The organism is Labrenzia sp. ATLA3 (assembly GCF_057180185.1).
Map to the genome: position 1 here is coordinate 510298 of NZ_JBXUKV010000003.1, position 225327 is coordinate 735624.

214 protein-coding genes and 1 pseudogene (2 of these 215 cut by a window edge) are annotated in these 225327 nt (G+C 60.1%); 110 read left to right on the forward strand and 105 right to left on the reverse strand.

Annotated elements, in window-relative coordinates:
- The 7 genes from AC2A6O_RS10315 to AC2A6O_RS10345 form a co-directional block, all read right to left on the reverse strand.
- Positions 1 to 1375 carry the 5' portion of an acetate--CoA ligase gene (locus AC2A6O_RS10315; protein ID WP_498926772.1) on the reverse strand. Its footprint begins 116 nt before the window's first position, so 1375 of the gene's 1491 nt are visible here — the first part of the coding sequence; it begins with the start codon at positions 1373 to 1375; its stop codon lies off the left edge, out of view.
- A gap of 36 nt (positions 1376 to 1411) precedes the next feature.
- The gene (locus AC2A6O_RS10320; protein ID WP_148583385.1) at positions 1412 to 2293 is read right to left on the reverse strand and encodes a 3-hydroxybutyryl-CoA dehydrogenase; all 882 of its coding nucleotides are present in this window, start codon (positions 2291 to 2293) and stop codon (positions 1412 to 1414) included.
- Between the two features lie 138 nt (positions 2294 to 2431).
- On the reverse strand, positions 2432 to 3364 hold the full coding sequence (locus AC2A6O_RS10325) for an electron transfer flavoprotein subunit alpha/FixB family protein (protein WP_148583384.1): 933 nt from the start codon (positions 3362 to 3364) through the stop codon (positions 2432 to 2434).
- 23 nt (positions 3365 to 3387) lie between these two features.
- Entirely contained in the window at positions 3388 to 4137 is a 750-nt protein-coding gene (locus tag AC2A6O_RS10330) for an electron transfer flavoprotein subunit beta/FixA family protein (RefSeq protein WP_148583383.1), read from the reverse strand.
- Between the two features lie 324 nt (positions 4138 to 4461).
- Positions 4462 to 5160, reverse strand: coding sequence for a hypothetical protein (locus AC2A6O_RS10335; RefSeq protein ID WP_148583382.1), 699 nt, complete (start codon positions 5158 to 5160; stop codon positions 4462 to 4464).
- A complete protein-coding gene (locus AC2A6O_RS10340; RefSeq protein WP_498926775.1) occupies positions 5160 to 5699 on the reverse strand; it encodes an RNA polymerase sigma factor in 540 nt (179 codons plus the stop codon). Before AC2A6O_RS10340 ends, AC2A6O_RS10335 begins: the two co-directional genes overlap by 1 nt.
- A 392-nt stretch (positions 5700 to 6091) precedes the next feature.
- Entirely contained in the window at positions 6092 to 6820 is a 729-nt protein-coding gene (locus AC2A6O_RS10345; protein WP_498926777.1) for a hypothetical protein, read from the reverse strand.
- Between AC2A6O_RS10345 and AC2A6O_RS10350 the strand changes: the two genes are divergently transcribed.
- On the forward strand, positions 6807 to 7061 hold the full coding sequence (locus tag AC2A6O_RS10350; protein ID WP_498926779.1) for an RT0821/Lpp0805 family surface protein: 255 nt from the start codon (positions 6807 to 6809) through the stop codon (positions 7059 to 7061). The two genes, AC2A6O_RS10345 and AC2A6O_RS10350, sit on opposite strands and share 14 nt — an antisense overlap.
- Before the next feature lie 67 nt (positions 7062 to 7128).
- Here the strand turns inward: AC2A6O_RS10350 and AC2A6O_RS10355 are convergent, their stop codons facing one another.
- The 5 genes from AC2A6O_RS10355 to AC2A6O_RS10375 all read right to left on the reverse strand — a co-directional run bounded on the left by AC2A6O_RS10355 (position 7129) and on the right by AC2A6O_RS10375 (position 10933).
- Complete coding sequence (locus AC2A6O_RS10355; protein ID WP_148583378.1) at positions 7129 to 7821, reverse strand: rhomboid family intramembrane serine protease; 693 nt, start codon at positions 7819 to 7821, stop codon at positions 7129 to 7131.
- 32 nt (positions 7822 to 7853) lie between these two features.
- Entirely contained in the window at positions 7854 to 8429 is a 576-nt protein-coding gene (locus AC2A6O_RS10360; RefSeq protein ID WP_498926781.1) for a cob(I)yrinic acid a,c-diamide adenosyltransferase, read from the reverse strand.
- A gap of 96 nt (positions 8430 to 8525) precedes the next feature.
- A complete protein-coding gene (locus tag AC2A6O_RS10365; protein ID WP_148583376.1) occupies positions 8526 to 8723 on the reverse strand; it encodes a twin transmembrane helix small protein in 198 nt (65 codons plus the stop codon).
- Between the two features lie 52 nt (positions 8724 to 8775).
- A complete protein-coding gene (locus AC2A6O_RS10370) occupies positions 8776 to 9648 on the reverse strand; it encodes an SDR family NAD(P)-dependent oxidoreductase (RefSeq protein ID WP_498926784.1) in 873 nt (290 codons plus the stop codon).
- A 46-nt stretch (positions 9649 to 9694) separates the two neighbouring features.
- Positions 9695 to 10933 carry a ubiquinone biosynthesis hydroxylase gene (locus AC2A6O_RS10375; RefSeq protein WP_498926786.1) on the reverse strand — a complete coding sequence of 413 codons (1239 nt, stop codon included), beginning with the start codon at positions 10931 to 10933 and terminating at the stop codon, positions 9695 to 9697.
- 135 nt (positions 10934 to 11068) lie between these two features.
- On the opposite strand from AC2A6O_RS10375, the gene tesB reads away from it, so the two are divergent.
- Complete coding sequence (tesB, locus tag AC2A6O_RS10380; RefSeq protein WP_498926788.1) at positions 11069 to 11935, forward strand: acyl-CoA thioesterase II; 867 nt, start codon at positions 11069 to 11071, stop codon at positions 11933 to 11935.
- 200 nt (positions 11936 to 12135) lie between these two features.
- Here the strand turns inward: tesB and AC2A6O_RS10385 are convergent, their stop codons facing one another.
- From AC2A6O_RS10385 to AC2A6O_RS10395, 3 genes are all read right to left on the reverse strand, one after another.
- Positions 12136 to 13353: a CobW family GTP-binding protein gene (locus AC2A6O_RS10385; RefSeq protein ID WP_498926790.1), complete on the reverse strand. Its 1218-nt coding sequence runs from the start codon at positions 13351 to 13353 to the stop codon at positions 12136 to 12138.
- A gap of 144 nt (positions 13354 to 13497) precedes the next feature.
- Entirely contained in the window at positions 13498 to 13857 is a 360-nt protein-coding gene (locus tag AC2A6O_RS10390; protein WP_498926792.1) for a hypothetical protein, read from the reverse strand.
- Between the two features lie 181 nt (positions 13858 to 14038).
- The gene (locus tag AC2A6O_RS10395; protein ID WP_498926794.1) at positions 14039 to 15445 is read right to left on the reverse strand and encodes a D-alanyl-D-alanine carboxypeptidase family protein; all 1407 of its coding nucleotides are present in this window, start codon (positions 15443 to 15445) and stop codon (positions 14039 to 14041) included.
- Between the two features lie 375 nt (positions 15446 to 15820).
- On the opposite strand from AC2A6O_RS10395, the gene AC2A6O_RS10400 reads away from it, so the two are divergent.
- The 11 genes from AC2A6O_RS10400 to AC2A6O_RS10450 all read left to right on the forward strand — a co-directional run bounded on the left by AC2A6O_RS10400 (position 15821) and on the right by AC2A6O_RS10450 (position 23160).
- Positions 15821 to 16675: an urease accessory protein UreD gene (locus AC2A6O_RS10400; RefSeq protein WP_498926796.1), complete on the forward strand. Its 855-nt coding sequence runs from the start codon at positions 15821 to 15823 to the stop codon at positions 16673 to 16675.
- Positions 16676 to 16693: 18 nt separating this feature from the next.
- Positions 16694 to 16996 (forward strand): urease subunit gamma, encoded by a 303-nt coding sequence (locus AC2A6O_RS10405; RefSeq protein ID WP_148583369.1) that lies wholly within the window; start codon positions 16694 to 16696, stop codon positions 16994 to 16996.
- 23 nt (positions 16997 to 17019) lie between these two features.
- A complete protein-coding gene (locus tag AC2A6O_RS10410) occupies positions 17020 to 17325 on the forward strand; it encodes an urease subunit beta (protein WP_148583368.1) in 306 nt (101 codons plus the stop codon).
- Between the two features lie 98 nt (positions 17326 to 17423).
- Positions 17424 to 17744: a lysozyme inhibitor LprI family protein gene (locus AC2A6O_RS10415; RefSeq protein WP_209001011.1), complete on the forward strand. Its 321-nt coding sequence runs from the start codon at positions 17424 to 17426 to the stop codon at positions 17742 to 17744.
- Positions 17744 to 18175, forward strand: a complete 432-nt coding sequence (locus tag AC2A6O_RS10420) for a lysozyme inhibitor LprI family protein (RefSeq protein ID WP_498926799.1) — start codon at positions 17744 to 17746, stop codon at positions 18173 to 18175. The genes AC2A6O_RS10415 and AC2A6O_RS10420 overlap by 1 nt, the downstream gene beginning before the upstream one ends.
- A gap of 36 nt (positions 18176 to 18211) precedes the next feature.
- Positions 18212 to 19924, forward strand: coding sequence for an urease subunit alpha (ureC, locus tag AC2A6O_RS10425; protein WP_148583365.1), 1713 nt, complete (start codon positions 18212 to 18214; stop codon positions 19922 to 19924).
- 33 nt (positions 19925 to 19957) lie between these two features.
- Positions 19958 to 20563, forward strand: coding sequence for a glutathione S-transferase family protein (locus AC2A6O_RS10430; protein WP_498926801.1), 606 nt, complete (start codon positions 19958 to 19960; stop codon positions 20561 to 20563).
- Positions 20560 to 21096, forward strand: coding sequence for an urease accessory protein UreE (locus AC2A6O_RS10435; protein ID WP_498926803.1), 537 nt, complete (start codon positions 20560 to 20562; stop codon positions 21094 to 21096). The genes AC2A6O_RS10430 and AC2A6O_RS10435 overlap by 4 nt, the downstream gene beginning before the upstream one ends.
- On the forward strand, positions 21089 to 21820 hold the full coding sequence (locus tag AC2A6O_RS10440) for an urease accessory protein UreF (protein ID WP_498926805.1): 732 nt from the start codon (positions 21089 to 21091) through the stop codon (positions 21818 to 21820). Before AC2A6O_RS10435 ends, AC2A6O_RS10440 begins: the two co-directional genes overlap by 8 nt.
- Positions 21817 to 22434 carry an urease accessory protein UreG gene (ureG, locus tag AC2A6O_RS10445; protein ID WP_498926807.1) on the forward strand — a complete coding sequence of 206 codons (618 nt, stop codon included), beginning with the start codon at positions 21817 to 21819 and terminating at the stop codon, positions 22432 to 22434. The genes AC2A6O_RS10440 and ureG overlap by 4 nt, the downstream gene beginning before the upstream one ends.
- A gap of 21 nt (positions 22435 to 22455) precedes the next feature.
- Complete coding sequence (locus tag AC2A6O_RS10450) at positions 22456 to 23160, forward strand: hypothetical protein (RefSeq protein ID WP_498926810.1); 705 nt, start codon at positions 22456 to 22458, stop codon at positions 23158 to 23160.
- A gap of 67 nt (positions 23161 to 23227) precedes the next feature.
- Here AC2A6O_RS10450 and AC2A6O_RS10455 read toward each other — a convergent pair whose 3' ends face one another.
- The gene (locus tag AC2A6O_RS10455; RefSeq protein WP_498926812.1) at positions 23228 to 25231 is read right to left on the reverse strand and encodes a vWA domain-containing protein; all 2004 of its coding nucleotides are present in this window, start codon (positions 25229 to 25231) and stop codon (positions 23228 to 23230) included.
- Positions 25232 to 25388: 157 nt separating this feature from the next.
- Between AC2A6O_RS10455 and AC2A6O_RS10460 the strand changes: the two genes are divergently transcribed.
- Positions 25389 to 25787 carry a DUF1761 domain-containing protein gene (locus tag AC2A6O_RS10460; protein ID WP_498926813.1) on the forward strand — a complete coding sequence of 133 codons (399 nt, stop codon included), beginning with the start codon at positions 25389 to 25391 and terminating at the stop codon, positions 25785 to 25787.
- Between the two features lie 207 nt (positions 25788 to 25994).
- Positions 25995 to 27932, forward strand: coding sequence for an acetate--CoA ligase (gene acs, locus AC2A6O_RS10465; protein WP_498926814.1), 1938 nt, complete (start codon positions 25995 to 25997; stop codon positions 27930 to 27932).
- 86 nt (positions 27933 to 28018) lie between these two features.
- Here acs and AC2A6O_RS10470 read toward each other — a convergent pair whose 3' ends face one another.
- The 5 genes from AC2A6O_RS10470 to trmD all read right to left on the reverse strand — a co-directional run bounded on the left by AC2A6O_RS10470 (position 28019) and on the right by trmD (position 33895).
- Positions 28019 to 29443: a pilus assembly protein TadG-related protein gene (locus AC2A6O_RS10470; RefSeq protein ID WP_498926815.1), complete on the reverse strand. Its 1425-nt coding sequence runs from the start codon at positions 29441 to 29443 to the stop codon at positions 28019 to 28021.
- 385 nt (positions 29444 to 29828) lie between these two features.
- The gene (locus tag AC2A6O_RS10475; RefSeq protein ID WP_006936861.1) at positions 29829 to 30386 is read right to left on the reverse strand and encodes an HNH endonuclease; all 558 of its coding nucleotides are present in this window, start codon (positions 30384 to 30386) and stop codon (positions 29829 to 29831) included.
- A 384-nt stretch (positions 30387 to 30770) separates the two neighbouring features.
- A complete protein-coding gene (gene leuC, locus AC2A6O_RS10480; protein ID WP_148583356.1) occupies positions 30771 to 32183 on the reverse strand; it encodes a 3-isopropylmalate dehydratase large subunit in 1413 nt (470 codons plus the stop codon).
- A gap of 305 nt (positions 32184 to 32488) precedes the next feature.
- Positions 32489 to 32959 carry a 50S ribosomal protein L19 gene (gene rplS / locus AC2A6O_RS10485; RefSeq protein ID WP_148583355.1) on the reverse strand — a complete coding sequence of 157 codons (471 nt, stop codon included), beginning with the start codon at positions 32957 to 32959 and terminating at the stop codon, positions 32489 to 32491.
- A 225-nt stretch (positions 32960 to 33184) separates the two neighbouring features.
- Positions 33185 to 33895, reverse strand: a complete 711-nt coding sequence (gene trmD / locus AC2A6O_RS10490) for a tRNA (guanosine(37)-N1)-methyltransferase TrmD (RefSeq protein WP_498926818.1) — start codon at positions 33893 to 33895, stop codon at positions 33185 to 33187.
- Between the two features lie 179 nt (positions 33896 to 34074).
- Here trmD and AC2A6O_RS10495 point away from each other — a divergent pair, with 179 nt between their 5' ends.
- A complete protein-coding gene (locus tag AC2A6O_RS10495; RefSeq protein ID WP_148583353.1) occupies positions 34075 to 34608 on the forward strand; it encodes a VanZ family protein in 534 nt (177 codons plus the stop codon).
- 11 nt (positions 34609 to 34619) lie between these two features.
- Here the strand turns inward: AC2A6O_RS10495 and rimM are convergent.
- The 9 genes and pseudogenes from rimM to AC2A6O_RS10540 form a co-directional block, all read right to left on the reverse strand.
- Positions 34620 to 35111, reverse strand: a pseudogene (gene rimM, locus AC2A6O_RS10500) (ribosome maturation factor RimM); the annotation flags it as partial.
- 50 nt (positions 35112 to 35161) lie between these two features.
- Positions 35162 to 35560 (reverse strand): 30S ribosomal protein S16, encoded by a 399-nt coding sequence (rpsP, locus tag AC2A6O_RS10505; RefSeq protein ID WP_148583351.1) that lies wholly within the window; start codon positions 35558 to 35560, stop codon positions 35162 to 35164.
- 19 nt (positions 35561 to 35579) lie between these two features.
- Positions 35580 to 35903 (reverse strand): chorismate mutase, encoded by a 324-nt coding sequence (locus tag AC2A6O_RS10510; protein ID WP_148583350.1) that lies wholly within the window; start codon positions 35901 to 35903, stop codon positions 35580 to 35582.
- Positions 35900 to 37441 carry a signal recognition particle protein gene (gene ffh, locus AC2A6O_RS10515; protein ID WP_498926821.1) on the reverse strand — a complete coding sequence of 514 codons (1542 nt, stop codon included), beginning with the start codon at positions 37439 to 37441 and terminating at the stop codon, positions 35900 to 35902. Before ffh ends, AC2A6O_RS10510 begins: the two co-directional genes overlap by 4 nt.
- Before the next feature lie 348 nt (positions 37442 to 37789).
- Positions 37790 to 38404 carry an exopolysaccharide biosynthesis protein gene (locus AC2A6O_RS10520; RefSeq protein ID WP_148583348.1) on the reverse strand — a complete coding sequence of 205 codons (615 nt, stop codon included), beginning with the start codon at positions 38402 to 38404 and terminating at the stop codon, positions 37790 to 37792.
- Between the two features lie 132 nt (positions 38405 to 38536).
- A complete protein-coding gene (locus tag AC2A6O_RS10525) occupies positions 38537 to 39409 on the reverse strand; it encodes an isocitrate lyase/PEP mutase family protein (protein ID WP_498926824.1) in 873 nt (290 codons plus the stop codon).
- A 9-nt stretch (positions 39410 to 39418) separates the two neighbouring features.
- Entirely contained in the window at positions 39419 to 40693 is a 1275-nt protein-coding gene (locus AC2A6O_RS10530) for a TRAP transporter large permease (protein WP_148583346.1), read from the reverse strand.
- Positions 40690 to 41184 (reverse strand): TRAP transporter small permease, encoded by a 495-nt coding sequence (locus tag AC2A6O_RS10535; RefSeq protein WP_148583345.1) that lies wholly within the window; start codon positions 41182 to 41184, stop codon positions 40690 to 40692. The genes AC2A6O_RS10530 and AC2A6O_RS10535 overlap by 4 nt, the downstream gene beginning before the upstream one ends.
- Positions 41185 to 41297: 113 nt before the next feature.
- Complete coding sequence (locus AC2A6O_RS10540; RefSeq protein WP_148583344.1) at positions 41298 to 42290, reverse strand: TRAP transporter substrate-binding protein; 993 nt, start codon at positions 42288 to 42290, stop codon at positions 41298 to 41300.
- 252 nt (positions 42291 to 42542) lie between these two features.
- Between AC2A6O_RS10540 and AC2A6O_RS10545 the strand changes: the two genes are divergently transcribed.
- Entirely contained in the window at positions 42543 to 43982 is a 1440-nt protein-coding gene (locus AC2A6O_RS10545; protein ID WP_209000998.1) for a TrkH family potassium uptake protein, read from the forward strand.
- Between the two features lie 139 nt (positions 43983 to 44121).
- Here AC2A6O_RS10545 and AC2A6O_RS10550 read toward each other — a convergent pair whose 3' ends face one another.
- Positions 44122 to 44352 (reverse strand): EF-hand domain-containing protein, encoded by a 231-nt coding sequence (locus AC2A6O_RS10550; RefSeq protein WP_148583343.1) that lies wholly within the window; start codon positions 44350 to 44352, stop codon positions 44122 to 44124.
- Between the two features lie 392 nt (positions 44353 to 44744).
- Positions 44745 to 45416 (reverse strand): YggS family pyridoxal phosphate-dependent enzyme, encoded by a 672-nt coding sequence (locus AC2A6O_RS10555; protein WP_148583342.1) that lies wholly within the window; start codon positions 45414 to 45416, stop codon positions 44745 to 44747.
- 304 nt (positions 45417 to 45720) lie between these two features.
- On the opposite strand from AC2A6O_RS10555, the gene leuS reads away from it, so the two are divergent.
- Genes leuS through holA form a run of 3 tightly spaced genes read left to right on the forward strand, consistent with a single transcriptional unit; the run spans position 45721 to position 49969 of the window.
- On the forward strand, positions 45721 to 48342 hold the full coding sequence (gene leuS / locus AC2A6O_RS10560) for a leucine--tRNA ligase (protein WP_498926828.1): 2622 nt from the start codon (positions 45721 to 45723) through the stop codon (positions 48340 to 48342).
- Complete coding sequence (locus tag AC2A6O_RS10565; RefSeq protein WP_498926830.1) at positions 48329 to 48904, forward strand: LPS assembly lipoprotein LptE; 576 nt, start codon at positions 48329 to 48331, stop codon at positions 48902 to 48904. Before leuS ends, AC2A6O_RS10565 begins: the two co-directional genes overlap by 14 nt.
- 24 nt (positions 48905 to 48928) lie before the next feature.
- Positions 48929 to 49969: a DNA polymerase III subunit delta gene (gene holA / locus AC2A6O_RS10570; protein ID WP_498926832.1), complete on the forward strand. Its 1041-nt coding sequence runs from the start codon at positions 48929 to 48931 to the stop codon at positions 49967 to 49969.
- A 404-nt stretch (positions 49970 to 50373) separates the two neighbouring features.
- Here holA and AC2A6O_RS10575 read toward each other — a convergent pair whose 3' ends face one another.
- From AC2A6O_RS10575 to hemE, 10 genes are all read right to left on the reverse strand, one after another.
- A complete protein-coding gene (locus AC2A6O_RS10575; RefSeq protein WP_148583339.1) occupies positions 50374 to 51276 on the reverse strand; it encodes a ParB/RepB/Spo0J family partition protein in 903 nt (300 codons plus the stop codon).
- A gap of 107 nt (positions 51277 to 51383) precedes the next feature.
- A complete protein-coding gene (locus tag AC2A6O_RS10580; protein WP_148583338.1) occupies positions 51384 to 52208 on the reverse strand; it encodes a ParA family protein in 825 nt (274 codons plus the stop codon).
- A 19-nt stretch (positions 52209 to 52227) separates the two neighbouring features.
- Complete coding sequence (gene rsmG, locus AC2A6O_RS10585) at positions 52228 to 52869, reverse strand: 16S rRNA (guanine(527)-N(7))-methyltransferase RsmG (RefSeq protein WP_498927093.1); 642 nt, start codon at positions 52867 to 52869, stop codon at positions 52228 to 52230.
- A gap of 14 nt (positions 52870 to 52883) precedes the next feature.
- On the reverse strand, positions 52884 to 54770 hold the full coding sequence (gene mnmG / locus AC2A6O_RS10590; protein WP_498926835.1) for a tRNA uridine-5-carboxymethylaminomethyl(34) synthesis enzyme MnmG: 1887 nt from the start codon (positions 54768 to 54770) through the stop codon (positions 52884 to 52886).
- A gap of 298 nt (positions 54771 to 55068) precedes the next feature.
- On the reverse strand, positions 55069 to 56418 hold the full coding sequence (mnmE, locus tag AC2A6O_RS10595; protein ID WP_498926837.1) for a tRNA uridine-5-carboxymethylaminomethyl(34) synthesis GTPase MnmE: 1350 nt from the start codon (positions 56416 to 56418) through the stop codon (positions 55069 to 55071).
- 848 nt (positions 56419 to 57266) lie between these two features.
- Positions 57267 to 57836, reverse strand: a complete 570-nt coding sequence (locus AC2A6O_RS10600) for a GNAT family N-acetyltransferase (protein ID WP_498926839.1) — start codon at positions 57834 to 57836, stop codon at positions 57267 to 57269.
- 70 nt (positions 57837 to 57906) lie between these two features.
- Positions 57907 to 58482 (reverse strand): GNAT family N-acetyltransferase, encoded by a 576-nt coding sequence (locus AC2A6O_RS10605; RefSeq protein ID WP_498926841.1) that lies wholly within the window; start codon positions 58480 to 58482, stop codon positions 57907 to 57909.
- A gap of 132 nt (positions 58483 to 58614) precedes the next feature.
- On the reverse strand, positions 58615 to 59880 hold the full coding sequence (gene rho, locus AC2A6O_RS10610; protein ID WP_148583333.1) for a transcription termination factor Rho: 1266 nt from the start codon (positions 59878 to 59880) through the stop codon (positions 58615 to 58617).
- 300 nt (positions 59881 to 60180) lie between these two features.
- Complete coding sequence (gene hemJ / locus AC2A6O_RS10615; RefSeq protein WP_148583332.1) at positions 60181 to 60609, reverse strand: protoporphyrinogen oxidase HemJ; 429 nt, start codon at positions 60607 to 60609, stop codon at positions 60181 to 60183.
- A gap of 4 nt (positions 60610 to 60613) precedes the next feature.
- Positions 60614 to 61642: a uroporphyrinogen decarboxylase gene (gene hemE / locus AC2A6O_RS10620; RefSeq protein ID WP_498926843.1), complete on the reverse strand. Its 1029-nt coding sequence runs from the start codon at positions 61640 to 61642 to the stop codon at positions 60614 to 60616.
- A 424-nt stretch (positions 61643 to 62066) separates the two neighbouring features.
- On the opposite strand from hemE, the gene AC2A6O_RS10625 reads away from it, so the two are divergent.
- The 5 genes from AC2A6O_RS10625 to dnaQ all read left to right on the forward strand — a co-directional run bounded on the left by AC2A6O_RS10625 (position 62067) and on the right by dnaQ (position 65964).
- Entirely contained in the window at positions 62067 to 62927 is an 861-nt protein-coding gene (locus AC2A6O_RS10625; protein WP_498926845.1) for a pyruvate, water dikinase regulatory protein, read from the forward strand.
- An 11-nt stretch (positions 62928 to 62938) separates the two neighbouring features.
- Complete coding sequence (locus tag AC2A6O_RS10630) at positions 62939 to 63538, forward strand: Maf-like protein (RefSeq protein ID WP_148583330.1); 600 nt, start codon at positions 62939 to 62941, stop codon at positions 63536 to 63538.
- A complete protein-coding gene (locus AC2A6O_RS10635; protein ID WP_498926847.1) occupies positions 63535 to 64383 on the forward strand; it encodes a shikimate dehydrogenase in 849 nt (282 codons plus the stop codon). The genes AC2A6O_RS10630 and AC2A6O_RS10635 overlap by 4 nt, the downstream gene beginning before the upstream one ends.
- The gene (coaE, locus tag AC2A6O_RS10640) at positions 64380 to 64967 is read left to right on the forward strand and encodes a dephospho-CoA kinase (protein WP_498926849.1); all 588 of its coding nucleotides are present in this window, start codon (positions 64380 to 64382) and stop codon (positions 64965 to 64967) included. Before AC2A6O_RS10635 ends, coaE begins: the two co-directional genes overlap by 4 nt.
- A gap of 283 nt (positions 64968 to 65250) precedes the next feature.
- Positions 65251 to 65964, forward strand: a complete 714-nt coding sequence (dnaQ, locus tag AC2A6O_RS10645) for a DNA polymerase III subunit epsilon (protein ID WP_498926851.1) — start codon at positions 65251 to 65253, stop codon at positions 65962 to 65964.
- 45 nt (positions 65965 to 66009) lie between these two features.
- Here the strand turns inward: dnaQ and AC2A6O_RS10650 are convergent, their stop codons facing one another.
- Entirely contained in the window at positions 66010 to 66900 is an 891-nt protein-coding gene (locus AC2A6O_RS10650; RefSeq protein ID WP_498926853.1) for an aminoglycoside phosphotransferase family protein, read from the reverse strand.
- Positions 66901 to 66921: 21 nt separating this feature from the next.
- On the reverse strand, positions 66922 to 67908 hold the full coding sequence (locus tag AC2A6O_RS10655) for a 2-hydroxyacid dehydrogenase (RefSeq protein ID WP_148583326.1): 987 nt from the start codon (positions 67906 to 67908) through the stop codon (positions 66922 to 66924).
- A gap of 288 nt (positions 67909 to 68196) precedes the next feature.
- Between AC2A6O_RS10655 and AC2A6O_RS10660 the strand changes: the two genes are divergently transcribed.
- A complete protein-coding gene (locus tag AC2A6O_RS10660; protein WP_148583325.1) occupies positions 68197 to 68694 on the forward strand; it encodes an SH3 domain-containing protein in 498 nt (165 codons plus the stop codon).
- A gap of 124 nt (positions 68695 to 68818) precedes the next feature.
- Here AC2A6O_RS10660 and fabI read toward each other — a convergent pair whose 3' ends face one another.
- The 3 genes from fabI to fabA form a co-directional block, all read right to left on the reverse strand.
- On the reverse strand, positions 68819 to 69631 hold the full coding sequence (gene fabI / locus AC2A6O_RS10665; RefSeq protein WP_498926856.1) for an enoyl-ACP reductase FabI: 813 nt from the start codon (positions 69629 to 69631) through the stop codon (positions 68819 to 68821).
- Positions 69632 to 69641: 10 nt separating this feature from the next.
- On the reverse strand, positions 69642 to 70865 hold the full coding sequence (fabB, locus tag AC2A6O_RS10670) for a beta-ketoacyl-ACP synthase I (RefSeq protein ID WP_498926858.1): 1224 nt from the start codon (positions 70863 to 70865) through the stop codon (positions 69642 to 69644).
- Positions 70866 to 71004: 139 nt separating this feature from the next.
- Positions 71005 to 71511: a 3-hydroxyacyl-[acyl-carrier-protein] dehydratase FabA gene (gene fabA / locus AC2A6O_RS10675; RefSeq protein ID WP_148583322.1), complete on the reverse strand. Its 507-nt coding sequence runs from the start codon at positions 71509 to 71511 to the stop codon at positions 71005 to 71007.
- 454 nt (positions 71512 to 71965) lie between these two features.
- Between fabA and irrA the strand changes: the two genes are divergently transcribed.
- Positions 71966 to 72400 carry an iron response transcriptional regulator IrrA gene (gene irrA / locus AC2A6O_RS10680; protein ID WP_148583321.1) on the forward strand — a complete coding sequence of 145 codons (435 nt, stop codon included), beginning with the start codon at positions 71966 to 71968 and terminating at the stop codon, positions 72398 to 72400.
- A gap of 43 nt (positions 72401 to 72443) precedes the next feature.
- Here irrA and AC2A6O_RS10685 read toward each other — a convergent pair whose 3' ends face one another.
- A complete protein-coding gene (locus AC2A6O_RS10685) occupies positions 72444 to 72971 on the reverse strand; it encodes a GNAT family N-acetyltransferase (protein WP_498926860.1) in 528 nt (175 codons plus the stop codon).
- The gene (gene nth / locus AC2A6O_RS10690) at positions 72968 to 73783 is read right to left on the reverse strand and encodes an endonuclease III (RefSeq protein ID WP_148583319.1); all 816 of its coding nucleotides are present in this window, start codon (positions 73781 to 73783) and stop codon (positions 72968 to 72970) included. The genes AC2A6O_RS10685 and nth overlap by 4 nt, the downstream gene beginning before the upstream one ends.
- A 22-nt stretch (positions 73784 to 73805) precedes the next feature.
- On the opposite strand from nth, the gene AC2A6O_RS10695 reads away from it, so the two are divergent.
- Positions 73806 to 74327: a DUF2244 domain-containing protein gene (locus AC2A6O_RS10695; protein ID WP_148583318.1), complete on the forward strand. Its 522-nt coding sequence runs from the start codon at positions 73806 to 73808 to the stop codon at positions 74325 to 74327.
- Here the strand turns inward: AC2A6O_RS10695 and AC2A6O_RS10700 are convergent.
- Positions 74324 to 75511 carry an MFS transporter gene (locus tag AC2A6O_RS10700; RefSeq protein WP_148583317.1) on the reverse strand — a complete coding sequence of 396 codons (1188 nt, stop codon included), beginning with the start codon at positions 75509 to 75511 and terminating at the stop codon, positions 74324 to 74326. The genes AC2A6O_RS10695 and AC2A6O_RS10700 overlap by 4 nt on opposite strands.
- Positions 75512 to 75720: 209 nt before the next feature.
- Positions 75721 to 78447 (reverse strand): DNA mismatch repair protein MutS, encoded by a 2727-nt coding sequence (gene mutS / locus AC2A6O_RS10705; RefSeq protein WP_498926863.1) that lies wholly within the window; start codon positions 78445 to 78447, stop codon positions 75721 to 75723.
- Between the two features lie 137 nt (positions 78448 to 78584).
- On the opposite strand from mutS, the gene AC2A6O_RS10710 reads away from it, so the two are divergent.
- The 5 genes from AC2A6O_RS10710 (at position 78585) to AC2A6O_RS10730 (ending at position 83761) form a co-directional block, all read left to right on the forward strand.
- On the forward strand, positions 78585 to 80867 hold the full coding sequence (locus AC2A6O_RS10710; protein ID WP_148583315.1) for an NADP-dependent malic enzyme: 2283 nt from the start codon (positions 78585 to 78587) through the stop codon (positions 80865 to 80867).
- Positions 80868 to 81040: 173 nt separating this feature from the next.
- Entirely contained in the window at positions 81041 to 81328 is a 288-nt protein-coding gene (locus AC2A6O_RS10715; RefSeq protein WP_498926866.1) for a GIY-YIG nuclease family protein, read from the forward strand.
- A gap of 129 nt (positions 81329 to 81457) precedes the next feature.
- Positions 81458 to 82114 carry a phosphoribosylanthranilate isomerase gene (locus AC2A6O_RS10720; protein WP_498926868.1) on the forward strand — a complete coding sequence of 219 codons (657 nt, stop codon included), beginning with the start codon at positions 81458 to 81460 and terminating at the stop codon, positions 82112 to 82114.
- 32 nt (positions 82115 to 82146) lie between these two features.
- Complete coding sequence (gene trpB, locus AC2A6O_RS10725) at positions 82147 to 83352, forward strand: tryptophan synthase subunit beta (RefSeq protein ID WP_498927095.1); 1206 nt, start codon at positions 82147 to 82149, stop codon at positions 83350 to 83352.
- A gap of 238 nt (positions 83353 to 83590) precedes the next feature.
- The gene (locus AC2A6O_RS10730) at positions 83591 to 83761 is read left to right on the forward strand and encodes a YjiS-like domain-containing protein (protein WP_148583312.1); all 171 of its coding nucleotides are present in this window, start codon (positions 83591 to 83593) and stop codon (positions 83759 to 83761) included.
- Positions 83762 to 83773: 12 nt separating this feature from the next.
- Here the strand turns inward: AC2A6O_RS10730 and AC2A6O_RS10735 are convergent, their stop codons facing one another.
- On the reverse strand, positions 83774 to 84025 hold the full coding sequence (locus AC2A6O_RS10735; protein ID WP_498926870.1) for a hypothetical protein: 252 nt from the start codon (positions 84023 to 84025) through the stop codon (positions 83774 to 83776).
- A gap of 220 nt (positions 84026 to 84245) precedes the next feature.
- Here AC2A6O_RS10735 and AC2A6O_RS10740 point away from each other — a divergent pair, with 220 nt between their 5' ends.
- The 6 genes from AC2A6O_RS10740 to AC2A6O_RS10765 all read left to right on the forward strand — a co-directional run bounded on the left by AC2A6O_RS10740 (position 84246) and on the right by AC2A6O_RS10765 (position 89583).
- Complete coding sequence (locus AC2A6O_RS10740; RefSeq protein WP_148583310.1) at positions 84246 to 84428, forward strand: hypothetical protein; 183 nt, start codon at positions 84246 to 84248, stop codon at positions 84426 to 84428.
- Between the two features lie 148 nt (positions 84429 to 84576).
- The gene (trpA, locus tag AC2A6O_RS10745; RefSeq protein WP_498926872.1) at positions 84577 to 85410 is read left to right on the forward strand and encodes a tryptophan synthase subunit alpha; all 834 of its coding nucleotides are present in this window, start codon (positions 84577 to 84579) and stop codon (positions 85408 to 85410) included.
- Positions 85411 to 85503: 93 nt separating this feature from the next.
- On the forward strand, positions 85504 to 86460 hold the full coding sequence (gene accD, locus AC2A6O_RS10750; RefSeq protein ID WP_498926874.1) for an acetyl-CoA carboxylase, carboxyltransferase subunit beta: 957 nt from the start codon (positions 85504 to 85506) through the stop codon (positions 86458 to 86460).
- 135 nt (positions 86461 to 86595) lie between these two features.
- The gene (locus tag AC2A6O_RS10755) at positions 86596 to 87912 is read left to right on the forward strand and encodes a bifunctional folylpolyglutamate synthase/dihydrofolate synthase (protein ID WP_148583307.1); all 1317 of its coding nucleotides are present in this window, start codon (positions 86596 to 86598) and stop codon (positions 87910 to 87912) included.
- Positions 87913 to 87945: 33 nt separating this feature from the next.
- Complete coding sequence (locus AC2A6O_RS10760; protein ID WP_498926876.1) at positions 87946 to 89208, forward strand: hypothetical protein; 1263 nt, start codon at positions 87946 to 87948, stop codon at positions 89206 to 89208.
- Between the two features lie 12 nt (positions 89209 to 89220).
- Positions 89221 to 89583: an endonuclease domain-containing protein gene (locus AC2A6O_RS10765; protein ID WP_498926879.1), complete on the forward strand. Its 363-nt coding sequence runs from the start codon at positions 89221 to 89223 to the stop codon at positions 89581 to 89583.
- Positions 89584 to 89807: 224 nt separating this feature from the next.
- Here the strand turns inward: AC2A6O_RS10765 and AC2A6O_RS10770 are convergent, their stop codons facing one another.
- Together AC2A6O_RS10770 and AC2A6O_RS10775 are read right to left on the reverse strand one after the other, a co-directional pair.
- On the reverse strand, positions 89808 to 90725 hold the full coding sequence (locus AC2A6O_RS10770; protein ID WP_498926881.1) for a methylated-DNA--[protein]-cysteine S-methyltransferase: 918 nt from the start codon (positions 90723 to 90725) through the stop codon (positions 89808 to 89810).
- A gap of 159 nt (positions 90726 to 90884) precedes the next feature.
- The gene (locus tag AC2A6O_RS10775) at positions 90885 to 91346 is read right to left on the reverse strand and encodes an Lrp/AsnC family transcriptional regulator (RefSeq protein ID WP_498926883.1); all 462 of its coding nucleotides are present in this window, start codon (positions 91344 to 91346) and stop codon (positions 90885 to 90887) included.
- Positions 91347 to 91476: 130 nt separating this feature from the next.
- Here AC2A6O_RS10775 and rocF point away from each other — a divergent pair, with 130 nt between their 5' ends.
- From rocF to AC2A6O_RS10790, 3 genes are all read left to right on the forward strand, one after another.
- Positions 91477 to 92418 (forward strand): arginase, encoded by a 942-nt coding sequence (rocF, locus tag AC2A6O_RS10780; protein ID WP_498926885.1) that lies wholly within the window; start codon positions 91477 to 91479, stop codon positions 92416 to 92418.
- Positions 92419 to 92429: 11 nt separating this feature from the next.
- Positions 92430 to 93515 carry an ornithine cyclodeaminase gene (gene ocd / locus AC2A6O_RS10785; protein WP_498926887.1) on the forward strand — a complete coding sequence of 362 codons (1086 nt, stop codon included), beginning with the start codon at positions 92430 to 92432 and terminating at the stop codon, positions 93513 to 93515.
- A gap of 271 nt (positions 93516 to 93786) precedes the next feature.
- Complete coding sequence (locus tag AC2A6O_RS10790; protein ID WP_498926889.1) at positions 93787 to 94338, forward strand: hypothetical protein; 552 nt, start codon at positions 93787 to 93789, stop codon at positions 94336 to 94338.
- On the opposite strand, the gene pyrF is transcribed toward AC2A6O_RS10790, so the two are convergent.
- Both pyrF and AC2A6O_RS10800 read right to left on the reverse strand, forming a co-directional pair.
- Positions 94282 to 95073 carry an orotidine-5'-phosphate decarboxylase gene (pyrF, locus tag AC2A6O_RS10795; protein ID WP_498926891.1) on the reverse strand — a complete coding sequence of 264 codons (792 nt, stop codon included), beginning with the start codon at positions 95071 to 95073 and terminating at the stop codon, positions 94282 to 94284. The genes AC2A6O_RS10790 and pyrF overlap by 57 nt on opposite strands.
- 64 nt (positions 95074 to 95137) lie before the next feature.
- Complete coding sequence (locus AC2A6O_RS10800) at positions 95138 to 95986, reverse strand: SDR family NAD(P)-dependent oxidoreductase (protein ID WP_498926893.1); 849 nt, start codon at positions 95984 to 95986, stop codon at positions 95138 to 95140.
- Between the two features lie 176 nt (positions 95987 to 96162).
- Here AC2A6O_RS10800 and hisB point away from each other — a divergent pair, with 176 nt between their 5' ends.
- The 8 genes from hisB to coaA are packed head-to-tail and all read left to right on the forward strand — an operon-like array spanning position 96163 to position 101138.
- Positions 96163 to 96756 (forward strand): imidazoleglycerol-phosphate dehydratase HisB, encoded by a 594-nt coding sequence (hisB, locus tag AC2A6O_RS10805; protein WP_498926895.1) that lies wholly within the window; start codon positions 96163 to 96165, stop codon positions 96754 to 96756.
- Positions 96757 to 96771: 15 nt separating this feature from the next.
- Positions 96772 to 97275 carry a DUF2628 domain-containing protein gene (locus AC2A6O_RS10810; RefSeq protein WP_498926897.1) on the forward strand — a complete coding sequence of 168 codons (504 nt, stop codon included), beginning with the start codon at positions 96772 to 96774 and terminating at the stop codon, positions 97273 to 97275.
- Positions 97272 to 97925, forward strand: a complete 654-nt coding sequence (hisH, locus tag AC2A6O_RS10815; protein ID WP_498926899.1) for an imidazole glycerol phosphate synthase subunit HisH — start codon at positions 97272 to 97274, stop codon at positions 97923 to 97925. Before AC2A6O_RS10810 ends, hisH begins: the two co-directional genes overlap by 4 nt.
- Before the next feature lie 25 nt (positions 97926 to 97950).
- Positions 97951 to 98238 carry a DUF1330 domain-containing protein gene (locus AC2A6O_RS10820; RefSeq protein WP_148583294.1) on the forward strand — a complete coding sequence of 96 codons (288 nt, stop codon included), beginning with the start codon at positions 97951 to 97953 and terminating at the stop codon, positions 98236 to 98238.
- Between the two features lie 6 nt (positions 98239 to 98244).
- Positions 98245 to 98988, forward strand: coding sequence for a 1-(5-phosphoribosyl)-5-[(5-phosphoribosylamino)methylideneamino]imidazole-4-carboxamide isomerase (hisA, locus tag AC2A6O_RS10825; RefSeq protein ID WP_498926901.1), 744 nt, complete (start codon positions 98245 to 98247; stop codon positions 98986 to 98988).
- A complete protein-coding gene (gene hisF, locus AC2A6O_RS10830; protein WP_148583293.1) occupies positions 98985 to 99764 on the forward strand; it encodes an imidazole glycerol phosphate synthase subunit HisF in 780 nt (259 codons plus the stop codon). Before hisA ends, hisF begins: the two co-directional genes overlap by 4 nt.
- A gap of 24 nt (positions 99765 to 99788) precedes the next feature.
- The gene (locus tag AC2A6O_RS10835) at positions 99789 to 100112 is read left to right on the forward strand and encodes a phosphoribosyl-ATP diphosphatase (RefSeq protein WP_148583292.1); all 324 of its coding nucleotides are present in this window, start codon (positions 99789 to 99791) and stop codon (positions 100110 to 100112) included.
- A 60-nt stretch (positions 100113 to 100172) separates the two neighbouring features.
- Positions 100173 to 101138, forward strand: coding sequence for a type I pantothenate kinase (gene coaA / locus AC2A6O_RS10840; protein ID WP_148583291.1), 966 nt, complete (start codon positions 100173 to 100175; stop codon positions 101136 to 101138).
- A 51-nt stretch (positions 101139 to 101189) separates the two neighbouring features.
- Here coaA and AC2A6O_RS10845 read toward each other — a convergent pair whose 3' ends face one another.
- Both AC2A6O_RS10845 and AC2A6O_RS10850 read right to left on the reverse strand, forming a co-directional pair.
- Complete coding sequence (locus AC2A6O_RS10845) at positions 101190 to 102014, reverse strand: alpha/beta fold hydrolase (protein ID WP_498926904.1); 825 nt, start codon at positions 102012 to 102014, stop codon at positions 101190 to 101192.
- Between the two features lie 180 nt (positions 102015 to 102194).
- Positions 102195 to 102593 carry a RidA family protein gene (locus AC2A6O_RS10850; protein ID WP_498926906.1) on the reverse strand — a complete coding sequence of 133 codons (399 nt, stop codon included), beginning with the start codon at positions 102591 to 102593 and terminating at the stop codon, positions 102195 to 102197.
- A gap of 168 nt (positions 102594 to 102761) precedes the next feature.
- Here AC2A6O_RS10850 and AC2A6O_RS10855 point away from each other — a divergent pair, with 168 nt between their 5' ends.
- Positions 102762 to 103340: a TetR/AcrR family transcriptional regulator gene (locus tag AC2A6O_RS10855; protein WP_205513905.1), complete on the forward strand. Its 579-nt coding sequence runs from the start codon at positions 102762 to 102764 to the stop codon at positions 103338 to 103340.
- A gap of 77 nt (positions 103341 to 103417) precedes the next feature.
- On the opposite strand, the gene AC2A6O_RS10860 is transcribed toward AC2A6O_RS10855, so the two are convergent.
- The 4 genes from AC2A6O_RS10860 to AC2A6O_RS10875 form a co-directional block, all read right to left on the reverse strand.
- Positions 103418 to 105106: a methyl-accepting chemotaxis protein gene (locus tag AC2A6O_RS10860; protein WP_498926908.1), complete on the reverse strand. Its 1689-nt coding sequence runs from the start codon at positions 105104 to 105106 to the stop codon at positions 103418 to 103420.
- A gap of 175 nt (positions 105107 to 105281) precedes the next feature.
- On the reverse strand, positions 105282 to 107174 hold the full coding sequence (locus AC2A6O_RS10865) for a VHL beta domain-containing protein (protein WP_498926910.1): 1893 nt from the start codon (positions 107172 to 107174) through the stop codon (positions 105282 to 105284).
- A gap of 100 nt (positions 107175 to 107274) precedes the next feature.
- Positions 107275 to 107832, reverse strand: a complete 558-nt coding sequence (locus AC2A6O_RS10870; protein WP_148583285.1) for an ActR/PrrA/RegA family redox response regulator transcription factor — start codon at positions 107830 to 107832, stop codon at positions 107275 to 107277.
- A 6-nt stretch (positions 107833 to 107838) separates the two neighbouring features.
- Complete coding sequence (locus AC2A6O_RS10875) at positions 107839 to 109254, reverse strand: ActS/PrrB/RegB family redox-sensitive histidine kinase (protein WP_498926913.1); 1416 nt, start codon at positions 109252 to 109254, stop codon at positions 107839 to 107841.
- 199 nt (positions 109255 to 109453) lie between these two features.
- Between AC2A6O_RS10875 and secB the strand changes: the two genes are divergently transcribed.
- Positions 109454 to 109954, forward strand: coding sequence for a protein-export chaperone SecB (secB, locus tag AC2A6O_RS10880; protein ID WP_148583283.1), 501 nt, complete (start codon positions 109454 to 109456; stop codon positions 109952 to 109954).
- 153 nt (positions 109955 to 110107) lie between these two features.
- Here secB and AC2A6O_RS10885 read toward each other — a convergent pair whose 3' ends face one another.
- Both AC2A6O_RS10885 and hrcA read right to left on the reverse strand, forming a co-directional pair.
- Positions 110108 to 110911 (reverse strand): HesA/MoeB/ThiF family protein, encoded by an 804-nt coding sequence (locus AC2A6O_RS10885; protein WP_498926915.1) that lies wholly within the window; start codon positions 110909 to 110911, stop codon positions 110108 to 110110.
- Between the two features lie 96 nt (positions 110912 to 111007).
- On the reverse strand, positions 111008 to 112057 hold the full coding sequence (hrcA, locus tag AC2A6O_RS10890; RefSeq protein ID WP_148583281.1) for a heat-inducible transcriptional repressor HrcA: 1050 nt from the start codon (positions 112055 to 112057) through the stop codon (positions 111008 to 111010).
- 195 nt (positions 112058 to 112252) lie between these two features.
- Here hrcA and rph point away from each other — a divergent pair, with 195 nt between their 5' ends.
- The 8 genes from rph (at position 112253) to AC2A6O_RS10930 (ending at position 119648) form a co-directional block, all read left to right on the forward strand.
- Positions 112253 to 112966 carry a ribonuclease PH gene (gene rph, locus AC2A6O_RS10895; RefSeq protein WP_023002406.1) on the forward strand — a complete coding sequence of 238 codons (714 nt, stop codon included), beginning with the start codon at positions 112253 to 112255 and terminating at the stop codon, positions 112964 to 112966.
- Between the two features lie 12 nt (positions 112967 to 112978).
- Entirely contained in the window at positions 112979 to 113617 is a 639-nt protein-coding gene (gene rdgB, locus AC2A6O_RS10900) for an RdgB/HAM1 family non-canonical purine NTP pyrophosphatase (RefSeq protein WP_148583280.1), read from the forward strand.
- A 3-nt stretch (positions 113618 to 113620) separates the two neighbouring features.
- Positions 113621 to 114784 (forward strand): radical SAM family heme chaperone HemW, encoded by a 1164-nt coding sequence (gene hemW, locus AC2A6O_RS10905; protein WP_498926918.1) that lies wholly within the window; start codon positions 113621 to 113623, stop codon positions 114782 to 114784.
- A 279-nt stretch (positions 114785 to 115063) separates the two neighbouring features.
- Positions 115064 to 116713, forward strand: coding sequence for a polyhydroxyalkanoate depolymerase (gene phaZ, locus AC2A6O_RS10910; RefSeq protein WP_498926920.1), 1650 nt, complete (start codon positions 115064 to 115066; stop codon positions 116711 to 116713).
- A gap of 162 nt (positions 116714 to 116875) precedes the next feature.
- The gene (locus AC2A6O_RS10915; protein ID WP_148583277.1) at positions 116876 to 117568 is read left to right on the forward strand and encodes a glycosyltransferase; all 693 of its coding nucleotides are present in this window, start codon (positions 116876 to 116878) and stop codon (positions 117566 to 117568) included.
- Positions 117569 to 117732: 164 nt separating this feature from the next.
- Complete coding sequence (locus tag AC2A6O_RS10920) at positions 117733 to 118155, forward strand: DUF2852 domain-containing protein (RefSeq protein WP_162855001.1); 423 nt, start codon at positions 117733 to 117735, stop codon at positions 118153 to 118155.
- Positions 118156 to 118359: 204 nt separating this feature from the next.
- The gene (locus AC2A6O_RS10925) at positions 118360 to 119097 is read left to right on the forward strand and encodes a M48 family metallopeptidase (protein WP_498927097.1); all 738 of its coding nucleotides are present in this window, start codon (positions 118360 to 118362) and stop codon (positions 119095 to 119097) included.
- Positions 119098 to 119210: 113 nt separating this feature from the next.
- Positions 119211 to 119648 carry a hypothetical protein gene (locus tag AC2A6O_RS10930; protein WP_498926922.1) on the forward strand — a complete coding sequence of 146 codons (438 nt, stop codon included), beginning with the start codon at positions 119211 to 119213 and terminating at the stop codon, positions 119646 to 119648.
- A gap of 261 nt (positions 119649 to 119909) precedes the next feature.
- On the opposite strand, the gene AC2A6O_RS10935 is transcribed toward AC2A6O_RS10930, so the two are convergent.
- The 10 genes from AC2A6O_RS10935 to AC2A6O_RS10980 all read right to left on the reverse strand — a co-directional run bounded on the left by AC2A6O_RS10935 (position 119910) and on the right by AC2A6O_RS10980 (position 135232).
- Complete coding sequence (locus AC2A6O_RS10935) at positions 119910 to 122165, reverse strand: transglycosylase domain-containing protein (protein ID WP_498926924.1); 2256 nt, start codon at positions 122163 to 122165, stop codon at positions 119910 to 119912.
- A gap of 268 nt (positions 122166 to 122433) precedes the next feature.
- A complete protein-coding gene (olsB, locus tag AC2A6O_RS10940; protein ID WP_498927099.1) occupies positions 122434 to 123372 on the reverse strand; it encodes a l-ornithine N(alpha)-acyltransferase in 939 nt (312 codons plus the stop codon).
- Positions 123373 to 123662: 290 nt separating this feature from the next.
- Positions 123663 to 126077: an ATP-binding protein gene (locus AC2A6O_RS10945; RefSeq protein ID WP_498926926.1), complete on the reverse strand. Its 2415-nt coding sequence runs from the start codon at positions 126075 to 126077 to the stop codon at positions 123663 to 123665.
- A gap of 308 nt (positions 126078 to 126385) precedes the next feature.
- On the reverse strand, positions 126386 to 127465 hold the full coding sequence (gene trpS / locus AC2A6O_RS10950; protein ID WP_148583272.1) for a tryptophan--tRNA ligase: 1080 nt from the start codon (positions 127463 to 127465) through the stop codon (positions 126386 to 126388).
- 120 nt (positions 127466 to 127585) lie between these two features.
- The gene (murJ, locus tag AC2A6O_RS10955; protein WP_498926929.1) at positions 127586 to 129148 is read right to left on the reverse strand and encodes a murein biosynthesis integral membrane protein MurJ; all 1563 of its coding nucleotides are present in this window, start codon (positions 129146 to 129148) and stop codon (positions 127586 to 127588) included.
- Between the two features lie 32 nt (positions 129149 to 129180).
- Positions 129181 to 132015: a [protein-PII] uridylyltransferase gene (locus AC2A6O_RS10960; RefSeq protein WP_498926931.1), complete on the reverse strand. Its 2835-nt coding sequence runs from the start codon at positions 132013 to 132015 to the stop codon at positions 129181 to 129183.
- 307 nt (positions 132016 to 132322) lie between these two features.
- Positions 132323 to 132694 (reverse strand): helix-turn-helix domain-containing protein, encoded by a 372-nt coding sequence (locus AC2A6O_RS10965; RefSeq protein WP_498926933.1) that lies wholly within the window; start codon positions 132692 to 132694, stop codon positions 132323 to 132325.
- A gap of 4 nt (positions 132695 to 132698) precedes the next feature.
- Entirely contained in the window at positions 132699 to 133268 is a 570-nt protein-coding gene (locus tag AC2A6O_RS10970) for a Smr/MutS family protein (RefSeq protein WP_498926934.1), read from the reverse strand.
- A gap of 3 nt (positions 133269 to 133271) precedes the next feature.
- A complete protein-coding gene (gene mltA / locus AC2A6O_RS10975) occupies positions 133272 to 134390 on the reverse strand; it encodes a murein transglycosylase A (protein WP_498926936.1) in 1119 nt (372 codons plus the stop codon).
- Positions 134391 to 134503: 113 nt separating this feature from the next.
- On the reverse strand, positions 134504 to 135232 hold the full coding sequence (locus tag AC2A6O_RS10980; protein ID WP_498926938.1) for a Tim44/TimA family putative adaptor protein: 729 nt from the start codon (positions 135230 to 135232) through the stop codon (positions 134504 to 134506).
- A 237-nt stretch (positions 135233 to 135469) separates the two neighbouring features.
- On the opposite strand from AC2A6O_RS10980, the gene AC2A6O_RS10985 reads away from it, so the two are divergent.
- From AC2A6O_RS10985 to polA, 3 genes are all read left to right on the forward strand, one after another.
- Entirely contained in the window at positions 135470 to 135982 is a 513-nt protein-coding gene (locus tag AC2A6O_RS10985) for an FxsA family protein (protein WP_148583265.1), read from the forward strand.
- A 120-nt stretch (positions 135983 to 136102) separates the two neighbouring features.
- The gene (locus AC2A6O_RS10990; RefSeq protein ID WP_498926940.1) at positions 136103 to 137134 is read left to right on the forward strand and encodes an acyltransferase family protein; all 1032 of its coding nucleotides are present in this window, start codon (positions 136103 to 136105) and stop codon (positions 137132 to 137134) included.
- Between the two features lie 55 nt (positions 137135 to 137189).
- Positions 137190 to 140180 (forward strand): DNA polymerase I, encoded by a 2991-nt coding sequence (gene polA / locus AC2A6O_RS10995; protein ID WP_498926942.1) that lies wholly within the window; start codon positions 137190 to 137192, stop codon positions 140178 to 140180.
- A gap of 134 nt (positions 140181 to 140314) precedes the next feature.
- On the opposite strand, the gene AC2A6O_RS11000 is transcribed toward polA, so the two are convergent.
- Complete coding sequence (locus AC2A6O_RS11000) at positions 140315 to 141454, reverse strand: PepSY-associated TM helix domain-containing protein (protein WP_498926944.1); 1140 nt, start codon at positions 141452 to 141454, stop codon at positions 140315 to 140317.
- 646 nt (positions 141455 to 142100) lie between these two features.
- Between AC2A6O_RS11000 and AC2A6O_RS11005 the strand changes: the two genes are divergently transcribed.
- A complete protein-coding gene (locus AC2A6O_RS11005; RefSeq protein WP_498926946.1) occupies positions 142101 to 144302 on the forward strand; it encodes a methyl-accepting chemotaxis protein in 2202 nt (733 codons plus the stop codon).
- A 291-nt stretch (positions 144303 to 144593) separates the two neighbouring features.
- Here AC2A6O_RS11005 and AC2A6O_RS11010 read toward each other — a convergent pair whose 3' ends face one another.
- Complete coding sequence (locus AC2A6O_RS11010) at positions 144594 to 145502, reverse strand: LysR family transcriptional regulator (protein WP_148583260.1); 909 nt, start codon at positions 145500 to 145502, stop codon at positions 144594 to 144596.
- 161 nt (positions 145503 to 145663) lie between these two features.
- Between AC2A6O_RS11010 and AC2A6O_RS11015 the strand changes: the two genes are divergently transcribed.
- The 14 genes from AC2A6O_RS11015 (at position 145664) to speB (ending at position 164158) form a co-directional block, all read left to right on the forward strand.
- Entirely contained in the window at positions 145664 to 146704 is a 1041-nt protein-coding gene (locus tag AC2A6O_RS11015; RefSeq protein WP_498926949.1) for a hypothetical protein, read from the forward strand.
- Positions 146664 to 147860 (forward strand): YbfB/YjiJ family MFS transporter, encoded by a 1197-nt coding sequence (locus AC2A6O_RS11020; RefSeq protein ID WP_498926951.1) that lies wholly within the window; start codon positions 146664 to 146666, stop codon positions 147858 to 147860. Before AC2A6O_RS11015 ends, AC2A6O_RS11020 begins: the two co-directional genes overlap by 41 nt.
- A 111-nt stretch (positions 147861 to 147971) precedes the next feature.
- On the forward strand, positions 147972 to 148202 hold the full coding sequence (locus tag AC2A6O_RS11025; RefSeq protein WP_148583257.1) for a hypothetical protein: 231 nt from the start codon (positions 147972 to 147974) through the stop codon (positions 148200 to 148202).
- A gap of 88 nt (positions 148203 to 148290) precedes the next feature.
- Positions 148291 to 149817 carry a YifB family Mg chelatase-like AAA ATPase gene (locus tag AC2A6O_RS11030; protein WP_498926953.1) on the forward strand — a complete coding sequence of 509 codons (1527 nt, stop codon included), beginning with the start codon at positions 148291 to 148293 and terminating at the stop codon, positions 149815 to 149817.
- Between the two features lie 39 nt (positions 149818 to 149856).
- Positions 149857 to 150981 carry an NAD(P)/FAD-dependent oxidoreductase gene (locus AC2A6O_RS11035; protein ID WP_498926955.1) on the forward strand — a complete coding sequence of 375 codons (1125 nt, stop codon included), beginning with the start codon at positions 149857 to 149859 and terminating at the stop codon, positions 150979 to 150981.
- Between the two features lie 98 nt (positions 150982 to 151079).
- The gene (locus tag AC2A6O_RS11040) at positions 151080 to 152003 is read left to right on the forward strand and encodes an ABC transporter substrate-binding protein (RefSeq protein ID WP_498926957.1); all 924 of its coding nucleotides are present in this window, start codon (positions 151080 to 151082) and stop codon (positions 152001 to 152003) included.
- A 289-nt stretch (positions 152004 to 152292) separates the two neighbouring features.
- Entirely contained in the window at positions 152293 to 154752 is a 2460-nt protein-coding gene (locus AC2A6O_RS11045) for a c-type cytochrome (protein WP_498926960.1), read from the forward strand.
- Entirely contained in the window at positions 154749 to 156833 is a 2085-nt protein-coding gene (locus tag AC2A6O_RS11050) for a peroxidase family protein (protein WP_498926962.1), read from the forward strand. The genes AC2A6O_RS11045 and AC2A6O_RS11050 overlap by 4 nt, the downstream gene beginning before the upstream one ends.
- 115 nt (positions 156834 to 156948) lie before the next feature.
- A complete protein-coding gene (locus AC2A6O_RS11055; protein ID WP_498926964.1) occupies positions 156949 to 158709 on the forward strand; it encodes a sigma-54-dependent Fis family transcriptional regulator in 1761 nt (586 codons plus the stop codon).
- A 135-nt stretch (positions 158710 to 158844) separates the two neighbouring features.
- Positions 158845 to 160644, forward strand: coding sequence for an NAD(P)/FAD-dependent oxidoreductase (locus AC2A6O_RS11060; RefSeq protein ID WP_498926965.1), 1800 nt, complete (start codon positions 158845 to 158847; stop codon positions 160642 to 160644).
- A 289-nt stretch (positions 160645 to 160933) separates the two neighbouring features.
- Positions 160934 to 161995 (forward strand): histidinol-phosphate transaminase, encoded by a 1062-nt coding sequence (gene hisC, locus AC2A6O_RS11065; RefSeq protein ID WP_498926967.1) that lies wholly within the window; start codon positions 160934 to 160936, stop codon positions 161993 to 161995.
- Between the two features lie 95 nt (positions 161996 to 162090).
- On the forward strand, positions 162091 to 162408 hold the full coding sequence (locus tag AC2A6O_RS11070) for a heavy metal-binding domain-containing protein (protein WP_148583249.1): 318 nt from the start codon (positions 162091 to 162093) through the stop codon (positions 162406 to 162408).
- Positions 162409 to 162415: 7 nt separating this feature from the next.
- Complete coding sequence (locus tag AC2A6O_RS11075) at positions 162416 to 163006, forward strand: GNAT family N-acetyltransferase (RefSeq protein ID WP_498926969.1); 591 nt, start codon at positions 162416 to 162418, stop codon at positions 163004 to 163006.
- Positions 163007 to 163198: 192 nt separating this feature from the next.
- Positions 163199 to 164158, forward strand: coding sequence for an agmatinase (speB, locus tag AC2A6O_RS11080; protein WP_498926971.1), 960 nt, complete (start codon positions 163199 to 163201; stop codon positions 164156 to 164158).
- A 64-nt stretch (positions 164159 to 164222) separates the two neighbouring features.
- On the opposite strand, the gene cysK is transcribed toward speB, so the two are convergent.
- The 3 genes from cysK to dut form a co-directional block, all read right to left on the reverse strand.
- Entirely contained in the window at positions 164223 to 165182 is a 960-nt protein-coding gene (gene cysK / locus AC2A6O_RS11085) for a cysteine synthase A (RefSeq protein ID WP_148583246.1), read from the reverse strand.
- A 144-nt stretch (positions 165183 to 165326) separates the two neighbouring features.
- Positions 165327 to 165983, reverse strand: a complete 657-nt coding sequence (locus AC2A6O_RS11090; RefSeq protein ID WP_498926973.1) for an HAD family hydrolase — start codon at positions 165981 to 165983, stop codon at positions 165327 to 165329.
- Entirely contained in the window at positions 165983 to 166432 is a 450-nt protein-coding gene (gene dut, locus AC2A6O_RS11095) for a dUTP diphosphatase (protein ID WP_498926975.1), read from the reverse strand. Before dut ends, AC2A6O_RS11090 begins: the two co-directional genes overlap by 1 nt.
- A gap of 175 nt (positions 166433 to 166607) precedes the next feature.
- Between dut and AC2A6O_RS11100 the strand changes: the two genes are divergently transcribed.
- From AC2A6O_RS11100 to AC2A6O_RS11110, 3 genes are all read left to right on the forward strand, one after another.
- Positions 166608 to 167027, forward strand: a complete 420-nt coding sequence (locus tag AC2A6O_RS11100; RefSeq protein WP_498926977.1) for a hypothetical protein — start codon at positions 166608 to 166610, stop codon at positions 167025 to 167027.
- A 22-nt stretch (positions 167028 to 167049) separates the two neighbouring features.
- Positions 167050 to 167631 (forward strand): OmpA family protein, encoded by a 582-nt coding sequence (locus tag AC2A6O_RS11105; protein ID WP_148583243.1) that lies wholly within the window; start codon positions 167050 to 167052, stop codon positions 167629 to 167631.
- 190 nt (positions 167632 to 167821) lie between these two features.
- Entirely contained in the window at positions 167822 to 168610 is a 789-nt protein-coding gene (locus tag AC2A6O_RS11110; RefSeq protein ID WP_498926979.1) for a DODA-type extradiol aromatic ring-opening family dioxygenase, read from the forward strand.
- 61 nt (positions 168611 to 168671) lie between these two features.
- On the opposite strand, the gene coaBC is transcribed toward AC2A6O_RS11110, so the two are convergent.
- A complete protein-coding gene (coaBC, locus tag AC2A6O_RS11115; protein WP_498926981.1) occupies positions 168672 to 169898 on the reverse strand; it encodes a bifunctional phosphopantothenoylcysteine decarboxylase/phosphopantothenate--cysteine ligase CoaBC in 1227 nt (408 codons plus the stop codon).
- Positions 169899 to 170207: 309 nt separating this feature from the next.
- A complete protein-coding gene (locus AC2A6O_RS11120) occupies positions 170208 to 171380 on the reverse strand; it encodes a penicillin-binding protein activator (RefSeq protein ID WP_209000990.1) in 1173 nt (390 codons plus the stop codon).
- A gap of 240 nt (positions 171381 to 171620) precedes the next feature.
- On the opposite strand from AC2A6O_RS11120, the gene rsmI reads away from it, so the two are divergent.
- The 4 genes from rsmI to AC2A6O_RS11140 all read left to right on the forward strand — a co-directional run bounded on the left by rsmI (position 171621) and on the right by AC2A6O_RS11140 (position 174565).
- Positions 171621 to 172535 (forward strand): 16S rRNA (cytidine(1402)-2'-O)-methyltransferase, encoded by a 915-nt coding sequence (gene rsmI / locus AC2A6O_RS11125; protein ID WP_498926983.1) that lies wholly within the window; start codon positions 171621 to 171623, stop codon positions 172533 to 172535.
- Positions 172535 to 172939 (forward strand): YraN family protein, encoded by a 405-nt coding sequence (locus tag AC2A6O_RS11130; protein ID WP_498926985.1) that lies wholly within the window; start codon positions 172535 to 172537, stop codon positions 172937 to 172939. The genes rsmI and AC2A6O_RS11130 overlap by 1 nt, the downstream gene beginning before the upstream one ends.
- A gap of 253 nt (positions 172940 to 173192) precedes the next feature.
- On the forward strand, positions 173193 to 174137 hold the full coding sequence (gene gshB / locus AC2A6O_RS11135; protein ID WP_023002334.1) for a glutathione synthase: 945 nt from the start codon (positions 173193 to 173195) through the stop codon (positions 174135 to 174137).
- Positions 174138 to 174235: 98 nt separating this feature from the next.
- Positions 174236 to 174565 (forward strand): antibiotic biosynthesis monooxygenase, encoded by a 330-nt coding sequence (locus tag AC2A6O_RS11140; RefSeq protein WP_498926987.1) that lies wholly within the window; start codon positions 174236 to 174238, stop codon positions 174563 to 174565.
- 536 nt (positions 174566 to 175101) lie between these two features.
- On the opposite strand, the gene hppD is transcribed toward AC2A6O_RS11140, so the two are convergent.
- Positions 175102 to 176214 carry a 4-hydroxyphenylpyruvate dioxygenase gene (gene hppD / locus AC2A6O_RS11145; protein WP_498926989.1) on the reverse strand — a complete coding sequence of 371 codons (1113 nt, stop codon included), beginning with the start codon at positions 176212 to 176214 and terminating at the stop codon, positions 175102 to 175104.
- A gap of 127 nt (positions 176215 to 176341) precedes the next feature.
- On the opposite strand from hppD, the gene AC2A6O_RS11150 reads away from it, so the two are divergent.
- Positions 176342 to 176809: an Lrp/AsnC family transcriptional regulator gene (locus tag AC2A6O_RS11150; protein WP_148583235.1), complete on the forward strand. Its 468-nt coding sequence runs from the start codon at positions 176342 to 176344 to the stop codon at positions 176807 to 176809.
- Between the two features lie 4 nt (positions 176810 to 176813).
- Here AC2A6O_RS11150 and AC2A6O_RS11155 read toward each other — a convergent pair whose 3' ends face one another.
- Positions 176814 to 177353 carry a hypothetical protein gene (locus AC2A6O_RS11155; RefSeq protein ID WP_498926992.1) on the reverse strand — a complete coding sequence of 180 codons (540 nt, stop codon included), beginning with the start codon at positions 177351 to 177353 and terminating at the stop codon, positions 176814 to 176816.
- A 151-nt stretch (positions 177354 to 177504) separates the two neighbouring features.
- On the opposite strand from AC2A6O_RS11155, the gene AC2A6O_RS11160 reads away from it, so the two are divergent.
- The gene (locus AC2A6O_RS11160) at positions 177505 to 178248 is read left to right on the forward strand and encodes a tellurite resistance TerB family protein (RefSeq protein ID WP_148583233.1); all 744 of its coding nucleotides are present in this window, start codon (positions 177505 to 177507) and stop codon (positions 178246 to 178248) included.
- Between the two features lie 159 nt (positions 178249 to 178407).
- Here the strand turns inward: AC2A6O_RS11160 and AC2A6O_RS11165 are convergent, their stop codons facing one another.
- Genes AC2A6O_RS11165 through AC2A6O_RS11175 form a run of 3 tightly spaced genes read right to left on the reverse strand, consistent with a single transcriptional unit; the run spans position 178408 to position 181052 of the window.
- Positions 178408 to 179475, reverse strand: coding sequence for a TRAP transporter substrate-binding protein (locus AC2A6O_RS11165; protein WP_498926994.1), 1068 nt, complete (start codon positions 179473 to 179475; stop codon positions 178408 to 178410).
- A 28-nt stretch (positions 179476 to 179503) separates the two neighbouring features.
- Positions 179504 to 179827: a 2Fe-2S iron-sulfur cluster-binding protein gene (locus AC2A6O_RS11170; RefSeq protein WP_148583232.1), complete on the reverse strand. Its 324-nt coding sequence runs from the start codon at positions 179825 to 179827 to the stop codon at positions 179504 to 179506.
- Between the two features lie 49 nt (positions 179828 to 179876).
- Complete coding sequence (locus AC2A6O_RS11175) at positions 179877 to 181052, reverse strand: cytochrome P450 (protein WP_498926997.1); 1176 nt, start codon at positions 181050 to 181052, stop codon at positions 179877 to 179879.
- Positions 181053 to 181189: 137 nt separating this feature from the next.
- Between AC2A6O_RS11175 and AC2A6O_RS11180 the strand changes: the two genes are divergently transcribed.
- Entirely contained in the window at positions 181190 to 182137 is a 948-nt protein-coding gene (locus AC2A6O_RS11180; RefSeq protein WP_498926999.1) for a LysR family transcriptional regulator, read from the forward strand.
- Between the two features lie 21 nt (positions 182138 to 182158).
- On the opposite strand, the gene AC2A6O_RS11185 is transcribed toward AC2A6O_RS11180, so the two are convergent.
- The gene (locus tag AC2A6O_RS11185; RefSeq protein WP_498927001.1) at positions 182159 to 183262 is read right to left on the reverse strand and encodes a citrate synthase/methylcitrate synthase; all 1104 of its coding nucleotides are present in this window, start codon (positions 183260 to 183262) and stop codon (positions 182159 to 182161) included.
- 76 nt (positions 183263 to 183338) lie between these two features.
- Here AC2A6O_RS11185 and AC2A6O_RS11190 point away from each other — a divergent pair, with 76 nt between their 5' ends.
- A complete protein-coding gene (locus AC2A6O_RS11190; protein WP_498927003.1) occupies positions 183339 to 184508 on the forward strand; it encodes a citrate synthase in 1170 nt (389 codons plus the stop codon).
- Between the two features lie 200 nt (positions 184509 to 184708).
- Positions 184709 to 185803 carry a ribosome small subunit-dependent GTPase A gene (rsgA, locus tag AC2A6O_RS11195; RefSeq protein ID WP_498927005.1) on the forward strand — a complete coding sequence of 365 codons (1095 nt, stop codon included), beginning with the start codon at positions 184709 to 184711 and terminating at the stop codon, positions 185801 to 185803.
- 103 nt (positions 185804 to 185906) lie between these two features.
- Here rsgA and AC2A6O_RS11200 read toward each other — a convergent pair whose 3' ends face one another.
- From AC2A6O_RS11200 to AC2A6O_RS11210, 3 genes are read right to left on the reverse strand one after another with little or no spacing between them, the layout of a single operon-like run.
- Positions 185907 to 186371 carry a GNAT family N-acetyltransferase gene (locus AC2A6O_RS11200; protein WP_498927007.1) on the reverse strand — a complete coding sequence of 155 codons (465 nt, stop codon included), beginning with the start codon at positions 186369 to 186371 and terminating at the stop codon, positions 185907 to 185909.
- A 6-nt stretch (positions 186372 to 186377) separates the two neighbouring features.
- Positions 186378 to 187223 (reverse strand): isocitrate lyase/PEP mutase family protein, encoded by an 846-nt coding sequence (locus tag AC2A6O_RS11205; protein WP_498927009.1) that lies wholly within the window; start codon positions 187221 to 187223, stop codon positions 186378 to 186380.
- A gap of 48 nt (positions 187224 to 187271) precedes the next feature.
- A complete protein-coding gene (locus tag AC2A6O_RS11210) occupies positions 187272 to 187451 on the reverse strand; it encodes a hypothetical protein (RefSeq protein WP_498927011.1) in 180 nt (59 codons plus the stop codon).
- On the opposite strand from AC2A6O_RS11210, the gene AC2A6O_RS11215 reads away from it, so the two are divergent.
- Entirely contained in the window at positions 187450 to 188097 is a 648-nt protein-coding gene (locus AC2A6O_RS11215) for a pyridoxamine 5'-phosphate oxidase family protein (RefSeq protein ID WP_498927013.1), read from the forward strand. The two genes, AC2A6O_RS11210 and AC2A6O_RS11215, sit on opposite strands and share 2 nt — an antisense overlap.
- Here the strand turns inward: AC2A6O_RS11215 and AC2A6O_RS11220 are convergent.
- On the reverse strand, positions 188091 to 188564 hold the full coding sequence (locus tag AC2A6O_RS11220) for a DUF1203 domain-containing protein (RefSeq protein ID WP_498927015.1): 474 nt from the start codon (positions 188562 to 188564) through the stop codon (positions 188091 to 188093). The genes AC2A6O_RS11215 and AC2A6O_RS11220 overlap by 7 nt on opposite strands.
- A gap of 99 nt (positions 188565 to 188663) precedes the next feature.
- Complete coding sequence (locus AC2A6O_RS11225; protein WP_148583224.1) at positions 188664 to 189086, reverse strand: GNAT family N-acetyltransferase; 423 nt, start codon at positions 189084 to 189086, stop codon at positions 188664 to 188666.
- Between the two features lie 152 nt (positions 189087 to 189238).
- On the opposite strand from AC2A6O_RS11225, the gene AC2A6O_RS11230 reads away from it, so the two are divergent.
- From AC2A6O_RS11230 to AC2A6O_RS11275, 10 genes are all read left to right on the forward strand, one after another.
- The gene (locus AC2A6O_RS11230; protein WP_498927017.1) at positions 189239 to 190063 is read left to right on the forward strand and encodes a carbon-nitrogen hydrolase family protein; all 825 of its coding nucleotides are present in this window, start codon (positions 189239 to 189241) and stop codon (positions 190061 to 190063) included.
- A 130-nt stretch (positions 190064 to 190193) separates the two neighbouring features.
- Positions 190194 to 190901, forward strand: coding sequence for a molybdate ABC transporter permease subunit (gene modB / locus AC2A6O_RS11235; RefSeq protein WP_148583223.1), 708 nt, complete (start codon positions 190194 to 190196; stop codon positions 190899 to 190901).
- Positions 190894 to 192015 (forward strand): molybdenum ABC transporter ATP-binding protein, encoded by a 1122-nt coding sequence (gene modC / locus AC2A6O_RS11240; RefSeq protein ID WP_498927019.1) that lies wholly within the window; start codon positions 190894 to 190896, stop codon positions 192013 to 192015. The genes modB and modC overlap by 8 nt, the downstream gene beginning before the upstream one ends.
- 43 nt (positions 192016 to 192058) lie before the next feature.
- Entirely contained in the window at positions 192059 to 193855 is a 1797-nt protein-coding gene (locus AC2A6O_RS11245) for a sensor histidine kinase (RefSeq protein WP_498927021.1), read from the forward strand.
- A gap of 16 nt (positions 193856 to 193871) precedes the next feature.
- Positions 193872 to 195206 (forward strand): sigma-54-dependent transcriptional regulator, encoded by a 1335-nt coding sequence (locus AC2A6O_RS11250; protein ID WP_148583221.1) that lies wholly within the window; start codon positions 193872 to 193874, stop codon positions 195204 to 195206.
- 158 nt (positions 195207 to 195364) lie between these two features.
- Complete coding sequence (locus AC2A6O_RS11255; protein WP_498927023.1) at positions 195365 to 195796, forward strand: carboxymuconolactone decarboxylase family protein; 432 nt, start codon at positions 195365 to 195367, stop codon at positions 195794 to 195796.
- A 1-nt stretch (position 195797) separates the two neighbouring features.
- The gene (sigJ, locus tag AC2A6O_RS11260) at positions 195798 to 196712 is read left to right on the forward strand and encodes an RNA polymerase sigma factor SigJ (RefSeq protein ID WP_498927025.1); all 915 of its coding nucleotides are present in this window, start codon (positions 195798 to 195800) and stop codon (positions 196710 to 196712) included.
- 273 nt (positions 196713 to 196985) lie between these two features.
- Positions 196986 to 197993: a DctP family TRAP transporter solute-binding subunit gene (locus tag AC2A6O_RS11265; RefSeq protein WP_148583218.1), complete on the forward strand. Its 1008-nt coding sequence runs from the start codon at positions 196986 to 196988 to the stop codon at positions 197991 to 197993.
- A gap of 123 nt (positions 197994 to 198116) precedes the next feature.
- The gene (locus tag AC2A6O_RS11270; protein ID WP_148583217.1) at positions 198117 to 198737 is read left to right on the forward strand and encodes a TRAP transporter small permease; all 621 of its coding nucleotides are present in this window, start codon (positions 198117 to 198119) and stop codon (positions 198735 to 198737) included.
- 10 nt (positions 198738 to 198747) lie between these two features.
- On the forward strand, positions 198748 to 200352 hold the full coding sequence (locus AC2A6O_RS11275) for a TRAP transporter large permease (RefSeq protein WP_148583216.1): 1605 nt from the start codon (positions 198748 to 198750) through the stop codon (positions 200350 to 200352).
- Between the two features lie 242 nt (positions 200353 to 200594).
- Here the strand turns inward: AC2A6O_RS11275 and AC2A6O_RS11280 are convergent, their stop codons facing one another.
- From AC2A6O_RS11280 to AC2A6O_RS11320, 9 genes are all read right to left on the reverse strand, one after another.
- Positions 200595 to 200876, reverse strand: a complete 282-nt coding sequence (locus tag AC2A6O_RS11280) for an SCP2 sterol-binding domain-containing protein (protein ID WP_148583215.1) — start codon at positions 200874 to 200876, stop codon at positions 200595 to 200597.
- 264 nt (positions 200877 to 201140) lie between these two features.
- The gene (locus tag AC2A6O_RS11285) at positions 201141 to 202940 is read right to left on the reverse strand and encodes an IlvD/Edd family dehydratase (protein ID WP_498927029.1); all 1800 of its coding nucleotides are present in this window, start codon (positions 202938 to 202940) and stop codon (positions 201141 to 201143) included.
- 115 nt (positions 202941 to 203055) lie between these two features.
- The gene (locus tag AC2A6O_RS11290; RefSeq protein ID WP_498927031.1) at positions 203056 to 204459 is read right to left on the reverse strand and encodes an HAD family hydrolase; all 1404 of its coding nucleotides are present in this window, start codon (positions 204457 to 204459) and stop codon (positions 203056 to 203058) included.
- 773 nt (positions 204460 to 205232) lie between these two features.
- Positions 205233 to 206954 carry an ABC transporter ATP-binding protein gene (locus tag AC2A6O_RS11295; RefSeq protein WP_498927033.1) on the reverse strand — a complete coding sequence of 574 codons (1722 nt, stop codon included), beginning with the start codon at positions 206952 to 206954 and terminating at the stop codon, positions 205233 to 205235.
- Positions 206955 to 206961: 7 nt separating this feature from the next.
- Entirely contained in the window at positions 206962 to 207939 is a 978-nt protein-coding gene (locus AC2A6O_RS11300; protein ID WP_498927035.1) for an ABC transporter permease, read from the reverse strand.
- A 14-nt stretch (positions 207940 to 207953) separates the two neighbouring features.
- Positions 207954 to 208928, reverse strand: coding sequence for an ABC transporter permease (locus AC2A6O_RS11305; RefSeq protein ID WP_148583211.1), 975 nt, complete (start codon positions 208926 to 208928; stop codon positions 207954 to 207956).
- Positions 208929 to 209005: 77 nt separating this feature from the next.
- The gene (locus AC2A6O_RS11310; protein ID WP_148583210.1) at positions 209006 to 210589 is read right to left on the reverse strand and encodes an ABC transporter substrate-binding protein; all 1584 of its coding nucleotides are present in this window, start codon (positions 210587 to 210589) and stop codon (positions 209006 to 209008) included.
- Positions 210590 to 210704: 115 nt separating this feature from the next.
- On the reverse strand, positions 210705 to 211874 hold the full coding sequence (gene argE / locus AC2A6O_RS11315; protein WP_498927037.1) for an acetylornithine deacetylase: 1170 nt from the start codon (positions 211872 to 211874) through the stop codon (positions 210705 to 210707).
- A 38-nt stretch (positions 211875 to 211912) separates the two neighbouring features.
- Positions 211913 to 213583 (reverse strand): adenylate/guanylate cyclase domain-containing protein, encoded by a 1671-nt coding sequence (locus tag AC2A6O_RS11320; protein ID WP_498927039.1) that lies wholly within the window; start codon positions 213581 to 213583, stop codon positions 211913 to 211915.
- Between the two features lie 396 nt (positions 213584 to 213979).
- Here AC2A6O_RS11320 and AC2A6O_RS11325 point away from each other — a divergent pair, with 396 nt between their 5' ends.
- Positions 213980 to 214339, forward strand: a complete 360-nt coding sequence (locus AC2A6O_RS11325) for an ArsC family reductase (RefSeq protein WP_148583208.1) — start codon at positions 213980 to 213982, stop codon at positions 214337 to 214339.
- A 127-nt stretch (positions 214340 to 214466) separates the two neighbouring features.
- Here the strand turns inward: AC2A6O_RS11325 and AC2A6O_RS11330 are convergent, their stop codons facing one another.
- A complete protein-coding gene (locus AC2A6O_RS11330; RefSeq protein ID WP_148583207.1) occupies positions 214467 to 214883 on the reverse strand; it encodes a YcbK family protein in 417 nt (138 codons plus the stop codon).
- A gap of 189 nt (positions 214884 to 215072) precedes the next feature.
- On the opposite strand from AC2A6O_RS11330, the gene AC2A6O_RS11335 reads away from it, so the two are divergent.
- The 3 genes from AC2A6O_RS11335 (at position 215073) to purU (ending at position 218131) form a co-directional block, all read left to right on the forward strand.
- Complete coding sequence (locus tag AC2A6O_RS11335; protein WP_498927042.1) at positions 215073 to 216389, forward strand: aspartate aminotransferase family protein; 1317 nt, start codon at positions 215073 to 215075, stop codon at positions 216387 to 216389.
- Positions 216390 to 216391: 2 nt separating this feature from the next.
- On the forward strand, positions 216392 to 217201 hold the full coding sequence (locus AC2A6O_RS11340) for a beta-keto acid cleavage family enzyme (protein WP_498927044.1): 810 nt from the start codon (positions 216392 to 216394) through the stop codon (positions 217199 to 217201).
- Positions 217202 to 217273: 72 nt separating this feature from the next.
- Positions 217274 to 218131 (forward strand): formyltetrahydrofolate deformylase, encoded by an 858-nt coding sequence (purU, locus tag AC2A6O_RS11345; RefSeq protein WP_148583204.1) that lies wholly within the window; start codon positions 217274 to 217276, stop codon positions 218129 to 218131.
- A gap of 97 nt (positions 218132 to 218228) precedes the next feature.
- On the opposite strand, the gene AC2A6O_RS11350 is transcribed toward purU, so the two are convergent.
- Together AC2A6O_RS11350 and AC2A6O_RS11355 are read right to left on the reverse strand one after the other, a co-directional pair.
- Positions 218229 to 219155, reverse strand: a complete 927-nt coding sequence (locus tag AC2A6O_RS11350) for a LysR family transcriptional regulator (protein ID WP_498927046.1) — start codon at positions 219153 to 219155, stop codon at positions 218229 to 218231.
- 443 nt (positions 219156 to 219598) lie between these two features.
- A complete protein-coding gene (locus AC2A6O_RS11355; protein WP_498927048.1) occupies positions 219599 to 220156 on the reverse strand; it encodes a TetR/AcrR family transcriptional regulator in 558 nt (185 codons plus the stop codon).
- Positions 220157 to 220293: 137 nt separating this feature from the next.
- Between AC2A6O_RS11355 and AC2A6O_RS11360 the strand changes: the two genes are divergently transcribed.
- Positions 220294 to 221007 carry a DUF1295 domain-containing protein gene (locus tag AC2A6O_RS11360; RefSeq protein ID WP_498927050.1) on the forward strand — a complete coding sequence of 238 codons (714 nt, stop codon included), beginning with the start codon at positions 220294 to 220296 and terminating at the stop codon, positions 221005 to 221007.
- Between the two features lie 30 nt (positions 221008 to 221037).
- Here the strand turns inward: AC2A6O_RS11360 and AC2A6O_RS11365 are convergent, their stop codons facing one another.
- The gene (locus AC2A6O_RS11365; protein WP_498927051.1) at positions 221038 to 221634 is read right to left on the reverse strand and encodes a LysE family translocator; all 597 of its coding nucleotides are present in this window, start codon (positions 221632 to 221634) and stop codon (positions 221038 to 221040) included.
- A gap of 106 nt (positions 221635 to 221740) precedes the next feature.
- Between AC2A6O_RS11365 and AC2A6O_RS11370 the strand changes: the two genes are divergently transcribed.
- From AC2A6O_RS11370 to AC2A6O_RS11385, 4 genes are all read left to right on the forward strand, one after another.
- Complete coding sequence (locus AC2A6O_RS11370) at positions 221741 to 223150, forward strand: aminotransferase-like domain-containing protein (protein WP_498927053.1); 1410 nt, start codon at positions 221741 to 221743, stop codon at positions 223148 to 223150.
- A 127-nt stretch (positions 223151 to 223277) separates the two neighbouring features.
- Entirely contained in the window at positions 223278 to 224057 is a 780-nt protein-coding gene (locus tag AC2A6O_RS11375; protein WP_498927055.1) for an energy-coupling factor ABC transporter ATP-binding protein, read from the forward strand.
- Positions 224054 to 224662, forward strand: a complete 609-nt coding sequence (locus AC2A6O_RS11380) for a CbiQ family ECF transporter T component (RefSeq protein ID WP_498927057.1) — start codon at positions 224054 to 224056, stop codon at positions 224660 to 224662. Before AC2A6O_RS11375 ends, AC2A6O_RS11380 begins: the two co-directional genes overlap by 4 nt.
- 145 nt (positions 224663 to 224807) lie before the next feature.
- Positions 224808 to 225327: the 5' portion of a biotin transporter BioY gene (locus tag AC2A6O_RS11385; protein WP_148583198.1), read on the forward strand. The gene runs 35 nt beyond the window's last position; only the first 520 of its 555 coding nucleotides appear in the window; its start codon is at positions 224808 to 224810; the stop codon falls past the right edge of the window.

The following is a 225327-nucleotide window of genomic DNA, read 5'->3' on the forward strand; positions in this document are numbered from 1 at the left end:
ATGCGGCCAGGCGGTCGATATCCAGTTGACCGGGCAGGGCTGGCACCACAAAGGCGGTTATCAGGCTGACGCCCTCGCGCGCAGGCACAGCCGTCACGGCCACTTCCTGCACCTGCGGATCGGCGGCAAGCACCCGCTCCACTTCTTCCGGTGCGACCCTGTAGCCGAAGGCGTTCATCAGATCATCGGCGCGGCCTTCATACCAGAAATAGCCGTCTTCATCCCTCCGCGCCCGGTCGCCGGTCAGGAACCAGTCGCCTCTGAACGCGGCCGCTGTTTCGGCGGCACGGTTCCAATACCCCAGCATCAGGCCTGGTTCGTCCCTGTGAACCGCCAGTAGCCCCGTCTCGGCCCCGAACATCGGCTCCGGGGTGTCTTCCACCTCGCTGAGGATGGCAACCTTCCGGCCCGCCTGAGGCTTTCCCGGCGAGCCGGGTTTGACCGGAACGCTTGGACTGCTGGAGAGATAGGTCGAGATCTCGCTCATGCCGAGCGCTTCATAGAGTTCCCGCCCGGTGCGCTCCCTCCACGCGTGGTAGAGGCTTGCCGGAAGGGCTTCCCCGGCTGTCAGTCCGTGGCGCAGTTCGGGAAAGGAAGCCGGGGCAACCGCGCCATACTTCAGGATGCGCCGATAGAGGCTGGGCACAGCAGCAAAAAGCGTTGCGCGTGTCTCGGCGATCAGGTCCGGCCAGAGATCAGGCTCCCGAGGCCCGTCATAAACCACGCTGGTGGCACCGTTCGCCCAGGGGTCCATCAATCCGGCGCCGAGCGTATAGGTCCAGTTGAACGCGCCGGCGTGCAGCAGCCGATCGGACGCGCCGATGCCATACCAGCCGGCATACATGGGCCTGCGCGCACTCGCAGCGCGCTGCGCATGCAGCACGCCCTTCGGCGTGCCGCTTGTGCCGGAGGTATAGACAAGAAACGCCGGGTCGTCTGCCCGGGTTTCCGCGAAATCTCCAGGCTTTGCCTGTTTCAGTCCGGCTAACGCCTCGGGCCCCAGAAACGTGGCACTGCCTGCCGCTGGCAACACGGTATGCCCGTCGTGCAGCACCATCCGGGCACCACTGTCGGCAAGGATCGCCTCTGCTTCAGACGCGGTCAGCTGGGAAGACGTCGGGATCGGCACGAAACCACCCGCAATCGCCCCGAAGAAGGCCAGAGGAAAATCGCTGGAATGGCCGATCCTGAGGAGAATGCGGTCGCCGGGCACAAGATTCGTCGCACGCAGACCCGTGGCCACCGAAAGAACGGTGCGCGTCAGCGTGCGATAACTCCATGTTTCCAGAAGAGTGCCACCCGGCCCAACCAGTTCCAGCGCCGTCTTGCCCGGATCCGGGGCGGCGCTGGTCAGGCAATAGCGGGCTAGGTTCATCTGGCTCTGGTGCTTCTGCGGTGTCCGGGCAACCGTTTACCGGGTCGGGACCGGATGTTCGCCGCGGTAGTCATAGAAGCCGCGCTGAGCCTTGCGGCCAAGCCACCCTGCTTCAACATATTTCACAAGCAGCGGGCACGGACGGTACTTGGTGTCGGCCAGGCCTTCGTAAAGCACCTGCATGATCGACAGGCAGGTGTCGAGGCCGATGAAATCCGCAAGCTGCAGCGGGCCCATCGGATGGTTGGCGCCAAGACGCATGGCCTTGTCGATTGAATCAACCGAACCGACGCCTTCATAAAGCGTATAGATCGCTTCGTTGATCATCGGCAGCAGAATACGGTTGACCATGAAGGCCGGGAAATCCTCAGCCACGGCAATCTGCTTGCCAAGACGCACGCAGAAGGCTTTCGACGCTTCGAAGGTCTCGTCTTCCGTGGCAATGCCGCGCACCAGTTCGACCAGCTCCATGATCGGAACCGGGTTCATGAAATGAATGCCGATGAAACGCTCCGGACGGTCGGTCGAAGCGGCAAGGCGCGTGATCGAGATCGACGAGGTGTTGGTCGCCAGGATCGCTTCCGGCTTCAGGATCGGGCAGAGCTGCGAAAAGATCTTGCGTTTGACCTGCTCGTTCTCGACGGCGGATTCGATCACCAGATCGACATCGCGCAAAAGATCGAGATCTTCAGCCGGTTTGATACGCTCCAGCGCTGCATCGCGCTCTTCCTCGGTGATCAACGACTTGGATACCTGGCGTGCCAGATTGCCATTGATCGAAGCCAGGCCGGATTCGATGCGCTCCATGGAGAGATCGCTCAATCCCACGTCGAAGCCCGCTAGTGCACAAACATGGGCTATTCCGCTGCCCATCTGACCAGCGCCGATTACGCCGACTTTCTTGATTTCGACTGCCATCCTGAAAATCCGATCTTTATAAAACATCCCGTTTGGACGGGTTGCGGCTATTTTTGGCAAGTCTTGCGCCGAACAGCAAGAACCCCGGAGCGAAAACTGTCATTCACTCCGGGGTCCGTGATCAATTTGCCGCAGGTATTACTCGACGGCAGCCTTCAATTCCGGCAGGACATCGAACAGATCGGCGACGAGGCCATAATCCGCGACCTGGAAGATCGGGGCTTCCTCATCCTTGTTGATCGCGACGATCACTTTGGAATCCTTCATGCCGGCGAGGTGCTGGATAGCGCCAGAGATGCCGCAGGCAATGTAAAGATCCGGTGCAACCACCTTGCCGGTCTGGCCAACCTGCCAGTCGTTCGGGGCATAACCCGCGTCGACGGCGGCGCGCGATGCACCAACCGCTGCACCAAGCGCATCTGCCACCGGCATGATGACTTCCTGGAACTTCTCGGAAGACCCGAGTGCACGGCCACCGGAAATGATGATCTTCGCAGATGTCAGTTCCGGACGGTCGGACTTGGACAGTTCCTCGCCCACGAATTCCGACAGACCCGACCCATCGGCGCCTGCAACGGTCTCGACAGGGGCGGAACCACCTGCTTCCGCTGCCGCGAACGTGGACGTCCGCACGGTGATCACCTTCTTGGGATCGCCGGACTTAACGGTCTGGATCGCATTGCCCGCGTAGATCGGACGCTCGAAGGTTTCGGCGTCGATGACGGCGGTCACGTCGGAGATCTGCATCACATCCAAAAGCGCCGCAACGCGCGGCAGGGTGTTCTTGCCGTTGGCGGTCGACGGAGCAACGATGGCGTCGTAGTCGCCTGCAAGGCCGACGATCAGATCCGCTGTCGGTTCGGCCAGCTGGTGCTCCAGCGCGTCGCTTTCGGCCACCAGGACCTTGGCAACGCCGGAAAGCTTGGATGCAGCGTCGGCAACGCTCTGAACGCCTTTGCCGGCGACCAGGACGTGGACGTCTGCTCCCAGAGCGACAGCGGCCGTCAGGGCCTTCGCCGTGGCATCGTTCAGTTCACCACCGGCATGTTCGGCCACAAGAAGTGTTGTCATGTTTTATCCTCCTGCGACGGGTCTTAAAGGACGCCGGCTTCGTTCTTGAGTTTGTCGACCAGCTCGGAAACCGAACCGACCTTGATACCAGCCTGGCGCGATGCCGGCTCGGCGGTGCTGACAACAGTCAGACGCGGCGCGGTGTCGACGCCGAAATCAGCCGGGGTCTTCTCGTCGATCGGCTTCTTCTTCGCCTTCATGATGTTCGGCAGAGAGGCATAGCGCGGTTCGTTGAGGCGCAGGTCCGTCGTCACGATGGCCGGCAGCTTCAGCTTGACGGTCTGCAGGCCGCCGTCGACTTCACGGGTGACATCGACAGTGCCGTCGCCCAGATCGACCTTGGAGGCAAAGGTGCCCTGGCTCCAGCCGAGGAGGGCTGCCAGCATCTGGCCGGTCTGGTTGCAGTCATCGTCAATCGCCTGCTTGCCAAGGATCACGAGACCGGGCTCTTCGGCTTCGACAATGGCTTTCAGGATCTTCGCGACCGCCAGCGGTTCGGTGGTGTCGTCGGTCTTCACCAGAATGCCGCGGTCGGCGCCCATGGCAAGGCCGGTGCGCAGCGTTTCGGTGGCCTGCTGCGGCCCGACGGAAACGACGATCACTTCGCTCGCCTTGCCTGCTTCCTTCAACCGCAGAGCTTCTTCGACGGAGATTTCATCAAAGGGGTTCATGGACATCTTGACGTTGGCAAGATCGACGCCAGAACCATCCGCCTTCACACGGACCTTCACGTTGTAATCGATGACCCGTTTTACGGGTACGAGGATCTTCATTTGGTCTCAACCTCTTGCTGGGCCGGCTTTCACCGCACCGCATTTTCCGGCTCCCTGCCATCTTAACCTCAGGTAACAAACGGCAGAATTGAGCCAATCGTGGCGCATGGCGGGGGACGGTACTGACCGACACGGCGGCTGTCAATTGCCGTAAATAGTCTAAAGCGGCAAATTGCCGGGCCTGGAAAAACATGCGTCGCAATGTGGATAGTTCGGCAACGCAGCAAAGCGGGGAAAATCAGGGCCTCAGGCGTAAAACAAAACCGCGCGTCCCGTTGCCGGAAACGCGCGATGAGCTGTCGAATTTCTTTGACCGGCCTCCACTCAGATGCCGGGGGTCTCCGGCGAGAAATTGTCCGAGACCGGTTCGGCGAAAACCGTCACCCAGGTACCGCTCTCGTCCCGACAGGCCGTTCCGCGAATGGAAAGATCGAGCTTGCTGAAGGTCGTCTGCCGAAGGTACTGGCGACACCAGTGCCCGCTTTTGCTGCGGTAGGTCTTGATCGGCGTCAGAACCTCCGTCCAGTTGCCTTCCTGACCCACCAACACGGGCTCGCCGCTGACCTTTGTCTCCAGCGCTTCCTGAACGGTCTGCGCCAGAAGGACCCGCTCGGTCTCCATGTGTGCGGCAAGAGAAGACACGGCATTGTCCATTCGCGTCTGCATCCAGTAGGTGGTGAAGGCGAATGTGCCGGCCACCATCACCAGCGCCGCCGCAATCTGGACCAGAACGCCTGTCCAGGAACCGTGCACGGGGTGACGCACAAGCCCTTGGCGTTTGTCGAATTCCCTGTCGATGAGTGCCTCGAACCGGGCCATTGATTCGTCCGGCACCGGCGCGGAAACGGCATTCTGCAGCAGCGTGTTGTCTTTCGACATCTGCTCCAGAAGCTCTTGTCCGCCGTCAGTCTCCTCGATCCGGCGAAGCAGCGCCGCACGCTCATCTTCCGGACCTTCCGCATCCAGGATCTTGCCGATATCCTTGGCGAGCAGGACCTGTTCGCGCTTTTCATCAAAAGTCATCACATACCCCCTGGCATGCTGCGCAGCCTGACCCCTTGCGGGGCATCGTTCGTCTCCAGCAACTCACGCAGCTTCAGCCGTGCGCGAGCAAGCCGGCTGGTTACCGTTCCGATCGGAACACCGAGTTCATCCGCTACATCCTTGTAGCTTCTGCCCTCTACGGCGATCTTCAGAAGAACCTCACGGTTGTCTTCCTCCAGTTCGCCGATGAAATCCTGCACCTTCTGAAGTTCAAGGCTGCTTGCGGCGGCTTTCGCGCCATCGTAGCTTTCCTCGAAATCCAGCATGGCAAGATCAAACAATCTGGCCCGGTTTGCGGTGTCGCGAACCGTATTGAAGTAAAGGTTCTGCAAAATCCGGTACATCCAGCTATCTAGCCGGGTTGCCGGATCGAACTGTTCAAGCGAGCGGATCGCGCGTTCACATGTCATCTGCACCAGATCGTCTGCCTGATCCGGATTCCGGCACAGCCTTAAAGCAAAACTCCTCAGCTTCGGGAGCAGACGGATCATCTCCGTCTTTAAGGTATCTTCAGGCAAGGAGTTCTCCGCAAACCGCTCTCAAGGAGACAACACCTGAGCAGATCTTTTGATCCCGGCTTTTTTTAGACTATCTTCGGGAAGAACGAAGATTGCCCGGGTGTTATGCATGCGAAGGTCGTAAACCGCTCTCAACGACCGCAATAGGCCTCAGACTACAAGTTGAAACAGTTGCCGATGAAACGTGCCCGTCAGTCTACATTGCAAGACCGCCTCTCTGCGATGTTTCGCATGCTGCCGGGTGCTGCAGCTGCGGCGATGGTGTTCTCTTCTGTCTACTTCAATCCCTTGATCGACATGAAGGACAGCATTGCCGCGGCCGCAGATACGCGTGGTGAGCGCAGCAGCCGCAGCGAACGGTCAAGCCAGACTGAGCGTAGCGAAAGCCGGGATCAGCCAGAAAGAAGCGGCGGCGACAGTTCCGGCGGCGGAAGCGAGTCGAGCAGCGGTGGCGACAGTTCCGGTGGTGGCGGCGAGTCGAGCAGCGGCGGCGGCAGTTCCAGTGGTGGAGGCGAGTCGAGCAGCGGCGGCGGCAGTTCCGGCGGCGGTGGCGGGTCAAGCAGCGGCGGTGGCAGTTCCGGTGGCGGTAGTTCCGGCGGCGGCGGAAGCACAAGCTCCGGAGGAAGCAGCTCAGGCAGCAGCAGCTCCGGTGGCAGCAGTTCAAGCAGCAGCAATTCGGGCAATAACAATTCGGGCGGAAGAAGCAACGGCTCCTCTTCCTCCGGCGGATCTTCGTTCAACCCTGCGGAGGCGAGCGACCCTACCTCATTGAGCCGCTCTTCCCGCCGCATTGCCACACAAAAGCCCAGTTCTGGCGGTTTTCTAGGTAGCATCTTTGGCGGAAGCCAGTTTCGTGGTGACAGTGAGCCTTCAGGTGGGTCCCTCAGCAGGCGGGAGGAACGGGAGGCAATCTCGAACGGCTGGCAATAGATCCAAGAGGCGGGGTCGAACTTGATTTGTTTTGGAGGCAGCGTCCCGAGAGGGACGATTTTTCTGTTTTTGGTCGCAAATATCCTGGCCGGCTGTTCTGTGGTGTCGCCACAAGGCGCAAATGATCCTCTCCAGGTATCGACACGAACATCAACAGGCAAACCAGCACCCAAATTGATGGCATCCGACAAATACCGCGCGGAAAGGACCCTTCAGGCCGCACTGGAGAAGTCGGTTTCCGGCAATGTTCGAAGCTGGAAAAATCCGTCAAGCGGCGCAAGTGGCACGGTCACCCCCCTCAAGACCTGGAAAAACACTTCCGGGGACTTCTGCCGGTCGTACCGGGAACGGATCAAACTGGCTGACGGCAAGACCATCAGCCGCCGGGGCGTCGCCTGCCGCACTGGCAAGGCGGTCTGGAAGTCAGCGTAGCCGTCAAGTTTCAGCCAGTACAACTGTCTTGTTTCAGCCGCGCTCCGGATGCCTTGAGCAGACGACCCTAGACAACAGGCCTGTCGAACAGGGGAACACCTTTGCGCCGGAAAAACACGATCAGCAACGCTCCGGCCGCCATGCCGCCGATGTGGGCGATCCAGGCAACTTCGCTGCCGGATGCTATCGCCGCGTTGACGATCTGATAGACGATCCATCCACCAAGCAACCAGATCGCGGACAGGCGCAAGGGTATTCGGCCGAGTGCCAGAACCCAGACCTTCACGCGGGGGTGCAGCATCAGATAGGCGGCGACCACGCCTGAAACGGCGCCGGACGCCCCAATCAGCGGCACGTCCGAATTCACATCGAGAAAGGCATAGGCAAGCCCGCCGGCGATGGCGCTCAAGAGATAGAACCCGAGATATCTCAGGTGTCCTACCGCATCCTCGATATTGTCGCCGAACACCCACAGGAACAGCATGTTCCCGATAAGATGCATGAAGCTGCCGTGCAGAAACGCATAGGTGACCACCGACATCCAGTCCGGCAGCACCTGCAACTCCGGCGACAGGTCCCGGATATCGAACAGAACAACCGGTATCAAGCCGAAGGAATAGGAAGAGGCCGCCACGGCCTGCTGCGAGCCTGCTCCCTGATAAAACAGGAAGATCAGGATATTGGCCGCAATCAGGCTGAGGTTCACATAGGGGCGGGGAACATGCACCAGCCGGTTTTGATCGTGCAGGGGAAGGAACATTCAGCGCCACACCTCCGGCAAGGGGAACCAACCTAGCGGTTCTTCCCGGGCACCCACAGAACGTCCTGCTCACCCTTGTTGTTCAGGTGACGCGAAGCGACGAAGAAATAGTCCGACAGGCGGTTCATGTAGCGCACGGCGGCCGGATTGACCTGTTCGCGCGCCGCCAGATCCACCATCAATCGTTCCGCCCGCCGCGAGACGGTGCGCGCGAGATGCAGATGAGCGGCTGCCGGACTGCCCCCGGGCAGCACGAAGGAACGCAACGGTTTGAGCTCGGCATTGAGAACGTCAATCGCCTCTTCAATTGCCGTAACCTGGGCATCGGTCATCCGAAGCGGTTCATATCCGAGATCCTCGCCCGTTTCCGGCGTCGCAAGATCGGCCCCGAGGTCGAACAGATCGTTCTGAATCCTGCCAAGCACCTGATCGACGTCCGGAGCTGCCTGCCCGGTGTGAAGGCGGATCAGACCCACCACGGAATTCGTCTCGTCAACGGTGCCGTAAGCCTCGATCCTGAGATCGCTTTTCAGGCGCCGCTCACCTGACCCGAGCGCCGTCGTGCCATCGTCGCCCGTCTTCGTGTAGATCTTGTTCAGAACAACCATTGTGCCCTTGTTCCTCCAGAATGATCCGGTCGTTTTGGCTTGGGGTGTGGACCCGTGAATGAAGATGAAATGGTTTGAGGCGGATGGGACTACGCCCTAGTGGCCGCTTCCGAAAAAGTAGAGCCCGCCCATCACCAGCACAATCACCAGGAACTGAAGGCCGACACGCCAGCGCATCAGCATCTGCGAACGGTTGGCCGGTCCCCGGCGGAACATGTTCCAGATGCCAAGCAGCAGCACCAGGGCAACTGCGGCCATACCGACCGGGATGAGAATATTAATCAGATCTGCCATTTCGTGTTCCTTGTTTCACCGCTGTCCGGCGCAGTCACCGGTCGGCAGGCAGCTATTCCTCGCCGTCTGCGGCCCTGATGCAGATCCAGTCAAGCAGACTGACCGGCAGCACCCGTCTGGCCACCGCCATGAAGGTGGTCGGAATTGTGACATGATAGCGCGCCTTGGGCCGTTTTGCTTCCACCGCATGCACCAGCCGCTTGACCACGGCTTCCGGCTGCAGCTTGAACGGACCGGGTTCACCTGCCTCCATCCGGATACGACGCTTTTCATAGGTCTTACGATGATGTGACGCCTGCAGACCATCCTCGCCGATCCAGCGATCAAAATTCGCCAGTGCGTTTTGCGTGAACCTTGTGTCGATGGGTCCCGGCTCGATCAGGCTGACATGGACACCCGTCCCCTTCAGCTCCTGCCGAAGCGTGTCTGAATAGCCTTCCAGCGCGAATTTGGACGCCGTGTAGGCGCCGCGGTACTTGAGTGCCACGAGGCCCAGCACGGACGAGCATTGAACGATCCGTCCAAACCTGTTGGCGCGCATGGCAGGCACCAATCGGCGCGTGAGATCGTGCCAGCCAATGAAATTTGCCTCGAAAAGCGACCTCATCGCCTCCGTCGGCACATCTTCCAATGCTCCGGGAACCGCGTAGGCACCATTGTTGAACACCGCGCTCAAGGCGCCGTCCGTCCGTTGCAGAACCTCGTTGGCGGTCGCCTCGATGCTGCCGGCATCTTCATAGTCCAGGCGGAAGGTTTCGAAACCGAGGTCGCTCAGACGGTCGATGTCGTCCTGCCGCCGGGCCGTCGCAAAGACCCGCCAGTTGCGGCCGCGCAAGATATGGGCCGCGCAAAGGCCAATGCCGGAGGAACACCCCGTAATCAATATCGACCGGTAGGTGGGAATACTCTCCGGATTGGCAATCATCAAACGGAAATCCTGCGGAGTGGAAAACGATCCGAGCTCACACCTATCAGATAGGTTCACCGGAAAGCAATTTCGGCACCGGCCCGGCAAAGCCGGCGGCTTCCTTGATGAACTGCGTTTTCAGGCTCGGCATCCTGTCGACAAGGCCAAGTCCGAAATCACGCATGGCGCGCAACACATCATTGTCATTGGAAAACAGGCGATTGAGCACGTCGGTGACAACGCCCATCTGGAACGTGTCGAATCGGCGCCAGCGCTGATAGCGTTCCAGAACATCGAACGCACCGAGGTCCTGCCCAAGACGCCGCGCATTGACCAGCACCTCGGCCAACGCAGCAACATCCTTGAAGCCAAGATTGAGGCCCTGGCCCGCAATCGGATGAATGCCGTGCGCGGCATCTCCGATCAGGGCGAAGCGCGGCTTGACGAAATCACGCGCCAGCTTCAACCCCAGCGGATAGGCACGGCGCGGACCGGCCAGTTCCAGCGTACCGAGGTGATGACCGAAGCGGCGCTCCAACTCCAGTTCGAAGGTGAAATCGTCCGACCGGACCAGCCGGTCGGCGTCCACTGTCTTTTCCGTCCAGACCAGCGACGACCGGTTGCCCGGCAGGGGCAGGATGGCGAACGGCCCTGCGGGCAGGAAATGTTCTTCCGCCCGGCCGTTGTGCGGCCGTTCATGCTTGACCGTGGTGACGATACCCGACTGGCCATAGTCCCAGTTGACCGTGCGAATTCCGGCTAGGTCGCGCAGGCGGGAGCGTACACCGTCAGCCGCAACAAGGAGGCGGGTTTTCAAAAGTGCGCCGTCTTCCAGTGTCAGTTCGACGTGGTCGGGATGACTGCGGAAGGACTCCGCGGTGCCCGGCGCAAAAAAGGAAACACCAAGCGCCTTTGCGGCCTTGTAGAGCGCCGGCATCATCACGCCGTTCGGCATCATGTGAGCGAAGGGCTCGCCCTCCGTCGCCTCACCGCCAAAGGTCAGAAACACCGGCCGAACCGCGTCGCGGAGCTTGCTGTCGGTGACGATCATTTCGTTGATCGGCTGAGCCTCGTCTGCAATCTTCTGCCAGATGCCGAGCTGTGACAGCATACGCGAGGCCGCCGCCGCAATGGCCGAAGCGCGCGGATCCTTGTGCAGATCCGCCATCGGCTTCGGATCGACGACGGCACATGTCAGGCTGGCGTCGCCCTGCTTCAACGCCACGGCCAACGACAGGCCGACATAACCGCCACCTGCGATCACGACATCGAACATGTCCGGGACGCTTTTTTTCCTCGCCATCGTCTTCTTCTCCTTGCCTTCGGTTTCCCCAAAGGCATCTTGACTTTAACGTCAACTGCCGGTCCAAGAGTGCGGAGCGGGCCTGCTTCAGCCCGCAGCAAATCACCTGCCGTCTATCTAACAGGGATCGCGCCGATGAACACGGCTATTGATACACTTCTTGAGATACTTGACCTGGAACCACTGGAACGCAACCTGTTCCGTGGTCGCAGCCCGCAGGTCGGATGGCAGCGCGTTTTCGGTGGACAGGTGATCGGACAGGCACTGGTTGCGGCGTCGCGCACAGTGGTGGAAGACCGGCACGTTCACTCACTTCACGGCTACTTCCTGAGGCCCGGCGACCCGGCGGTGCCGATAATCTATGAAGTCGACCGCATTCGCGACGGCGGCAGCTTCACCACGCGGCGCGTTGTCGCGATCCAGCATGGCGAAGCGATCTTTTCCATGTCAGCGTCCTTCCAGGTCCGGGAAGAGGGGTTGGAGCACCAGATCGACATGCCGGATGTCACGGCACCGGAAGACCTGCCGAGCGAGCTGGAACTGAAGGAAAAATTCCTGTCGATGGCTCCGGAAAACATCCGCCGCTATTGGGAGCGCGAACGGCCGATCGAGATGCGCCCGGTCGATATGACGCACTACTTCAGCAAGAAGCCGCTGCCACCCCAGCAATATGTCTGGGTGCGGGCGAGCGGCGCGCTGCCAGACGACGAGCGCATGCATCAGTGCGTGCTCGCCTATGCCTCCGACATGACCCTCCTGGATACCTCGCTGTTTCCGCATGGCACGTCCGTCTTCAGCCCGAAGATCCAGGCGGCCAGCCTCGACCATGCCATGTGGTTCCACCGTCCGTTCCGAGCGGATGAATGGCTGCTCTACGCCACCGACAGCACCTCATCCTCCGGCTCGCGCGGCATGAACCGCGGATCTCTGTTCACCAGAGACGGCACCCTGATCGCCTCGACCGCCCAGGAAGGCCTGATCCGCCTGCGCAAGAAGGATTGAGTTTCCGGGGCGATGATGCAGTCGCCGCTCGCTGCCGCTCAAAACCCTGAAGCCTCATCCTGAGGAGGGCCATCAGGCCCGTCTCGAAGGATGGGCCACTTGCTCCTGTGGGTGCCGCCCATCCTTCGAGACGCCGCTTCGCGGCTCCTCAGGATGAGGGATCCCTTTGGAAGTGGGTCGGCGTACCGCGGGTCTACGACCTATCTGACCGGACTGGTGAAACCTGACACAGCCAACGGATTGTCGGTCAGGGCCTGATGATCCGGCGTGTCGGGCAGGAAAGCGCCCGAGAAAGCCTCGAACATGCGCCGCACGAAACCCTCCGGCAGATCCTTGGTGATGAACACCATGCGGGTTCGCCGGTCCTGATCGGGCCAGGCTTCAAGCGTCGCGGGTGGATGGAAGACGTGCTGGACGCCGTGGATCACCACGGGCCGGTCCGGATCTTCGGCCAATTGCACGATGCCCTTGACCCGAAGCAGCTTCGGGCCGTGCGCCGAACGCAGCAGATCAAGAAACATTTCCAGCGCGGACGCCGGAACCGGACGGTCGGTCGACAGGGTGAAGGCCCGGATGGCATCGCTGTGCCGGTTCACATCATGGGCATGATCATGATGGTGACCGTGGTGATCCCCGTGCGAATGGCCATGCGCGTGATCATGGCCGTGATGGTGATCATGCGGCTGGTCTTCGTAGGCTTCCGCGTTCAGCCAGGCAGCCACGTCCGGGATCTTGCTCTTGGGATCGTAGAGGCCAGCGTTGAAAAGATTCTCCACCGTTGCATCATCTGCCTGCGCCTCCAGCCGGCGGGCGCCCGGATTGAGTTGCTGCAAGCGCTGCTTGAGCGCTTCGAAGGAGGCTTGTGCCTCATCGCCTTGAAGCAGATCGGTCTTGGTGAACACCAGGCGGTCGGCGACGGCTGCCTGCTTGCGGGCTTCTTCGTGATTGTCGAGCGTCGACAGGCCGTTGACCGCATCCACCAGCGTGATCACGCTGTCGAGCCGGTAGCGCATCACCAGATAGGGATGCAGCATCACCGTGTGCAGGATCGGCGCAGGGTCCGCCAGACCCGTCGTCTCGATGATCACCCGGTTGAGCCTGTCCATGCGGCCATTGTCCAGCCGGCGCAGGAGATTTTCCAGCGTGGTGACCAGATCTCCGCGAATGGTGCAGCACAGGCAACCGGAGGCAAGCTCCACGATGCCGTCGCCGGCCTGATCGACAAACAGATGATCCAGCCCGATTTCGCCGAATTCGTTGATGATGACCGCCGTGTCCGCCATCGACGGATCTTTCAGGATCCGGTTGAGGAGCGTCGTCTTGCCCGATCCCAGAAAGCCCGTCAGGACGGACAGGGGAATGGGGGGCTTAGGACCCTTGGGCTTTTGTCCTTCGGAAACCGGTGTCGGCGAGGCCATGGTTTGTCTCCAGATGCAATCGCCGTTCCTGGATCGGACCCGGCGGCCTTTCCGCAGACACATAGGCAGAAAGGCGGGTCAGCGCAAATGCTGGTCCCGCCACGTCGGTGTGTTTACTTGAAATTTTGTCCGGTCGCTGCCGAATCAGCCCGCGTTGAGGACGATGTCTTCTTCTTCGGAAACCGCTTCGGCGTCCTTCTTGTCCATCGTGATAATTTTCCTGTCCGCATCATCCTCGGACAAGGTCAATGGGGTCAGATCCTGCACGATGTCCGCTTCCGCTGCTTCCAGCTCAGCTTCATCGTCGGCATCGCCTTCAAACTCGAAGTCGTCGGCTTCGTCTTCCAAGTCGGCATCCACAACATGCCGGACAGCCTCGGCCGCCTTTCGCAAGGTCGCGATCACGTCGTCGACCGAAACCCCTTCCTCCAGTTGATTGGCGGAAAGCTCCGCAAGGCTGGCAAGAGCCCGGATAGTAGCGGTGGATCTCGGTTCAATCATCATGCGATCTCTCGACCTGTTGTACCGGCATATTCTATGCCGCAGAGACATTTTGACTTCCGGCAGCGAGCACGCCTTTGCCAGAAAAATGCTTACTTCAGTGTTAAGGAGTAGCGTAAATAAAAGGTTAACCGTGTTGACCGAAACGCTATACCACCGGCACAGTCAGAGATCTGACATCGATTTACTTGCGGGGACTTGGCGAGGGAACCGGAACGGTGAAGTCCAGGCCCTTGCGGAAGATCGAACCGGGAGAGGACTTGGACACGGCAGCGGCGGCTCCCGGGCGTGGCGCACCATCCCCGTTCTGCGGAATTGCCCCTGCGACCTTGGCATCCGCCGTCAGCTGCATCTTGGTGCGGATTTCGTGTTCCGCCCGCCGCACGGGATTGGCAACCGGCAGCGGCACGTCTTCCAGCACTATCGCGCCGGTCGCATCGGCTGGAACAATGCCAGGACTAACCGATGGCAACCCTTTCGGGTTGCCGAGACCAACAGTCAGCGGACGGTAGGCGATTCGGCGCGGACCGAGGGTTCGATCCAGAATCTTCGCCCAATCCGGCTTGCCGTTGGCCAGTTTGAAGCCGCTGTCGTCAAGCTTGTCTTCGTCGGTTTTGTTGGCCTTGGCGAAAAACAGGAAACCGCCCTGCTTTTCCTTTTCCATGTCGAACCGGGCCATATAGCCCTTCGGTCCCGGGCTCTTGTTGCGCCGGCAATATCCATCAGCGGGCGGATTTCCGGAGGAGCCCGTGAGGCTGGAGACCCTACGTCCGCCGCGCTTGCGGAACCCTTCGTCAAAGAGCTGCCGGGCAAACGCCGTGCGCTCCAGTCCCGAACCGGCACCCAGGATGATCGCGATCAGCGTCTTGTTGCCCCGCGTCGCGGAGGCGGCAACATTGTACCCGGAATTGCAGATATAGCCGGTCTTCATGCCGTTGGCCCCGGGCACGCGCAACAGAAACTCGCGGTTGGCGGAGCGCAAGGTCTTCTTGCCGAAGCGAATTCCCGGATGTTTGTAATAGTTGCGGGCTTCAGGAAAATCCCGGCGCAGCGCCATAGCCAGAATGGCAAGGTCTCGTGCCGTGGTCACCTGCCGGTTGTCGGGCAAGCCGTGCGGATTGTAAAAACGAGTGTTGGTCATGCCGAGGCGTTGAGCTTCCGCGTTCATCATGGCGATGAAACCGGCTTCCGATCCCCCGATGGCCTCGCCCAGCGCAACCGCGACATCGTTTGCCGACTTGATCAGGATGATTTTCAAAGCCGTGTCGACGGTGAAGCGCGTCCCGACCTTGAACCCCATCTTGCTCGGCGGTTCGGATGCCGAGTTCTTGGATTGCACCACGACACTGTCGAGCGAGGCTCGGCCTTCGCGGATGGCCTTGAATGTGACATAGGCGGTCATGAGCTTGGTAAGCGAGGCCGGATACCACTTGCGCGTGGCATTCTCCTCCTCGATCACGGCGCCGGAACTTGCGTCGATCAGGACATAGGCACCTATATCCGCCCGTGCCTGGCTGATGGCCAGACTCATGACAAGGGCGGTTACGGTCAGACAAATGGAAGTCAGGCGGCCAAACGGGCTTAAAAACACGATTTCCCTCGCTTATCATCCGTCGGATGACACGTCGCAATTGGGCAGTGGCAGCATAATTAGCTGCTATTCCCTTAAAAAACCGGAACATGGCGGCGAGAGCAAGCCCTTCCTGAAATCCGTTCCGCGCCAATCTTTGTTGCGTTTGCCTGTTTTTTAGGCAGCTTTTGGGCACGGACGTTGATAAGCTTCGGGAAACAGGGCCTTTTTTGCGCTGGCATCGCCTTGCGTTTCCAAATGACGGCCTTGGCCCGGCTCTTGCTAAGATTGACGAGGGCATATTGCCTATTGCGGCCCGGCCTCCGTCTGGACCAATTTGAACAGATGTGAAAAATAACAATGACTGAATGAGCCCGCAGGGGGGGCGGTCAAGCGATGTATGATGCTGGTCTGGCATCAGAAACGGACGGAAAGGCCATCGTCCTTCAGCGCGTGAAGGGCATCGGCAAGGTCCGCTTTTCAGCGCCGGATGGCAAAACCCGTCTGACCGACCTTTACCAGAGCGGGTCGGCAAAGGTTCGCCTGCCCAAAGTCTATGACACCCCTGCCACAGCCGTTCTCATCAACACCGCCGGCGGCCTCACCGGAGGCGACAAGCTCGACTATGAAGTTGGCGCCGATGCCGGTGTACACGTAATCGTGACAAGCCAAACCGCCGAACGCGCCTACCGCAGCCCGGGTGGCACCGCTGAAGTGAGCGGGCAGTTCACTGTCGGAGCGGGCGCGACCCTGGAATGGCTACCGCAGGAAACCATCCTGTTCGATGCCTCACGCCTCCGCCGCACGCTACGTGCGGATCTGGAAGGCGATGCGAGGTTGATGATGGTTGAATCTTTCGTTCTCGGCCGCAAGGCGATGGGCGAACAGGTCAAATCCACGTTCTATCGGGACAGCTGGCGCATCCGCCGCGACGGGAAGCTGATTTTCGCCGACGATATCCGCCTGGATGGCGACCCGGCTGAAGCGCTGGCTGGTCCCGCCACGGCCGCCGGCGCCATTGCCGTCGCAACCTTTGTCGACTGCTCTGCCGATGCCGAAGACAGGCTGCCGCGGGCAAGAGACCTGATCGACGCCCTGCCGGACGAAAGCGCCCAGGCGGCCGCCAGCGCCTGGAACGGGTTGCTGATCACCCGGTTTGTGTCCAATGATGGCCGCAGCTTGCGCACGGCCCTGATGTCGTTTCTCACCGGATACCGAATGACCGCGCTGCCGCGCGTCTGGTACTGCTGATTTGGAGGACTTTCTTTCATGATTCTGACGCCCCGCGAAAAGGACAAGTTGCTCATTTCCATGGCCGCGATGGTCGCCCGTCGCCGCCTGGAGCGCGGCGTGAAGCTGAACCACCCTGAAGCCGTCGCCCTGATCACCGATTTCGTTGTGGAAGGTGCCCGTGACGGGCGCACCGTTGCCGACCTGATGTCGGCAGGCGCCAAGGTGCTGACCCGCGACCAGGTGATGGAAGGTGTTTCCGAGATGATCCACGATGTTCAGGTCGAGGCAACCTTTCCCGACGGCACCAAACTCGTGACCGTGCACGAGCCTATCCGCTGACCGCCACATCCAAGGAGACGACCATGATCCCCGGAGAACTGTTTCCCGCCGACGGCGAAATCGAACTGAACACAGGCCTCGAGACACTGACGCTGGAAGTCGCCAACACCGGCGACCGTCCGATCCAGGTCGGCAGTCACTATCATTTTTTCGAAACCAACGAAGGCCTGTCCTTCGACCGCGACAAGGCGCGCGGCATGCGCCTGGATATCCCTGCCGGCACAGCCGTGCGCTTCGAACCCGGCCAGGCCAGACTCGTGACGCTGGTGCCTTACGGGGGCAACCGCACGGTCTACGGCTTCAACCAGAAAGTCATGGGCGAGTTGTGATCAGATCTGCACCATCTCTGTCGTTCTGGCTTGTCGGGCTGGGCCTTTTGCTGGCCGGTCCGGCCTCGGCCCAGGAACCAATCAACTGCGAGAATGCCATGACGCAAGCGGAAATGACCCAATGCGCCAACCTCGACTGGCTGAAGGCGGATGCGGAACTGAACATGGTCTACCGTTCGGCGATAGAAAAGATGACCGAGATGGACGCCTATCTGCCGGAGGGACTGCAAGGTGCTGTCGAGACGCTGCGCGAAGCCCAGCGCACCTGGATTCCCTATCGCGACAAGGCTTGTGACGCCTACGGTTTTCTGGCCCGTGGCGGAACCATGGAGCCGATGCTGGTCTACGGCTGCCGGGCCGATCTGACCCGCGACCGTATCGATGAACTGAGACAGCTTGACCAGGGTTTGGGGAATTGATGTCTGTGCGCGGTCTGATCCTTCCTGCCCTGGCGCTGTTTCTGGCGACCGCCAGCACGGCGAGCGCAGAGGAAGAGAAGGTCAACGAGAACATCGACTGCGGCTATCCGCTCACCAATGCCGAACGCAGCTTTTGTGCGGAAAAGGCTCTGAAGGAAGCGGATGCGCGCATGCATGAAGCCTTCGACCGCCTGCGGACCAGACTGGTGGAGATCGATGCCGAATTGCCGGATCACCTGAAGGGTGCACCGGCCAGCCTCGACGAAGCCCAGACCGCCTGGAAGAGCTACGCCGACAAGGATTGCACCGCCTACAGCTTCCCCTTCAAGGGTGGCACGCGCGGCGACGAACTTTACCGGAACTGCCTGATCGTCCTTACCATGAAACGCACAGAAGATCTGGATGCGACGGTTGAGGACTACGCGAATTAAACACACCGATTTCTGATCGCCGATTGGAGACTAGATATGGCCTACAAGATGCCCCGCGCCGCTTATGCGGACATGTTCGGACCGACAACCGGCGACAGGCTGCGCCTTGCGGACACCGATCTCATTGTCGAGGTGGAGAAGGATTTCACCACCTATGGCGATGAAGTGAAATTCGGTGGCGGCAAGGTCATCCGTGATGGCATGGGCCAGTCTCAGGCACCGCGCTCCGCAGGGGCGGTCGACACGGTCATCACCAACGTGCTGATCATCGATCACTGGGGCATCGTCAAGGCCGATGTGGGCCTGAGGGATGGCCGGATCGTCGGCATCGGCAAGGCCGGCAACCCGGACGTGCAGAACGGTGTCGACATCATTGTCGGTCCTGGCACCGAGGCGATTGCCGGGGAGGGCAAGATCCTCACCGCGGGTTCCATCGACGCCCATATTCACTTCATCTGCCCACAGCAGGTCGACGAAGCCCTGTGCTCCGGCGTGACCACCATGATCGGCGGCGGCACCGGCCCGGCCACCGGCACCAACGCGACCACCTGCACACCCGGCCCCTGGCACATCACGCGGATGCTCCAGGCCGCCGAAAGCTTTCCGATGAACCTTCTTTTCGCCGGCAAGGGCAATGCATCTCTGCCCGCAGCTTTGGAAGAGCAGGTGATGGCAGGCGCGGGCGCGCTGAAGCTCCATGAAGACTGGGGCACCACGCCGGCGACCATCGACAACTGTCTGTCGGTTGCCGATGAATACGACGTTCAGGTGATGATCCACACTGACACGTTGAACGAATCCGGCTTTGTCGAGAACACCACTGCCGCCTTCAAGAACCGCACCATTCACGCCTTCCACACGGAAGGGGCAGGTGGCGGCCATGCGCCGGACATCATCAAGGTGGTTGGCGAAGCCAACGTCATCCCGTCCTCCACCAATCCGACCCGGCCCTACACGATCAACACGCTGGAAGAGCATCTCGACATGCTCATGGTCTGCCACCACCTGCACAAGGACATTCCGGAGGACGTTGCTTTTGCCGAAAGCCGCATCCGCAAGGAAACCATTGCGGCGGAAGACATTCTTCACGACATGGGCGCGTTCTCGATCATTTCCTCCGACAGCCAGGCCATGGGCCGCGTCGGCGAAATCATCATCCGCACCATGCAGACCGCGCACAAGATGAAGGTGCAACGCGGCCGCCTTGCCGATGAAACCGGCGAAAACGACAACTTCCGGGTCAAGCGCTACATCGCCAAGACCACCATCAACCCGGCCATCGCCCACGGTCTGGACGAGTACATCGGCTCGGTTGAAGTCGGCAAACTGGCAGATCTGGTGTTGTGGGACCCGCAATTCTTCGGCATCAAACCGGCGCTGGTGCTCAAGCTCGGCTCTATCGCGACCGCTCCGATGGGCGATCCGAACGCCTCCATTCCCACACCGCAGCCGGTGCATTACCGGCCGATGTTCGCCTCTTATGGCAAGATGCTGACGCACAGCCGCGTCACCTTCGTGTCCCAGGCGGCTTATGACACCGGCGTCAAGCACAAGGCCGGCCTCGACAGTCTGGTGCTTCCGGTCAAGAACACCCGCGGCGGGATCTCGAAACAGTCGATGATCCACAACAACATGATGCCCCAGATCGAGGTGCATCCAGAGACCTACGAGGTTCGCGCCGACGGCGAACTGCTGACCTGCGAACCCGCCGAAGTGCTGCCGATGGCCCAGCGCTACTTCCTGTTCTAAGCACCGGACAGACGCGTACGGAAGAGGAAAGACATGTACAAGATCGTCGGATATCCGCGCTCACGGGCCATGCGGGTGATCTGGTTGCTGGAAGAATTGGGGGAGCCATATGAGCTCGATCCGGCCTTTCCGCAAACGGACACCGTCAAGGCGCTGAACCCGACCGGCAAGGTGCCTGTGCTGATTGTCGGAGACGAGGTGCTGACCGAGTCCATCGCCATTTGCGCCTATCTGGCCGACAAACATGGCCAGTTCACCTTTCCGGCCGGAACCATCGAACGCGCCCGGCAGGACAGTTTCACCCAGTTCGGAGTTGATGTTCTTGAAGGCGCGCTCTGGACGGCGGCCAAGAACAGTTTCATCCTCCCGGAGGAAATCCGGGTACCGGCAATCAAGGACGTTTGCCGAATGGAATTCGCACAGGGGCTCAAAACACTGGAGCAGCGGCTCGGGGACGGACCCTACGCGATGGGCGACACCTTTACGATTGCCGATATTCTTCTGGGAAGCTGCCTTGGCTGGGCCAGCAATGCCAAGTTCGAATTGCCGGACGAGGGGCCTGTCTGCGCCTATTTCAAGCGGCTGAAGGAACGCCCGGCCTTCCTCGCGACAATGGCAAAAGTTGCGGAGGCAGCATGATCCGCGTCGCGAAGATCCACAACGCAGGTTCATGGAACGGCCAGGCCCTCGACAAGGTCACGCTTGACCGGGAAGACCGCTACCGGCGCAGGGCTGTCCTCACCGGGGCGGACGGCTTGACCTTTCTGCTGGACGAACCTGTGGCTATCCATCTGCGCCACGGCGACGGTCTGGAGCTGGAAGACGGCCGGATCGTTGAGGTTCTTGCCGAGCCGGAAGAGCTGGTCGAAATTCATGCCGACGACGCGGCCCATCTGGTAAAGATCGCCTGGCATCTGGGCAACCGGCATCTGCCGACGCAGCTCATGGGCGAGACCCTGCGGATCCGGCGGGACCATGTCATTGAAGACATGGTGGAAAAGCTCGGTGGCCGGCTGACCGAGCTGTCTGCCCCCTTCGATCCGGAAGGTGGTGCCTACGGCCACGGCCGCACCCACGGACATGATCATGGTCACGGGCATTCGCACGACCATCAGCACGGGCACAGCCACGATCATAGTCACGACCATGGGTCCGGGCATTCCCATGACTGAGCCCTCAACGCCCCGATTACCCCTGTCGCCCCAGGCGCTTTACCGGCTGCAGGCCTTTCTGTCGCCGGCCTTTCCCATCGGCGCCTTCACCTACAGCCACGGGCTGGAACAGGTGATCGAGCAGGGCGGGGTGGCAAACGCACAGGACCTTGATGTCTGGCTGCGCGAAATCCTCCGCTTTGGCGCTGGAAGAAGCGACGCCATCCTTATGAAGGAAACCCACCGGGCGGCCCTCGCGGGAGACAGAAACACTGTTGCTGAGCTGCGGGACCTGGGTCTGGCCTTGCAGCCCTCCAGGGAACGGCACCTGGAATCAAGCGCCCAGGGCAGCGCCTTTTTCAGGGCCATTTGCAACAGCTGGATGCCGTCAGTGGAGACCCGGGCCGCTCAGCTGTTTCACGACTTCTCAGCAGAAGAAATCACGTCCTGGCCCTATCCCGTGGTGCTGGGTCTTGCCGCTGCGGCGCACGGATTACCGGTGGATGCCGCGCTCCATTGTTTTCTGCATGCTTTCGCCGCCAACCTGATTTCCGTCGCCGTGCGGGTTGTTCCCCTTGGCCAGAGTGACGGCCAGAAAGTGCTGGCGGGCCTGGAACCGGTGATCTTCGAAATCGCGAAAGACGCCGAGACGGCAGGTCTTGAGGATCTCGGCACCTCCACCTTTCTTGCAGATATTGCCTCCATGGCACATGAAACCCAATATTCGAGGTTGTTTCGTTCATGACTTCCCAAAACGGTCCCTTGCGCGTCGGCATTGGCGGTCCCGTCGGTTCCGGCAAGACCACGTTGACCGACAAGCTGTGCAAGGCCATGCGCGACCGCTACTCGCTCGCCGTCATCACCAACGACATCTACACGAGCGAGGACGCAGAGGCCCTGATGCGCTCGCAAGCGCTGACCAGCGACCGCATTCGCGGTGTCGAGACCGGCGGTTGCCCGCACACCGCAATCCGTGAAGACGCCTCCATCAATCTGGCAGCGGTGGCCGACCTGACCAAAAGCATCGCGGATCTCGACCTGATCCTGATCGAATCCGGCGGTGACAATCTCGCCGCAACCTTCTCTCCGGAGCTCGCCGATCTGACGATCTATGTGATTGACGTTGCCGCCGGCGAGGAAATTCCGCGCAAGGGCGGGCCGGGCATCACGCGCTCCGATCTTCTGATCATCAACAAGACCGACCTGGCGCCCTATGTCGGCGTCAACCTGGAAGTCATGGACCGCGACGCGAAAAAAATGCGCAAGGACCGGCCATTCGTCTTCGCCAATACAAAGGCGGGTGAGGGCATCGAATCCGTGGTAGACTTCATCGTCCATAAGGGTGGGCTTGACGGGTAAATCTTCGATGTTGATGGCCGCATGATCGCTGGCAGACAGGAAGCCTGCGCGCAAAACAATGCGCTCTGGTGCGATGCGGTGCTGAAATCCGCAGGTGCGAAGACCGAATTTCATGCAGGGTTCTGGTGCGCGCGGGACAAGACCCTGCCGCTTTATCCAAGCCTCGTCACCCTGTCGCCGAAGCCGGGGGCCGATTTTTTTACCGCGCTATCCGACGTGCCGGCAGGAGCCGGGGTGAAGGACAGTTTCGACGCTCTGGATCTCGCACCCTACGGCTTTCAGAAGCTTTTTTCCGGCACGTGGCTGTTCCGTCCGCCGGCAAGTTCCAGACGCGCCCCGGTCAGTTCCCACTGGCACAAGGTGGCAACTTCGGACAGCTTCAGGAAATGGCTGGCTGGCTGGAACAGCAACGAAAGCCTGCATGCCGTTTTCCCTCTCAGGCTTCTGGAACGAAAAACCATCGATTTCGCCGCCATCGTGAAGGACGGCACGGTCAAGGCGGGTGCGGTTTTCAACAAAGGGCCAAAACTGGACGGCAAGGACGTGCTGGGAATTTCCAACATCTTCTGCCGCAAGACCTGGCTCTACAGCGCCCTGCACGATCTTCTGGAGCCTTTCCCGAACCAGCAGCTGTGCACCTACGAAAAAGACGCAAACGTGCTTCCGGTCTATCGGCAGCTCGGTTTCGAACCTTGCGGGCAGCTTTCCGTCTGGCTGAAACAGTAACTCCAAACAGGACGAAGCCCGCCACTTTTACGCAGCGGGCTTCGAACTTCGTTGAGGACTGGCGGCGCTATTTCACCGTCACGGTCTGCCGCGCAACAATCTCCGCATCACCCGCCGACAGGACGAAGCGCAGCTCGTAGGTGCCCGGTTCTTCCGGTGTCCGCACCTCCACAACACCGTTGGAGATGTTGTCGGCGATCTCCCAGGCCCCCGGCGCCGTGCTCCACGCATCCTGGGACGGCTCGGCAAAACCGATGAAGTTGCTGCCGTTGGCCGGACCACTCGCCTTTACGCTGACATAGGTGGCAGCCGAAACTTCGGGCGGACCTTCCAGCGTTACCTCGGGGTCGATGACCTGCAGCGGCTGGCTGGCGAGGATCTTGGACCCGTCGGGGGTCGAGAGAATATAGCGCAGCTCGTAGGTATCCCGGGCCAGTGGCGCGATGATCGACACGCTGTCGCCCTCCGGCCGTTCGTAGGTGACATAGGACGAAACGTCCGAACCGACCGGCGCGATGCCGATCCAGTCGTCCGGCGCCTTCGGGCCACTCCAGGTCACATTCAGTCTGCCGCTGGCTTCCACTGTGCTGTCGGCTTGCAAGGTGGCGCCACTTTCGCCCACGGTGAGCGGTTGCCGTGTCAGGACGGTCTGATCGATACCGGTGACATAGATAACGTCATAGCTGCCGGCTTCGCTCGGGGCCTGAAGGGTGACGGGAGAGCCATCGACAGTGCCTTTCCAGCGGCCCTGATAATCATCGATCGTGCCGTCCTTCGGAACGATCCCGATCCAGTCTTCCGGCCCGTTGGGGCCTTCAAAGGCAATCTCGACCGGCTTTCCGGCAGCCACTTCGGCGGCAAAGGTCAGGGTTGCCTGGACTTCTGTCACCTTGACCGGGGCCTTGGCCAGAACCCGCTCGCCAGCTTCAGTCCAGACATAGACGATTTCATAATCGCCCGGCTGGGTCGGCAGTGCCAGTTTGGCTGGATTGCCGTCCTTGATATAGACCCACAAGTCCCGTTCCAGCCGATTTCCGTCCGGAGTGACCACGCGCAGGAAGTCACCGTCGAGACCGGGGCCGTCGAAAGCAACATCCAGCAGCGAGGTCGCAGGCGCCTCAGTGGATGCAGGCGTGACACTTGCCTCGGGAAGATTGCCATCCAGAAGAACGGTCTGCTGACCACCCTTGTCGGACACTTCAAGTGTTGCACCGCCGGCCTTTTCGTCGAGTTCGGCACCGACCACGTAGGATCCCGGCTCCAGTTCGACCTCGACGCTGCCGCCGGTCATGCCGGAAGCCACCACGGTCTCGTCATCGACGCGCGATACCGTCCACCGCACGGGGCCGTCAATGGGCTGGCCGCTTTCCTTGTCGGCCGCCGTCAACACGGTTACCGGCAGCGGCGCTTTTTCCTCCACTGCGGCAACACTTTCCTTGAGCGCTTCGGTCAAACCATCCGCATCCCTGGCGTTCCAGTAGGTACCGCCGGTCAGATGCGCAATACAGGCGATCTTGGCCTGATCCGACTTGGAGGCGATGTCGAAGCCGATGACATGGGCCTTGAAATCGACACCGGACTTGGCAAGCGCCTCGGCGAGGGCGCAGGGGTCACCGCCGCAAGTTTCGATGCCGTCGGAAATCAGGATGAGCCGTCCCGGACGGTCGGTCTGTGCGAGAAGGTCTGCCGCCTGGCGCAGAGTTTCAGTGATCGGTGTCTTGCCGCGCGGCGTGAGCGCCTTGACGCTCTCCACCAGTTTGGCGCGGTCCAGCTCGCTCACCGGCACCACCGTTTCGACATCGCTGCAGTCGGCCTTGCGGCGGTGGCCGTAGGCCATCACACCGGCCCTTGTGCCATCGGGAAGTTCGCTGACAAAACCTTCGAACGCGGACCGGGCAATTTCCGCCTTGGCGATGCCGTCGATCTGGCCCCACATGGAATTGGAAGAATCCAGGACGAACAAAAGATCCGGGGGTGTATCCGTCTGTGCCCTGGCAGGCGACATGACCATTGCGCCGCCAATGAGAGCGGCCCCCAGTAATCGAAACACAGGTTGCTTAGAAAACAGCATGAAACCATGGGCTCCTATAAAGTTTTTAGAAAAAGCCTTATCCGGAAAGGAGATAGGCGAGACGGGCCGAATTTAGAAACTCTTGCCATCTCGAAGTGTGATAAAAGTCGCAACTAGACAGAATTGCCAAGAAAAAAGTGACGCTGGGAGACCTGCAATGATGTTCGACGGTATCAACCTGATTGCGGTTGCCGTGGCCGCCATTGTGTCATTCCTGTTCGGGTCGCTCTGGTACGGCATCCTGGGTAAGGCCTGGATGAAGGCCGCCAACCTGACAAAGGAAAAGACCCGGCCGCGTCCCGTTGTCCTGGCAACGGCCTTTTTCTGCCAGATCATCATGGCTTTCGTCTTTGCCGGTGTCATCTACCACAGCGGCGGAGCCGACATCAGAAACGGGGTCATCTCCGCACTCATGATCTGGGTCGGCATCGTCATGACCACGCAAATTGTCAATCACCGTTTCCAGGGTCTGCCCTGGAATCTGACGCTGATCGATGGCGGACATTGGCTCGGGGTTCTGCTTGTTCAGGGCATCGTGATTGGGTGGCTGACTTGACCGCCATCGCCCTCAATATACGGGTAAATCCGTACGAATTTGAAGGTCTTAGGCCTTGCCATAGACCAAAGACTCGCCGACTAAAGTACCAAGTCTAGGTTCTGGACGCTCGATGGGGCCATGAGCATAATGGCCCCAGCAAAACAAGGCCGCGGAAAGGAGTTTTCACTTACCGCCGGTCCAATTGTGCTTACTGGGAGGTTTCACATGACTGAGTCCGTCTTTCCCGTTCCCGCGGAAGTTTCCGCGCGGGCGCATGTCGACAATGCCAAATATCTGGAAATGTATCAGCGGTCCGTGGAAGACCCGGAGGGCTTCTGGGGTGAGCATGGCAAGCGGGTCGACTGGATCAAGCCCTTCACCAGGGTGAAGAACACCTCCTACGACTATCACAACGTTTCGATCAAATGGTTCGAGGACGGAACGCTCAACGTTTCAGCCAACTGTGTTGACCGCCATCTCGAAAAACGCGGCGATCAGCCAGCGATTATCTGGGAAGGTGACGATCCGAACGAGCAAAAGGTCATCACCTACAAGGAATTGCACCACGAGGTGAACAAGTTCGCCAACGTGCTGCACGGCCAGGGCGTCAAGAAAGGCGACCGCGTTACGATTTATATGCCGATGATCCCGGAAGCTGCCTACGCGATGCTGGCTTGTGCGCGCATTGGCGCGGTGCATTCCATTGTCTTCGGTGGCTTCTCGCCGGACAGTCTGGCCCAGCGGATCGAGGATTGCGCCTCGGACTGCGTGATTACTGCAGACGAGGGACTGCGCGGCGGCCGTAAGGTGCCGCTGAAGGCCAACGTCGACAAGGCCGCCGAAAAAGCACCGGTGAAAAGCGTGATCGTGGTCAAGCGCACCGGCGGTGACGTGTCCATGCAGGCCGGTCGCGACGTCTGGTATCATGACGAAGCAGACCGGGTGTCCGATCACTGCGCTCCGGTGGAAATGAATGCGGAAGATCCGCTGTTCATCCTTTACACCTCCGGGTCGACCGGCAAGCCGAAGGGCGTGATGCACACCTCCGGCGGCTATCTGGTCTATGCCTCCATGACCCACGAATATGTCTTCGACTATCACGAAGGCGATGTCTATTGGTGCACGGCGGATGTGGGCTGGGTCACCGGCCACAGCTACATCGTTTACGGTCCGCTTGCCAATGGCGCCACCACGCTGATGTTCGAAGGTGTGCCGACCTATCCAGGACCAGGCCGCTTCTGGGAAGTGTGTGACAAGCACAACGTCAACATCTTCTACACAGCCCCGACCGCTATCCGTGCCCTGATGGGCGCCGGCGACGAGCATGTCACCAAGACCTCGCGCAAATCGCTGCGTCTTCTGGGGTCCGTCGGCGAGCCGATCAACCCGGAAGCCTGGAGCTGGTACTACAACGTGGTTGGCGAGAAGCGCTGCCCGATTGTCGACACCTGGTGGCAGACGGAAACCGGTGGCATCCTGATCACTCCGCTTCCGGGTGCAACCGACCTGAAACCGGGCTCGGCTACCCGGCCGTTCTTTGGCGTGCAGCCGGCAATTGTCGACGCGGATGGCAATTTCCTGGAAGGTGCGACGGAAGGCAATCTGGTCATCAAGGATAGCTGGCCCGGCCAGATGCGTACCGTCTATGGCGACCATGAACGCTTCGTCCAGACCTATTTTGCCACTTACAAGGGCCTGTATTTCACGGGTGACGGCTGCCGCCGTGACGAAGATGGCTACTACTGGATCACCGGCCGCGTCGATGACGTCATCAACGTTTCCGGACACCGTATGGGTACGGCGGAAGTCGAGAGTGCGCTGGTTGCGCACCCGAAGGTTTCCGAAGCCGCTGTGGTTGGCTATCCGCACGACATCAAGGGGCAGGGCATCTATGCCTATGTCACGCTGATGGAGGGTGAGGAACCGACCGACGAATTGAAGAAGGAGCTGGTCAAGCACGTGCGCTCGGAAATCGGGCCCATCGCTTCGCCTGATCTGATCCAGTTTGCGCCCGGCCTGCCCAAGACCCGCTCGGGCAAGATCATGCGCCGCATCCTGCGCAAGATTGCCGAAGACAGCTTCGACAGCCTCGGCGATACGTCGACCCTGGCCGATCCGACCGTTGTCGACGACCTGATCGACAATCGCCAGAACCGCGACTGACCGGCACGGTCTGCAACAACAACGCAAAAGGCTCGCCAACCGGCGAGCCTTTTTCAGTTTGCCATTCAGGTCCCGGATAGATCCTGCTATCTGGAAACGTAGATCTGCTGGATCTTCTTGGCGATATTGGCAAAGGCGTTGATCAGTTCGTCGGAACTCGTTGCCTTGTAGTAATTGCCCGGGCTGGCGCAGGACTGCATATTTTTGGAACCGGCCGACGTGTCTTTGGACCCGAAATAGACGCCGAAAATCGAAATTCCCTCGTCCTTCATATTCTGGCAAAGCGCACGCTGAGCTTTTGAGGAATTATTGTTGTAGCTCTCGCCTTCGCTGCGTTCCAGCCACCGATTGATGGGAACCATCTCGCATGTCCACTGCCAGCCGTACCGTCTCGAATAGACCCAGTCACATTCTTCCTGTTCCTTCACAAACTCGTAGTAACGGTTGTTATCGCCATCGGTCATGATGATCGCAAACTTGAGCACATCATCGTTGTCGTAAGGTTCCGGCTTGCTCACCAGAGGCCACACGTCCGAATAGTTCGGAGAGATACTGTTCCAGCCCCAGACCACGCCGGTCTGGCCAGCCGTACCGCCATTATCATCCAGAGCCGCAATCGCATCGAGCAACGTATCGCGCTCCGACGTCAGCGGGATCATCTTCGACGTGCTGGAACATTTATTGCTGCCACCGCCATAAAAAACGTCCTGCGGCGGCGGATTGGTCTTGACGTAATAATTGTAAGGCTTGTCCGTGTAGCGAACTTTGTAGATATCCTCGCCGTCGTCGTAATCCTGACGTTCGGTCACACATACGCTGCCGTCCCCATATCCCCAGACACCCCCTTTCACCTTCTCGGCGTAACTGCCCAGATTGACCCCCTGGCTGTAGGGGATGAGGGAAATGCGGACCTTACTGTCCGTTTCTTTCGTCTCCTCCGGGATGAGGATGTTCACCAGACCCTCGGACGCATCGCGCAGCGTTTGCATGTCGTTGCGCATGGAACCGGTGACGTCGACGACGAGGGCCAGTTCAACGTCGAACCGCGAATAGGTAACCTGGGAGCTCGTTCCAAAACTGAACGTTTCCGGCCCGAGGGCCTTCTTGCCGTATCCGCCCATGTCGATGAAATAGTTGTCGAGCGTCGCGAAGGACGACACCTTGATGGTGCCATTTTCAGGATCAACGACAAAGTCGAGATTCTTGACTGCCTCGTCCAGGAATTCGACACCTGCGAGGTTAGCCTTGAAGGAGTCTGCAAGGGCGTCCGTGATCTGCTTGTCGCTCATGACGCTGGTCGACAGATCCGCCGCCACGGAAAGCGCCGCCGCATCAATGGCGAAAGACAGCTTCTCGCGCGCGTTCACCGTTCTGGACACGTCGATGCTGATCCCGGCGATCACCACGATCAGGATGACCATGATACCGAAAACTGGCAAAATCGATGCTTTGCGATCGCCGGCAAGCTCTGTGAGCAGGGGCCGACCAATGAGACGCCTGAAATACTGCATTGCTGCCTCGTAATTTTCTGAGACAGTTAATGTAGAAAAGTACCTAATTCCTTAAACTGCATGTAGAAAGCAGGGGGTATCTTCCGTTTGGTAAACCAATTGGAAAGAAAAACGCCCCGCTCCGTGGCGCGTGGATGGTTCGCAGGCCGAATTCGAGACAGGTCCAGCCAGCGCATGTTCCGGACAATAGATACCAAGGCGAAGATCTTGCGCAGTCTCTCTTCGAAACCACCTGAAACCCGTTTCCGTGGCTTGAACAGATGAACGCGTTCTTCTGCCTTGAGACAGACGTCTGGCCGCGAAAGCTCGGCTGAATATCTCAGGTTGGATCGTCACACGGCCTCAGATCTTCGATCCACGTAAACACTCGTTTTGAGGTCCGCGCCTATGGTTCCAGCTCGGTGTCCCAGTACAGGAAGTCCAGCCAGCTGTCGTGAAGGTAGTTGGGCGGGAAACCGCGGCCATTGTTGTGCAGGTCCTGAATGGTCGGCTGGAACGGCATGTGCATCGGCCACATGTTCAGCTGTTGGCAGGACTTGTTGGATTTGCGCAGATTGCAGGGGGAGCACGCGGTGATGACATTGTCCCAGGTGGTCAGACCGCCTTTGGAACGAGGGACAAGGTGGTCGAAGGTCAGCTCATCCTTGGAGCCGCAATACTGACACTGGAATTTGTCGCGGAGAAAAACGTTAAATCGGGTAAAGGCGGGGTATCGGCTGGGTTTCACGAAGGTCTTGAGCGAGACCACACTGGGTAATCGGAACTCGAAGCTCGGACTTCGAACTGCCGCATCGTATTCCGCGACGATGTTGACCCGGTCCAGAAACACAGCCTTGATCGTATCCTGCCAACTCCACAAAGACAGGGGGTAGTAGCTCAACGGCCGGTAATCCGCATTGAGCACCAACGCCGGATGGGCGCCCGACGAAACCGCTATCGTCACCTTCCGCTCCTCATTCCCAGAGCACACCGCAACCAGACAGGGATGCGTTGCTCTAACAACTTACGTTAGATCAACTTCCAGCAATCAGGTGCCAACTGACAGCGCGTTGACCTGTCGGAATGTCCGTGATCCGGGCAAATGGACAGCGGAACATGTCCTTTTGTGACGAGAGTATTGTAGTGCCGAGGTGACAGTCTTGTGAAGCCCGGGAAAATCATTTCTGAATGCCGTAGCCGTGAGATGAGACCCGGCAAACGATTTTTCTTAACTCCATGAATTATTTACGCAAAAGAAAAATCCCCTGCGTCATTGTGACTGTTTTATCCGCAGAAGAAAAAAGGGCGCCTTGCGGCGCCCTTTCTCACGAACCGAAATGCGGTCGAATCAATTCGATGTCCACTCGCGAATATCGACGAAATGCCCGGCAATTGCCGCCGCAGCCGCCATGGCCGGTGAAACCAGATGGGTCCGGCCCTTGTGGCCCTGACGGCCTTCAAAGTTGCGGTTGGACGTTGATGCGCAGCGCTCGCCCGGCTTCAGCTTGTCGGCGTTCATGGCAAGGCACATGGAGCAGCCCGGCTCGCGCCATTCAAATCCGGCTTCCTTGAAGATGACGTCCAGACCTTCTTCCTCGGCCTGTTCCTTCACCAGGCCAGAGCCCGGAACGACCATGGCGCTGACGCTTGATGCCACCTTGTGATTGCCGATGACGGCAGCCGCAGCACGCAGGTCTTCGATGCGGCCGTTGGTGCACGAACCGATGAAGGCACGGTCGATCTTGATGTCCGTGATCTTCGTTCCCGGCTCAAGCCCCATGTATTCAAGGGCGCGTTTCTTGGAATCGCGGCGGTTTTCATCTTCGATTTCAGCCGGATCCGGCACGACGCCTTCCACCGAAATGACGTCTTCCGGAGATGACCCCCAGGAAACGATCGGCGGCAGGTTGGCAGCGTCCAGCTCGATCACCTTGTCGAAATAGGCATCTGCATCCGAATGCAGGGTCTTCCAGTAGTCAAGAGCCATATCCCAGGCTTCGCCCTTCGGCGCCTTCGGGCGGCCTTCGATGTACTTGAAGGTGGTTTCGTCCGGTGCGATCAGGCCTGCACGCGCGCCAGCCTCGATAGACATGTTGCAGACTGTCATCCGGCCTTCCATCGACAGGGCGCGAATGGCTTCGCCGGCATATTCGATCACATAACCGGTTCCGCCGGCGGTGCCGATCTTGCCGATGATGGCCAGAACGATGTCCTTCGCGGTGACGCCGGCCGGGATCTTGCCCTCAACCTTCACCAGCATGTTCTTGGCTTTCTTCTGGATCAGCGTCTGGGTGGCCAGAACGTGTTCCACTTCGGACGTGCCGATGCCATGAGCCAGGGAGCCGAAAGCGCCGTGGGTGGAGGTGTGGCTGTCACCACAGACAATGGTCATGCCGGGCAGGGTGAAACCTTGCTCAGGACCAACGATGTGCACGACACCCTGGCGCAGGTCGAGTTCGGAGTAATATTCGATCCCGAATTCGGCAGCGTTCTTGGCCAGCGTGTTGACCTGCAGCGCCGATTCCGGATCGTCGATGCCATGGCGGCGGTCGGTGGTCGGAACGTTGTGGTCGACAACGGCAAGCGTCTTTAGCGGCTGACGCACCTTGCGTCCGGCCATGCGCAGGCCTTCGAAAGCCTGCGGGCTGGTGACTTCGTGCACCAGATGGCGGTCGATGTAGAGCAGGCCGGTTCCGTCCGGCTGCATGTCGACCACGTGGTCGTCCCAGATCTTGTCGTAAAGCGTCCGTGCCTTGGCCATGGGTCTCTCCTCGGTCCATCCGAGCAAACGGTCAAACAGTCAAAAGTTTGCGAAGTGCCCGGTGATGCCCGTCGCGGCGCGTCCAGCCGCAAGGGTCTATCCTCGTTTATCGTAGCTAGTGAATGACGCAGCGCCGCCTGAAGGTCAAGAGCTCCGAGTTGAGCTGAATTCAACTCAGATTGACCGCCACCTGTGGAACGGACCGCAAAGCCCTCGATTTGCCCCAGGAAGCGTCCGGCGTTCGTGCCAATACAAAAAAAGGCGGCCCGAAGGACCGCCTTTTCGAAACATCTTGCCGGGCCGGCTTATTCGGCTGCGTTCTCTGCAGCTTCCTTGGCAGCAGCCTTGGCTTCTGCAGCGGCAGCCTTGGCGGCAACCACTTCCGCACGCACTTCTTCGTTGAGGCGCTTGGAGCGAGCGTTGGTGTTTTCCACGATACGGGCAGACTTGCCGCGACGGTCGCGCAGGTAGTAGAGCTTCGCACGACGGACCTTACCGCGGCGAACCACTTCAACGCCTTCCAGCATCGGGGAGTAGATCGGGAAGACACGCTCGACGCCTTCACCGTAAGAAATCTTGCGAACCGTGAAGCTCTCGTTGATGCCGCCGCCGGAACGGGCGATGCAGACACCTTCGTAAGCCTGGGTACGGGTACGCGTACCTTCGGTGACCCTCACGTTGACGCGAACGGTATCACCCGGAGAAAATTCCGGCAGCTTGCGCTGCTCTTCGATTTTCGCCATTTCCTCAGCATTGAGCTGCTCGATGATGTTCATGGCATATTTCCCTTTTGAATTACAAAGCGGTCAGAGCGTTATCCGGTTTTGGCCGGAAACGGGTTCACCGACTTTGGGCCATGTTGCTTGTCAGCCAGGATGTTCTGTTCCGCTGGAACCTTTCGGCCCCGGTTCAGAGCGCAGGTCTTTCCAAGGAAAAGACACAACTTCACCCAGCTTCGGCGCGCGTATACAGGAAATTTGCCCGACTGTCATGCGGATTCTTCAATCCACGTCGTCTTCATCCGCCATATAGGCGTCCCAGAGATCCGGCCGCCGCTCGCGCGTGAGGCGCTCGGCTTCAGCCATGCGCCACTCGTGGATCCTCCGGTGATTGCCCGAAGTCAGAACTTCGGGAATGGTGAGGCCTTCGAATTCGGCGGGCCGAGTATACTGCGGGTGTTCCAGCAGACCGCCTTCGAAGCTTTCGGTTTCCGCGCTGTCCATGTTGCCCATGACACCCGGGATCAGCCGGATAATGGCGTCCAGCATGGTCAATGCACCGATTTCGCCGCCCGAAAGAATGTAGTCACCAACGGAAACTTCCTCCAGTCCACGCGCGTCGATCACCCGCTGGTCGACCCCCTCGAACCGGCCGCAGACAATGACGGCGCCGGACCCTTCGGCAAGTTCACGCGCACGGTCCTGGGTGAAGGGCGCGCCCCGCGGGCTCATCAGGAGCCGCGGACGCGGATCGTCAGCAGGGGCGGCCGCATCGATGGCTTTGGCCAGAATATCGGCCCTGAGCACCATACCCGCGCCACCGCCAGCCGGAGTATCATCAACGGAGCGATGTTTATCCGTCGCAAAGTCGCGGATCTGACTGGTTTCGAGCTGCCACAGTCCCTTGTCCAGCGCACGCCCCGACAGGCTGTGGCCCAAAGGCCCTGGAAACATGTCCGGATAGAGCGTCAAAATGGTTGCTTTGAACGTCATTACGCCTGTCAGTTCCGCTGATTGGCCAATAAGCGCACCCCACACCACTCGTTGGTTAAGGGCCTGTTTACCGGTTTTCTGAAAACCTGTCGAATTCATCAGGCTAGGTGCCGGAAAGAAAGCTCTGATTAAGGCTCGCTCTATATCGTGGCAAGAGCATTTCAATCAGGTTCACCATCGTGGCAAAGTTTCCAGTCCTGCGTTTCAAGCTTCCCCGTTTCATTCAGGTTCATGTCGACCGTCACTATCTCGACATTTCCCTCAGCCGTGTCCTGCCCCTGTTCGCGCTGATGACCTTCGGCGTGTTTGCCGGTCTCGTGTTCAACACCGGCGTCGGCCACCCCTACGACAAAGTCATCCATATCGGCTTCTTCGCGCTACTGACCCTGTCCATCCATGCACTGTTCTGCTGCCGGCTGCGCATTTCCGCCGTGGTTGCCTTCGGCATGGGTCTGGCGGGCGAAGTGGTGCAGGGGTTCCTTCCCCACCACGAAATGTCGCTGCAGGATGCCTTTGCCAATGGGATCGGGGTTGCGCTGATCGTCGCGCTGATTGCCCTGAAGCGGTCCGAGGTTCGGCAGGCTGTCCGGCAGGAGGTTCCGTCAGAGGATCGCGAGGAACTCAATCTGGGAAAGATGGGCCTGCAGCCCGTGCCAACGCGTTACCTGTCCGGCGCATCCGTCGAGGGTTCGGGCGTTCCTTCGGAAAAATAGTCATCCGGCAGCGAAACGCTGACCCGGCCATTTTCCAGATCGATCTCCGGTACGAAGTCTTTCGTGAACGGGACATAGAAGCTCCGGCCACGCTTTGGCCGGACTTCCAGCAGATCGCCGGCCCCGAAATCCTGAACCGCAATGATCTTCCCGAGTGTCTCGCCAGTCTGGTCGATCACATCTAGGCCGGTCAGGTCGGAATAGTAGAATTCGTCTTCTTCAGGCTCGGGCAGCTGGTCGCGGTCGATGAATAGATCGATACCGTTCAGCTCTTCCGCCTGGTTACGGTCCGTGATCCCCTTGAACTTGGTGATCGCAACCGTCTTCTGCACCCGCGCGCGTTCCACTTCGAAGGAGCGTTTGCCGTCCCGGGTGGTCAGAATGCCGTAGTCGGCAAAGGAAAGCGGGTCGTCGCCATAGGGCTTGACCCGCACTTCCCCGCGAATGCCGTGCGCCGCACCGATCTTGGCCATCAGAACCTTCTGATCGTCCTCGGACGTCATCTCAAAAGGCTCCCTGGTTTATGGAATCCGGTGCGGCCTGGCGCATCTGCTTATTCTGCAGCAGCTTCTTCTGCCGGAGCGGCAGCAGCTTCAGCGGCAGCAGCGGCTGCGTCTTCTTCAGCCTGACGCTTTGCTTCCAGGCGTTCCTTCGCCTTCGTGCCCAGCTCGGCTTTCTTCGGGTTGTTGCGCGGCTCGCGCTTCAGCAGGCCGGCAGCATCCAGGAAACGGAGCACGCGGTCGGTCGGCTTCGCGCCGTTGCCCAGCCAATACTGAATGCGCTCGACGTTCAGGATCACGCGGTTTTCGGAATCCTTCGGCAGCATCGGGTCGTAGGAACCGACCTTTTCAATGAAACGGCCATCGCGCGGGGAGCGGATGTCAGCAATAACGATGCGGTAGTACGGGCGCTTTTTGGAACCGCCACGTGCCAGGCGAATTTTCGTAGCCATTTTTATGTCTCCAGTTTGTTCAGTTGCCGGCTTCAGCGGCAATGGCTTCGTGGTGCCGGATCACTTCCCTGACGATGAAGTTCAGGAATTTCTCGGCAAAGTCAGGATCGAGATTGGCGTCGCCGGCAAGTTGGCGCAGCCGCTCGATCTGAATTTTCTCCCGCGCCGGATCAGCCGGCGGCAGGTCGTTGGTCGCTTTCAGAACGCCCACTTTCTGGGTGCACTTGAACCGTTCGGCGAGCATGTGAACAAGGGCGGCATCGATGTTGTCGATGGATGCGCGAAGAGCCTTCAGTTCGCTCAAGGCAAGGCTTTCACCCAGCTTGGTCTCTGCTTCGCTCATCGTTTCTTGCCCTTGCCCATACCCGGAAACCCGGGAAGTTTCGGTCCGCCGAGGCCCGGAAGGCCCGGCATACCCATGCCTGGCGGCAGACCGCCGCCCAGCCCGCCAGGCAGGCCTTTCGGCAGATCCATACCGCCCGGCAGCTGGCCGGACTTGGCCATTTCTTCAAGCTGCTTGGGATCGACATCCGGCATTCCGCCGCCGCCGAGGCCGCCCATCAGCTTGCCCAGCATGCCTTTGCCCTTGCCCATCTTCTTCATCATGTCCGCCATCTGGCGATGCATTTTCAGAAGCTTGTTGACGTCGGCCACATCCATGCCGGAACCGGCAGCAATACGCTTCTTGCGGCTGGCCTTGAGCAATTCGGGTTTTTGACGTTCGGCAGGTGTCATGGATTCAATGATGGCGACCTGGCGCTTGAACATCTTGTCGTCGATGTTCGATGCCTCGATCTGCTTCTTCATCTTGCCGACACCCGGCAACATGCCCATCATGCCGGACATGCCACCCAGTTTTTCCATCTGGCGCAATTGCTCGGCGAGATCTTCCAGGTCGAAATGACCCTTCTGCATCTTCTTGGCCATTTTCGCGGCCTGTTCCGCGTCGATGGCTTCAGAGGCTTTTTCGACCAGCGAGACAATGTCGCCCATGCCCAGGATGCGGTCGGCAATCCGGCGCGGATGGAAGTCTTCCAGAGCGTCCGACTTTTCGCCGGTACCGATCAGCTTGACCGGCTTGCCGGTGACCGCCTGCATGGAGAGCGCCGCACCGCCACGGCCGTCACCGTCCATACGGGTCAGGGCGATACCGGTGATGCCGACGCGCTCATCGAAGCTTTGCGCCAGGTTGACGGCGTCCTGACCGGTCAAACTATCGGCGACCAGCAGGATTTCGTGCGGCTGGGCAGCGGCCTTGACGTCCGCCATTTCGACCATCAGCAGCTCGTCGATGTGAATACGGCCGGCGGTGTCGAGCATGACCACGTCATAACCGCCAAGCTTGGCGGCGGACATGGCCCGCTTGGAGATTTCGACCGGACCTTGACCGGCGACGATCGGAAGTGTGTCGATGTCGTTCTGCTCGCCCAGAACCTTCAGCTGTTCCTGTGCGGCCGGACGGCGGGTGTCCAGCGATGCCATCAACACCTTGCGCTTGTCGCGCTGTGTCAGGCGGCGGGCAATCTTGGCAGTGGTGGTCGTTTTACCGGAGCCCTGCAGACCGACCATCATGATTGCCACCGGTGCCGGCGCGTTCAGGTCGATCGGGTGGGCTTCCTCACCGAGCATCTCGACCAATTGGTCATGAACGATCTTCACGACCATCTGGCCCGGGGTCACGGACTTGACCACCTCGGCCCCGACGGCGCGGTTGCGCACCTTGTCGGTGAAGGACCGTACGATCGGCAGCGCGACGTCGGCCTCGATCAGCGCGCGGCGGATTTCGCGCAGCGCCTCGTTGACGTCGTTTTCCGACAGCGCACCGCGGCCGGTGAGCTTGTCGAAAATACCGCTTAATCGATCGGACAGGCTTTCAAACATCAGTAGTCCTTGAATAATCTCGGTTTCGGGAAGTCTCCCGAACCATATGGGCAACCGCCGGTCATTTCCAACCGGATCAACCCGCGCAAAGCAGTTTGACACCCGAGGGCGCAACGCGCTGTCGGGTGTTAACCTCCGGGATCTCTTTACACCTTTACGGGTCCCGGTCGGCGGATCGAAATTTCAATCACTCATATGGAGTTCGCGGGTCTATGCCCGAAACGCGGGCAAGAGTCAAGGAACCGGCGGAAATTCCCGTTTCCTGCGGCACTTGTTTTCTGTCCGCCGCGATATGATGGCTTTGGCCCCTCCCGCTTCGGCGCTTCATGCACGCGAACGGCTCTCCAATCAGCTCATGAGCGCTTGGGTGCTGATCGCGATCGAAGTCAGGATGGCAGCGGTCAGCAGCACCGCGGCCAGACCCAGCAGAAGACCGAAGATGACCACAAGGCCGTCGCGTTCCACGATGCCGACACCGGCAATGAACAGTGCGACCGCCGGAAACCAGCCGCTGAGCGGCACAGGCAGAAACAATGTGAAAGCAATCACGAACAACGCAAGCCCAAGCAAGCGCTCATGTTTGCGCGCGAACAGACCTTCGTACCGGTGGGCCAACACGCGCTCCAGCCGCATTGTGACGGGACGCAGGCGCACCATCGTCCGCCGCAGCTTGTTGTGATTGAGGGAAAGACGCGCCAGCGGTCCGGGCAACTTCACATGAGGAAACCCAAGCACCATCTGGAATGTTGTGACGAGCACCGGCAGGCCGGTGACGAGCGAGGAACCGGGCGGCAGAGGCAGAAGCGTCAGCAGGGAAAACAGCACGATTGCCCAGCCGAACGACGTCTCGCCCAGCGCTAGCAGCAAATTGCCGAGCGTCAGTGTGCCGTCCCGGTGCTGGTCGCGTGATGTCCGCAGGATCGGGAGCGACAGCGAAGGTCTTCGGCGTCTTTCGCCCTGCATTCAAGTTTTCCGTTACAGCTTCTCGGTCGCGCCGGGTCTATCATCCCGTTTGAAATAAATCCAACGCCGAGTGGCGCGATGCCAAGTTTCGCTGTTGGTCACAAAGACGCGGCTCCGGAAAGGCTGGCGTCCTCAGTCCCGCTTCGACGTCTCGTATTTGGCCGAAACCTCGTAATAGTCGTTAAAGCCGATACGCTCACGCAGTTCCTTGAAGTCCATGAGATCCGGGGTGCGGTCCCGATCGCTCTTCAGGTCCTGCAGCGTTGCCACCATTGCCTTCATGGCGCTGGCCATCAGGGTCAGCGGATAGGCGGCAATGGCGTAACCGATGTCCTGAAGATCCTTGTGCGAAAGATCCGGCGTCTCGCCACCTTCCACGATATTGGCCATCTTCGGTCCCGGCAGTTCCCGGCAAATCTCCTGCATTTCGGCAACCGTCTTGGGCGCTTCGACGAACAGGATATCGGCGCCAAGCTCCTTGAACCTGGCAGCCCGGGCGATTGCCTCGGCAAGACCATGCTCGTGGCGGGCATCGGTACGGGCGAGGATAAGAATGTCGGCGCCCGCTTCCTTTGCATCCTGGGCCGCCCGGATCCGGTCAAAAGCTTCTTCACGGGAAACAACCGCCTTGCCCGGTGTATGGCCGCAGCGCTTCGGAGCGACCTGATCCTCGATCATCACGGCCGCAGCGCCCGCCTTGGCCATGCCGGTTACCGTGCGGCGCACGTTCATCGCATTGCCATAGCCGGTATCACCGTCCGCCAGCAGCGGAATACGAATGGCATCGCTGATGTTGCGCGCCTGATCAAGCACCTCGCCATAGGACATCAGCCCCAGATCCGGCTGGCCGATCCGCGATGCGGAAGCGGCAAAGCCGGACATGAAGGTGAGATCGAACCCGGCCTGTTCGATCAGCTTGGCCGACAGGGCATCGTAACAGCAGGGCATGACGTTGAGTTTCGGCTGCTCCAGCAGCGCGCGGAGCAAATCTGCCGGTGACGGCATGACAAAACCTCAGAACTTGAACGGAAGATAGAGCGCGAGATCAGGCCAGACATACAGGATGGCGACCGAAATCAACATGAGCACAAGGAACGGCAAAACGCCGCGCGAAACTTCGGACAGCTTCGACCGCGCCACCGACTGGATGACATAGAGATTGAGCCCGACCGGCGGTGTGATCAGCGCACATTCCACCATTACGACCATATAGACGCCGAACCAGACCGGATCGAAGCCCAGCGCCATGGCCGCCGGCAACAGCACCGGCGTCATGATCAGCACCATGGACAGCGACTCGAACACCAGCCCCATGATCAGAAGCACGACTGACACCACAATGATGAAGGCAAGCGGGGTGTCGATGGTCTGTCCGATGAAGACCGAGATGTCCTGCGGAATCCGGTAGAGCGTGATCGCCTTTCCGAACACCTTGGCCCCGGCGATGATCAGCACGATGGCGACCGTCGTCACCATGGCATCGAAGGCGGCTTCCTTCAGCCCCTGCCAGGTGAGCGTGCGCAAGAGCGGACCGGTGATCAGAAGCGCCACGGCAAAACCGATGGCGGCGGCTTCTGTCGGTGTCGCAGCGCCGCTGTAAATCGCGCCTATTACCACCATCGCCAGCAGGATCGAGGGAAAAGCCCGCACCGTTGCCCGCACCCGCTCATCCCAGCTTGACGCCGGTTCCGGTGTATAGCCGCCGAACCAACGGGCGTAGACCATCGAAAAACCGATGAAAAACGCCACGAGCAGCAAGCCCGGACCAACGCCCGCCAGGAACAGCGCGATCACCGACTGTTCGGTAACGAAGCCATAGACGATCATCGGGATCGACGGCGGAATCAGAATGCCAAGCGTGCCGCCGGCGGCCAGCAGTCCGTAGACGAATTTCCGTTCATAGCCGCGCTGGATCATTTCCGGAATCGCAACCGTGCCGATGGTGGCTGCCGTGGCGACCGACGATCCGGAAATGGCGGCGAAGATGGCGCAGGACAGAATGGTCGCGACAGCCAGCCCGCCCGGCCAATGGCCGACCCAGGCATGAACGGCGGCAAACAGATCCCGTCCAACCCCGCCCTTGAGCAGGATATTTGACATCAGCAGAAAAAGCGGCACTGCCAGCAGAATGAAGCCGTCGAGTGTCGACAGGATCGCCTGTGGCGCCATCAGCGGCGAGAAGCCGCCGAGAATAAGCAATGCAAGGCCAAGGCCGCCCAGCGCGAAGGCGACCGGCACCCGGATCAGCAACAAGGTGAACAAGGCTACGAGAATGAGAACTGTGGTCATTCCATAACCACCGCTTCATGATCGCCCGACTTGGGCTTCTGGCCCAGCTCGAGTACAGCCTGTAGGAACAGAAGCGCGAAACCGACGGGAATGGACAGTTCGGAAATCCACATGGGAAGATCCAGCATGGTGCCCGACGTACGGCCGCGTTCGAAGGAATCGTAGAAAATCGCGCCGCCCTTCCAGGCGACCAGAATGCTGAACACCGCCACAAAACCCATTGCAAGAACATGACAAACGCGGCGCCAGGCCGGGCTCAACTGGTCCGTCACAGCGTCAACCGCGATGTGCCGGCCGGTCTTAAGCAACCAGGGCATGGCAAGCATGGTTCCCCACATCAGGCACAACTGGGACAGTTCCGACGCCCAGATGGTGGGAGCAATGAAAAGATACCGCGCCAGCACTTCATAGGTGAGCATGCAGCCCACGGCGATGAACAGGAACGCGGCCATCCAGGCGAAGGCCTGGAGAACAAAATAGAAGGCTTTCATGAAACCAACTGTCGATCGAGCAATCGGCAAGGCCGGAGCAGGACGCCGGAGATCCGGTATCCGTTACGAGAAGCGGCCGGTCGTTTCCGGCCGCTTCTGTCGTTCATCATCCGTCAGAATTTCTGAGCGGCATCAAGAACCTGCTTGCCCAGCGGGCCTGCTTTTTCGACGAAGTTGTCATAGACCGGCTGGCTGACGCTCTTCCAGGTGGCCATTTCTTCCTCGGTCGGTGTGTAGACCGTCATGCCGTTCTGCTTCGAAACCTCGTAACCGTCGGCCTCGATCTGGGACATGCGGTCACGCACATCGGCTTCCGCCTTCAGGGCAGCGTCTTCGATGATCTTCTTGTGCTCATCCGGCAGGCTGTTCCAGAAATCCGTGTTCACCACGACGATAAACTCGATATCCGCATTGTTGGTGACGGTGATCGTATCCATCACTTCCCAGAGCTTGCGAGACTTCACGCCGGAAATGCCGGTCATGCCGACGTCCACCGTACCGCGCTGGTAGGCCAGATACTGTTCCGAGCCGGAAATCAGCGTCGGCGCACCACCGGCCACGGAGACGAAATCGCCAAGGGTCTTGCCGAAGACACGGACTTTCTTGCCCTTCAGATCGTCCGGCGTTTTCAGCGGACCACCGTTCGACAGCATGATGGAACCGCCGTAAGCCTGCCACCACAACACGGTCGACCCGGTTTCCGCGATCGCTTCGTCCAGCGGTCCGCGGACGGGAGACCCTTTGGCAACAGCCTTGCGGACCTTTTCTTCGGTGTCAAACAGGAACGGCTGATAGAAGATGTCGACGGCGGGAATGTCGCCGACATACCGGGTCAGGGACGCAACACCCATTTCAATGGAGCCGCTGCCGACCGCCGCCGGAACCTCGTTGTCCTTGTAGAGCTGAGCGGAATCATAGATCTCCACCGCGATGTCGCCGTTGGAGTTTTTCTCTACTTCTTCCTTGAAAAGCTGGAGATTCTGGCCGAGATGGCTCGTCAAAGGCAATTGCAGCGAAATGCGCAGGGTTGTATCCGCGGCTTGCGCCGAACCGGCTGCCAGGCCAAGCGCCATCGCTGCGCCAAGCGCCCAATAAAGTGGTTTCATGTTTTCCTCCCAAATTTATGAAATCACTCTGGCAAAGCCTCCCCGTTCGGTCAATATGAACCAGAGTGCTGGTGCATATTAAACGATGATGCGGAGCGTGTGCGCCCGGTCGTCTTTCCAGTTGTCCCTTGCGTTATAAGGGGCGCATCAACGTGGCCGGCCTTGCATTTTGCGGTGCACAGGCCGATAACGAAAGTCTTTTGACACACACGCCGGCTGCGCTGACAGCCGACCGTTGCGGACGTCCAGTGTATGAATTACCGCGCCATTGCGTTGCCAATCGGACGATTGCTCATCCTGATTTCAGTTTTGATGATCGTCCCCGGGATCGCGGATGTGTTCGCCAGAAACTCGGACTGGCAGGTCTTTCTGGTGTCGGCCCTCGTTCTGGGAACGGCCGGCTTGCTTATGACCATGGCCTTTCAGGGAGAGCGGCCACCGGGCCAGTTCCGCGAGGCCATCCTGTTCGTCAATGCCGCCTGGTTCGCCTTTTCCTTTGCCGGGGCCATCCCGTTCTATTTCAGTGGCCTCGGCATCAGCTTTACCGATGCCTTTTTCGAAACTGCCTCGGGCCTGACCACGACGGGTTCGACGATCCTGACCGGTCTCGACACCCTGCCCCCCGGCATCTTGTTGTGGCGGGCGCTGCTGCAATGGGTTGGCGGTATTGGCGTGGTTGCCATCGGCATCTGGCTTCTGCCGGGCCTGCGCGTTGGCGGTAGCCAGCTCTTTGCCCTGGAATCTTCAGAAAACACCAGCAAGCCCTATGGCCATGTCGGTCCGTTCGTCTACCGGCTGCTGGCTCTTTATGCAGGCCTTTCGCTAAGCTGCGCCACACTTTATCTGCTGTGCGGAATGACCTTCTTCGACGCGGTGATCCACTCCATGACCACCGTCTCGACCGGCGGTTTTTCAACGTCCGACCAATCCTTCGGGCAATTCGACGGTCTTGCGGTCTACTGGGTCGCCTCGGTGTTCATGCTGGCCTCCGCCGTGCCGTTTCTCTATCTGATCCGCAGCATCGAACGTCGGCATTGGGTGAAGGACGTCCAGATCATGTTGCTGTTGGCCATTGTGGCTGCAGCTTCGATCAGCGTTTTCCTGTTCGAGCGCTTCATTGCCCACGACACCCCGTTCCAGATGCTCACCTTTGCAGTTTTCAACGTGGTCTCGGTGATCACCACCACCGGATATGCGGCCAACGATTATCTGCAGTTCGGCCCGCCGGTCATCGCAATTTTCTTCGTGCTGACGTTCTTCGGCGGCTGCAGCGGATCGACGTCCGGCGGATTCAAGATGTTCCGGATCGCGATTCTCGGCAGCTACATCCGGGGTCTCTTCCGGCGGATGATCCGCCCTCACCGTGTGGTCGAGCCAAGATACCAGGGCCGGACTGTTTCAAATCCCGTCCTGGAAGGTGTTCTGGTGTTCGCCGTTCTTTATGCCGGGGCCTTCGCCGCTTTTTCGCTGGTCTACATGATGCTTGGTCTCGATCTCGAGACAGCGCTCAGCGCCTCCATCACGGCCCTTGCGAATGTCGGTCCTGGTGTTGGTGAAACCATCGGCCCGTCGGGCACGTTCCAGTCCCTCCCCGATCTCGCCAAGTGGTTCCTGGCGGTTCAGATGATCCTCGGACGGCTTGAAATCCTCGCAGGCATCTTGTTGCTGACGCCCGATTTCTGGCTGGATTAAACCCGATCCGACCGGAAGGTCTTCAAGTCTCTTTGAATATAGAAAACCACCGCCGGCGTGACCTTACCGGCGATGGTCTTGTTCGGGCGATCTGGCTGCAGATGCGGCCGACGGGGGGTTTTGATCGCCCGAAGCCTGATTACGGCTGGACGTTTACGAACTCGTCCGGATCCAGGAAGCTGTCCTGGTTGCTGTCAGCCGCGTTGAATGCGTCTTCAGAAAGGGTCGGGACGGCTGCCGCGATTTCCTCGTAGCTGACGTAACCGTCCTGATTGAGGTCCACCGCCTCGAATGACATGCCCTGGGCAAGCGCTGCGGTAGACGCGGTGAATGTACCGATCAGAAGAGCAGCTGTTAGACGTTTGGACATGATATGACCTCCAATGGTTTGGGTCGTGTCAGGTGCCCCGTGCGCCGGTTGGCTGTGGGATCCACCTGTTGTTCCGTCCGTTCGCCAGGCCCCTGCGACCCGCCGAACCGGAACGAGACAGACACTGCGGGCCGATCGCGACCCGCAAAGGGCAGCTCTTTGAAACCTTCGCGGCAATGTTGTGGTTGAGTATTACGATCAGCCACAGGCAGGCCTAACTCCCGTCATTTTTGACAATTTCGGGCAGTTGTTAGGCTCATTTCAAAAATGATCTTGGATTATCTATTTGATTTTATTTGTAAATTCGAAACAAATTCATTGAGTTAACAAGCCGGACCCGCTTCGCGCCTACCGTGCGAATCCGCTTGCGAGACTGGCCGGTCGGAAGCTGATCAGGGGTAGTCGCGCGAGCCGAAGATGGCCGAACCGACACGCACATGCGTGGCCCCGAAGCCGACCGCCACCGGATAGTCGGAAGACATGCCCATGGACAATTTCTCAAGACCATTGCGGGCGGCGATCTTTTCCAGAAGCGCAAAATGTTCGCCCGGCGCTTCATCCACCGGCGGAATGCACATCAGTCCGACGATGTTCAGCCCGACGTCCTCCCGGCACTCTTTCACGAAGGCATCGACATCCTTCGGCGCAATGCCTGCCTTTTGCGGCTCTTCGCCCGTATTCACCTGAACGAAACACGGCAGATCCCTGCCCTGCTTTTCCATCTCGGCTTTCAGCGCCCTGGCGATTTTCGGCCGGTCCACCGTGTGCACGACATCAAAGGTCGCGACCGCTTCCTTGGCCTTGTTGGATTGCAGCGGGCCGATCAGATGCAGTTCGATGCCCTCGAAGTCCTCGCGCAGCCCCGGCCATTTGTGCATGGCTTCCTGCACCCGGTTCTCGCCGAACACCCGTTGACCCGCGCTGAGCACCGGACGGATCTCATCCGCGTCAAAGGTCTTGGAAACCGCGATAAGCGTCACCGACCCTTCGGCCCTCCCGAACTCGGCTTCGGCATTTCGGATGTCTGCCTTAACATTTGCCAGTCGGTCTGCTGCGGAGGTCATCGGTTGGTCCTTCAATTTGCCGGGCGCTCTGCCCGTCCGGGCATCCCCTCTCTTATGCCCGCTCGCCGTTCAATCTCAAGAGCTCTTTCGGTAGGCCCTGACGCCGGAGGTGCATTTGAGCGCAAAACAGGCCGGAAGCTGCCATCCGACAGCTTTACGAATGCCGCGTTGCGAAATAAACAGGCATCTGCAAGATCATTCTCTTCTCACATGTTGACCCCGGACACGATTTCTGGTGACAGTCCGGCAGTCAATCTTTCAGGAAATCCGCCGCATCCGGCGGCAAGAACAAACGGCACAATAGATGGCAACGGAACGGTACAACGCGCGCGAAGTTGAAGCGCGCTGGCAAAAGGTCTGGAACGACAAGGACGTTTTCGTCACCCACAATGACGATCCCCGCGACAAATACTATGTCCTTGAAATGTTTCCCTATCCGTCCGGCCGCATCCACATGGGCCACGTGCGCAACTACGCCATGGGCGATGTGGTTGCCCGCTACAAACGCGCCAAGGGCTTCAACGTCCTGCATCCGATGGGCTGGGATGCCTTCGGCATGCCGGCGGAAAACGCGGCCATGCAGAACAAGGTCCATCCCAAGGACTGGACCTATGAGAACATTGCCACCATGCGCGACCAGCTCAAGATCATGGGCCTGTCGCTGGATTGGAGCCGGGAATTCGCGACCTGCGATGTCGCCTATTACACCCAGCAGCAGCGCCTGTTCCTGAAGTTCCTGGAAGCCGGTCTCGTCTACCGCAAGAACGCCAAGGTCAACTGGGACCCGGTCGACATGACGGTTCTGGCCAACGAGCAGGTGATCGACGGCCGCGGCTGGCGCTCCGGCGCGCTGGTGGAACAGCGGGAACTGACCCAGTGGTTCTTCAAGATTTCCGACTATTCGGAAGACCTCCTGGAAGCGATCGACACGCTCGACCGCTGGCCGGACAAGGTGCGCCTGATGCAGAAAAACTGGATCGGCCGTTCCGAAGGTCTGCGTGTGCGCTTCGAGTTTACTGAAGCTGCGCCCACCGGCGACAAGACGCTGGAAATCTTCACCACCCGTCCGGACACGCTGTTCGGGGCCTCCTTCATGGGCTTGTCGCCGGATCACCCGATCTCAACCAAGCTGGCGGAAAGCAATCCGGAACTGAAAGCCTTCATCGAGGAATGCCGCCGGGTCGGTACATCCGAAGAAGCCATTGAAAAGGCGGAGAAAAAGGGCATCGACACCGGACTGCGCGTCAAACATCCGCTGGATGCCTCCATCGAGCTGCCGGTCTATGTCGCCAACTTCATCCTGATGGATTACGGCACCGGCGCGATCTTTGCCTGCCCGGCGCATGACCAGCGCGACCTGGACTTCGCCCGCAAATACGGCCTGCCCGTCACGCCCGTCGTGCTGCCGAAGGACGCCGATCCGGCAACCTTCGATGTGGCGGATGAAGCCTTTACCGACGACGGTACCATCTTCAACTCCGATTTCCTGAACGGTCTCTCCATTCAGGACGCAAAGGAAGCGGTGGCAAAGAAACTGGAAGCCATCACTGTCGACGGAGCATCGCAGGCCGAACGCCAGGTGAACTACCGCCTGCGCGACTGGGGCATTTCGCGCCAGCGGTACTGGGGCTGCCCGATCCCGGTGATTCATTGCGATGATTGCGGTGTCGTTCCGGAAAAGGACGAAAACCTGCCGGTTCAGTTGCCGGACGACATCAATTTCGACAAGCCAGGCAACCCGCTTGACCGTCACCCGACCTGGCGCAACACTTCATGCCCGAAATGCGGCAAGCCTGCCCGGCGCGAAACCGACACCATGGACACCTTCGTGGACAGCTCCTGGTATTTCGCCCGCTTCACGGCTCCGGACTGCGACCAGCCGACAGACCCGAAGGCAGCCAACGGCTGGCTGCCTGTCGATCAGTATATCGGCGGCATCGAGCATGCGATCCTGCACCTGCTCTATTCCCGCTTCTTCACCCGGGCGATGCAGAAAGTGGGCGCGCTGGATCTGAAGGAGCCGTTCAAGGGCCTGTTCACGCAGGGCATGGTGACGCACGAGACCTATCGTATCGGCGAAGGCGCCAACGGCCGCTGGATCGCACCGTCCGAGATCCGCATCGAGGATGTTGACGGCAAGCGCCGCGCGATGCTCGTCGAGACCGGTGAGGACGTTGCCATCGGCTCTATCGAGAAGATGTCGAAGTCGAAGAAGAACACTGTCGACCCGACAGACATCATCGACACCTATGGCGCCGATACCGCCCGCTGGTTCATGCTGTCCGACAGCCCCCCCGAGCGCGACGTGATCTGGACCGAGGACGGCGTGCAGGGTGCCTGGCGCTTTGTTCAGCGCGTCTGGCGCCTGATCGGCGACATCGCCGAGAAGACCGAGCCCCGTAGCGGCAAGGCTCCAGGCGTCGACGGCAAGGCGCTCGATCTGCGCCGCGCCAGCCACAAGACCCTGGCTGCCGTTTCCGCCGATCTGGAAGGCCTTGGCTTCAACCGTGCCGTGGCCCGTCTCTATGAACTGGTCAACACCATCAGCAAGGTCTTCAACGACGGTACAACGGATGCCGGCACCGAATATGCAGTGCGCGAGGCGGCCGATTATCTGGTGCAGATGATGGCTCCGATGATGCCGCATCTGGCAGAAGAATGCTGGTCCGAACTCGGCCACGACAATCTGATTTCGGAGGCAAACTGGCCGAAGGCGGACGAAGCACTGCTGTCCGACGACACCGTCACCTATCCGATCCAGATCAACGGAAAGAAACGCGGTGAACTGACGATTGCAAAAGAGGCTTCCAAAGACGAGGTCGAAGCGGCTACCTTGGCCCTCGACGCCGTCAAGAAAGCTCTTGAAGGCAAGGCGCCCAAGAAGATCATCGTGGTACCGCAAAGGATCGTGAATGTCGTTGTTTAACAACCTCTTCCTGAACAGCGGCGCGTTGCGGCGCGCTGCCCTTTGCGCCGCGTTTGCCGCCGCCGTGACCCTGGGCGGTTGCCAGGTTCGCCCGCTCTATGGCAGCAGCACGGGCGACTTCGGCTCTGCCCCCTCCGCCGTGGCGAGCGAACTTGCAGCCATTGAACTGGAATCCATCTCCAGCCAGTTTGCCAACAACGATGCATCGCGCGTCCTCTACAACGAGCTGACCTACCGGTTCGAGCGCGGCGCAGGCTCAGGCGCCAAGAAGTATCGTCTCAAGGTGCTGATGGACGTCGGTAGTGCGGAAGTGGGCGTGGAGCAGTTTTCCGACGTACCGTCCGCCTATACCACCACGATGAACTCCACCTTCGTTCTGAGTGATCTGGCAACCAACGAAACCCTGATGACCGGCCGGGCATTCAAGTCCGCTTCCTACGACTTCTCCAACCAGCGATTTGCCAACACCCGTGCCTACCGCAATGCGCAGGAACGTGTTGCCAAGGCTGTTGCCGACGATATCGCCGCCCGGATTGCCGGCTATTTCGCCAGCCAGTCGTAACCCAGGCCCTGGAGGCAAACGGCCGTGACCGTCCTGAAAGCTGCGGAGATCGACCGTTTCGTTGCCAATCCTCCGGAGGCTGGCGGCGTTGTTCTGATCTTTGGCCCCGATACCGGACTTGTCTCGGAACGCGCCACCCGCCTCGTCAACAAGGCCTCTGAAGGCGAAAGCGATCCGTTTAATCTGATCAAGCTTGATGCCTCCGATCTTGGTTCGGATCCGAATCGGCTCATTGACGAAGTTCTGACCGTTCCGCTGTTTGGCGGCCGCAGGATCGTGTGGGTGAAGGATGCCTCCTCGCGCAATCTCAATTCGGCGGTAGAGCCGGTTCTCAAGCACGACGACTGGCAAACCCTGGTGGTTCTGGAAGGCGGCGACATCAAGAAGGGTGCCGGCCTCAGAAAGCTGATCGAACCGCACAAACGCGCCGTAGCCCTGCCCTGTTACGCTGATAACGACCGGGGCATTGATCAGCTGATCGATGAGGAAACCCGCGAAGCCGGTCTGTCGGTGACCCGCGAAGCCCGCGCGGCCCTGCACAGCCTTCTGGGCGGCGACCGCATGGCGAGCCGCGGCGAACTGAAAAAGCTCTGCCTGTATGCCCTCAACAAGGGCCGGATCGATAGCGAAGACGTCGAGGCCATCATCGGCGACGCATCGGCCTTTGAAATGTCCGAACTGATCGACGCGGCAGCGTCAGGTGACCTTGCGATGCTGGATCACGGTCTGGAACGGCTTGCGGAAGCCGGCTCCAAGGCCTCTGTCATCGCCAACCAGACCCTGAAGCACTTTCAGCTTTTGCATCGGATGCGAATCGATATCGAGCAAGGCAAAAACGCCCAGGCCGTCGTCGACGGGCAACGCCCGCCAATCTTCTTCTCCCGCAAACCGAGGTTTACCCAGCAGCTGAGGATCTGGTCGCTGAGTGACGTGGAACGCGCAATGGATATCCTGAGCGAGGCAACACGCATTTCGCGCCTCAACGATGCCCTCGGCGTCCCTGTCCTCTCCGAAGCCCTCCTCAAGCTCGGCAGAGCGGCCAGAGCACGACAACAGCGGCGGTAGAAGACGCCCATCTGCTCCTCTTCCTGAGCCTCCCTGTATTCTTTATGGTGTCACACACGCGTCCTCATCCTGAGGTAGCGCCTCAGCGCCGTCTCGAGGTTTGGGCGGTTCGTTCCCCAGCGTGCCTCACCAGCGGCGCTAGGACGCTCCTTACCAACCCCCGCTAATCTTATTCCGAAGCCCAACATCGTCCCGGATATCTTCCCCCTCATCCTGAGGAAGCGCGCAAGCGCTGTCTCGAAGGATGGGCGGCAAACTCCAGAACCGGTGGCTCGTCCTTCGGAACGCCGCTACTGCGGCTCCTCAGGATGAGGGGTGTAGGGGTGGCAGCTTGGCACAATCAAAAAAAAGCCGGAGCAAGATATGCTCAGGCTTCTTAATTAGTCAATAAAATCAATAACTTATTATGTTTCGACACCTAGCTTCTTGCAAAGCTCGTCAAGCTGTTCGAGCGAGGTGTATTTGATCTTGAGATCGCCGGTTTCCTTGCCTGGTTTGTGACCAACGGTCACCTTCAGGCCCAGTGTGTCGGTCAGCCGCTTTTCCAATGCCTTGGTGTCAGCGTCCTTCTGCGGCTTGTCGCCCGGCGTTTTCTTGCCTGTGATCTTGGCGAGGGCATCCGGATCCTGCGACAGCTTTTCCGCGTCGCGAACCGTCAGGCCCTTTTCCACAATCAACTCCGCCAGAGCCGCGGGATCGTCAACAGTGATCAGGGCGCGAGCATGGCCGGCTGTCAGCAGGCCTTCGGCCAGATAGTCCTTCACCGAATTCGGCAACTTCAACAGACGCATCGTGTTGGCGACGTGGCTGCGGCTCTTGCCGATCACCTTGGCGAGTTCGCCCTGGCTGTAGCTGAACTCGGCCGTGAGCTGCTCGTAGCCCATCGCTTCTTCGATGGGATTGAGATCGGCGCGCTGGACGTTTTCAATGATGGCAAGCTCAAGCGCTTCCTGATCAGTCACGTCGCGGATGATGATCGGCGCTTCATGCAGCCCTGCCCGCTGTGCCGCCCGCCAGCGGCGTTCGCCGGCAATGATCTCGAAGCGGTTGGGCTTCCCTGCTGCCGGACGCACCAGGATCGGCTGAACAATGCCTTTTGCCTTCAGGGATTCCGAAAGATCGCCCAGGTCCTTCTCGGTGAAGGTCTTGCGCGGGTTGCGCGGGTTCGGTTCAAGATGCTCAATCGGAACCCTGCGGGAATCGCGAATGATCTTTTCAGGCGGTGCGGCCGACTCGGGAGCTGAATCTCCGATCAGCGCCGCCAGACCACGGCCCAAACGTTTGTTCTTGACGTCTTTTTCCGCCATACCGCACCTTTTTCTTTTTATATTTCAATAGGATAGCACATGGTGACTGTGCCTCTTCCGCCACCATGCCTCAAAACTTGCCAGATCGGAGCCGAATCGATCCTGCCTTATGCCGCAACGCGTCGCAATTCGCGCTCACGCTGAATGATCTCGGACGCCAGCCGCAGATAGGCCTGGCTGCCCGCACACTTCAGATCGTAAAGCAGCGCTGGCTTGCCGTAGGACGGAGCTTCCGAAATACGGACGTTGCGTGGAATGATCGTTTCGTAAACCGCATCGCCCATGGTTTCGCGAACATCGGCGACCACCTGGCTGGAGAGGTTGTTACGGCTGTCATACATGGTCAGGACAATGCCATGAATGCTGAGTTCAGGGTTCAGCGCATTCTTGACCTGCTCAACTGTGCTAAGCAGCTGGCTGAGACCTTCAAGCGCGAAGAACTCGCACTGGAGTGGTACCAGAATGGAATGCGATGCGGACAGGGCGTTGATCGTCAGCAGGTTCAGCGACGGCGGACAGTCAACCAGGACATAGGTAAAACCGATTTCCTGGAACAGACGCGACTGGGTCAGGTTCTCGATGGCGCTGCGCAGGCGAAACGCACGATCGCTTGTGGAAGCAATTTCCAGTTCGAGGCCCAGAAGGTCCATGGTTGATGGTGCCACCCAAAGACGCTGCACGGCGGTTTCGCGGACAGCCTCGGCCAGGGAGCAGTCGCCGCTCAGAACTTCATAGGTCGACAGGCCCCGGTCACGATGTTCGATGCCCAAACCTGTCGAGGCGTTGCCCTGCGGATCAAGATCGATCACCAGAACTTTTTCGCCAATCGCAGCAAGCGCCGTGCCGAGGTTAATAGCGGTCGTGGTTTTGCCCACCCCGCCCTTCTGGTTCGCGAGCGCGAGAACGCGCGGCATTTCGGGAAGCATGCTCATTGCTACGACACCTTCCTGGCTACTCCGGCCGGGCTGAAATATTTGAGAAAAGAAGCATCCGGCTCATTGGATCAACAAGACTGTCTTTTTCTATCATGTCGAACTGCCAACGGGCAGTAGCTTCGTTAACTTCTCGCTGAAAATCCTGACCTTTGTGGAAAACAGCCTTTGCTCCTGCCGCCGTAAACGGTTCGGAGAGCTGAAAAAGCAGGTCTAGCGAAGCCAATGCACGGGCCGACACTGCGTCCACTGGGCCGTGCTTCCAATCTTTCGCAACCGATTCGATCCGGCCCGGATGCACCGTTCCCTTAGATCCTGTCTCCCTCAGAGCCGTTCTGAGGAACGCGACCTTGCGCTGATTGCTCTCGATCATGTGGACGTGAGCGTCTGGTTCATCGGCCAGAAGGATGGCCGTGACAATACCCGGGAAACCACCGCCGCTGCCGATATCCACCCATGTGCGCGCCTCGGGAAAACTCCACTGCGTTTGCAGGCTATCTGCCACGTGACGCGTCCAGATATCGGGGATTGTCGACGGCGCGATCAGGTTTTGTGCGGGTTGCCACTTCAAGACGAGATCGACAAAGATCTGGAGCCGGTTCAACGTTTCACGTGAAACATCCCCATACTTATGCACAACCTGTCCAGATGTATTCAACATCACTGGGCGGCCCATCAGGCTGCCCCCTTCTGGCTCTGACGTTTCAGACGCGACAGGATCAGGGTAAGTGCGGCTGGTGTCATGCCATCCATTCGTGACGCCTGACCAAGGGTTGCCGGGCGAATATCGATCAGCTTCTGGCGCACCTCATTGGACAGTCCGGTGATCGCTTCGTAGTCGAAACCATCAGGGATCGACAAGGCTTCATCGCGTTTCAACGCTTCGATATCCGCCATCTGACGGTCGAGGTAAACAGCATAAAGCGCGTCGGTCGCAACCTGCTCAGCAATCGCCGGATCGATATCATTTAGCTCCGGCCAGACATGCGTCAGGCCTTCAAAGGTGACATTCGGATAGGAGAGCAGATCAAACGCCGACCGGCGAATGCCATCCTGGTTCACCGGTAATCCTTTCTTCTGCGCTTCGGACGGTGTCACCGTCAGATTCGTCAGAAGATCCCGGGCCGCGGCTATCTGGGCCATCTTGCTTTCGAAGGCACCGCGCCGGGTTTCCGACACGCAGCCAATCGCGATACCCAACGGAGTAAGACGCTGGTCCGCATTGTCTGCCCGCAGCGACAACCGGTATTCCGCACGGGAGGTGAACATCCGATACGGCTCGGTGATACCTCTGGTGATCAGATCATCGATCATGACACCGATATAGCCTTCAGACCGGTCCACCACGAACGGTTCCTTGCCGGCAGCCTTCAGCGCGGCATTGAGGCCAGCGACGAGACCCTGCGCCCCCGCTTCCTCATATCCGGTCGTCCCGTTGATCTGGCCAGCCAGGTAAAGACCGGAACAGCGCTTGGCTTCCAGTGTGGGACGCAGCTCGCGCGGGTCGACATGGTCATATTCAATCGCGTAGCCCGGCCGCAATACCACCACGTCTTCCAGACCCGGAATGGTCTTCAGAAACGCGATCTGTGCGTCTTTGGGCAGAGATGTAGAGATACCGTTCGGATAGACCGTGTGATCATCCAGCCCTTCCGGCTCCAGAAAAATCTGGTGTCCGTCCCTGTCGCCAAAGCGAACGATCTTGTCTTCGATGGACGGGCAATAGCGCGGGCCCCGTCCCTTGATCTCACCCGAGTACATTGCGGAACGGGAGAGGTTCTCGCGAATGATCCGATGGGTCTCAGGCGTTGTGCGTGTAATGTGGCACGGAATCTGAGGCGTCTCTATCTTGTCCGTCAACGTGGAAAACGGGATCGGATCCTCATCGCCGGGCTGCTCTTCGAGCTTGTCCCAGTGGATTGTCCGCCCGTCCAGCCGTGCAGGTGTACCCGTCTTGAGACGACCAAGATCGAAGCCGATCTGCTCAAGCGATTCAGACAGTCCAAGCGCCGGAGCCTCACCGGACCGGCCAGCCGGGATCTTCCTGTCGCCTATATGAATAAGGCCGCGGAGAAACGTTCCGCTCGTCAGCACAATGGCGCGGCAGTTGATCACTCGGCCATCGGCCAATTCGATCCCGGAAACAGAACGTGTCTCGCCGTCTCGGTCAAACCGGATCTTGTGGGCTTCCCCCTCAACAACACTCAGACCTTCGACCGCAGCAATCTCGCGCTGCATCGCTTCCCGGTAGAGCTTGCGATCCGCCTGGGCGCGAGGCCCGCGGACAGCAGGACCCTTGCGCCGGTTGAGCATGCGAAACTGGATCCCGCCCTTGTCGGCGACCCGTCCCATCAATCCGTCGAGCGCATCGATTTCTCGTACGAGATGCCCCTTCCCCAAACCACCAATGGCCGGGTTACAGGACATTACGCCAATAGTGTCGAAGCGATGGGTGACCAGCGCAGTCGTGGCACCGGCGCGCGCAGATGCCGCCGCGGCTTCGCAGCCCGCGTGCCCACCGCCAATCACCACCACGTCGAATGTCAGGTCAAGTTCGTTCATAGTCTCTACTGCTCACGCGACCCGGCAGCTGGGTGTCGGGTTCGGGTCTGTCCGGTTCGGTTTTCGGGATCATTGTCCGGCCTTGGCCAGACTATCACAGGCCGCACAAACCGGCACTTGTTCGCCGAGACTTATACGTGTGACGCTGCTGGAGGTCAAAGCGGAATTTCCGCGAACAGATACATCGTCTGGTACGGCAGATCATTTCGCCTCCACCACCGCGAAAATGATTCACGTGAAACATGTTCCGGCAGTGAACCGATCCACAGTTCGCCTGGAATGATTCACGTGAAACAGGTCATTTGCCGATACAGAAGTCCCGGAAGATCACATCGAGCAGATCCTCAACATCGATCCGGCCGGTGATCCGCCCCAGCGCATCGGCAGCCGAACGGAGGTCTTCTGCACGAAGCTCTGCCGGTAGATGGTCCAGTTCAACGGCCGCTCGCAACCCCGACAGGCAGTCATTGAGATAATGACGGTGCCGCTCCCGTGTTGCCAGTGGAGCTTCACCAAGGGAAATTGTTTCCTCAGCAAAACGTGTGAGGCAGGAAAACAGCGGGTTCATCCCCTCGGCACTTGTGCTGGAACAAGCAATTTCCTGGATCGTTCCGGAAGAGTCTTGTTCCGGAAGAGTCTCAAGATCGGCCTTCGTACGAACCGTCCAGACAGGTACGCTGCTTCGCAGATCGTGCGGAAGACCGGCAGTCGCATCGTCATGCTCCACCCCGCCCGGCTCTACGGCCCACAGGATCAGGTCTGCTCCCCGGCCCCGTTCTTCTGCCCTGCGAATACCCTCTTTCTCAACCACACCCTCTGTCTGCCGAAGACCCGCAGTGTCGACCAGCGTCACGGGATAACCTGCCAGATCCAGGTGAACCTCGATGACATCCCGGGTCGTGCCGGCTTCTTCGGTAACAATGGCAACTTCCCGTCCGGCAATGGCGTTCAGCAAGCTAGACTTGCCGGCGTTCGGTGCGCCCATCAGAACCACCTGAAGGCCTGAGCGCAGGCGCTCACCGCTGCGAGACTTTTCCAGATGTTCTGCGATCTCGGTTTGCAGCTGCCTTGCTTCGGACCAGACCTCTTCGGCAACGCTGCCCGGAACATCTTCCTCATCGGCAAAATCAAAGTCCGCCTCGATCATCGCCCGCATATGGATAAGGCGTTTCCGCCAGTCGTCATAAAGCTTACCGAGAGCACCGCCCATCTGTCGGACGGCCTGCTTGCGCTGGCTCTCGGTCTCTGCGGCAATGAGATCTGCCAGACCCTCAACCTCCGTCAGATCCATCCGGCCCCGGTCGAACGCGCGCCGGGTGAACTCCCCTGCTTCAGCTGGGCGGCACTGGGGAAATGCAGAAAGCACGGACAGAAGACCTGAGACAACGGCACGTCCACCATGACATTGGAACTCCGCAACATCCTCTCCGGTAAAGCTTGCCGGTCCCTCGAAATAGAGCACCAGAGCCTCATCTAGGACATCACCCGTCTCCGGATGGCGCAGCTTGGCAAGCATGGTCTTGCGTGGTTCCGGAACCCTGCCCGCCAGCGCCTCAACGATCTCCCTGGTGTCTGGCCCGGACACACGGATCACCGCAACGCCCGAAGGGATTGCTCCACTGGAGAGCGCAAAGATCGTGTCAGCCATGGTGTCTTCCGGTTCGACGTCGGTACGTGGACCGCCTCTTTATCAAGTCTCGTCACGGCGGAAAAGAACAAGCAACGCCATTCCGCCACCGAATCGAAGCGAGTGGTTCCGCAGGCCTATCTGTTTCACGTGAATCAATTGGCTGCGAGAAACTGTTCTGCGTGGAAAAGCTCCGCGTCTGGCGAGGTCTCGCAAAGACCCCAAAGATCCCATGTCTCTTCACTCAGTGCATCACCATCGTCAAGGCTGTCGCTCCTTGATCCGGGTATTCGCAACACTTGTCGGTGAGGCATGAGGAAATGGTTCTTTGATGAACCGTGATCTCATACACGTTCACCCGAAGGTTCAGAACTCTCGCGCATGCCCGGACCAATTCCAAGAGAGACAGACCTCGTGGAACCAAGATTGGAAATGCTGGAATTTGAATTCGGAACCGATTCAAGTTGATTGATTCACGTGAAACACTGACGGCTAACTTCAGAAGGTCCATAAGTCCCCCGCGCCGGTTTCACTCCCGGCAATGACATCCAGGACATCTCTGTCATCCCTGGATATCGAAGGACGTCCTGGGAGTGACCATACTTGGTTGGTCGCAGGATGGTTTCACCTGCTTCAAAAACACCATCCGCCAGTCAAGGCACAGTTGGGATAAACGTTGGGTTCATGGGTGAGAGCCAACCAGAGTTGAAGAAGAGCGCTCTCGTCCTGCCCTGCTCAAAAGTCCTCTGGTTGGATCGGAGCCGATTCAACGTGATGGATTCACGTGAAACAAATTCCGACACAGGCATGACCCTGTTTCTGTTTCACGTGAATCTTTGCTCGGGTTTATCACCGGCTCGGACAAACCCTTACCCTGTCCGCCTCTGCCAATCGTCCTTCGTCATCCTGTAGAGCACGTGACGCTTGAACGCGTGTCCCTCTGGAAGCTTTGGGTGCTGGAAGTCACCCCTCTCATCGTGCGTCATGCCAATTCGTGTCATGACCTTCTGCGAGGGAATATTGCCAGGAACAGTGAAGGCAACGATCTCTTCGTAGCCAATGGTTTCAAAACCGAATCGAAGCCAGGCGCGAGCAGCTTCGCTGGCAAACCCCCGGCCCCATGCTGACCGCTTCAGTCTCCAACCGATATCGACACAGGCCCCAATAGGCAGCGCTTCTTCATCGTGAACATCCAGTCCGGCGAATCCGATGAACTCGCCTGACGCCTTCAGTTCAATCGGCGCGTAGAAAACACCGTGCTTTTCAAAACAGTCCTGAAACATCCCGATCAACTTCATAGTCCGATCACGGGTCAGCACGTCGGGAAAGTACCGCATCACCTCCGGATCCGCACAAAGGTGCACACAGGGGTCAATATGTGCTTCCGCCCAACAGCGCAGTACCAACCGTTCGGTTTCAATCTTGAAAGCGCTTGTCATTGTCTGAACTGGAGGTAATGCAGGTCTGTTTCACGTGAATCTAATTTTCAGAGCAGATTTGAACGCCCGCTCACTTCACCCCGGACATCCAGTCGGACCTCGTCAGGCGATAAAGAACATGCTTAGCAATCGGATGATCCGCCGGCAGACTGGGATGAAGAAAGTCCCCTTCCAGATCGCGGGTCATGCCGATGCGCTTCATCACTTTCTGTGAAGGCAGATTGTCCGGAATCGTAAAGGCAACGATCTCTTCAAGCCCGATGGTTTCAAATCCGAATCGAAGCCACTCCCGGGCAGCCTCGCTTGCATAGCCCTTGCCCCAGGCAGACCGTTTCAAGCGCCAGCCGATCTCAACGCATGGATCGAATGGCAGAGGTGCAGCATAGGTCGGAACGTTCAAACCGACGAAACCCAGAAATTCTCCCGTGGCCTTCACTTCGACGGGCGCCATGCTGAACCCGTCATTTGCAGTTTTTTCTCTGCATCTGGAAACCAGCAAATCAGACTTTTCCCGCGTCAGCACTTCGGGAAAAAACCGCATCACCTCCGGGTCTGCGCAGAGCTCGGCAAAAGGCTCCAGATCCTCGTTCTTCCAAGGGCGCAGCAGGAGGCGCTCTGTCTCCAGCAAAAAAGAAGCATCAGTCATCAGATCGGGTCCGATTCAGAATGTGACAGGATTCACGTGAAACACGGTGGTGGGGTGGTCGAATCTTAACAAAAAGTAAAGGCGCGAACTCTTGCGAGCCGCGCCTTTGAATAGAACCCGATAAGGGTCGGATCAAGTGTTCATGCTGTCGAAGAAATCGTCGTTCGACTTTGTCTGCTTGAGCTTGTCGAGCAGGAACTCGATCGCATCGACAGTTCCCATCGGATTGAGGATCCGGCGCAGCACAAACGTCTTCTTGAGACGTTCGGCCGGAACCAGAAGCTCTTCCTTACGTGTACCGGACCGCTGGATATCGATGGCCGGGTAAACACGCTTGTCGGAAATCTTGCGGTCGAGGATGATTTCGGAGTTACCCGTCCCCTTGAACTCTTCGAAGATGACTTCGTCCATGCGGCTGCCGGTATCGATCAGCGCGGTTGCTATGATGGTCAGCGACCCGCCCTCTTCGATGTTACGGGCGGCACCGAAGAAGCGCTTCGGCCGCTGCAGGGCGTTGGCATCGACACCACCGGTAAGCACCTTGCCCGACGACGGCACAACGGTGTTGTACGCACGCCCGAGACGGGTGATGGAGTCGAGCAGGATGACAACGTCGCGGCCATGCTCGGTCAGGCGCTTGGCCTTCTCGATCACCATTTCGGCAACCTGGACGTGGCGCGCAGCCGGCTCGTCGAACGTGGAGGAAACCACTTCGCCGTCGACCGTCCGCTGCATGTCGGTCACTTCTTCCGGACGTTCATCGATCAGGAGAACGATCAGATAACATTCCGGATGATTGGTGGTGATGGATTTTGCGATGTTTTGCAGGAAAACCGTTTTACCGGTGCGCGGCGGCGCGGTGATCAGCGCACGCTGGCCTTTGCCGAGAGGCGCCACCAGGTCGATAACCCGGGAGGAAAGATCCTTGATGGTCGGATCTTCGATCTCCATCCGGAACCGTTCATCCGGATAAAGCGGCGTCAGGTTGTCAAAGTGAACCTTGTGCCGGGCCTTGTCCGGATCCTCGAAATTGATTGTGTTGACCTTGAGAAGAGCAAAATACCGTTCACCCTCTTTCGGGCTGCGGATCTGGCCTTCAACGGTGTCCCCTGTCCGCAGCGAAAAGCGGCGGATCTGCGAGGGCGAGACGTAGATATCGTCCGGGCCCGGCAGATAGTTCGCATCTGGAGAACGAAGAAAGCCGAAGCCGTCCTGCAGGACTTCAACGACACCTTCGCCGATAATCTCCACATCCTGAGCAGCTAGGTTCTTCAGGATGGCAAACATCAGCTCCTGCTTGCGCATGGTGCTGGCGTTCTCGACTTCAAGCTCCTCGGCAGTTTGGAGCAGCTCTGTCGGTGTTCTTAGTTTTAGGTCTTTGAGTTTCATTTCCCGCATCGAGTAGGGGTCTTTTTTTTCGTTGTGATGGATTCAGGTTTGGAAGGGTCGTTCTGCGCCGGATGGATGGGTCGGCCAGAAGATATCTGAAAGACTTTTAGATGTGTCCAGATTGTACGGCGATCGCGGAGCGACTGAAAACGAACACAGCGCCGTATGAAGATGCGCGAAAGATACGTTGATTTGGAATAAAGCGCAAGCCCGGATTTCTGCCAGTTTCTTAGCGCCGCATTTGGAATTGGAAAGATGAAAATGACAGCCGCAGTTCTGCGGCCGTCTTCGCTGTTTGTTTTCTGGCGCTTAAAACGGTTTGACGATGACGAATATGACGATTCCGATCATCAGCACGGTCGGAACTTCGTTCAGTATCCTGTAGTAACGCTGCGACCTTTTGTTCTCGTCCCTGGCGAATTTCTTCACACAGCTGGCGAGATGACCGTGAACGCCGGACATGATCAGAACCAATGTGAACTTTGCGTGGAACCAACCATCGTGCCAGGCCTGAAGTTCCCAGGCGAGCCACAGCCCGAAAACCCATGAGGCGATCATCGCCGGGTTGATGATTGCCTTGAGCAACCGTCGTTCCATGATCTTGAAAGTCTCGGACTGTTCCGAACCGACTTCCGTTGCGGCATGATAAACGAACAGCCGCGGCAGGTAGAGCATTCCCGCCATCCAGGCGATGATCGAAATGACGTGGAGCGCCTTGATCCAGAGAAAGAGATCCATGCGCTTATCCCTTCCTGACCAGCTCGACCATGCGGGCAACATTGTCCGGATCTGCATCCGGGGTCACACCATGGCCGAGGTTGAAGATCAATGGCCCCTTGTCGAACGTCTTGAGGATATGCGCAACGCCCTCTTCCAGCGCCTTGCCGCCGGCAACCAGCCGCATCGGGTCGAGATTGCCCTGGATCGGAACCTTCTTCTGAATGTCGAGCGCCACCTGATCGGGAGCCGTCCAGTCGAAACCGACCGCATCCACACCCGTTCCGTCCACAAAGGCCTGCATCCGTGCGGATGATGCTTTTGGAAAACCGATGATCTTCGCATCCGGCCGCACGGCCCGGACACCTTCGACAATCCGGCGGGTCGGTTCGATCGACCAGCGCTTGAACCCGGCTTCATCCAGAACCCCGGCCCAGGTATCGAAAATCTGGACCGCGTCCGCACCTGCCTCGAGCTGACGGATGAGATAGCGGATTGAAGCGGTGACGAGGTGATCGATGAACCGCTGCATCAGATCGGGATCGCGATAGGCCCCCACTCGGGCGGCAATCTGATCCTGCGTGGTGTGACCGGCAACAGAATAGCAGGCAACGGTCCAGGGAGCGCCGCAGAAGCCCAACAGGGTTGTTTCCTGTGGCAGTTCCGCTCGCAGTCGGGAAACCGTCTCTATGACCGGTTTAAGATGATCCTCGGCTCGTTCCTGTTCCAGGCGATCTACGAGATCGGAAGACAGAGGTTCCAGAACCGGACCACGTCCTTCTTCAAAACGAACCGGATATCCGATGGCGTCAGGCACGACGAAAATGTCGGAGAACAGAATGCTTGCATCAAAACCATACCGGCGGATCGGCTGGAGAGTGACTTCCGTTGCAAGGTCGGGCGTATAACAGAACTCCAGGAAGTTCGCTGCTTTTGAACGCACTTCGCGATATTCGGGAAGATAGCGTCCGGCCTGACGCATCATCCAGACGGGGGGTGGCCAGAGCTTCTCTCCGGAGAGTACCCGCATCACGGACCTGTCTTGGGATTTCATGAGGTGGCCTTTCCCACATTTCAAACCAATAAAGATTCTTATTTTGAATCTGTTTTTTCTATTTGAGCGTGGATTACCGGGATCATTTTCTATCCACAATCCATCAGCCCGATTTTCTCGGCGGGAAAAAATCCGCAACTTGTTAAGCAGATTTCCTCCCCAGGAGTCGATAACAGGATTACGAATTGAATTACAATCACTTGTCGGCTTGTTTACGTTTCGTTAAGAATTTGGGCGTCAGTGGACAATCTGTCGATATGTCACAGCGCCATTGTGAATCCACATCCATGCACAACCGTTTCGGCATCAGTTTCCGCTCGTTTAAGCTTTGTTAATAAATTCGGCTGAGCGGGCATAAAGTTCGTGCTAGGCACGGGGTAGCAGACATCTTACCCAAATCATCAACAGCCCTGGGGATGACAACGTGAATAAGTCGAGACACTACTTCCACCTTCATCTCGTGTCCGACTCCACCGGCGAAACGCTGATGACCGTGGCCCGCGCGGCAACGGTTCAGTACGAGAATGTGCAGGAAATCGAGCACGTTTATCCGCTGGTACGCTCGCAAAAACAGCTCGACCGGGTCATTTCCGAAATCGAGAAAGCGCCCGGCATCGTACTCTATACTCTGGTCGATGTTGAAATCGCCGACCGGCTGGAACTGAAGTGCCGCGAACTGGGTGTGCCGTTCATCAATATTCTGGACCCGGTTTTCGCGGTTTTCCAATCCTATCTCAATGTCACGCAAACCCGGCGGGTTGGCGGGCAGCACGAACTGGATGCGGAATATTTCCGCCGGATGGAAGCGCTCAACTACACCATGATGCATGATGACGGTCAGATCTGGGACGATCTGGAATCCGCCGATATCGTCCTGATCGGAATTTCGCGAACATCGAAGACGCCGACCTGCATCTATCTCGCCAACCGGGGCATCAAGGCCGCCAATGTACCTCTGGTGCCAGGCATCCCGCTGCCGGAGCATGTGAAGAAACTCAAAAAGCCGATGATCATCGGATTGATTGCCTCCGCCGAACGCATCCAGCAGATCCGGCGCAATCGGGTGCTATCATTGAATTCGGATGGCTATAACGACACGTATGTCGACCGGAAGGAAATCTCTCAGGAGATCAACATGACCCGCAGGCTTTGTACCGAAAACGAGTGGCCGCTGATCGATGTCACACGCCGTTCGATAGAGGAAACGGCTGCGGAAATCCTGACCCTTTTCAAGGAACATAAATCAGGGCAGGAAGGCGCACCGGAAACCGGCCGCGCCGGATAACCAAAAAGGGGATGGAAATGGCACTTGTCTTGGCTAGCGGAAGCAGGATCCGCGCTGACCTTCTGAAAAATGCAGGGCTCGTCTTCGAAATTGACCCGGCCGACGTCGATGAGCGCGCGGTAGAGGCCCCGCTCCTGGAAACCGGGTTTCCTCCGGAAGATCTGGCAAGCGTTCTTGCGGAAGCCAAGGCGAACGATGTCAGCGGCCGCCGTTCGGGCGATCTTGTCATCGGTGCCGACCAGATCCTGGCGTTCGAGGGAGAACGACGCACCAAACCAGACGATATGGAAGCTGCCCGCCGGCAATTGCTCGCTTTTTCCGGCAAGACACACGAATTGCATTCCGCTGTCGTGCTGTCGCAAAACGGCGAAGCAATCTGGCGCCATGTTTCCACGGCCCGCCTGACGATGCGCGACCTCAGCCCCGCCTTCATTGGCCATTATCTGGCGGCCGCCGGTCAGGAAGTGCTCTCAAGCGTTGGCGCCTATCAGCTGGAAAATCTCGGCGTGCAGCTTTTTGAGAAGATTGACGGCGACTATTTCACCATTCTCGGCCTGCCGCTTCTGCCCCTTCTGGAGGAACTGCGCCACCAGAAGGTGATCGAAACATGAGCGAACGTTTGAAAAAAGCAGCCATTACCGGTCATCCCGTCACGCATTCACGCTCTCCGCTGGTCCATGGCTACTGGTTGAAGAAACACGGCATCGAAGGGGAATACGGCCGTGTCGATGTTCCGCCCGAAACCGCCGCGGACTTCTACCGGAATTTTGCCGCAACCGGTCTCGCCGGCGCCAATGTCACTGTTCCCAACAAGGAGGTTGCGGCGGCTGCCTGTGGCTGGCTGGACGATGCGGCGACCTCCATGGGTGCCGCCAACACGATCTGGCTGGATGGGAACGGCCGCCTGTGCGGCGCCAACACGGATGGACTCGGCTTTCTCGGCAATCTCGATCAGCTTGCCCCCGGCTGGGACGTTTCACGTGAATCGGCCGTGGTCCTGGGCGCAGGCGGCGCTGCGCGCGCCGTGGTGTGGGCATTGCTCTCCCGTAAATTCACAACAGTGCATATCGTCAACCGGACATTCGAAAAGGCGAAAGCTATTGCCGATATGTTTGGCTCCGGAACGATTGCTCATGGATGGGATAAACTGGGGACAGTGCTTGAACAAGGCGAGCTTCTGGTCAACACCACCTCGCTCGGCATGACCGGCAAGGCGCCCCTGGAAATCGATCTGTCACCGCTTCCGAAAAACGCGCTTGTCACCGACGCGGTCTACGCACCACTGGAAACCGACCTTTTGCGCAGGGCAAAGCAACGGGGCAACCAGACTGTGGATGGTCTCGGCATGTTGCTGCACCAGGCTGTTCCGGCTTTCGAACGCTGGTTCGGCGTGCGCCCGGAAGTCGATGACACGCTTCGAAATCTGATTCTTGAAGACCTCGGAGTATCCGCGTGATCCGTATCGGCCTCACCGGTTCCATCGGCATGGGCAAATCAACGACGGCGAAAATGTTTGCCACCGAAGGTGTTCCCGTTCACGACGCTGACGCGACGGTCCACGCGCTCTATTCGGGCCGGGCCGCCCCGCTGATAGAGGCTGCCTTTCCCGGAACGGTGACGGACGGCAAGGTCGACCGTACGCGGCTTTCTCCACATGTGCTGGGCAAGCCCGACGCCATGAAAAAACTTGAAGCCATTATTCACCCCCTGGTGCGCGAGGAAGAGCAGCTCTTTTTACGACGCGCGAGGGCGGACCATCGGCGCATCGTCATGCTGGATATTCCCCTGTTGTTCGAAACCGGCGGCGAAACCCGTGTCGATGCCGTTGTTGTCGTAACGGCAGATGCTAACATTCAGCGGGACCGCGTCCTGGCCCGGCCCGGCATGAGTGAAGACCGGTTCGAGGCAATCCTCGCCAAGCAGATGCCGGATGCTGAAAAACGCCGCCGCGCCCATTTCCTGGTCGACACGGGCAAGGGTATGGACCCGGCAAAACGCCAGGTCCGTGCGATCCTGAAGGCATTGGCCGCGGCAGGGTGACGTCTGTTTCAGCGGACTTACTCCAAAATTGCCCCTCATCCTGAGGAGGGCCTGTAGGGCCCGTTTCGAAGGATGGGCGGCATACTCTTGAGCGAGCGGCCCGCCCTTCGAGACACCGCTAACGCAGCTTCTCAGGTTGAGCTGTTGGACGGAACAGGCGCTTGGGTATCGGCGTCGAACGCCCGGAACGACAAAACCTCAGAACACCGGGGAAAACCACGCGCAACCCTTGCCACTCACCCGGCAAGCTGCACAGTGAATCCGTAGGACCAAAGGCGGAAAAATGCGCGAGATCTCGTTCGATACGGAAACAACAGGCCTGAACCCGCGCGGGGGGGACCGGCTGGTGGAAATCGGCGGTGTGGAGCTGATCAACCACATCGCAACGGGCAATTCCTATCACGTCTATATCAACCCGCAGCGGGACATGCCGGAAGAAGCCTTCCGGGTTCATGGTCTGTCGGCTGAGTTCTTGTCCGATAAACCCCTTTTCGAGCATGTTGCCGACGAGTTTCTGGAATTCGTTGGCGATGCCACGCTGGTTATCCACAACGCGGCCTTTGACATGGGCTTCATCAACATGGAGCTGGAGCGGGCCGGACGGCGCACGATTTCGAACAGCCAGGTGCTCGACACGCTGGATCTTGCCCGGCGCAAGCACCCGTCGGGACCAAATTCGCTGGATGCGCTGTGCTCGCGCTATGGCATCGACAATTCCAAACGTATCAAGCACGGCGCGCTACTCGATGCGGAAATCCTCGCCGAAGTCTATCTGGAACTGATCGGCGGCCGTCAGACGGCTCTTGGCCTGATAACGGAAGAAGAAGAAGCCTCTTCCGGAAGCGCCACCTTCGAACCCGGTGAACTGGGCACCTTTCACGCCCGTCAACGCCCGACCCCTTTGCAGCGCCTGCTACAGGACAGCGAACTGGAAGCCCACAAGGCCTTCATCGAAGGCATGGGCGACAGCGCGATCTGGTCGAAATACAACGGTTGAGGCTCTGGCGTCCGTAGCCGCCGTTCAGCGCAGCGGAGCGAGTGCCTAGTGCTCTGACAGCAACCAGCGCACCGTATCGAAGTGACGGTCGGAATAGCTGCTGCCGAAGGCCCAGGCCATGGTCTGGCCGATGGTCCAGAGCCTTGCCCGTTCGCGATCAAGCTCCAGCTCTTCCGACAATCGATCGAGACGGCGACGCGCCGCGGTTTTTGAGTGGCCGAATTCAAAGCTTCTGACAATCGGGCTCAGCGCGAAGGCGGGATCGCCGACAAGCGGCTTGGGATCTATGGCAAGCCAGGTGTCGCTTCCAGCAGACAGAATGTTGTGCCCATGCAAATCCTGGTGAAGCAGAACGGTTGCCGTCTCTGTCAGGCACAGGTCCCGCAAGGCCGTGATGGCAGCATCGACAAGGGACCTCTCACAAGGTTTTCCCGCAGCTTTCCAGTCGTGATCGAGAGCATTGCGCCAGCGTGTGGCTTCATCGCTCAGGCGGGTAAACGGCTCATCGGCAGGGATCGTCAGGAGGCGCAGAAGATGGGCTACAACTCCCAGAGTGTCGGCTTCCGTAGCGTCGGCCAGAAACCGTCCCGGCCGGCAACGTTCCAGAAGCAGTGCATCAAGGTCCGGTGCGTGTTTCAACAGCCGGACAGCCCCTTTGCCGCTCCACCGTCGGAGCGCCTCTGCCTCATGGCGGCATTCGGGATCGGGATATTGCAGTTTGAGGACAACGTCCTCGTCGCCGCGCTTTGCCGGAACAACCAGAGACACATTGCCGCCAGAAAATGGATGTCCGATGTCTGTCAGTTCGAATTGTTCGTGCGCAGCCTCCAGGAGTGCCGGCAGCTTGTCGAGCCAGCTTCTGCCGGCTTCGCTCGCCTTCAGCCACTCGAGGCTGGCCGGCACCGGTATGGCGGCACCGACGAAACGATCAGCCAAGCCCCGAACTCCGTACAGGTATCAAAGCATCGACGGCAGCACACGGTCCGGCGGACGGTGACCGTCCATGAAGGTCTTGATGTTGATGATGACCTTCTCGCCCATCTCGACGCGGCCTTCGATCGTCGCCGACCCCATATGCGGCAGCAACAGAACGTTTTCCAGTTTGGCCAGCTTCGGATTGACCGCTGGTTCGTGTTCGAACACATCCAGACCGGCACCGGCCAGATCACCACTTTCCAGCATCCGGATAAGAGCGTTTTCATCGATCACTTCACCGCGGGCGGTGTTGACCACATAAGCGTCCTTTTTCAGAAGCTTCAGGCGGCGGGCAGACAGAAGGTGGAACGTTCCCGGCGTATGGGGGCAGTGAATGGAAACCACATCCATACGCGCCAGCATCTGGTCAAGGCTTTCCCAATAGGTTGCCTCAAGCTCTTCCTCGACGCTTTCGGCAACGCGGCGGCGGTTATGATAGTGGATCGACATGCCGAAGGCCTTGGCCCGGCGCGCGACGGCCTGGCCGATGCGGCCCATGCCGACCACACCCAGCCGTTTGCCCCAGATCCGGTGTCCGAGCATCCATGTCGGCGACCAGCCGACCCAGTCGCCGGCTTCCAGCGCCTTGATGCCTGTGGCAAGTCGACGCGGCACCGCCAGAATCAGCGCCATGGTCATGTCGGCGGTGTCTTCGGTCAGTACGCCGGGGGTGTTGGTGACGTTGATTCCCCGGTTGTTGGCGCTGACGACGTCGATGTTGTCGACGCCATTGCCGAAGTTGGCGATCAGCTTCAGGTTCTCACCTGCCTGCGAAAGCACAGAGGAGTCGATCCGGTCCGTAACAGTTGGCACCAGAACATCGGCGGTTCTCACCGCTTCCACCAGTTCTGCCTGGCTGAAAGGCCTGTCATTATCATTGAGACGCGTCTCGAAAAGCTCGCGCATCCGCGTTTCGACTACGTCCGGAAGCTTCCGGGTCACCACAACGACAGGCTTCTTTTTCGCCATACCAATTGCCTTTCGCGCTTCGTTGAGAACTTGTTAACCTCAACGGTACCACTTTGACGCTGCGCGTTGCGCGAGCGGATGAGACCACCCCTTTTCCTTACCAGATGGTCCAGCAGAAACAAGGGATGGCTTTCAATCGGCGCGGATCAGCAACCGGCCAAAACGACCAAGCTGGTTTTCGCGCGAATTTTTCTGTAGAGATTTGCCTCAAATCAAACATCAATGACAATTGGACAACCGGACAATATGGCTCGCTCGTTCCAGGCTACCCGGATTCTACTTAGCGTAATGACATTGCTGTGCGGTCTGCTCGCAACTTCGGTTGCGCCGCAGGCCCAGGGCACGACCACCGGCGCAAGCGGACTCCCCGTTCCAAGATTTGTCAGTCTGAAATCCGACCGGGTCAATGTGCGCATAGGGCCTTCACGCGAACATGATATCGCGTGGACCTTCGTGCAATCCGGTCTGCCGGTGGAAATCATCGGTGAATTCGAGAACTGGCGCCGCATTCGGGACTGGGAAGGCAAGCAGGGCTGGGTGTTCCGCTCGCTGCTGTCCAGCCGCCGCACCGCCCTCGTCACCCCGTGGGAAAAAAGCGACCGCACACCCCTGCGCTCCCGCTCCCGTTCCGACGCTGACATCGTGGCCGAACTGGATCCCTTCGTGCTGACCACGATTTCCGAATGTGCCGGCGGCTGGTGCCGGGTCAACGGCGAGAACTACGACGGTTGGCTCGATCAGACCCGCCTCTTCGGCGTTTACCCGGATGAGCTGATCGGGGACTGACGTCCTTCTCACTCGATTGCCTGGGTTTCCACCCCCCATCCTGGGGAAAACGGACCGGAATTTCTGAAACAAAAAAAGGCGGCCAATCGGCCGCCTTTTCCTTGTTCGGATCGTTGGAAAGGCCTCAGTCGGCCTTGACTTCCTGAACCTTGAGCTCTTCCAGACGGGGCATTGACATGATGTTGTAGCCGCTGTCGACAAAGTGCACTTCGCCGGTCACGCCGCCGGACAAGTCCGACAGGAGATAGAGACCGGTGCCGCCGATTTCTTCCAGAGAGACAGTCCGGCAGAGCGGAGAATTGCGTTTCTGGAAGTTGAACATCAGGCGGGCGTCGGAAACGCCGGATCCTGCCAGTGTCCGGACCGGACCGGCGGAGATCGCGTTCACACGGATGTTCTGCTCACCGTAATCCACAGCCAGATAACGCACGGAAGATTCCAGTGCAGCCTTGGCAACGCCCATCACGTTGTAGTTCGGCATCACCTTGGTGGAACCGCCATAGGTCAGCGTCACCATGGAGCCGCCGTTGGTCATCAGCGCAGCGGCCCGCTTGGCAATCTCGGTGAAGGAGAAGCAGGAGATCACCATGGTGCGGGAGAAATTCTCCCGCGTGGTGTCGGCATATTTGCCGCGCAGTTCGCTCTTGTCGGAAAAGGCGACGGCATGCACCAGAAAGTCGATGCTGCCCCACTCTTCCTTGAGCGCGTCAAACACGCTGTCGACCGACGCAATGTCTTCCACATCGCATGGCAACAGAATCTTGGAACCGACTGAATCCGCCAACGGCTTGGTGCGACGGCCAAAGGCCTCGCCCTGATAGGTGAAGGCAAGTTCGGCACCGTGATCGGCAAGCGTCTTGGCAATGCCCCAGGCAATGGAGTGGTCGTTCGCAACGCCCATGATCAGGCCGCGTTTGCCCTTCATCAGATCAGACATTCGAAACTCCTCAGCCGTGATAGCGCGACAGCGCAAGCGACGCATTGGTGCCGCCGAAGCCGAAGCTGTTGGACAGAACCGTGTCGAGGCCGGCGTTGTCCACCCGCTCGGTCACGATCTCTTCCGGCTTCAGGGCCGGGTCCAGCTCGTTGATGTTGGCAGACGCGGTCATGAAGTCGTTCTGCAGCATCAGCAGGCAGTAGATGGCTTCCTGAACGCCGGTTGCGCCCAGGCTGTGGCCGGTAAGCGATTTGGTCGAGGATGCCGGCGGCTGGTTTTCGCCGAAGACACGGCGGATCGCTTCGATTTCGCCGATATCGCCAACGGGGGTCGAGGTGCCATGGGTGTTGATGTAGTCGACCTTGCGGTCGCCCAGGGTCGCCGTGGCAAGGCGCATGCAGCGCTCGCCGCCTTCGCCGGAAGGTGCAACCATGTCGTAGCCGTCGGAATTGGCGGCGTAGCCGGTGACTTCGGCATAGATCTTCGCGCCACGTGCCTTGGCATGTTCCAGTTCTTCCAGAACCACCACACCGCCGCCGCCAGCAATCACGAAGCCGTCGCGGGTCACGTCATAGGCCCGCGATGCGGTCTCAGGCGTGTCGTTGTATTTGGAAGACATGGCGCCCATGGCGTCGAACAGACAGGACAGCGTCCAGTCGAGTTCTTCGCCGCCACCGGCAAACATCACGTCCTGCTTGCCGAACTGGATCTGTTCGGTGGCTGCCCCGATGCAATGCGCGGAGGTGGAGCAGGCGGACGTGATCGAATAGTTGATGCCCTTGATCTTGAACGGCGTCGCCAGGCACGCAGAGTTGGTGGAACTCATGCCGCGGGTCACCATGAACGGGCCCATACGCTTGGGCGAACCTTTTTCCAGGACGATCTGATGTGCCTGGAACAGGTTCTTGGTGGACGGACCACCGGAGCCCATGATCAGGCCGGTGCGCGGATTGGAGACATCGGTTTCTTCCAGACCGCTGTCGGCAATGGCCTGCTGCATGGAAATATAGTTGTAGGCGGCACCGTCGCCCATGAAGCGCAGCTGGCGCTTGTCGATGAGCGAAGCGATATCGACATTCGGCATGCCGTGTACCTGGCTTCTGAAGCCGTGTTCCGCATAATCCGGAGCAAAGCTGATGCCGGACTTGCCTTCTCGAAGGCTGGACAGCACTTCTTCGGTGTTTGCTCCGATGGACGACACGATACCCATGCCGGTGACGACAACGCGTCTCATTGCGGTCTCCTATTGTCTTGACTGCACCGCAGCTCTCACGGGGTGTGTCGAGAGCCTGCACGCACATACATAATATGCAAACCGGCGCTCCCAATGAAAAAGAAGCGCCGGTGCCATGAATTGATCCTGCGAACGGGTGTCAGGTCTTTGCCAGGCCGACGCGCAAATCGGTCGCCTTGTAGATCTGTTCACCGTCTGCTTTCAGCCAGCCGTCGGCGATGCCGAGAACCAGGCGGCCCTTCATGATCCGCTTGAAGTCGACACCGTATTCGACCAGCTTCACGTCCGGGGTGACCATACCCTTGAATTTCACTTCGCCGGTCGACAGGGCCATGCCCTTGCCTTCAAGACCCAGCCAGCCGAGGAAGAAACCTGTAAGCTGCCACAGGGCGTCGAGGCCAAGGCAGCCCGGCATGACCGGATTTCCCTGGAAGTGACACGGGAAGAACCACAGGTCCGGCTTGATGTCGAATTCGGCCCGCGCGAACCCCTTGTCGAATTCGCCACCGGTTTCAGAAAGTTCCGTGATCCGGTCGAACATCAGCATCGGGGGAAGAGGCAGTTGGGCATTGCCCTGGCCAAACAGCTCGCCGCGGCCGCAGGCGAGAAGTGCTTCATAATCGTAGCTGGAGCGGCGATCGGTCATTCGGAATCCGTGTTTTGTCTCTAGCCCGGGTAAACCCGAGGCAGGTTCAGTTTGTTTTCGGTTCGTTTGAGGCGCCTTCCTAACACAGGGGAACAATCACCGAAAGATGTCACTTGCTCGAAGTGGTCCGGTTTTTAGGGGCGTTTCGCCAAGTATTGTGCGTATTTGTCCTATTGTGTGCATCCGGCACCGGGTCGCTTGTCCGCTGCCATATGGGCTGCGCCTCCGGTAACCTTCGGAAAGCGCGCTGGTTGCGCCTGCAAAGTCCGTGTGGCTGTCTCGTCCGTTGCCTCTCTGGTTGGCCCACGATTGCCCATGACGTTTAAAACTTGCATCTTGGGTACAAGAAATGGCAGATAATAGGCCAATGTTAGTGAAAACGGCCCGGGCGACGTTCGCGCACCTGCCAAGAGCGCCGTTTCAAGAAGCGACCCTGGACCTGGATCGGATCGGAATGACAACACTTGTGGTGCATGAAACCGGCGACAAGAAGAATGTGACCGATATGCTGCGGTCCGCGGGGCTCCGGCCGACGCGCCAGCGTGTCTCGCTCGCGGAACTTCTGTATTCCCGGGGCGATCGCCACATCTCTGCCGAACTGCTTCATGAAGAAGCGGTCGATGCAGATGTGCCCGTATCTCTCGCGACGGTTTACAACACGCTGCACCAGTTCACGGAAGCCGGTTTGCTGCGTGAAGTGGCGATCGACGGTAACAAGACCTACTTCGACACAAACGTATCCGACCACCATCACTTCTTCATCGAAGGCGAAAACCGGGTGATCGACATTCCAGGCGAAGGCGTGGGCATCGGCACTCTGCCGAAAGCCCCCGAAGGCATGGAAATCGTCCGCGTCGACGTTGTCGTGCGGGTGCGCGACAAACGCTGATCGCCAGCGGCGGCGGCTGGCCTCAGGCCAGGCCGCTCTCCTTCTAGTGCACTTTCCATTCGTAGTAGTCGGAGGTCGTACCGATCTCCTCAAGATGCCTCTGCCCATCCGGCTCGAAGCCCAGCTTCTTGAGCAGGCTGGCTGAGCGGACGTTCTCCGGATGGGTGATCGCGCACAGAGTGTGCAGCTTCAGTTCCCTGGTCACGAAATCCAGAACGCTCTGTCCGGCCTCGTGGCCGAACCCCTTGCCGCGGTATTCTTCCAGGAAGGCAAATCCAAGGTCGGGGTACTTCAGTTCCTTGCGCACCACCAGTCCGCACACGCCGACAGGGATGAGGGACGGCTTCAGATCCACGATCCAAAGCCCGACACCGTGGGCGGCAAAGCGCGCCAGCGTCTTGTTCTTAATGTAATTGGCCGCGTCTTCCTCGGTCCGGATGCCGTGGTCTGCAATAAAACGGATATAGTCCGGGTCGTTCATGAGCTGGTGGTAAAAAGCGGCATCATTGCTGGATGGCAAGCGGAAGCGAAGCCTCTCGCTTACCGGAAATGGTCCAAGCGGAAAATTCACGCAATTATTTCCTTTTCAATCAGGGCTTTGGTGCGCAGGGCAATATCCGGCACCGCATCGAAATGTTCTTTTTCAGGACTCCGGCACAGATCGTAAATAACGCAGCGCCGGCACTCGGGTTTTCGCGCCTTGCAGATGTACCGGCCGTGTAGGATCAGCCAGTGATGCGCGTGGAGTGCAAATTCCACAGGCACGACCTTCTCCATGGCCTTTTCCACGTCGAGAGGTGTCTTGCCGGGGGCAATGCCTATCCGGTTGCCGAGGCGGAACAGATGTGTGTCGACCGCGATGGTCGGGTGACCGAAGAAAATATTAAGTACAACATTCGCGGTCTTCCGGCCGACGCCGGGCAGTGCTTCCAGGGCGTCACGATCTTCAGGCACCTCGCCGCCATGGTCGCGGATCAGCTTTTCGGAAAGCAGAATGACGTTCTTGGCCTTGTTCTTGTAAAGGCCGATCGTCTTGATTTCCTCCCGCACCAGGTCTTCGCCAAGAGCCAGCATTTTCTCCGGCGTGTCGGCGATCTGGAACAGATGCTTCGTTGCTCTGTTCACGCCAACATCGGTTGCCTGGGCCGACAGCACGACCGCAACCAGAAGTGTGAAAGCGTTGACATAGTCCAGCTCGCCCTTCGGTTCCGGATTGTCGGCGTGGAACCGCTGGAAGATCGCAAAGGTTTCCGCCTTGGTATAGCGGGAGCGTTTCAGCACCTTGCCGGGATTGTCCACGGAAGGTGCCTTTTTCCGGGTCTGTCTGGAGGCTGCGGTACGCCCTTTTGCCGCTGCCTTGGAAGGGCTCTTTGCTTGCGTCATCTTCTCTCTATAATCATCCCTCATGAGCGAGAACAATCCGAAACCCGAACGGGAAGACGAATTGTCGGAACAGGACCGGCCGTTCTTCTCTGCCGTTCTAACGCCCTACCGGTCTTTGGGGCCAAACGGGTTCATGATCCTCATGTGCATTTTCGGCGCGGTCAGTTTTTTCGCCGGCATTTTGTTTCTACGTATCGGCGCCTGGCCTGTTTTCGGTTTCTTCGGCCTGGACGTCGCCCTGCTCTGGTTTGCCTTCCAGATGAACTACCACTCCGCGCGAACGTTCGAGGAAGTGGTCGTCTCCCGGCATGAGATCGCGATTCGTAAGGTTGGCCCGGGCAAGAAATACCAGGAGTATCGGTTCAATCCATTCTGGGTCCGCCTCACTGTGGACCGGATCGAGGATGAAGGGGTCGTCAAGGTGACCCTTCAAAGCCGGGGCGAAAAGGTCGACCTCGGCAATTTCCTGAATCCCGATGACAGAACGAGTTTTGCCGGTGCAATGGCAAACGCCCTGTCTGTTGCCAAGGCAGGCGGTGTTTAGGCTCCTTCCTCAATTGGTTTGGGCTGAACTTTAAGCGTTGAAACCAGAACCACCAGGGCCGTGGTTGCCGAAAGCGCCGCTGTATAAAGCACGGTTTGAAAACTTGCCGCGCTGGCAATGAAGCCCATCGAAACGCTGCCGATCATGCCACCCAGGAACAGGCTGTTCATGTAAACCGCCGTTGCCCGGCCCGGCCGGTCCGGAGCAAAGCTCTGCACGAAGCTGATCGCGACACCGGCAAAAAGGCCGTAGTAGGTTCCTTCCAGAACGGCAATGGCCAGCACCTGCCACAGCGCGGTCACCTGAGCGAACAGCACCATGCTGACCGCAGCAAGACAGGCAGATAGCATCAGCACTTGGCGAATGCCGATCCGTTCGGCAAGGCGAACCGAGCCGAAGATGACAAAAACCTCCAACAGACATTTGACCGAGAGCGCCAGGCCCGGCGTTGCACCGGGCAAGTGCGTTTCCTGCACGAAGAACAGAGGCATTGCCGAAACGAACAGCGAATTGGTGATGACAAAGCCGAGACACGTCATCCCCGCGATCTGAAGCCCCCAGTTGATCGGAGCCTTGCCGGTTGATTTCGAACGCTCCCGCGACGACCTGAAATCGGCGGGAATGACGATGTACCAGAGCAGCAGGTAGACGATGCCGACTGTGAAAGCGCACAGGAAAGCAGTGGCAAAGCCGAAGGCAGCGACGATTGAAAAAGAAACCGCCGGCCCGATCATCCAGGCCAGGGAAACCATCATGCGCAACCAGGAATTGACCCTGGCGACGTCCATGCCCTGCTGTTCGGCATAGAGACGGCCAAAGGTAAAGACGATTCCCGAGCCCATGTTGGAAAGGCTCATCAGGGGCGCGATCAGGATGATCAGCATCAGCAGACTGCTGACCTGGGTCAGCAGTGCGGCAAGCGTGATATAGGCAATCACTGAGACGATCAGAAGGCTTTTGACCGGAAAGCGGTTATCAAGCCGCTCGCCTGCCCATCGATTGACGGTAAGCGTCAGCGGCATCACCAGGCCGGAATAAAGCCCCACCTGCCAGGGGGCGGCACCAAGCCCTTCGACAATGAAAAAACTCATCAGCGGCACCAGCGCCGAAACGCCGAGGCTGTTGGTGAATTGAAGCAGCAGAATCAGCAATGCCTGTCGAGGCAGTTGCAGGAGGGACAGCATGGCAATCGCCGTAGAAGTGAAACGGGCAGGGGTTACAACCTAACTGGGTCGCTTGGGTCAGTCACCGCTTTTTTTAAGAAGACTAGCATGTCGGACATATGACGGGGCCGTCAGGAGAGTCCGGACAGGTGCCGCAAGAAACCGCTCACTCAGGTTATTTTGCGGAAGAGCCCCGTTTCAAAACCCGGACCGAACAGCCGATCCGGGGTCTAGTCGTCAGGGTTCAATCGCAAGGTTTTCAGCCGGTAGAGCGTTTCCAGCGCTTCGCGTGGGGTCATGTCATCCGGATTGATCGCCTCTAGCGCGACCGCGATGGGATCAGGTTCCGAAAAGCCTGCAGGCGCGCTGGGCGCCGGGGTTGTCAGGCTGGCAAAAAGCGGCAGCTCATCGATCAGGCTTTCGGCCGGTGAGCGCCGGTCCTGCTCTTCCAGTTGGCTGAGCACCTGTTTGGAGCGCTCGACAACCGATCCCGGCAGACCGGCCAGCTTGGCCACCTGAATGCCGTAGGACCGGTCGGCGGCACCGGGAACGATCTCATGCAGGAAGATGACGTCGCCCTTCCATTCCTTCACAGAGACGGTGGCATTGGAAAGCCGGGCCAGCTTGCCCGAAAGGGCGGTCAGCTCGTGATAATGGGTCGCGAACAGGGCGCGGGACCTGTTGACCTCGTGAAGATGTTCGATGGTCGCCCAGGCAATCGACAGGCCGTCGAACGTCGCCGTTCCACGGCCGATCTCGTCGAGGATCACAAGAGAACGGTCGCCTGCCTGATTGAGGATCGCGGCGGTTTCGACCATTTCCACCATGAAGGTGGACCGGCCGCGTGCAAGATCGTCTGCCGCGCCAACGCGGGAGAACAATCTGTCGACCACGCCGATATGGGCTGCTGCCGCCGGAACATAGCCACCCATCTGGGCCAGCACGGCAATCAGTGCATTCTGGCGCAGGAAAGTCGATTTACCGGCCATGTTCGGACCGGTAATCAGCCAGATGTGGCCGATATCCTCGTCCGCCTCTGGACCGAGATTGGCATCATTGGCAACAAAGCTGTCGCCGCCAGACTTCTTCAGCGCCTTTTCCACCACTGGATGACGCCCGCCCTTGATGTCGAAGGCGTGGCTGTCGTCGACCACTGGCCGGACATAGTTTTCTTCCTGGGCGAGTTTGGCGAGCGCGGCCGAAACATCCAGAATGCTCAGCCCGTGGGCGGCGGCCTTGATCGCTTCACCCGCGTCGATGATCGCCTTCGCCAGCCGCTCGAAGATTTCCAGCTCGATGGCAAGTGAGCGCTCGCCGGCACTGGCAATCTTGGATTCCAGATCCGCCAGCTCCGTCGTGGTAAAGCGCATGGCGCCGGCCATGGTCTGGCGGTGGATGAACCGGCCGGGATCGGCGGTCAGCTTCTCGGTCTGTGCGGACGGCGCCTCGATGAACCAGCCGAGCACGTTGTTGTGCTTGATCTTCAAGGAGCGCAGGCCAAGTTCTTCGGAATAATCAGCCTGGAGCTTTGCGATCACCTTTCGGCTTTCGTCGCGCAGGGAACGCAATTCATCCAGGTCGGCGTTGTAGCCTGTGGCGATAAAGCCGCCATCGCGTTTCAGAAGCGGCGGTTCGTCCTTCAGCGCGCGGGTCAGCTCATTGCCGAGCTCGTGCGGTGCCTGCTCCAGACTGGCACGGGCAGCTGCAATTTCTGCCGGGATTGTTCCCGCTGTCGCGCTCGTCTGGTCCAGGACGGCCCGTGCCGCCTCAAGACCCTGGGCAACCGACAGGATATCGCGTGGCCCGCCCCGGTTGAGCGCGATCCGCGACAGGGCCCGGGCCATGTCCGGGGCACCTTTCAGCGTCTGGCGCAGGCCTTCGCGCATGATTTCGTTTTCAAGGAAGAAGGCAACACCGTCGAGCCTGTGCTGGATGGCATCGACATTGACCAGCGGACCGGCCAGACGGCTGGCGAGCAGGCGCGAGCCGCCACCTGTCACCGTCCGGTCTATCGTTGCCAGCAGGGAGCCCTGCTTTTCGCCCGAAAGTGTGCGGGACAGCTCGAGATTGGCCCGGGTTGCCGGATCGATCAGCATGCGCCCGGCCCCGGCCTCGCGCACGGGCGGATCCAGCGGGGGGCGTTCGCCGAGCTGGGTCTTTTCCACATAGGCAAGAATGCCGGCAGCGGCTGAAAGCTCTGCCCGGCTGAAGGTGCCGAAGCCGTCGAGGGTCTTCACACCGAAGTAATGCGCAAGCCGGTCTGTGGCGGTGGAACTGTCGAAAAAGGCGCGCGGCACCGGCGACAGCGCGCCGCCTGCCTGTTCGGCTGTCAGGCGCAACTCGCTTTCCTGCAACAGATTGTCCGACAGGATCAGTTCGCGCGGGGAAACCTGGGCAAGGTCCGCCGCAAGGCGCTGGTGATCGGTTTCCGACACCTGAAAGGACCCGGTGGACATGTCGATCCAGGCAAGACCATAGACCGCACTGCCGTCCAGCGAGTCGCCCTTCAGCCTCGTCAGCGCCATCAGGTAGTTGTTGGAACCGGCATCCAGGAGGCGTTCTTCCGTCAGCGTTCCCGGGGTAACGAGACGCACAACATCGCGCCGGACAACGGATTTGGAGCCGCGTTTCTTGGCTTCGGCCGGATCTTCCGTCTGTTCGCACACGGAGACCCGGTGTCCCTTGGCGATCAGCTTGTTGAGATAGTCGTCGGCTGCATGCACCGGCACGCCGCACATGGGAATGTCTGCACCCTGATGCTTGCCGCGCTTGGTCAATGTGATGCCGAGCGCAGCGGAGGCAACTTCTGCATCCCCAAAAAACAACTCGTAGAAATCGCCCATCCGGTAGAACAGCAGGCTGTCGGGATTGGCGGCCTTGATCTCCAGGAATTGGGCCATCATTGGCGTGACCTTGCTGTCCGCCGGGGTGATTTCTTGCGCGCTCTGTCCACTCATACCTGATACCTAACAAACTGTGCGGACCATTCCACCAAGGGCCTATTCCATCTTTGCTTGAGGCTTCATTTTCCAGGGGATAAGGTCGTCCTCCCCCCGCCCCATCAAGAGAGTGCGCAAGAGGAAACGTTCAGACCATGTCCGCCGACAAGAAATCAACCAAGACCAATGTCAGCTTCACCGACCAGGAAGCGCTGCAATTCCACCAGGAAGGCCGCCCCGGGAAGCTGGAAATTGCGCCGACCAAGCCGATGGCGACCCAGCGCGACCTGTCGCTGGCCTATTCTCCCGGCGTGGCCGTGCCGGTGCGGGCGATCGCGGAGGACCCGAGCCGCGCCTACGACTACACCGTCAAGGGCAACATGGTTGCGGTAATTTCCAACGGCACGGCCATTCTGGGCCTCGGCAATCTGGGCGCACTCGCCTCCAAGCCGGTGATGGAAGGCAAGTCCGTCCTGTTCAAGCGCTTCGCCGATGTCGATTCCATCGATCTGGAAATCGACACCGAAGAGGTCGAAGAATTCATCAATGCCGTTCGCTATCTCGGCCCCTCCTTCGGCGGGATCAATCTGGAGGACATCAAGGCACCCGATTGTTTCATCATCGAGCAGCGCCTGCGTGAACTGATGAACATTCCCGTCTTTCACGACGACCAGCACGGCACGGCCATCATTGCGGCAGCAGGCCTGATCAACGCACTTCACCTGACCGGGCGCGACATGAAGACCACCAAGGTCGTCTGCAATGGCGCGGGGGCGGCAGGAATTGCCTGTATCGAACTCGTGAAAGCCATGGGCATTCCGCACGAAAACGTCACCCTGTGCGACACCAAGGGCGCCATCTACAAGGGCCGCGAAGAGGGGATGAACCAGTGGAAGTCCGCCCACGCGGTCGAGACCAAGGCACGCACGCTCTATGATGCCCTCAAGGGTGCCGATGTCTTCTTCGGCGTGTCGGCGAAAGGGGCGTTGACGCCCGACATGCTGCGGGTGATGGCTCCGAACCCGATCATTTTCGCCATGGCCAACCCGGATCCGGAAATCACCCCGGAAGAGGCAGCGGAAGTGCGTGACGACGCGATTGTCGCGACCGGGCGTTCGGATTACCCGAACCAGGTCAACAATGTGCTCGGCTTTCCCTATATTTTCCGCGGTGCGCTCGACGTTCAGGCGACCACCATCAACGATGCCATGAAGGTTGCCTGCGCGAACGCATTGGCGGAACTGGCACGGGAGGAAGTTCCGGACGAAGTCGCCGCCGCCTATCGGGGCAACCGGCCGAAGTTCGGTCCCGAGTACATCATTCCGGTGCCGTTCGATCCGCGCCTGATCCACACCATCCCGCCCGCGGTCGCTCAGGCCGCGATGGATTCCGGTGTTGCGCGCAAGCCGATTGTCGACATGGAAGCCTACAAGCACCAGCTCTCGGCCCGTCGCGATCCCATTGCCGGCACCTTGCAGCGCATCTTCTCGAAGGTTCGCCAGCAGCCCAAACGGGTTGTCTTTGCCGAAGGTGAGGAAGAACCGGTGATTCGCGCTGCGGCAAGTTTCGTTTCGCAGGGCCTTGGTGAAGCCATCCTCATCGGCCGCGAGGACGAGATCAAATCCATGGCCGAGCGGGCCGGTATCGATATCGAACGGTCGGGCATCTCCATCCAGAACGCGCGACTGTCCAATCGCAACGGCGATTACGCCCAGTATCTCTATGGCCGATTGCAGCGCCGGGGTTACCTGCTGCGCGACTGCCAGCGTATGGTCAACAACGACCGCAACTACTGGGGCGCGATCATGGTCGCACGCGGCGATGCCGACGCCATGGTCACCGGTCTGACCCGGAACTATTCCGTGGCCCTCGATACGGTGAAGGCAACCATTGATCCGAAACCGGGTCACAGGGTCATCGGCGTTTCGCTGGCGCTGGTCCGGGGCCGCACTGTCCTGATCGCCGATACCGCTGTGATCGACATGCCGACATCGGAAGAACTGGCCGACATCGCAGAGGAAGCAGCACATGTCGCGCGCAAGTTCGGCTACGAGCCGCGCGTTGCCATGCTTGCCTATTCCACGTTCGGCCACCCCAAGGGCGAACGCTCCGAAAAGGTCATCGAAGCGGTCAAGATCCTCGAACGCCGCCGGGTCGATTTTGAATTTGATGGCGAAATGGCCGCCGACATCGCGCTCAACATGGACCGCATGGCCGCCTACCCGTTCTGCCGCCTGTCCGGCCCGGCCAATGTCCTGGTCATGCCCGCCTTCCACTCCGCATCCATCTCCACCAAGATGCTGCAGGAACTGGGCGGCGCCACGGTCATCGGTCCGCTTCTCGTCGGTTTCGACAAGTCGATCCAGATCATGTCTCTGGGGGCCAAGGACAGCGACATCGTCAACATGGCCGCCATCGCGGCGTTCAATGTGACGTGAGGTAGTTGGCCAAGCAGGCCAACCTGTGGCTCCCCGATCCCGGATCTCCGCTCCGCTGCGTCCGGGATGACGACGATAGGTTTGGTTAGACCCTTCCGTAGTCATCCCGGGCAAGCGAAGCGCGACCCGGGATCGGGGAGCCTCAATCTCTCTGAAACTGGAGTACCAACCGCTTGACCGCTTGGGTCTATATCCTTGCCTCCCGCCCGTTGGAAACCATCTACACAGGCGTGACCAAGGATCTGCCCCGCCGGATATACGAGCACCGCGAGGGTCTGGTTGAAGGCTTCTCCAACCGGTATGGGATCAAGACCCTGGTCTGGTATGAACAGCATGAAGACATCGGGACCTCGATTGTCCGCGAGAAACAGATCAAGCGTTGGCGAAGGCAATGGAAGTTCGAGCTGATCGAGAAGATGAACCCGGACTGGCAGGACCTTTATCTGGTTCTCAATCAATAAACCTCATCCGGAACCTACCATTGTCGTCCTGGTCGCGCTTCGCCCTGATGGAAACCTGATGCGACTTCTCGCATCGAAACACGCAATCTCTTTTGACAAACCCTGCCCCAACGGCGATACCTCGGAACCATGTCGGATATTAAAGTAAAAATCTGCGGTCTTTCGACCGAGGACACCATGGCGGCGGCGCTGGATGCCGGGGCGGATATGGTCGGGTTGATGTTCTTCCCGAAGAGTCCGCGTCATGTGTCGCTGAGCCAGGCCTGCCGTCTGGCCGATATGGCGCGTGGCCGGGCGGAGATCGTGGCGGTGACCGTCAATATGGATCTCGACGGCCTGTCGCGCATCAACGAGCTGGTGAAACCCGACACGTTCCAGTTTCACGGCGAGGAAAAGCCGGAAGCCCTGGCTGCGGCCAAGGTGATGCAGGGCACCAAGGTCATGAAGGCACTTTCGATATCCGACCGTTCGGATCTGGAACAAGCGCATTACTACGCGGTTGTCGCGGATCGCCTTTTGTTCGATGCCAAGCCGCCGGCGGGCTCCGAGCTGCCGGGGGGCAACGGCGTGTCCTATGACTGGACGATCTTGAAAGACCTTGACCTGAAGAAGCCCTTCATGCTTTCCGGAGGACTTGACCCGGACAACGTCGCTGAAGCGATCCGTTCGAGCGGCGTCAGCGAGGTGGATGTTTCCTCCGGCGTTGAGCGGGAAAAGGGCGTCAAGGACAGTGATCTCATTCGCGCATTCTTGGCAGCGGCCAAGAGCGTCAAGGTTCCGGGCTGAGCCCCGGGTGAAGGAGTAAACGCGTGAACGACATGGCTAACAGCATCCGGACCGGTCCGGACGATCGCGGGCATTTCGGTATTTTTGGCGGCCGCTATGTGGCTGAAACGCTGATGCCGCTGATCCTGGACCTGGAACAGCACTACAAGGACGCCAAGAACGATCCGGCTTTCAGGGCCGAGATCGAGACGCTGAACAAGCATTACACCGGCCGTCCGTCGCCGCTCTATTTCGCCGAGCGTCTGACGAAGGAACTCGGCGGTGCAAAGGTCTATTTCAAGCGCGACGAGCTGAACCACACCGGATCGCACAAGATCAACAACTGCGTCGGTCAGATCCTGCTGGCAAAGCGCATGGGCAAAACCCGCATCATCGCCGAGACCGGTGCCGGCCAGCACGGTGTTGCAACCGCAACCGTGTGCGCCCGCTTCGGCCTGCCCTGCGTTGTCTACATGGGCAAGACCGATGTGGAACGGCAAAAGCCGAATGTCTTCCGCATGAAGCTTCTGGGCGCCGAAATCGTTCCGGTCACCGCAGGCGCCGGTACGCTCAAAGATGCCATGAACGAGGCGCTGCGCGACTGGGTGACCAATGTCGAGGATACCTATTACCTGATCGGCACCGCCGCAGGCCCGCACCCCTACCCGGAAATGGTGCGCGACTTCCAGTCGGTGATCGGCAAGGAACTGCGCGAACAGATGATGGAAGCCGAAGGCCGCCTGCCGGATGCGCTGGTGGCGGCTGTCGGTGGCGGTTCCAACGCTATCGGCCTGTTCCATCCGTTCCTCGACGATAAGGACGTCAAGATCTACGGTGTCGAAGCCGGTGGCCGTGGTCTTCAGGGGGAAGAACACTGCGCATCGCTCACCGCAGGCAAGCCGGGCGTGCTCCATGGCAACCGCACCTACCTGCTGCAGGACGAGGACGGCCAGATCCTGGAAGGGCATTCCATTTCCGCAGGTCTCGATTATCCGGGCATCGGGCCGGAGCATTCCTGGCTGAAGGAAATAGGCCGCGTCGACTATGTTCCGGTGATGGATGACGAAGCTCTGGAAGCTTTCCAGATGCTGACGCGTGTTGAAGGCATCATTCCGGCTCTGGAACCGGCCCATGCGCTGGCCCATGTCGTGAAGCTGGCCCCCCAGATGGACAAGGACCAGATCATCGTCATGAACCTGTGCGGCCGGGGCGACAAGGACGTGTTCGCTGTTGGTCAAATGCTGGGCTTCGATCTGTAACGACCTGCCTCAAACTGAAATTCGAAAAACCGCGTACCGCAGGGTGCGCGGTTTTTTTTGGCTCTTTCCGGCGGGCGAAGAGGTTCACCATCGACTGCTTAAGGCCGGTTAACCAGCCTTGCCGGTTTCGAAATGCTGCAATGCAATATTATGCGTTGTGACTCCAAGGGGAAAGACTAGCTTGTTGTCCAGTGAAACAGGGCTGGCGCAGTTGCCGGCCGTTTTAAGGAAACCTGACATGGCCTTCGATCTTCTGACCGGCTTCGTCCGCGACCTTCGTGCCTCCCGCAAAGTTGCCGGCGAAATCACACGCTTGAACCACATGAGCGACGTCCAGCTTGCCGACCTCGGCATTCACCGCAGTGAAATCACCAGCCGCGCTTTCGCCCGTCACTTCAAACAGCGCTAAGGCTTCTTTCGCTCAGGCGCTGCGCCTGAAGGCTGCGCGCGGCTGCACGGGTATGGGTTTTGCCGTCAGCATGGCCTCCAGCAGTTGCTGACGGCCACGAGCATCCAGAGCGGTTGCCTGTTGTGCCAGTACCGGGTCTGTTTGGCCGGATGATGTTTCGGCAAGGCGCCTGCGCTGGGTAAAACCCAGGTGAATGTCCTTCATCCGGCGCCAGAGCTTTTCGGCGAATGGTTCGGGAGCGGGTTCAAAGAGAGAATGGGCCATTTTCGGCTCCTTTTTTGTTTGGTGGCTCAGTGGTTCTTCCTAGGATAAGCGCACGCAGTGCATATTTCTAGGCGCAATTTGTGCACGTTTGGCGTATCAGCCATGCGTCCTGCGCGGGTCTGACCTGCGCTCCAGCCGCTTGCTGCACTGCAAAAAAATCATAATCTGCGGCCCGATCGTGATTCCCAATCGCGGCATCAATCTTTTTTGGTTTTTTGAGATGAGCACCTTGCAGGCCCTTCATATCAGCGCGCCGTCGGCCGCACCCCTCGCCACCGTGTTTCGCGGTGCAGGCAACCCGTCCACGCGCGCAGGCCGTGCCAAGCCCATGGGCAGTGAGCATGTCTACCGGGCGGATGCCTCGCTGCGTGCCATCGGCCTGATCGACTATCCGAGCCGGTAACCGGGCCAAGTCTGGAAGATGTCCGGAAGCCGTCCGGACACCCCGATTCTGCATCAGACAGATTGACATTGCACGCACTGCCCCCGTACATCGCTGAAACGGAAACGCCCCGGAGGGTCCCGGGTGGCGCGAACAAGGGTAGCAGTGAATGACGGATACGCGTATCGACCGCCGTTTCAAAGCTTGTGCGGAAGCCGGCCGGCCCGCCTTGGTCACCTTTATAACCGCAGGCGATCCGGATCTGCAGACCTCGCAAGCGCTCCTGAACGCCCTTCCCGCGGCAGGTGCAGACGTCATCGAACTCGGCATGCCCTTTTCCGACCCGATGGCCGAAGGTATTCCGATCCAGCTTGGCAATCAGCGCGCTCTGGCCGCAGGCCACACCATGGACAAGACCCTGGACATGGTGCGCGAATTCCGCAAGCAGGATCAGGACACGCCGATCATCCTGATGGGCTATTTCAATCCGATCTACGTGCGGGACCCGAAAGTCTTCGTTCAGGTTGCCAAGGACGCGGGTGTAGACGGTTTCATCATTGTCGACATTCCGGCTGAAGCAGATGACGAACTCTGCATTCCGGCCCTGGAAGCCGGTCTCAATTTCATCCGTCTGGCAACACCGACCACCGACGACAAACGCCTGCCCGCCGTTCTGGCCAATACCTCCGGTTTCGTTTATTACGTGTCCGTGACCGGCATCACCGGTGCGAACATCGCCGATACCGGCCGGGTGTCGACAGCGGTGAAGCGGATCAAGGGTCACACGGATCTGCCCGTTGCCGTCGGTTTCGGCGTGAAGACGGCAGACCAGGCAGCGGAAATCGGCAAGGATGCTGACGGCGTCGTGGTAGGCTCGGTTCTGGTCAGCGCCATTCGCGACAGCCTCGACGAGGCTGGCAAGGCGACAGACAAGACCGTTCAGGCCGTGGTGGACCTGGTGTCCGACCTTGCTTCCGGATGCGCCCGGTCAAGAACAGCCTGACAGACCAGCTCTTTGGCTGGTTTCAATTGAAGGATTTCGGACGGACCCCATATCTCCGTTCAATGGCAACTCGAGTAGCGGGACGCGTTTGACGTGAACTGGATCAATTCTATCGTACGCCCCAAGATCCGTGATCTTTGGAAGAAGCGCGAAGTTCCGGAAAACCTTTGGATCAAGTGTCCGGAAACCGGTGAGATGGTTTTTCACCGGGATCTGGAAGCCAATCTCTGGGTAATCCCGAATTCCGGTCACCATATGCGCATTCCAGCGCGCAAACGCGTTGAAGCTCTGTTCGATGACGGCAAGTACACCGGAGTGAAAACACCCGAAGTGCAGGCCGACCCGCACAAGTTCCGCGACAGCAAGCGCTACAGCGACCGGCTGAAGGAAGCCCGCACCAAGTCCGGCGAGGACGAAGCCGTGATCGTGGCCCAGGGCCAGGTCAACGGCATGCCGCTGACTGTCGCCGTGCAGAATTTCGATTTTATCGCCGGCTCGCTTGGCATGGCCGCGGGCGAAGCGATCCTTGCCGGCATGCTGAAAGCCGTCGAAGACAAGACACCCTTCGTCATGTTTGCCGCTTCCGGCGGCGCGCGCATGCAGGAAGGTATTCTGTCGCTGATGCAGATGCCGCGCACCACGGTTGGCGTGCAGATGCTGCGCGAAGCGGGCCTGCCCTACATCGTTGTCCTGACCAACCCGACCACGGGCGGCGTTTCGGCGTCCTACGCCATGCTGGGCGATGTGCACATCGCCGAACCCGGCGCGCAGATTGGCTTTGCCGGCCGGCGGGTGATCGAACAGACCGTGCGTGAAAAGCTGCCGGAAGATTTCCAGACCGCCGAATACCTTCTCGACCACGGCATGATCGACATGGTGGTGCCGCGCCAGAAGATGAAGGAAACGCTGACGCGCATCTGCGGCATCCTGATGAAGCGTGAAGTCGAGCTGCCAAAGCTTGAGGCGCCCAAGGAGCCGGCCCCGGAAGTCGAAGCGGAACCGGCTGAAAAGGCTGCAGAGCCTGCCAAGGAAGCAGAAGCTGCCAGCTAGGCGGCTTCGTCACTAATACGTCGCGAAAGCGGCCTGACACCGACATTTCCAGGCTGCCCGCTTGTCTCGCGGACGGCCTTCCCGTAAGGCGTTAGTCGAACGCAACCGGGAAAAAGGGACCCTGCGGAGGGCGCCTTGGATCAAATCACGAAAATTCTGGACCGTTTGCTGGCGCTGCATCCGAAGGAGATTGATCTCTCTCTTGGACGCATGTACCGGCTGCTTGAAGCGCTGGGCCACCCCGAACGGCGGCTGCCGCCGGTGATTCATATCGCCGGCACCAACGGCAAGGGCTCCGTGACCGCTACCATGCGGGCTATTCTGGAAGCTTCCGGCAAACGTTGCCATGTTTACACCTCGCCTCATCTGGTCGCCTTCAACGAGCGCATACGCCTCGGCACGGATGGCAACTTCGTATCCGATCCGGTCCTCTACGAGGCGCTGCACCGCTGCGAGGAAGCCAATGGCGGTGAGGAAATCACGTTCTTCGAAATCACCACGGCGGCCGCGTTCCTGCTGTTTGCGGAACATCCGGCCGATGTGCTGTTGCTGGAGGTTGGCCTTGGCGGGCGTCTCGACGCGACCAATGTCATCGATCGGCCGCTTGCCACGGTGATTACCCCGGTTTCCATGGATCATGAGAAGTTTCTGGGTGACGATCTTTCCGTGATCGCTGCCGAGAAGGCCGGCATCATCAAGCCGGGCGTGCCGGTCATCTGCGCCGCTCAGGAAGATGGAGCCATGGCCACCATTACGCGGAAGGCGGCGCGCAACAAGGCACCGCTCGAAGTGTTCGGGCAGCATTTTGCCGCGCAGGAAGACCAGGGCCGCATGGCCTTTCAGGACGAGGATGAACTGATAGACCTGCCCGTGCCCGTGCTCGGCGGCCGTCATCAGTTTGCCAATGCGGCCATTGCCATCGCAGCCCTGAAGGCAGCCGGAATGCTGCCGGACGGCGATACCATTGCCCGCGGCCTGAAGACGGTCAACTGGCCCGGCAGGTTGCAGCCCGTCACCAGCGGGCCGATACACGACCTTTGTCCGGAAGGGGCCGAGGTGTGGGTCGATGGCGGCCATAATCCCGGTGCGGGCGTTTCCATTGCCCAGTTCATGGGCGAACAGGAAGAGCGTGCACCCCGCCCGCTCTATCTCGTGTCCGGCATGCTGACGACCAAGGACCCGGTCGGCTTCTTCCGCCCGTTCTACGGCCTGGTGCGCCATGTCGGCACGGTTCCGATCACCACGACGACCACCGCCAGGACACCGGAAGACCTCGCCGATCTTGCCCGCTGTGCGGGACTTGAGGCTACGCCGTTTCAATCACTGGACGCAGCGCTGGCAGATGTGGCAGCTTGTGCGGCAAAAGATGGCGAGCCGCCCCGCATTCTGATTTGCGGGTCGCTTTATCTGGCCGGTGAAGTTCTGGCGCGCAGCGGTCTGGCGCCGGTCTGAGGCGTCACCGGCCTCTGCCCGAGGAGGCCATGAATGTTCGGTTTTGTATCCCGTCGTCCGCAGCTTGCAGGCGCCTTTCTGGGCGCCCTGTTGCTCAGCGTGCCCGCAAGCGCGCTTACCGAACAATATGAAACGCCACCGGAGCAGGATCCGGCCACCATTTTGAAGGGCAAGGAGCTTGGCCCCGGCTACGCGGTGCTCGCACCGGTGCGCGGCGACGGGTTCCTGCGGATCTACCAGGTTCAGACCGATCTCGGGGTCGAACAGATCGAAGGCGACGGCATGCTCAAGCTGCGTCTTCATGAAATCCGGGTCCTCATCGCCCTCGACAGCCTGAAAAACGATGCGAGCTTCGTCGATGGCCTCAAGCAGGCGGCCATGAAGCCGGTCGAATTCGTCGAAAGCACCGTGACGGATCCGGTGGGAACCGCAAAGAACACCGTTTCCGGTGTCGGGCGCATGTTCGGCCGTCTGACCAAGGGGGTCGAGGCCGCCGTCAGCGGCAAGGGCGGCTCCCCGGCGGAGCTCGCCAAGTCGATCACCGGTCAGGCCAAGGCCCGCAGGCAACTTGCGGTCGACGTGGGTGTCGATCCCTATACCTTCTATCGGCCGCTTTCGGAAAAACTCGATGAAACCGCCAGCGTGACCACCGCTGGCAACTGGACGGTGAGCGCAATCACCAGCCTCCTGCCGGGCGGGATCATCGTCAACGCCGCGCGTCAGGCAGACAATTTCCGCAATCTCATCGTCGACAGCTCCCCATCCGAGCTGCAGGAACGCACCTCCACCGTCCTGCGCGCCGTCGGCCTGCCCGAAGCGACCAACGCCAAGCTGATGAACAACCCCTTCTATACGGCTTCGGAAAAGGCAGCGATTGCCTATCAGCTTCAGGCAATGCCCGGCGTGAAGGACACTTACCTGCTTGCGGAAAAAGCCGCCGAGGCGGACAGCCGCGATCTGGCCTACTTCCAGCTGCGCCGCGTGGTCCTGATGGAAACCTACAACAGAACGGTTTCGCCTCTCGGAGACATCAAGCTGGTATCCGACATCCCCGTCGCTATACGCCGCGACGGCATTGCTGCCATCGTCATGCCTTTCGATCAGGTCGCCTGGACCCAGACCGTGGCGCGATCCTTCTCAGCAATGCACGAGGGCCTCGGCACCTTGCCCTTCCCGCCAACAGGCGTCGATTTCCTGATCACCGGTGACATCACCCCCATGGCCGCCGAACGCATCGCCGCCTTCGGCTGGGACATCACCGGCAATTATCCGATGCCGAAGGGGCCGGTGTTTTAGGACCAGGCAGATTTGGCACCGACACACATCGATGCGAGCACGCGAGAGCTTGCCAGGAAGCTTCGCCTGAACCAAACCAAAGGCGAAAAAGCCTTATGGCGTGCTTTGCGAGAGCTGAAGGCTGACGACATCCACATCCGGCGCCAGGCCCCTATCGGGCCCTATGTGGCCGACTTTGTCGTTTTCTCCCGCAAGCTCGTCATCGAGATTGATGGCGATATTCACGCCTTGCCTGACCAGCAGCAGCATGACGAACGACGCACTGCATGGCTGCGCTCGGAAGGATTCCAGATCCTTCGGTATTCCTCTTTGGAGGTTCATGAGAACCTGGAAGGTGTGGTGCTCGACATTCGGAGATGGCTGGGTCTGGACTGAGTAGGCCGATGTTACGGCTGCGCCGTTTACCCCCATCCCTAACCCTTCCCCACAAGGGGGAAGGGAATCAGGCCTCATCTACCGGAAATTCGATCATTCACGGCCGGGTCTGTTCGATGCTTTTGTGTTCTCGGCGGTATCCCCCTCCCCCTTGTGGGGAGGGGTTAGGGGTGGGGGTCCTACCCTGTTCAAACCGGACACCATCTGCCCACTGGTTCCCCGCCTCAAACACACTCCAGAACCGGTCCCGACAAACCGCTTTCCCAGCCAAGGATGGCGCGTTTGCGGGTGAGGCCCCAGTGGTAGCCGCCGAGTTTGCCGCCCTTGGCGAGCACCCGGTGGCAGGGCACCACGAAAGAGAGTGGATTGCGGCCGACGGCGGTGCCGACGGCGCGGGAGGCTTTCGGATTGCCGAGGCAGGCGGCGACATCGGAATAGGTGGTGGCCTTGCCCATCGGGATCTTCAACAGGGTTTGCCAGACCCTTATTTCGAAATCGGTACCAATCATAACGATGTTGAGTGGCTGGTCCTCTTGCCACTTTTTCGGGTCGAAGACGCGTCTTGCATAGTCGGCCGTGGCGTCCTGGTCCCGGACGAAGGCGGCGGCGGGCCAGCGCTTGCACATGTCTTCCAGAGCGGAGCTTTCCTCACCCGGGTCGGCAAAGCCAAGACCGGCCAGCCCCTTGCTGGTGGCCATCACCAGAACCTGGCCGAAGGGCGAGGGATGAAAGCCATATACGATGGAAAGGCCCGCCCCGCGATTGCGGTAGTCGCCGGGAGTCATGGCTTCATGCGTGACAAACAGATCGTGCAGCCGGCCGGACCCTGACAGGCCGACCTCGTAAGTGGCATCCAGAACACTGGCGGAGTCGCGCAGCAGGGCCTTGGCATGATCTAGCGTGATGGCCTGCAGGAACTGCTTCGGCGTCAGCCCGGCCCAGCGCGAAAATACCCGTTGAAGCTGGATCGGCTGAAGGCCGGCCTCTTTGGCCAGCTGTTCCAGCGTGGGCTGCTCACGCCAGTCTTCGGTGATCCGCTTCAAGGTGCGGCGAACGACGTCATAGTTCCGGGCAGCTTCCTCGCCGACGGAGATCGGCGTCGGTTCGGATGTCAGGCTGGTCAGGTCGAGCGCTTTGGTCATGGCAGTTTCTTCGGTCTGATCTTGAAGTCTGATCCGATCTTAGTCGGTGACCGACACCGGATCGACCCGATTTGCGATCTGCGGCAACATCTCTCGTCATCCGGATAACGCTGCCCAACCGGCTCGTAGCGGAAACGCTCAGACGCCGGGGCCTGCCGTCTAGCCCAAAACGTCCTTGAATTCGCTGGCGGAGACCGCCGGACCCTTGCGGGTTGTCAGAAGCAGGCTTGTCTCGGTGCCGGTAATGCCTTCGATCAGGCGAATGCGGTTGAGCGCATCGTCAAAGGCCACAAGATCACGGGTGGCCACGTCCAGCACCAGGTCCCACTTGCCGTTTGTCGAATGGATCGCGCGAACCTCGGTCATGGCACTGAGCGAGCGGATCACCGGTTCGGTGTTATGGCCGTCCACCACCACCAGCGTTACCGCACGGATGGGCAGGTCGCGCCAGTCGTCGCGCAGGACTGCGGTAAAACCGAGTATTTCTCCAGTTTCGACCAGCTTTTCCATACGCGAGCGCACGGTCGCACGTGAGACTTTCAAATCACCTGCCAATTCGGACACTGATCTTCGCCCATCGTGGCGCAGAAGCGTGATCAACCGAAGATCCAGATCGTCCATCATTCCATTCCGATAAATTGAGATTTCCAAAATGATAAATTTGGCTGCTCTTTTGATCAAGTGTCCGGATTTACTCCGCCGCGGCGTTTCAACACACTTCTGACAGTCGAAATTTTGAGGCAAGCGGAACGTGATCACCGTTGAAAAACAGATAGTCCTGGTCGGAGCGCCGGTGGACGAAGGGGCCGGTCAGCGGGGCTGTCTCATGGGGCCGGACGCCTACCGAACCGCAGGCTTGCAGGATACATTGCGTGAGCTTGGCCATTCGGTGTCAGATCACGGCAATCTGGCGCCGGCGGATGTCGGCGCTCTTACGCCTCCCAACACTGTTTTGCGCAACTACCCTGCCTATGTCGGCTGGACCCGTGCCCTGCACCAAAAGGCTGCGGATCTTGGCGAAAGCCCGGTCGTGCCGATTTATCTCGGCGGCGATCATGCCATGGCGGCCGGCACGGTCTCGGGGCAGGCGAAGGCGGCTGCCGCGCTCGGCCGACCCCTTTTTGTGCTCTGGCTCGATGCCCATTCAGATTTTCACACGCTGGAAAGCACCGCCAGCGGCAATCTGCACGGCACCCCGCTTGCGTTTCTGTGCGGCCTTCCCGGGTTTGACGATCTGCTCGGCGCGCCGCTTGAACACGCGTTAAAACCGCAAAACGTCGAAATTCTGGGTGTCCGCTCCATCGACGATGCGGAGCGAAGCCTGCTTGTCAGTCACGGCGTTGGCGTCAGCGACATGCGCCGGATCGACGAGGAAGGCATCGGTGCCTCGTTGAAACCCTTTTTGGACCGCGTGAGAGCGGAAAACGGCCTGCTGCATGTCAGTCTGGACGTCGATTTCCTGGACCCGTCGATTGCCCCGGCCGTCGGGACCACGGTTCCGGGCGGCGCGACCTTCCGCGAGGCCCATCTGGTGATGGAGATGCTGCATGACAGCGGCCTCGTCACCTCGCTCGACCTGGTCGAGCTCAATCCCTTCCTGGACGAACGCGGAAAAACCGCGCGTCTGATGGTCGAGCTGACCGGCAGCCTGTTCGGCCGCCGGGTCTTCGACCGGCCGACAAGAAGCTTCTAGAGGACCGAACAATGTCTAACAGCCCAATCGATCTCCTGCCGTCCGACCTGGCCTATGTGCCGTTTGTCAGCGTCGACAACATGATGCGCAATGTTCGCGCCATTGGCGTTGAAACCTTCATGCGCGGCATTGCCGGCTATATCGAGCAGGATTTCCTGCGTTGGGAAAGCTTCGACAAGAAGCCGCGCATACCGGCGCATGCACCCCAGGGCGTGATCGAGCTGATGCCGACCAGCGACGGCAAGACCTTCGGCTTCAAATATGTCAACGGCCACCCGGGCAACACCCGGGATGGTCTGCAGACCGTCACGGGTTTCGGTGTTCTGTCGAACCTGATGACCGGATATCCAATGCTGTTCACTGAGATGACCATTCTGACCGCGCTGCGCACGGCAGCCAATTCGGCACTTGCCGCCAAATACCTGGCGCCCAAAGGCTCCACCACAATGGCGATCATCGGCAATGGCGCACAGTCGGATTTCCAGTGCCTTGCCTTCAAGGAAATGCTCGGCATCACCGAGATCCGTGCCTACGACATTGATAGTGCAGCCAGCTTGCGGCTTGCCCGCAACCTTGCCAGTTCGGATCTCAACGTGACCATCTGCAAGACGCCGGAGGATGCGATCGAGGGTGCGCAGATCATCACCACGGTCACGGCGGACAAGAAATCTGCGACGATCCTGACCGACAACATGATCGGTACCGGCGTACATATCAACGCGGTCGGCGGCGACTGCCCGGGCAAGACCGAACTGCACCGAGACATCCTTCTGCGGTCGGATATTTTTGTCGAATTCCCGGATCAGACCCACATCGAAGGCGAATTCCAGCAGCTGGACCGCGATCATCCGGTCACCGAACTCTGGCAGGTCTATGCCGGCAAGGCGGAAGGTCGCACATCGCAGGACCAGATAACGCTCTTCGACAGCGTCGGCTTTGCCGTCGAGGACTTTGCCGCCCTGCGCTATGTCCACGATCTGTTGCCGAAAACAGGCTACTTCGAGAAGCTCGACCTGCTGGCGGATCCGGACGACCCGCGCGATCTTTACGGCATGGTCCTTCGGTCTGCCGCCAATGGAGACCATCAAGCAGCGTGAGACGAACTCACGTGATTCAAGAAAACTGGACCACCGCTTCGGCGGTGGTTTTTTTTGCCTGGCGATGCGATTGCCCCCACCCCTACCTCTGTCCGTGGTGACTTTGGGAGGTGATCTGGCAAGCGCAGCTGATGAGGATGTCGCTCATAGCCGAATGCGAAGGGTCAGGGCCCTTCAGGACAGAGGCTCAATAATCACGGATGCATCGGGGACGTATTTTAAGGTTTTCCGTGTTGAGTGAGCGCCAACTTACCTTTTCGAGGGCTTTCTCATGATATTCAGAATTTTGACCGGCCTCGGTCTCGGCCTGTTTGCCGCTTCCGCAGTTCAGGCCGAGCAGCAGTATTTTTCCTACAAGGACTGGAACGCCCAGATCGAGGCGGTCGATACCGGTGAGGATCTTCGGATCACCTGCTCCATGTGGACCGGTGGCGACGGCCTGCCCACCGTCGGGTTTTCCATTTCCAATGGCGATGCATTGCCGCCGGATATGTTTCCGGGGGTTCAGCTGACCGAGCGCGCCATCCGGGGGCATGCCACGGTTCTTCAGAACGATCAGAAGGTCAACTTCGTCTTTGATGACGGCGACAGCGCGCAGGCAACGGTCGACGCGGGTTACGACGAAGACGGTTTCGCCTTCGCCCATACCAATTTCCCGCTCGAGGACAATCAGCGTGTGCTTCAGGCCATGCAGCGGAACGGGCAGATCGATATCGTCGGGCCAAAAGGGACTGTCTACACCGCGTCCCTGAGCGGATTTACCGCGTCATATCGAAAAATTGCCGAAGGATGCGGTTTTCCGGTGACTGGTGTCATCGATTAGCGGTGGCAGGGTCAGCCCCGCTTCTATCTCGGCAACCACTGCATCGGCCGCAGCTCCCGGATCTTCGGCGCGGCTGATCGGGCGGCCGACCACTAGGTAGTCGCTGCCGGCATGAATGGCATCGGCGGGGGTCATGACCCGGCGCTGGTCACCGGCGTCGCTGCCGGAAGGACGGATGCCGGGGGTGACGATTACAAGCTCGTCTCCAAGAATGGTGCGCAGCTTCAAGGCTTCGGTGGCGGCACAGACAATGCCGCCCATGCCCGCGTCACGGGCGTCGCGCGCGCGGGTTTCCACCACATCGGCAATCGGGCCGCGATATCCTGCGTCCATCAGATCCTGCTCGTCCATGGAGGTCAGAACCGTTACACCGAGCAGGCACAGGTCGGGATTGCCCTCTTCCCGCAGGCCCTTCACGGCGGCGCGCATGGTTTTCGGATACCCATGCAGGGTCATGAACGTCATGCCCATCTTGGCGACGTTGCGCACGGCTTTCTCGATTGTGTTGTCGATGTCGTGCAGTTTTACGTCGAGAAAGATCTTCTTGCCGTCGCGCGCCAGGTCCCGGGCGAATTCCAGCCCGCCGGCGAATTGCAGCTCCATGCCGATCTTGTAGACACCGACCTTGCCTTCGGTCTGCTTCACCAGTTTCTCGGCATCGGCAACCGTTGGCACGTCCACGGGCAGCATCAGACGGTCCAGAGCGGTTTTCGGGGCGAACGGGCTGGTCGGCATGGGCAGATCCTCGATTTTGGGGCAGGTGTCAGTGCATAGCACCATGGATCGCCCAGCGCCAGAACTACACCTTGCCTGTGCGCTCGAATTCCGCGAAGGCGTCCTTGTAGTCGTCATGCCAGCGCGACAGCGCCGGCCGGTTCTCGATGATATCGCCGATGGCCCATTCTGCCCGGCGCTTGTCCCTGGTGGTGTCGACATCATTGTCCGGGCACAGAATGTAGAAGTCGCCAGCCGACATCCGCTCGATGAAATAATCGACGGTCTGTTCGCTGGTCCAGGCCGCAGCCGGTTTTTCCGGAAAATAACCAGCGGTCATGCCGGTATAGGTGAAGCCCGGTACGAAAAGATGCACGGAAATGGGCGCATCGGTCTGGCGCAGCTCGTGGGCCAGCTGTTCGCTGAGCACCTTTACCGCCGCCTTGGTGGTGTTGTAGCCGGGGTTGCCCGGCGGTGTCGTGATGCCCTGTTTCGAGCCGGTATTGACGATGACCGCCGGTCGGGCAGCCTCGATCAGGCGCGGTGTGAAGGCATGGACACCGCGCAGGACGCCGTAGAAGTTGATGTCCATCAGCCGGACCCAGTTGTCTAAGTCCTGCCAGGCGGATGTCGGCAGGCTGATGCCGGCGTTGTTCATCAAAACCGAGACGGGTCCCGTTTCAAAAGCCTTGTCGGCCAGGGCCTGGACCTGCTCCATGTCGCCGACATCAGTCGGAACCGCGAGAATATCAACACCGACCGTGCTGGCGGCGCGAACCTTTTCGGTTGCCTCTTCCAGCTCAGCACCGGGAAGATCGGCAAGGATCACGCCCAGTCCCGCCTGGGCGAAGCGTGTGGCGGCGGCAAGTCCGACACCGCTGGCTGCGCCGGTCACGACGGCAATCCCGCCTTCCGAAATGGCTTTATTGTACATAATGGATTTCCCCCAAAGTGAATTTCAGGAACCTGCAGATAGGCTGACGCCGATTTGCTTGTCCGCACGATAGACCGGCCGCAGAACCCTTTCACTATGAAACCGCTATTTTCTTAGGCGGTTCAGGCTGCTACAACACCGCGGTTCTTCTTTCCCACTGCACGGGGCATCAGCACATGCGCACTGCGAGTGTATCGCGCGACACCAAGGAAACCCGCATCTCGGTCGAGATCAACCTGGACGGTACGGGCACTTACGACGTCAAGACCGGTATCGGGTTCTTCGACCATATGCTGGAGCAACTGTCGCGACATTCGCTGATCGATATCAAGGCGCGCGCCGATGGCGACACCCATATCGACTTTCACCATACGGTCGAGGACACCGGCATCGCGCTGGGCCAGGCGCTTTCCAAGGCTCTGGGCGACATGGCGGGCATCACCCGCTACGCCGACACCCACCTTGCCATGGACGAAGCGCTGACCCGCTGCGCGCTGGATGTCTCCGGCCGTCCGTTCCTTGTTTGGGACGTCACCTTCGACCGGGACAAGATCGGTGATTTCGACACGGAGCTGTTCGAGGAGTTTTTCCGGGCCTTCGCGATGAATTCCGGGATCACTCTTCATATCGCCAATCTTTATGGCTCCAATTGCCATCACATTGCCGAAACCTGCTTCAAGGCGGTTGCGCGTTCGTTGCGCAAGGCGATGGAGATTGACCCGCGGCAGGCAAACCGCATTCCGACCACCAAGGGCCAGCTCGGCGGCTAGGGCAGGAAACGGCGCATGAGCACATATGTTGTGATGGCTCCGCCAGAGTTTGAGGATTTGGCTGGCGATCCACGCCAGACCGACCGGCTTGCCTTCATTCCGGACGGCTTCTCGACGCTTGCGTTCCTGTTTGCCGTCATCTGGCTGCTGGTCAACCGCATGTGGCTGGTGCTGCTCGGCTATCTTGTCGCGACGCTGGCAATCGAAATCCTGGCATTGTCCGTCAGTCAGGAAGCCATGACGGTTGTCGCTCTTTTCACCTCTATCCTGTTCGGTCTGGAAGCCCAGGCGCTGCGCCGCTGGTCGCTGGCGCGCAAGGGCTGGCGTGTTGTCGGTATCGTCGACGCGCTCAACAAGTCCGAAGCCGAACTTCGTTTTCTCCATAAGGCGGCGGACAAGGTTTTGCCGCCCAGACCCCAAATCGACCGGCAACAGCGCCCCGCCTCCCAACCGATCATCCCAAGGGTCGGCAGCGAGCAGGTGGTGGGCCTGACCCTCGGTCCGGAGACCCGTCAATGACAATTGCGATTATCGATTATGGCTCGGGCAATCTGCGCTCGGCCGAAAAGGCGTTCGAGCGCGCGGCCCGCGCCCACGCCCACACGCCCGATGTGATCGTCACGTCCGACCCGGAAAGGGTTCTGAAGGCTGACCGTGTGGTGCTGCCGGGCGTCGGCGCCTTTGCCGACTGCAAGCGCGGCCTGTGGGCCGTCGAAGGCATGCCCGAAGCGCTGGAGCAGGCCGTGCGCAAGGACGGCAAGCCGTTCTTCGGAATCTGCGTTGGCATGCAGCTCATGGCGAGCCGCGGATTGGAATTCGAGACCATTGAAGGCCTTGGCTGGGTCGAAGGCGACGTCACCGCCATGGAACCGGCCGACAAGACGCTGAAGATCCCGCACATGGGCTGGAACACCATCAATGTTCGCCCGGAAAGCCACCCGGTGTTCAAGGGCCTGGAAACCGGGCCGGATGGCCTGCATGCCTATTTCGTGCACTCTTTCCACTTTGCCTGCGCCCGGACGGAAGACCGTCTGGCGACGTTCGACTATGCCGGCACCTTCACCGCCATGGTGGCGAAGGACAACATGATCGGTACCCAGTTCCACCCGGAAAAAAGCCAGCGGCTCGGTCTTGAGCTGATTGCCAATTTCCTGGACTGGACCCCTTGAAACCAGAAGCGCCTGGGAGGCCAAAATGAGCAAAGGTTACTGGATCGCCCGTGTCGACGTGCACGACGCCGACGGATATCCGGCATACGTGGAAACGGCAAAGCCCGCTTTCGAGCGGTTCGGCGCCAACTTCCTGGCCCGCGGCGGCAAGACCAATGCCATTGAAGGGCCCGGTCGGGCCCGCAACGTCATCATCGAATTTCCGAGCTTCCAGCACGCGGTGGATTGCTATAATTCGCCCGAATATCAGGAAGCGGTGAAAATCCGCCAGAAAGTAGCCGATGGCGAAATCGTCATCGTTGAAGGAAATTAAAGCGACATGATCCTCTTTCCCGCCATCGATCTGAAGGATGGCCAGTGCGTTCGCCTGAAATTGGGCGACATGGACCAGGCAACCGTGTTCAACGACAACCCGGGTGCGCAAGCCCGGGCGTTCGAGGACCAGGGCTTTGAATGGCTCCATGTGGTCGATCTCAACGGCGCCTTTGCCGGCGAGAGCGTCAACGGCGCGGCTGTCGATGCCATTCTGGGGGCAACGAAGAACCCGGTGCAGCTGGGTGGCGGGATCAGGACGCTGGATCATATCGAAACCTGGCTGGACAAGGGCATCAGCCGCGTCATTCTGGGCACGATTGCCGTGCGCGATCCCGAGCTGGTGAAGGAAGCCTGCCGCAAGTTCCCGGGCAAGATTGCCGTCGGTATCGACGCCAAGGGCGGCTATGTCGCTGTCGAGGGCTGGGCGGAAACGTCCGAACTGACTGCCGTCGACCTGGCCAGACAGTTCGAGGACGCAGGCGTTGCGGCGATCATCTACACCGATATCGACCGGGACGGCGTCCTGAAGGGCCTCAACATTCCCTCGACCCTGGAACTTGCCCGGGCCGTCTCCATTCCGGTCATCGCTTCCGGTGGGCTTGCGTCGATTGACGACATCCACCGCCTGCTGAAGCCCGACTGCGCTATCCTGGAAGGCGCGATCTCCGGACGGGCGCTTTATGATGGCCGTCTCGATCCGAAAGAAGCCATGGATCTGATCCAGGCTGCGCGGAGCAAAGCATCATGACCCTGAAAGCCCGTGTCATTCCCTGTCTCGACGTCAAGGACGGCCGTGTCGTCAAGGGCGTCAACTTCGTCGATCTGGTCGATGCCGGTGATCCGGTGGAAGCTGCCAAGGCCTATGACGCGGCCGGTGCGGACGAACTCTGCTTTCTGGACATCACGGCCAGCCACGAGGGCCGGGACACGATCTACGACGTTGTCCGGCGCACGGCGGAGGCCTGTTTCATGCCGGTGACCGTCGGCGGCGGCGTGCGCACCGTGGAAGACATCCGCAAACTGCTGATCGCCGGGGCCGACAAGGTGTCGATCAACACGGCAGCTGTCACCAATCCGGATTTCGTGCGCGAAGCGGCGGAAAAATTCGGGGCGCAGTGCATCGTCGTCTCCATCGACGCCAAGCAGGTCAACGCGCCGGGCGAACCGGAAAAATTCGAGATCTTCACCCATGGCGGCCGCAACGCCACTGGCATCGACGCGGTCGAATTCGCCAGAAAGGTGGTTGATCTTGGCGCTGGTGAGCTGCTGGTCACCTCGATGGACCGGGATGGTACAAAATCCGGCTACAACATCGCCCTCACCCGGGCGATTGCCGATGCAGTGCCTGTGCCCGTGATTGCTTCGGGCGGTGTCGGCAATCTGGATCACATGGTTGAAGGCATCCGCGATGGTCACGCAACCGCCGTCCTGGCTGCCTCGATCTTCCACTTTGGCGAACACACCATTCAGGAAGCCAAGCACTTCATGAACGACGCTGGCGTACCGATGCGCCTCGACGCCTGAAACGGCCTCAAGGGAACTAGCCGAATGACCGACTTCACTTTGGAAGATCTGGACGCCATTATTGCTGCACGTGCGAATAGCGCGGACGAAAAGTCCTACACGCGCAAGCTCGTCAACAAGGGCGTTGCCAAATGCGCCCAGAAGCTGGGGGAGGAAGCGGTTGAGGCGGCGATTGCCGCCGTTCAGAAGGACCGGCAGGAGTTGACGGCCGAGGCCGCCGATGTGCTTTATCACCTGTTGGTGGTTCTCAACGTCTCCAATGTTCCCTTAGGGGATGTTATGAAGGAGCTTGCGAGCCGTACGGGTCAAACCGGACTGGAAGAAAAAGCGTCCCGGCCTCAGGAATAACCAGGGTTACTCGCCCTGTCCCGGATCCGGCGTCAGCCGCGCAGCAGGAACTGCGAAGTTATGGATCAGAAAGTCGCCACGGCCCTGGACATGGATCTGTCCCCGTACCAGGTGTTCACCGAGCGCGAGTGGGCAAGACTGCGTGCGGACACGCCCATGACGCTGGATGCGCGTGAAGTGGCACAGTTGCAGGGCCTTAACGCGCCGGTCTCCATCGAGCAGGTCGAGACGATCTATCTGCCGCTGTCCCGCCTGCTCGCGTTTTACGCCGAAGCGACGATCAGCATATTCGAGGCAACGCAGAACTTTCTCGGCACCCGCGATGGCAAGACCCCCTTCATTATCGGCGTGGCCGGGTCCGTGTCTGTCGGCAAGTCCACCACCTCGCGTGTTCTGCGTGAGCTTCTGACCCGCTGGCCAGCCAGCCCCAAGGTCGATCTGATCACCACAGACGGCTTTCTTTATCCCAATGCGGTGCTGGAAGCCGAAGGGCTCATGTCCAAGAAGGGGTTTCCGGAAAGCTTCGACAGGCCCCGGTTGCTGAAATTCCTGTCCGACATCAAGGCCGGCAAGCGGTTTGTCCGTGCGCCGGTCTATTCGCACTTCTATTACGACGTCATGCCCAGCCACACGGTTACGGTTGACCGGCCTGATATTCTCATTGTCGAGGGCCTCAACGTCCTGCAGACACGCGAGTTGCCCAAGGACGGGCGCGCGGTGCCGTTTGTCTCGGATTTCTTCGACTTCTCCGTCTATATCGATGCCGACGAAACCCTGCTGCTGAACTGGTATGTCGACCGCTTCATGCACCTGCGGGAGACGGCCTTCCGAGATCCGGGATCCTATTTCCATAAGTACTCAAGGATCACCGATCAGGAGGCGATCACGACCGCCAACCGGATCTGGAATGACATCAACCTGGTCAACCTGCGCGAAAACATCCTGCCGACACGGCCTCGCGCCGACCTGATCCTCACCAAGGATTCCAGCCACAAGATTGCCAAGGTCGCCCTGCGCAAGATCTGACCGCCGCGTGGTGACCAAGAGCAGCGGGCAAGGCGGACCGCCCCGCCTGCATCAGAGGAAGGCTGTCAATTTGCCCAGAACCTGTTCTGGAACCTCGAGTTGCGGCAGGTGGCCCGCGTTTGGCAGTGGTTCGAAGGTTGATCGCGCAATGGCGGCATGCAGAGCCCGACCACGGTCTATCGGGATCCACGGGTCGTCCTCTCCCCACAGGATCTTGACCGGGCAGCGGATATCTCCGTAAAGCGGTTCGATCTCGTTCGTATAGGCTTCGTCCGCCTGCGCAAACTGGCGATAGAAGCTGCCGCGGCCTTCTTCCGTCAGCCAGGGGGCTGCCAGTGCCGCGCGAGCTTCGGTCCCGATTTCATTCACCAGGGCCCCACCGATATAGGCCTCGACAACTGCGCGGTGGATATGCGGTGGCAGCCCGACAAAGGCTTCCACATGGCGGCCGACGTGGTCGAAGAACTCCGACCCCCAGGGGCGGAGCGCAACGACGTTCATCAGGACGTATTTCTCGAAATCACAGCGGTGCAACAGATGCGCCCGCAACGTTGTTGCTCCACCAAAGTCATGAGCCACCACCGAGGGCCGTTCGAGTTGCCAGTGATCGAGCATTTCGGCAAAGACCTTGCCCTGGACGTCGAGGGATGTGCGTTGTTCTGGCGATTTTTCCGACTGGCCGTATCCCGGCATGTCGTACCAGTGAACGTGGAAATTCTTGGAGAGTTCTGGAATGAGCTGATGCCAGGACCAGGACGACCAGGGCCAGCCATGGGCGAGCACCAGAGATGGTCCTTCTCCCGCCCGGCCTGCCTTCACGACACCGGCAGACGTTCGGATTTCTTCGGAAAGGTGCCAGTTCGCGGCATCGCTCATGATCTGGTCTCCATGGTACATGCATTGGCAGATATGCGCTGGAAACAGTCCGCGACCGTCTTCTTGCGCCTTCCGCACGTGGTGGGCCACGTCGCAGCTTGCAACCGCAGAAGGCTATTTGTCTGTCCTGTCCTGGCTTGAGGTTCGAGAAAACCAGGCGGCAAGCCAGCCGAACAGGTGTCAGGCGGTGTCGTGGATACGCGCAATGACCTTGATTTCAAAATCGAAACCGGCCAACCAGTTGACGCCAACAGCTGTCCAGTTCGGATAGGGGGCTTTGTCGAAAACCTCGTCCTTCACCTTCATCAAGCTCTCGAACTGGTTTTCCGGATCGGTGTGAAAGGTCGTGACGTCGACGATATCATCCAGCCCGCAGCCTGCCGCTTTCAGCACGGCTTGCAGGTTTTCAAAGGCAAGGCGCACCTGATTTTCGTAGTTCGGTTCTGGCGTGCCGTCCGCACGGCTGCCGACCTGACCGGATACAAAAAGAAGGTCGCCGGAGCGAAGGGCGGCCGAGTATTTATGCGTGTCATAAAGGGCGTGACGGCCTTCCGGGAAAACGGGTTGGCTTCTGGTCATGTGCTGTCCTTTGAGGGTTTGGCTTCTCTGGGAACCTGGGCTTAACGAGGAGTGGTTATTGAGATACGCTACGTATGTGAATAACTCACATACATGACGTATGTCAATTGGCATACGCGGCGTATGCGAATCTGCGAGGTAGGGATGGCGCCTGGAAAACGAGCCGAAATGATGGAAGAAACGCGGGCAAAGCTGATTGCTGCAGGGCGAAAAGCCTTTGCCGAACAAGGCTATGCAGCTGCGTCCATGGATGAATTGACCGCCTCGGTCGGCCTGACGCGCGGCGCGCTTTACCACAATTTCGGAGACAAGAAAGGCCTGCTACAGGCGGTCGTCAATCAGCTCGATGGTGAAATCGCAGCCGAGGCCAAAGAAGCCGCCAGTCGGCTTGGCGGGAGCGAATGGGAATCGCTCATGGCAGAAGGCATCGCCTATATCGAGATGGCCCTGAAACCCGAAGTGCAACGCATCGTGCTGCTCGACGGACCATCCGTGCTTGGCGATCCGTCCCAGTGGCCAAGCCAGAACCTCTGCCTGCAAACCACAACAAGTGCGCTTGAACGGTTGATCGCCGAAGGTCTCGTAAAACCCGTTGATGCGGAAGCTGCTGCGCGGCTTTTGAACGGAGCTGCCTTCAATGCCGCCCTTTGGATTGCGGCGAGCAATGACCCGCAAGCGGATCTGAAGAAGGTGATCGACGCTTTCAAGGTTCTGGGAGAAGGCCTTTTGACAGCGCCTCCAACCTGACCAGGCACGTTAAGGCAGACGCGAGAAAGGCCCGCAGTCTTGAAAGACCGCGGGCCTTTTAAATGCTGTTTGCCAGCTTAGGCGACGGAACGCTTGCGCACTTCCTGCAGGAAGGTGGCAACCTGATTGCGCAGCATCAAGGCGTTTTCCTTCAGTTGCCGCGCGGAGCTGTCGACCTTTTCCGCGGTATCGCGGGTGTTTTCGGCGGCCGCTGCAACGGTCTCGATGTTTGTTGTCACTTCCACCGTGCTGCGCGACGCTTCAGTCGCATTGCTGGCGATCTCCTGCGTCGCAACACCCTGCTCCTCCACGGAGGACGCGATGGACGAAGCGATTTCGTTCATGTTGTTGATGATTTCCGTAACCGAGGAGATGGCGCTGGCCGCATGGCCGGTCTCGTCCTGGATCGCCGTGATCTGGCTGGAGATTTCCTCGGTCGCCTTGGACGTCTGGGTGGCCAGGTCCTTGACTTCCGCCGCAACGACAGCGAAGCCCCTGCCGGCTTCGCCGGCGCGCGCCGCTTCGATGGTCGCGTTCAGGGCCAGAAGGTTGGTCTGCTCGGCAATTGCCTGGATCAGCGTCACGACTTCACCAATGCGGCTGGCGCTTTCGGAGAGGCCATGCATGCGCTGGTTGGTGGACTGGGCTTCCCCGGCGGCACGGGCTGCAATCTCGCTGGAAGACTGCACCTGACGGCGGATTTCGTTGACCGATGCCGACAGTTCCTCCGCTGCCGCGGCAACTGTCTCCACGTTGTGGGCCGCCTGGGAGGACGCATTGGAAACGCGGCCGCTCTGTTCCATGGTCTGCGCGGAGACACCCGTCATGTCGGCGGAGGCAGACTGCAGGTTCTGCACGGAGCTGTCGATGATGTTGAGCATCTCCATGATCTGACGGTCGAAGTCGCCGCTCAGCTGCTGGATTTCGGCTCCCTTGCGGGCAGCATCTTCCTGGCTGGAATTCTGCTGCTCTTCCATGTCACGACGTGCGGTTTCGTTCCTGACGAAAACTTCCATGGCGCCCGCCATCTGGCCGATTTCGTCGCCGCGGTCTGCACCTTCGACGGTTATGCTGGTGTTGCCTTCGGCGAGCAGGCTCATGTTGTTTGTCAGCGCACGAAGCGGGCGAACCGTGTTGCGAACGGCGACAATCGCGATACCGATTGCAATCAGGGCTCCAGCCAGGGCCAGGGCGATAATCGAAGTGGCCGCACTCCAGTAGGCCGCATCGAGATCGTCAACGTAAACCCCGGTGCCGAGCATCCAGCCCCACGGTTCAAAACCGGATCCCCAGCTATATTTTTCAATGGGGTCTTCGCCGGTCGCGCGCGGCCAGTAATACAGCAGCGACCCGCCGCCGGCCTTGGCATCCTTGATCAGTTCGGCAACGATCTTCACACCCGTCTTGTCGGTGAAGCCCATCATGTTGGTGCCGACAAGCTTTGCGTTCGGATGGACGAGGTTCATGCCCTGGTAGTCATAGGCGAAGACGTAGTTATTGCCTTCGAAGCGGATGGCACCAATGGCCTCCCGGGCTGCGGTCTGAGCCTCTTCGCGGCTCATCTTCCCGCTATCTTCCAGGCCGTGGTAATGGGCGGCGATCGAAACGGCGCTCTCGGTGATCTCCTCAATTTTCTTGAGGCGCTCCGCAAACATAGCCGAATAAAGGCTGTTGAGACTGACCACACAGATCGCGGCTGTGAACAGCAGAATGGTCGCGATCGGGAGGCTGATTTTCCAGGTAATGGGCCAACGGGCGAAGGACATGGTTAAGTGATTCCTATCGAACTCTGTTCGGGAAGGTTTCTTCTTAATCATTCACCAAATGCTTAATACGACGGGGATTTATATCGTAAAAACAATTTATTATACGGAAGCTGCCCAGCAGTCAGGATGTCCGGCAGGAACAAATATCGTCATTTATTACAATATAGATTGATATTTATCTGCGGGCGCAGAAGACATCCCTCAATCCGGGGCGAGTCCAGGTCGCATTCTGAAGCTGTCCCTTCAGCACATGTCCCTGAGATTCGTAATAAAACGTGTTGGCACTGCCCTGGCGCTGCAGGGTGACTGCGCCATATCCCATTTCGGCAACGGTTGCGGACTGCATGTCCGGCGCGAAAACGACGTTCAGATCGATACCCGCGGTGCACAGGTAGTCGGCCACGTTGGCCGAGGCTGTCTGCTGTTGCTGGAACGTGGGCTGGTTCGAGCCTTCGATGGAGCCGGGAGGGACAGGACCGGACGGCAAGTCGCCACCAGGCTGAGCGTCGAAGCCACCGCCGTTGGGCGCACCCCAGGTACCGCCGTTGTCCAGGCCATTGTTGCCGAATCCGTTGTTATCAAAGCCGTTGTTGTCAAATCCGCTGTTTCCGGGGGCTCCGAAATTGGCCGGCCCATTGATCACGACTTCCCGGTACGGCGTCTTCGTGACGTAAATACCCCGGCATTCACCACTGGCGCCGCGCACGGTCCAGGCATGGGAGACATAGGTCTGCTGTTCCAGGATCTGCCCGGGTTCCAGGCGCGCATAGGGCCGCTCGCCGCCGCGGTAATCCACCCAGCTCACCTCGATGGGCTGACGGCTGGCGTTGCGGAACACGATCTGGCCGGGCCGAACGGCTTCAACAGACCGGACACGGCCGAGTTCACCGCAGGAAAGGTCAGAGTTCGCTTCCTCGGCGCCGCTGCCGTAGGCATCGTCGGAAACGATCTGCTGGGGCTGGGCGCAGGTCGCGACGAACAGGCGCACCGGGTTGGCGCTGCCTTTCAGCGATACATCATGTGTGGGCAAGCCTTCCACCGCGATCGACAGGGCAGACTGCTTGATCATGGCTTCCCACAGCGGGTCGCTCATCTCGATATTGACTTCCGGGAGAGAGGTTCCGCTTTCATTGGCGCTGGAGGACCCGAAGGCGTTGTAAACGCGGTCGAATTCACCGGCGGAAATGCGCACGGCCTGCGGCATGCCTTCCAGAAGGCCTGCTGGAGCCTGCTGGAACGTGATCTTCGCAAACCCGGACTGCGTGCTGCAGTCTGCCCGGAAATCCCGGTCGTCCGTTTGCGGAACGGCATGCTGAAGCAGCGAAGGCGTTCCGGGCTGCGTTCCAGGTTCGGCCAGCCATTCACGCGCTTCGTTCGCGGTCACAAGTACCGGTTGGGAATTGGCGGCACCGGGAAAATCGTTGCCGGTTCCGGTGTCGACATCGTCAGGCAAGGAGGCTGTTTCCGTGCCCGGTGCGGAAATGGGGGTGTCGACCTGATCGAGCGGCTGCAGTCCGCCCTGGTCGGCAGGCGGGTTGATTTGCTCGATGGACGAGTTCGGCGATCCGGCCGCGTTGGTGGCCGTCTGCTGTCCTGACGCAGGCTTGTCCTGCTGGGACGGCTGCGTTGCCGACGCAGTGTTGGAAACCGGGCCGGCCGCTGTGCCGGAATTCGTGCCGACAACGCGGGCCGCAGCGCCCGGCTTGCCGTCGTTCGACACGTCAACCACCAACGTGCCACCGGAGCAGAAGCTGGCGTCGCGATGCAGGACGCGGCTGTTTTCCAGTGTGACTTCAAGCTTGACGTCACAGGGCGGCAGCTTGTTGTCGCTGCCCATCGTGTCGATGACCACGCCGGTTTCGTCACGGCTGATGATCGGCCGGTACTTCTTGTTCACGGTGATCGACCGGATGCCGGGCTGCGGCGGTTCCACGTTGATACGCATGGTTTCGGGAACCGATTGCGCCTGTGCAGGCAACGCGGCCATCATGAAAACCGCGCTGCAGGCGGCAAGAAGGCCACATTTCAGCGCAGGGGCAACAAGGGCATTGGCAGCATCAAGCCGCATAAGCGATCTCCGTGGGAGCGCAGGTTATCACCATTTGGGAATACTTAGGCAAAGTGGCGGTCTAAGGGCAAGCCCGCAATGGCGGGAAGCCCCGGCTTTCTCAGCGTGGCGCCCGCTTTGCCAGGATCCGTTGCAGGGTGCGGCGGTGCATGTTGAGTCGGCGGGCGGTTTCCGAAACATTGCGGTCGCAAAGCTCATAAACCCGCTGAATATGCTCCCAGCGGACCCGGTCAGCCGACATCGGGTTTTCGGGCGGCTGGGCCTTGTCTTCCGGCTTGCGGGCAAGGGCAGCAACGATGTCGTCCGGGTCTGCGGGTTTGGCCAGATAGTCGATGGCCCCCAGTTTGACCGCCGTGACGGCGGTTGCAATGTTGCCGTATCCGGTCAGAACGATGGCGCGGGCATCCGGGCGGCGCTGGTGAAGCTGCTCGATGACGTCAAGGCCGTTGCCGTCTTCAAGCCGCATGTCGACGATGGCGAAAGCCGGTGCGTTCTGGGCAATCTTGCCCGTTGCGTCCTGAACGCTGTCGGCGGTTTCCGTTGTAAATCCGCGTTTTTCCATGGCGCGCGCAAGGCGCTGCTGAAACGGCTTGTCGTCGTCAACGATCAGGAGGGTCATGTCCTCCGAAGTATTCAGGGCAGGTGTCTGGTCCGTCATTTGGCTCTACCGGTCTTTTTCGTCCGTCTTCTCCTGCACCGCGGATGAAGTCACGGGCACAGCATGCATTGTTTGTGCTTTGTTGCCGTTATGGGGTGAAAAACCCGTTTCGTCCACTCTGCCGTCCTGTTCAAACACTTTGCGCGGCCAACTCACCCGGATGTGAGCCCCTGTCTGGGGCGGGGCCGAATTTTCAAGGTGCAGCTTGGCACCCGTGCGTTCCAGCAGGGTTTTGGCGATGAAAATACCCAGGCCAAGTCCTCCGCCGGTGCCGCGTTGTGGCGACTTTCCGCCGCGCACGGAAACGTAGGGGTCGCCGATCTTGCCCAGAATTTCGACCGAAAATCCCGGTCCGTCGTCCTTGATTGATATGGAAAGCGTTGTCTTATCCCAGGTAGCGGACACATCGACGCGGGTCTTGGCGAAATCGACGGCATTTTCCAGAAGATTGCCCAGACCGTAGCGGATGGCCGCATTGCGTGTGCCCACCGGCTCGGCGCCTGTACCGGTTCCAGTTGAGTGGATCGCAACACCCGTGCCCCGGTGCGGATCGACCACGTCTTCCAGCAATTGCAATACCGGCATGCGCTGGTAGGTGCGGTCTTCTTCGCTCGAAAGGCTGGTCAGCTGTCGCAGGATCGAGCGGCAACGCTCTGCCTGGGAGCGGATCAGGGCAACGTCTTCGCCTCTGGCATCGCCGGTCTCGAACTCGTCCGATAGCTCCTTGGCCACCAGATAGATGGTGGCAAGCGGTGTGCCGAGTTCATGCGCGGCGGCGGTCGCCAGACCGTCCAGTGCATTCAGGTGCTGCTCGCGGGCAAGCACAAGCTCGGTTGCCGCGAGCGCATCGGCCATCTGGCGGGCTTCTTCAGCCACGCGAAAGGCGTAAATCGCCATGAAGCCAAGCGTAGAGACAAGCGCAATCCAGATGCCGACCGAATAGACGATGGGAAGAGAGAAATCGTCGCCGACAGGCCAGGGCAGAGGCAGATGGAAGATGGCCACGAGGCTGGCGCAGACCGTGGCCAGAATACCAAGCAGGATCGTGTAGCGGGCCGACAGGCCCGTGGCGGACACCATGACTGGTGCCATCAGCAGAAATGCAAACGGATTGCCCAGGCCGCCGGTCAGGAACAGAAGCCCGCTCATCTGCAGGATGTCATAGACCAGTTGCAGGGCTGCGGCGCGTTCCGACAGGCGCATGGCAGAGGGCCAGCGGATCTTCAGAAAGATGTTGAGCCAGGCGGACAGGGCCACCATGGCGAAGGCAAGTCCGGCTGGCAGGGGATAGCCGAGACCGACATGCACCACCAGAAGTGCCGCTGACTGACCGCCAACGGCAAGCCAGCGCAGGCGTACCAGCGTATCGAGTTTCAGGCGCCGGTGCGGCAGGGTGATATTGGATGTCGGTTGTTCGGGCATCTGCGCTTCTTGGAGAACGGCAACTCCCCCCCTTTTGAAGCGGTTTCCGGCGGCTGGCAAGGCCGGGGCTCTTGTGCCGACAAGGCGTAAGTGGTAGCCACCCGCTAACACGGCTGTCCGGATCACGCGGGCCGGCGGCCAGCCGGAGGGATTTAATAGCTCTTCATTTCAGATCAGCACCGCGCAACGGAATGAGATGATGACCGACACCAATGACGGCGGCGCGCAGCCGCAGGCGGAGAGCGCAGCAGCGCCGGGCATGCACATCCTTGGCCAGTACATCAAGGACCTGTCTTTCGAAAACCCGAATGCGCCGCGTTCCCTGGGACCGGGCGATCAGCCGAAGCTCGACATCAACGTCAACGTCGGTGCCCAGCAGGTCAACGACGAGCAGTTTGAAGTCGTGCTGACCCTGACCGCCAAGGCCGAGCGCCCGGACATGGTGATGTTCAACGTCGAGCTGGTCTACGCAGGCCTGTTCAAGATCACCGGCGTGCCGAAAGAGCACATGCATCCGTTCGTGATGATCGAATGCCCGCGCATGATCTTCCCGTTCGCACGCAACATCCTTTCCGAAGCCACGCGTAACGGTGGCTTCCCGCCGCTGATGCTCGACCCGATCGACTTCGCCCAGCTCTACCGCCAGAACATGGCCCAGCAGGCCGCCGCCCAGCAGGCGAGCGAGCAGAAGCCGAACTAAGGTCAGTCAGGCCACAGTTTTACAGAACCCGTGCCGGGAAACCGGCGCGGGTTTTGTTTTGGGTGTCGGCTGTAAATCCATTGCGACTAAGAGATTTCCGGAGCCCCAGTGACTCAGCCCCCACATTTGCGTGGGGACATCTGCAGGGGTCCCTCACGCCTCCTCCAGCATCTCCACCCAGCTTTTCGGAGTGTCGCCGTTGAGCGGGTTTTTCGGGGAGCGCTTGTAGCGGATGGTTTCCATGCGCACGGTTCTGGCGTCGAACAGGATCATCCGGCCAACCAGCCCCTCGCCCGTTCCCGTCAGTTCCTTCAGCACTTCCATAGCCTGCATGGCGCCGATGATGCCCGTCAGCGCACCCAGGATACCTGCCTGGGCACAAGTCGGCAGCAGGCCGTCACGCGGCTTTTGCGGAAACAGGCACCGATAGGTCGGATTGGCTGTTCCGTCGGGACCGGTTTCATAGGGCTTCAAAGTGGTCAACGAGCCGTCAAATTGGCCGACGGCGGCCGTTACCAGCGGCTTTTGCGCAAAGAAACAGGCATCGGACACCAGATAGCGAGTATCGAAGTTGTCCGACCCGTCCACCACCAGATCGTATCGGGACACCAGCTGCATGGCATTGTGGCCGGCAAGGCGGGTGGGGTGTGGCTCAGCTTTCACATTGGGGTTTAGCCGCGCGATGGCTTCGGCAGCACTGGCGACCTTCGGCTCGCCGAGCTGGTCGGTATCGTGGATCACCTGACGTTGCAGATTGGACAGTGAGACGGTGTCGTCGTCGGCGATGCCCAGCGTGCCAACACCGGCGGCTGCCAGATATTGCAGCACCGGCGCACCCAGGCCACCGGCACCGATCACCAGCACACGGGCATTCTTCAGCTTCTGTTGGCCGGCGCCGCCGATTTCCTGCAGCACGATGTGGCGGGCGTAGCGTTCCAGTTCGGCGGGCGAAAGCATGTCAGGTCCTGTCTGGCTGGTCTCGGGTACAGATGGGGATGGAGCGGGTGGCAGGTCAAGCCGTCCCAGGTTTGGAAAAACCGGTATCCGGCAGGCTTACCCCAATATGCGACTGACCAGCCGGGCCGTGTAATCGACCATCGGGATGACCCTTGCATAATTCAGCCGGGTGGGCCCGATAACGCCGAGAACACCGACGATGCGCTGGTTGCTATCCCTGTAGGGCGACACCACCAGAGAAGACCCCGACAGCGAGAAGAGATTGTTCTCCGACCCGATGAAGATGCGCACGCCGTCGCCCTTTTCGGCAAGACCCAGTAGCTGGATCAGGTCCTTCTTGCTTTCCAGGTCGTCGAACAGCAGCCGGATGCGCTCCAGATCCTCAACCGCGTCGAGGTCGGTCAGGAGGTTCGAGCGGCCCCGAACGATCAGCGTACCCGGATCGGTAGCGCTTTCGCCGCCCCAGACCGCAAGGCCCGCGTCGATCACCTTCTGGCTCAGAAGATCGAGTTCGGCCTGGTCCGCGTCGCGCACCGTTTCCAGTTCGGTCCGGATTTCAGAAAGGGTTCGGCCCTTGATCTGGGCGTTCAGATAATTGCTGGCCTCCACCAGCGCGGACGACGGCAGGTCGCCCGGCAGAGCGACAACACGGTTTTCGACGGAGCCGTCTTCGCTGACGAGGATCGCCAATGCCTTCAGTGGCTCGATGCGGACGAATTCGATCTGTTTCAGCCGCATGTCCGACTTGTGGGTCAGCACCACACCGGCACCCATGGACAGGCCGGACAGCATCTGGCTGGCTTCCGTCAGCACCTGCTCGGCGGAATTGGCTTTTTGCGAGGCCCGAACCTGCGCGTCGATTGCCCGGCGTTCGTCCTGGGTCAGGTCACCCACTTCCAGAAGGGCATCGACGAAGAAGCGCAGGCCGATTTCTGTCGGCATCCGGCCCGCGCTGGTGTGGGGCGAATGCAGGAGGCCCATATGTTCCAGATCGGACATCACGTTGCGGACCGACGCAGGCGACAGCGAAATGCCGAGCTTGCGCGAAACGTTTCGGGAGCCGACGGGTTCGCCGGTCTCCAGATAGGTTTCCACGATCGAACGGAAGATTTCACGGGATCTCTTGTCGAGGTCGCTGAGGCTCAAGGCTTGTTCTCCGAATGTGACCGTTCACCGGGGCCGGTGGAGGTTCCCCCAAAAAGATATAGGCGCAAAAGGGGGCTTGCGTGAAGTATCACAACGCAAGGCCTTTACGGCGAAGGAATTTGGGGTCTACAAGGCCTCAACGAATACACCGGAGAAACGGCGGTTTTTCCGGAACAAAAGTCGAAAGGGATATGCATGCGTCCGTCCAAACGCGCAGCCGATGAACTCCGTGCGGTCACGCTGGAGCGTGGAGTTTCCAAACATGCCGAGGGTTCTTGTCTCGTCAAGTTCGGCGACACGCACGTCTTGTGCACCGCCAGCCTGGAAGAGCGGGTTCCGCCGTGGTTGCGCGGCCAGAACCGTGGCTGGGTAACCGCTGAGTACGGCATGTTGCCGCGCGCCACGGGCGATCGTATGCGCCGCGAAGCCAGCGCCGGCAAGCAATCCGGCCGGACCCAGGAAATCCAGCGTCTTATTGGCCGGTCGCTGCGCGCTGTCGTCAATCTGGAAGCCCTCGGCGAAAACCAGATCACGGTCGATTGCGACGTCATTCAGGCCGATGGCGGCACTCGCACCGCTTCCATCACCGGTGCCTGGGTCGCGCTGCGCGATTGCATCGAGTGGATGAAAGCCCGTGACATGGTCTCCGGCGAGGTTCTGAAGGATCATATCGCCGCCATTTCCTGCGGCATCTATGAAGGTGCGCCGGTGCTCGATCTCGACTACGCCGAGGACAGCACCGCTGAAACCGACGCCAACTTCGTTCTGACCGGGTCTGGCGGTATCGTCGAAATCCAGGGAACTGCCGAAGGTGCGCCTTTCTCGGAAGAGGAATTCGGCAAGCTTATGGGCCTTGCCAAGCTGGGCATCGGCAAGCTGGTCGATCTCCAGAAAATGGCCATTCTCTAAGGGCGCCGAACCATGAGCCACCGCAAGCTGGAACCGGGCAAGCTGGTTGTCGCAAGCCACAACAAGGGCAAGATCCGCGAGTTCAACGAACTGCTTCAGCCTTACGGCTTTGAAGTGATCTCCGCCGGAGAGCTGGACCTGCCGGAACCGGACGAGACGGGTGCCACGTTCGAGGAAAACGCGGCCATCAAGGCCCATGCGGCGGCCAAGGCTTCGCGTCTGCCCGCACTGGCCGATGACAGCGGATTCTGTGTCGCGGCGCTGAACGGCGATCCGGGCATCTATTCCGCGCGCTGGGCAGGGCCGGACAAGGACTTTGCGATGGCCATGCGCACGATCGAGGAAAAGCTGCAGGCGCTGGGCGCAACGACTGACGAAGAGCGCCGGGGATCCTTTGTTGCCGTGCTGTGCCTGGCCTGGCCGGATGGCAGCGAGGAAATGTTCCGCGGCGAGGTCGAGGGCCAGATTGTCTGGCCGCCGCGCGGTGCGCAAGGCTTCGGCTACGACCCGGTCTTCCAGCCGGACGGCCATGAGCGGACGTTCGGCGAAATGACCTCTGAAGAAAAACACGGCTGGTCCGGGGACAGATCGGCCCTTTCTCACAGGGCACGGGCATTCCAGCTCTTTTCCGCCGGTTGCCTGGAAGGATAAAACGTGACGCACGCGGGGGCAGCCGAAGGGGGCTTCGGTATTTATATTCATTGGCCGTTCTGCGCGGCCAAATGCCCCTATTGCGACTTCAACTCCCACGTCCGTCACCAGCCGGTCGACCAGGCCCGCTTCGCGGCCGCTTTCGAGCGCGAACTGTCTCATTTCGCCGATCTGACAAAGGGCAAGACGGTTCAATCCGTGTTTCTGGGCGGTGGCACGCCCTCGCTCATGGAGCCGGCGACGGTCGACCGCATCCTGAAAGCGGTATCCGATCGCTGGTCGATGGATGAGAATGTCGAGATTTCGCTGGAAGCCAATCCCTCCTCGGTCGAGGCCGAACGCTTTCGGGGCTACCGGGCCGCAGGCGTCAACCGGGTCTCGCTGGGCGTTCAGTCGCTCATCGACACGGATCTGAGGTTGCTTGGCCGCCTGCATGATGCGCGCACGGCCCGTACCGCCATCGAAACCGCGCGTGCCACGTTCCCGCGCCTGTCTTTCGACCTGATCTATGCCCGTCCGGGCCAGACGCTCGCAGGTTGGGAGCAGGAGCTGAACGAGGCCATCGCGCTCGCTGCCGATCATCTCTCGCTCTATCAGCTCACGATCGAGGAAGGCACGCCCTTCCACACGCTGTTTCATGCGGGCAAGCTGCAGATGCCGGATCCCGATCTCGGTGCGGAATTCTATGAACTCACGCAGAACGTGACCGCTGCCGCCGGCCTGCCCGCCTATGAAGTGTCAAACCATGCCCGTCCGGGCGCCGAGTGCCGGCACAATCTGGTCTACTGGCGCTACGGCGACTATGTCGGCGTTGGTCCCGGAGCCCACGGCCGCATCACGGTTGGCGTCAGCCGTCTGGCGACCTCGACCGAGCGCCATCCGGAAACCTGGCTGGACAATGTCGAGAGCCATGGTCAGGCATTGATCGAAAACGCAGGACTGTCCGAGGAAGAGCAGGGCGACGAGTTTCTGCTCATGGGTCTGCGCCTGACCGAGGGCATCGACCTGAAACGCTACGAGCGTTACGCAAGCCGCTCCATCGATCCGGCCCGTCTGGCGGCGCTGATCGAGCACGGCATGGTTGAAGTTATCGGGGAAAACCGGATTCGAGCGACTCGTGAAGGTTTTTTCGTGCTCGATGCAGTGGTCGCGGATCTGGCTGCCTGAGCCGCTTCCGCACGTGGTTTGTATAAAGCTACCAAATTGATTTAAATGTTCTATTGGGCCTTTTGCATTGCACAGTCATTTGGTGCGAAAGTGTCTTTTGCCGTGATCCTGAGCACTTAGCGCGTATTCAAATACCAATTAGAAGTATTGCGGGCTGCAACAGGCATAGCTATCCTGCTGCAATGCAATAGAATGCGTATGAACACGCGAGCCGAAAAAATGTTCACGAACAATGCTAATGGGGCCGGCACCAGTTGGTTCAGCAAAGGAGAGACGTCTTTGCCGTTTTACCACCTTTACGAACTGAACCACGCCGCGATGGCGCCTTTCAGAGCTTTGGCCGACATGACCCGGCTATACTTCCAGAATCCTCTCAATCCTCTGACGCATACTAGCTACGGGCGATCCATTGCCGCTGGCTGCGAAGTGCTGGAACGCACCACGCGCCGCTATGGCAAGCCGGAATTCGGGCTCAAGGATACCACCGTCAGCGGTGTGCGCGTTCCTGTGCGCGAAGTCAGCGTCTGGAGCCGCCCGTTCTGTGACCTGATCCACTTCGAACGAGGAGTTACGACGCGCCGCAACGATCCCAAGATCCTGATCGTCGCGCCGATGTCCGGCCACTATGCCACGCTGTTGCGCGGCACTGTGGAAGCGCTGATGCCCAATGCGGATGTCTATATCACCGACTGGATCGACGCCCGCATGGTGCCGATACAGGAAGGCAAGTTCGATCTGGACGATTACATCGACTACATCATTTCGATGCTGCACTTCCTGGGTCCGGACACGCATATTCTCGGCGTGTGTCAGCCTTCCGTGCCGGTGCTGGCGGCCGTGGCGGTCATGGAAGACCGCGAAGACCCCTATGTGCCTTCCACGATGACCTTGATGGGCGGCCCCATCGACACGCGGGTCGCGCCGACGGCTGTCAACGATCTGGCGGTTTCCAAGGGCATCGACTGGTTCAAGAACAACGTCATCATGAAGGTCCCCTTCCCGCACCCGGGCTGCATGAGGGACGTTTATCCCGGCTTTCTGCAGCTTTCCGGGTTCATGAGCATGAACCTCGACCGACATGTGACTGCGCACCGTGACTTCTTCCAGCATCTGGTGGAAGGCGACGGCGACAATGCCGAAAAGCACCGCGACTTCTATGACGAATATCTCGCCGTAATGGACCTGACAGCCGAGTTCTATCTGCAGACCGTCGAGACGGTCTTCATCGATCACGCGCTGCCGAACGGCACCATGACGCACAATGGAACCCTGGTTGACTGCGGCAAGATCACCCGCACGGCCCTCCTGACCGTCGAAGGCGAGAAGGACGACATCACCGGTCGTGGCCAGACCAAGGCGGCGCATGCGCTCTGCACCAATCTGGACGACGACAAGCAGGCGCATTACGAGCAGCCGAACGTCGGCCATTACGGCGTCTTCAACGGATCGCGCTGGCGGTCGGAAATCGCGCCGCGGGTCATGGACTTCATCCGCTCCCACCGCACGGACCTTCCCCAGCCCGCCGCGAAGGCGCCGGTCGCCACGGCCGCCGCACCTGCAGCCAAGACCGCTGCTCCTGCTGCTGTAACGGCAAAGCCTCCCGCAAAAGCTCCGGCCGCCGCGCAGGCGGTCAAGACAGCTCCTGCACCTGCCAAGGCCAAACCGGCAAAAAAATCCACCGGAAGTTCTCTGGAGAGCATTCTCCTGACCCAGCCGGATGGTGCCGCGGACGATCTGAAGTCGATCAGCGGCGTCGGCCCCAAGCTGGAATCCGCGCTCAATGAAGCCGGGATCTTCCACTTCTGGCAGATTGCAGGTCTGACGGAAGAGCAGATTGAAGCCCTGGACACCAAGCTCGATTTCCGGGGCAGAATCGCCCGGGACAACTGGATCGAGCAGGCTCGCCAGCTTTCCGAAACGGTGAGCTGAGCCCGGCATCGGTAAAGGCACCCGTCCGGGTGCCTTTCACTATCTTGCGATAACTTGTCCCAAATAGTCCGGTTTCTGGCGGCCGCCCGCCCACCGCTATTGATTCTGGCCTTTCGGCCCAATACAAGTGCCGGTCAGACAGCGAGGCCGGAGGTTTCTGTAGTGCTCAATATTTTTATTGGTTTCGATCCGCGTGAAGCGATTGCCTATCATGTTTGCGCCAACAGCCTGACCCGGCTTTCAAGCGACGTGCTGGCGATCACGCCGCTGTCGTTGCACAATCTGAAGACCTACAATGAAACCCACACTGATGGGTCCAATCACTTCATCTACACCCGTTTTCTGATCCCGAGCCTGATGAACTACAACGGCTGGGCGCTGTTCATGGACGGCGACATGATCGTGCGGGACGACATTGCCAAGCTGTTCGCCATGCGCGACGAGAGCAAGGCGGTCATGTGTGTCCATCACGACTATGAGACGCGGCAGACCACCAAATATCTCGGCTCCAAGAACGAGAACTACCCGCGCAAGAACTGGTCCAGCGTCGTGCTGTGGAACTGCGGCCATCCGGCCAACAAGGTGGTGACGCCCGATTTCGTGATGAATTCGACCGGCGCACAGTTGCACCGCTTCACCTGGCTGGACGACGAACTCATCGGCGAACTGCCGAAGGAATGGAACTGGCTGCCGGATGAATTCGGCCCCAACCCGGACGCGAAGCTTCTGCATTTCACGCTTGGAACGCCCTGTTTTCACGAATACGCCAATGCGCCGATGGCGGCCGAATGGCACCGTGAGAAGCTTCTGGCGAATTATTCGGCACAACATGTGATTGACGGACCTTTCGACTGATCCGTTCCATCTTCTACTTATGAATCAATGAATTAAACCCGGGCAGCGGCTTCGCTGTCCGGGTTTTTCGTTGCCGGGTTGCTGTGATTCCAGTCACAAATCCTTGAAGGCGCCTGCGTTCATCCCCACCTTCAGTGACGTGGATGTCTGAAATGGATAGGACGATGACAACAGCTAAAAGTTGCATGATCAAACCTGCCTGGACGCCGGCAACTATCGGCCTGATGGTGCTGGGGTTCGTGGCCTTCTGGCCGCTTGGCCTTGCCATGCTTGCCTACATTCTGTGGGGCGACCGCTTTGAAGGCATGCTCCGCGATGCCAAAGATCAGTGGCGGGGCAGCCCGCTGAAGGGAGCCTTCGAGCAGATGAACACGACTTCCCATGCCCGCACGGGCAACGTCGCCTTTGACGACTATCGTGAGCGTGAACTGAAGCGCCTGGAAGAAGAGCGTGCCAAGCTCGACACCATGCGCGCCGAGTTCGACGACTTCCTCCGCGAATTGCGCCGTGCGCGCGATCAGGAAGAATTCGACCGCTTCATGGCCAACCGGGGCCGCAACAACGGCAGCGAAGCCGCACCGTTGTAAGTCTCCTCCTCCCGGACGTTCCCCGACGGCCAGACCAAGAGCGGCGCCCGCAAAGGCGCCGCTCTTGTCTTTTCCGGCAGCCGAAATTGCTGTTGGTTTCTTGGGAATCCGAATTTCAATAAATGCCCGCTGTCAGATTTGCCGCAAAATCGCGCGCAAGTTCGCTAAAATCATGACAACTGATTCGTTGGACCTTCGCCCTTGATGTTTCTGCGCGCCGGCAAGAAAACGCTGCCCGACCATATCGAGATCCAGACCGGTGCCAGCGCCGTGCGCATCCGTCTCAAGGCCAATCCGCGCGCGCAGCGGTACCTTCTGCGTTTGCCGGCAGACCGCTCCGGTCCTGTGCTGACGGTTCCCAAGGGCGGGGACCTGGCCCGTGCGGAGCGGTTCGCGCGTCAGCATATCGACTGGCTGATCGAGCGGCTTCAGGACAGGCCGGACCACATCACCTTTCTGCCTGGCGAGATCGTGCCTCTGCGCGGCGAGGATCACGTTATCGTGCCGACGGGCAAGCTGCGCGGGTTGATCACTCTGGGCCACGACGATACGGAACTCCCGGCGGTGTTCGTGCCGGGCGCGGACGATCACATTCCGCGCAAGGTCACCACCTGGCTGAAGGAACAGGCAAGGGCGGACCTTTCGGCCCGCACCGCCATTCACGCTGCAGCCATCGACAAGAAGATCGCCGCCCTCAGCATTCGCGACACCACCAGCCGCTGGGGCTCCTGCGCCTCCAACGGGCGGCTGTCCTTTTCCTGGCGGCTCATTCTGGCGCCGCCGGAGATCCTGGACTATGTCGCGGCCCACGAAGTGGCGCATCTGAAGGAAATGAACCATTCGGCGCGTTTCTGGCGCCTGTGCGAACAGCTTGCCCCGCAAACGCCCAGAGCGCGCGTCTGGCTGAAACAGAACGGCGTCCGCCTGCATGGATACGGCTGACTGAGGTCAATCCTTACGCCCGATGCGACCGGACTCTTCGGCGGTCTGGCAAAACGAGTTACAAACACGCCAGAATATGCTTCGATCTCCCTGGGGACGCTGGGAGAGGCAACATGATAATCCGGAAAAATTCAATCAGGGCGGTCACGCTCATCTTGCTGGGCCTGGTCTTGCCGGGTCTGGCTCTCACCAGTCAGGCCATGGCCGACAGCTGCTGGAACCACAACGGTTCGCTCATGCGCCTGCAGGCACAGGGCAATCAGCGCTGGCTGTCTTACGAAGTTCCGAAACCCGTTCTGCGCAACGCCGGCGTTCAGCGGGGCACGCTGCTCTTCAACGGGTCCAAGAACGGCAACTGGTATTCCGGCACTGCCCGGGTGTTTTCCAAATACTGCCCGGGATCGCCGCTTGAATATTTCGTCGAAGGGCCGGTGCGCGGCGACCAGCTTCAGGTCACGGTTACCGGCACTCGCGAAGTCTTCAATCGCTGCCGCCCGACCGGACGCTACACCACGGACACGCTGGTGTTCACCTACAGCCATCAGTGCTGAGGCGGAATTAACGGATATGTGTCGCAGGTATTTCTGAGAAATGGAGCAAGGGGCCCATCCTTCGAGACGGGCCGTTCCGGCCCTGCTCAGGATGAGGTTCACTGTTTTGATCTTCCGAGGCTTTCAGCATACATCTCCCTCATCCTGAGGAAGGCTGAAAGCCTGTCTCGAATGATGGGCTGCAGATACGGCCGAACGCACGCCGCCACCGGCTGAAGCCTCAAACACGGCCGCGTGAGCCGTGAACGACAGTTCTCGGTATCAGCCACCACCACCAAACAGATTGCGCAGCAGGTTCAGCGGGCCGCGGCGTTCGCCGTTGCTTTCGCCGCCACCGCCGCCACCGATGGGTGCGGGCGGGATCGGGTCGCTGCCGGAACCGACGGTGTCTGCCGGGCCGGGCTTGCGCGGTGCGGAGACGGTGGCCGGGACATCCGGCACGCCCGGCAGATCCGCCACGGGCAGGCCTTCATGGGCCGCATCCATCACCTCTTTCCACACGGTCGCAGGCAGCCCGCCACCGGTTGCCTTGCGCGTGGGCGAGTTGTCGTCATTGCCCAGCCAGACGGCGGTTGTCAGATTGCCCGTGTAGCCGATGAACCAGGCGTCACGGAAATCCTGGCTGGTGCCGGTCTTGCCCCCGGCGGGGCGTCCGCCTTCCAGCCGCGCCTTGCGGCCGGTACCGGTCAACAGGGTTTCCGACATCATCATGTTCATTTCACCGACCTGCTGGCGGTCGATCACCCGGCCACGGCCATCGCCGGAGCGGGAGTACAGTGTCTTGCCGTCCACGGTGCGGATCCGCCGGATCACATGCGGCAGCACACCGTAGCCGCCGTTGGAAAACGGCACATAGGCCCCGGCGATTTCCAGCGGCGTGACTTCGGAGGTTCCGAGAGCGATCGACAGGTTGTTCTTCATTTCCGAAGTTATGCCAAGCCGTTTGGCGGTATCGGCAACGGTTCCTGCGCCAACCTCATAGGTAAGCTGCGCGGCGACAGTATTCAGCGACATGCTGAGCGCCCGCGTCAGCGTTACCGGGCCGTAGTAGTCCTTGGTATAGTTCTTGGGCGACCAGTTGCCGTACCGAACCGGCTGGTCCTGGCGGATGGTCTGGGGCGACAGGCCATTTTCAAGTGCGGACAGGTAGACGAACGGCTTGAAGGACGAGCCCGGCTGCCGCTTGGCATAGACGGCGCGGTTGTACTGGCTCTTGGCATAATCGGCCCCGCCGACCAGCGCCTTCACGGCGCCTGCGGTATCCAGCGTCACGACCGCGCCCTGGGAAACGCCGTATTTCTTGCGGTTTTCCTTCAAGGCACCACGCAACGCCTTCTCGGCGGCACGCTGCATTTTCGGGTCGATGGTGGTGTCGACAACGATGTCGCTCTCGATTGAGCCGATGAAATGCGGCAGCACGTCCATCACCCAGTCGGCGGCATAGTTTTCGCTGGCACTGGTGTAGCGGCGCACCACCTTGGCTGGCGCGGCCAGAGCGTTCTTGGCCTCATCATCGGTGATGTAGCCTTCCTCGTGCATGGCGGCGAGCACAAGCTGGGCCCGCTCTTCGGCAAGGTCCGGGTTACGGGCGGGCGAATAGCGCGACGGGGCTTTCAGCAGGCCCGCAATGGTGGCCGCTTCCGGAATGGTCAAAAGCCGTGCGGATTTACCGTAGTACCGGCGGGCAGCGGCATCCACGCCATAGGCGCCGGAGCCGAGATAGACCCGGTTCAGATACATTTCCAGGATCTCGTCCTTGGAATATTCGGCCTCCAGCCAGAAGGCGAGTATCAGTTCCTGGATCTTGCGTTTGATCGTCCGGTCCTGTTCCAGAAACAGGTTCTTGGCAAGCTGCTGCGTCAACGTAGAGCCGCCCTGCTGCAGGCGGCCGGAGGTGAAGTTGGTATAGACCGCACGGGCAAGGCCGATCGGGTCGACGCCGAAATGCGAGCGGAAGCGCCGGTCCTCGATGGCAATGACGGCATTGGGCAGATAGGGCGGCAATTGCTCCAGCCGCACGGCTTCGCCGCCCGTGTCACCACGGTTTGCCAGCAATTCGCCATTGGCGGCGACGATCTTGACGTTGGGCGGCCGCGCCGGAACCTGCCATTCGGAGGTCGGCGGCAGGAAGGCGGCGTAATAGCCAATGAGGCAGACGACGGCGATGGTGCCCCAGATGCCGAGCACCATGCTCCAGTAGAGGCCGCGCTTGAGAAAACGGCCGAATGCAGTCGGCGCCTGAAACCTGTTCTTGCGCTTTGTCTTGCGCCGCTTGGCACCGGACCGGCCGCCGCCCCTTCCGGTACCACCGCCGCCATTGCCCTTCTTGGCTGTCTTGCGGGTGGAGGAGGCGGGTTTTTTCTTGGCCGGCGCCTTGCGCGTCTTGCCCTTGCCGGACTTCTTGGAAGACGGCGCAGCCGGGCGATCCTGCGGGCTTAAACGCAGGTCGAGCAGGCTGCTGCCTGAATTTCCGAATGTTGGTTCAACACGCGGCTGGCGTTTCGCCCGAGGCGCCATTGATCCTTCGTCCCCTAACTCCGTACCAACCAGGGTTGGCGTTATCCGGCAAAGCGCCGGTTTCCCCGGAGATGAGCTTAAATTGCGGCGATTTAAGGGGGCGTTAAGGCTACCGGGAATTGCGCGGTTTGCAGGGGGAAGTGAGAATAGAGCCCACCCGCGCGGCCAATGCGCCTGAACCGGCTTCCACCCGGACGCAAAAAGCATTGCAGTCCGGGCCTATGGCTCAGGCCGCAGTCGTGCAGGACAGGCCAACGCGCCAAGCGGCTTAGCTGGAATAGCGGCTCGCGTCGGCGCCGTAGTAATTGACGTAGCGGGTGTTGAGTTCGGACACCGGCATGATGATCAGCACATCCGTCGTGCCGAATTGATGATCGATCACGGCACCGTCGCCGATGAACGCACCGAGGCGCAGGTAACCCTTCACCAGCGGCGGCAGGGCACGCAGCGCTTCCTTGGAATTGAGTTCCTCGGCCGTCATGCGGTTCATTTCGACGTATCTGTCTCCCACCGCGCGCACGCGCCATTCTTCCGGGGCGCGAGCATGGTGATGCAGGAAGGAAAGCTGGCCGGCGATGGCATCCGGGTTGGTGCTTTCGATCGAGGCACAGCCGAGCATGACATCGATATTGTGGCGCAGCACATAGGCCCAGATGCCGTGCCACAGCAGCTCGACGGTTTTCTTGTTGCGGTAGGGTTTGAGCACGCAGGAGCGGCCGAGTTCCATGAACCGCTTGCCAGGGTTGGCGTCGATCAGCGACTGGATGTCGTATTCGGCGGCGGTGTAAAACCCGGAATGCTGATCTGCAATTTCCTGGCGCAGGATCCGGTAGGTTCCCACGATTTCAGGCTTTAGCCGGCCCAGCTTGTTGCGTTTCATCAAATTGTGATCGACCACAAGCAGGTGATCACAATAGGCATCGAAAGGATCCGCGTCACGGCGGGTCGCCAGGGTGTGCGCGTCGGCAATGGCCGACATTTCCTCGTAGAAAACATCGTACCGCAGGCGCTGCGCTTTTTTCACTTCCTTGAAGTTGCGGGCCATCCGCACTTCCAGAGAGCCGATCCGACCAAGCGTTTCGCCGGTTTTGACCGGTGTCTGCAGGGCAGGCCCGATGCGCCGCGTGTTGGGAAGGTTGGAATCCGGACGCATCGCCGGTGTAAATTTCCTGACCAGTTTCCTGGGCGAAAACAGCCCTTGCCGCATTATGGACATTCCACCCTCGTGTATTCCTTATGGCGCACCTTACAGGTTTCACAGGTTGTTGTCTGTTTCACCTGACAAATTACCTTTGCCGGAACAGGACGTCCGAACCCGGTCAGTGTGCTTCACACCTTGCCGTAGAACATACTATTCCGACAGATGGATGACACTCCGTTTTTTGCGCCGTGTTTTCCACGTGCGAGCTTAGACCACTCTTGCAGCTTTGTGAATCTTCACGAAAACCGGTCGCAGCGTTCCAGCTTGCGGGCTGTTGCATGGCGGACAGGAAGCGTTCAGGCGCGGGTGACTTCGGCCAGAGCGTCGGAAATTGCCTCCACGGAGAGCGGCTTCGTCAGATAGCCGGCGGCTCCAACTTCAGTGGCCTTGTCTCGGGCATCCTTCATCACGTCGGCGGTCACGATCAGCACCGGCACATTGGGCCGCCCCGCAGCCTTTTCGTCTGCGCGGATCTGGCGGACCGCCTGAAATCCGTCGAGACCGGGCATATGCAAATCCATCAGGATTGCATCATAAGCGCCACTGGCGGCTTCCTCGACGGCCTTTTCGCCGTCGATCACCATCACCGGTACATGGCCGAGCTTGCGCAGCATGGCTTCGCTCAGCAGCCGGTTGATGTCATTGTCTTCGGCCACAAGCAGGCGCAGCGGCCGGGCAGGCACCTGGTAGCGGTTCGGCAGGAAGCCGTTGCTGACAGGCTCGGCGCTGGCGTCCCAGGCATGTTCCATGCCCTCGTCCTCCAGAAGACCGGAAAAGATCTGGACAAGGGTCTCGATCCTCACCGGGCGGATGAGGTAGGCGGCATATCCGGCTTCGCGCAGATGGTCGAGACGCTCGCGTTCCGGAGGGGCAATCATCACGACGGCAGGGGCCTTGCAGCCGGTCAGGCGGGCAGAGGCCAGCCAACCGCCGCTGTCGGACAGGGCGCCATTGTCGACCACCAGAAGGTCTGCTTCGGCCAGCGCGGCGTCGAGATCCGCGCTGCCTGGCGCATGCACGCTCACATCGGCCGCATGGTATTGCAGCCGTCTGGCCAGCAGCGGGCATTCGATCTGGCTGGTGCTGACGAACACGATCCTGCGGCCTTCCAGCTTGGCCAGGCGCGGGTCCGTGTCGGCGACAAGCGATTCGGGGATCGGCAGGGACACGCGGAACAGGGCGCCGCCGTCTCCCGCAGGCTGCGCGGTGATTTCGCCGCCCATCAGGCCGGCAAGCCGCTGCGCGATGGCAAGACCAAGACCGGTTCCACCGAACTTGCGCGCCGGACCATGGTCAACCTGTTCGAATTCCTGAAACAGCCGCTCGGCTTCCTCTTCATCGAAGCCGATGCCGCTGTCGCGCACGTCGATATCCAGAAAACCGCCGCCGTCCGGATTGGGACGTCCGGTCAACTCCACGGCAACGCCGCCCTCATCGGTAAACTTGATACCATTGCCGATGAGATTGTAGAGGATCTGACGGACACGGGTGGCGTCCAGCGTCACCTCTTCCGGCAGTTTCGGGTCGAGCATCGAGCCGATTTCAAGCGATTTGGCGTGTGCCTTCGGGGCGAGCAGCTCAACGACGCTTTCCACCAGCGCGCCGACCGGGACCGGGGCTGCCTGTATGTCGAGCTTGCCGGCTTCCACCTTGGAAAAGTCGAGCACTTCGTCGATCAGGAGAAGCAGCGTTTCGCCGGAGGTTTCCAGCGCCTCGATGTAGGCGCTCTGTTCCTTGGTCAGCCTTGTGTCGCGCAGAAGCGCGGCCATGCCCAGAACACCGTTGAGCGGGGTGCGGATTTCGTGGCTGACGGTCGCAAGAAAACGCGATTTCGCCTCGTTGGAGCTTTCCGCCGAATGACGGGCGGCCAGCAATTCTTCCTCAATCAGGCGGCGTTCCGTGACATCGCGCAGAACGGTCTGCACGAGCTGACGGTCCGTTGCCGTATCGCGCACCGGAATGTCGATGCGCGAGAACCAGCGCGGCCCCTGCGCGGTGTCGATGTGCAGATCCTGAAACCCCATGCCGGGCGTCGTCTTGTCCAGCGCCTGGGTGACGGCGTTTTCAAGGCCGACTTCCTCAAGCAGCGGCAGGTTCAGCGTTGCGCCCGGTTGCAAGGCATGCCCGAACCCGAAAACATCGTCGGCAGCCGAATTGACATAGGTGATGGTTCCATCCTGGTCCCGCCGCACCACAACGTCGCCGAGCGTCGCCAGAATACTGGCATGGCGTTCGTCGGATTCGCCTAGTTCCCAGGCACGGTCTTCAAGTTCCTCGCATCGCGCCATCAAACGGCGGATCTTGTCGTCTTTCACCTGAAGCGCCTGCACGGACCGCTGCATGTCGTCTGCAAACAGACGCCAGACGGCCAATCCGCCAGCAAAGAAGGTCAGGCCAAGGCCCAGAAACCGGTTCAGGCCCTCGCCGGAAACCATCACAAAGCCCGCGGCAAGGCCAACGATCATGCCGGCCAGAGCAAGGTGCTGCAGAGATTTGGCGGGTGCCGACACGGGAATGTCGGTCGCCCGGCGGCCGGGCCCGACGTCTGGTCCGCTGTCATCGTCGCGGTGGGTTTCCGCCCTGTGTGAATAATCGTCCGTAGTTAAGGTGCCCGCAGAAGAATGCTTTTGCTCTTCGACGAAGAATTTCTCCTGCGCGTCATCGGCTGCTGGCGCGTCTTTGGCTGCGCGTTCGCTGTTTTGACTGACCAAGATAACTACTCTCTACAAGATCCTGTTGCCTTGAGAGTGCGATGGAATCTTTGAGAAACCGTTTCATCGGTCGATCAAAAAGGTAAATCGGTGGTTTCCCGCCACGTTCATATGCACTCTTCAAGCACCGGACCGGCGCCGGTATTGGTAATTCCGACAGGGTCAGCAATGCGGTTGCGGAACGCTGCTGTAGATTTCCGGCAATCGGCAACGATGATCTAAGGACCGTATTTGGCTGGCAACCGCTCAAACAAAAAGCCCGGCAGTAAACTGCCGGGCTTTCAGGATCGGGTCGTCGCTTCGGCGTCTTAGCGGACGTCGATGAAACCGATGATCTTGCGTACGTCCTTCAGCACCGGTTCGGCGATGGCGGAGGCCTTTTCGGCGCCGTCCTTCAGGATAGCGTCGATCTCGGCCCTGTCGTCCATCAGATGGCGCATTTGGTCGGTCATCGGTGAGAGTTTCTCAACCGCAAGGTCGGACAGGGCCGGCTTGAACGCGGAGAACTGCTGGCCGCCATATTCCTTCAGCACATCGGCCTTGGTCGCGCCGCTCAGGGCGGCAAAGATGCCGACAAGGTTGTCCGCTTCCGGCCGGCCTTCCAGGCCGTCCGTTTCGCTCGGCAGAGCGTCCGGATCGGTCTTGGCTTTCTTGATCTTCTTGGAGATCGAGTCCGCGTCGTCCGTCAGATTGATGCGAGACAGGTCCGACGGGTCGGACTTTGACATCTTCTTGGTGCCATCGCGCAGCGACATGATCCGGGTGGCCGGACCGGCGATCATCGGTTCGGTCAGCGGGAAATAGAGATATTCCGGCAGTTCCGGCGAAGGCGTCGGGTTCGCGATCCCAATATCCAGTTCCTTGATGCGCTCCGCAAAGTCATTGTTGAACTTGGCGGCGATGTCGCGGGTCAGTTCCAGATGCTGTTTCTGGTCGTCGCCGACCGGAACGTGGGTCGCGCGGTAGGCCAGGATGTCGGCAGCCATCAGGTTCGGATAGGCGAACAGGCCAACGGAGGCGTTTTCCTTGTTCTTGCCTGCCTTTTCCTTGAACTGGGTCATGCGGTTGAGCCAGCCCATGCGCGCCACGCAGTTGAAGATCCAGGCAAGTTCGGTGTGTTCGCGAACCTGGCTCTGGTTGAAGATGATCGATTTTTTCGGATCGATGCCGGCAGCCATATAGGCAGCGGTCACTTCACGGGTTGCCTGGGCAAGCTCGTGCGGATCCGGAAACCCTGCGGTGATGGCGTGGCTGTCGACGACGCAGAAGATCGTCGGCATTTGATCCTGCAACGGAACCCAGCGCGAAACAGCGCCCAGATAGTTGCCAAGATGCAGATTGCCTGTCGGCTGGACGCCGGAAAAGACACGGGGCTGGAACTCCGCCATTTCAGATCCCTTTTATGGTGCGGCCGGTTGGAAGGGCGCTATGAATGTTTGGGCGGGCCGGGTTTAAGCCCGGTCCGTGATCCATGCAAGCCGGAAACGGTGCGCTCCGGCGTTTCGCGCTCAGGTGTTGCGTCGTCTCAACGCTTTGAGCATGCCGATAAGGTCCGCCCCGCCGCTGAGCTGGGTGAACACGGCAAAGGTGACCATGCCGACGAGCACGAGCAGTAACAGACTGCCCGCACGCACGGCCAGCCACGGCGCCGACAGCCAGGACGCCATGTAGACGGCGGCAAAATGCACAACGACCCCCATCAGCAGGCTGGCAAGCACCACCAGCGACAGACGCCGGAGCAGCTTGAAATCCGGCTGGAAATGGCCGCGCCGCCACAGAACGATGATCAGCAACCCGGTGTTCACCCAGCCAGCCAGCGTGGTGGCCAGCGCGATGCCGACATGCTGGAGCACCGGAAAGAGCGCGATTGACAGGCCGACGTTCACGACCATGCCGATAACGGCGAAGATCATCGGCGTCTTGGTGTCTTCCCGGGCGAAATAGCCGGGCGAAAACACCTTGTTGAGCACGAAGGCAGGCAAACCGAAGGAAAATGCCGTAAGAGCCGCGGCGGTGCCTTCCACGGCAGCAGCATCGAAGCGCACGCGCTGAAACAGCACCGAGACGATTTCCTGCGGCACGACCGCCAGCGCGACCGCAGCCGGCAGGGTCAGCACGAGAGAGAACTCCAGCGCCCGGTTGAGACTGTGCTGGTAAGCGCCCATTTGCCCGGCGCGCAGCTGGCGGGTAAGGCTCGGCAGCAGCACCACGCCGATGGCGATGCCGATCACCCCGAGCGGCAACTGGTAGAGACGGTCGGCGAAATACAGCAGCGCGTTGGCACCTTCCTGCATGGAGGCGATGATCTGGCCAACGGCAATGTTGATCTGGGTGACGCCGCCAGCAACGACACCCGGAATGCCGAGCATCAGCAGGCGTTTGGCCGACTTGGTGTAGCGCGGCCGGAAGACGGGGATCTTGAAGCCGAGGCGCTTCAGGTCGATGAGAACGACAACAAGCTGCACGATACCGCCGACGGTAACGCCAATGGCCAGAATGACCCCGAGATTGGTCTCGTCCTTGATGCCCAGATAGAGCACGGTGCCCAGAACGGCGCTCATCACCACGTTCAGCATCACCGGCGCGAAGGCGGCGGCGGCAAAACGCTGATAGGTGTTGAGGATGCCGCCGATGAAGGCGAGCATCGACATGAAGATCAGATAGGGAAAGGCGATGCGCGACATCAGCACCGTCAGATCGTATTTGGTCGGGTCTTCCACAAAGCCCGGCGCCAGCGCCCAGACCACCACCGGCATGAAGATCTGCGCGAAGGCAGTCAGCACCAGCAGGCAGAACAGCAGCGCCGCGCCGATTTCACCGGCAAAACGTTTGGCGCCCGCATCGCCCTCCTCCTCGACCGTCCGTCCGAACAGCGGAATGAAGGCGGAGTTGAAGGCCCCTTCCGCAAACAGCCGCCGGAACAGGTTGGGCAGGCGGAAGGCCACCACGAAGGCATCGGCAACCGGCCCGGCCCCGACGACGGCAGCCAGAAGCACATCGCGGACGAAGCCGAGCAGACGGCTCAGCAGGGTCGCGCTGCCGACGGTTGCGAAATTGCGGACGAGACTCATGCCGGAAGGGCTCCGAAGACAGAGGAATGCACTTATGAAGCCTGCCGCTGGACCTTGCGCGCAACGGGAGCTGCCGGGTCGAGTTCCACATTGCCATCGACCGCGTTGGCAAGCCGCTCACGGATGATCTCCTGGCGGCCGATGTTGGCTATTTTCTGTCCGGTGAGATCGGTCACGTAGAAAACGTCGACAACCTTCTCGCCGAAGGTCGAAATATGGGCCGAGCCAATGTTCAGGTTGAGCGTCGCAATGGAGCGCGTCAGGTCATAGAGCAGCCCCGGACGGTCAAGACCGGAGATCTCCAGCACCGTGTAATCGTCAGAGAGCGAGTTGTTGACCAGAACCTCGCTGGCCACCTTGAAGGCTTTCATGCGGCCCTTGACGCCGGCCTTCTTGGACACCGGTTCGGGAAGTCGCTCTTCACCGCGCAGCGTTGTCTCGATCAGCGCTGTAATCCGCTCGCCGCGACGTATTTCGTCTTCGTCGTCGGGCAGTTCACGGCCAATGAAAATCGTGTCCAGCGCGTAGCCGTCCGTGGTGGTGTCGATCTGCGCGTCGACGATATTGGCGCCGGTCGCGTAACAGGCACCGGCAATGATCGACAGGAGGCGCGGATGGTCCTGCGCCATGATTGTCAGTTCGGTCACGCCTTCGAATGCCCGTGGAATGACCTGAAAGGCGAGCTGCGTCTTTTCCTTGTCCGCCTTGTGCAGAAGTTCGGCATGGGACACCAGCCGCTCCGGTTCCGTGCGCAGCCAATAGGCGGGATAATGCCGGTTCAGATAGGCGTTCCGGTCCTTGGCGGACCAGTGACTCAAATGACCGGAGAGCTCTTCCTTTGCCTTCTCGATGGTCTGGCGATGCGACATTTTCGTGTGACCGCCGGACAGATACGGTTCGGTGGCATAGTAGAGCGTGCGCAGCAGCTGGCCCTTCCAGCCGTTGAAGACACCCGGGCCGACGGCGCGGATATCGGCAACGGTCAGGATCAGCAGCAATTTCAACCGTTCGAGCGACTGCACGGTGTTGGCAAAATCCGTGATCGTCTTGCGGTCGGACAGGTCACGCGACTGGGCAATGGTGCTCATGTCCAGATGACGTTCGATCAGCCAGGCGACGGTTTCGGTTTCCGCGTCGTTCAGCCCGAAACGGGGGCACAGCTTGCGGGCAACCCGGGCGCCGGCGACGGAATGGTCTTCCGGCCTGCCTTTGGCGATGTCGTGGAGGAACATCGCGACAAACAGCACCTTGCGGTTCTGCAAAGTCAGGATCAGGTCGGTCGCCAGTGGATGGTCGTCGCCGCTATCGCCGCGTTCGATATCGGCCAGCACGCCAATAGACCGGAGTAGGTGCTCATCGACCGTATAGTGGTGATACATGTTGAACTGCATCATCGCCACGACCTTGCCGAATTCGGGGACGAAGCGGCCGAGCACGCCGGTTTCGTTCATCTTGCGCAAGGTCTTTTCCGGCGCGTGCCGGGAGGTGAGGATCGACACAAACAGCCGGTTCGCTTCCGGATCGGCACGCAGGCTCGCATCGACCAGCTTCAGCGAATGCCGGATCAGGCGGGTGAGATGCGGATGCATGTTGTAGTCATTTTTGTCCGCGACCTGGAACACCCGCAAAAGATTGGTCGGATCGGTTTCGAACACGGTTGGGGACACCGCATTCAGGCGGTTGTTCTCCACCACGAAGCCGCTTGCGCCTTCCACGGGTTTGGCCGTGCTGGAACCGCGGCCCGCGCGCAGGCGGCGCATCATGCCGGTCAGGCCCTTGCCGCGCGGTTCCTTGACGTGTTCTTCCTCCAGCGCGGCGCAGATGATGCGGGTCAGATCGCCCACATCCTTGGCCACCAGGAAGTAGTGTTTCATGAAACGCTCGACATCCTTCATGCCCGGATGCTGCGTGTAGCCGAGCCGGATTGCGATCTCGCGCTGGACATCGAAGGACAGGCGCTCTTCCGGCCGGCCCGTGAGGAAATGCAGATGGCAGCGGACCGCCCACAGGAAATCGTCCGACTTCTTGAACCGGGCATACTCGGAACGGGTCAGAACGCCTTTCTTGACCAGTTCCGACTGTCTTTTGACGCGGTAATGGTACTTGGCGATCCAGAACAGGGTGTTCAGATCGCGCAGACCGCCCTTGCCTTCCTTGATGTTCGGTTCAACCAGATAGCGCGAAGCACCCTGTCGCTTGTGGCGGTCGTCTCGTTCCTGAAGCTTGGCGGCGATGAATTCCGAGCTGGTGCCCTCGACCACTTCCTTGTCGAAACGCTGGACGAGTTCCTCGAATAGGGCGACGTCACCCCAGATGAAACGTGCTTCCAGAATGGCGGTGCGGATGGTCATATCCGACTTGGACAGGCGGATGCACTCATCGATATTGCGGGTGGCGTGACCCACCTTGAAGCCGAGATCCCACAGCATGTAGAGGATGTATTCCACCACCTGCTCGCCCCAGGGGGTCTGCTTGTAGGGCAGCACGAACAGAAGATCGATATCCGATCCCGGCGCCAGCGTGCCGCGGCCATAGCCGCCAACGGCGGCAACGGACATGCGCTCAGCGGCGGACGGGTTCTTGATCCGGTAGACGTGATACAGGGCAAAATCGTAGATCACGCGGATCAATTCGTCCTGGATATAGGACAGCCGCCCGGCGCACAGCAGCCCACCGCCGTCCTCGTCAAGCATCTCCTGAGCCTTGCCGCGAGCCTCTTTCACCACCTGCTTCAGCATTGAAAGCACGGCCGAGCGGGTCTTCATATCCGAGCCGTCGCCATCGTTACCGGCAGTCAGCTCGGTCAGGCGATTTCTCAGGTCATTGGCATCAATCAGTCCGGCAAGGTCTTCCTGGGAAAGTTTCATACTGGTCCAGTGTTCAGTTCAGCAGGCGCGGGTTTGCTGCAGGTTATATAGAGGATGTGGTTGAAGGACACGTAAATCCTGATCGAACCCGTCCCAGGCCTTCTTCCGTGCGGAACAGAACCAGCATTTCCCCGTCATGCCGTGGCCTGGCTCACCGGTTTGCCCGCCATCCTCCGCGTGGTTTCTTTGCGCAGGCGCAAACCAGAGAGCCTCATGGATAGCAACGTCCACCCGGGAGCCCTGGTTCCCGGATCTCCTCTGCCCTTCGGGCAGGATGGCAAGAAGCAGGAGGCAGGAGCGGGCGCCGCTACACCCCGTCCTTGACGGCAGCGACGCGGAGCTGGTGCAAAAGGATGGTGAGAGATTCTTCGGACAGACCTCCGATCTTCAGGGCAAGCTGGTTGGAAAGCTCGGTGGCCTTCGGGTTCATACCGGCCGTATCGATGGTCACGCGCGGATCGGACAGTTCAGCCAGGCGCTGGATTTCTTCCGCCTCGTCCCAGATCACGTTGAAATAGGCGATGATTCGCTGGACGAGAAACCATGTCGGCTTGCCGCGTTTGCCGTGTTCCAGCGCGGACAGATAGGCACTGGAAACCGACAGGGCCGCCGCCATTTCCTTCAGCGACACATCCCGTTTTGTCCTCAACTCCCGGATTTTTGCGCCAAGTGGGGTCACGGCCCTACCTTCTTTTTCGAATGCGAACGTAAAGGGCGCCGGCGCCGCCATGGTTCGCGTGGGCTTCCTCGTAGCCGAGTACCACGGAGCGCATGTCGGGCATCGACAGCCACTGGGGCACCATTCTGCGCAAAACGCCGCGCTCGTCCATATAGGCGCGTGCATCTCCACTGCCCTTGCCCGTGATCACCAGCACAATCTTGTGGCTTCTCGCCTGCGCCTGATGAAGAAAGCCCCGCAGCCGGTCATGGGCCTGGTGCTGGGTCAGACCATGCAGATCGATCCGCGCATCGATGGCCCTGACGCCGCGCACCAGTTTGCGGCGGTACCGATGTTCCAGCTGATGCAGGGGCAGCGGTGCGGGTGGTGCCTTGGCGTTGGCTGGGGACTTGATCGCGGTGGCCGTTTTCGGGCGTTTCGCGGGTTCGGCCGGTTCGGCTGCGACGATTTTTTCAAGGTCGGCCTTGAGTTCCATTGCCCTGTCGGGATGCAGCGGGGTCAGGGTTTTGGAAACCTTGCCCCACAATTCCCTGTCTTCCGGCGACAGCGTCCCTTTTTTGCCTCGTCTCGACATGAGTCAGTCCGCCGTCACGCCGGCAGGGTCAAGACGAATGGTCGGCACCAGGATCGTGAAATCTGCCTTGTGGCGAATATCGCCGGCGATGGTGCCGGCCCTCTGTCCGGAGCCGACGAAAATGTCCCCTCGCGCAGGGCCCTTGATCGCCGAGCCTGTATCGTCGGCCACCATCAGCCTTCGGAAAGGGGTGTTGCCGCTGTCACGATCCTCCAGAGTGGAGGCGATGAACACCATCGTGCCGTAGGGAATGAAATGCGGATCGACCGCAAGGCTGCGGCCTGCGACGAGCGGAAGGCCCGCCGCCCCCACCGGCCCGTCGGTCAGCCCGACTTCGTCAACCTCCCGGAAGAAGATGAAAGACCGGTTTTGCCGGAACAGCTGATCCCGCTCGTCCGGATGGGCTTCCAGCCAGGCGCGCAGGCCTGCGGCCGTGAAATCTTCCGGCGTGCCTTCGCCGCGTTTCACCAGCAGCCGGGCAATGCCGGTGTACGGGTGGCCGGTCTTGCCCGCATATCCCACCCGCATCGCGCCTCCATCCGCAAGGCGCAGCCGGGCCGAGCCCTGAACATGCACGAAATAGGCGTCGATCGGATCGGCCAGCCAGACGAGTTCGAGGTTCTCCGGGTCAAGCTTGCCGTCCATGATGGCGCCCCGATCCGGCATTTCGGTCAGCCGTCCGTTGACCCGCCGCCCGTGGCTGAGTGTGGCCGGCCAGTCTTGCGGCCGATTTTCCGGGGTAACGGCCTCCAGACCTTCCGGCTTTTTCAACAAGGGGTACCGGAATGTGTCAGTCCTGACGCGGGACGCGGCCAGTTCCGGTTCGAAATAACCGGTGACGAAACCGCTCTGGACGATTCGCAATGGGGTGAACCGGCTTTCAAAAAAGGTCCGCGGCGCATCTCCGCCGGCTTCGGCTGCCTTTTCGGCGTCGCGACACAGGTCTTTCAGGTCCGACGCGGAAATGGGCGGAAACATCTTGTCCTGGTTCAGGATTTCCGGTTTGCGGCACAGCCGCAGAAAGCCGGTGAGGGCCGCGGCATGATCGTCGCTCTGCCAGCCCGGCAGACTGGAGAAGGAGACTTCCTCGAACCGGTCCGGGATCTGTTGGCCTGGTACCATGGCGGAGGCTGCTCCTGAAAAGAAAAGCGGCGCGGCCAGAACCGCGCCCTTTAGCAGTGAGACAAGCCGGATGCCCGGCCAGGGCCGCGTGTTCCGCTTGCCCTGCATCGTGATTACTCTGCGGATTCGGTCGCGACCAGCTTCCAGTTCGGATCGCGGGACATGGTGTCCCGGGCAAAGGTCCAGATGTCGATCACTTCGCTCACCTTGGCCGGGTCGCCGTCGACCACTTCGCCGTTCTTGTCCCGCGTGGCGGAAATAAGCTGGCTGTGGATTTTCACGGTCACCTGGGCGGTCGAGTTCTTCAGCGCGGCTTCAACGATTTCGGCCTTGTCGATACCGACAAACGTCGATTCGATGGTTTCACCGCGTTTCTCGCGTTCGTCGATGGCGGCAACAAAGCCTTCATAGACGTCACTGGACAGAAGGTTTTTCAGGGCCTTCTTGTCGCCATCCGCAAAGGCCATGACGATCATTTCGTAGGCGGCGCGGGCACCTTCCAGGAAAGGTTCCGGTTCGAAGCTGCGGTCGACGGACAGGATTTGCTTCAGGGCACCGTTCAAGGCGGAGCCAGCCGGAGCAACCTTGTCGATCACGATATCGCCGCCACGGCCGGTGTCTTCCACTGTCTCGGGCTCCTGCGGAGGCTGGTTCGGCAGCGGGATGACATTGTCCTGATCGTTGCGGTTTTTCTGTTCACGCGGCTTGTCGGTTTTGGAATAGGGGTCAAAGGGCGGGCGTTCGTTGCCGGTGCGTTTGCCCAGCACGGATCGCAGTCTGAACAGAATGAAAACCGCAAGTCCCATGAGGAGGAGGTTCAACGGGTCAAAAATCTCGTTCATCGTAACTTCCGGTTACCCTTTTTGAGGCCTTAGAGCCGCCCGCTCTAACTGCCAGATGAATGCAGCCTCGTACGCAAGGTCTGTCTGCTTCCTATTTAGGGGTTCTTGAACCAGCATCCAGACCCAAGAGCAAGACTGAATCTTTGCATTCATAAGCATTTCGTGACTGCCTGCTCGCATTTTCGCGAGTGAATGTCTACCTTAGGTCAGAATAGCTTATCAGACGATGGAGCTCCCGTGGGACTTTATATTATTGCCGCAATCCTTCTTTTGCCCCTGATCGAAATTGCGATGTTCATCTGGGTGGGGGGAATGATCGGCGTATTTCCGACAATCCTGCTGACGGTGGTTACCGCCCTGGCCGGCACACTGATGCTGCGCCAGCAGGGTCTGTCGCTGCTGATGCGCATGCAGACGGAGCTGGACGCAGGCCGCACACCCGGAAACGAGGTGATGCAGGGTGCGATGATTGTTCTGGCCAGCATTCTTCTGCTGATACCGGGCTTTGTGACGGACGCCATCGGTCTGCTGCTGTTCATTCCGCCGGTGCGCGAAGCACTGGCGCGGTTCATTATCGCCCGCTCGAACGTGGTCATCGTCGATGGCGGCACTGGCATGCGCCGTCCTGATGACGGCGTCGTCGATCTCGACGAAGCCGACTGGAGCGAAAAAAATAGCGGCTCCCAAGGTAGCTCCGGACAGCCGAAGCTCAGCCCCTGGCAAGACGGTTCGGACAGCGCGAAGCCCTGATTTCCAAAAAGCGCTCACTAAAACGTGACCGCTGGTGTGTGCGTAATATTTACAAGTTGCGGTTAAGTCTGGCTCCATTCGATCCCGAAACCCGACCGAAGCGGAGCAGACAGCGGCAGAATGAGCGACAGGCGCGTAGATTGGGTGGATACCGCCAAGGGCATCTGCATCATCTTCGTCGTGATGATGCATTCGGTGCTCGGCGTGGAAGCCGCCGCCGGTCAGACAGGCTGGATGCACGTGATCGTCGCCTTTGCCGCCCCCTTCCGCATGCCGGATTTCTTTCTGATTTCCGGTCTGTTCCTGTCGAATGTCATCACGCGGGACTGGAAGCTCTATATCGACCGCAAGGTCGTTCACTTTGCCTATTTCTATGTGCTGTGGATGACCATCCAGCTGCTGGTCAAGGCGCCCGTCTTCATCGAGGAAACCAGCGTCCGCGCCACGGTTGAACTTTATCTCCTGAGCTTCATCGAACCTTTCGGCACCCTGTGGTTCATCTACATGCTGCCGATCTTCTTCGTCGTGTCGAAAGCCGCTCATGACAAGGGCGTGCCCTGGCAACTGGTTCTGGCTGTCGGCGCGCTTCTGCAGATCGCGCCCATCCACACCGGCTGGCTGCTGGTGGATGAATTCGCGTCCCGCTTCGTCTTCTTCTACGCAGGCTTTGTCTTCGCGCCGCAGATTTTCAGCCTGGCAGGCTGGGCAAGGGAGAAAATCGGCGTCAGTCTTGGGTACCTGCTGGTCTGGGGCCTTGTGAACGGCAGTCTGGTCTATTTCGGCTGGTCGCATCTGCCCGGCATTGCCCTCGTCCTGGGTGTCGCAGGCGCGGGCGCAATTATTCTCACCAGCGCATTGATCGTGAAATGGGGCCAGCTCGGGTTCCTGCAGCATTTCGGCGAAAACTCGATCGTTATCTATCTCGCCTTCTTCTTCCCGATGGCCATGATGCGGGTGATTCTGCTGAAGCTGGGCATTTTCGATATCGGCACCACATCTTTGCTCGTGACGATGGTGGCCTCGGTCACCCCGATGATCCTGTTCTGGCTGATCCGCCGCACGAACACCGGCTGGTTCCTGTTCCGCAGGCCTGCCTGGGCCTATCTCAGTGGAACTTTCAGCCGGAAACGTCAGGCACAGGCAGCTGAGTGATCGGCGAGCTTGGAAATTTTAACTTTAGGACTTTTCTCCAGAACGGCCTGCGGGCATGATCCGCGCCATGTCGACGCAAAGCACCCCCTCCGCCCTCACCGCCGATGACCATCTCATCCTGGTCGACGGGTCCACGTTCATTTTTCGCGCCTATCACGCGCTACCACCGCTGACGCGCAAGCCGGACGGGCTGCCGGTCGGGGCGGTTTCTGGCTTCTGCAACATGCTGTGGAAGCTGTTGCAGGAAGGGCTGACACCGGAAGAAGGCGACGAGCCCACCCATTTCGCGGTGATCTTCGACCATTCCGCAAAGACGTTCCGGAACGAGATCTACCCGGAGTACAAGGCCCAACGGCCCGAGCCGCCGGAAGATCTGGTGCCGCAATTCGGCCTGATCCGCGAAGCGACACGCGCCTTTTCGGTGCACTGCATCGAGCAGGAAGGCTTCGAGGCCGACGACCTGATCGCGACCTATGCGCGGGAAGCTGCCGAACAGGGCGCGCGCGTCACCATCGTTTCGGGCGACAAGGACCTGATGCAGCTGATCGGTCCGAAGGTCGGTATGATCGATACCATGAAGAACAAGACCTTCGGCGAAGCCGAGGTGTTCGAGAAATTCGGCGTCGGACCCGACAAGGTGATCGAGGTGCAGTCGCTGGCAGGCGACAGCGTCGACAACGTGCCGGGCGTTCCGGGCATCGGCCTGAAGACCGCGGCTCTTTTGATCAACGAATTCGGCGATCTGGAATCGCTGCTCGCCAAGGCCGACACGATCAAGCAGAACAAGCGCCGGGAAAACCTGATCGAATTTGCCGATCAGGCCCGTGTCTCCAAGCAGCTTGTGACCCTCAAGCAGGATGTTCCGGTCGAAGTGCCCGTTGGCGAATTGTCCGTTACCGAAATCGACGGATCCAAAGCCCTCGGCTTCCTGAAGGCCATGGGGTTCACCACCCTCACCCGGCGCGTTGCCGACGTGACCGGCGCCGATCAGGAGACGGTCGAGGCGGCGGACCTGAAGGTTCCGGGCTGGGATGTTCCGGACCACAAGGGCCGTATGATGGAGCGGCCGGCTGGCAGCGACAGCGCCGGTTCGGAAGCTGCAAAAAGCCCGGGCGACGCGGATCCTGACAATGCCGGCCTGCTGGTGCCGCAGACGGTCGCCGATGCGCGCGCCCAGTCGATCCGGGCGATCCCGGTCGACAGCAGCGCCTATGAAACCGTCACCAGCGTCGACCGGCTGAAGGAATGGTGCGACGCGGCCTTTGAAAAGGGCTATGTCGCCTTCGATACGGAAACCACCTCGCTGGATGCCATGCAGGCGGAACTTGTCGGCGTGTCGCTGTCCACCGAGCCCGGCAAGGCGTGTTATGTGCCGCTTGGCCATGTGGACGGCGAGGGCGACCTGCTGGGCGGCGGCGGCCTTGTTGAAGGTCAGATTCCTCTGAAGGACGCATTGGACGTTCTGAAGCCGATGCTGGAGGACCGCTCGGTCCTGAAGATCGCGCAGAACCTCAAGTACGACTGGCTGGTGATGACCCGCTACGGCATCGACATCACACCTTTCGATGACACGATGCTGCTGTCCTACACGGTCGATGCCGGCAAGGGCGGCAACGGCATGGACGAATTGTCAGAGCGCTGGCTCGACCACAAGCCGATCCCGTTCAAGGAAGTTTGCGGGTCCGGCAAGTCGATGATCACCTTCGACAAGGTGGCCATCGACAAGGCGACCGCCTATGCGGCGGAAGATGCCGATGTCACACTGCGCCTCTGGCTCATCCTGAAGCCGCGCCTCGCGTCCGAACACATGGCAACCGCCTACGAGACGCTGGAACGGCCGATGGTGCCGGTGCTGGCGCGTATGGAAAAGCGCGGTATCTCCGTCGACCGGCAGATGCTGTCGCGCCTGTCGGGCGAATTCGCGCAGGGCATGGCAGGCAAGGAATCCGAGATTTACGAACTTGCCGGTGAAAACTTCAATATCGGCTCGCCCAAGCAGCTCGGCGATATCCTGTTCGGCAAGATGGGCCTTCCCGGCGGCAAGAAGACAAAGACCGGCGCCTGGTCGACCTCGGCGCAGGTTCTGGAAGATCTGGCCGCGGAAGGGCACGAACTGCCGTCGCGGATCGTCTCCTGGCGCCAGCTCTCCAAGCTGAAGTCAACCTACACCGACGCTCTGCCCGGTTACATCAATCCGGAAACGGGCCGCGTGCACACGTCCTACGCGCTGGCGGCCACCACCACGGGGCGGCTGTCCTCGTCAGAGCCGAACCTGCAGAACATCCCGGTCCGGACCGAGGAAGGTCGCAAGATCCGCAAGGCCTTCGTTGCCGAAAAGGGTCACAAGCTGATCTCGGCCGACTACAGCCAGATCGAGCTCCGCGTCCTGGCGCATATGGCCGACATTCCGCAATTGAAAAAGGCGTTCGACGACGGGCTGGACATTCACGCCATGACGGCGAGCGAAATGTTCGGCACGCCGATCGAAGGCATGGATCCGATGGTCCGCCGCCGGGCCAAGGCGATCAACTTCGGCATCATCTACGGCATTTCCGCGTTTGGCCTTGCCAATCAGCTCGGCATTTCCCGGGGTGAGGCGAGTGACTATATCAAGACCTATTTCGAGCGTTTCCCGGGTATCAAGGACTATATGGAAGCGATCAAGAAGCAGGTTCATGCGGACGGATACGTGACCACGATCTTCGGCCGCAAGGCCCACTACCCGGAAGTGAACACCAAGAACCCGAACATGCGCGCCTTCTATGAACGCGCTGCCATCAACGCGCCGATCCAGGGCTCAGCCGCAGATATCCTGCGCCGGGCGATGGTACGCATGGAAAACCGGTTGGACGGTTCGAAGCTGGATGCACAGATGCTGTTGCAGGTGCATGACGAACTGATCTTCGAAGTACCGGATGCCCAGGTGGACATCACCATTCCGGTGATCAGGGACGTGATGGAAAACGCCTGCGATCCGGCGCTGAAACTCTCCGTGCCGCTTCAGGTCGACGCCCGCGCCGCCGACAATTGGGACGAGGCACACTAGAGCGTGTCGCGTTTAACCGGGTAAATCCTGCATCGCTTTTTGCGTTGAAATCTGTGATTTCAGGTAGCAAAAAGCGGTGCCGATAGACGCGATTTCCTGCGCTTCCGCGCCTCGACCTCTACCGTGAGCGGGCCTCAGGCCTGCTGGGCACGGCGCCGGAACAGCGGCTGGATCAGCCGACGGTAGGCGAGTGCGAAGCCCGTGTAGAAAAGAAACACCGACGCCAGCGAGGCAAGCCCTGCGAGTGTCTGGCCGACAAGGCCGTAGACCTCGCCGGTGTGCAGGAACCTCAGAAATACTCGAGCACGCCGGCCTGCGGGCTGGTCATCTGCTCCGCTGACGCTCAGCACGTCTCCCGAAACCCTTGAGACCGTGTAGGTCGTCTGACGAGAAAGCTGGGTGCCGTTGCCGGTATCCAGCGTCACCATCACACGCGCAGCCTGTCCGTTCGGCAATTTGATCGAAAGGGTCTGCCAGTCCGGTTCGGCCTGTTTCAGCTCGTCTGCAATGGCCTGCAGGCTGACAGCCTGGCCCTGTGCCCGGTTCTGCCCCTGTGGGCTTTCGCTGGCGGCCTGTCCTGTTCGCACGGACGATACCGGCCCGAAGACCGCGGCCACCATATCGCTGGCCCAGGGATAGGAAATGACGACGCCGGAGACCACGACCGCAAACAGCGGGATCAGCGCCCAGATGCCGAAAACATGGTGCCAGTTGTAATCACGTGCCTTTGAGGTTGGCAGGTTTCTGCGGAAAAGGACGTTCAGTTTGACAATCCGCCAGGTCCATTTCCTCGGCCACCAGAGATAAAATCCCGAAACGAGAATGAACAGGAAGCCGAGATTGGCGGCGCCTGTCACGGCGCGGCCGATAGTCCGGTTGTCACCGGAAAGGGCAAACCAGCGGTGGAGCGCGGTCACCGTACCGAAAAAGGACTTCGTGCCTTCGGCAGCCTTGTCGATTCGCTCACCGGTGTAGGGATTGAGAAGGTAATTTTCCCGGCGGCTGACCGAAAGCGTCACTGGCGCGCCTTCCTGCCTGGGCAAGACCAGCGCATTGCCGGGTTGGGCGCCATTTGCCAGCGCCGCGCTTGCCAGTTGGTCGGCCGTCATCAACTTCCCGTCGGCGGGCTGTTCAACGGCGCGGCTTTCCATGAAGGAGATGATTTGGCGCTCGTAAGTCAGCAACACGCCGGTTGCCGACATCAGGAGGATAATCAGACCGAAGGCGACACCGACGACGAGATGTGCCCAGAAAACGATACGTTTGAAAGACATGGTACTGCTGCCCGTTTCAGACCGGATTTAAAGATCGCCGGACCCTCCTCTACCGGCTTCAAAAGGCGTAAGCCGAAGTGTCGAGGACGTCAAAGGCAACTGAGGGCTGTGAGGCGCCGAAATTGTAACCAGATGTCACCGCGGCAGCGAAACGGACAAAGAGCAAATAAGATCGGCGTTTGAAAATCAAGAAAAGGCAAGGGCTTGAAGTAAAAGCCGATCGTCTGGTCCGGTGGAACTTATCTCAGACCGCATACAATTTGTCGCATCTTCAAATGCACGGAAACTGCCGCTGAATTGGCGGCGGCGAGGCGTGGCAAAAGCACCGCCACCTGGGCGGTCGTGACGCTGATGGTGAGGCGCTCGCGCCATTTCCGGCGGGTCCGGCGCCGACACAGCGGCGGGCCAGCCGACGATAGGTGAGGGTAAGATGCCGGTGTTATCAGTAGCGTCGTTAGCGCATTTTTAATCTGGCCATGAAAGCATTTACCTAAGACTGCAACAATAGTACGCAGTACAGCAAAATACAACTGAAGGTTTCATTGGGTTTTTTGCTGGTGCGATAAAGTACTAATATTCGCAGTTTTCTTGAAATGACGTTGACAGAAATGCCAATGCGTCCGGTAAATGCTCGAAAGGTTTGTAAATGAAAAGGCGTGGCTTCATTCGTCTCGGTGGCATTCAGTCGAAGATAGCAATATTTTCGATCATTTGCGTTGCCCTTACTGTTATTGCATTGGTGGTAACATCACTGTTCTTCTCTCGTGATACGAACGAATACATCGCGGAAACGGCCACGGACATTATCGACGGACAAATCAAAGAGCGCCTATTGAATGAAGCCGGCCTCCAGGCGGGTGTCATCAAGTCAAGGCTGAGCGTTGGGATCCAGACCGCACGCAACATGGCGACGACGTTTTCGGAACTGGCGTCGGAAACCGAGGGCTTGCCTCCCGAGATCCGGCGCGAAAAATTCAATGGTATCCTCCGCCAAACCGTCGAGCAAAACAGCACGATCAATGGCACCTACTCGGCGTGGGAGCCCAACGCTCTGGATGGCAATGACGCGGCTTATCAGGACCGCGCCGATGTCGGCTCCGATAACACGGGTCGTTTCCTTCCCTACTGGACGAAAGACGCATCTGGCAAAGCAGTGGTGCAGGCCCTTGTGGAGTACGAAGAAACGTCAATGGCTTCATACGGTTTGCAGAAGGGGGCGTGGTATCTTGATCCGCGGTCAACCGGCAAAGAACGCGTGATCGGCCCGCTGACCTATCTCGATCAGGGAAAGTTGGTTTCACTTGCTACTTTTGCCGTTCCCGTAATGATCGACGGCAAGTTCCAGGGCATTACCGGCGCCAACTTCAATCTGAACTTCGTGCAAAATCTAGCTGCGGACGTCGATGCCGGCCTGTTTGACGGCAAGGGAAGCGTGAGCATCATCAGCGACAACGGACTGGTCGTTGCATACAGTGAAGATGCCGATCTCATTGGCAAAAAGGTCGCCGAAGCCGGAACAAGCTGGTCGGAGCGCATGGGTTCAATGGTCGCGGGTGAGCCAACTGTCATCGACGACGGCAAGTTCGAGGCGATCGACATCTTTGCGCCTATCGTTCTTAGTGAAGATAACACACCGTGGACGGTTGTGATCTCTGTGCCCAGGGCAGTGGCGCTTGCAGATGTCAATCATTTGGAGACCAAGCTCACTGAGCGCTCCCAGTCTGCTACCATGTGGATGGTCATTCTCGGCATCGTCGTCGGCGTGGCGGCAACGTTTGTCATGATTCTTGCCGCACGCGGTATCGCAAAGCCGATCGTCAACATAACCAACTCCATGAAGCAGCTCGCTGGGCATGATACGTCGGCCGAGATCCCGTATCAGGAAAGGACTGACGAAGTCGGCGATATGGCCGTGGCCGTACAAGTCTTCAAGGACAATATGATCAAGACCGATGAGCTGACTCTAGGGGCTGCCGAAGAGACAAGGCGTCGGGAAGAACGGGCACAGCGCATTGCGGTGTTGACGCAAAGTTTCGATGAGAATGCGAGTGAACTGCTGGCCGCTACTTCCTCTGCTTCGAAAGAAATGGAAACCACGGCGAATGCAGTCTCCGGAATTGCCGACGACACTAACCAGAGAGCAACATCGGTTGCTAGCGCCGCGGAACAGGCAGCGGCAAACGTTCAAACAGTTGCCAGCGCGACAGAAGAACTAACGAGTTCAATTGCGGAAATCAGCAGGCAGGTAACCCAGTCTTCGCAGATAGCCGGAGGCGCTGTGTCGCAGGCTGAACAGACCGATCGCCAGATCCAGGGTCTGGCGACCGCCTCCCAGAAGATCGGCGATGTGGTCAATCTGATTTCTGCCATTGCCGAGCAAACAAACCTTCTGGCACTCAACGCGACGATCGAAGCGGCCAGGGCCGGCGATGCCGGCAAGGGGTTTGCGGTTGTCGCAACGGAAGTTAAGGAGCTCGCAAGCCAAACCACCAAGGCAACAGAGGAAATCAGCCAGCAGATCGGCAGCGTTCAGCTTGAGACCGATGAGGCGGTGAGGGCTATCCAGGAGATTGGAAAAACGATCGGCGAGATGAATTCGATCGCTTCGAGTATTGCCTCTGCCGTTGAACAGCAATCTTCGGCCACCGGAGAAATTGCCCGCAACGTCGAACAGGCTGCTCGCGGCACTCAGGAAGTGACGGAAAACATTCTGATCGTGTCGCAGTCAGCCAGCGAAACGGGAACAGCGGCAACGCAGGTCACAAGTACCGCCGGCGAACTTAGCAGCAAGTCAGAACAGCTCAGACTTCAAGTTGAGCAGTTCCTGGCAGATGTTCGGGCCGCCTGAGGCAATAGCCGCAGGTTGATCCTGTAATGGTCCTTGGCAGAGGCTTTTGTGAAAAAGCGCCAGTGGCGCACACAGTCTTCTGAAGCCTTGGACCAAATCGAACTGATTTTCTGCCCGCATGAGCTCCTGCCATGCGGGCAGATTCGCATCATGCACCAGGATATGGCCCCATACGCTGCGGGATCGCCATTCCGGTCGACAAAGGGATCATGCCTGCCCGGCCGCTCCCAAAACGGAGAAAATCTCTCCGATCGCGAAACTTGCGAAAGGCCCGCCAGATCCGTCCGGCTGTCAGATTACCCGTAAATCGGGCTGTATCTTGCCAGCCAGAGCCGAGCGCGGAGCGATGGCGTTCTGCAACAGGTCGTTGAGGTGTTCTTCCAGATAGTCGACGATGGGCGATTGCGTCGTGGACTGGGTGTAAATCGAAAGCTGCGTTGCCGGGAGCTTCGGAAAACCATCTTGTTCCCTGAGGACCTTGAAGCCCTCCAGAATGGCGCCGGACGGCAGGCAGCAAATGCCAGCTCCCGACAGCACCGCCACCTGGGCGGCCGCGACGCTGGTGGTGGTGATGCGCTCGTACCATTGCCGGCCGGCACGGGCGAGCGAACCGAAGGAGATTTCCCGGAAAGGGCAGGGTTCCGGAAACATGATCAGCGGCAGCGGATCGGTCAGCGCGCAATTGTCGCCGACAGCCCAGTGCAGCGGTTCCTCGAAAATCTCGACCGGTTTCTGCTTCGTCTGCGAGACAAGGGCAATCGCCAGATTGATTTCGTTGTTGGACAGCATTTCGTGCAGCGTGGCGCTGTCGGCCACCGTCATCTCAAGCTTCACGTTTGGGTGAATGCGCACAAAATTGCAGAAGATCGATTGCAGCTGGCCGGTCGCATACCATTCCGGCAGGCCAACATGCACCGTGCCGGTCAGTTCAGGCGCAGACAGGCGCAACCTGGCTTCCTCGTGCGACCTCAGGATTTCGGTGGCGTGCTGATAGAGAATCCGGCCCGCTGGCGTGAGATTCATGGTGCGCGCACTGCGTTCGATCAGCGGTTTGCCGACCCGTTCTTCCAGGCGCCGAAGCTGTGTGCTGACGCAGGGTTGCGTGCGATTTAGCCGGGATCCCGCATGGGTGACGTTGCCTGCTTCCGCGACAGCAACAAAGGCTTCCAGCAATTCGATATTAAAACGGCCGATAGTCACGTCTCTGCCTCCGTTTTAACGCAAGACAACCGACACGGGTTCTGCCGATCCAGCGCCGTGCAAGCATAACGTTCTATTATGGGGCGCTTCAATTATAAATTTAGGGCTCGGTAAAAAATCCCGTAATCCGAGAGTCTCTTTTGTCAAAACAGGTATCCGCCATGACTTTAGCGCTTTCCTATGGCCAGCCGGAGCATGGGCCAGATCACCACATGACTGGCCCCCTTTCGCTGCAGCAAAGGGTTCACAGGGCAATTGCCTGCCATACCGAATTCAGTCTCGACACGATCCTGACCCAGGACAACCGGGTGAAATATACAAACGAAGGCAGTTCGGAGACGGAAACAGGACCACTGGACGAAGTGTTTCAGCTCATGCGTCAGCTCAACGAAGCGGGCATCGCATCGGATAGGCTTGGCCGGATGCACGTGAACGGCAGGTCGTTCCGGGCTGCACTGGAAGAAAGTTGCAGGCGGATCGCCAGTGCTTTTGCGGGAAAGCGGCTGGTGTATGTCGAGCTGGGGCCGGAGCCGGTCAAGACCGGGTTCATTCTCAAGACCCTGCAGGCATTGGGCGTTATCATAGATCGTTATATCGCAGTCGACATCAACCCGATGTCCGCCGCGCCGATGCGCTCGGCGCTTGCGGCGATCCTGCCGCAAACACCGCTCGAATTTGTCACGGCCCCCTTCGAGGCCTGCCGTCTGGAAGACATGATCGGCAGCGATGCCCCGCCTGCGCTGGTGACCATGCTCGGATTTCAGGAAGGCAATGACGATCCGGGTGTGGTCAACGGCTGGCTGCGGAACATCACGCGGCCGGGAGATCTGCTGCTGTCGGAAAGCCAGCTTTACACGATCGAACAGACGGACAAGATCTCCGGTTTCTACGCGCATCCGGCGATGCAACGGTTTTCGCGGATCGCTTTCGAGCGGGCCGTCGACCGCAGTCTGCCGACATTGAACCGCTTCTTTTTGCTGCCGGTCGTGTTCGAAGATGGCCAAAGCGCGCAGGTGGCCATTCTGGCCGAAGAATTCGCCCATGCAATCAATGGAAGAAACTTGCATGTTTCCAACTTCTGCCTGAAACTTACGCGTGATCAGTATCGCTCGTATCGGCAGGAGGGTGGCCATTTCGAAATCTTCGGTGAGAGCTTCACGGATGACCAAACACTTCACTTCCAGCTCTCCCGCCGGGTTTGAGATGACCTTGGCGCAGACCCGCGGTCTTACGGCCGCGGGTCTGGCCATCGTTGCTGTCACCTACGGGCTGGCCCGTTACTGCTTCGGCCTGTTCCTGCCGGAAATCCGCCAGGAATTTGCTTTGACGCCGGAAACCGTCGGCCTGATCGCCGGTCTGTCCTATCTGGGATATCTCGCCGCGACCTTCCTCGGCTCCTGGCTGTCGACCGTCTTCGAGCCCCGTCTGCCGATCCTGCTTGGGGGGCTTGCCGCAACAACGGGCATGGCCACGATTGCCCTGGCACAGACACCGTTCGTGCTGGCGCTGGGCGTATTCGTGGCCGGCACGAGCCCCGGTCTTTCCTATCCGCCGTTTTCCGACGTCATCGTTCGCCACACGGATCTCAGCCGGCAGAACGGCGTCTATGCCTGGATCAACTCCGGCACCGGCTTCGGTGTCGCCTTTGCCGGGCCGCTGGCTCTGTTCGCCGGTGGCGACTGGCGCCTGGCGTGGCTGGTCTTTGCGGCGATTGCCCTGGGTGTCACGGTCTGGAACGCGGTCACCTTGCCAAGGCGCAGCGTGCATCCGGAACACACCCGCACGAAGGTTTCTCTCTGGATTCTCCTGGACCGGACGGCGCGCAGACTGTTTGTGGCCTCATTTCTCTTTGGCATCGTCACCGCGGTCTACTGGACCTATGCGGTCGAACTTCTGACCATGCTGACCGGCAATCCGCGGGATGCGATCCTGTTCTGGATCGTCCTTGGCATTTCCGGTGTCAGCGGCTGTTTCGCAGGTGGGGTGGTCAACCGCTGGGGTCTGAGCACCGCCTTTATCGGTTTGGCGCTGCTGGTCGGAACCGCTATCGGCACCCTGCCCCTGCTGGTGGAAACCAGGCTCGGTATCTACCTGTCGGCTGCCTGTTTCGGTGTTGGTTTCATCGTGATGACGGCTCTTTTCGGCATGTGGAGCATGCGGCTCTTCCGGCAGGCGCCGTCCATCGGGTTCGGCTTCACGTTTTTCCTCATTTCCCTTGGGCAGGGCGTGGGGCCGGTGCTGAGCGGCTTTCTCATTCCGGTCGCCGGCCACTCCGCGCTCTTCTTCGCAGCCGGGCTTTTGTGCTGCGCCCTGGCAGGCTTCGCGGACGGAAGAGAGACCGAAGTCGCCAGACCATAACAGCGGGTTATGGTGGGCATGAGCCGCATAACCGCTATGTGCTGGCATTTCCTGAAAATTGCAAGCATGTTGTCAGCACGCTGTGATTGATAAAAAATTGCGATTGGATCCATGATACTTACCGCCGCCAACACCGCCGGGGCAAAGCTCGACATGGAGCTCTGCCGCGCCCTTTACGAAAAAGATCCGGACCGCCTGCTTCAGCTTGTGTCTGATTGGCTGGAAACCAACGCGTTGCGACCGAGCGAAGACTTTGAAGTGCCTGCTTATCTGGAGGCTGTTCTGTGCCGTGGCACTGCGCCTTTTGCCGGCGGCAGCAAGCTGCGCGTACTGGTTTCCTGACTGATCAGACCTCCTCTGTTCCATATTTGTTCTTGCGTCTTTTCACGACATATGCTTCGTTGACCTGCATCTGTAAGTAGAGGTGAAAATGGTCAGCCGGATCACGACGGTCGCGTTTCGGGGCATCGAGGCAGTTCCGGTAGACGTGCAGGTGCATGTCGGGCCGGGTATGGTTGCCTTCACCATTGTCGGACTGCCCGACAAGGCCGTTGCCGAAAGCCGGGAGCGCGTTCGCGCGGCGCTTGCCGCCTCTGGTCTGGCCCTTCCTGCCAAGCGCGTCACAGTCAATCTCGCCCCTGCCGACCTGCCCAAGGAAGGCTCTCATTACGATTTGCCGATCGCGCTGGGCGTGATGGCCGCAATTGGCGCCATTCCGGCTGAATTTCTGGAAAAATATGTCGTTCTGGGCGAGCTCGGCCTCGACGGCACGCTTGCGCCTGTTGCCGGTGTTCTGCCGGCCGCCATGGGTGCCAACGGTATCGGCAAGGGGCTCATCTGCCCGGAAGCCAGCGGCGGTGAAGCCGCCTGGGCCGATGCGGACATGGACATTCTTGCGCCCCACTCGCTGATCCAGCTCGCCAATCATTTCAAGGGAACGCAGGTTCTTTCGCGCCCGGTGGCCCGGCTGCGCGGCAACGCCGGCGCACTGCCGGACCTTGCCGAGGTCAAGGGTCAGGAAAGCGCCCGGCGGGCGCTGGAAATCGCGGCTGCCGGCGGACACAACCTTCTGATGACCGGGCCTCCCGGCTGCGGCAAGTCCATGCTGGCGCAGCGCCTGCCGTCGATCCTGCCGGCCCTCACCCCGCGCGAGCTTCTGGAAGTCTCGATGATCGCCTCGCTTGCGGGTGAACTTGCCGAAGGCAAATTGACCGACCGTCGGCCCTTCCGGGCGCCCCATCATTCCGCCTCCATGGCGGCTCTGGTTGGCGGTGGAATGCGGGCCCGGCCCGGCGAGGTCTCGCTCGCCCATAACGGTGTGTTATTCCTCGACGAATTGCCCGAGTTCAATCCGCAGGTTCTCGACAGCCTGCGCCAGCCGCTGGAATCGGGCGAGGCGGTAATCGCCCGCGCCAATCACCGCGTCACTTATCCGGCCCGCATCCAGCTGGTAGCGGCCATGAACCCCTGCCGTTGCGGCCACGCGGGCGAACCGGGCCACCAGTGCCGCCGGGGCGAGAGGTGTGTCACCGACTATCAGGCCCGTGTGTCCGGTCCGCTGCTTGACCGGATCGACGTCAGGATCGAAGTTCCGGCCGTTACCGCGGCCGATCTGATCGGTCCTGCCGCCAGTGAACCATCTGCCGTCGTGGCGGCGCGCGTTGCCCAAGCGCGCAACATTCAGGCAGAGCGCTTCCTCGAACTCGGCCTTGCCTGCCGCACCAATGCCCAGGCCCCCGCCGCAATCGTCGAGACCATGACACGGCCGGACGACAAGGGCCTCGCCTTTCTGCGCGATGTCGCCGAACGTCTTGCCCTGAGCGCGCGCGGATACCACCGCGTCCTCAAGCTCGCCCGCACACTGGCCGATCTGGACGGTGCGGATCAGGTCGGCCGTATTCATCTGGCCGAAGCGCTCAGCTATCGCGGCGAAGACATGTCCCGCAAGGCGGCGTGAGGGCGTTGACCGCGAACACCCAAGGACTTTCTTGAGACTATGACACCAGACGTCATCATCATTGGCGGCGGCGTGGCCGGGCTGAGTGCGGCCTGCTTTCTGTCCGAGTTCGCGCAAGTTACACTTCTGGAGCGTGAGTCTGCCCTGGCAACGCAGTCCTCAGCCCGCACGGCCGGCCAATTCACGGCCGGCATTTCTGCCGACTTGATGCGGTCGATGGCAGCAGCGAGCCGGTCTTTCTTCCAGGCTCCGCCACCCGGCTTTTGCGAGCCGGCACTTGTCGCGCCGCGCGGCTGCCTGACCGTCGGGCAGGAAGAGCATCGGCCGGTTCTGGACAGATTGATGGCCCGGCTTCAAGAGGCAGGGTCGGACTGCCGGATTGTTGACCGGCAAGACGCGTTGGCCCTGTTTCCGGCGCTGCGGCCGGAGCAGGTTCATTCAGGTGTTTTCGAGGCAGATGCGATGGACATCGATGTCGATCTGCTGCTGCAATCCTACCGCAAGGCGGCGTCTGCAAACGGTGCCCGCTTCCTCTGCACATCGGAAGTGACTTCCATCCAGCGCATTGCGGGCACTTGGCAGGTGACAGCCGGAGATCTGACGGTGTCCGCCCCTGTTCTGGTCAATGCGGCGGGGGCCTGGGCAGACAGGGTTGCGGATCTTGCCGGCGTCTCGGGGCTTGGTCTCAAGGCTTTTCGCCGGTCGGCCTTCACATTTCCGCTTCACCGGTCGGAAGCCGGTGCCTGGCCACATGTCACGACAACCGATTACTCCTGGTACGTCCATCCGCAGCCGCACGGGTTTACCGCATCTCCGGCGGAAGCCGATGCGGCTGACCCGGGAGACGTTTATGCAGACGATCTTCGCCTTGCCGAGGCGATCCACCACATCGAGATCGATACCGACCTGACGGTTCACCGTCCGTCCGCAAGCTGGGCGGGCCTGCGCACCTTTGCTCCTGACCGAAACCCGGTCTGTGGGGGCTTTGCCGACCATCCGGGATATTTCGTCAGCGCAGGCCAGGGCGGCTGCGGGGTTCTGACGTCCCCGGCCATGGGCCAGGCCCTGGCCGCCGTGGTTCAGGGTGCGGATCTGCCCGGCAATCTCGCTGCATCCGGCATTACAGTGGAGCAACTGGCACCGGCACGGCTCTTGTCCAGCTGATCTTCTTCATTTGACACAGAGCGCGTTTTCCAAGAAAAAACCTCTCAAGCCAGTCGGGGTTCGGCAAGCCAGATAACCTGTTATGCCGGAGATCCCCCTTGCGTTTTCTATCCATTCTCTGCGTCTGCGCCGCTGTGTTGCTCAGCGTCCTGCCTAGCGCCCTGTCCGCTGCCGAAATCACTCATGTGATGGGCACCACCGAGGTTCCGGACAATCCACAGCGGATCGTCGTTCTCACCAATGAAGGCACCGAAGCGCTGCTCATGCTGGGCAAGACGCCTGTTGGTGCCGCCTCATCCTGGTATGGCGATCCCTGGTACCCGCATCTGGGTGACCGGATGGATGGTGTTGAAGTTGTGGGCACGGAACTTGCGGTCAATCTGGAACGGGTCGCCATGTTGGAACCGGATCTGATCCTCGGCAGCAAGAAACGGCACGAGGAAATCTATCCACAGCTCGCCGCCATCGCGCCCACGGTGTTTGTCGTCAACGCCACGGATTTCAAGGACAACATGAAGCTCTATGCCCGGTCGGTTGGCATGGAAGCGGAAGGCGAAGCGCTTGTTTCTGCCTATGAGGCCGATGTCGACCGGTTGCGCTCTGCCCTTGGCGAGAATGCCGGTGATACGGTTTCCGTTGTCCGTTTTGTGCCCGGTCAGCTTTACGTTTATCGCCACGACAGCTTTTCCGGCGTCGTTCTGGACGACATCGGCTTCAAGCGGCCTGAGGTTCAGGCGCAGGACGGTTTGTCTCTGGCTGTCGGCAAGGAAAGCATCCCGAACATGGAAGCGGACCGGATGTTCTACCTGACCTATGACACCGGCAACGGTGAGGGCACAGCCCTGGAAAGCGAAACGCTGACAGATCCCCTGTGGGCCAATCTGGATGTCGTCAGGTCGGGCAAGGCTCATAAGGTCGACGATGGTGTGTGGGCAACGTCGCAAGGCATTCTCGCAGCCCGCGCCATGCTTCAGGACATCGCGAGGATCTACGGGGTGGATGTCGACTTCAGCTCTGAATGACCTGTCTTGACTGATTGCAGCCCGGCTCGAGACGTCGACCCGGGCCGTCTCACCGGCACTGTCCGCCAGCGCGCCGCAAACATGATTGCTGAAACGTCAAAATACAACCAATCTATTAAAACAAGTTGTATTTCAAAAGCATGGCGTCACACGATCGTCACCGGCAGCAGCCGGCAACCTATCTTTCCTTGTCAATAAGAGCTAGCCTTCCGTTAGGTAATCGCATGCGCCCGTTTGTTGAACATCCGGGCCATCGCGTGCGATCCCAAAACGCGAGAGGGCGCGCTGAATGGCCGACAGTGAACCGGCACGGCCGGGCAGAACGGATTACGGTAGCGACGCGGAGCTGATCGAAAGCATTGCGCGAGCAAACGTGGAGTCCATTTCCACTGTTCCCGGTCAGGCGCGCCGCGCGCAGCATCCCAAACATCATGGCTGTGTTCGTGCACGGTTCGTCGTTGGCGAAGTGCCCGAGGACCTGCGTCACGGTCTGTTTGCGTTGCCGGGCACCTACGACGCCTATGTCCGGTTCTCCAATGGCCGCAAGCTGGATGACCGCAAGCGCGACGCCCACGGCATGGCCGTCAAGGTGCTGGGCATCGACAGGGAATGGCTGTCTGCTGAAGATCCCGACGGCCGGGTACAGGACTTCGTTCTTGTCGACCACGAAACCTTTTTCACCGGTGACCTTGGCGACTATGACGACATCAACACCTTTGTGCTGGGGCGAGGTCTTGCAAGGTGGAAGTCTCTGTCGCGGCTGCTGCTCACCGGCTTCAGTCTCTTCGGCAAGATGCGCGACTTTGTTTCCGGCCGGCCAAAGTCTCCGCTTTCATGCCGATACTTCAGCACCACGCCCTACAGGCTGGGCGACCGGCTGGTGAAATATACGGCAAAGCCCCGGCCTGCACCGGTGGATCCGCCTGAGCCCAGGCCCGGTCCCGGTCAGTTGGCGGAAGCGCTCAGGGAAACCCTGGTCCGCTGCCCGGTGACGTTTGAATTCGGCGTCGATGTGCAGACAGATCCAGCAGCGCAGCCGGTGGATGATCCATCGGTTGCCTGGTCGAAGGCGCCGGGTGCACGGCACGAAGTCCTGGCAACGCTGGAGATCCTGCAGCAGGACGTCGATCAGCATGCGCCGCTGGCCGAAAACATTGCCTTTTCCCCCTGGAACAGCCTGCCGGCCCATGAGCCCGTGGGCGCCATCAATCTCGCAAGACGTCGAACCTACGAGAGTGCCGCGCGCAAGCGGCACGAGATCAATGGCGTCGTTCCGCCCATCTCCGCCGGTATTCCGGAAAGCTACCAGATCCATCAGCCTTCGGCATCGCCGGCAAAAGGCGGCATGCCGCTGTGGCTGGCGATTGTTGCCGGACTGCTGCTGGCGACCTGTCTTCTGCTGGAAGGCAAACGCCTGACGATCAAGCCTGGCCCGCCGCAAACCTTCGCTAATCCGGTTGCCGAGTTCAAATACGGCTCCATCGGCGCTGAATGGGACGGCTTTCCCTATATGGTCTGGCGCGAACTGCCGACGATCTTCAAGGACGAGCTGCCACAGGGCTGGCGCACTTTCGGTTTCATCGAAGAGCCGGGACAGAAACTGCCGGTCGGTTTCAGCATCCGGCGGGTTGGCGTGCCGAGGGTCGGCTTCAATTGCGCGACCTGCCACAGCGCGGAAGTCACCGCGGGCGGCAACACCCTGCTTGTGCTGGGCGCGCCTGCCGAAAAACTCGATATCCAGTCCTACATCCTCTTCCTGGGCTATGTCGCCGCCAGCGACAAGTTGACCGCCGACGCGGTGATCGAAAGCGCTGCACAGGCCGGGCGGCCGCTGGGGCCAATTGACCGGTTGCTTGTGCGCACCATTCTGGTGCCCGGCATCAAGGATCAGTCCGACGGTCTGGCAACGGCTTTCAACTGGATGAAGGTCAAGCCACAGCACGGCCCAGGGCGCACGGATGCGGGCAACAGCTGGCGCGCGCGCTGGGGCTACGGGCCGGAAAAGGACGACGCGGTCGGGACGGTCGATTTCCCCTCGGTCTGGAACCAGGGCATCCGCGAAGGCGGCTGGTTCCATTGGGACGGCAACAACAATTCGCTGATCGAACGCAACTATTCCGCGGCCCTTGCCGGTGGCGCCAAGGAATGGCTGCTGCAACGCGGCCTGATCGACGCTCAGGCGGAATGGCTGCGCGACCTGCCGCCCCCAGCCTATCCTTTGCCTGTCGATGCCGACATGGCGGCTGAAGGCGCCGAAATCTACCGGCGGGAAGGCTGCGGCACGTGTCATGACCCCGAAGGCGAGACCTTCGGGCAGGTGACGCCGCTTTCGGACCTCCAGACAGATCCGGCACGGGCCGATCTCTTCGACGAAGATTTCGTCAGCCGGTTTGGCGAAGTCGGAAAAGGCTACACTTGGCAGTTTTCGCATTACCGGGCAACGGACGGCTATGCCAACACGCCGCTGGACGGCATCTGGGCGCGCGGACCCTATCTGCACAACGGCTCCGTGCCGACACTTCGGGCGCTGCTGTCACCGCCCGAAGACCGCCCGGAAACCTTCTATCGCGGCTGCACGGATTTCGATCCGGTGAACGTAGGCTTTGCCTGCGACGACGGCTTCCTGTTCGACACGCGGCTGACCGGCAATGGCAACGGCGGGCATCTCTACGGCACCGGTCTGCCGGACGGCGAGACATCCGCGCTGATCGAATATCTCAAATCCAAGCAATATCCGGGGCGGTCATGAAGCTTAGTGCATCCTTCAAGGGAACGTTTCTCGATATCATCTGCCTGCTCGTCGGCACGATCATGGCCTATCGCGGCTTCGAGGAATTCTTCCGCTACGATTTCGATCCCGTCCACATGGTGCTGGGGCTGGCGCTCGGGGCCGGTGCCTATGCAAACTGGCTGATGTACCAGCGGCTGCGCATTGGTTACTGGATCTTCATCGGCGGCAATGTGGTCGTTGCCTTCATTTTTATCGTCGTGTTGCAGGATGTCTGGCATCACCACGTCTGGCCGCATATCGTCTACGCACTGGTGTTCGTGCCCTTCCTGGATCAGCTTGGAGCCCGCTCCGAACGCGATGTCCTGCGGGATCCGCCGCTCCACAAGCGTATACTGGCTTTCATCGGAGAACAGGCGCTGAAACTGGCTGAGGCCTCTCCGGCGCTCGTCAGGCTGGTCAAGCGCTGCGGTCCGCTCAGCCGCGCCATCAACCGGCTCGTGATCAACGGCATATCGAGCGCCCCTCCCGGCCGCCCGTTGCCGCTTTCACTCTGGACGCCATACGACCGCGAGACGCATGTTGAAAGTGTTCCGGGCCAAAGGGATCCGGAAAAGACCACCAGCACGTTCGCAAGCTGGCCGGGTCTGGTCGACCGGCGCTACACCGGCCGACATCTGCCGCCTGTCGATCAGGCGTTCGTCGATGCCCTGCCGGATGTGCCGAGGGTGGCGGAGCTTTACAAGCGCACCACGATTGTCGAGAGCGACACCAGCGCGTTGTTCTGCTTCTTCGCCCAGTGGTTCACCGACAGCTTCCTGCGCACCCATCCGCTGAACAAGCGGATGAACACCTCGAACCACGAAATCGATCTCTGCCAGATCTATGGCCTGGGCGAAGAGACAACCTTTTTCCTGCGCGACGGCGCCTTTCTGAAATCGCGGCAGACGTCGGTCGGCGAGCTGCCACCACTGCTTGCCGGTCCGGATCTGGAAGTGAAAAGCGAGTTTGCCGGCATTCACTACATGCCCATGTGGGCGACAACCTTTCTCGGACCAGATCCCGACTGGGGAACGGCGAAAAAACTCCGGGAGCTCCTGGCCGGCATCGGTTATTGGGCCGTCGTGCCGGAACGTTGGAAATGCCACTATGCCGCCGGTCTGGAGCGGGCCAATTCCACCATCGTCTACAGCGCGCTCAACACGATCTTCCTGCGGGAACACAATCGCCTGGCGCGTGAAATCGGAAAACGGAACCCGCACTACGGTCCGGACCGGGTGTTTGAAACCGCGCGCAACATCAACATCGTCAAGCTGCTCAAGGTCATCATCGAGGACTACATCAATCACCTCGCCAATTCGCCGTTCAAGATCTTCGTGGAGCCGGGCGATGCGGACAGGCGCCTGTGGTACCGCACCAACCGGATCGCACTGGAATTCGACCTGCTCTATCGCTGGCATCCCATGGTGCCGGACCGGTTCCTGTTCCAGGGCGAGGTGCTGGAAAACGAGAATTTCCGCTTCAACAACACGATCATCGAGAAACACGGTGTAGAGACGGTCATTGATGCGGCGGCGCGCCAGCGGGCCGGCAAGTTGACCTTGCACAACACGCCGTTCTTCCTTCAGGGCGCGGAAGAGCGCACGCTGGAGTTTGCCAGAAGGTTCCGCCTCGCACCTTTCAACGCCTATCGGGCCTCCTGGAAACTGCGTCCCTATGACAGTTTCCTGGAGCTGACTGGCGGTGATGCCCGCCTGGCGGGAGAGCTGGAAGCACTCTATCCGGACTGGAATGGCGTGCGCGGCATTGACCGTGTGGACCTGCCCATCGGGCTTCTGGCCGAGGACCAGATGCGCGCACGGCCTCTGCCGCCGCTGCTTTTGGCCATGGTCGGGTCCGACGCCTTCTCGCAGGCGCTCACCAACCCGCTTCTGGCCAAGAATATCTTCGGGCCGGAGGTCTTCACCGACTACGGTATGGCGGAAATCGAGGCGACCTCCACTTTCCAGAACATCGTCGATCTCAACGTGGCCGCCAACGCCAAAAGACCGAACGCGAATTTCACCATCAACGAGGACACGCTGCTCACCTGGCCGGGTTGAAGCCCGGAGCCCGATCCCCCTTCAAGTTGGCCTTCGAGACTGAGTTTGCGCCGTCAAAATTTGCAAAGCCTGCCTGAAAGGTTATCGTGAGTTGCTTATGTCAAGGGAGGATGGCATGCGCGACCTTGAACATGTGAGTGAAATAGACCGCGTATTGAAAGGGTTCGAGACCGGCAGGGATGGGCTGGTTTCGGAAAGCTGGCGGCGCTGTGTCCAGACCTACGGCATGGACCCGACGCGGCCGGAACCTGCGCACATCGTCACCGAACAACAATTGCGCGAACACCAGGAACAATCCGAACGGTTGATCGCGACGGCCCGCTCCGGCTTGCGCACCCTGTTCAAGCAAGTTGCCGGTCAGAATTACGTGCTTCTGCTGGCCGACGCCAAAGGTGTGTGTGTCGACTTCTTCGGCGATCCCCGGTTCGAGGACGATCTTCGGCAGGCCGGGCTTTATCTCGGGTCCGACTGGTCGGAGGATCTGGCCGGAACCTGCGGTGTTGGCTCCTGTATCGTGGCAGGCGAAGCCGTGACGATCCACCAGAGCGATCACTTCGGGCTGTCGCACACGCCGCTCTCCTGCACGGCGGCGCCGATCTACGACACCTGCGGCAAGCTGGCGGCGGTTCTGGATATTTCCCTTTTGCGGTCACCAAGCCCGAAATCGAGCCAGAACCTTGCGATGAACCTTGTGAAGGCCTCCACCCGCCGGGTCGAGATGGCCAACCTCATGGCGACCACGCGCAAGGAATGGGTCTTGCGGTTCGCGACCTCTCCGGAATTTCTGGAAGTCGATCCGGAAGCTGCCATCGCCCTCGATGACAGCGGACGGATAACGGGAATGACGCATGGGGCGCTGGGCTGTCTGGCTCCCGGGGGATCTGCCGACCTGATCGGCAGCCGGATCGACATGTACCTGGATCTCGATGTCGACGATCTGCCGTCGCTGATGCGCGGCCGCCCGACAGAAGACCGGGTTTTGCGCCGGCGTGACGGCGGCGGGCTCTACGGCCATGCCATCGCGCCGCAAGCGGCCCAGATGGCTCGTACGCCCGCTTCCAGTGCTCTGCCTACTCCGCTGCGCGGCATCTGCGGACAGGATGCGGCGCTCTCGCAGGTGGTGTCGAAAGTTGCCCGGCTCGCACCAACACAGGTTCCGATCCTGCTGTCCGGCGAAACCGGAACGGGCAAGGAATATCTGGCAAGAGCCATTCACGTCCTTGGCCCTGCCGACCGTCCGTTCCATGCGCTTTGCTGCTCGGCCCTGAAGCCGGAAAAGGTCGGCGCACTGTTTGAGGCCATCGCAGGGACGTTGTTTCTGCGGGGCATCGAAGACCTCGACATGGCCGGTCAAGCCGCCTTGCTCGCCCTGCTGGAACACCGCAACGACTTTCGCGTGGTCGCGACAACGCGTCAGGACCCGGCCGGGTCCACAAGCGTGCGCGCGTTGCGTCCGGAACTCTATTTCAGACTTGCCGGTTCGGTGCTCGCGATTCCGCCGCTTCGGCACCGCCAGGATTTCGACTGGCTGGTCGATCGCCTGTTGCGGCGCTCACCTCGGGATCTTCGCCTGTCGCCTGCGGCACGGGCCGAACTCGGCGGCCGTCACTGGCCGGGCAACATCCGCGAACTCGCCACGTTGCTGGATGTCGCGACAGCGCTTGCCGAAACGGACGTGATCGACCTGCCGGACCTGCCGCCGGCGACACTGTCCAGACAGAGCGAAACAGATCCGAAACAGGAACTGGAGGCGCTTCTGGATGCCTGCGGCTGGAACATGTCCCAGGCTGCCAGAAGGCTCGGCGTCAATCGGTCGACGGTGCTCCGGCGAATGCGCACTCTCGGTTTGGGACCACGCCCCAGGCCGCGTGCATGACAACGTGTTGCGTTCTGTTGCATGCGCAACAGGAAACGGCGTTTCTGCGCTGTTGACGGCTTAATTGCTGGGCGTTCCATGGCAAAACGCAGGCGCGCTCTGCATTGTTTCCTCCATAAACAGGGAGGAACTGAAATGCTCGACAAACCATTGGTTCACGAGACCGAGACTTTTCTCAACGCCTTCGGCAAGGCGCTGGAAGACGGCAAGATCGATGCGACAACAGACATGTTTCTGGACGACTGCTACTGGCGCGATCTGATTGCCTTTACCTGGAACATCAAGACCGTCGAGGGCAAGGATCAGGTCCGCGACATGCTGGAAAAACAGCTGGCGTCCACCGGACCGGGCAACTGGCGGATCGCCGAAGGCGAGATCCCGACAAAGGAAGGCGATGTCGTCACCGCCTGGATCCAGTTCGAGACGGAACGTGCCCGCTGCTTCGGCCTGATCCGGCTGAAGGGTGGCAAGATCTGGACCCTGCTGACGACCATGTCGGAGTTGAAAGGCCATGAGGAGCCGAGGGGGTTCAACCGGCCGCTGGGGGCCAAGCACGGTGCCAACAAACACCGCACCAGTTGGAAGGAAGAGCGCGAGCGTGAACTTGCGGAGCTCGGTTACAAGACACAGCCCTATTGCCTGATCATCGGCGGTGGTCAGGGCGGCATCGCGCTTGGCGCGCGCCTGCGCCAGCTCGGTGTGCCGACCATCATCGTTGAAAAGAACGAGCGGCCGGGCGACAGCTGGCGCAACCGCTACAAGTCCCTCTGCCTGCACGACCCCGTCTGGTACGACCACCTGCCCTACATCAAGTTTCCGGAAAACTGGCCCATCTTCAGCCCCAAGGACAAGATCGGCGACTGGCTGGAGATGTACACAAAGGTCATGGAGCTGAACTACTGGACCCGCACCGTCGCCAAATCCGCCACCTATGACGAAGCCAAGAAGGAATGGACCGTCGTGGTGGACCGCGACGGCGAGGAAGTGGTGCTGAAGCCGAAGCAGCTGGTCATGGCAACCGGCATGTCGGGCAAGGCGAACGTGCCTAAGTTCCCGGGCATGGACACCTTCAAGGGGGATCAGCACCATTCGTCAAAGCATCCGGGGCCGGACAGGTATCGCGGCAAGAAGGCAGTCGTGGTCGGTTCCAACAATTCGGCGCACGACATCTGCGCGGCGCTTTGGGAAAACGACGTCGACGTGACCATGGTGCAGCGCTCCTCCACCCATATCGTGCGCTCCAACACGCTGATGGACGTTGGCCTCGGCGCGCTTTATTCCGAAGAGGCGGTCCGCTCCGGCGTGACGACGGAAAAGGCGGATCTCATCTTCGCCTCGCTGCCCTACCGGATCATGCACGAGTTCCAGATCCCCGCTTATGCGGAGATGAAAAAGCGCGACGCGGACTTCTATGAAGGGCTTGAGAAAGCCGGGTTCTGGCTGGACTGGGGCGATGATGAAAGCGGGCTCTTCATGAAATATCTGCGCCGGGGCTCCGGCTATTACATCGACATCGGAGCCAGCCAGTTGATCATCGATGGCGAGATCAAGCTCAAGCGCGGCCAGGTGACCAAGGTAGTCGAAGACGGGGTCATTCTGGACGACGGCACGAAGCTGGAAGCGGATCTGATTGTCTACGCCACCGGCTACGGGTCGATGAATGGCTGGGTCGCCGATCTGATGGGTCAGGAGATGGCCGACAAAATCGGCAAGGTCTGGGGGCTTGGCTCGGACACCACCAAGGACCCGGGCCCCTGGGAAGGCGAACAGCGCAACATGTGGAAGCCGACCCAGCAGGAGGCGCTCTGGTTCCACGGCGGCAACCTGCACCAGTCTCGCCACTATTCGCAGTATCTGGCGCTGCAGTTGAAAGCGCGGATGGAAGACCTGCCGACCCCCGTCTACGGCCTGCAAGAGGTGCATCATCTGTCGTGACCGGCATCGCCGACAGGACCTGATCAAATGGAAGAGCCGGGGGAAATTCCCCCGGCTTGTTTATTCTTGAGTACGCACCAACCATTTCCTTTGCACGGAGCGCCCTGGAACAGCGCCCTCCCTGCCCCGACGAAAGCCTGAAACGTTCCGGCCCTCAAGGTGAACCGGCCACTCTATGCACCAAAGCGTCGGCAACACCGGACGGGAAGAATGTCAAAATCTCTTTCACCGCACCGATGTGGCGCCTATTGTGCGAAAAATCGCAGCAATTTCCATCAGGATACGGTCTATGAGCAGGTTCTGGAGCCCCATCGTCAGCAAACTGGAGCCCTACACTCCGGGCGAGCAGCCCAAGGACCGCAGTTTTATCAAGCTGAACACAAACGAGCATCCCTTCGGTCCGTCGCCCATCGCGCTCGGGGCAATCCGCGCGGCGACAGAAGACAGTCTGAGGCTTTACCCGGACCCCACCGCCTCTGCGTTGCGGGCAACCATCGCCGCCAGCTTCGGCCTGAGCGCGGATCATGTATTTGCCGGGAATGGCTCGGACGAAATCCTCGCCCACGCCTTTCACGGCTTTTTCAGTGGCAAGGACAAGTTGCTGTTTCCCGATATCACCTACAGTTTCTACAAGACCTACTGTGAGCTTTTCGGCATCTCTTACCGCACTGTAGCGCTCGACGGCGATTTCCGGATCGATCCGGCCAGCCTCTGCGGGCCCTGCGGCGGCATCGTGCTTGCCAATCCGAACGCGCCGACCGGGATTGCCCTCGATCTTGCGACGGTGCAGACCGTTCTGGAGCAAAACCCGGATGTGGTCGTGCTGGTCGACGAAGCCTACGTCGATTTCGGCGCCGAGAGTGCCGCCGGTCTGGTGCCCGAATTTGACAATCTTCTTGTGGTTCAGACCTTTTCCAAATCGCGGGGGCTCGCGGGTTTGCGCGTCGGTTTCGCTCTTGGCCAGCCGCACCTGATCGAAGGTCTGCAGCGGATCAAGGACAGCTTCAATTCCTACCCGCTCGACCGCCTGGCGCTTGCCGGTGCCGAAGCGTCCTGGCAGGACACGGCCTGGTTCGAGGAAACCCGGCGCCTGGTGATCGCCGAACGGCAGCGGATGGCGGACGGGCTGCACTCTCTCGGCTTCAAGGTTTTGCCGTCGGCGGCCAATTTCCTGTTTGTGTCGCACGAAACAAGCGCGGCACGGGAGCTTCTGACCGGCCTTCGGGATGAAGGCATTCTGGTCCGCCACTTCAAAAAGGATCGCATCGACAACTGGCTGCGCATTTCCGTCGGTACGGAAGAAGAAGGCGAGGCGTTGCTGAAGGCGATGGCAAGGCTCGTTGCCGGCTAGGGTCCATACCCTAAGCTCTTCCAGCGACGCCGTTTGTTGCAAATGCAGGCGGGCGAACCCATGTCTCGATCATCGGCTCAAAAGGGAGATACCGCATGCTGGTCACCACCACCAACACCATTCAGGGCAAGGATCTGGACTACAAGGGTCTGGTGACGGGCGAGGCGATCCTCGGCGCGAACATCTTCAAGGACTTCTTTGCCGGCATTCGCGACATTGTCGGTGGCCGCTCCGGCGCTTACGAGGAAGAACTCGGCAAGGCACGCAAGATTGCCATCGACGAAATGTGCCAACAGGCTCAGGGAATGGGTGCCAATGCGGTGATCGGTGTCGATCTCGACTATGAAACCGTCGGCCAGAACGGCTCAATGCTGATGGTGAGTGCCACCGGCACCGCAGTCTTCATCCGCTGATCCTGTCATGTCAGCCGACATTCTCATTTCTCCGGGGTTCCCGGAAGACCGGAGGCCGGCTGCCGCCCACCTGTTCTGGCAAGCCTTTTCCGGCAAGCTCGGCAAGGTGCTGGCACCGGAGAAAAAGGCGCTCCAGCTGATCGAACGCATTCTCGATCCGGCCTTTGCCATCAGCGCAGTCGACCGGGAAGGTCAGCTGCTGGGTCTTGCCGGGTACAAGACCGCAGATGGAGCGCTTGCCGGTGGCAGTCTCGCGGACATGACGGCGGTCTACGGCGTGTTCGGCGGTTTGTGGCGCGGTCTCCTGCTGGATGTACTTGAACGCAACATCGAGCCGGACTGCCTGTTGATGGATGGTATCTTTGTTGCTGAAAGTGCTCGCGGACGCGGCATCGGCGGCACCTTGCTGAAAGCTGTTGGCGAAGAAGCACGCCGTCAGTCGCTCTCGCGCGTTCGACTGGACGTGATCGACACCAACCCAAGGGCAAAGGCTCTTTACGAACGCTCGGGGTTCAAGGCGGTTGGCGAGGAAAAGACAGGGTTTCTCGAACTTCTGTTCGGCTTTTCCTCCGCAACCCGCATGGAGAAGCAGGTTTAGGCAGTTCTCTTGGGGGCGTTGCTACCCCCGCTGTCGCCCCGGGTCTCACGTCGTTCACCCGGGGTGACTCAGAGATAAGCCAGGAGGGTTTCTTGAAAAAGAGGCTGATGTCTGCCCACCACATGGCGCCTGGCTCTTTCCCCTCTCCCGCAATGATGCTCTAGTCGGTCCGATCCCAACAGGAGCCATTGAATGTCCTCACACGGTTATGAAAGTGGGCGGTTGAACCTGCCCTTTGTCGGCATCTGCACTTTCGGCAAGTATCCCTATCAGCCGGATTGGGATGCCATCGATGCGGATGTCGCGATTATGGGCGCGCCGTTCGATTTCGGCACCCAGTGGCGCTCGGGCGCGCGCATGGGACCGCGCGGAATCCGGGAGGCCTCGACGCTGTTTTCCTTCGGCCACGCGGGCGCCTACGATTTCGAGGACGACATCACCTACCTGCCGGCGGAAACGACCCGCATCGTCGATCTGGGCGATGCCGACATCGTGCACACGGACACGATCGAAAGCCACAGACGTATCGAATTCGGCGTGCGCAAGATCCTGGCGGCAGGTGCCTTGCCCGTGGTGCTGGGCGGCGATCATTCGGTCAACATTCCCTGCATCAACGCCTTTGACGATCAGGAGCCGATCCACGTCGTGCAGATCGATGCACATCTGGATTTCGTCGACGAACGTCATGGCGTCCGCTATGGCCACGGCAACCCGATGCGCCGCGCTGCGGAAAAGCCCTATGTCACCGGCCTGACCCAGATCGGCATCCGGAATGTGTCCTCAACCTCGCGCGATGGTTATGAAGACGCCCGCCGAATGGGCTCGGACATTCTGTCGGTTCGCCACGTCCGCAAGCTCGGTACGGAGGCGCTTCTGGCGCGAATACCGGCCGGGAAACGCTATTACCTGACACTTGATATCGATGCGTTTGACCCGTCCATCGCACCGGGCACAGGGACCCCAAGCCACGGCGGATTTCTCTATTACGAAGTGCTGGAATTGCTCGACGGCCTGGCAAGACAGGGGAATATCGTCGGCATCGATCTGGTAGAGGTCGCGCCGGATTACGACCCCACAGGCTCGACAAGCACCCTCGCCGCACAGGTTCTGATGAACACCATCGGCAGGGTTCTTCATCACCGAAAGCCATGAAAAAACCCCGCCGGCTGGTTTGCACCGGCCGGCGAGGTAACGTTCTGGACAGGGTCGCGTGGGCTTAGAGGCCCTCGAACAGCGCCGTGGAGAGGTAACGCTCGGCGAAGGACGGGATGATCACCACGATGTTCTTGCCTTCCATCCCTTCGCGCTGACCGACGCGGATTGCGGCGGTGAGTGCGGCACCGGAGGAAATGCCCACCGGCACACCTTCCGTCTTGGCCACTTCACGGGCCATGGCGAAGGCGTCCTCATTGGCGACCGTCTGGATTTCATCGTAAACGGAGGTGTCGAGCACGCTCGGCACGAAGCCGGCGCCGATACCCTGGATCTTGTGCGGGCCGGGCTCTCCACCAGACAGGATCGGGCTGTCGGCCGGTTCCACGGCAACGACACGCAGGCTCGGCTTGCGCTCTTTAAGCACCTGGGAAACACCTGTGATGGTGCCGCCGGTGCCGATGCCGGAGACGAACACGTCCACGGCGCCATCGGTGTCGTTCCAGATTTCTGCCGCTGTGGTGTTGCGGTGGACTTCCGGGTTGGCCGCGTTTTCAAACTGCTGCGGCATCACCGCGCCGTCGATTTCGCCGATCAGTTCCTCGGCGCGGGCGATAGCGCCCTTCATGCCCTTCGGCCCTTCGGTCAGTTCCAGCTCCGCACCCAGGATCTTGAACATCTTGCGGCGTTCCACGGACATGGTTTCCGGCATGACCAGAATAAGCCGGTAGCCCTTGGCGGCGGCGACAAACGCCAGCGCAATGCCGGTGTTGCCGGAGGTCGGCTCAACGAGCGTGGTCTTGCCCGGCACGATCTGGCCTGCCTGCTCCATCGCCTCGATCATGGCAACGCCGATCCGGTCCTTGACGCTGGAAATCGGATTGAAGAATTCGAGTTTCGCCAGGAGATTGCCCTTGACCCCGTGCGCCTTCGCCAGCCGGTCCAGCCGGACGATCGGTGTATCGCCGATGGTCTCGGTGATGGAGGAATAGATTTTTCCGCGACCGCTGGTCTTGATCGTCATGGCAGGTCTCCCAGGTTGGCCGGATCTTCTTCCGCCGGCATCGTTCAACTATTCTTGCGATAAGATAGTACGGGTTCCAACAAGTTATAAGGGTCCTAAAGCGCCTTTGCGAACCTGCCGGTAGAACCTTTTTCCAGAAAAGCTTCAGCTCTTGGAAAAGAGCATGTCCGGCAGATCCGCCATCGCTTCGAACAGGATAGCCCCGGCATCCTGCATCGCCTTGCGGTCACAGGCCGGATCTTCGACAAAGGCGAACACGCACATGCCGGCGGCCCGGGCAGCAAGAACGCCGGGCAGGCTGTCTTCGATCACGACGCAGGTTTCCGGGGCGTGGCCCATGGTGCGCGCCGCCAGCAGAAACACATCTGGCGCAGGCTTGCCGCGTTCGCAGTCCTGCGCGGAAAACAGCCGGTCTTCCAGCCGGGGCAGAAGGCCGGAACTGCCGAGTGTCGTGCGCATCTTTTCGTATTTGCCGGACGAGCCGACGCAATAGGCAACGCCGTGCCGGTCAAGGTCGTCCAGCACACCGGCAACGCCTTCGATCGCCGGAACGCCGGCCTTGAACTTTTCCAGGTCGCGAAGCCGCACCTGATCCGGCCAGTTGGCGGGCAGCACCTTGCCGGTCAATTCCTCGATCATGGACTGGACATCCTCAAGTGTCCGGCCCATGAACCGGCGCTGGCAGTCCGGCCCGGTCATCGGAATACCAAGCTCGGTGATGATGGCGGCCATATTGGCATTTGCCATGCGTTCCGTGTCGACAAGCACGCCGTCGCAATCGAATATGACGAGGCTGGGCATCAGGAGCGGCCCGTCGAGCCGAAGCCGCCGGTGCCACGTTCGGTTTCCGAGAGAACCTCAACTTCAACGATGTCCGCCTGCAGCACGGGTGCAATCACCATCTGGGCGATTCGGTCTCCGCGTGAAATCTCGAACGGGTCCTCGCCGAGATTGATCAGGATCACCTTAACCTCGCCGCGGTAGTCCGCATCGATTGTGCCGGGGGTGTTCAGAACGGTAACACCGTGTTTAGCGGCAAGGCCGGATCGGGGGCGGACCTGGGCCTCATAGCCTGCAGGCAGGGCCATGGCGAGACCGGTCGGCACCAGGGCGCGCGCACCGGGGGCGAGGGTCATCTTGCCGTCGACGGCAGCCAGAAGGTCAAGTCCGGCGGCCAGAACCGACTGATAGGCGGGCAGTGGCAGATCGCGACCGTGCTCCAGTCGCTTCAGTTCCAGTGTTACAGGCATAGAAAGTGTCCGGCAGTGAGTGTTGCTGGCGAGTGACGATATTCGCCGGTGCCTGTCAAGGCTCGCGGGCGGACGCGAAACTTCGCATAAAAATCAGATGTCTACTTGCAGTCGCAATCCGCACCTGAAACACTCTATCGCATCGTAACTTGCCAGCGATTGGGAGAATGGCAACATGAGACGATTGATTTTTGCATTTACCACCGGGCTAATGCTGGTCGCGGCACCGGCAGCCTTCGCACAGACGGTCGGCTACGCCGACGCGATCAAGATCCTGGCCGCAAGCTGTGGCAAGGACATCGATACCTATTGCAAGTCCGCGACGCTTGCCAACAACGGCATTAGCAAGTGTCTTGAAAAGAACCAGTCCAAGCTCTCGGAACAATGCAACGCGGACCGTCTGACCGTGACTGCGCTCATCCAGGCGCGGCTGGCGGCTCAGGCAGAAGTGCCTCAACTGTGCCAGCGGGACGCTGCGCAATATTGCAAGGGCGTCAAGGCCGGTGCGGGTCACGTGCTGCGCTGCCTGCTCAAGGCTCAGCCCTCCGTCAGCAAAAAATGCAACACGGCCATTGACCTGGCTGGGTACCGCTAACTCGGCACTGGGAGATATTTTCATGAACAAGTTGCTTTTGGCCGGTTTATCGGCCGCCTTTCTTGCCGTATCCGCGTCGGGCCTTGCCGCCCAGACCAAGTTGAGTCGCAATGAAATCATCAATTCCCTGCAAGGGGCGCAGCAGAAGGTTGACCTGACGGCCGATGAACTGCAGCAGGCCGCGCTGGAAAACATCCGGAAATATCCGGGCGCAAACGCTCCCAATACGTTGCCGCTTGCAGATAAGCTTGCCTCCCTGCGTCAGTTCAACGTGGAGATCACGTTCGATTTCGACAGTGCCCGCATTCGCCCGGCATCCTACGAGACCATCGGCCTGATCGCGGATGCCCTGCACACGCCTTATCTGCAGGGGCAGACCTTCTTCATCGTCGGTCACACGGACGCCAAAGGCGCGCGTGAATACAATCTGGAGCTCTCGCTGAAGCGCGCGCAGGCCGTACGTGAGGCGCTGGTGACCACCTTCCGTGTTCCGGGCGAATATCTCTTCGCTGTCGGTCTGGGGGAGGAACAGTTGCGCGATCCGTCCAAACCGGATGCCGCCATCAACCGCCGCGTCCAGCTTATCAACCTGGGTTACAGATAACCGGCCCGAAAGCCGGTTCGAAAAGAGACATGCCGGGTCCCTGCGGGGAAGCGGCATGTCTGAACAGTTGGCGCTGAAAGCGGGAATTGTTCACCTCTGTCGAACGAGCCTTCTCCCCTTTCTGGTCTAATCCTTCCAGCCAAATGGCTTATCTTCTCTGGAAGAAACAATTCTCCCGAGGAGTGGTCCCATGACGGCTACGCCAAACAGCATTTCGCCCGTCTTCTTCGCCCACGGTGCGCCGACCCTGGCGTTGGAAGACACCGCTGCCAGCCGGTTTTTGAAGGGGTTTGCCGCAAGCCAGCCACGCCCGAAGGCAATCCTGATCCTCTCCGCGCATTGGGAAACCGACGGCTTGAAACTCTCGGCGCCGGGCCCACTGCGGACCTATCACGACTTCCGTGGCTTCCCGCGACCGCTTTATGAAATCTCCTATCCGGCAAAGGCCGATGAGGACCATGTTGATGAAGCCGCGCTTCTGCTGGAAGCTGCCGGATACGATGTGGAACTCGACAGCCACTGGGGGCTTGATCACGGTGCCTGGGTGCCACTGTCGCTTGTCTATCCGGATGCCGACATTCCGGTGGTCGCCCTGTCGCTGCCGCATGACAGCTCACCTGCGTCCGTTTATGCCCTGGGCCAGGTGCTCGCGCCGCTCAAGGACAAGGGCGTGTTGCTGGCAGGCTCCGGCAGCACCACCCATAACCTGCGTGAACTCGGGCCGCAGGGCTCAAGGACGCCGGACTGGGCCGTGGATTTCGACCGCTGGCTGGAGACCGGGCTGGAGTCCGGATCGATCGGCTATTTCGACGATATCCAGAGCGTTCCGAACTTCCGCCGCAACCACCCGACGGAGGAGCATCTTCTGCCGCTGTTCTTCGCCTTTGGCGCCGGTGGCATGGACGCAAAAGCCCAGCTTCTGCATAGAAGCTACGAATACGGCTCCATCAGCATGAGCTACTTCCGCTTCGCTGCCTGACAAATCCCGTCGACTGCCCCTGCGCAGGCAGGGGCCGCAATCGTGACCGGTTCAATCACGATCAGCTTTGGGTGAGCGCCTCGCCTGCACGCGCGATAATTCGGCGGGCGACCTCGCTCTTGTCCATTTCCGGCCAGTCCTCGACGCCGTCGCGGCTGACAACGCGGATGGTGTTGGCGTCGCCGCCCATGATCCCGGTTTGCGGGCTGACGTCGTTCGCTATGATCCAGTCCGCCTTCTTGCGTTCCAGTTTGCCACGGGCATTGTCGATCAGGTTCTGCGTTTCGGCGGCAAAGCCGATCAGCAGCTTTGGCCGGAGGTCCGCGTGATGGCCGACGGTTGCCAGAATGTCCGGGTTTTCCGTCAGTTCCAGCGCAGGCGGCTTGCCGCTGCCGTCTTTCTTGATCTTCTGGGCGCCCTCGCTTGCAACGCGCCAGTCGGCGACGGCCGCCGCCATGATAGCGATATCCGCCGGCAGGTTGCTTTCCACCGCCTTCAGCATGGCGGAGGCTGACTCGACATGGACGACGGTGACATTGGCCGGGTCCGGCAGGGTCACCGGGCCAGACACCAGCGTCACACGCGCCCCGGCCTCATAGGCAGCCCGTGCCAGCGCATGGCCCTGCTTTCCGGAAGACCGGTTGGCGATATAGCGGACAGGGTCAATCGGCTCATGGGTCGGGCCGGAGGTGATCAGAACATGCTTTCCGGCGAGCGGCAGGCTGCCCGTCTTGATCGCCTCTTCCCGCAGCAAAGCCTCGGCGGCGGCAACGATCTCCAGCGGTTCGCTCATCCGGCCTGTTCCGGATTCGCCCTTTTCCGCCATCTCGCCGGCGGCCGGGCCGCAAAAGGCAATGCCGCGCGTCTTGAGAACGGCCCGGTTGCGCTTTGTCGCCTCGTGCTGCCACATCTTCGGGTTCATGGCAGGGGCAATCAGCACAGGCTTGTCGGTTGCCAGCAGCACCGCCGTCGCCAGGTCGTCGGCAATACCGTGAGCCATCTTGGCCATCAGATCAGCGGTGGCAGGGGCGATCAGGATCAGGTCGTGGTCGCGGGCCAGGCGGATATGGCCGACATCGTGTTCCGCCTGCCGGTCAAACAGGTCGGTGTAGACGGTTTCCGCCGACAGAGCGCCGGCGGCCAGCGGCGTGATGAATTCCTGCGCGCCCTTTGTCATCACCGGGATCACCCGGGCACCGCGCTCCTTCAGCCTGCGGATGAGGTCGAGGGATTTGTAGGCGGCGATGCCGCCGCTGATGATCAGGACGATCTGTTTGCCGCTCAGCATCTTAACTCAGCACTCCCTAGGGTGTGGCCCCATAAATAAGGATGAAATGGTTTGAGGCGGATTGGTCATCGTCAAGGCGCGGAAGCGCAGGAAATGTGGCTCATTTTCAAGCTTTCGCAACGCTGAGGAGGACCAATCCGGTCAAATCCGAAGGACATGAAAATGGCTTCACCGCGTGTCGTCAGCGTGCTTGACCGGGCAGAAAGCCCGCTCCGCGCACACTTCCTAACGCAGTTTCGCCATGTCTCATGCCATTTCATCTTCATTTATGGGGTCACACCCTAGGTCTGTCGATGTCGGCGGTAAAGATCAGAATCCGGTGCGGAAATCCCGCGGCGCCGGAGAAATCACCTGTGTGCCCTGCCCGGTAATCTGATAGACGGCAAGGCCCCGCTGGTTGAGGCCATTGGATTGGAAGCGGAACAATCCGTCAATGCCGATGAAGCCGTCACGATTGGTGATGATGCTCTGCTGGAACCGCTGCTGCCCGGCGGAGCGGATCAGGCCGGCGGCAAGGGTGACGCCATCGTAGACCAGGCTGGCATTGCGCGGCGGCACGGAGCCATATGTGCTCTGATACCGTTGGGCAAACGCCTGGAAACCCTTGTCTTCCGGCCCGGCATACCAGGCGCCGGCAAGCACAGGGTTGTTCTTGACCTGGGGTGAGTCCCACTGCCCGGTTCCAAGCAGCTTCACATTGCCCAGATTGGCGCCCTGGCTGACCAGGGTCTGCACAACTGCCGCAGGCACAGCGCCTCCGGCCGGAACGAACAGGGCATCGGAATTGTTCAGCACGGATTTCAGCGCGGCTGTCTTGGTGACAAGATCGGACGTATCCGAACCGTTCATGGAATAGCGCTGGATCGATGCGATCCGACCGCCCCCGCGGCCGACTTCCTGGCGGAACGCAGCCTCGACGACGGCGCCGTAGGAGCCTTCGGGGATCAGTGCGGCGTAGGAGTGTTTCTTCTGGCTGTTGGCGTAGCTGACAACCCGTTTCACGTCACTTTCCGGCAGGAAGCTGAGCAGGTAAACGCCCCGGGCCGCGACCGATGTGTCCGTCGAAAACGCGATGACGGGAACACCCGTAGCCCGTGCGGCTTGTGCGGCACCGGACACCGCAGGCGAGAACACCGGACCCAGGATCAGTTCCGCACCTTCCGAAATGGCCGCCTGCGCAGCAGCGCGTCCGCCTTCGGCGGTGCCGCCGGTATCTTTCACCAGCAACTGCACATCCGCGCTCGGGAAGTTCTGCAAAGCCAGCGAGGCGGAGTTCTTGAAAACCGTGCCGATGGACGCGTTGCCGCCGGAGCTTGCCAGTGGCAGCAGCAGCCCGATGCGAACCCCGCCCGTGCCGATGATTTCGCCGGTCGGTTGCGGTTGCGCTGTGGGCTGGATCTGGTCGCCCGGAAGCGAGCCGAGCGTCGACCCCATGCAGCCGCCCAGCAGCATCGTGCTGGCTCCAGCCAGCGCTGTTTTCAAGAAAACACGTCTGTGCTGTTGCACGTTGTCGCCCCGTCTTGCACTTGCCATATTTGTCGGTTCACCCTTTGGGAAAGACTTACGTATTCGCTACAGGCCTGTAAAGATTTAGTGGCCTTTCAATGGCATATCGGCGCGATCAACGGTGGATTTGCCTTGCATCGGTTGTATCGAAAGGCTAGCGCAAGGGCGCAAACGAGAGCGAAACGGCAATTCGCGGCAGACAAGAGGGAAGGCGACATGGTCAAGGAAACAGCCGAGCCGGCTGCGGACAGGAACCGCTACAGCCTCTCCGAACATGTGTTCACCGCAGCCAATCTGGAACCCGCGCTCTATATCGTCTCCACGCCGATCGGCAATCTCGGCGATATCACTGTCAGAGCGCTGGAAACGCTGGCCGCGGCAAGCGTGATCGCTTGCGAGGATACGCGGGTCACGGCAACGCTTACCCAGCGGTTTTCGTTGAAAACTCCACTCCTTCCCTATCACGAGCACAATGCCGACAAGCAGCGGCCGAAGATCCTGGAAGCTCTGGCCGATGGCCGGGCCGTGGCGCTGGTGTCTGATGCGGGAACGCCGCTGGTCTCCGACCCCGGGTATCGGCTGGTGCGTGATGTGGTCGCAGAAGGCTACAAGGTCATCCCGATCCCCGGCGCCTCCGCGCCCCTGGCCGGACTGGTCGCGGCGGGTCTGCCGAGCGATACGGTGCTGTTCGCAGGGTTTCTGCCGCAAAAGGGCGGGCCGAAGTCCCGGCGACTGCAGGAGCTGGCCAAGGTGCCGGCGACGCTGGTTTTCTTTGAATCGCCCCATCGTACTGCCGCCACGCTGGCGCTCATGGCCGAGCTCCTGGGAGCTGGACGCGAAGCTGTCGTCGCGCGGGAGCTGACCAAGCGTTTCGAGACCTTCGAGCGCGGCACTCTGGAAGAGCTGAGCGCCCGCTTCGACGGCCAGCAGGTCAAGGGCGAGATCGTTATTCTGGTCGGCCCACCGGAAGACAAGCCCGAGGCCGAGGCGGACGATCTGGATGCCTTGTTGAGCGAAGCTCTCACCGAGATGCCGGTGAGCGCCGCGGCGAAGAAGATCTCAAAGGCCACGGGGCTCGACCGCAACGAGGTTTATAAACGCGCCCTCGAACTGAAGGCGGAAGACGCCTGATGGCACGCGATCCGGGCGGTTCCGGAAAGCCGCCGGCAGAGACGGACCGGCGCCGCCGGGCACATGCGTTGGGCCTATCCGCCGAAACCCTGGCTGCCTGGTATCTGCGCCTCACCGGCTGGCGCATCCTCAAGCGCCGCTACAAGACCAAGGCCGGCGAAATCGACCTCATCGCCAAGCGCCGCAAGACGGTTGCCTTCATTGAGGTCAAGGCCCGCAAATCACGGCAGGCAGCGCTGGAAGCGGTCACGCCTGCCAGCCAGAAACGCATTTCCCGCGCCGCCAGGATCTTCGTCACCGAGCACCCCAAGGCCGGGTTCTTCACCCTGCGCTTTGATGTCATCGTCGTGCGCCCCTGCGCTTGGCCGGAGCGCATCGCGAACGCGTTTCAGGCTTGGGAATAGTTTGGTGCGCTGGTCCCAGGTCTGAGTTTAACATTGGCTGGAGTGTCGAAACCCGGCAACGCTCGCCCGGGATGACGCCGGGTTTGATTGAGAAACGTGACCATTTGCATTTGTCAGGGGAATGACTTTGAAACGAACTCGGATCCTTCTGCCCGCCCCCTCTGGACAAAGCGGACCTCGCACCGCATATCTGGACCAATCGTTCTGAAATCCCAAAGGCGCCGAAGTGGCGCCGCCCGCCGGGAGTTGCCTCATGGCTTTGAAAGTTGCGGTCCAGATGGACCATGTATCGTCCATCAATATTGCCGGCGACAGCGCCTTCGCAATGATGCTGGAAGCGCAGTCTCGCGGACATGAACTCTATCACTACACACCCGACCGCCTGGCGATGCGCGGCGACGAGGTGTTCTGTGCGCTGGAGCCGATTGAAGTGCGCGATGTGAAGGGCGATCACTTCACATTGGGCGAAAAGAGCCGGTTCAACATGCGCGAGATGGATGTGGTGCTGATGCGCCAGGACCCGCCGTTCGACCTCTCCTACATTGCGGCGACCCACATTCTGGAAAAGATCCATCCGGACACATTGGTGGTCAACGACCCGGCAGCCGTGCGCAACGCACCGGAAAAGCTGTTCGTGACCGAATTCGCCGATCTGATGCCGCCGACCCTGATCACCAAGGACAAGTCGGAGATTGATCTTTTCCGGAAGGAATATGGCGACATCGTCATGAAGCCGCTGTTCGGCCATGGCGGTGCGGCCGTCTTCCGCATCACTCAGGACGACCTCAACTACGGGTCTCTGTATGATTTCTTTGCCGCGACCTTCCGCGAGCCCTGGGTCATCCAGCAGTTCCTGCCCAACGTGAAACACGGCGACAAGCGCATCCTGCTGGTCGACGGCCAGTTCGCCGGCGCGGTCAACCGTGTTCCGGCCGCTGGCGACCTGCGCTCCAACATGGTGCGCGGCGGCGCGCCGACCGACAGTGAGCTGACCGAGCGCGAACGCGAAATCTGCGCCCGCCTTGGACCGTCGCTGAAGGAAAAGGGCCTGATCCTGGTCGGGATCGATGTCATCGACGGCAACCTGACGGAAATCAACGTCACCGCCCCCACGGGCATCCGCGCCATCCGCAATCTCGGCGGTCCGGACGTGGCAGGCATGGTCTGGGACGTGCTGGAAGCGAAGGTGAAGGGCTGACAGCCCTTGCCACAAGCCGTGTCCGAATATCCGCTTGACCTCAATTTAAGTTGAGGTTGTAGAGCTGTTTCTCCTTTCAAATCTCAGGGAGAAACAGCATGAAATCGGACACGGACTCCCGGCCCATATACCGCGTCGACCGGTTTGAAGTGCCGCTTGAATCGCGCGACGTTCTGCTGGAACGGCTCACTGTCATTCGCGATCTGCTTCAGAACATCGAAGGCTGCCGCCAGAACCTCGTGCTTGAACAGCCTTCCCGAGAAGGGACGGCGACATTCGTCACCTTTGTCGAATGGCAGAACGAAGAGGTCTTTCTGCAAGCGAAGGCCCGTATAGCGGAAGAATATCGCAAGGTGGCGTTCGACCCGCAGGCCTTCCTGCAGCAAATCGGTGCGAAAGCCGTCATGTCCAACATGAATGCAGTCTGACGCCCTGAGGACATGAACGGAAAATCCTTGGGCGGGCACCCCGCCCATCACCTGCGATCAGACAAAAAAAACCTCCGCATGGGGGCGCGGAGGTGTTAAGAGTTCGTGCTTAGACAATGCAACAGAGGGCCTACTCGGCAGCCTCTGTAAGTAGAACCCGTCCCCACTAGAATCGATCCTGCAGAAAGTGCATTTTGCTTGAATATTTTTTTGCGCTTCTACTTTAGGGTGTCGTTATCACGTTGAAATGAAATGGTTAATCCCTCTCGGTCGGCGCGAAATTATTTTTGAAAAAATTTCGGAAGGACCGATATTTCCCGTGGCAAGGTGCCGGAATCCCGGAATCGAATTTTTGAGCCGCTTCAAGGAGATACGATTCAATCGTCGGATGATCGGTTTCAATAGCGCGGTAATGGCAGGACCGGAACCGGGCCCGAACGGGATTGCTTTGGGCAAGTAACCCAAGGGCATTTGCGCAAGATAAAGGCCGCTCTCCCGAAAGACAGCGGCCAGTGCAGTGCAACCTGAAAGGGCGACTATTCTGCAGCTTCTGTCTTGATGACTCCGCGGCGGATCTGGTCTTCTTCAATCGACTCGAACAGGGCGCGGAAGTTGCCTTCGCCAAAGCCCTCGTCACCCTTGCGCTGGATGAACTCGAAAAAGATCGGGCCAATCACGGTCTTCGAGAAAATCTGCAGCAGGATCTTCGTCATGCCGCCGTCGATGACGCCTTCACCGTCGATCAGGATGCCGTGACGCTTCATCCGCTCGATGGGCTCGTCGTGGCCGTTCACCCGGTCGTAGGACATCTCGTAATAGGTTTCCGGCGGGCCGGGCATGAACTTCAGACCGTTGTCTGCCAAAAGATCCGTGCTCTCGTAGATGTTGTCCGTGCCAACCGCGATGTGCTGGATGCCTTCGCCGTTATACTTCTTCAGATATTCCTCGATCTGGCTGGTGTCGTCCTTGGATTCGTTCAGCGGAATGCGGATCTTGCCGCAGGGGCTGGTGATCGCGCGGCTGACAAGACCGGTGATCCGGCCGTCGATGTCGAAGAAGTGGATCTGCTTGAAGTTGAACAGGTCGCGGTAGAAATCCCACCACTTGTCCATGTTGCCGCGATAGACGTTGTGGGTCAGGTGGTCGAGATAATAGAAACCGACGCCTTCCGGCTTCGGATCGACCTCGCCCAGCCAGGTGAAGTCTTCCGAATAGGCCGAGCCTTTCTCGCCGTAGGTGTCGATAAAGTAGAGCAGCGATCCGCCGATGCCGACAATTGCCGGAACATCCAGGGTCTTGTCATCGCCTTCATAGGGCGTCGCGCCCTTGGCAACGGCATGGTCGAAAGCCTTTTGCGCATCGACAACGCGCCAGGCCATGGCCGGTGCGCAGGGGCCGTGCGTATCGACGAACGTCATGCCGAAGCTGCCCGGTTCGGCATTCAGTACATAGGTGACATCGCCCTGACGATAGAGGGTGATGTTCTTGCTCTTGTGCTTTGCGACCGGGAGGTAACCCATCCTGCGGAACAACGCGTCCAGCTTTTCTGGTTCCGGATGGGAGAATTCGACAAATTCGAATCCATCGGTACCGGCCGGGTTGTCAGACGTGATCTGAGCGGGTGGCGCGTCGTGCGGGAACGGTCCCATGAATGTCCTCCTCGGTTGAATGGGTCAGTGCAGTCAGAATGCCGCGAAGGACGCGCAGCGTGTGTGCGAATCACGTGTTTTCGCGTAAGATGGTGCACGGAAAATGCGAGATACTTTGGAGAACTGCATGACAATTGCGCTGGATAGCTTTGATGTGAAGCTGCTCGCTGCTTTGCAGAACAACGCCGCCCTGACCAATTCCGAGCTGGGCGACGTCATCGGCCTGTCCGCAAGTCAGGTCTCAAGGCGCCGGCAGAAGCTGGAAGACGCGGGTATCATCCGCCGGTACCGGGCAGCGCTGGATCCGGAATCCCTTGGGCTGATGGTGACCGCCTATGTCGGCGTGACGCTTGGCGCGCATTCCAGGGAAAACGCCCGCAAGTTCCGCAACATGGTGACAGCCATGCCCGAAGTGCAGGAGGCTCACACACTGACCGGGGATGTCGATTACATGCTGAAGATCGTGGTGTCGGACCTGAAGGCGCTCAGCCGCATCATCAACGACGAACTGCTGCCCCAGGAGGCGGTTCATCATGTCCGCTCGTCAATCGCCATGGAAACGCTGAAGGACGACAATCTGTTGCCGTTGAAGTGACCCTCTAAAGCCCGAGCCAACCCATGAGGTCGGTCCAGATATCCTTGCGCAGGCCCTTCAGGTCCGGCGCGGGGTTGCCATAAGGGTCGGCCAGGCAGACATCGGAAAATCCGGTCTTGCCGGACAACAGGCATTGCTCGGGTTCGCAGGTGATCGTGTCGGACAGATAGATGCGTTTGCCGGCATAGGTCTTGAATGCAAGCTCCGGTTTGTCCTGTCTCGTCCCCGACGTGAAGACATAGGTTGGAAACTCGCTGCCGCGCGGCTGCCCACGGTCCTGGACGGCGTGGATATACAGCAGCGTTCCGGGAGCATCCTCACGCGAACACCCCTTGATGTTGAAGGCATAAAGATTGCCGGTCGTGCTTTCGCCGGCATCGCCCAGTGCGCGCGAATAAGCTTTCAGAAGATCATTCTGCCAGATCTTGCGATAGGTATCGGCTTCGTCGTTCAGCGACAGGGCGTGCGCGGGTCCACTCCCCAGTGTCCCGGCGATGAGGCAGCACAGCAGGGAAAGACCGCGGATTGAGGAGAGGAAGTTCAAGATTTTCCTCGCTGTTGCCAAGACGAAAGGCGTTGCGGATTGGAGAAGTGTGACGGAGTGTAACGCAAACTTGCGTCCCTTGCAGAAAATCCCATTTGATAAGGCGAACGTGATTGAAGCCGCTCCACGCGGCAATTTTAAGGAGCCGAAAATGTTCGACGCAAAATCCTTGCTGGATCAGTTTCTGGGCACCCAGGGCGGTGGTCAAGCCGGCCAACGCGGTGCGGCCGGGAAAGGCGGGTCCGGTGACCTTCTCTCCCAGGGCAAGGATTTTCTGTCGTCCCAGGGCGGCGGACTGGCGCTCGGAAGTCTTGCCGGCCTGATGCTTGGCAGCAAGAGTGGCCGCAAACTGGGCAAGAAGGCCGTTACCTATGGCGGCCTCGCCCTGGTCGCCGGCCTTGCCTACAAGGCCTACCAGGGCCACAAGGCCAACCAGCAGAATGCGCCGCGCCCGCAGTATCCGGCCGATGATCCGATCCCGGTGGAAGCCCCGCGCGGCACGGCTTTCGATCCGAGCGAACAGCCGGGCGGTGAAAATCAGGCAGCCGTGACGCTGTTGACGGCAATGATTTCCGCTGCGAAGGCCGACGGTCATATCGATCGTGAGGAGCAGGACCGGATATTCGACAAGATCGACGAGGCCGGACTGGACAGTGACGCAAAGGCGTTTCTGATGGACGAACTGCGCTCGCCGCTGGACCTGGACAAGGTGGTTGCCGGCGCAACCTGCGAGGAGACCGCCGCAGAAATCTATGCCGCCTCACGCCTGGCCATTGATCCGGATCATCCTGCGGAAAAGGCATATCTGCAGATGCTCGCGGCCCGGCTCAACCTGGAAGACGGCCTTGTTGACGAAATCGAATATGCTGTCCGCGAAGCCCAGGCGGCGGGCTGACCGTCGCCACGGCGGGTGCAAGAAAACAGGGCTCCCGCAACCTGTTGTCACGGGAGCCCTGCATAACCGGCGCATGCTCTGAAGCCGTCGCAGATCCACTGACGGCACGAGCCAGGAAGCACACAGCCTTGTGGGGCGGCCGCGCACCTCACGGACCGGCTATTTTCCGGTGTTTTCTTCAATCAGTTCGACGGCGCGTTCGTAGAGAGCGGTGCCGTCCATGCCTTTCTCGTCCATCTCGGCAATCCATTTTTCAATCGTCGGCGCGGAAGCGTCCTTCCAGCGGGCCACCTCCTCTGGAGAAAGCACGACGATGTTCGCTCCGTTTTCGATGGCATCCTCGCGAGGCTTGGCATCATCCCGCTGCATCTGACCGCCGGCGAAGCCGGAAAGTTCCAGACCGGAGTTTTTGTCGATGATCGCCTTCAGATCGTCGGGCAGCCCATCGTAGGCAGCCCGGTTCATGCCCAGCACGAAGGTGGCCGTATAAAGCGAGTCGTCTCCGAAGTCCGTGTGGTTGTTGACAAGCTCGTTGATCTTGAGCGCGCCGGTGACCTCCCACGGCACCACCGTGGCGTCGATGACACCCTTGGACAGCGCTTCGGGAACCGCCGGAACCGGCATGCCGACAGGCGTCGCGCCGAGTGAGCTGAACATTTCATTGGTCACCCGCGTCGGCGCCCGCAATTTCACGCCGTTGAGGTCATCCAGTGAATCGATCGGCTCCTTGGAATGGATCAGTCCGGGCCCATGCACCCAGAGCCCCAGAACCTTCATGTCCTTGAAGTCCTGGTCCAGCATGGTCTCTTCCGCCAGTTGCCAGAAGGCGCGTGAAACGGCTTCGGCATTGGTCATGACGAAGGGAAGCTCGAAGACTTCGGTTCTCGGAAAGCGGCCCGGCGTGTACCCCGGCAAGGTCCACACAATGTCCGCGATGCCATCGATGGCCTGATCGACCAGTTCCGGCGGTTTGCCGCCAAGCTGCATCGCCGGGAAATGCTGGAACTCGATCCGTCCCCCGGATTCTTCCTCGATCTTCGCCATCCACGGTTCGAGAATGTTCTTCGGCACGCTGGCTTGCGCCGGCAGCATCTGGTGCAGCCGCAGCGTGACCTCCGCCGCAGCGGCGGGGCCAACGCTGAGGGTCAGCGACAGTGCGGATACCGCAAGCGCCCCAACGGTAACCGCTCCTGCGGCCAGAGACCTTATGGTCCGGTATTTCGACATGACTTCCTCCCTTGATCGAATTGGTCCCTCAGGCCTGCTCGTCCGGCAGATGCACCACCAGCCCGTCGAGGGCACCGGTAAGCTTGATCTGGCAGGACAGGCGCGAGGTTTCGCGCACTTCGGCCGCCGCGCATTCCAGCATGATGTCTTCGCCTTCCGCCTGCGCGCCGGTCTTGTCGCTCCACTCTTCGTCCACGTAGCAGTGGCAGGTGGCGCACATCATGGCGCCGCCGCATTCGGCAAAAATGCCGTCAATCCCGTTGCCGACCGCAGCTTCCATGACGCTGGCGCCTTCATTGGCGTCGATGGTCGTCCGGCTGCCGTCTGGCTGGACGAAGGTAATCTGCACCATGCGCTTCTCCCTTTCGGCGGGTTCTGCCCCGCTCGCTTGTTGCGTTTGCTCAGGTCAATTTGACGGGCAGGTTCAGGGGGCCGCGGAAACCGAAGCCGCTCCAGATCACGTCTTCGGGCCGATCCAGCTTCATGCCTGGAAAACGCTCGAACAGCATCGGCAGCATGATTTCACCAACGGTCCTGCGCGAGATATGAGCACCTGCGCAATGATGCGGGCCGCTGCCGAAAGCCTGATGAGGCGCCTTCTGGCGGAACACGTTGAACGCCTCGCCATCCTCGTAAAGGTCCTCGTCGCGGTTGGCGGAGGCCTGGATGGTCATCAGCGTGACCCCTTCGGGAATGTCGATGCCGTCTATTTGAAGATCCCGCGTTGCCCGGCGGGACGATGCCTGGATGGGCGCCACCCAGCGAACGCCTTCTTCGAAGGCATCCGCCCAGGCGTCCTGCCGCTTGACCTCTTCCAACTGGTCCGGATTGGTCAGCAGCCCATAGATGATGGTCGCGAGCGCGTCGCGTGGCTCGTTGATCCCGCCGCCAATGGCGATCTTGATGTTGGCATAGATCTGGCTTTTGGGGATCGGGTCACGGGCGTTCAGCATGACGGAAAAGGCGGAATTGTTGGGTTCCGCCGTGTGACGGTCAATCAGACTGTCGAACATCGCATCCATTTCGGCATTGGCCGCATCCGACCGGGCGAACGGTTCGTCCGCGAAGCCGAAGTTGCCGGCACCGTCGATCAGCACCTGCGACCAGCGCTGCATATCGGCGTCGCTGACTTCGTCGAGGCCCAGAATATGCGCCAGAATGCGTGCTGCCACCGGTCCGCACAGGGCGGTGAATAGGTCGACCGTTTCGCCTCTTGGCAGCCGGTCGAGATAGTCGGCGGCAATCTTCCGGTAGAGATCGGCCCAATCGGTCTTGATGACCTTCGGCGAGAACGCCGGCTGCATGGCCATGCGCTCGCGCCGGTGCTCATCGCCGTCCTTGCGCATCAGCGTGTGGGCAAGAAAGGCGCGCCGCATCGGTGTCACAGGATCGTCCGAACTGTAAAGCTCGGGATCGTCCTTCACCATTTTGGTGTGTTTCGCCTTGGTCAGGAAAATACGGTTTGCCGCCGGAACCTGAACGATCGGCGTTTCCGCCCGCATCCGCTTGTAGATCGGATAGGGATCGCGTCTCAGCTCATCAAGCGTCAGCGTTTTGTCGACGGGTGCGACTGCCATCTGCCATCTCCTCCCAAAGCCGGCAACTCGCCAAGTTAATCGAGTGGCTTAAAATCAAGCAATACGATTGACTTTATAGTTGTCATCGAATTTTTTGATTTTACCCGGATCTGAAATGCCGGTTCGGGACTTGGGAGATGGTGCAGATGCAGGCCGATCCGTTGGATGTCGATTTTCGGGCGTTGCAGGTTCTGGTCTGGGTGCACCAGCTTCGGTCTTTCACGCGGGCTGCGGAAGAGCTCGGCATCAACCAGTCGGCCGTCAGCTACACCATCAACAAGCTGCGGGGCGTGTTTCAGGATCCGCTGTTCGTTCGTCAGGCGCGCCGGCTGCACCCGACACAGCGGTGCGAGGATATCGTCCATCAGGCCAAGCGGCTGACGGCGGAGTTCCGGCAACTGGCCGCCCCGCCGGACTTCGATCCGAAGACGGCCTCGCAAACCTTCACCATTGCCTGCAATTTCTATGAACGGGTGCTGATCATTCCGGAGATCGTCCATTTTCTGAAACGCGAAGCGCCGAATCTGGATCTCGAAATCATTGACGCGTCGGGGATCGGCCATGAGCGCCTGTTGCGCAACGAGGCGGATCTCCTGATCGGTCCCTTCGAGCGCCCGGACCCGCATTTCTACAGGCGTGATCTCTATCAGGACCGCTACGTCTGCCTGCTCGATCCGGAGCATCCGAAAGCCGGGTCATCGCTGAGCCTGGAAGATTATCTGGATCTCGACCACGTGCTCGTCACCTATGGCGGTCAGTGGCGGTCCCGTTACATCATCGAGCTTGAGCGCATGAACAAGGACTTGAAAGTCGCCCTGCGCGTGCCGAGCCCGGCAGGGCTTGAGCGTCTGGTAGCCGGATCGCACCTCGTCGCCACGGTGCCGGAACGGCTGTCCCTGTCCGTTGCGGAGGGGCTTCGTGTGGTGCCCTGCCCGGTTCAGACGTCGGTGACGATCAGCCTCGCCTGGACCACGCTCAATCATCGCGCACCGCTGCACATGTGGGTGCGAGAGATGGTTTACCGGCTGAATACAAAATCCCGGAAGACGGACGATCCGCCTTCCGGGCGTGGCGCTTTTCAGTGAAAGACACTCAACCGGTCTCGATCACGCAGGCATCGGCCCCACATAGTGCGACGACGGCCGGATCAGCTTGCCTGTTTCCTGCTGTTCCAGAACATGGGCGCACCAGCCCGGTGTCCGGCCGACAGCAAACAGCGGCGTGAACAGGCTGCGGTCAACCCCAATCGCATCCAGCAGAACCGCCGTATAGAACTCCACATTGGTTTCCAGCGGGCGGTCCGGCTTGGCGATTTTGAGGGCGGCCAGGGCCGCCTGTTCGATTTCCTCCGCAAGGCGCACTTTCGGATTGCCGGCTCCAAGCAGACGCAGACCTGCCTTCAGGACGTCCGCACGCGGATCCCGCGTCCGGTAGATCCGGTGACCGAAACCCATGAGACGTTCCTTGCGCGCCAGCGCCTCACCGATCCAGGCGGCGGCGTTTTCCGGGCTGCCGATGGCATCGATCATATCCAGCACGGGGCCTGGTGCACCGCCGTGCAGCGGCCCGCTGAGCGCACCCATCGCGCCAAGCACGGCCTGTTTCAGGTCCGTCTGGGTCGACCCGATCACGCGGGCCGTAAAGGTGGAAGCGTTCAGTCCGTGGTCAAGGATGGTCACCAGATAGCGGTTCAGCGCTTCGGCATGGGCCGCAGGCGGCAGTTCTCCGCTCAACATGCGCAGAAGGTCCGTTGCGGTTTCCAGTGTGCTGTCCGGTGCGATCGGGCTCTGGCCGCCGGCAATCCGATGCGACGCCGCCAGAAAGACGGGCAACGCGCCGCAGATCGCAATTGCGTCGGGCAGGCCGGTGGACAGGGGCAGAGCGGTCAGACCGAGCTGCATGCGTTCATAGACGCTGAGGCTGGACGGTGCGGCTTCAAGAACCGGCATGACGGCAAAGGCGGCCCGCCGGGCGTCGCCGAAGGCCGTGCGCAGGCGAGAGGCCCCGGGCACGTCGAATTCCTGCCACAGGTGCCGGACAGCGTCTTCGAAGCTCAGCTTTCCGGCCAGATCTTCAATGTGGCGGCCATGGAGGATGAGGACACCCTTTTGGCCGTCGACATGGCTGAGCTTGGTGGTGGCGGCGACGACGCCCTCCAAACCGGCAATCGGGTCCGGTGTCATCCGGGCGGGATTTGGCGCTTCTGTCATGGCTATCTCCTTATCTATGCCCGCCAGATAGTAAGAAGCGATTGCATTGATCAATGTTGATAATTAAAATCAATACATGTCCAAGCCGATTTATCTTTCCGCCCGTGAGGCCGCCGCTGAACTCGGTGTTCAGCCCGCCACGCTCTACGCCTATGTCAGCCGGGGGCTGATCGCCTCCGTTGCTGGTCCGGGCAAGCAGCGCCGCTACGATGCGGCGGACGTGCGCCGCATGAAGGGTCGCAAGGCCGCCGACGACCATTCCGGCGCCCGGCCGCTGACCGGTGACCCGGTGCTGGAAACCGAATTGACACTGATTTCGGAGACGGGGCCGGTCTACCGTGGCCGGTCTGCGGTCGATCTGGCGCAAACCTCGACGCTGGAAACCGTGGCAACCCTGCTGTGGGCGTCGCAGGACGATCCCTTCGCCGAAAGCGCGCCGCTGCCGCCGCCGGAATTGCCGCAAGGTCTTGCGCCGCTGGACAGGCTCATGGTCGCGCTCGCCGCCTGGCCGCTGCAGGACAAGGCCGCCTACACCCAGGCGCCCAAGCTTTTGCAGGTCAAGGGCGCGGCCCTGTTGCGCTATGCGGTGGCAGCTCTCCTCAACGCCGATCCGGTCGACGTGCCGATCCACACGCAGATCGCCAACGCCTACGGTGTGTCGTCTTCGGCAAAGAACGTGATTCGGGCGGCGCTGGTCCTGTGTGCCGACCACGAACTCAACACCAGTGCCTTCGCAACCCGCTGTGCCGCCTCCACCCGCGCGCCCCTGCACGCAGCCCTGATTTCAGGTCTCGGGGCCTTCGCCGGTCCGCGTCATGGTGCGGCATCCGACAGGACAACAGCCTGGCTCTCGGAGGTCGGGCCTGACACCGACATCGAAACCATGCTCTCGGACCGGTTGAGCCTGGGCGAACCCCTGCCCGGCTTCGGCCACACCATCTACAGGGGGCCGGATCCGCGCGCCTCATGCCTGCTCGACGTCCTCTATCGCAGCGAACCGGCAAATCCTTTTGTGCAGCGGCTGACGGGATTGATATCGGTTGCGCACGATCTCTTCGGCGAAGCGCCGAACATCGACTTCGCCCTGGCCGCGACACAAAAGACCTTTGGCCTGCCGAAGGACGCCGGGAAGATCATCTTCTGCGCTGGCCGCATGGCCGGCTGGATCGCCCATGCGCTGGAGCAATACGCCGCGCCGGAGCAGATCCGGCCACGGGCGGCCTATGTCGGCGAGCGCCCGGAATAAGAGGGCCCGTTGTCGGGGAAAGCTTGTATCGGCTTTTGTTTGCGACTACCTAAAAGAGGCGTCTTGCGAGGCGCCACCCATGGAGATTGGATGTCAGAGATTGCGTGAGCAGGCTCTCTGAAGATCAGAGAGCCTTGAATACATGAACCGGTGCCTCAACGGGCGCCCGATGACGTGTGTTTAATTCACGAGACAATCTCATGGTACGGAACTATTCCGCCTTCTTTCCTTCACGCCCGAAAACCAATGGGCCGGACAAGATCCTATCGCCGCTGCAGACGCTAGGATGGCAAGTCTTTTTCGCGCAACAGATCAGTTCCGACGAACTGACGGCAACGCCGCCTGTGCGGGTGGTCGAAGTTCATCGAAACGCCTTTCATGTGGTCGGCGAGAGCATCGACGAGACGATCCTGCCCGTAAGGGACGCGACCGTAGGCGACTGGCTGCTGCTGGACAGCGCCCATCCGGCATCAAGCCGGGTGCTGGACCGGCTGAGCCTGCTCAAGCGCCGCGCACCGGGAACGGATCGCCAGATCCAGCTTATCGCCGCCAACATCGATACGGTTTTCGTGGTGTCCTCCTGCAATCAGGATTTCAACATCGCCCGTCTGGAGCGATACATCGCGCTCGCCCTGGAAGCAGAGATTGCTCCTGTAATCGTCCTGACCAAATCCGATCTGGCGACCGATCCGGAAAACTATGTCGATCAGGCCCAGGCGATTTCCAGTGCGGTTCCGGTTGTGACGCTGGACGCGCGCGGTGACGAGCCGGGCGTGAAACTGGCGGACTGGTGCAAACCGGGCAAGACGGTCGCCTTTCTGGGGTCGTCCGGCGTCGGCAAGTCGACCCTTGCCAATGCCCTCTCCGGCACGGAAGACATCGCCACACAGGCCATTCGTGAAGACGACGCCAAGGGTCGTCACACGACGACCCATCGGCAGCTTCACGCGGTGCCGGGCGGCTGTCTGGTGCTGGATACGCCGGGCATGCGGGAACTTCAGCTTACCGATGCGGCTGCGGGGATCGATGATCTGTTTTCCGATGTGTCCGGCCTTGCCGCCCGGTGCCGTTTTTCGGACTGCCGGCACGAAACGGAACCCGGCTGTGCGGTTCGGGCAGCGCTCGAGGACGGAACCCTCGAAGCCGGAAGGCTAGCGAGATGGCGAAAACTGAAGGCGGAAGAAGCCTTCAACTCTGCCAGCCTGGCCGAACGCAGGTCCAAGGACCGGGCATTCGGCAAGATGGTGCGCAATGCCATGAAGGAGAAAAAGCAGAAAACCAGGGGCCCGGAGTAGCTGGTCGCGAGGGCTGCGGCGCAGGCAAGATGATCAAATGCAGGGCCGGGGTCCGCCCGGTCCTGGATTGATGTCCTCCTGCGCTTCAGGAACGGCAGAGCGGTCACAGCGACAACCGCATATGAACGATCCGCTTGTCACCGCGCTGTTCTTCATGGGTCTCAGCGAACCCCGCCCGCTGGTACCAGGCCCGGTTCTCATGCATCAGGATGTTGGTATAGAGCCGGATTTCGGCCAGTTGCAGGTCCGCGGCGCGTTGCCGTGCAAAATCCAGCAACTGCCGTCCATGGCCCTTGCCCTGCTCGGCGGGATCGACAGCGATGCTCTCTATGAGAAGATGATCCGGTTGCCTGACCAGCACGAGGCTTGCGGCAAGAGCGTTGCCGGAGCGTAGAACCCACACCTCGTCATTGCGTACATGAGCGGCATAATCCGCGGTCATGGGCACCGGCACGGCGCCGATGACCGGGATATAGTGTTCGTAGGCGCGCCGGGCGAGTTCGCGCAAAGCTTCGGCACCCCCGGACTTTGCCCGAGTGAGGCCATTTGGGCCGGACAGGGCGTCCATGCCGTGTCAGGGCCTCGCCTTCATGAAGGATTCAAAATCGGGAGCTCCCTCCGGCATGGTTTCGGTTCTGTCGAAACAGCCGAACGTCCCGCCGTCCTTCATGTCTTCTGCAGCGGAAATAAAGGCGTGATAGGCAAGCCGGGCCAGGCCCGCCCCGATGGACACGCGGGTAACCCCCATGTCGCCCAGCTCCTTGCGGGTCAGGTGAAAGTCCTTGCGGCCGGCCAGAATATTCACCGGCGCACTGACCTTGGCCAGAACCGCGGTGATCTGGTCCTTGTTCTTCAGTTCCGGTGCGTAGACGCAATCAGCGCCCGCTTCGGCGAAAGCGTTGAGCCGCTTGATCGTCTCGTCAAGCTCATGCTGCGTCTGCACGGGGCCTTCGCTGCGGGCGGTCAGGACGAAATCCGGCGCGAGCCGCTTCTTGACATCCGCGGCCGCCTTGATCCGCTCCACCGCCAGCTCCAGATCGTAAAAAGGATGCTTCGGGTCGGTGGAGTAATCCTCGATGGAGCAGCCGGCGAGGCCAACCTCGATCGCCCCCTTGACCGTCGCCACCACGTCGTCCGGGCTGTCGCCAAACCCGTTTTCCAGATCACCGTTCACCGGAACGCTGGTGGCGGCGATGATATCGGCCGCATGACCGAGCGCATCGTCCCGCGTGATCAGCCCTTCGGCATCCTTCACCCCTTGAGTCCAGGCATATCCGGCACTGGACGTGGCCATCGCGTCGAACCGCAATCCATCCAGGATCCGGGCTGTGCCTATGTCGAAAGGATTGGGCATCAGAAACGCCCGCCCTCTTTCGTGAAGGGCTTTGAAGGCGGCGCGGCGTTTGGCTGGGGTTGGCATGGCCGTATCTCCCTAAAGTGGCATGTGCATTTAGATTACCGTTTAAGTTTAAATCGGCAATGCGATCCCTTTATGATGGGTGCGGGAATGCGCTGGTAAGATCCAGTTTAGCCAGATTAAGGGCGCCAGTTCGGAAAAAGGCTGGTTCCAGCGAAACACCTTGTTTTTGTGGACCCCGCGCCGTTTGATGGTGAAGACGCCAGCAGGCAGATCCAGGGAGGTAGCCATGCCGGAAGATCCCACGACACTTGCAGATTTCAGCGATCTGATAACAACGGTCGAACAGCTCGAAGCCCATGCCGGAACAGCACCTGAGAAGGTGAAAGTAAAGGAGGTAACGGCGCTGGATGACCTGTGCCGGCAGTTCATTGCACGCTCCCCTTTCTGCCTGATCGCGACGGCTGATCCGCAGGGCGTGATCGATGTCAGCCCCAAGGGAGACCCGGCCGGCTTTGCCAATGTGGTGAGCGACACGCTGCTGGCGATCCCCGACCGTCCGGGAAATCGCCGCCTCGACAGCTACCACAATCTGCTGAAGGACCCGCGCGTCGGGCTGATTTTTCTGATCCCGGGCAAGGGCGAGACCCTGAGGGTTTCGGGCGAGGCTCGCATCGTTCGCGATGCCTGGCTTCTGGAACAGATGGAAGTGGAAGGCAAACGACCCTCAATGGCGCTGGCAGTGCAGGTCACCCGGGCATTCATGCATTGCCCCAAGGCCATGATCCGCTCGAAGATCTGGCAACCGGAAAGCTGGCGCAACGCTGACGATCTTGGCGACATCGGTGATGCGATGATCCGGCACGGCAAGCTGAAACAAACCCCGGAAGCGCTTCTGGAAGAAGCCACCTCCGAAGGTTTGCTCAGGCTTTACTGATCGGCTTTTGCGGTACGTATGACCTTTGCCGCGTAGCAGCCCCGGCGTGCAAAATGCAGGTGAATGTAGTCGACATGCGGGTTTTCGAAGAAGGACGCGATGACACCGGCAAGCTCGCGGCCCTCGACGACTTCAGCGTCAACAATCTCGTCGGCCCGGTTGAAGGCGCGCACAGACAACAGGCGTTTTGCCACGGCATCGGGAATCGTGTCCGGATCCGGATGGTATTCTTCCGCGCCCTCGGCAACAAAGATCGCGTGCCGGGACCGGTAGGGGGATGCGCCCGGCTGATGTTCGAAATTCATGAGATAAACCCGGGTGCCTTTTGCAGCATCGGCAAGCGAAACGCGGCAGGGAAATGCGCCGTCCGAAATGTGCACCTGAATGCCTTCCTGCGCGAGTTCTGCGTCGCTCAGGCTGTTGAGGTGGGTGAACGCGGAGGCGGGAAGGGGCTCGATCTGAAACATGATGTTGTCTCCTCAAAGGTTGTGAGAAGACCCTAGGCCTCCAGAAAGCCCGAAACGACCCGATTTGCGAGCGCAACATTTTTCCCCGTCGCGCCTCTGTCAGGCCGTGTCTTTACGCCCCGCCCGTCGCGCCATGCCGAGGGATCTCGGCGCCGTTTCCTCAAAGCCGAACTGGGCATAGAGCGCATTTGCCGGCACATCGGCGATCAGGCTGACATAGGTGGACGGCGGAAACGCGCTTTCGATGTGGTCGGTCAGGGCTGCCATGATGCGCTTGCCGAGGCCCTGCCCCTGATAGCCGGGCAAGACGGCTATATCCGTTACCTGGACAAAACAGCCGCCGTCGCCGATGAGACGGCCCATGCCGATTGCTTCATTGCCGTCATAAAGCATCACGCAAAAAAGACTGTTCTTCAGGCCGATTTCCGCAGCTTCCCGCCCGTAGCCGCTCAGTCCGGAACTGACCCGCAGGCGCAGATAGGTCTCGACATCGGGGATGCGGGTTTTCAAGGTGATTGTCATGCAGGGTCCTGGAAGCGGCTGCAAGAAAGGAGGGAAGATGAGCCTAGCCGATCGCATCACGGCTGGCCACCATCAGGCCGGGTGCACAGGCAGACAAGTCGATTGACTGTCGGTCTTGGCCATGTCTCCATGGCGCCAACCGGGAGACCAACGTGACAATAAAGATTGCCGCCGCCCAGACGTTCGTTACACCGGATATTACCGAAAACGGCCACGCTATCCGCAGAATGCTTCGCGTTGCCTCGAAGGAAAACGTCCGGCTGGTGGTGTTCTGCGAGGGGGCTCTTTCAGGATATTCGAAGGCGCAGGTCACGTCACCGGAAGACTGGCGGCGCTTCGACTGGCCTCTGCTTGAGGCTGAAATCGATCTGATCGGTCATCTGTGTCGGGATCACGGCGTCTATGCAGTCTTCGGCGCGGCTCATCCCGTCTCGGAAAACAAGCACCCTCATAACAGTCTTTACGTAGTGTCGGATCGGGGAGAGATCGCAGGCAGATACGACAAACGGTTTCTTTCAAACAGCGAGGTTGGCGGCTGGTACACGCCGGGCAGCGATCCGCTCACGGTCGATATCGACGGATATCGGTTCGGGTTCGCCATTTGTATCGAGGCGGCCTTTCCGGAGGTTTTTTCAGCCTATGAGCGCCTGAATGTGGATGCGGTTCTGTTTGCCTCCTACGGCATTACACCGCAATTCAGGCTGGCGCTGCAGGCATCCGCCTATACCAACTGCCTCTGGATTGCGGCTGCAACGCCTGCCCAGACGGCACACAAGGGGCCTGCATTCGTCTGCGGTCCGGAAGGGGACCTTGTCGCTGAAGCTGCGTCCGGTAGGGAAGAGGCCCTGGCCATCGCGCTTCTGAGTAAGGAAGACCCGGCCTACGAAATCGCCTTGAATAAGGCCCGGCCGTGGCGGCGGAAGGCAAGGAACGGCGCCATCTACGACGCGAAACGCGCGGCGGATATCGACTATTGACCCCAAGTCTGCCGATTGACATCCATGGCCGCACGCAAAGGATTTCTTGCCTTCCTGCTGCGTTCTAACCGATAACGGCAGGTGGCTGAGGACAATTGGCCGCGTACCGGAACGAACAGACTGAGCAGCCGTGGATTTTTTCAATCTTCAGCCAGCGGAATGGCAGGCCCTTCTCTTGACCCTCAAGGTCGCTTCTGCCGCCCTCGTCGTTGCGCTGCCGCTTGCTGTTCTGATGGCCTTCGTGCTTGCCCGTTACAGGTTCACCGGTCATGGCGCCGTCAACGCTCTTGTGCATTTGCCACTGGTCTTGCCACCGGTCGTCACGGGCTACGTGCTGCTGCTGACTTTTGGCCGAAAGGGCCCGGTCGGCTCGTTTCTGGACAGTGTCTTTGGCGTCACCTTCGCCTTCAACTGGACCGGCGCCGCGCTCGCTGCCGGTGTGATGGCCTTTCCGCTGATGGTGCGGCCCATCCGCCTTTCCTTCGAAGCTGTCGACCCGAAACTGGAAGAGGCGGCCAAGTCGTTGGGCGCCTACCGCCTGACAGCATTCCTTACGGTCACTCTGCCTCTTGCGCTTCCCGGCATTCTGGGCGGCGCCATCCTCGGCTTTGCCAAGGCCATGGGTGAATTCGGCGCAACCATCACTTTTGTCTCCAACATCCCTGGGGAAACCAGAACCCTTTCGCTGGCCCTTTACACTGCCACCCAGACGCCAGGTGGTGAGCTGGCTGCCTTTCGTCTGACGCTGATCGCGGCCTTTGTTGCCTTTGCGGCATTGATAGCGTCCGAAGCGTTTGCACGCAGGCTGCGCGCGCGCATGGGGGGTGGTCATGCTTGATGTCGACATCAAGGGTCGTATCGGTCAGCTGGATCTTGAAGCCCGCTTCGACAGCGGCAGCGGAGTGACATCCCTCTTCGGTCAGTCCGGAGCCGGCAAGACGACCCTTACCAACATGATTGCCGGGCTTCTCAAGCCGCTCAGCGGCCATATCGCCGTCAATGGCACAGTGCTGTTCGACGCGGAAAAAGGCATCGACCTTCCGGTTCAGGCACGCAGGATCGGCCACGTCTTTCAGGATGCCCGGCTGTTCCCGCATCTGAGCGTCGCCTCCAACCTGACTTATGCGCGCTGGGCGGGCCGCAGACCGGGCACACGGGACATGGCCGAGGTGGTCGATCTGCTGGGGTTGGGCGGGCTTCTGGAGCGCAAGCCCGGAACGCTTTCTGGCGGCGAGAAGCAGAGGGTGGCCATCGGCCGGGCGCTGCTGTCGGACCCGCGACTGCTGATCATGGACGAGCCGCTGGCCAATCTCGATCAGGCGCGGCGCAACGACATTCTGCCCTATCTGGACCGTCTGTGCGTGGAAGCGGGGATCCCGATCCTCTATGTCAGCCATTCCATCGAGGAAGTGGCGCGCCTGTCGAATACGCTCGTGATCCTCTCCGATGGTCGCACGCCGGCTTTCGGGCCAGTGGCCGACATGCTCGCCCGGACAGACCTTGGCCGGGCAACCGGCCGTCATGAGGCCAGCGCGCTGCTGGAAGGCACGGTTACCAGATACGACCCGGACTGGGGGCTGACCGATGTCGATATCGGCGGAGCCATCCTTCAGATTCCGGACATGGCCGCTGTGCCCGGCGACGCGGTGCGCTTGCGCATCCGGGCCAGAGACGTCGCTCTGGCCGTCGTGCCGCCGGAAGGCCTGTCCATCCGAAACGCCTTCCCGGCGACGATCAGCAGTATCTCCAGCGAAAAAGGTCCTTATGCGGAAATCCTGTGTTCCGCCAGCGGTCAGGTGCTGCGCGCCCGCATCACCCGAGCATCCGTCGCCGATCTGGATCTTTACACGGGCAAGGACGTGACGGTTCTGATCAAGAGCGTTGCCATCGACCGGCGCCAGCGTGCCCCGGCTCTGGCGGATGCTGCCACTGGGGAGAACGCCGCTGGTTAATGCTCCGGCTTCACGCGGCGCGTGGCTTGTTTATACTGACGCTATGTTGCGCAAGAACAAGCGCCGGACCTGGCGCAGGCTGAAGATCGGTATCGGAGCGGCGGCGATCGTGTCGACGCTCGCCTTGATGTGGCTGACAGGGCTTGCCAGCTTGCGGATCTCGCTTGCAGAAGTGGAAACCGGTGCACGGGCGAATCTTGCGGTTCAGACCGCCGTTCTGGAAAGACTTCTCGACAAGTTCCGTCTGCTGTCACCGCTGTTGGCACGAAGTCCGGACATCGGACAATTGCTGATCAAATCCGGCACGCCGGAAGATCCCGGCATCGCCGCAATCGCCGCCGGCATGTCGGGGGCGGAAGAAATCTGGCTGATGGACCGGCAGGGCAAGGTCGTGATTTCAAGCCAGGATGGTGTTCCGGTCGGTTCGTTCGGCGGGTCGGAACGGATCGGAGAGGCTTTCGAGCAGGCCTTGCAAGGCCAGCTTGGCCGGGAGCTTATTCCCGGCACCCCCGAGGCGGTCTCGAATTACGTGTTCGCGTCGCCCATGCGCAGGAACGGCGCTGTTGTGGGTGTGCTCGCGGTTCGGGTCTCTCTGGAAGATGTCGAGCAGGCCTGGGCCCTCAGCAAGGAACCGCTGGTCGCACTGGATGGCAACGGCCAGATCGTTGTCACCAATGTTCCGGCATGGCGTGGCAAGCACATGGACGAACTTTCGCTCGGCCGTGATATTGCCGACATGCCGATGGCGGAGCGCATCGAGGTGCTGCTGCCAGTGTCCCAGACCTCAGACTATTATCTGCAACTGACCGAGGATCTTGCCGTTCTGGGCTGGCAGGTCAGAACCCTGGTAACGGTGGAGGAGGCGCGCCTGCGCTCCGGCTGGGCCATGCTTGTCGCGCTTCTGGTGTGTGTGATTGCCACCGGTGGGGTCGCCATCCTGATCGTCCGCCGGGAAGAATTCATGCGTCAGGAGCGGCGCAACCGGGCAAGCGCGCTGCGTCTGGAGCGTCGCGTTCAATCGCGGACATCCGATCTGCGCCGCACCAACGTTCTGCTGGAACAGGAAGTGGCCGAACGCGAGCAGGCGGAAGCCGACTTGCGCCTGGCCCAGGCCGAACTCGTGCAGGCCGCCAAGCTGGCCACACTCGGCCGGATGTCGGCGGCGCTCAGTCACGAATACAATCAGCCTCTGGCGGCCATCCGCTCCGATGCGGAAGTGGCGGGCATGCTGATCGAACGGGGGCGGGCGGACGAGGCGCTCGGCAATCTGTCCCGGATCGAAGGCATGGTCAGCCGCATGGCTGAAATCGCCAAGACGTTGAAAGGCTTCACGCGCAAATCCGGCACGGACATCAAGCCCGTGTCCCTGCGCCAGGTGATCGACGAGGCAACTCTGCTGCTGCAGCCTCACATCAAGCAGAGCAAAGTGCACCTCGACCTGTCTCTGCCGGCCGAGGACATCATCGTCAAGGGTGGACGCATCCGGCTGGAACAGGTGGTCATTAATCTCCTGTCCAACGCACTGGATGCGGTCAGCGGCAACGCCGTCGCGTTAGCCCGACCCGAAGTGCGTCTGGAGCTGAAGCAGGAGGACGGTGAGGCGGTGCTGACGATCAGCGACAACGGCCCCGGCATCGATGCCGATGTCCTGCCGCAGATCTTCGATCCGTTCTTCACCACCAAGGATGTCGGCGCCGGGCTTGGGCTGGGCTTGTCGATTGCCTACAAGATCGTTCATGACTTTTCCGGATCGCTGAAGGCGGCAAATCGCGAGGGCGGCGGTGCGGTTTTCACCATGCGCCTGCCAGTGGCCGACGAGCATGTTCTTGCAGCGGAATGAAACGAGAGAGACGTTTATGGATCATGCGACCGTCCTACTGATCGACGATGAAGCGGACCTTCGCGGCTCCCTGAGCCAGGGGCTGGAGTTGTCCGGCCAGGCCGTATTTGCAACCGGTGAACCGGAAGAAGCCCTGGAACGGATCAACCGTGGCTTTTACGGCGTGCTCGTCACCGATATTCGCATGCCCGGCACGGACGGGTTCCAGGTCATGAAACGGGCGTTCGAGATCGATCCGGCCCTGCCCGTGGTGCTGATCACCGGTCATGGTGATGTGCCGCTGGCAGTCGAGGCGATGCGTGCCGGTGCTTACGATTTCATGGAAAAGCCCTTCTCCGTCTCACGCCTTGCCTCCGTGGTGGAGCGCGCGCTCGAGAAGCGCCGACTGGTGCTGGAAAACCGCAAGCTGCGCGAGGAACTGGCAGACCGGACAGGCCTGGAAAGCCGTCTTGTGGGGCGTACCTCCGCCATGGAACTGCTTCGCCGCAATGTCACGGCCCTGGCGGCAACAGACGCCGATGTGCTGATACTGGGGGAAACCGGCTCCGGCAAGGAAGTGGTTGCCCGGGCGCTGCACGACGAAGGCCCCCGCAGGGAAAAGCCTTTCGTTGCACTCAATTGCGGGGCACTGCCTGCCGAAATCATCGAATCGGAACTTTTCGGCCATGAGAAAGGCGCCTTCACCGGTGCCAGCGGACAACGAATCGGCAAGCTGGAGCATGCCCATGGCGGTTCCGTTTTTCTGGACGAAATCGAATCCATGCCGCTGGAGCTGCAGGTCAAGCTGCTGCGCGTGATCGAGACCCGCACCATCGAGCGGCTCGGCTCCAACAAGGCGATTGAACTGGACGTGCGTTTCATTGCGGCCACCAAGGAAGATCTGGAGACCGCCGGCAATGAAGGCCGGTTCCGGCTGGACCTGTTTTATCGGCTCAATGTGGTCAATGTCGCCATTCCGCCGTTGCGGGACCGGTTGGAGGATATTCCGCTGCTGTTCAGGCATCTGGCGGTAGAGGCCCGGGCGCGTTACCGGCGCGAGATTCCGGACATCAATGAGGAGTATCTCACCGAGCTGATGGCGCGGGACTGGCCTGGGAATGTTCGCGAGCTGCGCAATGTCGCCGACCGGTTCGTGCTTGGTGTCGAACTGGTCAAGGCGCCCACCAACGGCTCCGGATCCACCCTGTTCGATCAGGTGGCCGCCTATGAGCGCGCGCTGATCGTCGCCGAACTGAAGCGCAACGAGGGCGCCATCAAGCCGACTTACGAGAACCTTGGGCTTTCCCGAAAGGCGCTCTACGAGAAGATGCGCAAATACGGCCTTGGCAAGGACGAAGCGCTTCCGGCCTGACGGGGCGCGCTGGACCATGTCATCCCTGGGCGAACAGGGATGACAATACACATGGGCCAAAAAACACATGGGCCGAAAAAGTTTTGCGCCATGTCACAAACCGCTGCCTCTGATCGTCAACCCAGTGTCACACCCTGAAACTTGACTGGAAGACACTCATGACGACGTCCAATGCCATCAATCACTATGAAAACGTCCCCGATATCGTGAAGCGGTTTGCTGCCGCCAGTGGCGAAATCGGCAAGGCGGGGCTGGAGCCGAAACTGCGGCATCTGGTCGACCTGCGCGCCTCGCAGATCAACCAGTGCGCCTTTTGCGTCAAGATGCACACACAGGAAGCGCTCGACGCGGGCGAGACCCAGGAGCGCCTGCAGCGGCTTACGGTCTGGCGCCACGTCGATGACTATACACCGGCGGAAAAGGCGGCTCTTGCCTGGACGGAAGCCTTGACCAGCCTCGACATTGACACGAACTATGAGGCCTTGCGCAGCGAATTGCGCCGCCATTTCGAGGATGCCGAAATCAGTGCGATCACTGCCGCGGTCGCCATGATCAATCTTTGGAACCGGATACAGGTATCGAACCACTGAGATGAGTGACGTGCCAGGCATCGATGTTTTCGAGACGGTCCGTCCGAAGTTGCTGGGGCTGGCCTACCGCATGCTCGGCTCCATTGCGGATGCCGAGGACGCGGTTCAGGACACCTATCTGAAATGGCAAGCCACCGATCGCATGACCATTTCAAGTCCGGAAGCATTCCTCACCACGGTCTGCACCAATTGTTGCCTGGACGCTCTCAAGGCCGCTCACCGGAAACGGGTCGACTATGTCGGCCCGTGGATTCCGGAACCGCTGCAGTTTGACACCGGCTCGGATCCGGAGACCGACCTTGACCGGGCGCAATCCCTGACGACGGCATTCCTCCTGCTGCTGGAACGCCTGAGCCCCAGGGAGCGCGCCGCTTATCTGCTGCGTGAGATCTTCGCAAAGCCATATGACGAAGTTGCCGAAACGCTGGGGGTTACGGAACAGGCCTGTCGTCAGCTCGTGTCTCGGGCGAGCCGGCATGTCCAGGAACCTGCCTCCCGCTTCGTTCCGCCGGCCGATCATCAGGACCGGATCCTGTCCGCCTTTCTGACCGCGATTGAAACGGGCTCAACGGATCACCTGACAGGCCTTCTCGCCGAAACCGTGCAGCTCCAGTCCGATGGCGGCGGCAAGGCAACGGCCATGAGCCGGGTTCTCAAAGGGCCCGACGATGTGGCCCGCTATGTCGTTCTCATTCTGGGCCGCCTCTGGGAGCTCCGCCAGATCGAGATTCTGGATTTGAACGGCACGCGCGGCCTCGTTCTGTTCCACGGCGAAGAGATCGTTACGGCTGTCATGTTTGGCTATGATACCGACGGTCGGCTGGAGCGCATCTACAACATGCGCAATCCGGACAAGCTGTCGCGCCTCAAGGTGAAACTACGCCATGACCGGTCGTCGGGTGCCATCTGGCACTGACATTTAGGCACGAGAAAGCTCAAAATATGACGTAGCGCCCAGAAAATGTGTCGATTTCGACACATTCAGTTTGGCGCCATGTGTCTGACTCGACCCATGATCGAAACTCTCGTTTGGTCAGTTTCACTTCGGGAATTTTGTTGACTGGCAGAAATCCGCGTTTTTTACTGCGATTGCAGCAATTGGCACGGAGATTGCCAATAGGTAGACGACCAGCGACCGTGCTGTCCGGCCCGAATGGCCGTCATACTGAAATGTCTGGGAGGACATCCGATGAAAAAATTCGCTCTCGCCGCAGCAACCGCGGCGTCCCTGGCGCTGTCCGCAAACGCTTATGCGGCCGATGCTTGTGATGACGGTGAAATCGTCATCAAATTCAGCCACGTGGTTGCCGCAACCGGCCACCCGAAAGGCGACGCTGCCACCCTTCTGGCGGAACGCGTCAACGACGAGATGAACGGCAAGGCCTGCATGCAGGTGTTCGCGAACTCTCAGCTGTTCGACGACGACAAGGTTATGGAAGCGCTTCTGCTGGGCGATGTTCAGCTTGCAGCTCCCTCGCTTTCCAAGTTTGAGGCCTATACGCTGAAGTTCCGTCTCTTCGACCTGCCGTTCCTGTTCCAGGACCTCGGCGCCGTCGAGCGTTTCACCACCGGTCCGGACGGCAAGGAGCTTTTGAACTCCATGACCGACTACGGCTATCAGGGCCTCGGCTACTGGGCATCCGGCCTGAAGCAGTTCTCCGCCAACAAGCCGCTGCTGCTGCCTACCGATGCAAAGGGTCTGAAATTCCGTGTCCAGACCTCCGACGTGGCTGTTGCCATGATCGAGGCCCTGGATGCCAATGCCCAGAAGCTGGCCTTCAAGGAAGTCTATGGCGCACTGCAGACCGGTGTTGTGGATGGTCAGGAAAACACCTGGTCCAACATCTACACCCAGAAGTTCTTCGAAGTGCAGGACGGTATCACCGAAACCAACCACCAGCTTCTGGCCTACCTGCTCGTCACTTCCGACGAATGGCTGGACAGCCTTGAGCCGGACGTCCGTGAACAGTTCATGACGATCGTGGAAGAAGTCACCGCCACTGCAAACGGCAATGTGGCAGCTGCGGAAGCCAAGAACCGCCAGAACATTCTGGATGCCGGTGCCACCATTCGTGAGCTGACCCCGGAGCAGCGCAAGGCTTGGGTTGAAGCCATGAAGCCGGTTTGGAAAAAGTTTGAAGGCGACATCGGCAAGGACCTGATCGACGCCGCCGTCGCGTCCAACAACGCCAGCTAAGGCTGATCTGACACTTGGAAGGGCCGGATTGTCCGGCCCTTCCTTCTGCCAAGGTCCTTCTACCGCCCGCGCACCCATGCCGGCGGCCACGCTGATAAACAAAGGCCAATTCGGGGGAAACGCATGCAACGCGTCGACAATTGGGTCACGCGCTTCGAGGAAGGTGTACTCGCCTTTCTTCTGGCGGCGATGACCATCGTATCCTTCACCCAGGTGGTGGCGAGATACGGCTTTAATTCCGGCTGGACCGGTGCCCTGGAATTCACACGTATCCTGTTCGCCTGGCTGATTCTGTTCGGCATGAGCTATGGCGTCAAAATCGGTTCGCATCTGGGTGTTGATGCGGTCATTCGCCTGTTTCCAAAGCCGGTGTTCAGGGCTGCTGCCGTGTTCGGTGCGCTCTGCGGCGTCGTCTATGCGCTTACCCTGCTCTGGTCGGGATGGCTGCATATCTTCGGTCTGGATACCAGAGGCGGCGCCATCGACTACTGGTCGAAGATGTACAAGATCGGCATCGGCCTTGATGACCTGCGCTATCCCAATTTCTTAATCGAAACCTTCGGCATGCAAGAGCGCGTGCAGCGCTGGGTCGCCTATCTGATCCTGCCCGTTGGTCTGTTCCTGTTCATGTTCCGCTGCATCCAGGCGGCCTGGCAGATCATTATTGGCGAGCGCGAGATGATGATCGCCGCGCATGAGGCGGAAGACCTCGTCGCCGAAAACAAAGACGTCTTGAAGGACTGAGGCCGGGTAAATGGAAGCAGCAATTCTCTTTATTCTCGTCCTGGGCTTCTTGTTCCTGGGCGTTCCGATCTCCATTTCGCTTGGGCTATCCAGCGTTCTGGCGATTGCCATATTCTCTACAGATTCTATCTCGTCGGTGGCTTTGCAGCTGTTCACGGCGTCGCAGAACTACACGCTCCTGGCGATTCCCTTCTTCATCCTGGCCTCGGCCTTCATGTCGACGGGGGGTGTTGCCAAGCGCATCATCCGCTTCTCCATTGCAGCCGTCGGCTCGATCCGGGGTGGTTTGGCGATTGCGGGCGTCTTTGCCTGCATGCTGTTTGCCGCGCTGTCAGGGTCCTCGCCCGCAACCGTGGTCGCAATCGGCACCATCGCCATCGCCGGCATGCGGCAGGCAGGCTACACGAAAGAGTTTGCCGCAGGCGTCATCGCCAATGCCGGTACGCTCGGTATCCTGATCCCGCCGTCCATCGTCATGGTGGTTTATGCGGCCGCAACCAACGTTTCCGTCGGCCGCATGTTCCTGGCGGGCGTTGTGCCGGGCCTGATCGCCGGTCTGATGCTGATGATCGCCATCTATGTGATGGCGCGGGTCAAGAACCTGCCGGCCCAGCCGTGGCCGGGCTTCAAGGAAATCTGGCACGCCATGATGGAAGCGGCCGTGGGCCTGTTCCTGATGGTCATCATTCTGGGCGGCATCTACGGGGGTATATTCACCCCGACGGAAGCTGCAGCCGTGGCCGCCGTTTACGCCTGCCTTGTTGCCCTCTTCGTCTATCGCGACATGGGTCCGCTTAACGGTATCACCTGGGTGCAGGAAATGGACGGCCCGCTGGGGCTGGCCGGTTTCAAGACCATCACCTACGGCTTTTCAGCTATGTTCGCCTGGTCGGGCATCGCTGCGCTGGCTACGGAAAGAATGGGCTTTTTTGGCATCGACAGTGCCATCGTCCTGATTGCCGCGTTGATCGGCTATCCGCTTCTGCGTGGCCGCGTCAGCCCTGCAGAGCTGCCGTCGATCTATAGTGTCGGTGTGAAGATCTGGGGCCGGAATATCGCACTGATTGTCTGGAAATTCTTTCCAGCCGTATTCCATAAGGACACCAAGAAGGTGATGGTGGACGCGGCCAAGACGACCATCATGCTGATGTTCATCATCGTCAACGCGTTGCTGTTTGCCCATGTGTTGACGTCGGAGCGAATTCCCCAGACGATCACCGACTGGATGGTCGGAGCCGGCTTCAACTGGTTCACCTTCCTGGTGGCGGTCAACCTGCTGCTGCTGCTTGGCGGCCAGTTCATGGAACCGTCCGGCCTGCTCCTGATCGTGGCACCGGTGGTGTTCCCGATCGGCATGGAACTCGGCGTCGATCCGGTTCACCTCGGCATCATCATGGTCGTGAACATGGAGATCGGCATGATCACTCCACCAATCGGGCTCAACCTGTTCGTCACATCGGGGATAACGGGAATGAGTCTTGTGCAGGTGGTCAAGGCGGCGGCGCCGTTCGTGCTCATCCTGCTCCTGTTCCTCGTCATGGTGACCTACATTCCGGCCCTTTCCACGTGGCTGCCGTACAGCCTCATGGGACCGGAAATCATAACCAACCAGTAAGGGTTTGGACCAATAGAACACTCAAGCGGCGGGCATTGCCCGCCGCTTTTTTGTTTGCCGACCAGATGACCAGCCCACATGTCCGACGCCCGCCCTTCTCCTCACCACCTCTTCCTTTGGGACAGCGCTCACGCGCTTCCTCAGGATGAGGTGTGGTGAGGAAAGGCTGAAAGCGAGGCAGAGCGACGGAACAAAAAAAGCCGGCCCTCGGGACCGGCTTGAAAGGCTCTGCTGAAAATCGCCTAGACGATGCTGCCAAGCTTCATGGCAACGCTCATGTCGCCTTCCACTTGCATCTTGCCGCCCATGAAGGCCGCGGTCGGGTTCAGCTCGCCGGAGAGAAGGTCATCGAGGTCTTCTGCCGACATCTTGATGGTGCAGTCTGCGTCGGCGTCTTCATTGGAAACGCTGGAACCTTGCAGGAAGATGACGCCGGTCTCGCCGAGATCGAACTTGACGGCTTCTTCAATGCCGCCACCGGCCACCTTTGCACGGACACCTTCTGTAAGCTTTTCCAAGGACATGTCTTTTCTCCCGTTTGAGTTGGGCCGGAGCCTGTAGTTTCCCTTTCAAGCATGACGTTTACGTAATCGTCAAGAAGGAAATGTCAAGCATCCTCCGGTTCTCGTGGCCGAGCCGTCTGTTCCGGCAGGCGATCGCGGGATCATGTCAGATTTGCCGGGGAGCGGACAATTCAAAACCTCCGTTCCGTTCAGCCATAGGCGTATTGAACGCCGAGCCAGGGCTGGTTCGGCGTTCAAAAACCGGACAGTCGAAGCTGCAACGGCTCAGTGATTGTCCCGGGGCAGGCCCTTGGTATGCGCGACGTCCTGATATTTGACCGCCGGTTCCAGCACCATGCCCTTGTCGAACTGGCCAATCATGGCACGCTGGATCTCCTGCCAGGGTGTCTGGCTCTCCGCAACCTTGAAGCCGCCGGCCGCCTCCAAATCCGCACGGCGCTGCGCCAGTTCCTCGTCGGAAATGAGGATATCGGCGGTGCCTTTTCTCAGGTCGATACGCACCTGGTCACCGCTTTTCAGCAGAGCCAGCCCACCCATGGCGGCTGCTTCCGGGGAAGCGTTCAGGATGGAGGGCGAGCCGGAAGTGCCCGACTGGCGGCCGTCGCCGATGCACGGCAGTGACGTGATCCCCTGTTTGATCAGGGCAGCCGGAGGCTGCATGTTGACCACTTCCGCACCACCGGGATAGCCGATCGGGCCGGTGCCGCGAATGAACAGCATGCAGTGCTCGTCGATCTGAAGATCCGGATTGTCGATATTGTCGTGATAGTCCTCCGGCCCTTCGAAAACCACGGCGCGGCCTTCGAAAGCCTCCGGATCGTCCGGATTGGACAGATACCGGTCGCGGAATTCTTCCGAGATCACGCTGGTCTTCATGATCGCGCTATCGAACAGGTTACCTTTCAGATTGATGAAGCCGGCCTTTTCCTTCATCGGCATGTTGAAAGGCTTGATCACGTCCGGCAGATCGGTGACGACGCCGTCGCAATTGTCGCCAATGCCCTTGCCGTTGACGGTGAGCGCTCCCGGATGCGGCAGCTTGCCGTTTCGCATCAGCTCGGCCACGACAGCGGGAACCCCGCCTGCGTGGAAATAGTCCTCGCCGAGATAGTCACCGGCCGGCTGCAGGTTGACCAGCAGCGGCACGTCATGGCCAATCTCCTGCCAGTCGTCGTTATCCAGCTCGACACCCAGATGCCGGGCAATGCCGTTCAGGTGGATGGGCGCGTTGGTCGAGCCGCCGATGGCAGAGTTGACGACAATCGCATTCTCGAAAGCTTCGCGGGTCATGATGTCGGAGGGTTTCACGTCCTCTCGTACCATGTCGACAATGCGCTTGCCGGTTTCATAGGAAATCGCACCGCGCTCCCGATAGGGCGCCGGAATGGCGGCAGCACCTGGAAGCTGCATGCCCAGGGCCTCGGCCAGCGAGTTCATGGTCGTTGCCGTGCCCATGGTGTTGCAATAGCCGACGGAGGGCGCGGAGGAGGCCACCAGGTCCATGAAGCCGTTGTAGTCGATCTCGCCTGCGGCAAGCATCTGGCGTGCTTTCCAGACAATGGTGCCGGAGCCCGTGCGCTCGCCCTTGTACCAGCCGTTCAGCATCGGTCCGACGGACAGCGCAATGGCCGGAATGTTCACGGTCGCCGCGGCCATCAGGCAGGCGGGGGTGGTCTTGTCGCAGCCGATGGTCAGCACGACACCGTCGATGGGATAGCCGTAGAGCAGTTCGACGAGACCGAGATAGGCCAGGTTCCGGTCCAGGGTCGCGGTCGGGCGCTTGCCGGTTTCCTGAATCGGATGCACCGGAAATTCAAAAGCGATCCCGCCGGCGTCGCGGATGCCTTCCCGCACGCGCTTGGCAAGTTCCAGATGGTGGCGATTGCAGGGCGAAAGATCGGATCCCGTCTGGGCAATGCCGATGATCGGCTTGCCGGACTGCAGTTCTTCACGCGTGAGTCCGAAGTTCAGGTAACGCTCGATATAGAGTGCCGTCATGCCCGGATTGTCGGGATTGTCGAACCAGGCGGTGGACCGCAGTTTTGGTGTCTTGGTGTCGCTCATGTCGCCTCATCCCTCAATGCACTCACAAAGTGTCACGAGCCGATAAACACCAGCACCAAAGGGCTGTAAAGGCGCTCAACCGCAAATTTGGTTCCACATTTCGAGACCGCCTGGGTCACTTGTTCCGCTGCAGGGTATCAGCGACGGAAAACCGGGCAAACGTCCAGAGCACTGCCAGGCAGACCCCGAACACAATGGGCGCAGCGGACAGGGGCAAGACGGTGGACGCACCGCATAGGCCAGCGCAAAGCCAGAGGCCCGACAGAACCCGGCGGGCATGGACGGCCAGAAGGTTCCGGCGCATGGCCAGCGCCTTCAATGCGGGAAAGGCGCCGATGTCGTCCGTGTCGCTGACTGCAAGGGGCGTGTTTCCGTCAACAGGGCTACCAGTTTCGGGTGCTATCCCCTGACGCAACTCCAGCGCCATGCGATCCTGAGACAGGGTCAACACCAGAGGGGCCGCATCCGGAAAGCAGCGGGAGGCCGCTTCGGAGGCTGTTTCTCCCGGTTTCGGACTGTCGGTCAGCTCCAGGCCAAGCATGCTAGCCAGTGCACGGCGGGTGTTGGGGTTGTCGCCGCTGAAAAGCCACGGCACAAGGCCTTCCTTGCGCAGCGCCATCCCGGCAACGCCCGCGTCCTGACGCAGTGTCCCTTCCAGACCCAGCACACCGACGACGCGCCCGCCGACTGCAACACGCAGCACCGTCTTGCCATCGGCTTCCAAAGACCGGGCAATGGCATCTGCGGTGAAGCTGTCGATCTTGAGCCGCTTCAAAAGGTCCGTCGTGCCGATCACCACCGTCTGCCCGCCGAGCAGCGCGACAACGCCGAGCCCCGGTGTCGGTTCGAATCTGTCCGGCATCTTGAGGCCAACCTGCCACTGGCTGGCGAGCTCACGCAGGGCCAGGGCGACAGGATGCGATGATCCGGCTTCGGCGGAGGCGGCGACAGCCAGCAGTGTTTTCGGGTCGTTGTTGAATGCCATGACGTTGGTGACCATCAGGTCTGGTCCGGACATCACGGCGGCCTTGTCGATCAGGATATCGCGGGCCTGGGCGACCCTGGTGAAGGTACCGGGCGCGATATCGCGGGCGCCTGCCGCGAGTGCGGCCTTGTGAAAGACCTTGTCCGCAAAGGCATTGATGCCGTCAATAAGCTGGGGCCAGGAGAGCAGCAGCGCAGCGGCCAGCGCCACCGGAGCCTGATTTCGGTCGAGGATCCACCACCAGGCAGCCGCCGCCAGAAGCCCCAGCAGGGCAGACCTGGCGGCTTGCGGTACGCCGCTGAGATCGCCCCTTGGCGGCAGCAGAACGACGCCGAATGCCCTCAGCACCATCAGGAAAGCAGCGGCGAGTGCCGGAGCATTGGCCTGGGAGGAAGCCGGGCCCGACAGGAGCAGAGCAGCCGAAAGGGCAAGCAGTGCACCGCTGGCCAGCGCCGTGACCAGCGACAACGGCCGGCCAACAGACGTGTTGAGGGAGAAGGACAGACCCAGAAGGGAAAAAATCGAAGAGAACATGCTGAAAAATAAGGCGCTGCGAGAGCCGAAAATCTTAACGGACGTAGCGGCATCAGTGACTTGGCCGCTCGCAGTTGCCAACGCAAGCAGCAGGCATACTACCGCGATTGCAAGAAAGAAAGACCAAAGAATTGAAATAAAAGACGTTTTCGGCATCGCCGGTCGGCTCTCATATCTAGATTGCTTGTGCTGGAACCGGGTCGTGAGCCAACTGAAGACATTTTCGGCACGCCCTTTGGACAGTTCCAAAATGAGGGAACGACGAAAGCCAGGCAATGCCGAGGGGCATCGCGGAGGGCCAGATGCCTGTCATGGACGCAGTGCACCGGCAGGGCTGCCGACCATTTGTGCAGTGCGCAACTTGAGCGAAACCGATTTCTGGGTAGTATGCCAGCATAATTTTTTAAATGGCCACCAAGTATTGAAGGCCAGTATTTTCAGGTCCTTTGGGCGAAAGTTATTTTGGGGTGTACTATATTGACGGGAGGGCCGAGAGGCTCTCCCTTTTTACTTTCGCTCGCAGAAGAAAAACATGGTTAATTTCTATTAACGAATGGGATTCGCGCTTTCGTCAGGAAGGTTCTATTTGTGCGCCGATGGCCATGGGGCCTGGGCGGCAAAAACTGCCCGGTCCATACTGCTTTGTGGTTATCGACTTGCCGCTCCCGGAGAATCAGGCAATGGCTCCGAGTCAAGCAGGCGACTCGGGCGAATCTGAAAAAAGACTCATCATCAAAGGCTTGGAGAGTCCGGCGGCAGGGCCGCCGGATCCGTCAGGCCGTCGCGAGGTTGGCGCGCGACAGCAGTTCCAGCGATGGCATCAGGTTCAAGAGTTCGCGCGTGTAGGGGTGCTGGGGCGCTTCGAAAAGCTGGTCGCAATCGGAAACCTCGCACAGTTCGCCATGGCGCATGACGCCGATGCGGTTGCACATTTGCCGGATCACGGCCAGATCGTGGCTGATGAACAGCATGGTCAGGCCAAGTTCCTGCTGAAGATCTTTCAGAAGGTTCAGGATCTGTGCCTGGATCGATACGTCGAGTGCCGAGGTCGGCTCATCGCAGATCAGGAAGCGTGGCCGCGTGGCAAGCGCCCGTGCAATGGAGATGCGCTGGCGCTGACCGCCGGAAAACTCATGCGGAAATTTCTTGCCGGCTGCCGCGCCAAGGCCGACATGGTCCAGCAGGTCATCAACAATCTGGCGCACTTCGGCATTGCTCGAGGCCAGGCGGTGGAACTTGATCGGTTCGCCGATGATGTCGCTGACGCGCATGCGTGCGTTCAGCGAGGAATAGGGATCCTGAAAGATCATTTGCATCTGGCGGCGCATCGCCAGAACGTCCTTGCGATTCTTGAGTGACGTCAGCTCGGTCTTGCCGAACAGGATCGAGCCTCCGGACGGTTGATAAAGGCCGGTAATCAGCCGCGCGATGGTCGATTTGCCGGACCCGCTTTCGCCAACAAGGCCGAAGGTCTCGCCTTCGTTGATATCGAAACTGACCTTCTTGACGGCCTGGAAATATTTGCGCCTGGACGGGAAAATCGAACCACGGGTCTCGAACCGCATTTCGAGATCCTTGATCTGGACCAGCGGGCCGGTGACTTTTTCGTAGTCGCGTGCCTTGCCGAGCCAATGGCTGGCAATATCGATCTGCTTTTGCGGGGTTCCGGCTTTCTCGATGTAGTTGACCACCGGAAACCGCTCGACCTTGATGTCCGGACGCGGCACGGCGGAAATCAGGCTCTGGGTATAAGGGTGCTCCGGCGCACCCAGCACCTGTGTGGTCTCGCCATACTCCACCAGTTCGCCGTGATACATCACCGCCACATGGTCGGTAATGTCGGCAATCACGCCCATGTCGTGGGTGATGACCAGCATCGCGACGTTTCGCTCCCGGCACAGCTTCTTCATCAGGTCCAGGATCTGAGCTTGGATCGAGACATCGAGCGCTGTTGTCGGTTCGTCCGCGATCACCAGTTCCGGTTCCGCGCACAGTGCCAGTGCAATCACCACCCGCTGGCGCATGCCGCCGGAAAACTGATGCGGATACTGCTTGATCCGTTCCGACGCATCGGGAATGCCCACGGATTCGATCAGTTCGATTGCCCGCTGGCGGGCTTGCGATCGCGAAAGCGGCAGATGGGTTCGGATTGTCTCCAGGAGCTGGCTTTCCACTGTTTGCAGCGGATCGAGCGATGTCAGCGGATCCTGAAAGATCATGCCGATCTTGCGGCCGCGCAGACGGCGCTTTTCCTTGTAGGGCAACTGGTCGATGCGCTTGCCGTGAAGGTAGACTTCGCCACCGGCAATGTGGCCCGGCTCCTGCAACAGGCCGATCACCGCATTGCCAACGGTCGACTTGCCGGCACCCGATTCCCCGACAACGCCGAGCACCTTACCGGCATCGACGCTCAAGGTGACGTCATCGACGGCGACGAAAACGGATTTGCGGCCCGGAAACTCGACCCTCAGATCCTTGATATCGAGAACGCTCATACCGGCCTCACCTGAGTTTCGGGTTGAGGGCGTCGCGCAGCCAGTCGCCCAGAAGGTTGACGTTCAGCACCAGCAGCGCCAGCGCGAGACCAGGGAAAATGGCGATCCACCATTCCCCGGAGTAGAGGAAGTCGTTGCCGATGGCGATCAGCGTGCCGAGCGACGGCTGGGTGGGCGGCATGCCTACACCCAGGAACGAGAGGGTTGCCTCTGTGACAACGGCGAGGGCCAGGTTGATGGTCGCGATCACCAGCACCGGTCCCGTGACGTTCGGCAGGATATGACGCACCATGATGATAACCGAGGGAATGCCGATCACGCGGGCAGCCTGCACATATTCCTTGTTCTTCTCCACCATGGCGGAACCGCGCACCGTGCGCGCATATTGCACCCAGAAGGACAGCGCCAGCGAAGCGATCAGGATGTAGAAGGCGAAGACTTCCCGGTCGATTGAACCGAAAATGCCATGGGCGACGCCGTCGATCAGAAGGGCAATCAGGATAGCCGGGAAGGTGAGCTGCACATCGGCTATTCGCATGATGATGGCATCTACGCGGCCGCCCATATACCCCGCAACCAGCCCCATCGAGATGCCGATGACCGCGGCGGCGATGACGGAACAGAAGCCGACGATCAACGAGATCCGCATGCCGTAGAAGATGGCAGAGAGCATGTCGCGGCCCTGATCGTCCGTCCCCAGCAGGAAACGGGGGTCGGCATATTCCATCCAGACCGGCGGCACGCGGGCATCCATGATGGAGATCGACGCCAGATCGAACGGATTATGAGGTGCGATCCAGGGGGCGAGGAAGGCCAGAAGGAACAGGATGAAGGTCCCGCTGGCAGCCACGACGGTGATCTTCGATTTCAGGAACGAATGAAACAGGTCACTGTCGAGGAACCGGGCTATACGCCCCTGTTCCTGCACTGGCGCTGCCGCATTCTGAACCGTGGATTGGTCTTCTTCGTTGGTGGTGAAAGGCATGACGTCGGTCTCCCTTATGGCCGGCCGACGCGCAGGCGCGGGTCGATGAAGAAGTAAAGGATGTCGACGATGAAATTGATCGTCACGAACAGGAAGGCCGTCAGCATCAGGTAGGCGGACATGATGGGAATATCGACGTTCTGCACGGCCTGCAGGAACATCAGCCCCATTCCGGGCCACTGGAAAACGGTCTCGGTGATGGTCGCGAAGGCGATGATAGCGCCAAGCTGCAGGCCGGTGATGGTGATGACCGGAACCAGCGTGTTCTTCAGGGCGTGCCGGAAGTTCACCAGCCGGTCCGGCAGTCCCCGGGCCCGGGCGAACTTGATGTAGTCGGTCCGGATGACCTCCAGCATCTCTGCGCGGATCAGGCGCATGATCAACGTCATCTGATAAAGACCGAGCGTGATCGACGGCAGAATCAGTGCCTTCAATCCGGAAATTGTCAGAAAGCCGGTCGTCCACCAGGAGCCGATCTGAACGGTCTCGCCGCGGCCGAAACTGGGCAGCCATTGCAGCGTCACGGAAAACAGAAAGATCAGCAGGATGCCGATAAAGAACGTCGGTAGCGAAATGCCGATCAGCGACACCGACAGAAACAGCTTGGAAATAGGCGATTCTCGGTTGAGACCGGCATAGATTCCCATGGGAATGCCGACAATCAATGCAAACAGGGCCGAGGTGAAACTGAGCTCAAGAGTGGCCGGTATGCGCTTGGCGAAAAGCTCTGACACCGGCTGGCGGAACTGATAGGACGTGCCGAAGTCAAACTGCGCGGCATTGGTGATGAAACGGAAGAACTGGACCGCCACCGGGTCGTTCAGGCCCAGGCGTTCGCGCAAGGCTTCCCGTTCCTCGATCGAGGTTTCGATGCCGACCATCTGGTTGATGGGATCGCCGACAAAGCGGAACATCGTGAACGCAAGAAGGGCGACCACCAGCATGACAATCAACGCCTGCAAGATGCGGCGCGCTGCAAATCCAATCATTTCGGCTCTTTGAGTGCTTTCGTCATGAAAATACGCCCCCGGCGATTGCCGGGAGCGTCATGTATTGTGTCTACGGATCAGTTCTTGGTCACGAAGCGGAATTTGAACTGATTGTCAGCGCGCAGGACAACGTCCAGTTTGTCGGAAACGCCCCATGCCAGGCTCTGCTGGTGCAGCGGGATGTAGTAGGCGTTTTCGTGGCTGATGCGGAACGCTTCGGCGATCAGGTTGTCACGCTTTTCCGGATCGATCTCGACCAGGATTTCATCGGTCAGCTGGTCGATCTTCTCGTCGCAGAAGCCACCGTTGTTGAACGGAGAACCCTTGCCGGATTCGTCGCGGCAGTTCATCAGGTTGTCCAGAACGTTCCAGCTGTCGAAGGAGCTAGGGGTCCAGCCGAGCAGATAGAACGACGTGTCGTAACCACCGGAAGCCAGGATCTTGGCGAAGTATTTTGCCTTGGGCTGGGCATTGAGGTTCACCTTCACGCCGATGCGGGCCAGCATGGACGCAACGGCCTGGCAGATCGACTCGTCGTTGACGTAACGGTCGTTCGGGCAGTCCATGCCGATGGAAAATCCGTCCGCATAACCGGCTTCGGCCAAAAGTGCCTTGGCGGCTTCCGGGTCATAAGGATAACGCTCGAACTCGTCCGACTTGGAAAACAGCAACGGTGAGATCATGATGGCAGACGGATTGGACAGGTCCCGCATGACCTTCTTCTTGATGCCCTCGATATCGATCGCCTGATAGAAGGCCTTGCGCACACGGGCATCCTTGAGCGGGTTCTTGCCCTTGACGTCGGAATACAGCAGCTCGTCACGCATCTGGTCCATGCCCAGGAAGATCGTGCGCAGTTCCGGACCGGTCAGCGCAACGGTTCCCGCATTGTCGTTGATGCGTTTGATGTCCTGCACCGGGATCGGATAGACCATGTCCATCTCGCCCGACAAAAGCGCGGCAACGCGCGTTGCATCGGACCCGATCGGCGTGAATTCCACCGTATCGATATTGTGCTTGGCTTCATCCCACCAGCCGTCGAACTTTTCGTAGACGGTCTTCACACCGGCTTCATGGGTGACGATCTTGAACGGTCCGGTGCCATTGGCATGCAGAGCGGCATAATTGGGCGTGGTGTCGGAGGCTGAAGTGACTTTGACCGCGTCGTTCTCGGTCGTCCACTCCTTGTCCATGATGTAGAACGTATCCCACTCGTAGTTCAGGATCGGGTTCGGTCCGGTCAGAACGAAATCGACCGTGTAGTCGTCAACGATCTCGACCTTGGCATCGGCCGGGACACGGGTGGTCAGGTCGGAGCCTTCCGAGCGGACGCGGTCGACGGAAAAGGCAACGTCCTCTGCCGTGAAGTCGTTGCCGTTGTGGAACTTTACGCCCTTACGCAGGTGGAAACGCCAGCGATTCGGCTCGATGATCTCCCAGCTTTCGGCCAGCGCCGGCTCGATTGCCAGATCCGCGCCGCGCCGGGTCAGACCTTCATAGGCGTTGCCGAGCGACGAAAGGGTGAAAGTCTCGTTGAGACTGTAAGGATCAAGCGCGTTCAGCGCGCCTTGAAAGGCATATTTGAGTGTCTCTGCCTGAACAGCAGACCCCGTTCCCGCCGCAAGCATCGCTGCGGCGATGACAACTGTTCTTTTGATCATAGTGCCCTCGATTTCCGGTTTCGGCATTTTTCAATGGCGCATCCCCCTGCCAGGACCAGGCGCCAGTCGTATCAATTGCAACTATGACACTGTAAGCCTCTGAGTTCAAACCTGTTTAGCAGTCAAATTGCGACAACCTGTCTATCATTTTGTCTAGGAAGACAGCACAACGGTCGAGTTCGGACAGGGCTATGAATTCGTCCGGCTGATGGGCCTGATCGATGGATCCGGGGCCGCAGACCACGGTGGAAAGGCCGTGCTCCTGGAAGATCCCGCCCTCGGTGGCATAGACCACGACGTTGCGGCTGTTATCACCTGTCAGACGCCTTGCGGTCGTCTCGGCCAGCCCGTCCGGCTCTTCGGAAAGTCCCGGCACATAGGCCAGTTCACGCACCTCGATGCCGCAGTCCGGCGAGATGGCTTGCATAGCGGGCAAAACATCGTTTTCGATAAAGGCCCTGTAGGCCGCGACCCAGTCTTGTGCGTGCTCACCGGGCAACAGCCGGATATCAGTCACGAATTCGCAGTGCTGGGCGGTGATGTTATGCGCCTGGCCCCCGGAAATGGTGCCGCAATGCAAGGTGGTGTAAGGCGGTTCGAACGGGCACTCCGGATCTGCCTTGGCCCGGTTTTCCGCGGTTCTGGCATCCAGCCATCCGATCAGCCTGGCGGCAGTCGAAATCGCCGACACGCCCCGGTGCAACTGGCTGGAATGAACCGGGTGCCCCTGGATACGCGTTTTCAGCACGGTGATGCCCTTGTGCCCGGTGACGACTTTCATGCTGGTCGGTTCACCCACGATCACGACCGAAGGACGCGGGCCGTTGGCCAGCATTTCAGGGATAAGCACCCTGGCTCCGTCACAGCCGGTTTCCTCGTCATAGGACAAGGCGATATGGACCGGCCGTCGGAGCGGCGCGTTGACGAAGTCCGGCACCTTGGCAAGCACCGTCGCAGCAAAGCCCTTCATGTCCGCCGCTCCGCGCCCGTAAAGCCGGTCGTTTTCCTCCCAGGCGGTGAACGGATCCTGCGACCAGGCCTGACCCGCCACCGGAACCACATCCGTATGGGCGGACAGGACAGTCCCGCCATCAACCTCCGGGCCGATACGGGCATAAAGGGCGGCCTTCTGGCCGGTTTCGTCCAGCGCCCGCCCGCAGGCGACGCCCCATTGGCCGAGATAGTCTTCGACGAAGGCGATGAGGTCGAGGTTGCTTCGGTCGGAAACGGTGTTGAAGGAGATCAGTTTCTCCAGCATTTCCCGGGGCGTATAGGTCCGGCTCACGTGGGCTCCAGAGTTTCGTTTGAACGGAGGAATTTGCCTCAGGCGGAAACGGCATCGCCCAGGTGAAGACCATCTAAGCTTTTCACCGCGAGGATTTGCAAGGGGATTTCCTTGCCGCGAACCTTGATTTCGGCTTCTTCCGCACCGTCAATCCGGGCGCCGGCCGCATCGACCACGGCCTTGGAAACGACAAGGAAACTGCCGTGGTTCTTGTTTTCGGTTTCAAGCCGGCTGGCGGTGTTGACCACGTCGCCAAGCGCGGTCAGCCCGTCGCGTTTGCCCTCCGAACCGGCTGCGCCGATCCGGCCGAGGATGGCTGACCCGAGATGCAGCCCGACGCCCAGGCGAATCGGATCGCGAAACTGCGGCCCCTTCTCCTTGTCGAGCGATTTCATCACCGCCTCGATGCGGCGGCAGGCGGCAAGGGCTTGCCGGGCTCCGATGTCCGCGCTGCTCTCCATACCGAAGATGGCCATGATGCCGTCGCCAATGAACTTGTCGACATAGCCGCCCTCGTCCCGGATCGCGGTTGAAGCCTGGTCCAGATAGCTGTTCAGCAGATAGACGACGTCATAGGCAAGCTGGCTTTCGGTAATGCCGGTGAAATTGCGCAGATCCACGAACATGACCACCACATCCTGCTCGACACCCCAGTAATAGGCGTCCTTCAGGTGTTCACTGAGGATGGTGCTGGCCTTTACCGGCACCAGAGGCTGCACTTCCACGTTGTTTTCCGGCCGCACCTGGCAGGCCAGGCGAATGTCGTTGCTGGCGCCGATGCGTGCCAGCACTGCGGTTTCGGGAGGGGCGGGTCTTGGCAAATTTTCACCGCCGGAAATCATCTTCACGCGGCAGGTGGAGCATCTGGCGCGCCCGCCGCATACCGAGGCAAGCGGTATGTCGTTCATGCGGCTGATTTCCAGAAGCGTTGCGCCCGGCTGCGCCTTCACTGTCAGTCCGCCCGGGTAGACCACGGTCAGGCTGCGCGCTTTCAGGCCGAGCAGATACCGGATCAATATGGCCAGAAGACTGACGGCGATCAGGCCGAACACCACAGCACGGAACTGGACGACGACCTCGCTTGCCCACAATTGCTGCTCCGGGGTGACACGAAGGGTAACATCACGGCTGAGGGCAAGCCTGCGCGCCCCTTCGATCCAGCCCCAAATCGCCAGAACGGGCATGGCGAAGGCGAATCCCGCGGCCAGAGGTTTCAGCCGTTGGTACAACGGATAAAGGCGCAGGAAAAAATGCAGACCAATCATGGCGTGGATCCACACCACCAGCAGCAAAATCGACTGGTTGACCGCCGCATTCGGCCACAGCAGCGTGAGCATCTGTTCGTAAACGGGCAGAAAACCGAATTCCTGGGCAACACCCATGGTCATGGTGACATGCGGGATCAGAAGCCAGGGAATATAGAGACCGAGGGCGAGCTGCAGAAACTCCCAGCGGGAGATCTTCAACGTCCGTCGTTTGCTTGTCCGCCACAAGGCCAGCAGCACATGGGTCAGCGCGGCAAGGATCAGCAGGGTCTCTCCGGGCAGGCTTCGCCAGACCCAATAGTGCCAGATCGAAGCCTTATCCATGGCCTCAAAGGAAATGATGCCAAGGGCGTGGTTTGAAAAATGGCTGAGGCAGAACGTGAACAGGATCAGGCCGCTCCACAGCCGGAGCCGTTGACGCCAGTTGCCGCGTCCAACCATCATGTCGCGGGATTTTTTGCCCGTTTTGAGAGCTGGACCGGCTCTGTCAGAAGATTTGGCGGCCGTCTCGGGCGGGTGGGGCCGGCCTGTGCCGGGAACCTCTTCCTGCATAAATGTTCTGTCTCCGGTCTCGCTGCACCGATCTGCTGCCGGTCCGCCCTTTCAGGTGCCACTTCAAGCGCGGGCGGAGCCTGAGGTCAAGAAGACATAAGGCAAATGCGGCGAACTGTCTGTGAAAGCGGTCACAACGGGGAAAACTCCGGACTGGAAGGCCCTTAGGCGCTCATTTTTCTCAAAATTCCGGATTTTCTCCGACGACAGCCTTGCATCCCCGGCTCCAGTCGGCACATTCCGGACCAGAAAACCAGCAAGCAGACAACGAGCAACCGGGAAGAGGCGATGAAGGTCTACGGCATCAAGAATTGCGACACCGTCAAGAAAGCGCGGAAGTTTCTGGAAGAGGCCGGGGTGGCCTATGAGTTCCACGATTACAAGAAGGACGGGGTGGATGCTGACCGGCTGGCCGGTTTCGTCGGCGAGTTCGGTTGGGACACGATTTTGAACAAACGCGGCACCACGTGGCGGCGCCTTGATGAGGCGACGCAGGATAGTGTCGTCGACGCCAAAAGTGCGCTCGATGTGATGATCGAGAACCCGTCGGTGATCAAGCGTCCGATCGTGGCAGGCGAAACCAAGAATTTTGTCGGCTTTGACCCTGTGGCCTGGGAAATGGCGCTGGAGCTGGGCGAACTGAAATAACGCGAGCTCCTTGCCGGGTGAGCGAGGCCCACCGTCTGCCAGCCCCGCCGTTTTTCAGGCCCGGGCGCCCGTCAGGCCCGGCGCCCAAGAGGGCATTTTAGCAGGCCTGAACTTGCCGGGCCTGAACTTACCAGGTACGGCGCGGGCCGGTGTCGATGTGATAGTGGCCGGAAGAATAGTGCTTGTAACCGCCCACTTCCGGCTGTGCCTTCAAAAAGGCGATGACCGATGACGGGCTGCCGCGGACGGAGAAATCGACCGCGCGGCAGTTGAGGTGATAGGAATTCTTGGCGCCGCCCTTCCACCAGTTCTCAAGCCACCAGCGCTTGGTGGAACTGACGGTCACCTTGCCATATCGGGCCGCGACCCGGTTCAGAACCTTTTTCAGCTTGCGCGGAACGCACCACGAGCTGTCGTTATAGTCGATGGAATTGTGGGATGCCGTCACCCAGCCCATGCCGGTAACACCGGCGACAGTTCCGCAGCCGGCAAGTGTGGCGGTCAATCCTAGGAATACGATCCAGGCGATGAGGCGCTGACGCATGACGGGCGGCCTTCGGTTACTTCATTACAAATCTCGTCCCCCGTGCGCAGGCTGATCGAATTTTATTAAAATTCTAATGAAAAACATGGTTAACGCGCCGTCGAAACAAATGTTTCAGAGTTGGATATTTTCTGATACAAATGCGTCAGCCCGGTCCGGGCGCAGCTGTCATCAGCCGGATAACTTGCCATGTCTCATGTATTTCCCCGCCACACTAAAGCCGATCTTCCCGTCGCAGTCAGCGGCGACGGGTGCTACATCCTCGACCGATCCGGAAAGCGGTATTTCGACGGGTCCGGCGGTGCCGCGGTTTCCTGTCTCGGGCACAGCGACCCGGATGTGACTGCCGCCATCAAGGCCCAGGTCGACAGGATCGCATTTGCCCACACGGGCTTTTTCACCAGCGAACCGGCCGAGGAGCTGGCAGATCTCCTGATCGAGAAAGCGCCCGGCGATCTGGACCGTGTCTACTTCGTCTCCGGCGGTTCGGAAGCCATGGAAGCGGCGCTGAAGCTGGCGCGGCAGTATTTTCTGGAAAAAGGGGAAGCGTCCCGGCACAGGGTGATCGCCCGCCGGCAGAGCTATCACGGCAACACGCTGGGCGCACTGGCAACCGGCGGCAACCAGTGGCGGCGGGAACCCTTCGCGCCGCTGATGATCGACACCACCCACATCGCTCCCTGTTACGAGTACCGGGACCGCCGCGAGGGGGAAACCGCCTTCGACTACGGCCTACGGGTCGCCAACGAACTGGAAGCCGAGATCCTTCGGCTGGGGCCGGAAAATGTCATGGCATTCGTCGCCGAACCGGTCGTTGGCGCGACGGCGGGCGCCTTGCCGCCGGTTGAGGGCTATTTCAAGCGGATTCGCGAGATCTGCGACAGCCATGGCGTGCTTCTGATCCTCGATGAGGTCATGTGCGGCATGGGCCGCACGGGAACGCTGTTCGCCTGCGAGCAGGATGGCGTGGCGCCGGATATTCTGTGCATCGCGAAAGGGCTCGGCGCCGGCTACCAGCCGGTTGGCGCCATGCTGTGCGCGTCCGCTATTTATGAAGCCATCGAGACCGGCTCCGGCTTTTTTCAGCACGGCCATACCTACATCGGCCATCCCGTCGCCTGCGCGGCGGCACTGGCCGTGTTCAGAAAGCTGACCGGCGGCGTCGCCGACCGGGTCATGCCGATGGGCGAGAAACTTAACGCCGCCCTCACCGACGCCTTCGGCCAGCATCCGCATGTTGGCGACATTCGCGGGCGTGGGCTGTTTCGAGGTATCGAACTGGTGGAGGACCGGGCCTCCAAGGCTCCGTTCGATCCTAAAAGAGGTATCAGCAAGGCCTTCAAGAAAGCGGCCTTCGAGGCTGGCCTTATCTGCTATCCGATGAGTGGGACAATTGATGGCGTAAAGGGCGACCATGTCCTGCTGGCCCCGCCCTTCATTCTGGAGGACAGCCACATCGGCGAGATAACCGACAAGCTTGGCCAGGCCTTCAAGGCGGTCTTCTGACCATGCCCCCCCTGTTTACACCTCCGCCGCTACCGTTGATCATGGTGGCCCCGAACGGTGCGCGCCGGACCAAATCGGACCACCCTTGCCTGCCGATGACCGTTGCCGAAACAGTTGCTGCGGCAAAGGCCTGTTTCCACGCTGGCGCCGGCGCACTTCATGCCCACGTACGCGATGTCTCCGGTGCCCATGTGCTGGATGCGGGGCGTTATCGTGAGCTCTTGTCGGAAATGCGTGTTGCTGTGCCGCAAATGCAGGTTCAAATCACGACGGAAGCTGTTGGAAAATACACCCCGGAACAGCAACGCGAACTGGTCTACAAGGTCAAGCCTGCAGCAGTCTCCGTCGCCCTTCGGGAAATGGTTCCGGAAGGCGAGGAAGACCAGGCGAAGGCTTTCTACAATTGGGCAGTTGGCAAGGCGTGCGCGGTCCAGCACATCGTCTACAGTGCGGACGATCTGGACCGGTTTTTTAATCTGGTGGCAGCTGGCACCCTTGCGGGAGAAAGCCATCAGCTGCTGTTTGTACTGGGGCGCTACGCGGCCGGCCAGGAAAGTGCACCGGAGGATCTGGTGCCGTTTCTGGACAAGCTGGCGGAACGCGGCAGTGGGGTGTCGCTGGACTGGGCGGTCTGCGCCTTCGGACACCGGGAGACGGAGTGTCTGGTGGAGGCGGTCCGGCGGGGCGGCAAGACAAGGATCGGTTTTGAGAACGGCCTGTGGAACAGGACCGGCGACCGTGCGAAAGACAATGCCGACCGGGTCAACGATCTGGTATCGGCCCTGAAGGAACATAGTCTGATGCCTGCCTGATCATTCGGGCCGGCATCCGGCACGAAGCAATATCAGCGGGCTGCGGCCCTCAAGGTTGGAGACTGGAATACTATGGCGGATAGCCTTTACGTTCTGACGCTGTCCTGCGCGGACAAGCCCGGCATTGTGGCGGCGGTCACGACGGAGCTGGCGGATTTCGGCGCCAATATCGCCGAGAGTGACCAGTTCTGGGACCGGGTGTCCAACCAGTTTTTCCTGCGCATTGCCATGCTGGCTCCGGAAGGCGTGAGCCTGGAAAGTGTCCAGAAGGCACTCGACCCGGTCATCAGCCGCTTCGACATGAAGGCGAAACTGGTCGACACCGCCAAGCGGCCGAAGGTCATCGTGATGGTGTCCAAATTCGACCATGCCATGCTGCACCTTCTCTACCAGAGCCGCGTCGGCTGGATGGACGCCGAAGTTGTGGCAATCGTTTCCAACCACACCGACAGCCAGCGTACGGCCGAGCATGAAGGCATTCCGTACTACCACTGGCCGGTGAACAAGGAAAACAAGGCCGAGCAGGAAGACAAGCTGCTGAAACTGGTCAAGGAAACCGGGGCCGACCTGGTGGTGCTGGCCCGTTACATGCAGGTCCTGTCCGACAACCTTTCCAAGCGGCTGTTCGGCAAGATCATCAACATCCACCACTCCTTCCTGCCGAGCTTCAAGGGCGCAAAGCCGTATCACCAGGCGCACACCCGCGGCGTCAAGATGATCGGTGCCACCGCTCACTATGTGACGCCGGATCTCGACGAAGGCCCGATCATCGAGCAGGACGCCGACCGCGTAAGCCATTCGCTTTCCGCTGACGACTTCGTTGCCCGCGGCCGCGACATCGAATCCCGCGTCCTCGCCCGTGCCGTCAAATACCACCTGGAAAACCGGGTCATGATCGTCGGCAACAAGACGATCGTGTTCACGCCGTAAGGCAAGGCTTATTGCCGGAAAAGATTTGGCCCCGGTCGTCTGACGGACGGCCGGGGCTTTTGCATGGACTGAGAGGCTGGCTGGTGCCGGGATGGCGTCAGTCAGTCACAGCCACTGGCGCTGCGACGGGCATGCCGTCGTTTTTCAGTTCCGCATGAACCCAGTCGCGGAACAGCCGGATCTTGCGGCTGGAGCGCAAGGCCGGTGGGTAGCTCAGATACCAGCTTTCGTTGTTCGCCCGGCAAGTCAGCTCGAAGGGCTGGATCAGTTGGCCGCTCTCAAGGGCCGTTCTGCAGAAATACGGGGTCAGGATGGCAACGCCCTGGCCTGCGATGGCTCGGTTGGCCTCAAGCGCCTGCGACCCCATGCGCGAGCTTGGATGGCCGCTCAGATCGACATTCGGCAGTCCGGCTGCCTCGAACCACATCTGCCACCAGGGATCCTGCGGATCGACCAGCGGCAATTTCAGGAGGTCTTCGGGCTTGCTGATGCCGTCAATTGTTTCCGCAAGCTTCGGGCTCAGCATCGGCGTGAAGTCTGCGCGCACGATTTCATGGGCGGGCCAGGTTTTTGGCGGTGCCTTGCAGGCGGAAATCACGATGTCGGATTCGTTGAAATCCGGCTCCGCATTCGGACCATAGGGCACGATGCGCACGCCCACATCCGGGTTCTTCATCTGGAATTCGAACAGACGGTAGGCCAGCCAGTTGACGGCAAACGTGGTGTTGCTGGACACCACAAGCTGGCTGGAGTTCTTTTCGGAAATATCCTCGAAGGCGCTGCGAAGCGAGGAGAAGGCATCGACCACCCGCGTTGCCAATTGTGCGCCGGAATCGGTCAGCTCGATCTTGCGGGCCTTGCGCGTGAACAGCTGAAAGCCGAGGCGGTCTTCCAGAACCTTGATCTGATAGCTGACGGCCGCCTGGGTCATGCCCAGCTCGTCCCCGGCCTTGGTGAAACTCAGGTGCCGGCTTGCAGCTTCGAAAGCGCGGATCGCGGACAGCGGTGGTAAATGCGATGACATGCATAAATCTCCCTTATGCATATCTATTGAGATTTCGTTGGTAAGACAAGCCGGATCCGTCGATATGTAGCTCACTTAAATCAGGAGTTTCCGACGTGTTCAGGCGCTTTCAAACGAAATCAGGCTGTGTGACTCATCAACATAACTTGGGCTTTTCATTCAAAACTATGATCGGTTCCCTGTTCACACGGTCAGCGATGCCGCGCCGCAAACGTATCAACGTGGCTGATCTGCCGGATGATCTGCGCCGGGATATTGGCTTTGGCTCAGACCGACATGAATCGTCTTTCGAAGCGCGCTGGCAGAGGGAGCTGAAGGACCTGCAGCGCTAGTTGAATTTCGATACCTGACGTGTTTCCGGCTGCGGTCTCCCCTGTAGCCGGTCGGGCAGATCCGGTGGACGTCTGTTGCCGGATCTGCCTCTTCTCCCGCGCTGTATTCAATCAGCCGAGTTTCCTCAGGGCGGGAAGAAGGGTCTCATAATCCAGCGTGCCGCCGGTGAAATGGCGCATAAGCAAGGCACCCATCAACAGGCAAAGGGCGCTGTCGGCTGCCTCGCTCCCCACAACGCCTTCCACATGCCGTCGAAGATGGTCATTGGCCAGTTGCATGGCGGGGTCGGCGGCGATCTCCGTGGCGGTCTTTCCCCGCAGATAGTCGAACAGAAGCGACATTTCGCTGGCAAATCCCGGTTCCAGGCTCCTGGCGAAATCGATCAGGGCGGTGCCCGGGTCTTGTGGCGTCGGGCCCTGTAAAGCTTTGCCGTGTGAAGCCGAGCCCGTGTCGCCCCCTGCCGTCATCTCCCTCATCACCGTTTCCGTGCAGGCCAGGAACAGGCTCTTCTTGGTTGGAAAGTAATGATAGAGCGCGCTTTTCGACAGGCCCAGGGCTTCGGCGACCTGCCGCATTCCAAGACCCGAATACCCGAGCTCGGAGAAAAGCGGCGCGGCCTTCCGGGCAAGTTCAAGCCGGTAGGCTTCGTGGTCGATCTGTTTCGGCATTATTTCGTCCAGTTGGTCGATAAACACATTGACCAGATGCAGCCGCTTCGTCTAGATTTCTTTTTAGTCCACTTGGTCGAAAAAGAATTTGCCGTTTGAAGGGCTCGACACCCGGCTTCGGGGTCGAAGGAGAAGTCATGGCACAGTCCGGAGGCGTCAGCCGTCAGCACGATAAGTCGCTAAAGCAGAAATTTGTTTTTGCGGCCCTTCATCTGGCGAGTTTTCTCGTCAGCATCTGGCTGCTTCTGGGTGGCGGATTGGAGCTGATAGCCTCGTGGTTCGGACAGGCAGATGTTGTGTCCGATCCGCAGCGCGGATTGCTTCTGCTCGCCTGTACCCTGCTCTACTTCACGCGCCACCTTCTGACGTTGTTCTATCTGCTGGCCCGGAAAGTGGCGTTTTCGGAAGTGTTCGGACTGGGCGCTTTCATGGCGTTCTTTGAAATCGGCTTCCTCGTGCTCGGCTGCGGCGTATTCCGGCAGACGGTTGTTCCGTTCTCCCTTATGGACGGTGTGGCCCTGGCGATGGTCCTGGTCGGCTCGTTTCTCAACAGCGGGTCGGAACTGCAGCGCAAATGGTGGAAGCGAGACCCGGCAAATCGTGGCAAATGCTACACCGGCGGTCTGTTCGCCTATTCCATGCACATCAACTATTTCGGCGACACCTTACTTTTCACCGGCTGGGCCCTGCTGACACACAGCCTGGTGGCCCTATCGGTGCCTGCGTTCATGGCCGTTTCTTTCGTTGCCTTTCATATCCCGGCACTCGATGCCTATCTTTCGCAGAGATACGGTGCGCCATTCGATGCCTACGCGGCGCGGACGAGCAAGTTCATCCCCTTCGTCTATTGAACAGCGCGGCCGCAAACCCTTTCTCCGGCCTCAGATAACCAGCGCCCACACCGTTGCTGCCAGCATGGCAATTGCCATGGAAACCGTAATGGCGCGCATAATGGTGCCATCGCCGATCAGGGCGAGAATGGAGACGCCGGCCAAGGCCCAGAGGGAATGGAACACCATCCCGCCAAGAGTGAAGCCCGCTACCAGGATCATTGCGTTTTCGTGGATGCCAAGCCCGTTGCCGGCCAGAAAGGTTGAAAAGGCGACGAGGTTCATCGCCCAGGTTTTTGGACTGAGCGGGTGTATCAGCAGCCCTTCCCAAAAACTGGGCAGGGCAACTTCGCCTTTCGGTTTGACGCTGAGGCAGATGATCCGCCACGCAAGATAAGTCATATAAGCCATGCTCAGTACCTTGAAGACGGTCACCACCAGCCCGCCAGCCGCCATGACATGGCCAAGGCCATAGGCAACACTCAGCTTGAGCGGCAGGGAGCCGATCTGCGAGGCGACAATCACGGGAAAGGCGGTGCGGTAGCCGGCAGACGCGCCGATGGCCAGAAAGGTCAGATTGCCCGGACCGGGCGTGCCGGTCATGACGATGACGAAGACTGCGAAGGCAAGAAACGTCGCGTAATCCATGGGTATCTCCAGACAAAGCATCGAGTGCATCGATACAATCGATACAAAATAGCGGAGATACTAATTGTCTTGAGCTATTGTATCAGTCAATGATAACATTGTTCTCATGACAATGTGGATTCCGAACATTGAAGCGGCCTCCGGCCCGATTTATCTGGCGATCGCCGATGCGCTGGAAGCCGACATCAAGACCGGTGCGCTTGCCCAGGGGGACAGGCTGCCTCCGCAGCGAGAACTCGCCTATCAGCTCGGTGTTACGCTAGGCACCGTCACAAGGGCCTATGGCGAGGCGGAACGGCGCAGGCTGGTGAAAGGGGAAACCGGGCGGGGCACCTATATTGCGTCTGAAACCCAGAAGGTTTCGCCACTTATTCCAAAGGAAGACGAGCCGGAAACCTGCGATCTGGCGCGCAATTTCGCTTATCCGCACCTCAACCCCAGTCTTTCCGACGGTCTCACGCGGATGGCTCGAACGGTGGGGATCGACCTGCTGAACGGCTTCGTGCCCTCGGAGGGCCTCAAGGCCCATCGCGAAACCGGTGCGCTTGTCTTCAAGGACTATGGTCTGGACGCCGACCCGGACAGGGTGGCGGTGACCTGCGGCGCGCAGCACGGAATTCAGGTCACCTGTCAGGCTCTGTTTCGCCAGGGCGACGCGGTTGCCGTCGACCGGTTCACCTATCCTTCGATCTTCAGCTCCTTCGCCAGCATCGGTCTGAAGCCGATACCCCTGCCCGCGCTGACGCGTGACGACGGCGGTTTCGGCGCCATGGACCCTGCGGCCCTTGCCCAGGCCGCGAAGGCTAACGGCGTAAAGGGCGTCTTTCTGATGCCGAACATGCAGAACCCGACCACCCACACAATGTCCGTCGAAGAGCGGCAGGATCTGGTCGCGGTGGCCCGGCAACATGGCCTGAAGATCGTCGAGGATGATCCCTATACGCCTTTTCTGCCTGATGCCTTGCCTGCCTTCGGCGCGCTGGCGCCTGAACTCACCGCCTCCATCGCCAGTATCTCCAAGGTCTGCTCACCCGGCAGCCGGATCGGCTTCGTTCATGTGCCCGGGCCATTTGGCGACAGCATTCGCAACAAGATCGGCGAAAGCACCTGGATGGCCTCCCCCATCACGGCGGAACTGATCGCCGGCTGGGTGCGCGAGGGGCATCTGTTCAAGACCCTGCGTTTGAAACGCAAGGCGAACCGCACGAGATTTCTGGCCGCACGTGACCTGCTGGCGCCCCATTTCCTGCAAAGCGATGTCAACAAGGTGTTCGGCTGGCTGCGCTTGCCGGACACCGTCGATCCCGACGCGTTGCAGAATGCGCTTGGCCATCAGGGCATCTCCGTGCTGTCGTCCCGATATTTCCAGGCGAAGGACTATCGGCCCGCGCCGTATCTGCGTCTGACCTTTGGATCCGAACAATCCGACGACCGGTTCCGTTGGGCTCTGGAGCGCATCAGATCGACCATTGGCCAATTGGCCGAATTGCCCGATCTGACGCGCCCGGTAGGGTAGAGGCTTACCGCAAGAGGTATTTCCGCTGAACGACCGTCAGTCTTTGACAAGACGGCAGATCCAACCGATAAGCTGCGCGCGAACAGGGACCGGCCGTTGCAGGAAGCGCCGCCCGCGACGAGGTGACATGGCATTCTGGCCCAAAAGCAGAAAACCCACGGCGGAGCACCGGGTCTGCAATCCGGACGCCAGTCCCTATGCGGTATTCGATCGGGTCGGCCTGAAGGTCGGAAGCGTGCCTATCCTGAAAGATCTCACTTTGCAGCTTGCAGAGGATCGGATCGGGATCATCGGTCTGAACGGATCAGGCAAGAGCTCCTTTGTGCGCCTTTTGAATGGTTTGCGCGCCCCGACAAGTGGCAATCTCACGCTTTTTGGGGCACCGTCCGACGAGGCGGAACTGGAATTGCCGCGCCATGTCGGCTTCGTGTTTCAGAACCCGGATCACCAGGCCATTTTCCCGACCGTTGAGGAAGAGATCGCCTTTGGTCTCACCCAGTTGGGGGCAGGCAAGGAAGAAAGTCGCAGCCGGGCGCGCGCGTTCCTTGCGCTTCATGGCTGTGAGGGACTTGCCGGCAAGCCGATCACCGAGCTTTCCGGCGGGCAGAAACAACTCATCTGCATTCTGGCGGTTCTGGTTATGGAGCCGCGCCTTCTGGTGCTGGATGAACCCATGTCCAGCCTCGATGCCCTGACCACGGTGCGGATCCGTCAGAAGATCCTCTCGCTGCCGCAGAAAATCGTTCTGGTCAGTCACGATCTCAGCCAGTTTGACGGCTTCGACAGACTGCTCTGGCTGGAGGGCGGGCGTTTGCGCATGGATGGCGAGCCTGATGCTGTGCGCGCGGCCTTTCAGGAGGACGTCCTCTCGCGTCAGGACAGGGACGTGGAGATTGCCGAGCTATGATATCTGTCTATCTCCAGGGCAATAGCTGGGCTCACCGCCTGCCCGCGGGTCTGAAGCTGCTGGCAGTCGCCCTCGCCAGTCTGCTGTTGCTGCAGTACACGTCCTTCTGGGTCCTGCTGCCGGCTCTGGCAGCCGTTCTCTTGTGTTACGCCTCCCTTGGACGCGATGGTCTGGCGCAGCTGAAGCTATTGCGGGCAATGTCGTATCTGCTTGCCGCGCTTCTGGTGCTGCACTGGGTTTCCGGAAGTCTTCTGGAAGGGGTCGCAATCATCCTGCGGCTTGCAATCATGATCCTGTCGGCGAATTTCGTTTCGGTCACCACCCGGATGGACGACATGCTGGACGCCGTCCTGCCGTTGTTCAAACCGCTCGAGATTTTCGGTTTCTCTCCCCGCAAACCAGCGCTGGGTGTTGCGCTGGTGCTGCGGTTCGCGCCTTACATGCTAGTGGTCTTTGCTCAGCTTCGCGAAGCCTGGCAGGCGCGAACAGGCACGCGAAATTCGTGGCGTCTTCTGGCGCCATTCGCTATCCAATCCCTGAGCATGTCGGATCATGTTGCCGAAGCGCTGAAGGCGCGAGGCGGGTCGCAAGGCCTGTCAAGATGACCTAAAAGAAGCCGGTGTTGACTGGCACTCGGCTGAAAACTGGGCTATCCCGCTCAGTGATGACGATTTCGGGGCCCCAACCCATCCGTTCAGTTCGTGGGTGAGTGGCAGTCCCATTGTTCCTGAAAAGAAGGTCGAATTCATCATGGCTGACAGATCACTTGTGCACGTTGCTTTCTATGCCGCGCTCATTTCGGCCCTGGGCCTTGTTCCGCCAGTTGCAATCGCCTTTCTCGGTGGCGTACCGATCACGGCACAGACCCTTGGTGTGATGCTGGCCGGTGTCATGCTCGGCCCGATCCGGGGCGCGCTTGCTGTGCTGCTGTTCCTGTTTCTCGTCGCGCTCGGTTTGCCCTTCCTGTCCGGTGGTCGTGGTGGCCTCGGCGTTTTCATGGGCCCGTCGGTCGGCTTTCTGATCGGCTGGCCGGTCGGAGCGCTTGTGGCTGGCTGGATCATGCAGTCGACCCGAGAGATGAACATCCTGGCTGCCGCCGCCATCTCCGCCGCGGTTGGCGGCATCCTGGTGGTTTATGCCATTGGCATTCCGGGTGTTGCCATCATGGCCGGTCTGTCCCTGCCGAAAGCCGCGCTCGGCAGCTCGGTCTTCATTCCAGGGGATCTGGTCAAGGTCGCACTGACGGCAGTCATCGTTCAGACCGTCGCGC

What these genes read in the sequence shown, in the direction of transcription:
- AC2A6O_RS10720 (WP_498926868.1), top strand. Translation starts at nt 81,458, where the DNA reads ATGTCGGATATTAAAGTAAAAATCTGCGGTCTTTCGACCGAGGACACC.
- AC2A6O_RS11255 (WP_498927023.1), top strand. Translation starts at nt 195,365, where the DNA reads ATGACGACGTCCAATGCCATCAATCACTATGAAAACGTCCCCGATATC.
- trpB (WP_498927095.1), top strand. Translation starts at nt 82,147, where the DNA reads ATGGCTAACAGCATCCGGACCGGTCCGGACGATCGCGGGCATTTCGGT.
- mutS (WP_498926863.1), bottom strand. Translation starts at nt 78,447, where the DNA reads ATGAGTGGACAGAGCGCGCAAGAAATCACCCCGGCGGACAGCAAGGTC.
- AC2A6O_RS11285 (WP_498927029.1), bottom strand. Translation starts at nt 202,940, where the DNA reads ATGAGCGACACCAAGACACCAAAACTGCGGTCCACCGCCTGGTTCGAC.
- olsB (WP_498927099.1), bottom strand. Translation starts at nt 123,372, where the DNA reads ATGCGGCAAGGGCTGTTTTCGCCCAGGAAACTGGTCAGGAAATTTACA.
- AC2A6O_RS10820 (WP_148583294.1), top strand. Translation starts at nt 97,951, where the DNA reads ATGAGCAAAGGTTACTGGATCGCCCGTGTCGACGTGCACGACGCCGAC.
- AC2A6O_RS10730 (WP_148583312.1), top strand. Translation starts at nt 83,591, where the DNA reads ATGGCCTTCGATCTTCTGACCGGCTTCGTCCGCGACCTTCGTGCCTCC.
- AC2A6O_RS11200 (WP_498927007.1), bottom strand. Translation starts at nt 186,371, where the DNA reads ATGGACGCCCTGTCCGGCCCAAATGGCCTCACTCGGGCAAAGTCCGGG.
- ocd (WP_498926887.1), top strand. Translation starts at nt 92,430, where the DNA reads ATGTCTAACAGCCCAATCGATCTCCTGCCGTCCGACCTGGCCTATGTG.
- AC2A6O_RS11030 (WP_498926953.1), top strand. Translation starts at nt 148,291, where the DNA reads ATGGTCAGCCGGATCACGACGGTCGCGTTTCGGGGCATCGAGGCAGTT.
- AC2A6O_RS11045 (WP_498926960.1), top strand. Translation starts at nt 152,293, where the DNA reads ATGGCCGACAGTGAACCGGCACGGCCGGGCAGAACGGATTACGGTAGC.
- AC2A6O_RS11295 (WP_498927033.1), bottom strand. Translation starts at nt 206,954, where the DNA reads ATGAGCGTTCTCGATATCAAGGATCTGAGGGTCGAGTTTCCGGGCCGC.
- AC2A6O_RS10470 (WP_498926815.1), bottom strand. Translation starts at nt 29,443, where the DNA reads ATGCAGTATTTCAGGCGTCTCATTGGTCGGCCCCTGCTCACAGAGCTT.
- hisB (WP_498926895.1), top strand. Translation starts at nt 96,163, where the DNA reads ATGCGCACTGCGAGTGTATCGCGCGACACCAAGGAAACCCGCATCTCG.
- AC2A6O_RS11340 (WP_498927044.1), top strand. Translation starts at nt 216,392, where the DNA reads ATGCCCCCCCTGTTTACACCTCCGCCGCTACCGTTGATCATGGTGGCC.
- AC2A6O_RS10575 (WP_148583339.1), bottom strand. Translation starts at nt 51,276, where the DNA reads ATGGCGGAAAAAGACGTCAAGAACAAACGTTTGGGCCGTGGTCTGGCG.
- AC2A6O_RS10400 (WP_498926796.1), top strand. Translation starts at nt 15,821, where the DNA reads ATGTATGATGCTGGTCTGGCATCAGAAACGGACGGAAAGGCCATCGTC.
- AC2A6O_RS10545 (WP_209000998.1), top strand. Translation starts at nt 42,543, where the DNA reads ATGAATTACCGCGCCATTGCGTTGCCAATCGGACGATTGCTCATCCTG.
- AC2A6O_RS10410 (WP_148583368.1), top strand. Translation starts at nt 17,020, where the DNA reads ATGATCCCCGGAGAACTGTTTCCCGCCGACGGCGAAATCGAACTGAAC.
- mltA (WP_498926936.1), bottom strand. Translation starts at nt 134,390, where the DNA reads ATGGTACCAGGCCAACAGATCCCGGACCGGTTCGAGGAAGTCTCCTTC.
- AC2A6O_RS11325 (WP_148583208.1), top strand. Translation starts at nt 213,980, where the DNA reads ATGAAGGTCTACGGCATCAAGAATTGCGACACCGTCAAGAAAGCGCGG.
- AC2A6O_RS10920 (WP_162855001.1), top strand. Translation starts at nt 117,733, where the DNA reads ATGACAACAGCTAAAAGTTGCATGATCAAACCTGCCTGGACGCCGGCA.
- AC2A6O_RS10335 (WP_148583382.1), bottom strand. Translation starts at nt 5,160, where the DNA reads ATGACTTTTGATGAAAAGCGCGAACAGGTCCTGCTCGCCAAGGATATC.
- AC2A6O_RS11335 (WP_498927042.1), top strand. Translation starts at nt 215,073, where the DNA reads ATGTCTCATGTATTTCCCCGCCACACTAAAGCCGATCTTCCCGTCGCA.
- AC2A6O_RS10330 (WP_148583383.1), bottom strand. Translation starts at nt 4,137, where the DNA reads ATGAAGATCCTCGTACCCGTAAAACGGGTCATCGATTACAACGTGAAG.
- AC2A6O_RS11050 (WP_498926962.1), top strand. Translation starts at nt 154,749, where the DNA reads ATGAAGCTTAGTGCATCCTTCAAGGGAACGTTTCTCGATATCATCTGC.
- AC2A6O_RS11305 (WP_148583211.1), bottom strand. Translation starts at nt 208,928, where the DNA reads ATGATTGGATTTGCAGCGCGCCGCATCTTGCAGGCGTTGATTGTCATG.
- AC2A6O_RS10320 (WP_148583385.1), bottom strand. Translation starts at nt 2,293, where the DNA reads ATGGCAGTCGAAATCAAGAAAGTCGGCGTAATCGGCGCTGGTCAGATG.
- AC2A6O_RS11170 (WP_148583232.1), bottom strand. Translation starts at nt 179,827, where the DNA reads ATGGTGCAGATTACCTTCGTCCAGCCAGACGGCAGCCGGACGACCATC.
- AC2A6O_RS11350 (WP_498927046.1), bottom strand. Translation starts at nt 219,155, where the DNA reads ATGTCATCGCATTTACCACCGCTGTCCGCGATCCGCGCTTTCGAAGCT.
- AC2A6O_RS10370 (WP_498926784.1), bottom strand. Translation starts at nt 9,648, where the DNA reads ATGATTGCCAATCCGGAGAGTATTCCCACCTACCGGTCGATATTGATT.
- AC2A6O_RS10885 (WP_498926915.1), bottom strand. Translation starts at nt 110,911, where the DNA reads ATGCTTTCGCCCGCCGAACTGGAACGCTACGCCCGCCACATCGTGCTG.
- AC2A6O_RS11075 (WP_498926969.1), top strand. Translation starts at nt 162,416, where the DNA reads ATGTCAGCCGACATTCTCATTTCTCCGGGGTTCCCGGAAGACCGGAGG.
- acs (WP_498926814.1), top strand. Translation starts at nt 25,995, where the DNA reads ATGACTGAGTCCGTCTTTCCCGTTCCCGCGGAAGTTTCCGCGCGGGCG.
- AC2A6O_RS10565 (WP_498926830.1), top strand. Translation starts at nt 48,329, where the DNA reads ATGTCGTTGTTTAACAACCTCTTCCTGAACAGCGGCGCGTTGCGGCGC.
- AC2A6O_RS11180 (WP_498926999.1), top strand. Translation starts at nt 181,190, where the DNA reads ATGGTGCAGATGCAGGCCGATCCGTTGGATGTCGATTTTCGGGCGTTG.
- AC2A6O_RS10540 (WP_148583344.1), bottom strand. Translation starts at nt 42,290, where the DNA reads ATGAAACCACTTTATTGGGCGCTTGGCGCAGCGATGGCGCTTGGCCTG.
- AC2A6O_RS11175 (WP_498926997.1), bottom strand. Translation starts at nt 181,052, where the DNA reads ATGGCAGTCGCACCCGTCGACAAAACGCTGACGCTTGATGAGCTGAGA.
- AC2A6O_RS11130 (WP_498926985.1), top strand. Translation starts at nt 172,535, where the DNA reads ATGGCACGCGATCCGGGCGGTTCCGGAAAGCCGCCGGCAGAGACGGAC.
- ffh (WP_498926821.1), bottom strand. Translation starts at nt 37,441, where the DNA reads ATGTTTGAAAGCCTGTCCGATCGATTAAGCGGTATTTTCGACAAGCTC.
- AC2A6O_RS11365 (WP_498927051.1), bottom strand. Translation starts at nt 221,634, where the DNA reads ATGGATTACGCGACGTTTCTTGCCTTCGCAGTCTTCGTCATCGTCATG.
- AC2A6O_RS10510 (WP_148583350.1), bottom strand. Translation starts at nt 35,903, where the DNA reads ATGAGCGAAGCAGAGACCAAGCTGGGTGAAAGCCTTGCCTTGAGCGAA.
- mnmE (WP_498926837.1), bottom strand. Translation starts at nt 56,418, where the DNA reads ATGGCTGACACGATCTTTGCGCTCTCCAGTGGAGCAATCCCTTCGGGC.
- AC2A6O_RS11105 (WP_148583243.1), top strand. Translation starts at nt 167,050, where the DNA reads ATGAACAAGTTGCTTTTGGCCGGTTTATCGGCCGCCTTTCTTGCCGTA.
- AC2A6O_RS11090 (WP_498926973.1), bottom strand. Translation starts at nt 165,983, where the DNA reads ATGCCCAGCCTCGTCATATTCGATTGCGACGGCGTGCTTGTCGACACG.
- fabB (WP_498926858.1), bottom strand. Translation starts at nt 70,865, where the DNA reads ATGAGACGCGTTGTCGTCACCGGCATGGGTATCGTGTCGTCCATCGGA.
- AC2A6O_RS11310 (WP_148583210.1), bottom strand. Translation starts at nt 210,589, where the DNA reads ATGATCAAAAGAACAGTTGTCATCGCCGCAGCGATGCTTGCGGCGGGA.
- cysK (WP_148583246.1), bottom strand. Translation starts at nt 165,182, where the DNA reads ATGACGATCAAGACCAGCGGTCGCGGAAAAATCTATTCCTCCATCACC.
- AC2A6O_RS11215 (WP_498927013.1), top strand. Translation starts at nt 187,450, where the DNA reads ATGCCGGAAGATCCCACGACACTTGCAGATTTCAGCGATCTGATAACA.
- AC2A6O_RS10325 (WP_148583384.1), bottom strand. Translation starts at nt 3,364, where the DNA reads ATGACAACACTTCTTGTGGCCGAACATGCCGGTGGTGAACTGAACGAT.
- AC2A6O_RS11140 (WP_498926987.1), top strand. Translation starts at nt 174,236, where the DNA reads ATGAAATCGGACACGGACTCCCGGCCCATATACCGCGTCGACCGGTTT.
- AC2A6O_RS10980 (WP_498926938.1), bottom strand. Translation starts at nt 135,232, where the DNA reads ATGAACGAGATTTTTGACCCGTTGAACCTCCTCCTCATGGGACTTGCG.
- AC2A6O_RS11225 (WP_148583224.1), bottom strand. Translation starts at nt 189,086, where the DNA reads ATGACAATCACCTTGAAAACCCGCATCCCCGATGTCGAGACCTATCTG.
- AC2A6O_RS10430 (WP_498926801.1), top strand. Translation starts at nt 19,958, where the DNA reads ATGTACAAGATCGTCGGATATCCGCGCTCACGGGCCATGCGGGTGATC.
- AC2A6O_RS10775 (WP_498926883.1), bottom strand. Translation starts at nt 91,346, where the DNA reads ATGGACGATCTGGATCTTCGGTTGATCACGCTTCTGCGCCACGATGGG.
- coaBC (WP_498926981.1), bottom strand. Translation starts at nt 169,898, where the DNA reads ATGCTGAGCGGCAAACAGATCGTCCTGATCATCAGCGGCGGCATCGCC.
- AC2A6O_RS10440 (WP_498926805.1), top strand. Translation starts at nt 21,089, where the DNA reads ATGACTGAGCCCTCAACGCCCCGATTACCCCTGTCGCCCCAGGCGCTT.
- coaA (WP_148583291.1), top strand. Translation starts at nt 100,173, where the DNA reads ATGGATCAGAAAGTCGCCACGGCCCTGGACATGGATCTGTCCCCGTAC.
- sigJ (WP_498927025.1), top strand. Translation starts at nt 195,798, where the DNA reads ATGAGTGACGTGCCAGGCATCGATGTTTTCGAGACGGTCCGTCCGAAG.
- AC2A6O_RS10450 (WP_498926810.1), top strand. Translation starts at nt 22,456, where the DNA reads ATGATCGCTGGCAGACAGGAAGCCTGCGCGCAAAACAATGCGCTCTGG.
- nth (WP_148583319.1), bottom strand. Translation starts at nt 73,783, where the DNA reads ATGACGCAAGCAAAGAGCCCTTCCAAGGCAGCGGCAAAAGGGCGTACC.
- rho (WP_148583333.1), bottom strand. Translation starts at nt 59,880, where the DNA reads ATGCGGGAAATGAAACTCAAAGACCTAAAACTAAGAACACCGACAGAG.
- mnmG (WP_498926835.1), bottom strand. Translation starts at nt 54,770, where the DNA reads ATGAACGAACTTGACCTGACATTCGACGTGGTGGTGATTGGCGGTGGG.
- irrA (WP_148583321.1), top strand. Translation starts at nt 71,966, where the DNA reads ATGACAACACTTGTGGTGCATGAAACCGGCGACAAGAAGAATGTGACC.
- hisF (WP_148583293.1), top strand. Translation starts at nt 98,985, where the DNA reads ATGACCCTGAAAGCCCGTGTCATTCCCTGTCTCGACGTCAAGGACGGC.
- AC2A6O_RS10375 (WP_498926786.1), bottom strand. Translation starts at nt 10,933, where the DNA reads ATGGCGAGGAAAAAAAGCGTCCCGGACATGTTCGATGTCGTGATCGCA.
- AC2A6O_RS10635 (WP_498926847.1), top strand. Translation starts at nt 63,535, where the DNA reads ATGAGCGAACGTTTGAAAAAAGCAGCCATTACCGGTCATCCCGTCACG.
- AC2A6O_RS10550 (WP_148583343.1), bottom strand. Translation starts at nt 44,352, where the DNA reads ATGTCCAAACGTCTAACAGCTGCTCTTCTGATCGGTACATTCACCGCG.
- AC2A6O_RS11110 (WP_498926979.1), top strand. Translation starts at nt 167,822, where the DNA reads ATGACGGCTACGCCAAACAGCATTTCGCCCGTCTTCTTCGCCCACGGT.
- AC2A6O_RS10390 (WP_498926792.1), bottom strand. Translation starts at nt 13,857, where the DNA reads ATGATGATTGAACCGAGATCCACCGCTACTATCCGGGCTCTTGCCAGC.
- AC2A6O_RS10455 (WP_498926812.1), bottom strand. Translation starts at nt 25,231, where the DNA reads ATGCTGTTTTCTAAGCAACCTGTGTTTCGATTACTGGGGGCCGCTCTC.
- AC2A6O_RS10535 (WP_148583345.1), bottom strand. Translation starts at nt 41,184, where the DNA reads ATGAAAGCCTTCTATTTTGTTCTCCAGGCCTTCGCCTGGATGGCCGCG.
- AC2A6O_RS11300 (WP_498927035.1), bottom strand. Translation starts at nt 207,939, where the DNA reads ATGCCTTTCACCACCAACGAAGAAGACCAATCCACGGTTCAGAATGCG.
- rdgB (WP_148583280.1), top strand. Translation starts at nt 112,979, where the DNA reads ATGAGCCACCGCAAGCTGGAACCGGGCAAGCTGGTTGTCGCAAGCCAC.
- AC2A6O_RS10810 (WP_498926897.1), top strand. Translation starts at nt 96,772, where the DNA reads ATGAGCACATATGTTGTGATGGCTCCGCCAGAGTTTGAGGATTTGGCT.
- AC2A6O_RS11100 (WP_498926977.1), top strand. Translation starts at nt 166,608, where the DNA reads ATGAGACGATTGATTTTTGCATTTACCACCGGGCTAATGCTGGTCGCG.
- AC2A6O_RS11375 (WP_498927055.1), top strand. Translation starts at nt 223,278, where the DNA reads ATGGCATTCTGGCCCAAAAGCAGAAAACCCACGGCGGAGCACCGGGTC.
- hisC (WP_498926967.1), top strand. Translation starts at nt 160,934, where the DNA reads ATGAGCAGGTTCTGGAGCCCCATCGTCAGCAAACTGGAGCCCTACACT.
- AC2A6O_RS10860 (WP_498926908.1), bottom strand. Translation starts at nt 105,106, where the DNA reads ATGTCCTTCGCCCGTTGGCCCATTACCTGGAAAATCAGCCTCCCGATC.
- AC2A6O_RS10870 (WP_148583285.1), bottom strand. Translation starts at nt 107,832, where the DNA reads ATGACGGACCAGACACCTGCCCTGAATACTTCGGAGGACATGACCCTC.
- AC2A6O_RS10935 (WP_498926924.1), bottom strand. Translation starts at nt 122,165, where the DNA reads ATGGCGCCTCGGGCGAAACGCCAGCCGCGTGTTGAACCAACATTCGGA.
- AC2A6O_RS10735 (WP_498926870.1), bottom strand. Translation starts at nt 84,025, where the DNA reads ATGGCCCATTCTCTCTTTGAACCCGCTCCCGAACCATTCGCCGAAAAG.
- rsmI (WP_498926983.1), top strand. Translation starts at nt 171,621, where the DNA reads ATGGTCAAGGAAACAGCCGAGCCGGCTGCGGACAGGAACCGCTACAGC.
- fabI (WP_498926856.1), bottom strand. Translation starts at nt 69,631, where the DNA reads ATGTCTGATCTGATGAAGGGCAAACGCGGCCTGATCATGGGCGTTGCG.
- AC2A6O_RS10970 (WP_498926934.1), bottom strand. Translation starts at nt 133,268, where the DNA reads ATGTCGAGACGAGGCAAAAAAGGGACGCTGTCGCCGGAAGACAGGGAA.
- gshB (WP_023002334.1), top strand. Translation starts at nt 173,193, where the DNA reads ATGGCTTTGAAAGTTGCGGTCCAGATGGACCATGTATCGTCCATCAAT.
- AC2A6O_RS11330 (WP_148583207.1), bottom strand. Translation starts at nt 214,883, where the DNA reads ATGCGTCAGCGCCTCATCGCCTGGATCGTATTCCTAGGATTGACCGCC.
- AC2A6O_RS10600 (WP_498926839.1), bottom strand. Translation starts at nt 57,836, where the DNA reads ATGACAAGCGCTTTCAAGATTGAAACCGAACGGTTGGTACTGCGCTGT.
- AC2A6O_RS10875 (WP_498926913.1), bottom strand. Translation starts at nt 109,254, where the DNA reads ATGCCCGAACAACCGACATCCAATATCACCCTGCCGCACCGGCGCCTG.
- AC2A6O_RS11270 (WP_148583217.1), top strand. Translation starts at nt 198,117, where the DNA reads ATGCAACGCGTCGACAATTGGGTCACGCGCTTCGAGGAAGGTGTACTC.
- AC2A6O_RS10865 (WP_498926910.1), bottom strand. Translation starts at nt 107,174, where the DNA reads ATGCGGCTTGATGCTGCCAATGCCCTTGTTGCCCCTGCGCTGAAATGT.
- leuS (WP_498926828.1), top strand. Translation starts at nt 45,721, where the DNA reads ATGGCAACGGAACGGTACAACGCGCGCGAAGTTGAAGCGCGCTGGCAA.
- AC2A6O_RS11020 (WP_498926951.1), top strand. Translation starts at nt 146,664, where the DNA reads ATGACCAAACACTTCACTTCCAGCTCTCCCGCCGGGTTTGAGATGACC.
- dut (WP_498926975.1), bottom strand. Translation starts at nt 166,432, where the DNA reads ATGCCTGTAACACTGGAACTGAAGCGACTGGAGCACGGTCGCGATCTG.
- rpsP (WP_148583351.1), bottom strand. Translation starts at nt 35,560, where the DNA reads ATGGCTACGAAAATTCGCCTGGCACGTGGCGGTTCCAAAAAGCGCCCG.
- AC2A6O_RS11320 (WP_498927039.1), bottom strand. Translation starts at nt 213,583, where the DNA reads ATGATGGTTGGACGCGGCAACTGGCGTCAACGGCTCCGGCTGTGGAGC.
- AC2A6O_RS11190 (WP_498927003.1), top strand. Translation starts at nt 183,339, where the DNA reads ATGTCCAAGCCGATTTATCTTTCCGCCCGTGAGGCCGCCGCTGAACTC.
- murJ (WP_498926929.1), bottom strand. Translation starts at nt 129,148, where the DNA reads ATGAGTCTCGTCCGCAATTTCGCAACCGTCGGCAGCGCGACCCTGCTG.
- rsgA (WP_498927005.1), top strand. Translation starts at nt 184,709, where the DNA reads ATGGTACGGAACTATTCCGCCTTCTTTCCTTCACGCCCGAAAACCAAT.
- AC2A6O_RS11150 (WP_148583235.1), top strand. Translation starts at nt 176,342, where the DNA reads ATGACAATTGCGCTGGATAGCTTTGATGTGAAGCTGCTCGCTGCTTTG.
- AC2A6O_RS10360 (WP_498926781.1), bottom strand. Translation starts at nt 8,429, where the DNA reads ATGGTTGTTCTGAACAAGATCTACACGAAGACGGGCGACGATGGCACG.
- AC2A6O_RS11220 (WP_498927015.1), bottom strand. Translation starts at nt 188,564, where the DNA reads ATGTTTCAGATCGAGCCCCTTCCCGCCTCCGCGTTCACCCACCTCAAC.
- hemJ (WP_148583332.1), bottom strand. Translation starts at nt 60,609, where the DNA reads ATGGATCTCTTTCTCTGGATCAAGGCGCTCCACGTCATTTCGATCATC.
- AC2A6O_RS10520 (WP_148583348.1), bottom strand. Translation starts at nt 38,404, where the DNA reads ATGCAGGGCGAAAGACGCCGAAGACCTTCGCTGTCGCTCCCGATCCTG.
- AC2A6O_RS11165 (WP_498926994.1), bottom strand. Translation starts at nt 179,475, where the DNA reads ATGTCGAAATACCGGACCATAAGGTCTCTGGCCGCAGGAGCGGTTACC.
- AC2A6O_RS11060 (WP_498926965.1), top strand. Translation starts at nt 158,845, where the DNA reads ATGCTCGACAAACCATTGGTTCACGAGACCGAGACTTTTCTCAACGCC.
- AC2A6O_RS10350 (WP_498926779.1), top strand. Translation starts at nt 6,807, where the DNA reads ATGGCATCCGACAAATACCGCGCGGAAAGGACCCTTCAGGCCGCACTG.
- AC2A6O_RS10460 (WP_498926813.1), top strand. Translation starts at nt 25,389, where the DNA reads ATGATGTTCGACGGTATCAACCTGATTGCGGTTGCCGTGGCCGCCATT.
- AC2A6O_RS10435 (WP_498926803.1), top strand. Translation starts at nt 20,560, where the DNA reads ATGATCCGCGTCGCGAAGATCCACAACGCAGGTTCATGGAACGGCCAG.
- rplS (WP_148583355.1), bottom strand. Translation starts at nt 32,959, where the DNA reads ATGAACATCATCGAGCAGCTCAATGCTGAGGAAATGGCGAAAATCGAA.
- AC2A6O_RS10740 (WP_148583310.1), top strand. Translation starts at nt 84,246, where the DNA reads ATGAGCACCTTGCAGGCCCTTCATATCAGCGCGCCGTCGGCCGCACCC.
- AC2A6O_RS10710 (WP_148583315.1), top strand. Translation starts at nt 78,585, where the DNA reads ATGTCCGCCGACAAGAAATCAACCAAGACCAATGTCAGCTTCACCGAC.
- AC2A6O_RS11370 (WP_498927053.1), top strand. Translation starts at nt 221,741, where the DNA reads ATGACAATGTGGATTCCGAACATTGAAGCGGCCTCCGGCCCGATTTAT.
- ureG (WP_498926807.1), top strand. Translation starts at nt 21,817, where the DNA reads ATGACTTCCCAAAACGGTCCCTTGCGCGTCGGCATTGGCGGTCCCGTC.
- trpS (WP_148583272.1), bottom strand. Translation starts at nt 127,465, where the DNA reads ATGGCGGAGTTCCAGCCCCGTGTCTTTTCCGGCGTCCAGCCGACAGGC.
- AC2A6O_RS11250 (WP_148583221.1), top strand. Translation starts at nt 193,872, where the DNA reads ATGGATCATGCGACCGTCCTACTGATCGACGATGAAGCGGACCTTCGC.
- AC2A6O_RS11290 (WP_498927031.1), bottom strand. Translation starts at nt 204,459, where the DNA reads ATGTTCTCTTCGATTTTTTCCCTTCTGGGTCTGTCCTTCTCCCTCAAC.
- AC2A6O_RS11185 (WP_498927001.1), bottom strand. Translation starts at nt 183,262, where the DNA reads ATGACAGAAGCGCCAAATCCCGCCCGGATGACACCGGACCCGATTGCC.
- AC2A6O_RS10415 (WP_209001011.1), top strand. Translation starts at nt 17,424, where the DNA reads ATGACGCAAGCGGAAATGACCCAATGCGCCAACCTCGACTGGCTGAAG.
- AC2A6O_RS10790 (WP_498926889.1), top strand. Translation starts at nt 93,787, where the DNA reads ATGATATTCAGAATTTTGACCGGCCTCGGTCTCGGCCTGTTTGCCGCT.
- AC2A6O_RS10420 (WP_498926799.1), top strand. Translation starts at nt 17,744, where the DNA reads ATGTCTGTGCGCGGTCTGATCCTTCCTGCCCTGGCGCTGTTTCTGGCG.
- AC2A6O_RS10365 (WP_148583376.1), bottom strand. Translation starts at nt 8,723, where the DNA reads ATGGCAGATCTGATTAATATTCTCATCCCGGTCGGTATGGCCGCAGTT.
- AC2A6O_RS10835 (WP_148583292.1), top strand. Translation starts at nt 99,789, where the DNA reads ATGACCGACTTCACTTTGGAAGATCTGGACGCCATTATTGCTGCACGT.
- AC2A6O_RS11025 (WP_148583257.1), top strand. Translation starts at nt 147,972, where the DNA reads ATGATACTTACCGCCGCCAACACCGCCGGGGCAAAGCTCGACATGGAG.
- hemE (WP_498926843.1), bottom strand. Translation starts at nt 61,642, where the DNA reads ATGAAATCCCAAGACAGGTCCGTGATGCGGGTACTCTCCGGAGAGAAG.
- AC2A6O_RS10385 (WP_498926790.1), bottom strand. Translation starts at nt 13,353, where the DNA reads ATGGCCTCGCCGACACCGGTTTCCGAAGGACAAAAGCCCAAGGGTCCT.
- AC2A6O_RS10605 (WP_498926841.1), bottom strand. Translation starts at nt 58,482, where the DNA reads ATGACTGATGCTTCTTTTTTGCTGGAGACAGAGCGCCTCCTGCTGCGC.
- AC2A6O_RS11070 (WP_148583249.1), top strand. Translation starts at nt 162,091, where the DNA reads ATGCTGGTCACCACCACCAACACCATTCAGGGCAAGGATCTGGACTAC.
- AC2A6O_RS10630 (WP_148583330.1), top strand. Translation starts at nt 62,939, where the DNA reads ATGGAAATGGCACTTGTCTTGGCTAGCGGAAGCAGGATCCGCGCTGAC.
- hisA (WP_498926901.1), top strand. Translation starts at nt 98,245, where the DNA reads ATGATCCTCTTTCCCGCCATCGATCTGAAGGATGGCCAGTGCGTTCGC.
- AC2A6O_RS10925 (WP_498927097.1), top strand. Translation starts at nt 118,360, where the DNA reads ATGTTTCTGCGCGCCGGCAAGAAAACGCTGCCCGACCATATCGAGATC.
- AC2A6O_RS11005 (WP_498926946.1), top strand. Translation starts at nt 142,101, where the DNA reads ATGAAAAGGCGTGGCTTCATTCGTCTCGGTGGCATTCAGTCGAAGATA.
- AC2A6O_RS11380 (WP_498927057.1), top strand. Translation starts at nt 224,054, where the DNA reads ATGATATCTGTCTATCTCCAGGGCAATAGCTGGGCTCACCGCCTGCCC.
- hisH (WP_498926899.1), top strand. Translation starts at nt 97,272, where the DNA reads ATGACAATTGCGATTATCGATTATGGCTCGGGCAATCTGCGCTCGGCC.
- rsmG (WP_498927093.1), bottom strand. Translation starts at nt 52,869, where the DNA reads ATGTTGAATACATCTGGACAGGTTGTGCATAAGTATGGGGATGTTTCA.
- AC2A6O_RS11280 (WP_148583215.1), bottom strand. Translation starts at nt 200,876, where the DNA reads ATGTCCTTGGAAAAGCTTACAGAAGGTGTCCGTGCAAAGGTGGCCGGT.
- AC2A6O_RS11265 (WP_148583218.1), top strand. Translation starts at nt 196,986, where the DNA reads ATGAAAAAATTCGCTCTCGCCGCAGCAACCGCGGCGTCCCTGGCGCTG.
- AC2A6O_RS10405 (WP_148583369.1), top strand. Translation starts at nt 16,694, where the DNA reads ATGATTCTGACGCCCCGCGAAAAGGACAAGTTGCTCATTTCCATGGCC.
- AC2A6O_RS11360 (WP_498927050.1), top strand. Translation starts at nt 220,294, where the DNA reads ATGGCACAGTCCGGAGGCGTCAGCCGTCAGCACGATAAGTCGCTAAAG.
- dnaQ (WP_498926851.1), top strand. Translation starts at nt 65,251, where the DNA reads ATGCGCGAGATCTCGTTCGATACGGAAACAACAGGCCTGAACCCGCGC.
- AC2A6O_RS10580 (WP_148583338.1), bottom strand. Translation starts at nt 52,208, where the DNA reads ATGAGCATGCTTCCCGAAATGCCGCGCGTTCTCGCGCTCGCGAACCAG.
- purU (WP_148583204.1), top strand. Translation starts at nt 217,274, where the DNA reads ATGGCGGATAGCCTTTACGTTCTGACGCTGTCCTGCGCGGACAAGCCC.
- AC2A6O_RS11245 (WP_498927021.1), top strand. Translation starts at nt 192,059, where the DNA reads ATGTTGCGCAAGAACAAGCGCCGGACCTGGCGCAGGCTGAAGATCGGT.
- AC2A6O_RS11015 (WP_498926949.1), top strand. Translation starts at nt 145,664, where the DNA reads ATGACTTTAGCGCTTTCCTATGGCCAGCCGGAGCATGGGCCAGATCAC.
- AC2A6O_RS10800 (WP_498926893.1), bottom strand. Translation starts at nt 95,986, where the DNA reads ATGTACAATAAAGCCATTTCGGAAGGCGGGATTGCCGTCGTGACCGGC.
- trpA (WP_498926872.1), top strand. Translation starts at nt 84,577, where the DNA reads ATGACGGATACGCGTATCGACCGCCGTTTCAAAGCTTGTGCGGAAGCC.
- hppD (WP_498926989.1), bottom strand. Translation starts at nt 176,214, where the DNA reads ATGGGACCGTTCCCGCACGACGCGCCACCCGCTCAGATCACGTCTGAC.
- ureC (WP_148583365.1), top strand. Translation starts at nt 18,212, where the DNA reads ATGGCCTACAAGATGCCCCGCGCCGCTTATGCGGACATGTTCGGACCG.
- AC2A6O_RS11160 (WP_148583233.1), top strand. Translation starts at nt 177,505, where the DNA reads ATGTTCGACGCAAAATCCTTGCTGGATCAGTTTCTGGGCACCCAGGGC.
- AC2A6O_RS10700 (WP_148583317.1), bottom strand. Translation starts at nt 75,511, where the DNA reads ATGCTGTCCCTCCTGCAACTGCCTCGACAGGCATTGCTGATTCTGCTG.
- AC2A6O_RS10655 (WP_148583326.1), bottom strand. Translation starts at nt 67,908, where the DNA reads ATGGCGAAAAAGAAGCCTGTCGTTGTGGTGACCCGGAAGCTTCCGGAC.
- AC2A6O_RS10850 (WP_498926906.1), bottom strand. Translation starts at nt 102,593, where the DNA reads ATGACCAGAAGCCAACCCGTTTTCCCGGAAGGCCGTCACGCCCTTTAT.
- speB (WP_498926971.1), top strand. Translation starts at nt 163,199, where the DNA reads ATGTCCTCACACGGTTATGAAAGTGGGCGGTTGAACCTGCCCTTTGTC.
- AC2A6O_RS10770 (WP_498926881.1), bottom strand. Translation starts at nt 90,725, where the DNA reads ATGACCAAAGCGCTCGACCTGACCAGCCTGACATCCGAACCGACGCCG.
- AC2A6O_RS10695 (WP_148583318.1), top strand. Translation starts at nt 73,806, where the DNA reads ATGAGCGAGAACAATCCGAAACCCGAACGGGAAGACGAATTGTCGGAA.
- AC2A6O_RS10555 (WP_148583342.1), bottom strand. Translation starts at nt 45,416, where the DNA reads ATGACCTCCGCAGCAGACCGACTGGCAAATGTTAAGGCAGACATCCGA.
- AC2A6O_RS10855 (WP_205513905.1), top strand. Translation starts at nt 102,762, where the DNA reads ATGATGGAAGAAACGCGGGCAAAGCTGATTGCTGCAGGGCGAAAAGCC.
- AC2A6O_RS10930 (WP_498926922.1), top strand. Translation starts at nt 119,211, where the DNA reads ATGATAATCCGGAAAAATTCAATCAGGGCGGTCACGCTCATCTTGCTG.
- AC2A6O_RS11275 (WP_148583216.1), top strand. Translation starts at nt 198,748, where the DNA reads ATGGAAGCAGCAATTCTCTTTATTCTCGTCCTGGGCTTCTTGTTCCTG.
- AC2A6O_RS11210 (WP_498927011.1), bottom strand. Translation starts at nt 187,451, where the DNA reads ATGGCTACCTCCCTGGATCTGCCTGCTGGCGTCTTCACCATCAAACGG.
- AC2A6O_RS10760 (WP_498926876.1), top strand. Translation starts at nt 87,946, where the DNA reads ATGTTCGGTTTTGTATCCCGTCGTCCGCAGCTTGCAGGCGCCTTTCTG.
- modC (WP_498927019.1), top strand. Translation starts at nt 190,894, where the DNA reads ATGCTTGATGTCGACATCAAGGGTCGTATCGGTCAGCTGGATCTTGAA.
- leuC (WP_148583356.1), bottom strand. Translation starts at nt 32,183, where the DNA reads ATGGCCAAGGCACGGACGCTTTACGACAAGATCTGGGACGACCACGTG.
- AC2A6O_RS10990 (WP_498926940.1), top strand. Translation starts at nt 136,103, where the DNA reads ATGAGCGACAGGCGCGTAGATTGGGTGGATACCGCCAAGGGCATCTGC.
- AC2A6O_RS10530 (WP_148583346.1), bottom strand. Translation starts at nt 40,693, where the DNA reads ATGACCACAGTTCTCATTCTCGTAGCCTTGTTCACCTTGTTGCTGATC.
- AC2A6O_RS10660 (WP_148583325.1), top strand. Translation starts at nt 68,197, where the DNA reads ATGACATTGCTGTGCGGTCTGCTCGCAACTTCGGTTGCGCCGCAGGCC.
- AC2A6O_RS11000 (WP_498926944.1), bottom strand. Translation starts at nt 141,454, where the DNA reads ATGTCTTTCAAACGTATCGTTTTCTGGGCACATCTCGTCGTCGGTGTC.
- AC2A6O_RS11055 (WP_498926964.1), top strand. Translation starts at nt 156,949, where the DNA reads ATGCGCGACCTTGAACATGTGAGTGAAATAGACCGCGTATTGAAAGGG.
- AC2A6O_RS10845 (WP_498926904.1), bottom strand. Translation starts at nt 102,014, where the DNA reads ATGAGCGATGCCGCGAACTGGCACCTTTCCGAAGAAATCCGAACGTCT.
- AC2A6O_RS11355 (WP_498927048.1), bottom strand. Translation starts at nt 220,156, where the DNA reads ATGCCGAAACAGATCGACCACGAAGCCTACCGGCTTGAACTTGCCCGG.
- fabA (WP_148583322.1), bottom strand. Translation starts at nt 71,511, where the DNA reads ATGACCGATCGCCGCTCCAGCTACGATTATGAAGCACTTCTCGCCTGC.
- secB (WP_148583283.1), top strand. Translation starts at nt 109,454, where the DNA reads ATGACCGACACCAATGACGGCGGCGCGCAGCCGCAGGCGGAGAGCGCA.
- AC2A6O_RS10525 (WP_498926824.1), bottom strand. Translation starts at nt 39,409, where the DNA reads ATGCCGTCACCGGCAGATTTGCTCCGCGCGCTGCTGGAGCAGCCGAAA.
- rph (WP_023002406.1), top strand. Translation starts at nt 112,253, where the DNA reads ATGCGTCCGTCCAAACGCGCAGCCGATGAACTCCGTGCGGTCACGCTG.
- pyrF (WP_498926891.1), bottom strand. Translation starts at nt 95,073, where the DNA reads ATGCCGACCAGCCCGTTCGCCCCGAAAACCGCTCTGGACCGTCTGATG.
- polA (WP_498926942.1), top strand. Translation starts at nt 137,190, where the DNA reads ATGATCCGCGCCATGTCGACGCAAAGCACCCCCTCCGCCCTCACCGCC.
- AC2A6O_RS11205 (WP_498927009.1), bottom strand. Translation starts at nt 187,223, where the DNA reads ATGCCAACCCCAGCCAAACGCCGCGCCGCCTTCAAAGCCCTTCACGAA.
- tesB (WP_498926788.1), top strand. Translation starts at nt 11,069, where the DNA reads ATGAACACGGCTATTGATACACTTCTTGAGATACTTGACCTGGAACCA.
- AC2A6O_RS10355 (WP_148583378.1), bottom strand. Translation starts at nt 7,821, where the DNA reads ATGTTCCTTCCCCTGCACGATCAAAACCGGCTGGTGCATGTTCCCCGC.
- AC2A6O_RS10960 (WP_498926931.1), bottom strand. Translation starts at nt 132,015, where the DNA reads ATGAAACTTTCCCAGGAAGACCTTGCCGGACTGATTGATGCCAATGAC.
- trmD (WP_498926818.1), bottom strand. Translation starts at nt 33,895, where the DNA reads ATGACGTTCAAAGCAACCATTTTGACGCTCTATCCGGACATGTTTCCA.
- AC2A6O_RS11035 (WP_498926955.1), top strand. Translation starts at nt 149,857, where the DNA reads ATGACACCAGACGTCATCATCATTGGCGGCGGCGTGGCCGGGCTGAGT.